The organism is Kribbella sp. NPDC050459, from assembly GCF_040655315.1.
In the GTDB taxonomy this organism is placed as follows: Bacteria; Actinomycetota; Actinomycetes; order Propionibacteriales; family Kribbellaceae; genus Kribbella.
In genome coordinates, this window is the sequence record NZ_JBFAJQ010000008.1 from 112,855 (window position 1) to 337,937 (window position 225,083).

213 protein-coding genes, 1 tRNA gene, 3 pseudogenes and 1 riboswitch (2 of these 218 only partly in view) are annotated in these 225,083 nt (G+C 68.7%); of the genes and pseudogenes, 102 read left to right on the forward strand and 115 right to left on the reverse strand.

Features of this window, described 5'->3' with window-relative positions; all coding sequences use genetic code 11:
• Positions 1–98, reverse strand: partial view of a hypothetical protein gene (locus AB0I12_RS25190; protein ID WP_359933981.1) — the 5' portion only. The gene continues 58 nt to the left of window position 1, outside the view; 98 of the gene's 156 nt are visible here — the first part of the coding sequence; its start codon is at positions 96–98; the stop codon falls past the left edge of the window.
• Positions 95–463: a hypothetical protein gene (locus AB0I12_RS25195; protein WP_359933983.1), complete on the reverse strand. Its 369-nt coding sequence runs from the start codon at positions 461–463 to the stop codon at positions 95–97. The genes AB0I12_RS25190 and AB0I12_RS25195 overlap by 4 nt, the downstream gene beginning before the upstream one ends.
• Positions 464–668: 205 nt before the next feature.
• Between AB0I12_RS25195 and AB0I12_RS25200 the strand changes: the two genes are divergently transcribed.
• The 4 genes from AB0I12_RS25200 to AB0I12_RS25215 all read left to right on the forward strand — a co-directional run bounded on the left by AB0I12_RS25200 (position 669) and on the right by AB0I12_RS25215 (position 4,481).
• The gene (locus AB0I12_RS25200) at positions 669–1,037 is read left to right on the forward strand and encodes a hypothetical protein (protein ID WP_359933984.1); all 369 of its coding nucleotides are present in this window, start codon (positions 669–671) and stop codon (positions 1,035–1,037) included.
• Positions 1,034–2,032, forward strand: a complete 999-nt coding sequence (locus AB0I12_RS25205) for a hypothetical protein (protein WP_359933986.1) — start codon at positions 1,034–1,036, stop codon at positions 2,030–2,032. The genes AB0I12_RS25200 and AB0I12_RS25205 overlap by 4 nt, the downstream gene beginning before the upstream one ends.
• 213 nt (positions 2,033–2,245) lie before the next feature.
• Entirely contained in the window at positions 2,246–3,442 is a 1,197-nt protein-coding gene (locus AB0I12_RS25210; protein WP_359933988.1) for a hypothetical protein, read from the forward strand.
• A 79-nt stretch (positions 3,443–3,521) separates the two neighbouring features.
• The gene (locus AB0I12_RS25215) at positions 3,522–4,481 is read left to right on the forward strand and encodes an ImmA/IrrE family metallo-endopeptidase (protein WP_359933990.1); all 960 of its coding nucleotides are present in this window, start codon (positions 3,522–3,524) and stop codon (positions 4,479–4,481) included.
• Between the two features lie 641 nt (positions 4,482–5,122).
• Here AB0I12_RS25215 and AB0I12_RS25220 read toward each other — a convergent pair.
• Positions 5,123–6,358 carry an IS110 family transposase gene (locus tag AB0I12_RS25220; RefSeq protein WP_359933992.1) on the reverse strand — a complete coding sequence of 412 codons (1,236 nt, stop codon included), beginning with the start codon at positions 6,356–6,358 and terminating at the stop codon, positions 5,123–5,125.
• Positions 6,359–7,057: 699 nt separating this feature from the next.
• On the opposite strand from AB0I12_RS25220, the gene mobF reads away from it, so the two are divergent.
• The 4 genes from mobF (at position 7,058) to AB0I12_RS25240 (ending at position 13,395) form a co-directional block, all read left to right on the forward strand.
• Positions 7,058–10,678 (forward strand): MobF family relaxase, encoded by a 3,621-nt coding sequence (mobF, locus tag AB0I12_RS25225; RefSeq protein WP_359933994.1) that lies wholly within the window; start codon positions 7,058–7,060, stop codon positions 10,676–10,678.
• Between the two features lie 240 nt (positions 10,679–10,918).
• Positions 10,919–11,827, forward strand: a complete 909-nt coding sequence (locus tag AB0I12_RS25230; protein WP_359933995.1) for a hypothetical protein — start codon at positions 10,919–10,921, stop codon at positions 11,825–11,827.
• 45 nt (positions 11,828–11,872) lie between these two features.
• Positions 11,873–12,226: a helix-turn-helix transcriptional regulator gene (locus AB0I12_RS25235; protein ID WP_359933997.1), complete on the forward strand. Its 354-nt coding sequence runs from the start codon at positions 11,873–11,875 to the stop codon at positions 12,224–12,226.
• A complete protein-coding gene (locus AB0I12_RS25240) occupies positions 12,223–13,395 on the forward strand; it encodes a helix-turn-helix transcriptional regulator (RefSeq protein WP_359933999.1) in 1,173 nt (390 codons plus the stop codon). Before AB0I12_RS25235 ends, AB0I12_RS25240 begins: the two co-directional genes overlap by 4 nt.
• Before the next feature lie 262 nt (positions 13,396–13,657).
• On the opposite strand, the gene AB0I12_RS25245 is transcribed toward AB0I12_RS25240, so the two are convergent.
• Together AB0I12_RS25245 and AB0I12_RS25250 are read right to left on the reverse strand one after the other, a co-directional pair.
• On the reverse strand, positions 13,658–13,960 hold the full coding sequence (locus AB0I12_RS25245; RefSeq protein ID WP_359934001.1) for a chorismate mutase: 303 nt from the start codon (positions 13,958–13,960) through the stop codon (positions 13,658–13,660).
• The gene (locus tag AB0I12_RS25250; RefSeq protein ID WP_359934003.1) at positions 13,957–16,137 is read right to left on the reverse strand and encodes a P-loop NTPase fold protein; all 2,181 of its coding nucleotides are present in this window, start codon (positions 16,135–16,137) and stop codon (positions 13,957–13,959) included. Before AB0I12_RS25250 ends, AB0I12_RS25245 begins: the two co-directional genes overlap by 4 nt.
• Positions 16,138–16,351: 214 nt before the next feature.
• Here AB0I12_RS25250 and AB0I12_RS25255 point away from each other — a divergent pair.
• Positions 16,352–16,606, forward strand: a pseudogene (locus tag AB0I12_RS25255) (DUF3152 domain-containing protein); the annotation flags it as partial.
• A 79-nt stretch (positions 16,607–16,685) separates the two neighbouring features.
• Here AB0I12_RS25255 and AB0I12_RS25260 read toward each other — a convergent pair.
• The 12 genes from AB0I12_RS25260 to AB0I12_RS25315 form a co-directional block, all read right to left on the reverse strand.
• Positions 16,686–17,054 carry a hypothetical protein gene (locus AB0I12_RS25260; RefSeq protein ID WP_359934417.1) on the reverse strand — a complete coding sequence of 123 codons (369 nt, stop codon included), beginning with the start codon at positions 17,052–17,054 and terminating at the stop codon, positions 16,686–16,688.
• Positions 17,051–18,304 (reverse strand): TraM recognition domain-containing protein, encoded by a 1,254-nt coding sequence (locus AB0I12_RS25265; RefSeq protein ID WP_359934005.1) that lies wholly within the window; start codon positions 18,302–18,304, stop codon positions 17,051–17,053. The genes AB0I12_RS25260 and AB0I12_RS25265 overlap by 4 nt, the downstream gene beginning before the upstream one ends.
• Before the next feature lie 520 nt (positions 18,305–18,824).
• Entirely contained in the window at positions 18,825–20,090 is a 1,266-nt protein-coding gene (locus AB0I12_RS25270) for an ATP-binding protein (protein WP_359934007.1), read from the reverse strand.
• Between the two features lie 134 nt (positions 20,091–20,224).
• The gene (locus AB0I12_RS25275) at positions 20,225–21,649 is read right to left on the reverse strand and encodes an SCO6880 family protein (RefSeq protein ID WP_359934009.1); all 1,425 of its coding nucleotides are present in this window, start codon (positions 21,647–21,649) and stop codon (positions 20,225–20,227) included.
• A 2-nt stretch (positions 21,650–21,651) separates the two neighbouring features.
• Positions 21,652–22,827, reverse strand: a complete 1,176-nt coding sequence (locus tag AB0I12_RS25280; RefSeq protein ID WP_359934011.1) for a hypothetical protein — start codon at positions 22,825–22,827, stop codon at positions 21,652–21,654.
• A 10-nt stretch (positions 22,828–22,837) separates the two neighbouring features.
• Positions 22,838–23,095: a DUF6112 family protein gene (locus AB0I12_RS25285; protein ID WP_359934013.1), complete on the reverse strand. Its 258-nt coding sequence runs from the start codon at positions 23,093–23,095 to the stop codon at positions 22,838–22,840.
• Between the two features lie 73 nt (positions 23,096–23,168).
• Positions 23,169–24,113, reverse strand: a complete 945-nt coding sequence (locus tag AB0I12_RS25290) for a CHAP domain-containing protein (RefSeq protein WP_359934015.1) — start codon at positions 24,111–24,113, stop codon at positions 23,169–23,171.
• On the reverse strand, positions 24,110–24,730 hold the full coding sequence (locus AB0I12_RS25295) for a hypothetical protein (RefSeq protein WP_359934017.1): 621 nt from the start codon (positions 24,728–24,730) through the stop codon (positions 24,110–24,112). The genes AB0I12_RS25290 and AB0I12_RS25295 overlap by 4 nt, the downstream gene beginning before the upstream one ends.
• Position 24,731: 1 nt before the next feature.
• Complete coding sequence (locus tag AB0I12_RS25300) at positions 24,732–24,902, reverse strand: hypothetical protein (RefSeq protein ID WP_359934019.1); 171 nt, start codon at positions 24,900–24,902, stop codon at positions 24,732–24,734.
• Between the two features lie 45 nt (positions 24,903–24,947).
• Positions 24,948–25,694, reverse strand: a complete 747-nt coding sequence (locus AB0I12_RS25305) for a hypothetical protein (protein WP_359934021.1) — start codon at positions 25,692–25,694, stop codon at positions 24,948–24,950.
• A 132-nt stretch (positions 25,695–25,826) separates the two neighbouring features.
• Positions 25,827–26,738 carry a hypothetical protein gene (locus AB0I12_RS25310; RefSeq protein WP_359934023.1) on the reverse strand — a complete coding sequence of 304 codons (912 nt, stop codon included), beginning with the start codon at positions 26,736–26,738 and terminating at the stop codon, positions 25,827–25,829.
• 108 nt (positions 26,739–26,846) lie between these two features.
• Positions 26,847–27,932: a toprim domain-containing protein gene (locus AB0I12_RS25315; RefSeq protein WP_359934025.1), complete on the reverse strand. Its 1,086-nt coding sequence runs from the start codon at positions 27,930–27,932 to the stop codon at positions 26,847–26,849.
• 909 nt (positions 27,933–28,841) lie between these two features.
• Here AB0I12_RS25315 and AB0I12_RS25320 point away from each other — a divergent pair.
• Positions 28,842–30,059 (forward strand): helix-turn-helix domain-containing protein, encoded by a 1,218-nt coding sequence (locus tag AB0I12_RS25320; RefSeq protein WP_359934027.1) that lies wholly within the window; start codon positions 28,842–28,844, stop codon positions 30,057–30,059.
• 70 nt (positions 30,060–30,129) lie between these two features.
• Here the strand turns inward: AB0I12_RS25320 and AB0I12_RS25325 are convergent, their stop codons facing one another.
• Positions 30,130–34,047, reverse strand: coding sequence for a hypothetical protein (locus tag AB0I12_RS25325; protein ID WP_359934029.1), 3,918 nt, complete (start codon positions 34,045–34,047; stop codon positions 30,130–30,132).
• A gap of 223 nt (positions 34,048–34,270) precedes the next feature.
• Positions 34,271–34,343, reverse strand: a tRNA-Thr gene (locus tag AB0I12_RS25330).
• A 35-nt stretch (positions 34,344–34,378) separates the two neighbouring features.
• Between AB0I12_RS25330 and AB0I12_RS25335 the strand changes: the two genes are divergently transcribed.
• Positions 34,379–35,575 (forward strand): MFS transporter, encoded by a 1,197-nt coding sequence (locus AB0I12_RS25335; protein ID WP_359934031.1) that lies wholly within the window; start codon positions 34,379–34,381, stop codon positions 35,573–35,575.
• On the opposite strand, the gene AB0I12_RS25340 is transcribed toward AB0I12_RS25335, so the two are convergent.
• The gene (locus AB0I12_RS25340) at positions 35,505–36,818 is read right to left on the reverse strand and encodes an MFS transporter (RefSeq protein WP_359934033.1); all 1,314 of its coding nucleotides are present in this window, start codon (positions 36,816–36,818) and stop codon (positions 35,505–35,507) included. The genes AB0I12_RS25335 and AB0I12_RS25340 overlap by 71 nt on opposite strands.
• Positions 36,819–36,840: 22 nt before the next feature.
• Between AB0I12_RS25340 and AB0I12_RS25345 the strand changes: the two genes are divergently transcribed.
• The 3 genes from AB0I12_RS25345 to AB0I12_RS25355 all read left to right on the forward strand — a co-directional run bounded on the left by AB0I12_RS25345 (position 36,841) and on the right by AB0I12_RS25355 (position 39,336).
• Positions 36,841–38,214, forward strand: a complete 1,374-nt coding sequence (locus AB0I12_RS25345) for an aminotransferase class V-fold PLP-dependent enzyme (RefSeq protein WP_359934035.1) — start codon at positions 36,841–36,843, stop codon at positions 38,212–38,214.
• 80 nt (positions 38,215–38,294) lie between these two features.
• Positions 38,295–38,591, forward strand: a complete 297-nt coding sequence (locus tag AB0I12_RS25350; RefSeq protein WP_359934037.1) for a DUF4287 domain-containing protein — start codon at positions 38,295–38,297, stop codon at positions 38,589–38,591.
• A 4-nt stretch (positions 38,592–38,595) separates the two neighbouring features.
• Complete coding sequence (locus tag AB0I12_RS25355; RefSeq protein ID WP_359934039.1) at positions 38,596–39,336, forward strand: RNA methyltransferase; 741 nt, start codon at positions 38,596–38,598, stop codon at positions 39,334–39,336.
• Between the two features lie 119 nt (positions 39,337–39,455).
• On the opposite strand, the gene AB0I12_RS25360 is transcribed toward AB0I12_RS25355, so the two are convergent.
• On the reverse strand, positions 39,456–40,091 hold the full coding sequence (locus AB0I12_RS25360) for a hypothetical protein (RefSeq protein WP_359934041.1): 636 nt from the start codon (positions 40,089–40,091) through the stop codon (positions 39,456–39,458).
• 26 nt (positions 40,092–40,117) lie between these two features.
• Positions 40,118–41,011, reverse strand: a complete 894-nt coding sequence (locus AB0I12_RS25365) for a GIY-YIG nuclease family protein (RefSeq protein ID WP_359934043.1) — start codon at positions 41,009–41,011, stop codon at positions 40,118–40,120.
• A gap of 217 nt (positions 41,012–41,228) precedes the next feature.
• Between AB0I12_RS25365 and AB0I12_RS25370 the strand changes: the two genes are divergently transcribed.
• Positions 41,229–44,198 (forward strand): PQQ-dependent sugar dehydrogenase, encoded by a 2,970-nt coding sequence (locus AB0I12_RS25370; RefSeq protein WP_359934045.1) that lies wholly within the window; start codon positions 41,229–41,231, stop codon positions 44,196–44,198.
• Positions 44,199–44,240: 42 nt separating this feature from the next.
• Entirely contained in the window at positions 44,241–45,368 is a 1,128-nt protein-coding gene (locus AB0I12_RS25375; protein ID WP_359934047.1) for a serine hydrolase domain-containing protein, read from the forward strand.
• Here AB0I12_RS25375 and AB0I12_RS25380 read toward each other — a convergent pair.
• Positions 45,365–46,219, reverse strand: a complete 855-nt coding sequence (locus tag AB0I12_RS25380) for an MBL fold metallo-hydrolase (RefSeq protein ID WP_359934049.1) — start codon at positions 46,217–46,219, stop codon at positions 45,365–45,367. The genes AB0I12_RS25375 and AB0I12_RS25380 overlap by 4 nt on opposite strands.
• Before the next feature lie 146 nt (positions 46,220–46,365).
• Positions 46,366–47,013 (reverse strand): DUF998 domain-containing protein, encoded by a 648-nt coding sequence (locus tag AB0I12_RS25385; protein ID WP_359934051.1) that lies wholly within the window; start codon positions 47,011–47,013, stop codon positions 46,366–46,368.
• Positions 47,014–47,188: 175 nt separating this feature from the next.
• On the opposite strand from AB0I12_RS25385, the gene AB0I12_RS25390 reads away from it, so the two are divergent.
• Positions 47,189–48,517, forward strand: coding sequence for an FAD-binding oxidoreductase (locus AB0I12_RS25390; protein WP_359934053.1), 1,329 nt, complete (start codon positions 47,189–47,191; stop codon positions 48,515–48,517).
• Here the strand turns inward: AB0I12_RS25390 and AB0I12_RS25395 are convergent.
• The gene (locus AB0I12_RS25395) at positions 48,510–49,349 is read right to left on the reverse strand and encodes an EamA family transporter (protein ID WP_359934055.1); all 840 of its coding nucleotides are present in this window, start codon (positions 49,347–49,349) and stop codon (positions 48,510–48,512) included. The two genes, AB0I12_RS25390 and AB0I12_RS25395, sit on opposite strands and share 8 nt — an antisense overlap.
• 162 nt (positions 49,350–49,511) lie before the next feature.
• On the opposite strand from AB0I12_RS25395, the gene AB0I12_RS25400 reads away from it, so the two are divergent.
• Positions 49,512–50,273 (forward strand): endonuclease/exonuclease/phosphatase family protein, encoded by a 762-nt coding sequence (locus AB0I12_RS25400; RefSeq protein ID WP_359934057.1) that lies wholly within the window; start codon positions 49,512–49,514, stop codon positions 50,271–50,273.
• On the opposite strand, the gene AB0I12_RS25405 is transcribed toward AB0I12_RS25400, so the two are convergent.
• On the reverse strand, positions 50,258–50,725 hold the full coding sequence (locus AB0I12_RS25405) for a GNAT family N-acetyltransferase (protein WP_359934059.1): 468 nt from the start codon (positions 50,723–50,725) through the stop codon (positions 50,258–50,260). The two genes, AB0I12_RS25400 and AB0I12_RS25405, sit on opposite strands and share 16 nt — an antisense overlap.
• Positions 50,715–52,094 carry an MFS transporter gene (locus AB0I12_RS25410; RefSeq protein WP_359934060.1) on the reverse strand — a complete coding sequence of 460 codons (1,380 nt, stop codon included), beginning with the start codon at positions 52,092–52,094 and terminating at the stop codon, positions 50,715–50,717. Before AB0I12_RS25410 ends, AB0I12_RS25405 begins: the two co-directional genes overlap by 11 nt.
• Positions 52,095–52,210: 116 nt before the next feature.
• Between AB0I12_RS25410 and AB0I12_RS25415 the strand changes: the two genes are divergently transcribed.
• The gene (locus AB0I12_RS25415; RefSeq protein ID WP_359934062.1) at positions 52,211–52,783 is read left to right on the forward strand and encodes a TetR/AcrR family transcriptional regulator; all 573 of its coding nucleotides are present in this window, start codon (positions 52,211–52,213) and stop codon (positions 52,781–52,783) included.
• Here AB0I12_RS25415 and AB0I12_RS25420 read toward each other — a convergent pair whose 3' ends face one another.
• Entirely contained in the window at positions 52,784–53,146 is a 363-nt protein-coding gene (locus tag AB0I12_RS25420) for a cupin domain-containing protein (RefSeq protein WP_359934064.1), read from the reverse strand. It lies immediately after the preceding gene.
• Positions 53,147–53,169: 23 nt separating this feature from the next.
• Positions 53,170–54,333, reverse strand: coding sequence for an MFS transporter (locus tag AB0I12_RS25425; protein ID WP_359934066.1), 1,164 nt, complete (start codon positions 54,331–54,333; stop codon positions 53,170–53,172).
• 34 nt (positions 54,334–54,367) lie between these two features.
• Here AB0I12_RS25425 and AB0I12_RS25430 point away from each other — a divergent pair, with 34 nt between their 5' ends.
• The 3 genes from AB0I12_RS25430 (at position 54,368) to AB0I12_RS25440 (ending at position 56,800) form a co-directional block, all read left to right on the forward strand.
• Positions 54,368–54,829: a T6SS immunity protein Tdi1 domain-containing protein gene (locus AB0I12_RS25430; RefSeq protein ID WP_359934068.1), complete on the forward strand. Its 462-nt coding sequence runs from the start codon at positions 54,368–54,370 to the stop codon at positions 54,827–54,829.
• Between the two features lie 10 nt (positions 54,830–54,839).
• Positions 54,840–55,364, forward strand: coding sequence for a gamma carbonic anhydrase family protein (locus tag AB0I12_RS25435; protein WP_359934070.1), 525 nt, complete (start codon positions 54,840–54,842; stop codon positions 55,362–55,364).
• 857 nt (positions 55,365–56,221) lie between these two features.
• On the forward strand, positions 56,222–56,800 hold the full coding sequence (locus AB0I12_RS25440) for a DinB family protein (protein WP_359934072.1): 579 nt from the start codon (positions 56,222–56,224) through the stop codon (positions 56,798–56,800).
• 324 nt (positions 56,801–57,124) lie between these two features.
• On the opposite strand, the gene AB0I12_RS25445 is transcribed toward AB0I12_RS25440, so the two are convergent.
• Positions 57,125–59,350: a DUF222 domain-containing protein gene (locus tag AB0I12_RS25445; RefSeq protein ID WP_359934074.1), complete on the reverse strand. Its 2,226-nt coding sequence runs from the start codon at positions 59,348–59,350 to the stop codon at positions 57,125–57,127.
• A 954-nt stretch (positions 59,351–60,304) separates the two neighbouring features.
• On the opposite strand from AB0I12_RS25445, the pseudogene AB0I12_RS25450 reads away from it, so the two are divergent.
• Positions 60,305–60,424: pseudogene (locus AB0I12_RS25450) on the forward strand (DDE-type integrase/transposase/recombinase); the annotation flags it as partial.
• Between the two features lie 182 nt (positions 60,425–60,606).
• Here AB0I12_RS25450 and AB0I12_RS25455 read toward each other — a convergent pair.
• Complete coding sequence (locus AB0I12_RS25455; RefSeq protein WP_359934076.1) at positions 60,607–61,272, reverse strand: response regulator; 666 nt, start codon at positions 61,270–61,272, stop codon at positions 60,607–60,609.
• Entirely contained in the window at positions 61,269–62,912 is a 1,644-nt protein-coding gene (locus AB0I12_RS25460; RefSeq protein ID WP_359934078.1) for an ATP-binding protein, read from the reverse strand. The genes AB0I12_RS25455 and AB0I12_RS25460 overlap by 4 nt, the downstream gene beginning before the upstream one ends.
• A gap of 186 nt (positions 62,913–63,098) precedes the next feature.
• Between AB0I12_RS25460 and AB0I12_RS25465 the strand changes: the two genes are divergently transcribed.
• From AB0I12_RS25465 to AB0I12_RS25485, 5 genes are read left to right on the forward strand one after another with little or no spacing between them, the layout of a single operon-like run.
• Entirely contained in the window at positions 63,099–64,106 is a 1,008-nt protein-coding gene (locus AB0I12_RS25465) for a tripartite tricarboxylate transporter substrate binding protein (RefSeq protein ID WP_359934080.1), read from the forward strand.
• The gene (locus tag AB0I12_RS25470; RefSeq protein ID WP_359934082.1) at positions 64,103–64,606 is read left to right on the forward strand and encodes a tripartite tricarboxylate transporter TctB family protein; all 504 of its coding nucleotides are present in this window, start codon (positions 64,103–64,105) and stop codon (positions 64,604–64,606) included. The genes AB0I12_RS25465 and AB0I12_RS25470 overlap by 4 nt, the downstream gene beginning before the upstream one ends.
• The gene (locus AB0I12_RS25475; RefSeq protein WP_359934084.1) at positions 64,606–66,120 is read left to right on the forward strand and encodes a tripartite tricarboxylate transporter permease; all 1,515 of its coding nucleotides are present in this window, start codon (positions 64,606–64,608) and stop codon (positions 66,118–66,120) included. The genes AB0I12_RS25470 and AB0I12_RS25475 overlap by 1 nt, the downstream gene beginning before the upstream one ends.
• A 4-nt stretch (positions 66,121–66,124) precedes the next feature.
• A complete protein-coding gene (locus AB0I12_RS25480; RefSeq protein ID WP_359934086.1) occupies positions 66,125–66,559 on the forward strand; it encodes an EVE domain-containing protein in 435 nt (144 codons plus the stop codon).
• 21 nt (positions 66,560–66,580) lie between these two features.
• Complete coding sequence (locus AB0I12_RS25485) at positions 66,581–67,882, forward strand: MFS transporter (protein ID WP_359934088.1); 1,302 nt, start codon at positions 66,581–66,583, stop codon at positions 67,880–67,882.
• On the opposite strand, the gene AB0I12_RS25490 is transcribed toward AB0I12_RS25485, so the two are convergent.
• A complete protein-coding gene (locus tag AB0I12_RS25490; RefSeq protein ID WP_359934090.1) occupies positions 67,851–68,540 on the reverse strand; it encodes a phosphotransferase in 690 nt (229 codons plus the stop codon). The genes AB0I12_RS25485 and AB0I12_RS25490 overlap by 32 nt on opposite strands.
• Positions 68,541–68,878: 338 nt before the next feature.
• On the opposite strand from AB0I12_RS25490, the gene AB0I12_RS25495 reads away from it, so the two are divergent.
• Entirely contained in the window at positions 68,879–70,210 is a 1,332-nt protein-coding gene (locus AB0I12_RS25495; protein ID WP_359934092.1) for a crosslink repair DNA glycosylase YcaQ family protein, read from the forward strand.
• Here the strand turns inward: AB0I12_RS25495 and AB0I12_RS25500 are convergent.
• From AB0I12_RS25500 to AB0I12_RS25515, 4 genes are read right to left on the reverse strand one after another with little or no spacing between them, the layout of a single operon-like run.
• Entirely contained in the window at positions 70,141–71,385 is a 1,245-nt protein-coding gene (locus AB0I12_RS25500; protein ID WP_359934094.1) for an MFS transporter, read from the reverse strand. The genes AB0I12_RS25495 and AB0I12_RS25500 overlap by 70 nt on opposite strands.
• Complete coding sequence (locus AB0I12_RS25505) at positions 71,382–72,746, reverse strand: GH1 family beta-glucosidase (protein ID WP_359934096.1); 1,365 nt, start codon at positions 72,744–72,746, stop codon at positions 71,382–71,384. The genes AB0I12_RS25500 and AB0I12_RS25505 overlap by 4 nt, the downstream gene beginning before the upstream one ends.
• A complete protein-coding gene (locus tag AB0I12_RS25510) occupies positions 72,736–73,335 on the reverse strand; it encodes a YbjQ family protein (RefSeq protein ID WP_359934098.1) in 600 nt (199 codons plus the stop codon). The genes AB0I12_RS25505 and AB0I12_RS25510 overlap by 11 nt, the downstream gene beginning before the upstream one ends.
• 27 nt (positions 73,336–73,362) lie before the next feature.
• Positions 73,363–76,515, reverse strand: a complete 3,153-nt coding sequence (locus AB0I12_RS25515; RefSeq protein ID WP_359934100.1) for a penicillin acylase family protein — start codon at positions 76,513–76,515, stop codon at positions 73,363–73,365.
• A gap of 117 nt (positions 76,516–76,632) precedes the next feature.
• On the opposite strand from AB0I12_RS25515, the gene AB0I12_RS25520 reads away from it, so the two are divergent.
• The gene (locus AB0I12_RS25520) at positions 76,633–77,718 is read left to right on the forward strand and encodes an aminotransferase class V-fold PLP-dependent enzyme (protein WP_359934102.1); all 1,086 of its coding nucleotides are present in this window, start codon (positions 76,633–76,635) and stop codon (positions 77,716–77,718) included.
• Between the two features lie 72 nt (positions 77,719–77,790).
• Here the strand turns inward: AB0I12_RS25520 and AB0I12_RS25525 are convergent, their stop codons facing one another.
• Complete coding sequence (locus AB0I12_RS25525; RefSeq protein WP_359934104.1) at positions 77,791–79,860, reverse strand: DEAD/DEAH box helicase; 2,070 nt, start codon at positions 79,858–79,860, stop codon at positions 77,791–77,793.
• Positions 79,861–80,231: 371 nt separating this feature from the next.
• On the opposite strand from AB0I12_RS25525, the gene soxR reads away from it, so the two are divergent.
• Complete coding sequence (gene soxR / locus AB0I12_RS25530; protein WP_355695902.1) at positions 80,232–80,708, forward strand: redox-sensitive transcriptional activator SoxR; 477 nt, start codon at positions 80,232–80,234, stop codon at positions 80,706–80,708.
• A gap of 3 nt (positions 80,709–80,711) precedes the next feature.
• Here the strand turns inward: soxR and AB0I12_RS25535 are convergent, their stop codons facing one another.
• Positions 80,712–81,296, reverse strand: a complete 585-nt coding sequence (locus tag AB0I12_RS25535; RefSeq protein ID WP_359934107.1) for a helix-turn-helix domain-containing protein — start codon at positions 81,294–81,296, stop codon at positions 80,712–80,714.
• A gap of 56 nt (positions 81,297–81,352) precedes the next feature.
• On the opposite strand from AB0I12_RS25535, the gene AB0I12_RS25540 reads away from it, so the two are divergent.
• The 4 genes from AB0I12_RS25540 (at position 81,353) to AB0I12_RS25555 (ending at position 85,534) form a co-directional block, all read left to right on the forward strand.
• A complete protein-coding gene (locus AB0I12_RS25540) occupies positions 81,353–82,246 on the forward strand; it encodes an alpha/beta hydrolase (protein WP_359934109.1) in 894 nt (297 codons plus the stop codon).
• Positions 82,247–82,409: 163 nt separating this feature from the next.
• Positions 82,410–83,111 carry a snapalysin gene (gene snpA, locus AB0I12_RS25545; RefSeq protein ID WP_359934111.1) on the forward strand — a complete coding sequence of 234 codons (702 nt, stop codon included), beginning with the start codon at positions 82,410–82,412 and terminating at the stop codon, positions 83,109–83,111.
• 70 nt (positions 83,112–83,181) lie between these two features.
• A complete protein-coding gene (locus tag AB0I12_RS25550; protein ID WP_359934113.1) occupies positions 83,182–83,679 on the forward strand; it encodes a hypothetical protein in 498 nt (165 codons plus the stop codon).
• A 76-nt stretch (positions 83,680–83,755) separates the two neighbouring features.
• Positions 83,756–85,534: a sialidase family protein gene (locus AB0I12_RS25555; RefSeq protein WP_359934115.1), complete on the forward strand. Its 1,779-nt coding sequence runs from the start codon at positions 83,756–83,758 to the stop codon at positions 85,532–85,534.
• Here AB0I12_RS25555 and AB0I12_RS25560 read toward each other — a convergent pair.
• Positions 85,518–86,546: a LacI family DNA-binding transcriptional regulator gene (locus AB0I12_RS25560; RefSeq protein ID WP_359934117.1), complete on the reverse strand. Its 1,029-nt coding sequence runs from the start codon at positions 86,544–86,546 to the stop codon at positions 85,518–85,520. The genes AB0I12_RS25555 and AB0I12_RS25560 overlap by 17 nt on opposite strands.
• Before the next feature lie 223 nt (positions 86,547–86,769).
• Here AB0I12_RS25560 and ugpC point away from each other — a divergent pair, with 223 nt between their 5' ends.
• Positions 86,770–87,849 (forward strand): sn-glycerol-3-phosphate ABC transporter ATP-binding protein UgpC, encoded by a 1,080-nt coding sequence (gene ugpC / locus AB0I12_RS25565; protein WP_359934119.1) that lies wholly within the window; start codon positions 86,770–86,772, stop codon positions 87,847–87,849.
• Positions 87,850–87,867: 18 nt separating this feature from the next.
• Here ugpC and AB0I12_RS25570 read toward each other — a convergent pair whose 3' ends face one another.
• Positions 87,868–88,848 carry a glycosyltransferase family 2 protein gene (locus AB0I12_RS25570; protein WP_359934121.1) on the reverse strand — a complete coding sequence of 327 codons (981 nt, stop codon included), beginning with the start codon at positions 88,846–88,848 and terminating at the stop codon, positions 87,868–87,870.
• A gap of 105 nt (positions 88,849–88,953) precedes the next feature.
• On the opposite strand from AB0I12_RS25570, the gene AB0I12_RS25575 reads away from it, so the two are divergent.
• Positions 88,954–91,464, forward strand: coding sequence for a YfhO family protein (locus AB0I12_RS25575; RefSeq protein ID WP_359934123.1), 2,511 nt, complete (start codon positions 88,954–88,956; stop codon positions 91,462–91,464).
• Here the strand turns inward: AB0I12_RS25575 and AB0I12_RS25580 are convergent.
• The 3 genes from AB0I12_RS25580 to AB0I12_RS25590 all read right to left on the reverse strand — a co-directional run bounded on the left by AB0I12_RS25580 (position 91,457) and on the right by AB0I12_RS25590 (position 94,806).
• Entirely contained in the window at positions 91,457–92,446 is a 990-nt protein-coding gene (locus AB0I12_RS25580) for an ABC transporter permease subunit (RefSeq protein WP_359934125.1), read from the reverse strand. The genes AB0I12_RS25575 and AB0I12_RS25580 overlap by 8 nt on opposite strands.
• Entirely contained in the window at positions 92,443–93,291 is an 849-nt protein-coding gene (locus AB0I12_RS25585; protein ID WP_359934127.1) for an ATP-binding cassette domain-containing protein, read from the reverse strand. The genes AB0I12_RS25580 and AB0I12_RS25585 overlap by 4 nt, the downstream gene beginning before the upstream one ends.
• Positions 93,292–94,098: 807 nt before the next feature.
• Entirely contained in the window at positions 94,099–94,806 is a 708-nt protein-coding gene (locus tag AB0I12_RS25590; protein WP_359934129.1) for a hypothetical protein, read from the reverse strand.
• A gap of 132 nt (positions 94,807–94,938) precedes the next feature.
• On the opposite strand from AB0I12_RS25590, the gene AB0I12_RS25595 reads away from it, so the two are divergent.
• The 3 genes from AB0I12_RS25595 to AB0I12_RS25605 all read left to right on the forward strand — a co-directional run bounded on the left by AB0I12_RS25595 (position 94,939) and on the right by AB0I12_RS25605 (position 96,553).
• Positions 94,939–95,382, forward strand: a complete 444-nt coding sequence (locus tag AB0I12_RS25595; protein ID WP_359934131.1) for an Hsp20/alpha crystallin family protein — start codon at positions 94,939–94,941, stop codon at positions 95,380–95,382.
• A gap of 596 nt (positions 95,383–95,978) precedes the next feature.
• Complete coding sequence (locus AB0I12_RS25600; protein ID WP_359934133.1) at positions 95,979–96,191, forward strand: hypothetical protein; 213 nt, start codon at positions 95,979–95,981, stop codon at positions 96,189–96,191.
• A complete protein-coding gene (locus AB0I12_RS25605) occupies positions 96,188–96,553 on the forward strand; it encodes a J domain-containing protein (protein ID WP_359934135.1) in 366 nt (121 codons plus the stop codon). The genes AB0I12_RS25600 and AB0I12_RS25605 overlap by 4 nt, the downstream gene beginning before the upstream one ends.
• Before the next feature lie 26 nt (positions 96,554–96,579).
• On the opposite strand, the gene AB0I12_RS25610 is transcribed toward AB0I12_RS25605, so the two are convergent.
• Entirely contained in the window at positions 96,580–97,173 is a 594-nt protein-coding gene (locus AB0I12_RS25610) for a hypothetical protein (RefSeq protein WP_359934137.1), read from the reverse strand.
• 474 nt (positions 97,174–97,647) lie between these two features.
• Here AB0I12_RS25610 and AB0I12_RS25615 point away from each other — a divergent pair, with 474 nt between their 5' ends.
• From AB0I12_RS25615 to AB0I12_RS25630, 4 genes are read left to right on the forward strand one after another with little or no spacing between them, the layout of a single operon-like run.
• The gene (locus tag AB0I12_RS25615) at positions 97,648–97,929 is read left to right on the forward strand and encodes a metal-sensitive transcriptional regulator (protein ID WP_355696401.1); all 282 of its coding nucleotides are present in this window, start codon (positions 97,648–97,650) and stop codon (positions 97,927–97,929) included.
• A gap of 41 nt (positions 97,930–97,970) precedes the next feature.
• Positions 97,971–98,192, forward strand: a complete 222-nt coding sequence (locus AB0I12_RS25620) for a heavy-metal-associated domain-containing protein (protein ID WP_167203226.1) — start codon at positions 97,971–97,973, stop codon at positions 98,190–98,192.
• Positions 98,189–99,181, forward strand: a complete 993-nt coding sequence (locus AB0I12_RS25625; RefSeq protein ID WP_359934139.1) for a hypothetical protein — start codon at positions 98,189–98,191, stop codon at positions 99,179–99,181. Before AB0I12_RS25620 ends, AB0I12_RS25625 begins: the two co-directional genes overlap by 4 nt.
• Positions 99,182–99,197: 16 nt before the next feature.
• The gene (locus AB0I12_RS25630) at positions 99,198–101,426 is read left to right on the forward strand and encodes a heavy metal translocating P-type ATPase (protein ID WP_359934141.1); all 2,229 of its coding nucleotides are present in this window, start codon (positions 99,198–99,200) and stop codon (positions 101,424–101,426) included.
• 56 nt (positions 101,427–101,482) lie between these two features.
• Here AB0I12_RS25630 and AB0I12_RS25635 read toward each other — a convergent pair whose 3' ends face one another.
• From AB0I12_RS25635 to AB0I12_RS25655, 5 genes are all read right to left on the reverse strand, one after another.
• Positions 101,483–103,024 (reverse strand): glycoside hydrolase family 13 protein, encoded by a 1,542-nt coding sequence (locus AB0I12_RS25635; RefSeq protein WP_359934143.1) that lies wholly within the window; start codon positions 103,022–103,024, stop codon positions 101,483–101,485.
• A gap of 83 nt (positions 103,025–103,107) precedes the next feature.
• The gene (locus tag AB0I12_RS25640) at positions 103,108–103,977 is read right to left on the reverse strand and encodes a carbohydrate ABC transporter permease (protein ID WP_359934145.1); all 870 of its coding nucleotides are present in this window, start codon (positions 103,975–103,977) and stop codon (positions 103,108–103,110) included.
• Positions 103,974–104,927 (reverse strand): sugar ABC transporter permease, encoded by a 954-nt coding sequence (locus AB0I12_RS25645; RefSeq protein WP_359934147.1) that lies wholly within the window; start codon positions 104,925–104,927, stop codon positions 103,974–103,976. The genes AB0I12_RS25640 and AB0I12_RS25645 overlap by 4 nt, the downstream gene beginning before the upstream one ends.
• Positions 104,927–106,294: an extracellular solute-binding protein gene (locus AB0I12_RS25650; RefSeq protein WP_359934149.1), complete on the reverse strand. Its 1,368-nt coding sequence runs from the start codon at positions 106,292–106,294 to the stop codon at positions 104,927–104,929. The genes AB0I12_RS25645 and AB0I12_RS25650 overlap by 1 nt, the downstream gene beginning before the upstream one ends.
• Before the next feature lie 172 nt (positions 106,295–106,466).
• The gene (locus AB0I12_RS25655) at positions 106,467–107,459 is read right to left on the reverse strand and encodes a LacI family DNA-binding transcriptional regulator (RefSeq protein WP_359934151.1); all 993 of its coding nucleotides are present in this window, start codon (positions 107,457–107,459) and stop codon (positions 106,467–106,469) included.
• 100 nt (positions 107,460–107,559) lie between these two features.
• On the opposite strand from AB0I12_RS25655, the gene AB0I12_RS25660 reads away from it, so the two are divergent.
• On the forward strand, positions 107,560–108,786 hold the full coding sequence (locus AB0I12_RS25660) for a DUF4032 domain-containing protein (protein ID WP_359934153.1): 1,227 nt from the start codon (positions 107,560–107,562) through the stop codon (positions 108,784–108,786).
• Here the strand turns inward: AB0I12_RS25660 and AB0I12_RS25665 are convergent, their stop codons facing one another.
• The 5 genes from AB0I12_RS25665 to AB0I12_RS25685 are packed head-to-tail and all read right to left on the reverse strand — an operon-like array spanning position 108,787 to position 113,603.
• Positions 108,787–109,632, reverse strand: a complete 846-nt coding sequence (locus tag AB0I12_RS25665) for a glycoside hydrolase family 16 protein (protein WP_359934155.1) — start codon at positions 109,630–109,632, stop codon at positions 108,787–108,789. It abuts the gene before it with no gap.
• A 12-nt stretch (positions 109,633–109,644) separates the two neighbouring features.
• On the reverse strand, positions 109,645–110,466 hold the full coding sequence (locus AB0I12_RS25670) for a carbohydrate ABC transporter permease (RefSeq protein WP_359934157.1): 822 nt from the start codon (positions 110,464–110,466) through the stop codon (positions 109,645–109,647).
• Positions 110,463–111,443, reverse strand: a complete 981-nt coding sequence (locus tag AB0I12_RS25675; protein WP_359934159.1) for a sugar ABC transporter permease — start codon at positions 111,441–111,443, stop codon at positions 110,463–110,465. The genes AB0I12_RS25670 and AB0I12_RS25675 overlap by 4 nt, the downstream gene beginning before the upstream one ends.
• A complete protein-coding gene (locus AB0I12_RS25680) occupies positions 111,440–112,813 on the reverse strand; it encodes an extracellular solute-binding protein (protein ID WP_359934161.1) in 1,374 nt (457 codons plus the stop codon). Before AB0I12_RS25680 ends, AB0I12_RS25675 begins: the two co-directional genes overlap by 4 nt.
• A 10-nt stretch (positions 112,814–112,823) precedes the next feature.
• Positions 112,824–113,603, reverse strand: a complete 780-nt coding sequence (locus tag AB0I12_RS25685; RefSeq protein ID WP_359934163.1) for an NAD(P)-dependent oxidoreductase — start codon at positions 113,601–113,603, stop codon at positions 112,824–112,826.
• 144 nt (positions 113,604–113,747) lie between these two features.
• Between AB0I12_RS25685 and AB0I12_RS25690 the strand changes: the two genes are divergently transcribed.
• The 3 genes from AB0I12_RS25690 to AB0I12_RS25700 are packed head-to-tail and all read left to right on the forward strand — an operon-like array spanning position 113,748 to position 117,378.
• The gene (locus AB0I12_RS25690) at positions 113,748–114,995 is read left to right on the forward strand and encodes an ROK family protein (protein WP_359934165.1); all 1,248 of its coding nucleotides are present in this window, start codon (positions 113,748–113,750) and stop codon (positions 114,993–114,995) included.
• Entirely contained in the window at positions 114,992–116,137 is a 1,146-nt protein-coding gene (dgoD, locus tag AB0I12_RS25695) for a galactonate dehydratase (RefSeq protein WP_359934167.1), read from the forward strand. Before AB0I12_RS25690 ends, dgoD begins: the two co-directional genes overlap by 4 nt.
• Positions 116,131–117,378, forward strand: coding sequence for a glycoside hydrolase family 27 protein (locus tag AB0I12_RS25700; RefSeq protein WP_359934169.1), 1,248 nt, complete (start codon positions 116,131–116,133; stop codon positions 117,376–117,378). The genes dgoD and AB0I12_RS25700 overlap by 7 nt, the downstream gene beginning before the upstream one ends.
• An 8-nt stretch (positions 117,379–117,386) precedes the next feature.
• On the opposite strand, the gene AB0I12_RS25705 is transcribed toward AB0I12_RS25700, so the two are convergent.
• The 4 genes from AB0I12_RS25705 to AB0I12_RS25720 form a co-directional block, all read right to left on the reverse strand.
• Positions 117,387–117,665 (reverse strand): hypothetical protein, encoded by a 279-nt coding sequence (locus AB0I12_RS25705; protein ID WP_359934171.1) that lies wholly within the window; start codon positions 117,663–117,665, stop codon positions 117,387–117,389.
• Positions 117,666–117,762: 97 nt separating this feature from the next.
• Positions 117,763–118,215 (reverse strand): NUDIX hydrolase, encoded by a 453-nt coding sequence (locus AB0I12_RS25710; protein WP_359934173.1) that lies wholly within the window; start codon positions 118,213–118,215, stop codon positions 117,763–117,765.
• Positions 118,215–118,982, reverse strand: coding sequence for a 3-hydroxyacyl-CoA dehydrogenase (locus tag AB0I12_RS25715; protein ID WP_355474258.1), 768 nt, complete (start codon positions 118,980–118,982; stop codon positions 118,215–118,217). The genes AB0I12_RS25710 and AB0I12_RS25715 overlap by 1 nt, the downstream gene beginning before the upstream one ends.
• A gap of 163 nt (positions 118,983–119,145) precedes the next feature.
• The gene (locus AB0I12_RS25720; protein WP_359934175.1) at positions 119,146–120,294 is read right to left on the reverse strand and encodes an acyl-CoA dehydrogenase family protein; all 1,149 of its coding nucleotides are present in this window, start codon (positions 120,292–120,294) and stop codon (positions 119,146–119,148) included.
• Between the two features lie 85 nt (positions 120,295–120,379).
• Here AB0I12_RS25720 and AB0I12_RS25725 point away from each other — a divergent pair, with 85 nt between their 5' ends.
• Complete coding sequence (locus tag AB0I12_RS25725; RefSeq protein ID WP_131460575.1) at positions 120,380–120,964, forward strand: TetR/AcrR family transcriptional regulator; 585 nt, start codon at positions 120,380–120,382, stop codon at positions 120,962–120,964.
• Positions 120,965–121,078: 114 nt separating this feature from the next.
• Here the strand turns inward: AB0I12_RS25725 and AB0I12_RS25730 are convergent, their stop codons facing one another.
• The gene (locus tag AB0I12_RS25730) at positions 121,079–122,299 is read right to left on the reverse strand and encodes a transposase (protein ID WP_359934178.1); all 1,221 of its coding nucleotides are present in this window, start codon (positions 122,297–122,299) and stop codon (positions 121,079–121,081) included.
• 104 nt (positions 122,300–122,403) lie between these two features.
• Between AB0I12_RS25730 and AB0I12_RS25735 the strand changes: the two genes are divergently transcribed.
• Together AB0I12_RS25735 and AB0I12_RS25740 are read left to right on the forward strand one after the other, a co-directional pair.
• On the forward strand, positions 122,404–123,255 hold the full coding sequence (locus AB0I12_RS25735; protein ID WP_359934180.1) for a S1 family peptidase: 852 nt from the start codon (positions 122,404–122,406) through the stop codon (positions 123,253–123,255).
• A 124-nt stretch (positions 123,256–123,379) separates the two neighbouring features.
• A complete protein-coding gene (locus tag AB0I12_RS25740; RefSeq protein WP_359934182.1) occupies positions 123,380–124,264 on the forward strand; it encodes a S1 family peptidase in 885 nt (294 codons plus the stop codon).
• Between the two features lie 48 nt (positions 124,265–124,312).
• Here AB0I12_RS25740 and rlmB read toward each other — a convergent pair whose 3' ends face one another.
• Together rlmB and cysS are read right to left on the reverse strand one after the other, a co-directional pair.
• On the reverse strand, positions 124,313–125,278 hold the full coding sequence (rlmB, locus tag AB0I12_RS25745; RefSeq protein WP_359934184.1) for a 23S rRNA (guanosine(2251)-2'-O)-methyltransferase RlmB: 966 nt from the start codon (positions 125,276–125,278) through the stop codon (positions 124,313–124,315).
• Position 125,279: 1 nt separating this feature from the next.
• Entirely contained in the window at positions 125,280–126,713 is a 1,434-nt protein-coding gene (cysS, locus tag AB0I12_RS25750) for a cysteine--tRNA ligase (RefSeq protein ID WP_359934186.1), read from the reverse strand.
• A gap of 132 nt (positions 126,714–126,845) precedes the next feature.
• On the opposite strand from cysS, the gene AB0I12_RS25755 reads away from it, so the two are divergent.
• The 3 genes from AB0I12_RS25755 to AB0I12_RS25765 all read left to right on the forward strand — a co-directional run bounded on the left by AB0I12_RS25755 (position 126,846) and on the right by AB0I12_RS25765 (position 129,628).
• Positions 126,846–127,670 carry a lysozyme gene (locus AB0I12_RS25755; RefSeq protein ID WP_359934188.1) on the forward strand — a complete coding sequence of 275 codons (825 nt, stop codon included), beginning with the start codon at positions 126,846–126,848 and terminating at the stop codon, positions 127,668–127,670.
• Between the two features lie 31 nt (positions 127,671–127,701).
• The gene (locus tag AB0I12_RS25760) at positions 127,702–128,274 is read left to right on the forward strand and encodes a GNAT family N-acetyltransferase (protein ID WP_359934190.1); all 573 of its coding nucleotides are present in this window, start codon (positions 127,702–127,704) and stop codon (positions 128,272–128,274) included.
• 61 nt (positions 128,275–128,335) lie between these two features.
• The gene (locus tag AB0I12_RS25765; protein ID WP_359934192.1) at positions 128,336–129,628 is read left to right on the forward strand and encodes a peptidase C39 family protein; all 1,293 of its coding nucleotides are present in this window, start codon (positions 128,336–128,338) and stop codon (positions 129,626–129,628) included.
• Between the two features lie 64 nt (positions 129,629–129,692).
• Here AB0I12_RS25765 and AB0I12_RS25770 read toward each other — a convergent pair whose 3' ends face one another.
• Complete coding sequence (locus AB0I12_RS25770) at positions 129,693–131,396, reverse strand: DUF2207 domain-containing protein (protein ID WP_359934194.1); 1,704 nt, start codon at positions 131,394–131,396, stop codon at positions 129,693–129,695.
• Between the two features lie 60 nt (positions 131,397–131,456).
• Here AB0I12_RS25770 and AB0I12_RS25775 point away from each other — a divergent pair, with 60 nt between their 5' ends.
• The 3 genes from AB0I12_RS25775 (at position 131,457) to AB0I12_RS25785 (ending at position 136,182) form a co-directional block, all read left to right on the forward strand.
• On the forward strand, positions 131,457–132,596 hold the full coding sequence (locus AB0I12_RS25775; protein ID WP_359934196.1) for a neutral zinc metallopeptidase: 1,140 nt from the start codon (positions 131,457–131,459) through the stop codon (positions 132,594–132,596).
• Between the two features lie 26 nt (positions 132,597–132,622).
• The gene (locus AB0I12_RS25780; protein WP_359934198.1) at positions 132,623–133,939 is read left to right on the forward strand and encodes a neutral zinc metallopeptidase; all 1,317 of its coding nucleotides are present in this window, start codon (positions 132,623–132,625) and stop codon (positions 133,937–133,939) included.
• 1,241 nt (positions 133,940–135,180) lie between these two features.
• Positions 135,181–136,182 carry a neutral zinc metallopeptidase gene (locus AB0I12_RS25785; protein WP_359934200.1) on the forward strand — a complete coding sequence of 334 codons (1,002 nt, stop codon included), beginning with the start codon at positions 135,181–135,183 and terminating at the stop codon, positions 136,180–136,182.
• Between the two features lie 25 nt (positions 136,183–136,207).
• Here the strand turns inward: AB0I12_RS25785 and AB0I12_RS25790 are convergent, their stop codons facing one another.
• Complete coding sequence (locus AB0I12_RS25790; protein ID WP_359934202.1) at positions 136,208–137,908, reverse strand: DUF2207 domain-containing protein; 1,701 nt, start codon at positions 137,906–137,908, stop codon at positions 136,208–136,210.
• Positions 137,909–137,976: 68 nt separating this feature from the next.
• On the opposite strand from AB0I12_RS25790, the gene AB0I12_RS25795 reads away from it, so the two are divergent.
• From AB0I12_RS25795 to AB0I12_RS25805, 3 genes are all read left to right on the forward strand, one after another.
• Positions 137,977–139,122, forward strand: a complete 1,146-nt coding sequence (locus AB0I12_RS25795; RefSeq protein ID WP_359934204.1) for a neutral zinc metallopeptidase — start codon at positions 137,977–137,979, stop codon at positions 139,120–139,122.
• Between the two features lie 99 nt (positions 139,123–139,221).
• Entirely contained in the window at positions 139,222–143,172 is a 3,951-nt protein-coding gene (locus AB0I12_RS25800) for a Pls/PosA family non-ribosomal peptide synthetase (RefSeq protein WP_359934206.1), read from the forward strand.
• The gene (locus AB0I12_RS25805) at positions 143,172–144,476 is read left to right on the forward strand and encodes a M1 family metallopeptidase (protein ID WP_359934208.1); all 1,305 of its coding nucleotides are present in this window, start codon (positions 143,172–143,174) and stop codon (positions 144,474–144,476) included. The genes AB0I12_RS25800 and AB0I12_RS25805 overlap by 1 nt, the downstream gene beginning before the upstream one ends.
• Positions 144,477–144,488: 12 nt before the next feature.
• Here the strand turns inward: AB0I12_RS25805 and AB0I12_RS25810 are convergent, their stop codons facing one another.
• Positions 144,489–145,352: a LysR family transcriptional regulator gene (locus AB0I12_RS25810; RefSeq protein ID WP_359934210.1), complete on the reverse strand. Its 864-nt coding sequence runs from the start codon at positions 145,350–145,352 to the stop codon at positions 144,489–144,491.
• A 70-nt stretch (positions 145,353–145,422) separates the two neighbouring features.
• Between AB0I12_RS25810 and AB0I12_RS25815 the strand changes: the two genes are divergently transcribed.
• Positions 145,423–146,412 (forward strand): nitrilase family protein, encoded by a 990-nt coding sequence (locus AB0I12_RS25815; protein ID WP_359934212.1) that lies wholly within the window; start codon positions 145,423–145,425, stop codon positions 146,410–146,412.
• Between the two features lie 66 nt (positions 146,413–146,478).
• On the opposite strand, the gene ispF is transcribed toward AB0I12_RS25815, so the two are convergent.
• From ispF to AB0I12_RS25830, 3 genes are read right to left on the reverse strand one after another with little or no spacing between them, the layout of a single operon-like run.
• Positions 146,479–146,949 (reverse strand): 2-C-methyl-D-erythritol 2,4-cyclodiphosphate synthase, encoded by a 471-nt coding sequence (gene ispF / locus AB0I12_RS25820; protein ID WP_359934214.1) that lies wholly within the window; start codon positions 146,947–146,949, stop codon positions 146,479–146,481.
• Positions 146,946–147,644 carry a 2-C-methyl-D-erythritol 4-phosphate cytidylyltransferase gene (ispD, locus tag AB0I12_RS25825; protein ID WP_359934216.1) on the reverse strand — a complete coding sequence of 233 codons (699 nt, stop codon included), beginning with the start codon at positions 147,642–147,644 and terminating at the stop codon, positions 146,946–146,948. The genes ispF and ispD overlap by 4 nt, the downstream gene beginning before the upstream one ends.
• A 29-nt stretch (positions 147,645–147,673) precedes the next feature.
• The gene (locus AB0I12_RS25830; RefSeq protein ID WP_130446326.1) at positions 147,674–148,159 is read right to left on the reverse strand and encodes a CarD family transcriptional regulator; all 486 of its coding nucleotides are present in this window, start codon (positions 148,157–148,159) and stop codon (positions 147,674–147,676) included.
• A gap of 309 nt (positions 148,160–148,468) precedes the next feature.
• Between AB0I12_RS25830 and AB0I12_RS25835 the strand changes: the two genes are divergently transcribed.
• Positions 148,469–149,095 carry a hypothetical protein gene (locus AB0I12_RS25835; protein WP_359934219.1) on the forward strand — a complete coding sequence of 209 codons (627 nt, stop codon included), beginning with the start codon at positions 148,469–148,471 and terminating at the stop codon, positions 149,093–149,095.
• Between the two features lie 64 nt (positions 149,096–149,159).
• On the opposite strand, the gene AB0I12_RS25840 is transcribed toward AB0I12_RS25835, so the two are convergent.
• The 3 genes from AB0I12_RS25840 to AB0I12_RS25850 all read right to left on the reverse strand — a co-directional run bounded on the left by AB0I12_RS25840 (position 149,160) and on the right by AB0I12_RS25850 (position 152,150).
• Positions 149,160–150,179, reverse strand: a complete 1,020-nt coding sequence (locus tag AB0I12_RS25840; protein WP_359934221.1) for an iron-siderophore ABC transporter substrate-binding protein — start codon at positions 150,177–150,179, stop codon at positions 149,160–149,162.
• A gap of 79 nt (positions 150,180–150,258) precedes the next feature.
• Entirely contained in the window at positions 150,259–150,936 is a 678-nt protein-coding gene (locus AB0I12_RS25845; protein WP_133787236.1) for a response regulator transcription factor, read from the reverse strand.
• Entirely contained in the window at positions 150,933–152,150 is a 1,218-nt protein-coding gene (locus tag AB0I12_RS25850) for an ATP-binding protein (protein WP_359934224.1), read from the reverse strand. The genes AB0I12_RS25845 and AB0I12_RS25850 overlap by 4 nt, the downstream gene beginning before the upstream one ends.
• Before the next feature lie 196 nt (positions 152,151–152,346).
• Here AB0I12_RS25850 and phoU point away from each other — a divergent pair, with 196 nt between their 5' ends.
• Together phoU and AB0I12_RS25860 are read left to right on the forward strand one after the other, a co-directional pair.
• Positions 152,347–153,054: a phosphate signaling complex protein PhoU gene (gene phoU, locus AB0I12_RS25855; protein WP_355695800.1), complete on the forward strand. Its 708-nt coding sequence runs from the start codon at positions 152,347–152,349 to the stop codon at positions 153,052–153,054.
• A 102-nt stretch (positions 153,055–153,156) separates the two neighbouring features.
• Positions 153,157–153,372, forward strand: coding sequence for a hypothetical protein (locus tag AB0I12_RS25860; RefSeq protein ID WP_359934226.1), 216 nt, complete (start codon positions 153,157–153,159; stop codon positions 153,370–153,372).
• Between the two features lies 1 nt (position 153,373).
• On the opposite strand, the gene AB0I12_RS25865 is transcribed toward AB0I12_RS25860, so the two are convergent.
• Genes AB0I12_RS25865 through AB0I12_RS25880 form a run of 4 tightly spaced genes read right to left on the reverse strand, consistent with a single transcriptional unit; the run spans position 153,374 to position 156,790 of the window.
• Complete coding sequence (locus tag AB0I12_RS25865) at positions 153,374–154,120, reverse strand: phosphoglyceromutase (RefSeq protein ID WP_359934228.1); 747 nt, start codon at positions 154,118–154,120, stop codon at positions 153,374–153,376.
• A 9-nt stretch (positions 154,121–154,129) separates the two neighbouring features.
• The gene (locus AB0I12_RS25870; RefSeq protein WP_359934230.1) at positions 154,130–154,618 is read right to left on the reverse strand and encodes a YbjN domain-containing protein; all 489 of its coding nucleotides are present in this window, start codon (positions 154,616–154,618) and stop codon (positions 154,130–154,132) included.
• The gene (gene mshA / locus AB0I12_RS25875) at positions 154,615–155,907 is read right to left on the reverse strand and encodes a D-inositol-3-phosphate glycosyltransferase (RefSeq protein WP_359934232.1); all 1,293 of its coding nucleotides are present in this window, start codon (positions 155,905–155,907) and stop codon (positions 154,615–154,617) included. Before mshA ends, AB0I12_RS25870 begins: the two co-directional genes overlap by 4 nt.
• Before the next feature lie 4 nt (positions 155,908–155,911).
• Complete coding sequence (locus AB0I12_RS25880) at positions 155,912–156,790, reverse strand: helix-turn-helix transcriptional regulator (protein WP_359934234.1); 879 nt, start codon at positions 156,788–156,790, stop codon at positions 155,912–155,914.
• Positions 156,791–156,893: 103 nt separating this feature from the next.
• Between AB0I12_RS25880 and AB0I12_RS25885 the strand changes: the two genes are divergently transcribed.
• From AB0I12_RS25885 to AB0I12_RS25910, 6 genes are all read left to right on the forward strand, one after another.
• Positions 156,894–157,637 (forward strand): SDR family oxidoreductase, encoded by a 744-nt coding sequence (locus tag AB0I12_RS25885; protein WP_359934236.1) that lies wholly within the window; start codon positions 156,894–156,896, stop codon positions 157,635–157,637.
• 86 nt (positions 157,638–157,723) lie between these two features.
• A complete protein-coding gene (locus tag AB0I12_RS25890) occupies positions 157,724–158,725 on the forward strand; it encodes a hypothetical protein (RefSeq protein WP_359934238.1) in 1,002 nt (333 codons plus the stop codon).
• 43 nt (positions 158,726–158,768) lie between these two features.
• The gene (locus tag AB0I12_RS25895; RefSeq protein WP_359934240.1) at positions 158,769–159,515 is read left to right on the forward strand and encodes an SDR family NAD(P)-dependent oxidoreductase; all 747 of its coding nucleotides are present in this window, start codon (positions 158,769–158,771) and stop codon (positions 159,513–159,515) included.
• 80 nt (positions 159,516–159,595) lie between these two features.
• Positions 159,596–159,979 (forward strand): helix-turn-helix transcriptional regulator, encoded by a 384-nt coding sequence (locus AB0I12_RS25900; protein ID WP_355695785.1) that lies wholly within the window; start codon positions 159,596–159,598, stop codon positions 159,977–159,979.
• A 34-nt stretch (positions 159,980–160,013) separates the two neighbouring features.
• Entirely contained in the window at positions 160,014–160,547 is a 534-nt protein-coding gene (locus AB0I12_RS25905) for a hypothetical protein (RefSeq protein WP_359934242.1), read from the forward strand.
• Positions 160,548–160,669: 122 nt separating this feature from the next.
• On the forward strand, positions 160,670–161,014 hold the full coding sequence (locus AB0I12_RS25910) for a DUF2516 family protein (RefSeq protein ID WP_359934244.1): 345 nt from the start codon (positions 160,670–160,672) through the stop codon (positions 161,012–161,014).
• Position 161,015: 1 nt separating this feature from the next.
• On the opposite strand, the gene AB0I12_RS25915 is transcribed toward AB0I12_RS25910, so the two are convergent.
• Complete coding sequence (locus AB0I12_RS25915; protein ID WP_359934246.1) at positions 161,016–161,795, reverse strand: L,D-transpeptidase family protein; 780 nt, start codon at positions 161,793–161,795, stop codon at positions 161,016–161,018.
• A 103-nt stretch (positions 161,796–161,898) separates the two neighbouring features.
• On the opposite strand from AB0I12_RS25915, the gene AB0I12_RS25920 reads away from it, so the two are divergent.
• Together AB0I12_RS25920 and AB0I12_RS25925 are read left to right on the forward strand one after the other, a co-directional pair.
• The gene (locus AB0I12_RS25920; RefSeq protein WP_359934248.1) at positions 161,899–162,216 is read left to right on the forward strand and encodes a hypothetical protein; all 318 of its coding nucleotides are present in this window, start codon (positions 161,899–161,901) and stop codon (positions 162,214–162,216) included.
• Between the two features lie 3 nt (positions 162,217–162,219).
• Positions 162,220–162,735 carry an O-acetyl-ADP-ribose deacetylase gene (locus AB0I12_RS25925; protein WP_359934250.1) on the forward strand — a complete coding sequence of 172 codons (516 nt, stop codon included), beginning with the start codon at positions 162,220–162,222 and terminating at the stop codon, positions 162,733–162,735.
• A 28-nt stretch (positions 162,736–162,763) separates the two neighbouring features.
• Here the strand turns inward: AB0I12_RS25925 and AB0I12_RS25930 are convergent, their stop codons facing one another.
• The 3 genes from AB0I12_RS25930 to typA form a co-directional block, all read right to left on the reverse strand.
• A complete protein-coding gene (locus AB0I12_RS25930; protein WP_359934252.1) occupies positions 162,764–163,348 on the reverse strand; it encodes a L,D-transpeptidase in 585 nt (194 codons plus the stop codon).
• 168 nt (positions 163,349–163,516) lie between these two features.
• Entirely contained in the window at positions 163,517–165,163 is a 1,647-nt protein-coding gene (locus AB0I12_RS25935; protein WP_359934254.1) for a glutamate--tRNA ligase family protein, read from the reverse strand.
• Between the two features lie 3 nt (positions 165,164–165,166).
• Positions 165,167–167,029, reverse strand: coding sequence for a translational GTPase TypA (typA, locus tag AB0I12_RS25940; protein WP_359934256.1), 1,863 nt, complete (start codon positions 167,027–167,029; stop codon positions 165,167–165,169).
• A gap of 270 nt (positions 167,030–167,299) precedes the next feature.
• Here typA and AB0I12_RS25945 point away from each other — a divergent pair, with 270 nt between their 5' ends.
• Positions 167,300–167,935 carry a TetR/AcrR family transcriptional regulator gene (locus AB0I12_RS25945; RefSeq protein ID WP_359934258.1) on the forward strand — a complete coding sequence of 212 codons (636 nt, stop codon included), beginning with the start codon at positions 167,300–167,302 and terminating at the stop codon, positions 167,933–167,935.
• Between the two features lie 9 nt (positions 167,936–167,944).
• On the opposite strand, the gene AB0I12_RS25950 is transcribed toward AB0I12_RS25945, so the two are convergent.
• A complete protein-coding gene (locus AB0I12_RS25950) occupies positions 167,945–168,901 on the reverse strand; it encodes an asparaginase (protein WP_359934260.1) in 957 nt (318 codons plus the stop codon).
• A gap of 46 nt (positions 168,902–168,947) precedes the next feature.
• A complete protein-coding gene (locus tag AB0I12_RS25955) occupies positions 168,948–169,940 on the reverse strand; it encodes a glycine cleavage T C-terminal barrel domain-containing protein (RefSeq protein ID WP_359934262.1) in 993 nt (330 codons plus the stop codon).
• Between the two features lie 109 nt (positions 169,941–170,049).
• Here AB0I12_RS25955 and AB0I12_RS25960 point away from each other — a divergent pair, with 109 nt between their 5' ends.
• Complete coding sequence (locus tag AB0I12_RS25960) at positions 170,050–170,871, forward strand: LLM class flavin-dependent oxidoreductase (RefSeq protein WP_359934264.1); 822 nt, start codon at positions 170,050–170,052, stop codon at positions 170,869–170,871.
• A gap of 59 nt (positions 170,872–170,930) precedes the next feature.
• On the opposite strand, the gene AB0I12_RS25965 is transcribed toward AB0I12_RS25960, so the two are convergent.
• Complete coding sequence (locus AB0I12_RS25965; protein WP_359934266.1) at positions 170,931–172,304, reverse strand: cation:dicarboxylase symporter family transporter; 1,374 nt, start codon at positions 172,302–172,304, stop codon at positions 170,931–170,933.
• A 147-nt stretch (positions 172,305–172,451) separates the two neighbouring features.
• Between AB0I12_RS25965 and AB0I12_RS25970 the strand changes: the two genes are divergently transcribed.
• Positions 172,452–173,708: an ATP-binding protein gene (locus tag AB0I12_RS25970; protein WP_359934268.1), complete on the forward strand. Its 1,257-nt coding sequence runs from the start codon at positions 172,452–172,454 to the stop codon at positions 173,706–173,708.
• A complete protein-coding gene (locus AB0I12_RS25975; protein WP_359934270.1) occupies positions 173,701–174,378 on the forward strand; it encodes a response regulator in 678 nt (225 codons plus the stop codon). The genes AB0I12_RS25970 and AB0I12_RS25975 overlap by 8 nt, the downstream gene beginning before the upstream one ends.
• Here the strand turns inward: AB0I12_RS25975 and AB0I12_RS25980 are convergent.
• The gene (locus AB0I12_RS25980; protein WP_359934272.1) at positions 174,375–174,869 is read right to left on the reverse strand and encodes an FABP family protein; all 495 of its coding nucleotides are present in this window, start codon (positions 174,867–174,869) and stop codon (positions 174,375–174,377) included. The genes AB0I12_RS25975 and AB0I12_RS25980 overlap by 4 nt on opposite strands.
• Positions 174,870–175,002: 133 nt before the next feature.
• Here AB0I12_RS25980 and AB0I12_RS25985 point away from each other — a divergent pair, with 133 nt between their 5' ends.
• On the forward strand, positions 175,003–175,434 hold the full coding sequence (locus AB0I12_RS25985) for a DsrE family protein (RefSeq protein ID WP_359934274.1): 432 nt from the start codon (positions 175,003–175,005) through the stop codon (positions 175,432–175,434).
• Between the two features lie 1,158 nt (positions 175,435–176,592).
• Here AB0I12_RS25985 and AB0I12_RS25990 read toward each other — a convergent pair.
• Together AB0I12_RS25990 and AB0I12_RS25995 are read right to left on the reverse strand one after the other, a co-directional pair.
• Entirely contained in the window at positions 176,593–178,488 is a 1,896-nt protein-coding gene (locus tag AB0I12_RS25990) for a hypothetical protein (RefSeq protein WP_359934276.1), read from the reverse strand.
• Complete coding sequence (locus tag AB0I12_RS25995; RefSeq protein ID WP_359934278.1) at positions 178,488–179,045, reverse strand: hypothetical protein; 558 nt, start codon at positions 179,043–179,045, stop codon at positions 178,488–178,490. Before AB0I12_RS25995 ends, AB0I12_RS25990 begins: the two co-directional genes overlap by 1 nt.
• Before the next feature lie 164 nt (positions 179,046–179,209).
• On the opposite strand from AB0I12_RS25995, the gene AB0I12_RS26000 reads away from it, so the two are divergent.
• Both AB0I12_RS26000 and AB0I12_RS26005 read left to right on the forward strand, forming a co-directional pair.
• A complete protein-coding gene (locus AB0I12_RS26000) occupies positions 179,210–180,349 on the forward strand; it encodes a molybdopterin-dependent oxidoreductase (protein WP_359934280.1) in 1,140 nt (379 codons plus the stop codon).
• Positions 180,346–180,780, forward strand: a complete 435-nt coding sequence (locus AB0I12_RS26005; protein WP_359934282.1) for a hypothetical protein — start codon at positions 180,346–180,348, stop codon at positions 180,778–180,780. The genes AB0I12_RS26000 and AB0I12_RS26005 overlap by 4 nt, the downstream gene beginning before the upstream one ends.
• Here the strand turns inward: AB0I12_RS26005 and AB0I12_RS26010 are convergent.
• Positions 180,720–181,547 carry a 3-keto-5-aminohexanoate cleavage protein gene (locus AB0I12_RS26010; protein ID WP_359934284.1) on the reverse strand — a complete coding sequence of 276 codons (828 nt, stop codon included), beginning with the start codon at positions 181,545–181,547 and terminating at the stop codon, positions 180,720–180,722. The two genes, AB0I12_RS26005 and AB0I12_RS26010, sit on opposite strands and share 61 nt — an antisense overlap.
• Positions 181,548–181,639: 92 nt before the next feature.
• Between AB0I12_RS26010 and dtd the strand changes: the two genes are divergently transcribed.
• Positions 181,640–182,065 carry a D-aminoacyl-tRNA deacylase gene (dtd, locus tag AB0I12_RS26015; RefSeq protein WP_359934286.1) on the forward strand — a complete coding sequence of 142 codons (426 nt, stop codon included), beginning with the start codon at positions 181,640–181,642 and terminating at the stop codon, positions 182,063–182,065.
• An 84-nt stretch (positions 182,066–182,149) separates the two neighbouring features.
• On the opposite strand, the gene AB0I12_RS26020 is transcribed toward dtd, so the two are convergent.
• From AB0I12_RS26020 to AB0I12_RS26050, 7 genes are all read right to left on the reverse strand, one after another.
• Complete coding sequence (locus AB0I12_RS26020; protein ID WP_359934288.1) at positions 182,150–183,316, reverse strand: choice-of-anchor P family protein; 1,167 nt, start codon at positions 183,314–183,316, stop codon at positions 182,150–182,152.
• A 362-nt stretch (positions 183,317–183,678) separates the two neighbouring features.
• On the reverse strand, positions 183,679–183,975 hold the full coding sequence (locus tag AB0I12_RS26025; RefSeq protein WP_131294190.1) for a DUF1416 domain-containing protein: 297 nt from the start codon (positions 183,973–183,975) through the stop codon (positions 183,679–183,681).
• Positions 183,976–183,978: 3 nt separating this feature from the next.
• The gene (locus AB0I12_RS26030; RefSeq protein ID WP_355474377.1) at positions 183,979–184,827 is read right to left on the reverse strand and encodes a sulfurtransferase; all 849 of its coding nucleotides are present in this window, start codon (positions 184,825–184,827) and stop codon (positions 183,979–183,981) included.
• 15 nt (positions 184,828–184,842) lie between these two features.
• Positions 184,843–185,283 carry a DUF4395 domain-containing protein gene (locus tag AB0I12_RS26035; RefSeq protein WP_359934291.1) on the reverse strand — a complete coding sequence of 147 codons (441 nt, stop codon included), beginning with the start codon at positions 185,281–185,283 and terminating at the stop codon, positions 184,843–184,845.
• A gap of 281 nt (positions 185,284–185,564) precedes the next feature.
• A complete protein-coding gene (locus tag AB0I12_RS26040; protein ID WP_359934293.1) occupies positions 185,565–186,404 on the reverse strand; it encodes an RDD family protein in 840 nt (279 codons plus the stop codon).
• A gap of 60 nt (positions 186,405–186,464) precedes the next feature.
• Complete coding sequence (locus AB0I12_RS26045; protein WP_359934295.1) at positions 186,465–186,896, reverse strand: thioredoxin family protein; 432 nt, start codon at positions 186,894–186,896, stop codon at positions 186,465–186,467.
• Between the two features lie 45 nt (positions 186,897–186,941).
• On the reverse strand, positions 186,942–187,355 hold the full coding sequence (locus AB0I12_RS26050) for an HIT domain-containing protein (RefSeq protein WP_359934297.1): 414 nt from the start codon (positions 187,353–187,355) through the stop codon (positions 186,942–186,944).
• Between the two features lie 146 nt (positions 187,356–187,501).
• Here AB0I12_RS26050 and arfB point away from each other — a divergent pair, with 146 nt between their 5' ends.
• Genes arfB through AB0I12_RS26070 form a run of 4 tightly spaced genes read left to right on the forward strand, consistent with a single transcriptional unit; the run spans position 187,502 to position 189,809 of the window.
• Positions 187,502–187,975: an alternative ribosome rescue aminoacyl-tRNA hydrolase ArfB gene (gene arfB, locus AB0I12_RS26055; RefSeq protein WP_359934299.1), complete on the forward strand. Its 474-nt coding sequence runs from the start codon at positions 187,502–187,504 to the stop codon at positions 187,973–187,975.
• Positions 187,976–188,005: 30 nt separating this feature from the next.
• Positions 188,006–188,641 carry a hypothetical protein gene (locus tag AB0I12_RS26060; RefSeq protein ID WP_359934301.1) on the forward strand — a complete coding sequence of 212 codons (636 nt, stop codon included), beginning with the start codon at positions 188,006–188,008 and terminating at the stop codon, positions 188,639–188,641.
• Positions 188,638–189,204 (forward strand): hypothetical protein, encoded by a 567-nt coding sequence (locus AB0I12_RS26065; protein WP_359934303.1) that lies wholly within the window; start codon positions 188,638–188,640, stop codon positions 189,202–189,204. Before AB0I12_RS26060 ends, AB0I12_RS26065 begins: the two co-directional genes overlap by 4 nt.
• Complete coding sequence (locus tag AB0I12_RS26070) at positions 189,201–189,809, forward strand: hypothetical protein (RefSeq protein WP_359934305.1); 609 nt, start codon at positions 189,201–189,203, stop codon at positions 189,807–189,809. The genes AB0I12_RS26065 and AB0I12_RS26070 overlap by 4 nt, the downstream gene beginning before the upstream one ends.
• Here the strand turns inward: AB0I12_RS26070 and AB0I12_RS26075 are convergent.
• Complete coding sequence (locus AB0I12_RS26075; RefSeq protein ID WP_359934409.1) at positions 189,772–191,136, reverse strand: hypothetical protein; 1,365 nt, start codon at positions 191,134–191,136, stop codon at positions 189,772–189,774. The genes AB0I12_RS26070 and AB0I12_RS26075 overlap by 38 nt on opposite strands.
• A gap of 301 nt (positions 191,137–191,437) precedes the next feature.
• Positions 191,438–191,677 (reverse strand): MoaD/ThiS family protein, encoded by a 240-nt coding sequence (locus tag AB0I12_RS26080; RefSeq protein ID WP_355695721.1) that lies wholly within the window; start codon positions 191,675–191,677, stop codon positions 191,438–191,440.
• Positions 191,678–191,837: 160 nt separating this feature from the next.
• Here AB0I12_RS26080 and AB0I12_RS26085 point away from each other — a divergent pair, with 160 nt between their 5' ends.
• Entirely contained in the window at positions 191,838–192,551 is a 714-nt protein-coding gene (locus tag AB0I12_RS26085) for a response regulator transcription factor (protein ID WP_355695720.1), read from the forward strand.
• Positions 192,552–192,596: 45 nt separating this feature from the next.
• Here the strand turns inward: AB0I12_RS26085 and AB0I12_RS26090 are convergent, their stop codons facing one another.
• Both AB0I12_RS26090 and AB0I12_RS26095 read right to left on the reverse strand, forming a co-directional pair.
• Complete coding sequence (locus AB0I12_RS26090; protein ID WP_359934308.1) at positions 192,597–192,905, reverse strand: hypothetical protein; 309 nt, start codon at positions 192,903–192,905, stop codon at positions 192,597–192,599.
• Between the two features lie 118 nt (positions 192,906–193,023).
• Entirely contained in the window at positions 193,024–194,739 is a 1,716-nt protein-coding gene (locus tag AB0I12_RS26095) for a bifunctional metallophosphatase/5'-nucleotidase (protein ID WP_359934310.1), read from the reverse strand.
• Between the two features lie 234 nt (positions 194,740–194,973).
• Here AB0I12_RS26095 and mshD point away from each other — a divergent pair, with 234 nt between their 5' ends.
• The 4 genes and pseudogenes from mshD (at position 194,974) to AB0I12_RS26115 (ending at position 197,633) form a co-directional block, all read left to right on the forward strand.
• Positions 194,974–195,885: a mycothiol synthase gene (gene mshD / locus AB0I12_RS26100; RefSeq protein WP_359934312.1), complete on the forward strand. Its 912-nt coding sequence runs from the start codon at positions 194,974–194,976 to the stop codon at positions 195,883–195,885.
• A gap of 379 nt (positions 195,886–196,264) precedes the next feature.
• Positions 196,265–196,453: pseudogene (locus AB0I12_RS26105) on the forward strand (DUF6318 family protein); the annotation flags it as partial.
• A 65-nt stretch (positions 196,454–196,518) separates the two neighbouring features.
• Entirely contained in the window at positions 196,519–196,704 is a 186-nt protein-coding gene (locus AB0I12_RS26110) for a hypothetical protein (RefSeq protein ID WP_359934419.1), read from the forward strand.
• A gap of 497 nt (positions 196,705–197,201) precedes the next feature.
• On the forward strand, positions 197,202–197,633 hold the full coding sequence (locus tag AB0I12_RS26115) for a hypothetical protein (protein WP_359934314.1): 432 nt from the start codon (positions 197,202–197,204) through the stop codon (positions 197,631–197,633).
• 33 nt (positions 197,634–197,666) lie between these two features.
• Here AB0I12_RS26115 and AB0I12_RS26120 read toward each other — a convergent pair whose 3' ends face one another.
• The 5 genes from AB0I12_RS26120 to AB0I12_RS26140 form a co-directional block, all read right to left on the reverse strand.
• The gene (locus AB0I12_RS26120; RefSeq protein ID WP_359934316.1) at positions 197,667–198,662 is read right to left on the reverse strand and encodes a hypothetical protein; all 996 of its coding nucleotides are present in this window, start codon (positions 198,660–198,662) and stop codon (positions 197,667–197,669) included.
• A 2-nt stretch (positions 198,663–198,664) separates the two neighbouring features.
• The gene (locus tag AB0I12_RS26125) at positions 198,665–199,081 is read right to left on the reverse strand and encodes a hypothetical protein (RefSeq protein ID WP_359934318.1); all 417 of its coding nucleotides are present in this window, start codon (positions 199,079–199,081) and stop codon (positions 198,665–198,667) included.
• 340 nt (positions 199,082–199,421) lie between these two features.
• A complete protein-coding gene (locus AB0I12_RS26130) occupies positions 199,422–200,195 on the reverse strand; it encodes a hypothetical protein (protein ID WP_359934320.1) in 774 nt (257 codons plus the stop codon).
• Between the two features lie 2 nt (positions 200,196–200,197).
• Positions 200,198–200,617, reverse strand: a complete 420-nt coding sequence (locus tag AB0I12_RS26135) for a hypothetical protein (RefSeq protein WP_359934322.1) — start codon at positions 200,615–200,617, stop codon at positions 200,198–200,200.
• A gap of 80 nt (positions 200,618–200,697) precedes the next feature.
• Positions 200,698–201,720 carry an alpha/beta hydrolase gene (locus tag AB0I12_RS26140; RefSeq protein ID WP_359934324.1) on the reverse strand — a complete coding sequence of 341 codons (1,023 nt, stop codon included), beginning with the start codon at positions 201,718–201,720 and terminating at the stop codon, positions 200,698–200,700.
• A 167-nt stretch (positions 201,721–201,887) separates the two neighbouring features.
• On the opposite strand from AB0I12_RS26140, the gene AB0I12_RS26145 reads away from it, so the two are divergent.
• The 9 genes from AB0I12_RS26145 to AB0I12_RS26185 all read left to right on the forward strand — a co-directional run bounded on the left by AB0I12_RS26145 (position 201,888) and on the right by AB0I12_RS26185 (position 211,520).
• Positions 201,888–203,975, forward strand: coding sequence for an RNA degradosome polyphosphate kinase (locus tag AB0I12_RS26145; protein ID WP_359934411.1), 2,088 nt, complete (start codon positions 201,888–201,890; stop codon positions 203,973–203,975).
• A 20-nt stretch (positions 203,976–203,995) separates the two neighbouring features.
• Positions 203,996–204,874 carry an NUDIX domain-containing protein gene (locus tag AB0I12_RS26150; RefSeq protein ID WP_359934326.1) on the forward strand — a complete coding sequence of 293 codons (879 nt, stop codon included), beginning with the start codon at positions 203,996–203,998 and terminating at the stop codon, positions 204,872–204,874.
• Between the two features lie 151 nt (positions 204,875–205,025).
• Positions 205,026–205,490: a bifunctional nuclease family protein gene (locus AB0I12_RS26155; protein WP_359934328.1), complete on the forward strand. Its 465-nt coding sequence runs from the start codon at positions 205,026–205,028 to the stop codon at positions 205,488–205,490.
• Between the two features lie 265 nt (positions 205,491–205,755).
• Complete coding sequence (gene pstS, locus AB0I12_RS26160) at positions 205,756–206,868, forward strand: phosphate ABC transporter substrate-binding protein PstS (RefSeq protein ID WP_359934330.1); 1,113 nt, start codon at positions 205,756–205,758, stop codon at positions 206,866–206,868.
• 130 nt (positions 206,869–206,998) lie between these two features.
• Positions 206,999–208,219, forward strand: coding sequence for a phosphate ABC transporter permease subunit PstC (gene pstC, locus AB0I12_RS26165; RefSeq protein ID WP_359934332.1), 1,221 nt, complete (start codon positions 206,999–207,001; stop codon positions 208,217–208,219).
• Positions 208,216–209,136 carry a phosphate ABC transporter permease PstA gene (gene pstA, locus AB0I12_RS26170; RefSeq protein ID WP_359934334.1) on the forward strand — a complete coding sequence of 307 codons (921 nt, stop codon included), beginning with the start codon at positions 208,216–208,218 and terminating at the stop codon, positions 209,134–209,136. Before pstC ends, pstA begins: the two co-directional genes overlap by 4 nt.
• 22 nt (positions 209,137–209,158) lie before the next feature.
• Positions 209,159–209,935, forward strand: coding sequence for a phosphate ABC transporter ATP-binding protein PstB (gene pstB / locus AB0I12_RS26175; protein WP_355474424.1), 777 nt, complete (start codon positions 209,159–209,161; stop codon positions 209,933–209,935).
• Positions 209,936–210,118: 183 nt separating this feature from the next.
• The gene (locus AB0I12_RS26180; RefSeq protein WP_359934337.1) at positions 210,119–211,009 is read left to right on the forward strand and encodes an RDD family protein; all 891 of its coding nucleotides are present in this window, start codon (positions 210,119–210,121) and stop codon (positions 211,007–211,009) included.
• Between the two features lie 166 nt (positions 211,010–211,175).
• Positions 211,176–211,520 carry a hypothetical protein gene (locus AB0I12_RS26185; protein ID WP_359934339.1) on the forward strand — a complete coding sequence of 115 codons (345 nt, stop codon included), beginning with the start codon at positions 211,176–211,178 and terminating at the stop codon, positions 211,518–211,520.
• Positions 211,521–211,535: 15 nt separating this feature from the next.
• Here AB0I12_RS26185 and AB0I12_RS26190 read toward each other — a convergent pair whose 3' ends face one another.
• Entirely contained in the window at positions 211,536–211,961 is a 426-nt protein-coding gene (locus AB0I12_RS26190) for a DUF2752 domain-containing protein (RefSeq protein WP_359934341.1), read from the reverse strand.
• A gap of 87 nt (positions 211,962–212,048) precedes the next feature.
• Between AB0I12_RS26190 and AB0I12_RS26195 the strand changes: the two genes are divergently transcribed.
• Positions 212,049–212,699, forward strand: a complete 651-nt coding sequence (locus tag AB0I12_RS26195) for an RDD family protein (RefSeq protein WP_359934343.1) — start codon at positions 212,049–212,051, stop codon at positions 212,697–212,699.
• On the opposite strand, the gene AB0I12_RS26200 is transcribed toward AB0I12_RS26195, so the two are convergent.
• The 3 genes from AB0I12_RS26200 to thiC all read right to left on the reverse strand — a co-directional run bounded on the left by AB0I12_RS26200 (position 212,691) and on the right by thiC (position 215,605).
• Positions 212,691–213,245 carry a hypothetical protein gene (locus AB0I12_RS26200; protein ID WP_359934345.1) on the reverse strand — a complete coding sequence of 185 codons (555 nt, stop codon included), beginning with the start codon at positions 213,243–213,245 and terminating at the stop codon, positions 212,691–212,693. The two genes, AB0I12_RS26195 and AB0I12_RS26200, sit on opposite strands and share 9 nt — an antisense overlap.
• Positions 213,242–213,841: a transposase gene (locus AB0I12_RS26205; RefSeq protein WP_359934347.1), complete on the reverse strand. Its 600-nt coding sequence runs from the start codon at positions 213,839–213,841 to the stop codon at positions 213,242–213,244. The genes AB0I12_RS26200 and AB0I12_RS26205 overlap by 4 nt, the downstream gene beginning before the upstream one ends.
• Positions 213,842–213,982: 141 nt before the next feature.
• Entirely contained in the window at positions 213,983–215,605 is a 1,623-nt protein-coding gene (thiC, locus tag AB0I12_RS26210) for a phosphomethylpyrimidine synthase ThiC (RefSeq protein ID WP_359934349.1), read from the reverse strand.
• A riboswitch (TPP riboswitch) is annotated at positions 215,597–215,719 on the reverse strand. (Overlaps the previous gene by 9 nt.)
• 39 nt (positions 215,720–215,758) lie before the next feature.
• On the opposite strand from thiC, the gene AB0I12_RS26215 reads away from it, so the two are divergent.
• On the forward strand, positions 215,759–216,505 hold the full coding sequence (locus tag AB0I12_RS26215; protein ID WP_359934351.1) for a lysophospholipid acyltransferase family protein: 747 nt from the start codon (positions 215,759–215,761) through the stop codon (positions 216,503–216,505).
• Positions 216,506–216,508: 3 nt separating this feature from the next.
• On the opposite strand, the gene AB0I12_RS26220 is transcribed toward AB0I12_RS26215, so the two are convergent.
• Positions 216,509–218,416: a hypothetical protein gene (locus AB0I12_RS26220; RefSeq protein WP_359934353.1), complete on the reverse strand. Its 1,908-nt coding sequence runs from the start codon at positions 218,414–218,416 to the stop codon at positions 216,509–216,511.
• 419 nt (positions 218,417–218,835) lie between these two features.
• Between AB0I12_RS26220 and AB0I12_RS26225 the strand changes: the two genes are divergently transcribed.
• A complete protein-coding gene (locus AB0I12_RS26225) occupies positions 218,836–219,360 on the forward strand; it encodes a hypothetical protein (RefSeq protein WP_359934355.1) in 525 nt (174 codons plus the stop codon).
• Between the two features lie 20 nt (positions 219,361–219,380).
• Here AB0I12_RS26225 and AB0I12_RS26230 read toward each other — a convergent pair whose 3' ends face one another.
• From AB0I12_RS26230 to AB0I12_RS26260, 7 genes are all read right to left on the reverse strand, one after another.
• A complete protein-coding gene (locus AB0I12_RS26230; RefSeq protein WP_359934357.1) occupies positions 219,381–220,379 on the reverse strand; it encodes an inorganic phosphate transporter in 999 nt (332 codons plus the stop codon).
• Positions 220,380–220,381: 2 nt separating this feature from the next.
• Positions 220,382–221,014 (reverse strand): DUF47 family protein, encoded by a 633-nt coding sequence (locus AB0I12_RS26235; RefSeq protein WP_131460665.1) that lies wholly within the window; start codon positions 221,012–221,014, stop codon positions 220,382–220,384.
• A gap of 138 nt (positions 221,015–221,152) precedes the next feature.
• Positions 221,153–221,461 carry a DUF202 domain-containing protein gene (locus AB0I12_RS26240; RefSeq protein ID WP_359934360.1) on the reverse strand — a complete coding sequence of 103 codons (309 nt, stop codon included), beginning with the start codon at positions 221,459–221,461 and terminating at the stop codon, positions 221,153–221,155.
• Entirely contained in the window at positions 221,458–221,790 is a 333-nt protein-coding gene (locus AB0I12_RS26245; RefSeq protein WP_359934362.1) for a DUF202 domain-containing protein, read from the reverse strand. Before AB0I12_RS26245 ends, AB0I12_RS26240 begins: the two co-directional genes overlap by 4 nt.
• On the reverse strand, positions 221,787–223,052 hold the full coding sequence (locus AB0I12_RS26250; RefSeq protein ID WP_359934364.1) for a glycoside hydrolase family 3 N-terminal domain-containing protein: 1,266 nt from the start codon (positions 223,050–223,052) through the stop codon (positions 221,787–221,789). Before AB0I12_RS26250 ends, AB0I12_RS26245 begins: the two co-directional genes overlap by 4 nt.
• A 1-nt stretch (position 223,053) precedes the next feature.
• A complete protein-coding gene (locus AB0I12_RS26255) occupies positions 223,054–223,470 on the reverse strand; it encodes a MarR family transcriptional regulator (protein WP_359934366.1) in 417 nt (138 codons plus the stop codon).
• Positions 223,355–224,419, reverse strand: coding sequence for a DMT family transporter (locus AB0I12_RS26260; protein ID WP_359934368.1), 1,065 nt, complete (start codon positions 224,417–224,419; stop codon positions 223,355–223,357). Before AB0I12_RS26260 ends, AB0I12_RS26255 begins: the two co-directional genes overlap by 116 nt.
• Positions 224,420–224,457: 38 nt before the next feature.
• On the opposite strand from AB0I12_RS26260, the gene AB0I12_RS26265 reads away from it, so the two are divergent.
• Positions 224,458–225,078, forward strand: a complete 621-nt coding sequence (locus AB0I12_RS26265) for a TetR/AcrR family transcriptional regulator (RefSeq protein WP_359934370.1) — start codon at positions 224,458–224,460, stop codon at positions 225,076–225,078.
• Here the strand turns inward: AB0I12_RS26265 and AB0I12_RS26270 are convergent.
• Positions 225,075–225,083, reverse strand: partial view of an ion channel gene (locus tag AB0I12_RS26270; RefSeq protein ID WP_359934372.1) — the final stretch only. It continues 615 nt past the right edge of the window; only the last 9 of its 624 coding nucleotides appear in the window; its start codon lies beyond the right edge, outside the window — the gene reads right to left on this strand; the stop codon is at positions 225,075–225,077. The two genes, AB0I12_RS26265 and AB0I12_RS26270, sit on opposite strands and share 4 nt — an antisense overlap.

Genomic DNA, 225,083 nt, shown 5'->3' on the forward strand with positions numbered 1-225,083 from the left:
CCAATGCCGATGAAGGAGACCCGGTCACCGAGGCGGTCGCGCGCGACATCTGCCTCGGCTTCGAGGAGGTCCCGGAGGACTCGGGGGTGCAGGCTCATCCGTCGGTCTTGGGCTGCTTGGGGACGAGCACGAGGCGGGAGTGCTCGTGGACGCCCGTCTCCTCGAGACGGGCCGCGTCGTCGAGGGTGCGGGCAGCGCCGTCGACGACGAGCGCGAGGCTACATTCCATCGGCTCCATCTCCTGGGCACGCACGAAGACCCGTACGGCCTCGCGGGCCAGCTTGTCGACCCGCTCGTGCAGCTGCACCGGGAACTCCCGGGCCGCGTTGTTCGGCGCAACGACCGTGACGAAAACCTTACGCCCGCCGCCATCGCCGGGCCCGCGGTTGTCGTCGTGCTCGTCGTTGTCGTCGTGCCGGTCCTGCTCGTCGGGCTCGGGGCCGCCCTGTGCTGTGGTGCTCATCGCAGTTGCTTTTCCATTTCCTCGTTGGTGTTCCTGCGGTCCGGAACACCAACTGGTAATGCCCAACCGAGCCCTCTTGTCCAACAGATCCGATCAGCGACACCGATTTTGCTGTCTGGACTTTTTCGTGGGGTGCCCTACGATCGGCTTCGCGCACCATCTCGGGGGTGCGCTTTCTCGACGTCGACCGGGGAGGTGCGCAGGGATGTCGCTGCTCGGGTTTCCGCCGCGCCGCCCAGCGCTCCGCACGGTCTACCGGATGCCATGCAGCCTGTACGACGAGACCGACGACCGCGACCATCCGTTGCTGGTGGTCTCGGTTGACGACGTTACTCGGACCGCGCGGGCCGTGACCCGCACGAGCACATACGAAGCACGCGGACCAAAACCCGTCGTCCACGCCAAGCACCCAGACCTCGACCTCGACCGGGTGGGCTGGTGGCGGATGCACATACTTCACCTGGTGCCGTGGACGCACTTCGCGGACCCGGACGTCGAAGTGCTCGGGACGATCGACGAAGGGACATGGCGGAACGTGGTCCAGGCACTGCCGGGGACGGAGGAAACGTCGTGACACCGTTGGAGGAGTTGCGCGCTGGCCGGCTCGGCACCGCTTTCGTCAAGTTGCTGTACCGACAGGTCCTGATCGTCGGATTGCGGTTCCGGTTCCCACCTCCGCAGGGGTACTCGCAATGGAGTGCCGACGCCGCGATCGAGGAAGCCCACGGCTTCCTGACCGACTCGGACAACTATCGGCGCCTGGTCGAGCTGGTCGCGACGGTCGATGACGATACGGCGCTGGAGCGGATGCTGACGACGATCCTGCGCAACCACCTGCGGGCTCGCGGTCGTCGTACCGTCATCGGAAAGCTGATCCGCCGGCTTCGGATCCTCCTGACCGAAGATCCGCGCTTCGTCATCGTCCCCCTAGGCGTCGCCGGGGCGAACAACGCCGCTCTCGCCGATGCCCCGACCGAGCAGTACAGCGGTCCACCGGACCGGCTGAGGACTGCAGCTCGGTCGGTACGCAACGTCACAGTGGTGCGCTGGGGCCCGACGGCGCGTCGCGAAGGACCTGTTGCCGATGCTTCCTCCCTCGCGGCGCTCTCGGCCGCGGTGCTCGAGGCCGCTGCCGGATCGCTGCCCTTGGCCGACCTCGCCGAGGTTATCGCCGACCGGCTGAGCCTCGACCCCAGGAATGTGCCGGGCGCGCTGCCTGTGGAAGACATCGACGACCTCGCTGGTCGCGGCGACGCGTCGCCGGCTGCCTCGTCCCCGGAAGCGGCGATCGGCGCGCTAGGTCGTTCGGTCGAAGATTATGAGGTCGCGGTCGCGGTGCTGGAGGAGTTCAGCGAACGGGAGAAGCTGGTCATCGCGTCGCTCCACCTCACCGTTCGGGAAATCGCCAAAGAGACTGGCCTGGCGGTATCGACGGCGGGCGCCGTCAGTCAGCGGGCTCGGGACAAGCTCCGGCGCCGACTCTCGACCCTGGACACGGACTCGATGGAACGCGTCGCCGTCGCAGTCCGCGACGCCGCCCGGGCGGAACTTGGACTTGATCCGCTCTGATACCGGGCCCGAATCGTGCATGTACGGGTCTGGACAGAGCGGTTCGGTTTGCCATTTAAATGTGTTGTCCACATCGGAAGGGTTGAATTTTGGAGACTCGGGTTCACCGACGACCGTGCGCAAGCATGGGCAAACAGGCCCCCGACCCCAGTGACACAGATTCCGACCGCGTGAGGGAGGTGCGGGTGGCCGACAATAGGTTGCCCATCGGCGATGAATGAGCGCTGGAACCGATTGGTTCCGCCCGGCGCGGCTCCGATGGCTCACCTTGGCGAGACGGAGCTCGCCGAGGTCACACCGAGCAGGACAGCGTCAAAGCATCTCGCCGACTGTGCGTGGTGCCGGCGACGGCGGGAGACGCTGTCGCCTGAAGATCGCGACGAACTCAGCGCGATGCTTGCAGAGCTGGATTCCCGGCCGGCGGCACCGGCCACGCTGCAAGCCGCTGCCTCGTGGTCTCTTCCCAGCGCCTTGTCCGAGTTGCTCGAGACCAGTGATGCCGTGTGGCCCGACGTTGCGCCCGCGCAGCTGTGGCGATTGTCATGGCGAGGAGAGGAGGCCCTGGCCGTCGTGCTGGAGCGCAACAGCTGGTGGACACGGGTGGCTCCGTTGACGACCGATGTCGCTCTCGCGGACGAGTACACCTACATTCCCGACGAGCCCAGCACCTCACTGAACAGTCCGGTCGGAATCTTCATGCGAGCTGCCACGACCATCCCCATGTACACGCTGGCCCACTTCCTGGGGGACGTTGCCGGCGAGGGTGTGAGTGCTGACCTGCGTACGCTCGAAGGATCCTGCCTGAGGCAGCTTGATCCGCCGCCAGCTGTGCGGACCGGTCCTCGCCTCGCGGCCGACGACTGGGATCGGCTGGAGGCCCTGGATGCGCTGCAGGAACGAATGCGTTGGTTCGAGTCGGCCACGCACGGTGTCATCGATCAGGCGGGACTGGTTGTCGGCCGCGACGAGAGCGAGGCTGAGGCAGTCGACGTGCGCGACTTGCTGAAGGAGCGGCCAGGGAGTCTGGGCGCGTTGGTCGCAGCGACCGGTTTGACGGCCTCCAGATTGCATGACTTGAAGACAGGGCGCGTTAAGCCGTCGAAGCTCGATCGTGAGGCTTTGCGACGACACTTCGGGGTGCCGGTGAAGGGAAGTCATTCGGAGAAGTCGCGGCTCGCGTTGCTGGAGGTCGTGGCGGAGCCATCACAGCGTGAGGCCTGGAGTGCTCCGCACAGCGACGCGGAGGAGGTCGAGAACGCTCTTGTGCCCTACCTGCAAGAACTCCTTGACGCTCCGGTGGCAGCGCGCAGTGTTACGAGCACAGGCCAGCCGGAGAGGGAGGAGAGCATGGAGGATCTGCGGCAGTTCTGGCGTGAACGGATCGCGATGCGAAGGGCGCAAGGGTCTTGAAGCCGCCCAGTGCGCTCGGCCGGTGCCTGTGAGTAGGTCGGCGGCGCAGCTTGCGGGGCTGCTGCTGGAGCATGTCCGCTTGGCGGGGATCGTCGATTTCGAGGCGCTCTCCGCCGAGCCACGCGAGGCGCTGCACGCCGATCCGTCGATTCGGATTAGCTGGGTTCGTGCCGACCGGCTCCCGCCAGGCTGCTCGATCGCGGCGACCTACGATGCGTCAACCTCTCCGGCGAGCATCGCAGTCGCCGAGGATGCCTCCGTCGGCCGCCGTCGCTTCAGCCTGCTGCATGAGTACGCGCATCATCTGCGCGACCAGGTCTTCGAAGTGCTCGACGTGTTGTTCGACCACCCGCGGCCAGCCGAGCTGGAGGAGAAAATTTGCGATGCGTTCGCGTCGCGTGTGCTCGTTCCCGACTCGGCGCGAGCGACGGCGTTCGTGGACGGTGTCACGGCGAGATCTGTGGTTTCACTGATGCAGACCTGCAGTGCGTCCGCGCAAGCGGTTGCTGTGGCTGCTGCTGAGTCGATGAGCCTGCCTGGGTACGTTGTGTTGCTGAACGCTGCCGGCGAAGCGGAGTTCGCAGCCCGATCCGGAGACATGTTCCCAGCTCGGCGCGGAGCACCGCAGACTGGCATGCTAAAGCGGGCGGCGGAGGGTGTGGTGGTTCGTGGGATCGCGCCTCTCGACTTGGGCGGCGGATCGACCACAGGAGAGCTAAACGTGGAGTCCGCTGTGGGGCCTGGCTGCGTGGTGGCAGTGATGGTGGACGGACCAGCGCCGTGGGACACGTTCAGCGCCGGTCGGCGTGCGTCTTCAAAGCCCACCGACGGGTGGTGCGACAGATGCACGATGGAGTTCACCTCGTATCAACCCGCCTGCGAGAACTGCGACGAATTGAAATGCCCGAGCTGCGGTGGATGCGGCTGTCCGGACAAGTCCGTGTCCGGCGAGCGACTGTGCGACCGCTGTTTCACGATCCAGCCAGCCGCGGCGTACGAGTCGGCAACCGCCACCGCGTGCCGAAACTGCTCTTCATAGAGACTGGTTAACCTCAATCGGACTGGATGTTGGGTGAGGCCCGGCGTCGTCGTCGCGCTGCGGGTGATCGAGGTCGGAACGTTCGGCGAGGTGGAAAGCACGGCGTCTTCGTCCGGTTGTCCTGTGGAGACGGCTTGGATGGAGAAGTGGCGGACGGCTCTGCCAGCCCTGAGGCCCTCGCGCGCTCGCCACCGCATCAATACGTCCGCGAGTACGTCTTCCGTGCCGCAGTGGCAGTCCGTTGGTCACAGCTCTCTTCGGCTCGGCAACCACGCCAAGAGCCGAACGCACAGTCGTGAGCCTTCAGCGGTCGAGCTCGCATGGGTTCGCGCAGCCCATCGGTCAAGGCAGACTCCGCGGGGCTCCGCCTTACGGCGCCGAGGCCATTCGCACCGCGCCTGACACAAGGGCATCCCTAGCAACCTGCGAATCAATGGAGCCGAGAGCGGCACCAACCCAGCGCAGGATGCCAATTATATGGATGAAGGTTCAATGATTTGCCTACATGGGCCAGGAGGCGCTATGCGCCAACCCAGGCCGAACGGGGCCATGATCACCGGCACAGACCCGTGAATCACCTGTTGGTGCGCAGGCGCGTCAGCGCGTCGGGCTCTGCCCGACACGCTCTTTGATGGGTGCTACTAGGCGACGGGGTCGAGCTGGACGGTATGACCGAGCCTTTCGAGTTGTGCGACCAGCCGGCGAGTGTGGGCCTCGTCGTTGCGGCGAGCGAGCCAATCCGCGCCAAGATCGCGGTAGGGCTCGTCCTTGCTGAGCATGTGGTAGGCCGAGACGAGGATAGAGTGCGCGACCGCGAGTTGCGCTCGCCCCGGACCACGACGTTTGGACAACCGGGCGTGCTGCGCGGCGAGGTAGTTCTTGCCGTGCATGCGGCTGACCGACCCGGCGGCCTCGACCAGCATCGCGGTCAGCCACTTGTTCCCGTGCCGCTTCCCGGTCGGGGTGCGCTTCCCGGCCGACTCATAGACCCCGGGCGCGACCCCGGCCCAGGCCGCGAGCTTGGCCGCCGAACCGAACCGGGTCATGTCCGCACCGGTCTCGGCAACGATGACCTGGGCGACCTTCTCCCCAACACCAGGGATGGTTTGCAGCAACTCGATCTGATGCGCCCACGGCAGACACTGCGCCCGGATTGCCACGTCCAGGTCGGCCAGGGCGCGCTCCACCAGCTCGAGCCGGTCCAAGATCGCGCCGGCCATCCGGGCGTGGTGGTCGTCGAAGTGTCCCTCAAGTGCTTGGGCAAGATCAGGGATCTTCGAACGCATCTTGCCCTTGGCCATCTCGGCCAGCACCCGCGCGTCGCGCTCACCGTCGATCATCGCGCGCAACATCACCCGCGCCGACACCGTGGTCACCGACCACGCGACCGTCGACAACTTGATCGACGCGTCTTCCAGCATCAGCTCAAGGCGGACCGCCTCGCGGGTGCGGTCGCCCATCAACTGCCCCCGATACCGGGTCAGCATCCGCAGCCGCCGAATCGGTGGCGGCGGAACGAACGACGGTGACAACAGCCCGTGCTCGAGGAGCTGGGCGATCCACTCGGCATCGCGCACGTCGGTCTTGCGGCCGGGCACGGCCTTCATGTGGGCGGCGTTCAGCAACCAGACCTCCATCACCTCCTCGAGACAGTAGAACGGCGGTTTCCAATACGTTGACGTCGACTCCATCGCCGCGACCGTTACACCGCACTCGACCAACCAGTCCCGCATCACTCGCAGCGACCCGATCGTGGTTTTGAACGTCCGCGTCACCGACGAACGGCTCCCCTGCCGCCGGCCCGGAACGCGCACGCAAACGGTCACCGACGCCTTACCCACATCCAAGCCCGCTACCCGTTCGAACAGCACCTCCATCGAGCACTCCCTCCGGCCTCGACTCCGACCCGCGGACACCCGCGGCTACGCGCCGCCCGGAGGGCCTTCCGCCAGGACACAGACCCACGTGCTCGCAGCAACAATCCACCGGCACCCGAAGACCCCACGCCATACACATCTACGGGCTCACCCGCACCAGTGTGCTCCGACGTCGCCGGACGACACCCACGATTCTCATCCCGCCACCGCAGCGACGAAGTCGCAAACCGTTACACATCTTGCATTCAGGGCGTTTCTGTCGCTGAAACGGCTGGAGGCAGCGTTGGGCGGCATCCAGCGTTGAGCTTCCATGGAACTCAGCAGCAACTGTCCTAGGCGTCACAACGACAGAGCGTGCGAGCACTGCGCCGTCTTCTTCCTGGCGCGTCGATCCGACCGGCGGTTCTGCTCAGATCGCTGCCGGCTTCGGCACTGGCGCCTGCTGAAGTCGGCTCTCAGCGCTTCCGCGACCGGAGGCTCACTGACCGGACGACCGGCTCCGATAGCACGGGACCTCCTGGTTGGTTTGCTCGGTCGGGACGCACCGAATGCTGATGCCGCGCAGGTCCGAACTGCCCTGGCCGAGCTCAACGACCTTGAGCGACAGATCAACCGACTCCGCCGCCAGAACGCCGCACTTCGAGCTGACCGCCTAGGCGCGGCGCGATCCGACCCAGCGCCAGAAGCCGGCAGCGGCAAGTGCTGAGCATCCACCGATTGAGCGCCGGCGACGGCTACACATATCTGCTCAAACATGTTGCACCAGGCGACGTGGATCGTCGCATGGCGACACCGCTCACCACGTACTACGCCGCATCTGGCTACCCGGCCGGACGATGGCTCGGGCGTGGGTTGAGCGGACTGGGCGCCGGCCAGTTGACTGTCGGCTCGGAGGTCACCGAGAAGCAGATGGCTGCCCTCTTCGGGCGCGCCGAGGACCCAGTGACAGGTACGACGCTCGGCGAGCCGTATCGCATCTACAAGACGCCGGCCGAACGTGTCGCCGAGCAGATGCGTGCACTCGATCCGGCCATGCCGCCATCCGAGCGCGCGGTCGCGATCGAGCAGATCCGTAGGACCGAGGCACGCCTTAGGACTCGGCGGCCCGTTGCCGGCTTCGACCTGACCTTCTCGCCGGTCAAGGCGGTATCGACGCTGTGGGCAACTGCGGATGTCGGCGTACAAGAGCAGATCGTCGCCGGCCACCATGAAGCCGTCGGCGACGTACTGGAGTTGCTCGAGAACCAAGCATTGTTCACCAGAACCGGCGAGGACGGCGTCTCTCAGGTCGACGCGCGAGGGGTAATTGCGGCCGCCTTCGATCATTGGGACACCAGAAGCGGCGATCCTCAACTCCACACTCATGTCGTCGTCGCGAATCGCGTTCAGGGCCCCGATGACGGTCGGTGGCGAACGATTGACGGACGAGTTCTGTACGCCGCGGCCGTAGCGATGTCCGAAGTCCACAACGCGCTGCTGGCAGACAACCTGAGTCGCCGGCTCGGAATCACCTGGCAGCTCCAGAATCGTGGCGAACGCCGAAGTCCTGCGTTCGAGATCGACGGAATCCCGAACGAGTTGATCCGCGAGTTTTCATCACGAACCGACCAGATCGAGGCGAACCTCGCCCGGCTACTGGCAGAGCGCGGTGACGAAATTCATCCGCCCGGCCGGCGTCAGATGTACGTCCTTCGACAACAGGCCACCCTCATGAATCGGCCAGCGAAGCACTTGGCGAAACCGCTCGCGGACCTGATGCGCAGCTGGCGCGAGCGCGCCGAGGAGGTCACTCACGGCCAAACCACCGCCATCATCGAGAAGGTACTTGCCCAGAGCGTAGACAGACCGCTCGCAGTCGCCGACTTGAGCACCGAGACGATCCATGCGTACGGCGCCACAACCGTTCTGGCTCTACAAACGAAACGATCCACCTGGACTCGGTGGAACCTCCTCGCCGAAGCCGCCCGGCAGACCCGTCTGCTGCGCCTTGCGACTACTGAAGATCGCCTTCAGGTGCTTGAGGCAATCGTGCAAGACGCGGAACTTCAGTCGATCGGCATCACGCCACCCGACACATTCACTGCACCGCTAAGCCGCTCCGACGGGCAGAGCGTATTCACGGTCCACAACGGGGAGATCTTCACCTCTCCGGTGATCCTGGGAGCCGAAAGCGTGTTGCTCGAGCTCGCTTCCAAGGTGGATGGCCCAACCATCCGCAGCGATCAAGTGGACAGGCGGAATCTGAGCGACGACAAGCTCCAGGCGCTCCACCGAATCGCCCGAAGCGGTCAACGGGTCGAAGCTCTGGTCGGACCTGCCGGCACCGGCAAGACAAGTCTTCTCGCGGCGCTCAGAACGGGCTGGGAAGCAGAGCATGGGGCTGGCTCGATCCTGGCTCTCGCTCCTTCGTCCGCCGCCGCAACCGTGCTGTCCGATTCGCTCGGACTTCCTGCGGACAACGTCGCGAAGTGGATCCACGAAGCCGTCGGAGTTGCGGCTGACCAGCGTCGTCAATGGATCGGCGAACTCGAGCGCGCTGCTCAAGCAGCAGAATCCGATGGTCGACGTCGCCGTCACCAGCGGATCGTCGCCGAGCTCGCCCGCGCGTACGCCGAGCGCGATCGATGGCACTTCCGGCGCCACCAACTCGTCATCGTCGACGAGGCTTCGATGGCCGGCACCATGGAACTCGCCACGTTAGCCCGCGAAGCCGACAAAGCCGGCGCCAAATTGCTGCTCGTCGGAGACGACGCCCAACTCGGCGCAGCGGACGTCGGCGGCGCCTTCCGCTTGATCACGAACGACACCAAAGCCGCCGAACTCCGCGATGTCTGGCGATTCAGCAACCAATGGGAACGCGGAGCCAGCCTGCAGCTCCGCGACGGAGAGATCCACGTAATCGACCTCTATGACGACCACAACCGACTCTCGCACGGCTCGCTCGAAGCCATGGAGGACTCTGCCTACTCCTCTTGGCGAAGTGACGTCGCAGTTGGCCGGACCAGCCTCCTCATCGCTGCCGACAACACCACCGTCGCCCGCCTCAACGCCCGAGCCCGACTCGACCGCGTCACCAGCGGCGAGGTCGAACCCGACGGGATCGTCCTCCACGACGGCAACCAAGTAGGCCTCGGCGACCACATCGTCACTCGACTCAACAACCGCCGCCTTCGGATCGGCCGACGCGGCTTCGTCCAGAACGGCAACCGCTGGACCGTGATCCACCGCTGGGACGACGGATCACTCACCGTCGAGAACGACGACCTCCAAACAGTCACCCTGCCGAGCGCCTACGTCCGCGAATCCGTCGAGCTCGCATACGCCACCACCGCCCACCGCGCCCAAGGCGCCACCGTCGACACCGCCCACCTACTTGTCACCGACAGGCTCACCCGAGCCCTCATGTACGTCGGCATGACCCGCGGCCGCAACAGCAACCGCGCGTACGTAGCCACCCACACGACGACCGCTGACATGCACGAGCCCCAGTTCGCACAGTCCATGCAGGACGTCCTCGTCGCCGTCCTGGAACAAGACGGCATCGAACGCTCAGCACACGAAGTAATGCGCAAGAAGCTCGACGACGCCACCCGCCTCGACCGCCTCATCCCCATCCACGAACATCTTTGCCAACAAGACGCCCGAGAACGCTACCGCCCCGCCATCAGCAACAGCGGCCTCGACGCCATCGATCAAGCCGCCCTCCAATCCTCCCCCGCGTTCGGCCCCCTAATCACCGCCCTACGTCGGACCGAACACCTGGGCCTCGCTGTCCCCACCACAGTTCGCCAGGCCGTCGCCCAGTCATCCCTCACCGACGCAAAGGACATCGCGTCCGTCTTGCACGCTCGCGTCGAACGACTCATCACGCGAGCCGAACGGCGTCCACCCATGTCGTCACCCATCCTCATCGCCGGCCTCGTCACGCCATCCGCCCACGTCACCAACCCCACCTACAAGGCCGCGCTCCAGGAGATCGAGTCACAGATCGCGCAGCGCGCAGACTGGCTCGCAGAACAAGCCGCCGCAGCCAACGAGCCGTGGTATCAACTTCTGGCTGATGCCACGCCAAAGAAATCCGTGCCGCAGACCCAACTCATCCGCGACGTCGCCGCCTATCGCGAGCTCTACCAGATCCGCGGAGCCGATCCCCTCGGCTCACCGCCATCCACAGCTCACGCCCAAGGACGCCACCACAGCAGCCTCAACCGGAGATCGCTGGAGCTCCTGGCCCGTGACCTCTCTCAAGCAGCGGCAACCGATCCAATCTCATGCCGCCACGGGGGGGCCAAACCGGCGGTCGTCCGCTCGACGCCCTGAGCGTCAAACCTCCTCCCCTTCGACCATGACGCGACACCCGACAACACCCACGAACGCCCTTGCTACATAGAGCAAAGGATCGTGACTGATGTGGTCATTCGAACCAGCTGATGTCCGGTTCCCTGCACCCTCCGGACGGTGGCTAGTTGGCCGAGCCCGGCCGCTTCGGATCGAAGGTGCGGAAGCCTCCCAGAGGTGTCTTCGGAGGCCCTTCGCCTATGCGGTCCTACACTCTTGGTGATGACGGAGCCTGATCCCAATCACATGACGACCTTCTGCAACGAGAACGTCGTCGTACTGCTCCACGAAGCGTGTGGTGTGGATGTCGAGTTGGCCGAGCAGATCGGTGCGGACATCCTCAAGCGCGCCCATGACTTCAGCGAACTCGAGCGCGCCGACCGCGACGTACTGTGCGCGCCGTTCGTCGAGGAATGCGCGCATCACGAACCACGGTCAGCGCCGCTCTGGCTTAAGGCGGCGGCCACCGTCGTGGTGCGCAACAGCTTGCTGGAGGAGGCACACGCCAACGGACCTGTGGAGTCCGGTGGTCTGCACGCGGTCACCGAATTCGCGACCGGACCGCTGTCCCACCTCCTGGCGGCCCGTGACCGTGAGCCTGTAGGCATCGGCGATCAGAATCAGTTCGCCGGGCTGGCGACGCAGTTCCCACGCGCCTGGAGCGCCTTGTCGGCGTTGGCCGCCACCGTGTCGGACGGCGGGCGTATGGCGTACCGGCTGCCGGCCGGCACGGCGCTCGAACTGCCAGAGCAGTCGCAGCACGTCATTGCCCCGACGAAGGCAGAGAGCGAACACACGACGATCCTGAGCGCGATCGATCCACGCATCGACCAGTACCTGCTGGCGACGTTGCAGGGAGTCGCGGACGGGACGTACACGCTGTCCTGGGTACCCAAGGTCAGCCACTACTCCCGCGCGTTCAGCAAGTTGTTATGGGTCCTGGAGTTCATCCTGTCGCACGGCGCCAACGTAATGACCACGAACTACCTGATCCGGTCGAACGACGTCTGGGTCCGCCGCCGAGTGTTCGTCCGACCGACGGAACTCGATCCACGGGAGGCCTACCGCGACCTGACCGGCCTGGTGGGAGCCCATCGCCAGACCGTCGAGGACTTCCTCCGGCAGCTCTGACCCCTATGTAGACTTCACGTCGGACCCTATGTAGAGTTCTGCGGTATGGCGGAGCCGCGGATCACCGTGCCGACTCTCAAGGTGCTGCAGGCGCTGATCGAGGCGGAGGGTTCCGAGCGCATGTACGGGCTCGAACTGATGGATCGCACTGGACTCAAGAGCGGCACGCTGTACCCGGTTCTGGCGCGACTCGAGCGAGCGGGGTGGGTGGAGAGCACATGGGAGGACGTCGATCCGCGTGACGCCGGCCGCCCGCGCCGCCGTTTCTACCGGCTGACCGGGCTCGGGCAACGCACAAGCACGGCCGAGCTCTCGCAACTGACCGAACTTCCGCTGCCGAGACAACCGCGAGGACAGACTCCCCCGCGTCCGCAGCGACCCGCGTGGGGGCAGGCATGAACGTCATCCTCTGGGTCCTCGGCGCACTCGCCGCCGGTGTGATCGCCGAAGAGTTCCTCGGCTGGGTCACGCCCGCGTGCCGCACCGTCCTCCGCCGCGGCGCACGACGACTCCCCACCCCGTGGTGCGACCGCTACGCCGAGGAGTGGGAGGCCGAGCTACTGGCGCTCCCCGAAGCCGCGGTCACCCGAATCCTCTGGACGCTCCGGACCCGAATCGGCGTACACGCCCTCCGCGCCGAACTCGCGGACCGTGCCTCCGGTACGCAAATCCCGGAGACCAGCGTGAGCCCGACGGCGCCCCTGATCGTCTGGCCGGCTGCGACAGGCGGACCGACCGTGCTCAGGATCGCGATGGGCGCTCAACTCCGCCGGCTGCGCGAAGCGCGGGACCTCGATGTCAAGTCTGCGGCACTCCTCCTCGGCGCGCCGAGCGAGTCATTGGCTCACCTCGAACTTGGCCGGGTGGCGCTGCGCGAGGTCGACCTCCTCGGCTTGCTGGCGCTCTATGGGGTGACCGATGCCGAAGATGTCGGGGCCTATCTAGAGCTGGCGCAGCAGGCCGACGTTCCGGGGTGGTGGCATCGGTACGCCGATCTGCTGCCGACCCGTGTTCCGATGTGCCTCGCACTCGAAGAGTCCGCAGCGCTCATCCGGGCCTACGGCAACCAGCTGATCCCTGATCTACTGCAGACGCCCGACTATGCCGTCCACGCGCTCGCAAGTCGCCACAGACGGGCCGACCTCAAGCTGCACATGGAGCTCTTGATGAGGCGGCAGCAGCTTCTCGACGGCTCAGACGCCCCACCCAAGGTATGGGCTGTCATCGACGAGGCGGCACTGCGGCGCCCCGTCGGTAGTGTCCCGGTTCAGCTGGCTCAACTGCAGTATCTCCTCGACGTCTCCGAGCGCCCCGAGGTCACGATCCAGATCCTTCCTCTCCACGTCGCCGGAACCTACGGCAGCAACCGATCGTTTACGATTCTGCAGCTGCCGCCCGGGCTCCCCAACATCGTGTACGTCGAGCAGCTGACGAGTGCGATCTACCTGGACCAGCCGGATGACCTCGAGCTCTACCAGAGCGACATGGACGTCATCGCTCTCCATGCGTTACCGCCCGCTCGGACTCGCGCCATGCTGGCTGCGATTCGCTCCGACTTCGAAAGCTGAACGGGCTCACAGATCCTTGCGGAACTCGCCGGGTGTGGCGGCGGGTGGCGGCTCCGGGACGGCGCGGTCCACGAAGGCGAGCGAGCGGCCTGCGAATTACTCGCGGCGCTCGCTCTGCACGTTCATCGGCAAGGTCGCGCACTACACCGCGGACCTGGAACCTGGCGGATCGGTGAGCAAGGCTGGCAGCGTCTGGTGATTCCGGGCAACGCCATCGAAGCCATCGGCGTGCAGTGCCGACCTTCCGCGTCCGCCCCCAGGTCTAGCTCCCCGGCTTCGACATGTGCGTCTCCAACTCTAGGGTGATGAACGCTGAAATCATCGCGCGGTACGTCGCCTCGACGACGTCTGGGGAGGCGCTGGCGGTCGTGGCGAGGGCGCGTACCTTGCGGATCACGTCGTCGACCCGGGCAGGCGCTCGGACTGCATCCTCACCACGGCCGCGCTTGAGCTCGCCCGCACGGATCACCTGAGCCTGCCGTTGCGCGATCAGCTCGATGATCTGGCCGTCTAGGCCGTCGATCGTCTGTCGGACCGTCGCCAACGACTCGTCGAAGCTTGTCACGGCTGGAGATGGTAGCGGGCTTCACGTAGCGCGTGGAGCTTCTCGGCTGCCAGATCGGGGCTGAGCGACAGGCTCGCTCGTACGGCGGTCAGGGTTTCAATCATGTCGACGGCCTGCTGATCCGGCGGTTCGGCGATCGCGGCGCGGACTACGTCGCGGTGCTCGACGAACAGTTCCTCGACCGCCGCGTAGTACGACAGTACGGCGGAGATCTCGCTCGTCCATCGGCCGCCTCGGGCGTCCAACGTCGCCGCGGCGAGGTGGATCTGCGATTCGGCGTCATTGAGCAACAGGCGGAGAACCGCTTCCTCGGACAGCAGGCCGTTGCCGTTGTGCGCCGCAGCGGACGGTTTCTGGAGATCACGCAGTACGCCACGAAGGTACGCCGTAGTCTCGCTACTGATGACTGCCTTGACCACTGGTTCGAGGTCCTCGTGCCCGGTGTCGACCAGCGTCCGTGCCGCACGCACCAGGTCACGCGGGATGCCACCCGACAGGCAATGGCAGAGCGCGAGGTATGCCCGCGGGAATCCGGTGACCCGACGCTCGAGCAGCGCGATGGACTCCTGGAGGGATAGTTCCGGCAGCCAGACCACCTCGTCGAATGCCGTGTCAACAGCGGTTCGTGTGGTCGAGATGCGCCGCTCGAACTGTGCGAGAGCCTCCTCGGACACCGACACGAGATAGATGCACCCGGGCACCCGGAACGTCGCCTTCGCCTGATTGAGAAGCGTTTCCGCGGCCTGTGCATCAGCGATCCGATCGAGTTCGTCGATCGCGATGATCAACCCGACACCGTTCGCATCCCGCGAACCTTCAGCCACCTTCGCCGCGAACGCACGGAACCGCCGTACCAACTCTGGCATCGTCATCGGCTGCTGCGCTAGCTGCCGTGCCCGCCGCGTCGAGAGACCGATCCCGAACCGGCTGGCAAGACTGATCCCCCGCTCGTTCTGCAGAGTCTGCAGGTACCTGATCTGCGCCAGCTCCGCTGTCGCCTGACGGGCCAGCGAGCCGACCCCACTCCTTCCGATCAGGCCGAGGGCGTAGTACGCGGCGACAAAGCCGAACAGAGCAAGGATCTTCGCGCCATCTCCGACCTGGGTGTCCAGCCCCGCCGTCTGCACGAGCAACCGGGTGAACTCCGTCGTGTATCGATGGCCGGACTCGTCCGGAGGAGCGATTTCGACGAAGTATGCAATGCCGAACGCGACGCAGATCAGCCGTGCGATCGCTTGCGCGATGCGCCGCGCGACCGGGCTGGCCGCCGACGGAACGAGCCTCCGGGCCCGCTCATCGGCAGCGATCACCGATTCGCACAGCTGCCCGTACATGTCCAGGAGGAACTCTCGCGGCGCGTAGTCGACCGGCGCCTCCACGAGGATCGCCAACGGCCCACGCTGGCGGCGTTCCGGCTCCCGCTCGATGTCGGCAGGCTGCATCGAGGAGATCGTGCGGCGCAGCATCGTGGTCTTGCCCATTCCGCGCCGGCCGCTCACGCCGACGACCGTGGCACCGAGTTCCGTGACTAGACGCTCGATCCGCGCCATCCCGCGCCGCTCGATCCAGTACGTCGGATCCTCGCCGTCCGCCAGACCCCGCGCCGAGGTCGCGGACAGCTTGTCAGGAGTCGACACGTTGAGCTCAGCGTTGATCAGACTGCGTAGTCGAGGACGGACCAGAGCCTCGGTACGGTGGGCCCACGCCCTCCCTGTCTGGCGGATTCGGAGCACTACGCGAACGAGACCTACGACCAGGCCGACGTTCGCGACGATGACCAGCGCCGAGACGGCAATGCCCGCAGACTGAATGCTGTTGTACATCGCCGTCGCGAAATCGGCGAGCGAATCACCAGCACCGTCCTTCAGCCAGAGCTGTACCGCCACGATCTCGGCGAACACGACCAGGGTGCCCAGGAATGCGAGAGTGCAGCCGATCACGACCCATCGCCGGAACTCCCGCCGCTCGTGGCGGGTCTGAATTCGCAGCAGATCCACGAACCGCCCCGCTGCCTTCATACGCCGACGCGGCTCCGGGTCCGGAACGGTAGCGAACTCAAGCTCGCTGGTGATCTGGCTGTAGGCAAGCTGGAACACCAGCCATGTGACACCAAGGTCCGCGAACCCCACGACTGCCCAGAACCAGCGCTGCAGGCGTCCCTCCTCCGGAATCGACACGCCCTCCCCTTTCAGCCGACCGCCAGGCGATCCTAAGGGACTGCCACACTGCTCGGGTGACTTCAGAGCAGGACTGACCCGACTCATGGCGACACCCTCACAAAAGCAGACGCCGACGAAACCTGCCGAGCGGATCCACTACCTGGTTGAAGCCACGCGCTCGTACGCCGTACTTCCGGGAGATCCCGCGGTGATCGGGCGGGCCGGGCGGCTGATGACGTTCCGATCGCGATCGAGGTCGGATCACCGGCGTCGACCGGAGCGGGCTCGCGCGGGCGAGCGTGCGGACTTCACGCTGATCCTCGTCACGCCGGAGACCCGAGACGCCCTGTGGGGCGGAGGTCCCGACCGGTACACGAGTTGCCGGAACGGCGAACGGGTCGTGCTCAACGTCGCGCGCTGGGCGACCGGCGTGCCGAACTACGGTGCGCCGTTGACGACGTACCGGCAACACATGATCAACCACAAGACCGGCCACACCGCCTCGGCCACCGGCCTCGGTCAGTCAATACGCGGGACTGAGAACGCCCGGCCTGTGATCGATTCGCTCAGGATTCGGGGCGGTGTTCGGTTCTTGAGCAGCCGAGGCGGGAGGTCCATTCGCGGAGGCGGCGGAGGGCTAGGTCTAGTTCGCGGTGGAAGGCGACGGGGCTGGAGGGGGCGGCGTCTTCGAGGTAGGAGGCTTCCCAGAGGGTTCGGAGGGCCGAGAGCTCTTCGACTAGGGCGCCGTGGTCTGGCCAGCAGGGTGGGATGAGTTTGTGATCGAGGTTGTAGCGGCCGGTCAGCCAGCCGACCCATGGCGCGAGGCGGCCGAGTTCTTCGTCCGCCGTCTCTGGGTCGAGGTCTCGCCAGCAGATGATGAACGGATCGTCTGTGGCGAGGTCGAAGGATTTGAGGAGGTCGTCGCGCGGGGTCATTCGGTGGGCTTTCCGCGAAGGACCGCGGCGCCGATGCTGGCGCGGATCTGGGCGGCGTCAGTCCGGTCGGGCCAGGGAGTCATGTTCAGGAGGATCGGTGGGGCCGTACGGGCGAGGAGGACGCCGGCGCCGAGCGGGAGTGTCCGGATGACGTCTGGTGGCAGGATCGGGATGCGGCGTGTGCTGGTGGAGGTCGTGCGTTTGCCGTCAGGACCGCGGCTCCAGTTGCGGATCTCTTCGTCTCGCTCGCCGCAGACGGCAGCGAGATCCTGGAGGTCTCGCGGCTGCGCCGATCCGCCGAGTATCAGGCGGAGCGTCGCGGCGTCCCACAGTGCCGCGGCTGCCTGTTCGCCCCATTTGTCCCGGGCTTGGGCCAGGGACTGGAGCACGACGAGGGTGGAGATGCCGGAACCCCCGCCATCGGCCATCAGAGATGGCAGCGACGGCACGGCGCAGAGGTTGGCGATCTCGTCGAGGATCAGTGCAAGCGGTGGTTCCAGCCGGCCGCCTGCGTTGCCAGCGGCCAACTGCCGGGCCGTTTCCGTGATGTCTTCGAGGAGCGCCGCGATGAAGGCGGAGGTCGCGCTCGCGCCGACTCCTGTGCCGAGGAGGTAGATCGTGCCGCGTTCCGCGAGGAAGGTCCTGGGGTCGAGTCCTTCGCCTTCCGCGGGGTCGAAGGATCGGCGTACGGCGGGATCGGCGAGTGCGGACAGAGCGGAGCGCACGCCGGCCCAGACGGCGTCCCTGGTTCGGCTGTCCATGCGGACGATCCCATCGAGGGTGTCGCCCCAGCCTTCGGCGGCATCGTCGGAGCGGTTCAAGATGGTGACTGCTTCGATGGCCGAGGCCGGTTCGAGGCTCCAGCGGTAGAGCTGCGCGACTCCAGCGCCGTCAATGGCTGCAGCGTGGAGCAGGCCGCGCAGCGCCATCTCCGTCTGGCCATGCCAGAACGCGCCGTCGGAGACACCGCCTTTGGTGAATCCCGCACCAGCTGCGAGACCGCTGGCGCGGACAATGGCGGTCGTCGGATTCTCACATCCTCGGACTGGCGACCAGCGGATGCCTTCGACCTTCCCGAGTTCTTGCGGATCGAAGATCGCGACGGGTCCGACAGTACGACGCAGTTCGACGGTGGCGACCAGATTGTCCGGGCGGGTGGAGGTCGTGACGACCGCTCCGGGTGCGTCGATGATGCCGCCGATGATCTGATGCAGGCCCTTCCCAGACCGAGGCGGTCCGAGGACGATCATCGAGTCCTCGACGGACGACCAGCACGATCGCCCACGCGAGCGTCCGAGGTATCGTCCGACATCGGTTGGCTGCGGTCGCCGTACTGCGGGGCGAGCGGACTGGCCGCGCCGTAGCACCTGAGCACGCCCAACAGATGCCTCGACATCCGCAGCGGCCGCGAGACCGGGACGTTTGGCAAGAGATCGCGTACGCCGGCGCACATCAGCGCGACGGCGCGTCCAGACGTGGTGGACAACTCCGGCGCCTGCCACTGGCATGGCCAACAGCGCCGCCAAGACGGACCAGTACACGGCCGGGTGGAACGCTCCGTGGGACAGTCCGAATGCGCTGGCGGGATCCCGCGGTGCGAGGACGACTTTGAGCGCATCAGGCCAGGAGGTCTGGATCCACTCGTGGGTAGTGAGCAAGCTGCTGAGCCCGCCGGCAAGGTAGAGGATGCCTGCAGAGGCGAGGAGCAACGCCCCCGCGATCATGACCAGGTCGGACAGATCTCGGGGCGATCGGCGGCCACCGTCCATGTCACATCCTTCCGTCTGTATCGAACAGTCGAACCTCGCGCGCATGGCGGACGAGTTGTACGACGAACGAGCGGCTGGGGAGCCGCCAGAGGGCGCGGCCCTTCGGGAGTTTGGCGATGGTTGACACCTCGACGTCGGTGAGTCCGAGCAGCGTCGCCGTACGGGCGAGCTGATCGGGTTCCTGGCGGAGCATGATCCGGGTGGAGCAATCGGCTAGGAGTCCCTCGGCGAGCGCGCGTGCCTCGGATCCCAGGTCGCCGACCGCGGCCAGATCTGACAGACGGTGGATGATCAGGACGTTGGAGACGCCCCAGGCTCGGGAGAGTTTCCACTGCTCCTGCATCCGGCGCAGCAGAGCGGCATCCCGCATCACCCGCCAGCCCTCGTCGTAGACGATGAATCGCTTTCCGCCGGCCGGGTCTGTGACAGCGGCCTCGAGCCAGGACGATGCGCACGCCAGAGTGAGGCGGAGTGCCTGGTCATTGCCTCCAGCACCGATCCATGACGAGTCGAGGGTCACCATCGGCAACGACGGATCGAACCGGGTCGTGGACGGGCCGTCGAACATGCCGGCGAGGTCGCCGTGGACGAGCCGCCTGACGGCGTGTGCGAGCTCGCGGCTGTCGGCGTCCGAGGTAGCCCTGCCGCCCTCGGGCGAGAAGAGTGCGTCGACGACGTCCGGGATCGTCGGCACCGGGGTCAGGGACACCTTCTCGATAGCCAGGTCGAGGGCGGTGTGTTCAAACGCAGCCAGCGGGCGGCCGAGCGTGGACTCGGCAAGCGTCCCGAGCAGAGCACGACGGCGTGATGTGACGATGCGATCCCAGTCGTCGTCGACCAGTCCGGCCGGGCGGCTTCCGGCATCGAGTGGGTTCAGTCTGGTCGACAGGCCCGGGCCAAGCTTGATCACCGATCCGCCCACTGCCTCGGCGACCGGTGTCCACTCCCCCTTCGGGTCGCAAGGAACGTACGCCTTGTGCCCGAGTGCGATGGACCGCGTGATGAGTGCCTTGGCAGTCGAGGACTTGCCGCTGCCGATGACGCCGGCCAAGAGCACGTTGGGATTGCTGATGACGCGCGATTGGTACAGCACCCATGGGTCGTAGACGAACGATCCTCCGCTGAAGACGTCGTTGCCGATGTAGGTGCCGTCAGCCCCCAACCCGCCTTCAGCGAGAAACGGGTAGGCGACCCGCAGGATTCTGGTGGTCGCGCGATGCATGTCGACCAACAGCGGGAGGCGCCGGCGTAAGCCGAGGTTCTCCACCGGCGCGGTGTCGACGACATCCTCAGTTGGCCCGGTTGTCGGCGTACTGCGCTGAACGGATCGACTCGCTCGACGATTCGCACGCCTGGTCCGCCGGTCGGTGTCACTGGGCTCAAACCATCCGGTGCTTGGCCTCATCCGAGACCAACCCCGAACGGGAGCGCAGCGGCGAGGAAGCCCTCGACTTGTTGGCCGACGAGGCGCCGTACGTCGAGCAACGCCTGAGAGGCAGCGATCTCGATCTCGGTGCACGCCTCGTCGAGCGCCTCCTCGGTGTCGCCGGAGACCGCGATCAGACCGATCCATCGCACATCGCCGTGCCCCGCGGCCAGATCCTTCTCACGCTGAGCAACGTCAGCGTCGAGTTGCCGGTCTTCCTCGGTCTCGAGCTGACCGACGCGCTTGCGGGTCGCGCGATCGGTCACGCGCTCGACTTGGTGACGGCGGGCGTCACGGATCGCCTTGCCGATGGGTACCGGTTGCAGCACGAGCGAGAACGTCCGTCGGATCCCCGGCTTGAGCAGGAGCGGGCTGAGGAACGACGGCATCGCCCGAATGCGCGGCCACTCGCTGACGACGTACACCCGATGAAACGACGAGTCCGTGCGCAGATGGTCCCAGGTGGCATCGACTGCGAGTGGTGCAGCGTCGGCCGGATCGATGTTGAAGAGGGTGCGAGTCGCGGCCGGGTCAAAGGCGACGCGCAGGCTCGACGCGAGGTCCGCAGCGTTGAGCCACGATCCGGCGACGCCAGCACCCGCGAACGCGGTCTGAAAGGCACGCGATTCGGAGTCCAGGACCGCCATCGCTCCAGCCAGTCCACCGCCGTACTTGCGCACCTCTTTCGACACTGCGTCGAGGTTCAGGGAGAAGCTGAACAGAGTCTCGTGCCTCGCCGCTGCAGGAGCAGCATGCTGCAGCAAGTCGCGATAAATGGCGCCGGCCGTGCTCGCGGGGTCGACACCGCGCTGGCGGGCCCACTCGCCCAGCCCGTCGCCGGGGTCCGGAACCGTCCGCTCCAGGATCTGCGCTCGCGCGATCCGAGTGCTCTGGCAGAGTCCCGCGATCATCCGGCCGTACGCCGCCACGCGCCGCTCCTGCTCGTCGGAGTTCTGGAGCAGATGTGCCGGTCCTTCGATCTTTGCGACCGCGATCAGCCGTCGTCGGCCAGGATCGTGGACCGCACCGATAGACGACCGCGTATCCAGGATCCGCAGCGGACTCGCTTCACCGGGCAGCTGCAGGTAGCCGTGTCGCCGGGGTACGAACACCTTCGCTCGGTACGTCTGCTGCTTGCGCCAACCACGAACAACATGGGACGTGCGCAGTACAACCCACCGGTACGCCGGCAGTCCCTCCGGCCGGCCGAAGGCGATCAGGCCACAGAGCAGCGAAACACACAGACCAGCCAGTCGCGGTGGCACAGGCCAACCAGCTAGCAGCGACAGCGCGGACAGAATGACACCGACTGCCAGCAACGCCACCTGAATAGGTCGAAGGCCGAGCAGCAATGAGTTTCGCTGCGGGCGCGGAAAGCGTGCGGAGATTGGGCTCGACACCTTCAGTCTCCCTGTCCCGAGGCCTGGCTGGCGCCACCTGCCGCTCCTGGGTCGGCGCTAGCGGCTGTCGATGCCGCGGATTCGGGGCCGGTTGACTGCTCCGGGCTGTCGTTCGACTCGTGATCTGCACCGACTGGGTCCGTTGCGACGTCGGCTGGCGAGCCGTCGTCTCCGTCGCTCGATGGCTCATCTTCGGGTTCGTCCTCACCGACGACCGGTGAGGATTCGTCCTTGTTCGAGCTGTTGAGGCCGCCCATCACCAATTGCCCGATGCGTTCGAGCTCCTCTCGACCCCTCTCGGCTCCGGCCGCTCCCTGCTGCATGACATGGACCGCAGCGGTGCCCTGATCGCCGGCCCAGTGAATGAATGAGTAGGTAGCCAAGGGAGCGAAAGCCGCCATGCCAACCAGGAGGATCCCGGCCATGAAAGTTCCGAGGTTTGATGCGGCTCCCTGTCCGGAGGACCCGAAGGCGGAGAAGCCGAGGGTGAAGACGAGGGCCATCGCGATCTTGGAGAACAACAGGGCGCCGACGACTTCGATCCACCGCCGAAGCCAGTGTCTGGTTGCGGACCAGGTCCAGCTCACCATGGCGACCGGAACGAATGCGACGAAGGCGATCAACGCGATGTCTCGGACCAGCATGACGAAGTACAGCGAGGTCATCGCGAGTAGGCCGAGCTGGACAGCGAGCAGGAGGATGCCGCCCAGCGTGGGCGCTGTGAGGAACGCGGTGATGTCGGTCATCCTTTTGAGTCCCTCCGTGGTGGCAGGCCCACCCAAGATCCCTGTCGACACCTCGTCGACGACCTTTCCGCACGCTGCTATGACCCCGATGGCGAACGGAACTCCGACAGTCCCGAGCAGAGCGCCGATGGCTGCCTGTCCAAGCCGGCCGGGTTCGCGGCGGATCACGGCCGAGACGCACTGCAGGATGAAGACCGCGACGAGCATCGGGAGCGAGAGTCCAACCATCAGATCGAGGTTGTCCTTCCACCAGCTCTGGTCGAATCTCGGCGACGTACTGGTGCTGAACGTCCGGAAGACGGTCTCCGACAAGTCGGCCAGACCGTTCGCCGACCATTTGACGAACGAGTCCCACACTGCGTTCGACGCTGACTTGCCGACGTTGTCGACGACGCAGCTGACCGGGTTCAGCAGGCAATCACTCCAAGCCATCGTCCAGCCCCTAACCGATCGAGATGCCGCTGAAGAACCGGATGATCGGGTTGGCCGACGCGATGAGGATCGCCGCGCCGGCGGCGATGAGGCAGCCGAGTTTGCCGCGGCCGGCGTAGTGGGAGTTGTTGCCGAAGCTGCCAACTGCCCACGCGGCCGCGGCGACCACGAACGCACCTACGCAGACGACGAGACCGAATGTCTGCAGTGCGCCGACGATCTGGCGCAGGGCCGGGAGTCCCGGGAGCCCGTTCGAGTTCGGGCTCACTCCGGGATCTTGCAGTTCGAAGAAGCTGAGCATGCGTATGCCTCCGGGCGCCGTACGACGCCGATCGTTGAAGTCATGTGGTGGTGGGATAGACAGGCGGCGCCCAGCCGAGGTACGTGGCGCCCCAGCGTTGTTCGATCGCTTCGACTCCGACGAGGTACACACCGCCCTCGCCGGGCATGCGGTCGCCGATGTCGTTGGACACGATGCGGCCGTTGCCGACGTACACCGCAACATGTCCGTATGGCCCGTCCGTGGACCAGAACAGCAGGGCACCGACGGGTGGCCGGCGGTCATCGGGATGGGCATTCCCGCTGCTGACCATCTGCGCCCATTGCTCGGCCGCGGACACGTAGCCTGAATGTGAGCGACCCCAGATGTTCGACGCCAGCCGGGCACACAGTTGGTAGTAGCCGTGGCTTCCGACTAGGGCGAGCGCCCGATCGACCGCGACCGAGGCGCCCGGAAGCTGGTCAGTATCGCCAGCACCCCAACTGCCGCAGACACCCGCAGTCGGCGACGCACGTACGAGACGAACAGCCGCCTCATAGTTCCGGCGGTAGTTGGAACCGTCCGCGAAGGCCGATCGCTGGACCGCCTGCGCTGCCTTCCACGGTTCCATCGAGGCCCAGCCGGGGACGTTGGCGAGCGCGGCGTAGAACAGGCCTGCCGCGCTCGCCGGGTCCAATCGCTCGCCAAGAGTTCCCCAGCTGTCGCGCTGCTGGAACAAGCCACGCGAGTCAGGGCCAGCAGTGTCGCCGTGATCGACGTTGCGAAGGGACGACTCAGTCATTGCCGTCATGACGGCAACGACCTTGCCCGCCTCACCGATCCCGTAGCGGTCACCGACGCCCATGATCACCGCCAAGTTGGACGTCTGCTCTGCATCAAGGCTGGCCTCGCCGACGGCCTGAGCGACATCGCAGGTATCGGCGCCACTTCTGGCAACGGCCAGAGGCGGCAGCAGACAGGCTCCGGTGACCAGTAGTGCAGCCGCTGCCGCGATCTTGACGATCACTGCGGCAGTTCGTTGGACGCCGACCAGAATGCGCACTGCGGATGGCAGATCACCCCGACCGTCACATGTCGGGCCATCGTGGTCTTCTGGCTGTCGACGAGGCCGTCCTGTATGCCTTGGACGACGAAGCCATGCCACCCCGCAGGCGCCCGCGGGTCCCGCGCGAGCGCCTCCAGCTCGGTCGTCGTCGCAGCGGTGACATCTCGTACTCGGGCTTGCGCCTTATGCAGTTTCAGATCTTCCCACTGGCTCGGGTACGGGAGCATGCTGCGGGCAACTCGGCCGGCGTCGCTTGTCTCCGGTGGGTTCGCGAAGGCCGAGATGGCGGCTTGCCATTGAGCGTAGGTATGGACCGCAGTGTCGTAGGTCCAGAGCGCAGTCGCGAATGCGACCGCGTACTGCGCCGGATCGGTAGTGGCGGGTCTCGCCCAAGTCGCGAGCGGCGCTTCCTGCGTCGTCTCCGGAATGATCGTTCCCTGTGTCGGGTCAGCGCTGGGTTCGCGGCGGGCGACGGTCGGGTCGTCGTGCCCGTGGATTACGAGCGCGATGATCACGATGACGAGCAGGGCAAGGATGATGAGCGGTACTGCGAGCTTCGAGTTCAGGACTCGACGCATGTCAGAGTTCCCTCCGTGTCTTCACCGGCTGGAGCCGGACGATGAGTGCACGCGCGATGGGCGACGGGACGATCCGGAATGCGGCTTGCAAGCGCAGGAAGAACCGGAACTGGGCGAAGTAGAACCGGACAAGCCAGTTCCGCCGACGCGGGCGCAGGTTGATGCTGTTCATAAGAGCTCAACGTTTGAGCCCTCGTGACCGCTGAGTAACTTCGGGTCAGGCAGTTCGAGCGAGTCCCAATCCGATGCCGCCAGGCCACGAGGCGCCGGGCTGACGGCCGAAGCGGGCGCGTCGGATCGACGCCCGGGGAAATCGACCGGCCGCCTGCTCGATCCACTGCTGGACTGCCGGATCGGCCAACACCGTGTCGGGCGGCTGCCCGCCGGCCAGGCGCGAGAGAGCCGATACTCGGACGGGTCCGTTGTGCAGCAACCAGGCCAGCCCTTCAGCCTGATCTCTGGGTACGCCGATTCCGCGGACCCGCCCCGTGATGGCGTGCCTGGAGAATCCGGGTCCCTCGGCCGCGACGAGCAGGCGCCGCCGCACGTCTCCGGCTGGCAGACCGGCTCGCTCCAACCACACACCGATACGGTCGAGTAGCGGCCCCAACTCTGCGAGCATGCTCGGCTGCTCGGCTTCCGGCAGGTAGTCGAGCAGCAGATGCCGTTGACGCCGCCTGGCTTCCTGGCGGACGACATCGGCCAGGCGCCACCGCACCATGTTCGCCAGGTAACCCCAGGTCACGCGGCCCGCCGGAGGGTTCTCTGCCAGTCGACGGCAGCGTTCCCACGCCACGGCGCGTGCAAGTTGCGCGGCCTCGTCGTTGCCCAGCGCTACGCGGAGTCTGCTGGGCAACTCCGCAACGATCCGCCGTTCGATCTCGGCGGCCAAGCGTGTCGACGGCTCGTCTGCCCAGCCCGAGTCCGCCGCTTCGAACAGGAGCGCCTGAAGTTCTTCAGTCATTGGCATACTCCGCATCCCGATGTCTCGGACCGCGGCCCGAGAGTTGGCCCTTGTTTTGCTTGCGGCACCAATCTCGGCGTACACCGCCCTGTTCTGAACCCGGATGAGGAAGTCCCGGACTCCTGGACTTCCTCACGGCGTCGGCGTCACCGATGCCGGACTCGGACCGTCGATCTCCGGCAACTGCTGTGCCCGCGGCGTGTAGTCCTCCAGCGGCCGCGTCGACCGCATCGCGTCGTACATGCGCTGAGCTCCGTCCTCCATCTGCAGGAGGCTCGACGGGCTGTGGCCGTCCGGGATCTCCACGGCGCGGACTCGCTTGTAGAAGTAAGACAGGTCAGGAAGTGCCGCAAGCGCCTTCTTGTGCCATTCCTGGTCGCTGTCCAGCGCGACGACCACCGTGTCGGTCGCCGTGTAGCGATACAGAATCCTTGCCTGCGCCGACGACATCAATGAGCCGCACAACGGAATGCCTGCCCAAGGCTCGTCGGAGATGCGACCGAGGCTCTCCACCGCAACTGCATCCAGCGGATCGTTGACGACTACCGCGAACGCACCATCGCTTAGAGTCTCCAACTGCTCTTCGACTCCCCCGAGCACACTTGCCGGACGATGAATCAACGTCGTCGGCGACGCCTGGAACGCGGGCTTCGGGCCCCGACCGATACCCACGAACCCCACCGGTTCCAGAGAGTCGTTCCGCGTCATCACCATCAACTGATCGCGGAATACGTCGACCGCGACCCCTTCGTCGGTCCACTCGGACAACCCGGCCCTGATCAGCGTACGGAAGTCGAAGCCCTTCTCCCGCAAGTGATCGGTAAGCCGAGTGTGGGAGTCCGGGGCATAGCCGATCTTCCAGTTCGACGCCGTGCTCAGAACCTGGTCGACGCCGCGATCCTTCAGATTCTCGATCGGCCAGCCGACATTTGCCCTGAGCAACTCACGCCTGAAGAACTTGCTTGCCGCCAGGTGCGCGACCATCATCCGCTGGCGCTCACCACTGATCAGCAGGCTGTGCGAATCGGAAGATACTGCGTTCATTACGACCTCCGTAGCCGGCAACTCGATAGCTACGAAGGTCGTCTTAACTTGCCGCGCAAAGAACCCTGACTACGACCTCAAGGACAACCGGACTTCGCAATCCCGCCGTCACAACGACGGCCCAGCATCCGGCGGATCCGCTCCGGTCAACGAATCCAACGTGAGGTGCGGAGTGGCCCGACGTACCGACCTGCCCAGAGTCTCTACAACCTCCCGCGAGACGATCTCTTGATCGAGCTCCAATGCCTTGGCGAGCTCCCCGAGTTGCGCTGCAACGCGGTCATGCGGGAGACGAGCTACCAGCGGTGCGACCCGGCGCAGCGCATTGACTCGACCGCTGATGTGATCCAGCACCCGCGACCACCGAGCCAGCTCAACCTCAATCGCGAGCTCCGCAAGCGGCCTGGCGGAACTCAGAGCCTCGAACAACCGATCCGCGCCCTCGGGTGTCTCAAGCAACGAAGCCGGATCGTGCCCTGAGGGGAACTCCGCCACCAGCACCCGCTCGAAGCACGAGGAGAGGTCATCCAACCACCGCACCGCAGCCGGACGTCCCGCTCCATCAGCGTCGACAGCCACAATCGCCGTCCCACCGGTCGCGTGTTGACGAACCATCCGTGTCTGATGAAACGACAGCGCGGTCCCACACACAGCCAGCCCGGCCCAGCCACGCGACGTCAGCCGGCTCAACTCATCAACAGCCGCGGCATCCATCGGGCCCTCTACAAAGACCGGCACCGCTCCGCTCTCCAACAGGTCACGCTGCTCCGCCAGACCGACAAGAGTGTGGGACTTCTGATAGATCCTCGTGCCGGGCGAGTTCAAGTACCTCGTATTCCCACCACGCGAACGCCCCACGAATCCAACCAACTGCTCGTCCGAATCCCAGGCCGGGAACATGATCCGATCACGAAACCGATCGACGAGATAGCCCTTCTTGGTCGCACTCGCGAGCCCTGCGTCCAGCAACGTCCGATCCTCGAAGCCCTGCGCCCTCAGATGGTCAACCAGCCTCGCCCAGCCCTCGGGCGCATAGCCCACCTTCCACGGCGAACTCGACCTCAACAGATGCCGAAGCCCACGCTGCACCAGATGCGCGGAAGCCCAACCAACCGTCGACCGCAGCAGCTGTTCGCGAAAGAACTGCCCCGCTGCGACGTGGGCCTCGATCAACCGACGATCGTCAGTGGCCATCGCGTTAATCACCCCAGCCTCAAGCCGACTTGTCCTCCAGTCGAAGGTCGGCGATGCCGGCCCGCGCCGGAACCCAGATCTCCAAGTCCAGGAGTCTTGGATCAGCGGCCGTAAGGTCATGAGATTCGCAGAGGTGTACGCGTCAAGGCGGCTCCGGCCCGCGAGCCCGCTCATATTGCTCGCCATCGATCGTCTGGCCGTGGTCGCCGATCGGGCCGCGTCTCGCTCGCCGTCGCACCGCGTGCACGTGCCTGCCCGAGCGTGGACTCGCGTCTCGCGAGTCGGCATAGAGGCCGGCCGACCGCGCCAACTGGTTCCCCATCTTGTCGATCGCCTCGTCCAGCAGCTCAATCGCCTGCCGGATCGACCATCTCAACGACGCCAGATCAGTTGGCTGCTGATCACCCTCTGGTTCCAGGGCGTTCTTCGACGGCTCCGACTCTCGATGCGTCACCGTGTCCTCTTTCCCATTGCCGACGACAACTTCCTCGAGCCAGCGTCAGCGTGCCGGCCTGATGCCGACACCCGGAACACGACCTCCAGGAGTCCTTGATGTCAGCCGGGAGCGACCCGTGGCCTGCATGGATGCCGCATCTTCTGGGGCTCAGACGTTGAGCAGACCTCTTGGCGTGCCTTCAGGGGTCGTGCGATGACAGGGGGTCTGCAATGGCAAGGGAATCGTTGCCCGTGGGAACGTGGGGGACAATCACGGTCCGAGTCGCCAGCCGGGACGGGCGAGGGCAGCCGCGGAAGTTCGAGGCGCGGGCGTACTTTCGGGACCTGGACGGCCAGACTCGATCGGTCGCGAAGTGGGGAGACACCGCGGACCAGGCGAAGAACCGGCTTCGGGAATCGCTGAAGGCTCGCCAGCGGATCGGGGGCACGGGGAGTCTGAAGTCCAATGACCGGGTGTCAACTGCCGCCGAGCTGTTCCTGGCGGAGGTGCAGGACCTCGTCGATCAGGACGTGCTGGCGCCCGGGACGTACCAGACCTATAAGTATCAGTACGACAAGAACCTCGAACCGCGCATCGGCGGGCTAAGCCTGATGGAGGCGGGCACACCACGCGTCAGTGGCGTTATCAAGGCGATCAGAGACGAAGTCGGGGCTGCCAGCGCGAAGACCTGCAAGAGCATTCTGACCGGAACATTCGCGCTCGCCGTCACGCACGGCGCGTTAACGGCGAATCCCGTCCGCGAGATCAAGATCCGGGCAACCTCGGCGAAGCGCCTGCCACGCGCCTTGGAGGCTGATGAACGCGAGCAGTGGTTCGACCTTCTGCGGCAGAACGAGCCAGCAGTCAAAGCTGACCTGATCGATCTGACCAAGTTCATGATGGCCACCGGCGAGCGCATCGGCGAGAGCCTCGCTGTCACGTGGCGAGACCTGAACCGTGAGACCGGCGAGATCGACTGCAGTCATCAGATCCAGCGCATCAAGGGCAAAGGGCTGGTACGGCGACGGGTCAAGTCTTCAGCCGGTGATCGCATCATCGGGTTGCCGCCGTGGGCTCTAGAGATGCTACGTGCTAGGTGGACACCGGGAACTCCCTTGGACGCGCCGATCTTCCCGGACACCAAGGGTGGCTTCCGGGATCCCCACAACGTACAGAAGGCCCTACGCGACGCCCGCAGGCCGGTCGGCAGTGACCGCAGGCAGCAACTGGGAAAGACCCTTCGCGACCACCGACGCAGCGCCGGCCTGACGCAGAACCAGGTCGTCGCGAAGCTCGGCTGGCGCAGGACCCGAATCAGCCTGATCGAGACCGGACGCGTGCGGCTAACCGGCGAGGAGGCAGCCACCCTCGCCGATACGTACCGTCTCACCAGGACCGCCCGAGCCACACTCCTCGAACTCACGGAGCTAGCCGGCATGCAATCGCTGGCCGACGAACTCGAATGGGTCACGGCCCACGTGTTCAGGAAGACCACAGCGACGATTCTCGAGAGCGCCGGCCAGACTCCGCGGCAAGTCGCCGACCAACTCGGCCACGCCCAGACGTCGACGACCGTCGACGACTACTTCGGCCGCCGGCGCCGGAATCCCGAAGCCGCGGTACATCTTGAAGCCGCACTGAGACACATCCATGAGCAAGATCGCGACACGTCACCAGAGCCTGAGTTCTAGTGCCAGCCTTGAGCGTCAGCTGCACAGGCCGGACCTTAACCAAGCGAGATTCGTGGCCGGTAGCAATGTGTCACTCCGGACCTGAGATGTCGAGGATGTATACGTCGACGGTGACACTTGAGCCAGATTCGGCTGCCTGTTCCTTGAGGACCGTGCGGAGTGCTGCGCGATCGCTGTTCGTCGACCTCCAGCCCGAAGGACGCTTCGCTTTGTCCACCCAATAGACAAGGTAGATGCCACGATTGAGGCCAAGAGGCTTGAGGTACTGGCCGATCAACTGGTCCTGTAGCGCAGTCAGCAGATCGGGGTGTTCGACGCGCTTGGCCTCGAAGATCACTCGCGCAGCAGCGTCGAACCCGGTTCTGGTGGCGCTTATGTCCATCCGGGTGCCGGTACCGGACTTCTTGTGATGCGTGGCCTGGAGTTCTCGATCGACGATCAGATGCGGTTTGAGGCGCTCATTGAAGCGCCGGACGAGCCAGTCGGAGATGGTGTCCTCAGTCTCAGGCGTCGCGCCGGCCTCACCGGGATAGCCGTTCCAGATCTCCTTGAACCCGTCCTGATGGGTGAGGTAGCGCTGGATCCGATCCAGCTCCTCGATCAGTACGACAGCAAGCCCTGCGTCATCTCGAACGATCCGCGCATCTGCGTCGCTCACGAGCCGCATCAACTCGGTCGGCGTGATCGGAGTATGCGCAAGCTCTGCCGCCCGCGTTCGGCTGTCCTGCATGAAGTGTCGGATGTAGTCGGCTTGCTCAGGCGAACGGCCAGGCAGCAACGATTCGAGAGCGGAGGTCATGCCTGCCTCGGCCAGAGTCTGGAGCACCCGATGCAGAACCGAGCTAACCGGGGAGAACGGGCTATCGGAGTCGTCCTCCGGCAGTTGGATCCCTCCGAACAGCAAGCTGGCGAAAGGCCCAAGAAGGTCCGCAGTCACCATTGTTACCTGGAGCTCGTTGAGGACCTGCGGTTCAGTGATCCTGCCTGTCGCGAGCCAGGCGCGGACCAGACTATCTGGCTCGCGCGCAGCAAGGACTCGGCTTGCCAGCCATGGCTTGTCGGGCGCATTCCGTACCTGGTGAGCCAACTCGAGCGACTTGTCAGGGTGACTATCGTGAAGGACCTGCATCGCGTGCTCTCGCCGCCTGAGCGACTCGTCGACATCGAGAACGATTGCGGCGACGACATGAACGAATTCAGGGTTCTCCATGTTGGCCAGCGGGTGAAGGCCGAAGGTAGTCGATGATGTGTCTCGGGCGAGATCGATCATGGCGCGATCGATCGCCGCTTGGCCTGCCTCCGACGCCAGTTCACGCGTCTTCAAGTAGGGCTCTCGTGAATCACCGACCAGCATCGTGCGAACGATTGCCGGTGCCCACTTCTGCCAGTCGTCGGCTGAGAGGGTGCGCAACAGGACGGGCCAACGGACCGCGAGTGTCAAGATCAGGTGTACGCCAGACCAGTCAGGGATCACTAGGGCATACGGCTTCTCCTCCAGCCTCGCCCAATCGTCGACCCTCGGCGTCCATTCGCGAAGAAACTCGATTCCGCGAGTGACCATTTCCTGCCGCTCATCGGGCGTCAACGCCTGCCAGTAGCTTCGCTCCGTCAAGTCGAAGTCGAACAGTTCCTGGCTTGAGTCATCTGTCAACGCCGCCGCCGCACGCCACCACTCCGTGGACTCGCCGTCCAACGCGGTGATGGCCTCGTGCAGTTGCACGATCTTTGCGGCATTCTCGCCACCACCAGACTGCGACATCTCCCGGCTGGTTCGCGCTATGTCGGAGTCGAGAGGGCAGATTCCGCGCAGTCCTTCTGTCGCCTCGAAGGCGGGGTGCTCTCTCGGCAGCGTCAGAATGCGGTCCGCGGTTCGCGCGTCGCTCGGATAGCTCGCTAGTAGTCCGACAGCACGCGCCGCGCCCTCCCGCACGTCCTCGCCGAGGGCTGGCAGGGCATCGAGTAACCACTCGACATCATCTCCACTCAGCAATTCGAACTGGGTAACCGTTAGGAAGCCGTGCTTCCGGTCTACACGCAGGATCTCGAGTCCGAGCTCTCGCCGCCGGTCAGGAGCAGCGCCTAACCACGGCAGCTCCGCCCGTCCTCGAAAGAGATAGGTCTGCCGAACGTGCACCAAGAGACGTGCAAGCGCAGCAGTCATACCAGGCAGGTCGCAGTGCCTCCAAGCCGCGCCAATGAGGCTCCTGTCGTAGCGGTTCAGGGTCGAGTCGCGGAAGTCAACGTCTACTTTCGCGGCCGCTGCCACCAGGTGAAGCAGGTCCTGCACTCGAACGAGATCGGGAACGCCTTCGATAATCTGGGCATAGCCACCGATGTAATGCCGGCTGCGTGTTGGCCTGATGCTTGCCGCGATCTGCTCCGCCGGCACTTTGTCCGGAAGGACGGCACGAAGAGTTGCGCCTAGCACCTCATCGTCGGGGTCGTCCTCGGTACTCAGGTTCAGCAGCGGCGCCAGGCCTGCCAAGATGGTGTGGTCAGCCGTAACCGCAAGTGCCGCGACGGCTTCGGCCCGGACTGTCGTCGACCAGGAAGTATCGAAGGCAATGCCTCGAAGCTCTGGCGTGACATCACGGACGACACACTCGCGCGCGATGCGGCAGACCCACAGCGCCTGCCATTGGTTTGCGGGTGTAGCGGCGGCGGCGCGGAGCTCATCTCCGAGTCCAGAATGAGCGAGCCCTGACATATCCAGCCCCCACGGCTCGACCACCCACCCGGTAGCGGCGCCGCGCAGCAGGCCTCTCACGAGATGCGCCTTCAGTGCGTTGTCGGCAACCTCCACAGTGGCGGTCTGCAGAAGACCTTTCGCGTTGCGCTCGACCAACTCCGAGTCGACATCGTGAGATTGGGTGAGCAGCCATCCGAGGATCGGTAGCATCGGACCCGGGACAACGCCATCCGGATCGCAACCAAGCAATGATTTGAGTCTCGCCCCGCCGACTCGTCGTTGTACCAGGTAATCAGCTGCGAGAAACTCCGCGTACGCCTGGTGCACGAACGCCAGCACATCGCCGGGGACGGATGTGAAGAGCGCGGATCCGAGCACCTCCTCGTATGCCCTCAGGCTGAAGTTCGCCGTGGAGGCGGGCTCGGCGTCAGATGGCAGGTTGCGAGTCGCCAACCCACCCGCATGATTCTTCGCGCCTAGTTGAAAGCGACCGTTGCCGCAGAACATCGCGAATGCCGCAACCCTCCGGGCGACCACCAGCATCTGGTCCGGAAGCTGGGTGGGCGGCACTCGGAATGCACCTTCCTCCTTCATCAGCCGTGCGACCGAATAGGCCATCGAGTCAGCGAGCTTGGCCGGAACGTCTCCGTGCTCATCCCAATGGCGGAGCAGGTCGAGCAGTTGCAGCGGGCTGCCCAGAAGTGCCCCCAGTCCCGCATCGCGCACTTTGCGCAGGAAGGCGTCCGCGTCGGCATCTCTGGCGCTAGCGACTGTCCGCACGGCATCTTCGTCCAGCGGAAGCAGCTTCAGCTCCCGAAAGCTGTCCAGAGAGGCCTTCAGCTGGGCCGCCAGATCCGCATCCCACGCTGCCGGACGGCAGACCAAACGCCACCGGATCCGCCTCTGTGCACCGCTCAACAGCCGACTGAGCTGGTAGCTGACCCGAGGATCGGCCAGGACTGCTTCGTCGATCGCGTCGACATACACGATGTCGGCATTCGCGACTCTTCGCTCGAACAAGCCTTGTAGGCCCTCTGGCCCGGTCATCTTCAAGTCGAGCCAGACAGCGCTTGACTCGCGCGATCTGAGTTCCTCGATCACGGTGGTCTTACCTGCCCCGCCAGGTGCCAGCAGCACGAACGACTCGGGCGTGTTGACCAGCTCATCGACCGAGCGGGGTCGATCGCCCGTGTACCACGCGCTCATCATGGTGTTGCTGTCGAGCAAACCCTCTGAGGTGTACAGAAGATCGTCACCAGTGTCCGCGACCCAGCGGCACACTCTCGTCGTGCTACTCATCACAACCAATGATGACACCGACCACCCGGCCGGATGGAGACCGAGCAGTCACTCGTGGCGACTTCCTGAGCGTCCCGTGGTCGGGAGCGCGAAACGTCGAGAGCCCATGAGATCCAGCAACCATCTCGAGCGCTTACAACGGCAAAGTAGTGAGTAAACCGTGAGTTGGGGCTCGGAAGTTCATCACTTCCGGGTTATATTCCCAGGTCGGAGAGCCGATGAGAGCCGGCGGGGGGACTCGAACCCCCAACCACCGCTTTACAAGAGCGGTGCGCTGCCAATTGCGCCACACCGGCGTGGTGTCGGTACATAGTAGTGGATTGTGTGGGGTGTGCTGCGAGGGTCCGGTGGGTTTCGGGGGCTTTGGGGTGCTCGGGTGGTGTCGGTGCTCGGGGACTCGTTGGGGCTCGTGGCGTTGCTGTTGTATGTGCAGCGGGCGACGGGGGCGGCGCTGGCGGTGGCGTTGTTGTTGCTGGCGGGAGACTTCGTGCCGGGGTTGTTCGGGGCGGTGGCGGGGGCGGTTGGGGATCGGTTCGATCTCAAGCGGGTGATGGTGGTTTGTGACGTCGTCCAGGGGGTGCTGACGGTCGTCATGGCGGTCAGTTTGCCGCCGTTGCCGGTGTTGCTTGTGCTGGTGGCGGTGCGGGGGGTTACCGCGCAGGTCTTTCTGGCCGGATCGCGGAGCGCGATGCCGCGGCTGGTGCGGGACGATCAGTTGGAGGCGGCGAACTCGGCGTTGGGGGCGGGGACGAACGGGTTGGAGGCCGTCGGGCCGCTGATCGCGGCTGGGCTGTTCCTGGTGACCGACGTACGGGGAATTCTGTACATCGACGCGGCGACGTTCTTCGTGTCGGCGGCGCTGCTGAGCCGGTTGCCGAGGATCCAGGTGGAGCGGTCGGGGCACAGTCTGTTGAAGGATGCGCGGGACGGGCTGGGGTACATCGTCCGGACCCGGGCCATCCGCGTGATCGGGATCGGGTTCTTCGCGGTGGTCGCGTTCAACGGGGTGGACGACGTCGCGATGGTGTTCCTCGCGAAGGACGAGTTGCACGGGAGCGATTCGGCGGCGGCGACGTTGTACGCCGGAGTGGGGATCGGGCTGATTCTCGGGTTCGCGATCCTGGCGCGGTACGCCGTTCGCTTCAAGATGCCCGTCCTGATGCTGCTCGGGTTCGCGGTGAGCAGCGTCGGCAATCTGCTCACCGGGCTCGCGTGGGCGATCTGGGCGGCGCTCGCGTTGCAGGTGATTCGCGGGCTCGGGATCGCGGGCATCGACGTCGGGGTCAACACCCACCTGCAGCGCGTCGTACCGCCGCAGCTGCTGAGTCGCGTGTTCGGGAACCTGTACGGCGCGATCGGGCTGGCGGCCGGGATCTCGTACGTCGGGGGTGGTCTGCTCCTACAGCACACCGACGCCCGTACGACGTTCGTCGCCGCGGGCGCGGGTGGATTGGTCGCTACGGCTGTGACTGCGATCGCAAGGCGGCGATCGGGCGACGCAGGGAGCGAGCCCCCGGTACGGCGATGAGGGCGATCGCGGCCATCACCAGGAATGCGGCTGACGGGTGGCCGACGAGCAGGCCGACGATGACAGCGACGATCAGGCCGCCGAGGTTGCCGGCCATCCAGATCAGGCCGGCGGCGGTGCCTTCGGCTTCGCCGGTGCGGCGCTCGACGAGTTCGAGGACGATCGGGAGGGCTGGGAGGAGCAGGAGGCCGATCAGCGTGATCGCGACGAAGGCTGTGACGGTGCTTGGGGCGACGGCGAGCAGGACGCAGGCCGCGGCGGTGACGGTCAGGCTGACGACGAGGAGGGTGGATTCGGCGCGGCGCCGGGCGACGAGGATCGGGATCGTGGCGCTGCCGAGGACGCCGGCGACGACCTGGACCAGGAGGATCGTGCTCGCGGTGCCGCCGCTCACGCCTGCCGGTTCGAGGAGCGCCTGGGCGAAGGTGCTCATGGCAACGAACACGCCGAAGGGGAACAGCGCGAGGACGCACAGCCGGCGGATCAGCGGGTCACCCCAGGAGGTGGCGAGAGCACCCCGAACGGGGCGGTGCGGCGGCTCGCCGGTGTGAGAAGGGGTGGCCGGCGAGCCAGCGGTCAAAGCGTGCCCGGCGGCCGCCGCGGGGCCGGTGGGTGAGGCGGTGGAGGGTGTGCTGAGCGCGGTGGGGTCGGCGTGTGGTGAGGCGGTGAGGGCGGGGTCGAAGGGGGCCTTTGAGCGGAGGGCTGCGGCGAGGACGAGGGCCGATGCGATGCAGAAGATGGCGGTGAGCACCAGCATCGTGGGGAGGGAGGCGGCGGTGGTGAAGATTGCTGACAGGAGGAAGGCGATGACCATGCCGGCGAAGATGCTGGCGGTGCCGATCGCGATGCCGGTGGGGCGGTCTTTTTCGTTCAGGTAGCGGCCGGTGATGCCGGTGACGGCGTTCAGGACCAGGGGCTGGGCGATCGAAGCGAGGATCTGGCCGGCGAGCAGCCAGCCGAAGTCGTCGCCGATCAGTCGCACCGCGGCGCCGACGGCGGTGAGTACGGCACCCGCGATCAGCGCGGACCGGAACCAGCGGTCGAGGGCGAGGCCGCACGGGATCGCGAGGACGACGTACAGCAGCGGGAAGACCTGGGCGAGCCAGCCGATCGCGCTCTCGGACACGCCGTACCGCGCGGCCGCCACGGTGGTGACGCCTGCGAAGTTGAGCCAGACGAGCTGGGTGGCCGCGCCGACCACGGAGTAGCCGACGATCGCGGACCACCGGCTCCTGTTGTGCATGGGCGAAGCGTACAAAGGAGACATGGTCGATTGGGAGGGACCGCTCACGGAGGCCTATGAGCGGGCGACGGCATATCTGGACGGGCTCCCGGAGCGGCGGGTCGGCCCGCGCGCGACTGCCGGCGAGCTCCGCGAAGCGCTCGGCGGGCCGCTGCCGGCCGGGCCCACGGATCCGCGGAAGGTGATCGCGCGCCTGGCGGAGGGGGTCGAGGACGGACTGTTGCCGAGCGGTAGCGGACGGTTCTTCGGATTCGTGTTCGGCGGCGCCACGCCGGCGTCGCTCGCCGCCGACTGGCTGACGACGACGTGGGACCAGAACGCCGGTCTGTACGCCGCCTCGCCGGCCGCCGCGGTGGTCGAGGAGGTCGCGGCCGCCTGGCTCGTCGAACTCTTCGGACTGCCGAGGAGTACGTCGGTGGGGTTCGTGACCGGGGCGCAGATGGCGAACTTCACCGGATTGGCGGCCGCGCGCCACGAAGTACTGCGCAGAGCCGGATGGGACGTGGAACGGGACGGGCTGGTCGGCGCACCGCCGATCCGGGTGCTGGCCGGGGCGGAACGGCACGACACGATCGACCGCGCGCTCCGGTTCCTGGGACTGGGGACGAGCTGCATCGTGCCGATCGCGGTCGACGAGCAGGGCCGGATGCGCGCCGATGCGCTCGAGGCAGCCCTCACCGACGACGCGCCCCAGATCGTGTGCGCACAGGTCGGCAACGTGAATACCGGGGCGATCGACGCGGTCCGCGACATCTGTGAGCGGGCGCATGAGCACCAGGCCTGGGTCCACGTCGACGGAGCCTTCGGTCTCTGGGCCGCGGTCAGCGAACAGCTGCGCCCACTCGTCGACGGGATCGAGCTGGCCGACTCGTGGGCGTCCGACGCGCACAAGTGGCTCAACGTGCCGTACGACTCCGGCCTGGTCCTCTGCGCCCATCCCGAGCCCCACCGGGCCGCAATGTCGATCCGGGCCGCGTACCTGATCCAGGACGAGAACGGCGAGCGGGACCCGATGGACTACAACCCGGAATTCTCGCGGCGCGCCCGCGGGATCCCCGTGTACGCCGCGGTCCGCGCGCTCGGGCGGTCCGGGATCGCGGAGATCGTCGACCGGTGTCACGCGATGGCGCAACGGTTCGCCGACGCGCTGCGCGCCGAGGGTGTCGAGGTCCTCAACGAGGTCGTCCTCAACCAGATCCTGGTGCGGTTCGGCGACGACGAGCTCACCCGGCGGGTGGTGGCCGCGGTCCAGCGGGAAGGGACCTGCTGGATGTCCGGCACCACGTGGCAGGGCACGGCCGCGATGCGGATCTCGGTCACCAACTGGACCACCGGTGCGGCCGACATCGACCGCTCCGCCGCCGCGGTCGTCCGGTGCCTGCGCGATCAGCGCTGACGGAAATGTTCGGCCGTGTGTCGATTTCCGCGGTTGCCGTTCGACGCCCTGGCGTACGACGACCACTCAGGAGGAGAACGATGTCGTTCCAGGCGTACTTGGACAAGATCGAGGAAAAGACCGGGAAGACCCCGCGGGAGCTGGTCGACGAGGCGAAGAGCCACGGGTACGACGCGCCGCAGGTGAAGACCGGGGCCATCCTCGACTGGCTGAAGGCGGACTACGAGCTCGGCCGCGGGCACGGGATGGCGCTGGTGCACGTGATCAAGAACGGGCCGGAGATCAGCGACAAGCACGTCGGCCGGTCCGGCCCGCACGGCGACCCGAGCAACATGCTCTGGCTGGACGGGAAGGCGACCAACCCGGCGCTACGGTAGGCGGGTGGATGCGAAGAAGTCGCCGCGGGACAGGTGGATCACGGTCTACGGGCGCAAGCCTGTCCTGGAGGCGTTGCACGATCCGAAGCTCTCGGTCGCGAAGGTGGTCCTCGCGGACAACGCGACCGGACACTCCATGCAGGAGATCCTGCGGGCGGCGGAGAAGTACGGCACGCCGGTCGAGCGGGCGACCGCCAGCCGGGTGAAGTGGCTGGCCGGCAACGGCAAGCACGACCAGGGCGTGGTCGCGGACGTGGACGCGCCGCGGATGACGCCGCTGGAGGAGTTCGTGCGGGCCCGCGGAAAGCGGCCGACCAACGTTTTCCTGCTCGACGGCGTGACCAATCCCGGAAACGTCGGCATGATCCTGCGGACCGCGACCGGCGCCGGGTTCGACGGGGTGATCCTCCCCCGGGCCGGTACGCCGCACGTCGGGCCGCTCGTCATCAAGGCGTCGGCCGGGGTCGCGTTCCAGGCGCCGATCGTGAACACGTCGACGGCGAAGGCCGCGGTCGACGTACTGCGGACCGCCGGGTACCACGTGTACGGGTTGTCGGCGCGCTCGCAGGACTCGCTGTTCAAGGCCGAGCTCGCGCCGCGCGCGGTGTACGTGCTCGGCGGCGAGACCAACGGCGTCACGGTGTCCACCGACTCCGACCTGCAGATCCCGCTGCACTCCGGCGTCGAGTCGCTGAACGTCGCCGTCGCCGCCGCGATCGTCGCCTTCGAGGTCACGAACCGCTGATGCACCCGAATCCCGCGCCGGCGCGGCGCCATGTGGCGCACGGCGTACCTGCTCTGCGGTGACCGGCGGCGGGCGGAGGACGCGACCCAGGAGGTACCGCCGCCTGCAGCACTGGAGGATCAGCCGGTGATCTTGGCGGCGAGCTCCTGGGCGGTGTCGCGGGTGTAGGAGCCGGAGATCTGGATCTGGCCGCCGGAGATCGCCGACTGGACCGACGGCGCGGCGACGACCTGGCCGTGGACCACGATCGCCAACTGGTTCGCGGGTGGTTGCTGCTGGGCGACGGCCGCGGTCAGTTGCTCGAACTGCTTGGCGCCTTCCGCGTCGAGCGACAGGCCGACGTACCAGCCGCCGGCGCCGTTCTCCTGGATCGCCGCCTTCACCTCGGACACGTTGCTGCCGTTGAGTTCGACCTTGCCGAGCGTGTAGCGCGTGCCCTTGTCGTCGCACCCCGTCCCTGAAGGCGCGGGTGTCGGGCAGGTGCCGGGCTTCGCCGTCAGTACCCGGCGGAACTCGACAGCGGTCGGGTCGGACGGCTTGGTCCGAGCGGCCGGGGTCGAGCTGTCGGCTGCGGGCTTCGCGTCGTCGCGGTTCAGGAACAGCACGAGACCCGTCGCGATCACCGCGACGAGCACCAGCACGAGACCGCCGACGATCACCAACGGCACCCAAGTCCGGCGCGGTTGAACAGGTGGCGGGAACCCTGGGTACGGCGGACCGGGCGGCTGGTTCGGCGGTACCGGGGGCTGCGTCATGCGCACCATGCTAGGTAGCCGGGAAGTCACTCACCGAGAAGGCGAGCCGCCAGCTCCGCGTTCCGCCGCGCGAACGACCGCCACAACTCCGGCGTCTCGGCGACCCGCTTGCGCGCTGCCGCCTCGCCGGCCGCGCGTTGCGTCCAGGTGCACATCCGCCCGCCGCGCACCTCGAACCGCACGAGTACGCCGTCCGCCCACCCGTACACATCCGCGTCCTGCGGCTCGAGCCACGCGACCTTCTGCTCCGAACTGATCCAGTCGAGCGCCTCGATCTCGCCCTGCACCTTGGCCGCGAACTCGTACCGCAACTCCGCCGACGCCCGATCACGGCGCCGGACCAGCTCGTCGCGCAACGCCCCGACCGCGGCCAGATCTCGTTGCAGGACAGCGATCGCGGTGCGTGTCAGCGCGTCCCGATCCCCCGGCCCGATTCCGAACAGCCGCCCGAACTCCTCGGCCGAACCGTCACCCGCGACGGTGTACTGCAGCGGCAGCACCCGGTGCAGACCGGAGATCGCCTGCCGGATCCGCAACCCGCCGAGGTACGGACCGAAATGCAGCGCATTCCCGCTGATCAAGTGCTCGAACCGCAAGCCGGGTTTCGCTCCGTCGCCGAGCCGGATGTAGCCGACCACCTCCGCGCCGCCCTCGGTCCGGTTCCAGCGCGGCTTGGAGTGTTCGAGCAGATTGCGTTCGAGCCATGCCGCTTCGTGTTCGGAGTCGCACCAGACACCTTCCACGCGGGCGATCCGCCGCACCATCCGGCGCAGATGCGGGCGGTCGCCGAGATTCACCCAGTACGACTGCACGCGCCGGCGCAGGTTGCGGGCGCGCCCGATGTACAGGACCTTCCCGGCGTCGTCCCGGAAACGGTAGACGCCGGGGCCTGTCGGCAACTCCCGAACGCTGCGAATCATCAGCCCAGTGTGCCCGGTCCGACCGGCCGAGTGACCGCGCGGTGGATTGTTCGAAACGAATGCGGGCCGGGGCTTGCGCAGCATCTGTGCCGGACGTCATCCTGACGCGATCCGAGTGCCCGCAGGGGGTTGTGGGGACGGGCGCCGGAACTTCGGCCTGGGGGGCTTCGTGAGGATATCTGCCCAGTGGCTGCGCCGTGCGCTGTCCACTCTGTGCGTGGTACTGCTGCTGCCGGTCGTCGCGACCACACCGGCACGGGCTGCAGTCACGCCCACCGGTTTCAGTGAGCAAGTGGTGTTCAGCGGGCTCGACAGTCCGACGAACGTCGCGTTCTCGCCGGACGGCCGGGTGTTCGTCGCCGAGAAGAGCGGCCTGATCAAGGTCTTCGACTCGCTCGACGATCCGACGCCGAGTGTGTACGCCGACCTGCGCACCGAGGTGCACAACTATTGGGACCGCGGGCTGCTCGGTCTCGCGCTGCATCCCGATTTCCCTACGGATCCACGGATCTACGTGCTGTACACGCACGACGGCCTGATCGGCGGGCCGACTCCGAAGTGGGGTACGCCGGACACCGACGCCGACCCGTGCCCGTCGCCGCCCGGTCCGACCGCCGACGGCTGCCAGGCCAGTGCACGGCTCTCGGTGCTGAACGCGAATGGCGCGGAGCAGGTGCTCGTCGAGGACTGGTGCCAGCAGTACCCGAGCCACTCGATCGGTTCGATCGAGTTCGGCCCGGACGGCTACCTGTACGCCGGCGGCGGTGACGGCGCGAGCTTCAATTACGTCGACTACGGGCAGGACGGCTACACCACGTCCGACGTGACACCCGACAACCCGTGTGGCGACGGGCCTGCGCCGGTCGGCGCGACGCTCCTGCCGCCGACCGCCGAGGGCGGCGCGCTGCGCGCACAGGACCTGCGGACCGCGGGCGATCCGGCCGGCCTCGACGGCTCGATCATCCGCATCGATCCCGACACCGGGCAGGCCGCACCGAACAACCCGCTGATCTCCAGCCCCGACCTGAACGCCCGCCGGATCGTCGCGGAGGGCCTGCGGAACCCGATGCGGTTCACGTTCCGGCCGGGGACGAACGAGTTGTGGATCGGCGACGTCGGGTACTCGACCTGGGAGGAGATCGACCGCATCGTCGTACCGACCGCGGGCGTCACGAACTTCGGCTGGCCGTGCTACGAAGGCGCCGCCCGCCAGCCCGGGTACGACAGCGCGAACGTCTCCATCTGCGAGAACCTGTACGCGGCCGGCTCGTCCGCGGTCGCCGCGCCGTACTACGCCTACCGGCACGCCGACAAGATCGCCAACACCTGCACCGCCGGCAGCTCGTCGATCTCCGGACTGTCCTTCTACAAGGGCGGAAACTACCCGTCGACGTACGACGGTGCGCTGTTCTTCACCGACTACAGCCGCAAATGCGTGTGGGCGATGATGAAGGGCAGCAACGGTCTTCCGGACCCCGCGAACATCCAGCTCTTCGCCTCCGGGTACGGCGCGACGCGTCTGCAGACCGGCCCCGGCGGCGACCTCTTCACGGTCGACTACGACAACGGCCGGATCCTGCGCTACGTCTACAACGGCACCAACAACCCGCCGACCGCCGTGATCCAGGCCGACCCGTCGAGCGGGCCGACCCCGCTGACGGTGACGTTCGACGGGACCGCGTCGAACGATGCCGACGGCGATGCGCTCACCTACGCGTGGGATCTCGACGGCGACGGGGCGTACGACGACTCGACGGCCGCGACCGTGCAGCACACGTACACGACGACCGGCACCGTGACCGCGCGCCTGCGGGTGTCCGACGGGACGGCGAGCAGTACGACGTCGACGCAGATCAACGTCGCCAACACCGCGCCGACCGCGACGATCACGTCCCCCGGTCCGGCGTTCACCTGGAAGGTTGGGGACACCATCAACTTCTCGGGTTCGGCGACGGATCCCGAGCAGGGCACGCTACCGGCGTCCGCGCTGACCTGGTCGCTGATCATGCATCACTGCCCGAGCGACTGCCACACGCACACGATCACCTCACTGAGCGGGGCGAGCGGCTCGTTCACGGCGCCGGACCACGAGTACCCGTCGTACCTGGAACTGAAGCTGACCGCGCGGGACGCTCAGGGGCTGACCGATTCGAAGAGCGTGCGGCTCGATCCGAAGACCGTGACGACGACGTTCACGACCACGCCGGCCGGGCTGCCGGTGACGGTTCAGGACAAGAGCGGCAAGAGTCCGCTCGGTGCCACGACGATCATCGGCTCGAGTGTGTCGGTCGCGACGGATCCCGTGCAGAACATCACGAACCAGCTCTACCGATTCGGCCTGTGGTCCGACGGCGGGGCGCGCGATCACAACCTGATCGCGCCGGCGACGGCTGCGACGTACCGGGCCGCCTTCGGCCTCAAGCGGAACCTTGCCCGCGGCCGGCCGGCTGTCGCCTCGAGCGTCTATGTCGCCGGGCGTGAGGCGTCCAAGGCCGTGGACGGTTCGATGAGCACCGCATGGTCGAGCGCGCGGACGGACCCGCAGTGGTACCAGGTCGATCTCGGCTCGGTGCAGGTCGTCAACCGGGTGATGATGAACTGGCTGTCGACGGCGTACGCGAAGGCGTTCCAGATCCAGGTGTCCGGGAGCGGGCGCACGTGGAAGACGGTGGCGTCGAGCGTCGGCGGCGACGGCGGGACCGACAACATCAAGTTCGCGGCGAACTACGCGCGATACGTGCGGATCGTCGCGACGAAGCGAGCTGTTGCCGGGAGCTACTACTCCTTCTGGGAGTTCGGGGTGTTCCAGGACACCGGCCCCGCGACCGGGATCGGCGGCAAGTGCATCGACGTCTACCAGGCGCTGACCACAGACGGCACGCCGACGACGCTCTACACCTGCAAGGGCTCCGTGAACCAGCAGTGGACCCCGTCCACCGACGACGGCACCATCCGCACGATGGGCAAGTGCCTGTCCGCGCGCGCGACCGCCGTCAACACGCCGGCAGTGTTGTGGAGCTGCGACAACTCGGCCGGTCAACGGTGGATCCCACAGACCAACGGCGCCTTCGTCAACGCCGCCTCGGGGCTCTGTCTCGACGCAACCGGCGGGTCCACCACGAACGGGACGAAGCTGATTCTCAACACCTGCAACAGCGCGCTGAACCAGAAGTGGGTCCTTCCGTAATTCGATCGTCGCCGCGGCCGTGCCGGATCTATCGTCGTGCCCATGAGTCAGGGTTGGGCGGATGACGGGTTCGGCGCGGTCGCGGACGCCTTCACGGAGAACTTCTCGCTGTTCCCCGAGCTGGGTGCGGCGGTCAGCGTGTACGCCGGCGGGCGCCGGGTGGTCGAGCTCTGGGACGGGGATGCCGCGCCGGGGCGGCCGTGGACGCGCGAGACCGTCGTACCGGTGTTCTCCTGCGCGAAGGGGCCGGTGAGTGTCGTCGTCCACCTGCTGGCGCAGGAGGGGCGGCTCGATCTGGACGCGCCGATCGGGACGTACTGGCCGGAGTTCATTGTGGAGGGCAAGGACGCGATCACGTGCCGGATGGTGCTCGGTCACCGGGCCGGGATTCCGGTGCTGGACACGACGCTGACGTTCGACGAGATCGCCGCGTGGATGCCGGTGGTCAAGGCGATCGAGGAGCAGAAGCCGCTGTGGGAGCCGGGGACGGCGTTCGAGTACCACGGGCATGTGTTCGGGTTCGTGCTCGGTGAGGTCGTCCGGCGGATCACCGGTCAACTGCCCGGGGCGTACTTCCGGACCGTCATCGGCGACCCCCTCGGGCTGCGGGCGTGGATCGGCTTGCCGGTTGCGGAGCTGCCGATGCTGGCGCGCCTGGAGGAGGCTCCCGGGCGCCCGCCTGCGCTCGATCCTGAGCACCTGCTGATGCGGATCGTCACGATGAACGGCGCGCTCGAGTTCCCCGGTCTCGACGTACCTCATGGGTGGAACGATCCCGACCTGCTGGGGATGGAGCTGCCCGGGGCGGGTGCGGTCGCGTCCGCGAGCGGTCTCGCCGGCGTGTACGCCGCGGCCGTCACCGGCATCGACGGCTCCGCGCGGCTGCTGTCCCCCGAGACCGTCGGCGACGCGGTCCGTGAGCTCTCCTCCGGCGCCGGATTCCTCGGCTTCGACGCCGGCGCGCGCTGGGGCTCGGGTTTCCTGCTCGACTCCCCCTTCCGCCCGACCCTCGGCCCCCGCAGCTTCGGCAACGACGGCGCCGGGGGCCAGTTCGCGTTCGGCGACGACGACCACGGCATCGCCTTTGCCTACACCGCCAACCGCATGCTCGGCCACGGCGACCCGCGAGCCACCCGCCTCATCGACGCCCTCCGCACCTGCCTTTCCTAGGTAGGAAGTGGGTGCCAAGTGAAGGTCGAGCCTTTGCGTTGGACGCGGCCCAGACCTGGGAACGGTAGGTGGTACGCGTGCACCAGAATCTGCTCGTCGACGGCACGTTCAAGGAGTAGACGTCGGCTCGCAATGGAGGCCGGTGCGTCCAGGTCCCACGGGGTCGCCCAATTCGGGTTGGTGAGCTGAAGCGGATCATAGAAGGTGTCGCCTACGCAGAGCAGGCGTTCGCCCTGGGACTGCAGGAGGATTGCCGTATGGCCGGGCGTGTGGCCCGGCGCGGCGGTTGCGCGTACTCCCGGGAGGATCTCGGCGTCGTACTCGAAGGGGTGCAGCCGCTCGCCGAACAACCGGATGGTTTCGCGCGCTGCCTCGACATGCGGTTGCGCCGACGGGAGGTCGACCGGGCCTGACCAGAAGGCGACCTCGGAAGTGTGCGCGTACGCGCTCGCTGCCGGGAAGGTCAGGTCCCCCGACCAGATCGCACCGCGGGAGTGATCCTGGTGCAGATGGGTGAAGACGACCGCGGCGAGGTTCGCGCGGGACAGGCCGGCGGCGGTCATCCCGCCGTCGAGCTGTCCGACGAGTGGCTCGATGTACTCCCCGTACCCGAGAAAGTCCGGCCCCAGTCCCGTGTCGATCACCGCCATCCCGTCCGGCGTACTGACGAACAGGCAGTTGTAGCCGCAGGTCAGTGTCGAGCGACCCCGGCAGGCGTCCTGCAGTACGTCGGCCGGCACTCCTGCGTCAGGCGTGAAGAAGTCACCCAGCGCCGGCTCGAACGGTGGCCCCGGCTGGCCATCGCTCACCACCACGCACTCCAACCGCCCGACCGAGAGCTGATAAATCACCACACCATCGTTCCAGCGGCACCGGTCAGAACCTGCAGCTCGACAGGATGTATCAGCAACTCGAGTAGTGCACCTGAGCGTGAATCCGATGGCGTGTACGCCGTCTCGCGGGTGCACTACCTGTCGAGCTTGCCGACACCGCTCCCCTAGCGCTTGTCGAGGGTGATTGTGGTGAGCCAGGTCCAGCCGAGGATGACCGCGAGGTCGAAGGCGATGATGGTGGGGCGGCTGCCGGCGCCAGCGTTGAGGCCTGCGAAGGCCGCGAAGAAGAGGATGCCGGTGACGGTGGAGAAGCGGGCGAAGGTGCGGCGGCCGAGGGCGCGGTAGTGGGCGGCGAACACCAGGCAGGCGGCGATCAGGCCGGAGAAGCCGATCGTGCCGGCGACGAAGTGGCCCATGCCGCGGGTGCTGATCTCGGCGTAGTCGGCGGGTGTACCGACCGGGAACCCGGCGCCTGGATCGGCCGGGAACGCGGCGGCCAGCAGCAGCCCGACCCCGTACGTCGCCACCAGCCGCGGACCCCACACACGCCCGGGGGACGCGGGCGGCATCGCGCGACGGAGGCCCACCCCCGCGGCGATCGTGAGCAGACCGCTGACGATGAAGTTCGTCGTCTGGATCCACCCTGGACCGCCGTTCGCGAGCAGGCTGGCCGGGTGCCGGGTGATGTCGAAGGCTTCCCGGGTGAACGCCTGGATCAGCCAGGTCGCGACGTACAGCGGACCGGCGACGGCACCGCCGGTGAGCAGGGCGCGGGTGGAGATCCGGGCGGCCGGGAGCGTCGCAGTACTCATGTCGAAAGTCCTTTCACAGGGGCTGACTGTTACCTCTGCGTCGACCGGACCGCCCGGGAATCGACAGCGCAGACGAAATAGGGCCGGGTTTTGTGATGTCTGGTTGGTCACGTCACATCCGGGCCCTGGCGGGCGTCAGGTGTTTGTTCGATGAGGGCAAACACGAAGGAACGTCATGAGCGCTGTAGTCGAAGGATTCGCTGGAGAGATTGTCGGACCGCAGGACGAGGGGTACGACGCCGCGAGCCGGACCGTGCTGGTCGGGGGCACCCCGGCGTACGTCCTCAGGCCCGCGAACGTCGAGGACGTCCGAAAGGCCGTCAGGTACGCCGCCGACAGCGGCCTGCCGCTCGCGGTGCGCGGCGGTGGACACGCGTTCCCAGGATTCGGGACGAACGACGGCGGGGTGGTGATCGACCTCGGCTTGCTGGCCGGCGTCGAGCTCGTCGACAAGGAGCGGCACGTCGTCCGGATCGGCGGCGGCGCCACCTGGGGTCAGGTCGCGGCCGCGCTGGCGCCGCACGGGCTGGCGATCTCGTCGGGTGACACCAAGAGCGTCGGTGTCGGCGGGCTGACGCTGAGCGGCGGTATCGGGTGGAAAGTCCGCAAGTACGGGCTCGCCCTGGACTCGCTCGTCGCGGTGGAGATCGTGACCGCCGGCGGCGACGTCGTCCGGGCGTCCGCGGACGAGAACCCCGAGCTGTTCTGGGCCGTTCGGGGCGGCGGCGGAAACCTCGGGATCGTGACCGCGTTCGACTTCGCGGCGCACCCGACGACGGACATCTTCTTCGGCAAGGTGAGTTTCCCGGCCGCCGAGATCGCGGATGTGCTGCCCCGCTGGGCGGAGCACCTGCGCACCGCGCCCGCGGAGCTGACCTCGATCGCGTCGTTCGCGAACCCGTTCCTCGGCGGCCCCGAAGCGCCGCTGGAGATCCAGGTCGCGTACGACGGTGACGACGCGGACCTCGCCGCGCAGGCGATCGACCCGATCCGCGCGCTCGGTACCGTGATCGCCGACGAGGTCGCGCTGACGCCGTACGCCGAGGTGCTCGTGGACGGCATGGTGCCGCCACCCGGGATCCGGCTCGTCACGCGGAATGCCTTTGTCGACAAGGATTCCGTGCCGGACGTGCTGCGGATCCTCGCCGAGGCCGGCACGGCACAGGGTGCGCCGGTCATCGCCGTCCGCAGCCTGGGCGGCGCGGTTGCGCAGGTCCCCGACGACGCGACGGCGTACGCGCACCGCCAGGCTGACCTGATGTTCATCACCACCACGATCGGCCCGCCGCCGGTGATCGAGGCGACGCGCCCAGCCCGGGAGCAGCTGTGGGATCGCCTGAGCCCGCACGTCAACGGTGCGTACGCCAACTTCCTGTCCGACGCCGGGGACGCCGACGTCGCCGCGGTCTACCCGGCCGCTACGTACGAACGGCTGGTGACGGTGAAGCGCGAGTACGACCCGGAAAACGTGTTCGCCGGCAACCACAACGTGCGGCCTAGCTAGGTTCGCGATGCAGCCCGACCGCGGCGACGACGATCGCGACCGCCACGAGTTCGGCGGCCTGCGGGATCTGTCGCAGGACGACGGCACCGATCACCGTCGCCGTGGCGGGCAGCAACGCCAGCATCAGCGCGAACGTCGACCGCTCCAGCCGCGCCATCGCCAACTGGTCCGCGACGTACGGGATCACCGACGAGCACACCCCGACGCCGACGGCAGCGACCAGCAACCTGACGTCGGTGAACGCCGGGATCGCCGCCCAGACGCCGACAGGTAGCGCGAGTACGGTCGCCGTACCCATTGCCAGCGCGAGCCCGTCGATCCTTCGCAGGCCGTCCGTCCTCGACACGCGATGCCCGAGGACGACGTACGCCGCGAACAGCAGCGCGTTCGACGCCGTGAAGACCAGCCCGATCCAGTCGCCCGACAGGCGGATGTCGGTCAGCACATAGACGCCGACCACGGCAAGCAATACTGCGAGCACGTTCCGAAGGCTGCGCACCGCGATCGCCGCGAGCACAATCACCGGCGCGAACTCGGCCGCGGCGACCGTACCGAGCGGGATGCGCTCGATCGCCAAGTAGAAGCAGGAGTTCATCAGCGCAAGGACAAAGCCCCACCCGACGACCAGCCGCCGGGCTGGGCCGGACAGCACTCGCCACGCCCGCCACGGACGACGCCAGACAGCGAAGATCAGTCCGGCCGAGGCGATCCGCAGCCACGCGACGCCGAGCGGTTCGATGCGGACGAACAGCAGCACCGCCAGCGCGGGGCCGAGGTAGTGGAAGACGGCGCTGACGACGAAGTACGTCTGCGGCGGAACGGTTCTGCGCACCGAACTCACGCTAGGAAACGGCCCGCCGGACGACCATGCCGTTCCGGTAAGCCGGATGGCGCTGAGCTTTCCATACCGGAAATGACCCGGCGCCCGGAAATACTGTGCGTCATGCGTCGATCGGGGAGGTTTGCCGCGCTGGCCGGATGCCTACTTCTAGTCGTGTCACCGTTGACGGCGAACGCGAAGGTGGAGGCCACGACCGTGAAGACCTTGACGTTCAACATCCACCACGGCGCCGGCGTCGACGGCAAGCTCGATCTGGAGCGGGTCGCGAAGACGATCGAGGCGTCGGGGGCCGCGGTCGTGGGTCTGCAGGAGGTCGACAAGTTCTTCGACGCGCGCAGCAACTGGGTGGACCAGCCGGCCTGGCTGGCGGCGCGGTTGCAGATGAACTACGTCTTCGCCGCCAACCTGGACTGGGATCCCGCCGAGCCGGGCAAGCCGCGGCGTCAGTACGGGACGCTCGTGCTGTCGAAGTACCCGATCGTCGACTCCCGCAACACCCTGCTGCCGCTGCATGCGGGCAGTGAGCAGCGCGGTCTGCTCGAGGCCATGATCGACGTGAACGGTACGCCGTTGCGCTTCGCCGACACGCACCTGACGACGATCAACGACGGCGAGCGCCTGGAGCAGGTGAACGCGATCGTCGCGCTGCTGAAGGACGCCCCGGAGGCGACGCTGCTGGTCGGCGACTTGAACGCCGTACCGACGTCGACCGAGGTCCGGACGCTGACGACGCACTGGACCGACACCTGGCCGGAGAAGGGCTTCGGGCTCGGACTCACCAGCCCCGCGCCGTTGCCGACCAAGCGGATCGACTACCAGCTGCACAATTCGCAGCTGGTGACGACCGCCGTGTCGGTCCCGGTGAGCTTCGCGTCCGACCACCTTCCGGTCGCGGCGACCTATTCGCTCAGCTGACGCTCGTACGCCTCCGGGCTCCAGCCGGCCACGGTTTTCGTGACCAGCTTGGCGCCGAGGCGTTCGTAGAAGCGGTATCCGGCGGTGTTCTCCAGACGCAGCCCCCAACTGATCGGCAGGCGGTCCGGCAGCGCGAACCGGGCCAGCGCCAGCATGAGCTGCCGTCCCACACTGGCGTCGCGGAACTGCTCGCGGACGTAGAGATCGTCCAACGCCAACTGATCACCACCTACCCAGAGGTACGGCCGGCGCAGTGCCGAAACGTACCCGGCGACGGCGCCGCCGACCTCCGCGATCAGCACGACCACCTCTTCGCGCCCGAGGAATCCTTGCCAGTCCGCGACACTCGCGGTCAGGTACGCGCCCTGGTCCTGGTAGTCGGCCAGCTCCCCCAGCATCGTGTGCACTGCTGCCGCATCCGCGACGACAGCACGGCGAATCTCAATGGACATGAACCCCTCCGGTCGCAGGCTTGAACGCCGGTACGACGACCAGCGCGAGGACTGCCGCGACCGCGGCGGTGACAGCGGCGAACGTGAACCCACGGGTGAAACCGGTCGAGACCGTCCCGGCGAGACTCGCCGCCGCGACACTCGACACGACGGCGACGCCGAGCGACGCGCCGAACTCGTGGAACGTGCTCAGGATCCCGGACGCCAGCCCGGCCTCGCGGTGGTCGATCTGCGCGAAGGTCGTGGTCGACGCCGCCACGAACGCGGCGCCGAGCCCGATCGTCGCGACGGTCATCCCGATCACGATCACGGCCGTACCCTCCCAGATCGCGGGGACAGTCACGCCGGCCGCGGTGATCAGGAACCCGGTGATCGCGATCGGCCGCGCACCGGTCCGGCCGACAAGGTGCCCGGCCACCTGAGCGCCGACGATCGCGGCGACCGCCACCGGGAGGAACAGCAGGCCGGTGCGCAAGGCGCCGTACCCCTGGAAGTGCTGCAGGTAGAACGAGCCGAGGAAGAACATCGAGATCATCAGCGCCGTCGCGACCAGGATCATGAACGTACCGGCGGTGACGGGACGGCGGCTGAAGATCCGCAGGTCCATCAGCGGTGACCGCACGGTGCGCTGGACCCAGGCGAACACGCCGTACAGCACAAGGGCTCCGGCAAGCGTGCCGAGCGTCGCGGCCGACAGCCAGCCATGATCGCCGGCGTTGATCAGCGCGTAGATCGCCGTACCGGTGCCGGCGGTGACCAGCAGCGCGCCCGGTACGTCGAGACGTCCCGGCTGCTCGCTCGGACGGTCGGCCGGCAGCATCCGGACCAGCAAGGCGAACACGACCAGGCCGATCGGCAGGTTGATGTAGAACACCCACTGCCAGCCGGGGCCCGCGGTGAGCAGACCACCGAGCAGTACGCCGATCGCGGCGCCGCCACCGCCCATCGCCGACCAGATGCCAAGCGCCTTGTTGCGCTCCTCAGCGTCGAACGTCTTCGTGACGACGGCCAGCGCCGCCGGGGAGAGCATCGCGGCGCCGATCCCCTGCGCGACCCGGCCGCCCAGCAGGACTTCCGGCCCGTTGGCCAGCCCCGTGACGAGCGACGCGAGCGTGAACACCAGCAGACCGGTCAGAACGACGCGGCGGGAGCCGAACAGGTCGGCGGCGCGACCGCCGAGCAGCATCAGACCGCCGAACATCAGCGTGTACGCACTGACCACCCAAGTCAGGGTCTCGCGCTGGAGATGGAGATCGGTCTCGATGTTCGGCAGCGCGATCGCCACCACGGTGACGTCGAGGATCAGCATGAACTGCGCGACGGCGAGCAGCCCCAGCAGTCGCCACCGCCGGGGGTCGGGTTGAGTCATGGTCTCGTCCTTAAGTTGAACAGGTATGTACGGGTTATGTTCGGTACGGTAACTCGTACACTGGTGTTCGACAAGAGGAATTCGTACAGTGGTGTTCAAGATCAGGGAGGTCCCGGATGGCTGTCACCACCAGGCGCGCGGACGCGCAGCGCAACATCACGGCGATCCTGACCGCCGCGGCCGAGTGCCTGAGCCGTGATCCGGCGGTGAGTACGTCGGAGATCGCGAAAGCGGCCGGCGTCGGGCGCGTGACCCTGTACGGGCACTTCCCGTCCCGGGCCGAGCTGGTCGACGCGGTGTTCGTGCAGGCGATCGCGACCGGCGAGGAGACGCTGGGGCAGGTCGATCTGACCGGAGACCCACGGGAGGCCTTGACCCGGTTGATCGCATCGAGCTGGCACCTGGTCGACCAGTACCGGGCGCTGCTGATCGCGGCTCAGGACGCGCTGCCGCCCGGCCGCGTGCGCGACTTGCACGCCGATCCGATGGCGCGCGTGGAGCGGCTGCTCGAACGCGGCCGCAGCGAAGGGGTGTTCCGGACCGACCTGCCGACGTCGTGGCTGGTCAGCGTGATGCACAACGTGATGCACGGCGCCGCGACCGAGATCCAGGCCGGCCGGATCACCTCCGCCGAGGCAGCGCCGTACATCACCGCGACCCTGCTGGCCGCGTTCACTCCGCCTGAGTAGCTACTCCAGCCAGGTGGTTTCGAAGGTCGGGTTGGCGTGGATGTGCACCGCTTCGTAGCCGCCGGGACCGGTCCGGAACTTGTGCGGCGTCTCGGCCGGGACCACCAGGATCTGGCCGGCCTTGCCGACGATCTCCTCGCCGTCGACGGTGAATGTCGCCGAACCGCGCCGGATGATGAACGTCTCGGCGTACGGGTGCAGGTGTAGCCGCGGGCCGACGCCCTCCTGCGTGGTCGACTCGAGAATCAGCGAGACTCCGGCACCACCCGGAAGTTCGGTGTAGTTCTCGGTCCACTCCTCGCCGTCGTCCCGCCCGTCGGCCCGGCTGATCACCGCGGCCCCCGACTTCGCGATCTCCGTCATGCCACCCTCCTCGATCGATCCTGTCACCGTAGCCTCGTCCCAGGCTCTTTCACATCCCTTTCACCGTGAGGCGAAGCCGCCAGCCGTCCCGCCACTGGGGCGAGTGCGGCGACGACCACCGCCAGTACGGCGACGCTCGCCAGGGCAGCCGGCAGCGACCAGGCGGACGAGAGCGCACCGACGGCGGCCGGGCCGACCAGGAAACCGAGATACGCGATCGTGGTGACCACCGCGATCGCTCCCGCGCGGCGCTCCGGCCCGGCCCAGGCCCCGGCCATGCCGATGATCGTCGGCGCGCACACCGACGTACCGAGACCGGCGATTCCGATACCGGCGAGCGCCGTCCACGGGTTGCCCGCCGCGGCGGCGACGAGCGTTCCGATCGCGGCCACGACACCGCCCGCGACCAGGAGCGGCACCGGTCGGATGCGCTTCAGCAACGCGTTGCCGGCGAAGCGGCCGGTGGCGGCCGCCGCGGCGAAGACCGCCGGAGCGATCGACGCCAGACCTGCTGGGGCGTCCAACGAGGTGTCGAGATGGACGGCGCTCCAGCTCTGCCAGGCGTTCTCGACCAGGTACGCGAGCGCGCACAGTGCGCCGAGCACGAGCAGTACGGGCTGGAGCCGGGCGCGTTTTTCGGTGGGCGTCGTCCGAACCGTGCGTGTTGCCCCGGGCGCGAGAGCGACGACCGCCGTGACCACGATCAGCACCGCCGCACCGCCCAGCACCGGCAGCGCGCCGACACCCGCGGCCCGGAGTCCCGCCGTACCGAGGCTCGCCACCACGACCGCGACCGAGAACATGCCATGGGCAAGGTTCATCACCGGGCGTCCCGTGTCTGCCTCGGCATGCGATCCGGCCGCGTTGATCGCCACGTCCGTCGCCCCAGACGTTGCTCCGAGCAACAACAGTGCGGCGCTCAGCGAGACGACGGAACCAGCGAGCGCCGGCAGTACGCCGCAGAGCGCGAACAGAACCATGACGACGGGCAGCACCATGCCGCCGTACCGGTCGATGAGGTATCCGGTCAGCCGCATCGACAGCAGCGCCCCGAGGCCGATCATCAGCAGCGCCACACCGAGCTCGCCGTCGTTCACTCCGGCCCCGGCGCGGATCGCGGGCAGGATCGCACCCCACGCACCCCAGAACAGACCGAACGCTGCGAACCCGGCGACTGGTTTGAGCATCCGCTCACCCTAGTTGGAGGCTAGGCTCGCGGGCGTGGAGCTGACCCGGACGTTCACGGACGAGCAGTACGCGCGCGGCCTCGAATCCTGGACCTTTCTCGAGCTCGACGGGATGGTGCCGGTGTTCACGTCGCCGTTCGGGGATGTGTTCTTCCAGGCGGCGGACGGGTTCTGGTGGCTGGACACGCTCGAGGGGATGCTGGAGCGGCCGTGGGCGAGCGCGGACGAGCTGCGGGACTCGTTGAACACGGAGGACGGTCAGGATCAGTACCTGCTGGCCGGTCTCGCGTTCGGTGCCGCGGACCGAGGCGTCGTACCGGGTCCTGATCAGGTCTACTCGTTCGCGCATCCGCCACAGCTCGGCGGCGAGATCGCGCTCGACAACGTCGAGGTGATGGACTTCGTGGTCTCGCTCAACATCCTCGGGCAGATCCACAGCCAGATCCGCGACCTGCCGCCCGGTACGCCGATTTCCGGCATCACGATCACTGACTAGGGTGTGGCGCATGCCGCTGTACTCGTTCGAAGGTAAGCGCCCGACCGTTCACCCCGCCGCCTGGATCGCGCCGACCGCGACCCTCGTCGGCGATGTGGTTGTCGAGGCCGGGGTGTCGATCTGGTACGGCGCGGTGATCCGGGCCGACCTGGGCACCATCACGATCCGCGCCGGCGCGAACATCCAGGACAACACCGTCATCCACGTCGGCCACAACGGCTGCGAGATCGGCCCGAACGCGACCGTCGGACACCAGTGCCTCGTCCACGACTGCACCATCGGCGAACAAGCCCTGGTCGGCAACGGCGCCATCGTCCTCGACGGAGCCGTCGTCGGCCCCCGCTCCCTCATCGCCGCCGGCTCAACAGTCACCCCAGGCGCGGTCATCCCACCCGAGTCAGTCGCCATGGGCAGCCCCGCCAAGAAGATCGTCCCGCTCGACGGCACCGCCAAACTCTTCGTAGACCACAACGCCACCGTCTACCACGCCCTGGCCGAACGCCACGCCGCCACGGTCGAACTGGTCGAGGACTAAGCCCCAACCCAAGCCGACGGCCTCAAGCGGCGACTACTACGGCCCGCAGAAGTTCGGCGAATTCTTCAGAGGCGTCGGCCCCGCCCGCATCGACCCCGCGCCCAGGACCAGCCCCTACGAGTCCGCCTCTGGCACCGCACAGCCGACCTGACCGGCATCGCCCTTTCCTCGCCGCCCCGCTCGTCGGCTACCCACTCCCGCGCCTCCCCGCTCAGTGCGGCGCGCTTGGCCCCGGCCGACGCCGGTGGTTCCGGCCGATACGGGAGGTCCCGGGTATCGCCGGGTGTAGCCAGCTGCCGCCAACAAACTGCGAGCTAACGCGCGTCTCTAACCACCAGGCATGCACCCCGCACCGCATGCACCCCACGCAACGCTGCAGGCTCGCTCCCGACCGACGCTCGAGCTTCCAACTGCGGCCCGACGCAGCCTGCCGCCCCGACAGGCCGCGAACTCGCACTCACCTCCGCCCACCAGGCTGGCGACCCGCACACATAGACACCCGCCCAGCGCCACAGGTGTACTCCCGCCCGACGCCCCAGGTTCCAGCTACCACCGGACGCAGCCAGCCACCGCCGACAAGCTTCGAACCGGCGCTCGCCTCCGACTACAAGGCTGGCAACCCGCTCCCGGCTGTCGTCGGGCAGCTGCGGACTGCCGGTCCCCGAACTGGATGCGACTGGGCTGGATGCGACTGAGCACGGCGGCCGGCCGGACGGGTCGGTGACCTTTGCTACCAGGGGGAAGGCGGCGTCGGAACTGACCAGAGGCGCCGCGGTGTAAGCGATCACGGCGAGCAGCGCGGCGTCGACGAGCGACTCCTCCCCGGCGCGACCCCGCGTCGGGTGAGTATTGGCGGTGTGATCGACGACTTCGCGAAGGCCTATCTGCACGACGCTCTCCGTTGGGTACGTGAAGGGCTCGTGGCGAAAGTCGACGGATTGTCCGAGTACGACGTACGCCGGCCGCTCACCCACACCGGCACGAATCTGCTCGGCCTGATCAAGCACCTGACGATCACCGAGGCGCGCTATCTCGGCGAGATCTTCGATCGGCCGTACGCCGATCCGCTCCCGAGCTTCACCGATCCCGGCTACGCGAACTACGACCACCTCTGGGTCAGAGAACACGAAACCCGCGCGCAGATCCTCACCAACTACCGCCGCGCCTGCGAGCACGCCGACGCCACCATCACTGCAGTCCCGATCGACGCCCGCGCCACCGTCCCCTGGTGGCCGCGCCCCGACGTCATGCTCTTCAACGTCATGCTCTTCAACGTGATGGTCCACGTTCTCACCGAATCGAACCGCCACGCCGGCCACGCCGACATCCTCCGCGAACAACTCGACAACACCACCAACACCGACCCCGACGTCGACTGGACCGCCCACCGAACCCGAATCGAACAAGCCGCCCGAGCCGCAGACCCGTCCCGCTGAACCGCTACCGCCGGATCCAGGCCGGCGCGTTTGGCGAGGCCAGTGCGGTCCGCGCGGTAGGCGGCCGACACTCACGGGTAAACGCTGATTCGCGAGGTACCAAGCACCGGGGCGCGGGGTTGGCGAGCGCCCAGGTCCGGAATCTGGTGGGTGCGGAACTGTCTTCACGCGAAGATCAGAGCGTTGCGGTACGCCGCCCGGCATCGTCCCCGCGAGCTGTCGGCGACACTCTCGGCTCGCCGGCTCCGAGGGCCATGTTGCAGCGACGCTCCCCTTCCGACCACTTCGTTCGGCAGGTACGGGCTGCCGAGCCGGTTGGTGTGCTCATGGGCCCGTGCGCGGCCCGGGTTTGCGGTTGCGGGTTTGTCGTGGTGGGAGATAGTGGGTGCCGTTGTGGTCGACGAGGAAGCGGAAGCCGTGGGGGCTGGTCCATTCAATGGCGCCGGCAGGCAGGCGTCGGTTTCTCCAGCCGCCGAAGGTTTTGGCGCGGTGGTGGAGTCGGCTCTGCGGTATGAGGTTGTCGACGCTGGTTTGCCCCGGCGGCCCGGTGCGTTCCGGCGGGCGTGTGCGGCCAGGCGGGCGTGTCTGACCGGGCGGACTGGTGCGATCCGCTGAGCTGGTTCGGCTGCGTGGAAAGGCACGATCCGCTGAGGCGGCTCGGCCAGGCGGGGCAGTACGGTCCGGCGCGCTCGATCGGCCCGGCGGCTTGGCCGGTGCTGACGGCTTGGCCGGTGCTGATGGCGACGACGGCTGCGCTGGTCGCGCGGCGTAGCTGTACGGCGTGATGTGGTCTTGGTCCATCCGGGTGGTGGCCTCTCCGCCGCCGTACGGGAACATGTCGACCGGGTGACGCAGACGAACGCGTTCGCGGATTCGATCCGGGATCTCGTAGCTGTGGACGCTGACCTGGTCGTGCAGGTCGATCACTGGCTTGACGACCACCTGGTCGTGGCCAAGCAGTTCGGTCAGTTGGCTGGCAAAGAGCGGACCGAGCTCCTCAACCCGCAGCACCCCGGCGCCGGTCGCCAGGGTCTTGTCGGTGAGGTGCACGTACAGGATGTGGCGGTTACGCCGCCCGGCGACCGCGCCGAGGCCTGTGCTGTAGGCGTCGCGCTTGATCGCGGCGAACCGGGCCGCCAGCGTGCCGGCCAGCGCTTGGCGAGTGAACCCGTCCGCACCCTCGGCCTCGCCACCGGCCACCGTGCTGTAAGCCACCGAGTCGGTCATCATGCCGTTGGTCACCTCAGCACCAGTCGGCTCACCGGCCACAGCACCAGCAGCCTTGCTCGCCATGTGATCGGCATCGGCAGGCTCATCGACCGGCGGGGATTGCTCGAAGTCGCTGAGATCCCAGGTCACCGGACAACCGTCACCGCCGGCCGCGTCTCCGGTGGTCTCGCCGGTGATGTCGCCGGTCGTGTCACCGGCAGTCTCGCCGGTCGTGTCGCCGGTCGTGTCACCGGAGGTCTCGCCGGACGTGCCGCCGGACGTGCCGCCGGAGGTCTCGCCGGACGTGCCGCCGGAGGTCTCGCCGGTCGTCTCGCCGGTCATCTCGCCGGTGGCCTCGCCGGTCGTGTCGCCGGACGTGCCGCCGGAGGTCTCGCCGGTCGTCTCGCCGGTCATCTCGCCGGTGGCCTCGCCGGTCGTGTCGCCGGTCGTCTCGCCGGTCGTCTCGCCGGTCGTCTCGCCGGTGGTGTCGCCGGTCGTGTCACCGGTCGTGTCACCGGCGGTCTCGCCGGTGGTGTCGTCGGTACGAGCGGTCCGGGTGTTGGTGGGTTGCATGCGGGCGAGGTGGCGAGCTACTTCGATGAGGTGGTGGGCGGATGCGGGGTCCGAGATCCAGCCGACAGCCTTGGCGCGGCGTTGGTCGAGAGTGTCCGTGTCGCCGAGGGCTTTGAGGGCTTGCGCAAGGTCGTCGATCTTGGCGTCGAAGCGGATCACGTCTCCGGCCGCTGCACGCACCCAAATCCTCTTGGTGCCGTGGTCGTCGGACTGGGAGACGAACACGCCCCGGGTCTTGGCGGTGGCTTCGGCGTTGGCCTGGGCTTGGGCGGGGTCGGCTTCCCAGATCGCGGCGGTGGTGATGGCGGCCAGTTTTCTGGGGGTGACGGTGTTGATGATGGCGGCGACGCGGCGGTCGACGATCGCGGCGGCTTCTTGGGACAGGGTCAGGCAGGCATGGGCGATTTTGCGGGCGCGCCAGGCGATCGCAGTGCCGGACAGGACGGCGGCCCAGACGGTAGGGAGGCGGTGGCGCAAGGCGAGGGCTTCGCCGATGAGGGAGCTGGCCGCGCCGCTGGAGATGCCGAGGACGGCGCCGAACTCGATCGGGGCGAATTCGGCGACGCCGGGGCAGCCGTCGCCGCCGTAGACGACGAGGCGTTCGTAACCGGGGAGTGGTTCGTAGCCTTCGGCGACGGCGTTGCGGTCGGCGTAGGCGAGCGCGGTTTCCAGGATGCGGGTGGCGGCGCGGTTCTCGATCTGGGCGCATTCGGCGGCCGCGGCGAGCAGGTCCGCGGTGTCGAGATCATCCAGATCGGTATCGAACATGTGTTCTATTGTAGATCACGATCCGGTTACAGCCAAATCGGCAAGACGCCGGAATCCCTTGCAGGCAAGGGGATTGTCGGTGTCGCGGCCGGGGAATCTGCCCGTCTTGGGAGAGCGCCTTGCAGCAAGATCGTGCTGGGGTTGCGTGAGTTCTGTCCGGTGGCGGCGAGTCGAGGGCCGCGGTGCAGGATGCGTCGAAACGGGCCCTTGGTCGGGCGGCTAATGGCGGCGCGCGCGGCCCGCCGAGCGCAGTCGGTCCAGACCTGGGCAGTCTCCGGCGCTGTCGCTCCCCGCGCGGCAGCCCGCAGCTTCCCGGCCGCCGTACCCCGGGCCGGCGTTCAGCACGCCACGGCCGTGGACACCACCCGGGCCAGCATCGCCCGGGTCCCGGTAGCCGCAACCAATGCACCGCGCTAAGGGTGAGGTGTACAAAGGGTGTTGGACAGGTGCTCTGGAGCGAGCCGGGAAGCGTCGGCGGTTCAGTCCGCAGTTTCGGGCTGAGGTCGGGGCGGACGATCACCGAGGTGGCGGGTGATCTCGGTGTGGAGCGTAAGACGCTGAACAAGTGGGTGAGTGAGTTTCGCAGGCCGGTGCGCAGGAGTCTGTGGAGCCGGTGGATCAGGTTCGGGTGCAGGAGATGGAGGCCGAGATCCGCCGGTTGCGGATGAAAAGCCGCTGCCTGGCGCCACCGAGCCGAGGCTGCCGGTGGCAGGCGGCGGGTCCTGGGGACGCGGATCCCGCAGGTGTTCGACCGGTCCCGGCAGACCTACGGGTGCCGGCCCAGCTGAACCGCGAGGAGTGTGCGTGCAGCGTGGGACTGGTCGCGGGTTTGATGCGTGAGTTTGGCTTGCGGGCCGTGAAGTCACGCGGCTATCAGCGGACCACACTGCCAGGTGACCGCCCGGTCGACTCACTCGACCTGCTGGAGCGTGCCTTCGCCCGGACAGCTGCGCGCCGGGCGAGCGGCTGGTCGGTGACATCACCTACCTGCGCACCGGTCAGGGCTGGCTGTATCTGGCCACCGTGATCGACTTGGCCACCCGGATGGTCGTCGGCTGTCAACTGGCCGACCGCAACCCGCACCAGTCTGGTCGTCGACTCGCTCCAGATGGCGCTGGACAGCTGCGGGCGCGATCTTCCACGCCGACCGCGGTCGCCAGTACACCTCGAGTCAGTACGTCCGGTACTGCCGCGCCTCTACCACCGCCACCCTGGCCCACCCACACCACCGCCAGAACACGTGTGGGTTGGAAGTTCTAGGTTCGCCAGGTGTAGCGGCGTTCGGGGCGGCCGGTGGTGCCGTAGCGGAGGGTTACTTCGGTTCGGCCTTGGGCGGCGTAGAACTCGAGGTAGCGGCGGGCGCTGACGCGGGAGATGCCGATCTTCTCGGCGCATTCGGCGGCGGAGAGGCTGTCGGGGGTGGCGCGGAGTGCGGCGGCGACGAGGTCGGCGGTTTCCTGGCTGAGGCCTTTCGGGAGCCGGTTGACGAGTTGGCGGGTGGGGGCTAGGACGCGGTCGACGTCGGCCTGGGAGGTGACCTGGTCGGGGACGCTGGCGCGGCGGCGGGCGTACTCCTGGAGCCGGGTCCGCAGATCCTCGAAACCGAAGGGTTTCAGCAGGTAGTTCACGACCCCTTGCCGTACGGCGCCGCGTACGGCGTCGGCCTCGCGGGCTGCGGTGATGACGAGGATGTCGACATCGGGCCGGACGGCGCGCAGCCGGGCGATCAGGTCGAGACCGAACACGTCGGGCAGGTACAGGTCGAGCAGAATCAGGTCGGGAGCGAGGTCGGCGAGCGCGGCCACCGCCTGGTCGCCCGAGTTCGCGGTGCCGACGACCTCGAAGCCGTCGACGCGGTCGACGAACCCGCGGTGGATGCGGGCGACCATGAAGTCGTCGTCGACGACCAGGACGGTGATCATCGGGCTCCTTCCGGGGTCCGCTGGGTGGACATCCGCGCCACGAACGCGGCGCCGCCCTCGGACAGGTTGGTGACCGCGACCTCCCCGCCGCGGCGCCGGCAGATCAGGCGCGTCATCGCCAGGCCGATCCCCCGCTCACCCTCGGCCGCGGCCTTGGTGGTGAAGCCGTGCGCGAACACCTCCTGCGCCAGCTCGGGCGCGACACCGGGTCCGGAGTCGCGAACAACGATCTCGACGCTGGTCGCGTCCTGCCGCAGCTCGACCTCGACCCACGCGGGCGACAGCGGTGTGCCGGACTGCGCCGCGGCGTCGACGGCGTTGTCGACCAGGTTCCCGAGGACGGTCGCGATGTCGGCGGAAAGCGCCGGATCGAGGCGCAGCAGGGTGGTCCGCTCGGACACCCGAAGCTCGACGCGGCGCTCGGCCGCGAGCGACGACTTCGCCATCAGCAGGGCCGCGACCGTGGTGTCGTGGACCCGCCGCGTCACGGTCAGATCGAGCGATTCACGGTACCGGTTGAGCGCACCGACGTACGTGACCACCTCGTCGTACTCCCCGATCTGGATCAGCCCCGAGATCGTATGCAGCTGGTTCGCGAACTCGTGCGTCTGCGCCCGCAGCAGCTCGGCGGACGAGCGGAACGAGCCGAGCTCGCGCTCGAGCTGCGCGAGCTCGGTCCGGTCGCGCAGCGTGGTCACGGATCCGAGCGACCGCCCGTCCTTCAGCACCTCCATCCGGTTCATCACGAGTACCCGCCCCCGCCGTACGACGACCGCGTCGCGCGCCTCGTCGTCGCCGGCGAGCACCTCGCGCAGCCGCCCTTCGATCCCCAGGTCCCGCAGCGATTTCCCGACCGCGTCGGCAGGCAGGTCCAGCAGCCGCCGGCCGACGTCGTTCACCAGCGTCACGCGCAGCTGGGGGTCCAGGGCAACGACTCCTTCGGCCAGCCCGTACAGCATGGCTTCGCGGTGCTCGGCCAGACCGGCGATCTCCCGCGGTTCGAGCCCGAGCGTCTGCCGCTTGATCCGGCGCGCGAGCAGCCACGACCCGAGCAGCCCGAGCACGCAGGCGATCCCGAGATAGATCGCCAGGTACGACGACGCGCCGCGCAACCGCTGCAGTACCGAAGGAGAGCGCTCGCCGACCATCACGGTGCCGATGTGGTCACCGAGCGTCCCGTCCGGATTGCCGAGCTTGTCCTTGCCCTCGCTCAGCACCGGGACCTGCGCGACCAGCTCCATTCCGTCGTCGCCCCGCAGCTGCCCGGACCAGCCCTTCCGGACATCCGGATCACCCAGCGTGAGCTTGGTGCCGATCAGCGTCACGTTGGTTGCCGCGATCACCTTTCCCTTGGCGTCGGCGACCGTGATCGAGGTGACGCCGGACTGGGCGATGCTGGTCTGCAGGGTCGGCGCGAGCATCTCCGCGGGCGCCGGGTTGCGGATGCTGAAGCGCAGCGCGGGACTCGCCGACAGCTGCTCCGCGAGCAGGGTCACCCGGCGGCCCTCCACCCGGTTGAACGTGGCGGCAGACTGGGCGAGCGAGACCGCGGCCACGGCGACGAGCACGACCACCACGATCGCCAGCTGCAGCACGAGCAGCTGCCCGGCCAGCGTCGGCCGCCGTCCCAGCCTCGCCATGGTCCACCTCCTCGCCCTTTCCGAACCGCATGATCACCGGTCCGGAGCCCGAGTGCCACACTTCACCCAGGTTCCGCCTGTGACCACAATGAACTCAACCACCGCTGCGGCCACAACGCAGACGCCCGTACCACCGGAGGTCCACGATCGTCGCCACCTGATCCCCTCTAGGAAAGGACTCAGCCGATGAGGTCTAGGCCGATGCTCTGGGTCACCACGGCGCTGCTCGCCCTGGTCAGCGCGACCGCGTGCGGTGCGACCGCGAACAAGTCCGGCGACGCGAACGACGACAGCGGGAAGCCGGCCACCGGACTGCGGCTGATGGTGCCGAACACCGCCGGCGGCGGGTACGACACCACCGCGCGGACCGCCGCGAAGGTGATGGAGGACGCGAAGATCGCGACCGGCACGCAGGTGTTCAACCTGCCGGGCGCCGGCGGCACGGTCGGCCTGCAGCGGATCGTGAACGAGAAGGGCAACGGCAAGCTCGCGATGCAGATGGGGCTCGGCGTGGTCGGCGCGACGTACACGTCGAAGTCGAAGGCCACGCTCACCCAGACCACCCCGATCGCGAAGATGATCGAGGAGGCCGGCGCCATCGTGGTGCCGAAGAACTCGCCGTACAAGACCATCCAGGACCTGGTCACCGCGTGGAAGGCGAACCCGAAGGGGCTGGCGGTCGGTGGCGGCTCGTCGCCGGGCGGGCCGGACCACCTGCTGCCGATGCAGCTCGCGCAGGCGGTCGGGATCAACCCGAAGGACGTCAACTTCGTCTCGTACGACGGCGGCGGCGAGCTGCTGCCCGCGCTGCTCGGCAGCAAGATCGCCTTCGGGGCCAGCGGTTTCGGCGAGTTCCTCGACCAGGTGGAGAGCGGCCAGGTCCGTGTGCTCGCGGTGACGAGCGAGAAGCCGATCGACGCGCTCAAGGACGTGCCGACGCTGAAGGACTCCGGGATCGACCTGGTGTTCACGAACTGGCGCGGCATCGTGGCGCCGCCGGAGATCAGCGACGCGGACAAGAAGGTCTGGATCGACGCGCTGACCAAGATGCACGACTCGGCGGAGTGGAAGGCCGAGCTGACCAAGCACGGCTGGACCGACGCGTTCGTGACCGGTGACGCGTTCGGGAAGTTCCTCACCGACCAGGACAAGGCGGTCGCCGACATCCTGACCAAGCTGGGTCTGGCGGCATGAGCGAGGCCGCTGCCCGGCGGCCGGATCGTGCGCAGTACGGAGTGTGCGGGTTCCTGGCGGTCGTCGGCGCCCTGGTGATCGTCGACGCCGCCCGGCTCCAGCACATTGCCAACAGCAACGATCCGATCGGCCCGAAGCCGGTCCCGATCGTGCTCGGTGTCCTGCTCCTGGTGGTCGCCGCGCTGTACGCCGCCGACGTCGCCCGCGGCGGCACCGGCGCGGCCGAGGAGGGCGAGGACGTCGACGTCACGTCGCCCGTCGACTGGCGCACCGTGCTGCTGCTGATCGCCGCGTTCGTGGTGAACCTGGTGCTGATCGACCCGCTGGGCTGGGTGATCAGCGGGACCGTGCTGTTCTGGGGCTCGGCGTTCGCGCTCGGCAGCCGGCACCACATCCGCAACCTGGTGATCGCCGTCGCGCTGGCGCTGATCACGTTCTACGCGTTCGCGATCGGGCTCGGCGTCAACCTGCCGGCCGGCGTACTGCAAGGGATTCTGTGATGGACAACCTGATGAACCTGCTGAACGGGTTCGGCGACGTGCTGACGCCGCTGAACCTCCTGCTGGCGCTGCTGGGAGTCACCGTCGGTACGGCGGTCGGCGTGCTGCCCGGGATCGGGCCGGCGATGACGGTCGCGCTGCTGCTACCGATCACGTACGGGCTCGAGCCGGTGCAGGCGTTCATCATGTTCGCCGGCATCTTCTACGGCGGCATGTACGGCGGCTCGACGACGTCGATCCTGCTCAACACGCCGGGCGAGTCGTCATCGGTGGTGACGGCGATCGAGGGCAACAAGATGGCCCGCGCCGGGCGGGCCGCGCAGGCGCTCGCGACGGCCGCGATCGGGTCGTTCGTGGCCGGGACGATCGGCACGCTGCTGCTGGTGCTGGTCGCGCCGCAGGTGGTGAAGTTCGCGATCAGCCTGGGCGCGCCGGACTACCTGGCGATCATGCTGCTCGCGTTCGCCGGCGCCACCTCGGTGCTCGGGTCGTCGCGGATCCGCGGGTTCGCGGCGCTGCTGCTCGGCCTGGTGATCGGGCTGGTCGGGATCGACAAGGTGACCGGCCAGCAGCGGCTGACCCTCGGGATCCCGCAGCTCGCCGACGGTATCGACGTCGTGGTGGTTGCCGTCGGCATCTTCGCGGTCGGCGAGGCGCTCTGGGTCGCGGCGCACCTGCGGCGCAACCCGGGCACGGTGATCCCGGTCGGCCGGCCGTGGATGGGCAAGTCCGACTGGCGCCGCTCGTGGAAGCCGTGGCTGCGCGGAACGGCGTACGGTTTCCCGATCGGAGCGCTGCCGGCCGGTGGCGCTGAAATTCCGACTTTCCTGTCGTACGCCACCGAGAAGAAGCTGTCCAAGCACCCGGAGGAGTTCGGGCACGGCGCGATCGAGGGGGTGGCGGGACCGGAGGCCGCGAACAACGCGTCGGCCGCCGGAACGCTGGTGCCGATGCTCGCGCTCGGCCTGCCCACGAATGCGACCGCGGCCGTGATGCTGGCCGCGTTCACGTCGTACGGCATCCAGCCGGGACCGTTGCTGTTCCAGCGCGAGCCGAAGCTGGTGTGGGCGCTGATCGCGAGCCTGTTCATCGGCAACCTGTTCCTGCTGCTGCTCAACCTGCCGCTCGCGCCGGCCTGGGCGAAGCTCCTGCAGATCCCCCGCCCGTACCTGTACGCCGGGATCATCTTCTTCGCCTCGATGGGCGCGTACGCCGTGAACGCGCAGCCGCTCGACCTGCTGCTGCTCCTGCTGCTCGGCCTGCTCGGGTTCGGGATGCGCCGATTCGGGCTGCCGGTGCTGCCGCTCATCATCGGCGTGATCCTCGGCCCGATCGCGGAGCGCCAGGCCCGGATGGCGCTGCAACTGTCGAACGGCGACGTCTCAGGACTGGTGGGCGGTCCCGTCGCGTACGTCATCTACGCCGTCATCGTGGTGCTGATCGCCGCGCCGCTGCTCGACAAGCTCCGCCGCCGAATTATGACGAAAGATGTCGCATATTCGGCCTCACAGTAGGTGCATGAACGATCTGAACAGGGCCTGGCTGGGTGTGGTCTCCGCGGACCACACCCGGCGGGCGGTCGACGGCGGTTTCATCCAGCTCAACCACGGCAAGCGGTACGGCGTGGCCCGGCTCCGCAAGGGCGACGGTTTCGCGATCTACTCCCCGACCGAGCGGTACGGCGAGAAGACTCCGCTGCGAGCGTTCACCGCACTCGGAGTGGTCGCCGACGACGCGCCGTACCAGGCCGAACCGATGAGTATGGGCGCGCGCGGGACGATCGAGCCGTGGCGGCGGCGGATCGAGTTCCTGCCGGTACGTCGGGCCGCGCTGCACGACCTCGACCTGAAGCTCACCCGCCAGGCGAACTGGGGTTACCAGCTCCGCCGCGGTCTCGTCCCGCTCGATCCGGACGATTTCGCGGTCCTTCGGGAGGCCATGTCAATTCCGTGAGGTCGCGTTCGACGTAGGAGTATGAACACGACATTCCGGCGGTTGCTGATCAACACCCTGGTCGCGAACGTGACGACCACGTTCCTGAGCTTCGGCTTCGCGTTCTGGGTGTACCTGGTGACGCACTCGGTGCTCGCGGCGTCGCTCGTCTCCGGCGTTTCGATGCTCATCGGGGCCGCCTCCGGGACGATCTTCGGGGCGGTCGTCGACGCGCACCGCAAGAAGACCGCGATGGCGCTGTCGTCCTCGATTACGGGCGTCGCCTTCGCGCTCGCCGGCGTCCTGTACGCCGTGGCCGGCCGCGGCCTCACCGACTGGCACGGGCCGTGGTTCTGGGTGTTCACACTGCTCGTCCTGGTTGGCAGCACGGCCGGTCAGCTCCGCAGCATCGCGCTGTCCACCGCCGTGACCCTGCTCGTCCCGGCCGACCGCCGCGACAAGGCGAACGGCCTGGTCGGCACGGTCAACGGCGTCGCCCACCTGATCACCAGCGTCCTGAGCGGCCTGTCCGTCGGGTTCGTCGGCATGGGCGGCACGGTCGCGATCGCCGTCGTGTTCACCGTCGCCGTCCTCGTCCACCTGCTGCTCGCGATCCGCCTCGACGAACCGCGGCCGGAGCACCACGAGCGGGCCCGGATCGACGTCCGGAACGCGTGGCGGACGATGCGCGCCGTGCCCGGGCTGCTTCCGCTGGTGCTGTTCAGCACGTTCAACAACCTGATCATGGGTGTGTTCATGGCGCTGATGGACCCGTACGGGCTGAACCTGTTCTCGGTCCAGTCGTGGGGCGTGGTCCTCGGCATCACCAGCATCGGCTTCATCGCCGGCGGTGCGCTGGTGGCCCGCTTCGGGCTCGGCCGCTCGCCGCTGCGGTTGCTGCTGCTGGCGAACGTCGGCATCGCGGTCGTCGGCATGGGGACGGCGGTGCGCGAGTGGCAGTCGCTGCTGGTGCTCGGGATGTTCGGGTTCATGCTGGTGGTCCCGATCGCCGAGGCGGCCGAGCAGACGATCCTGCAGCGGATGGTCCCGTTCGAGAAGCAGGGCCGGGTGTTCGGGTTCGCGCAGAGCATCGAGACCGCGTCGACCCCGATCGCGGCGTTCGCGGTCGGCCCGGCGGCGCAGTTCCTGCTCATCCCGTACATGGACTCGGCGTCCGGCCGCAGTACGTTCGGCTGGTTGCTCGGCGCCGGGCAGGCGCGCGGCATCGCCCTCGCGTTCGTCGCCGCGAGCCTGTTGATGCTGATCGTCGTCCTGCTCGCCTTCCTGAGCGCGGCCTACCGCCGGCTGGACCTCAGCTACCAGGCGGAGCCGGTGCCCGCATAGCGAGCAGCCTGTCGGCGATCGCGCTCTCGATCGTCGCACGATCGCCCATCCAGCGGGCTGCGTCGGCTTGCCCGAGCCATACCTGGATCAGCTCGCTCAGCACCTGGAGGTGGTTTCTGGTCACGCTGAGGAAGAGGTTCGGTCCGGTCCAACCGAGTTCGCCGCCGGCAGCGGTGTACGCGGTCAGGATCCTCCTGATCCGCTGGGGATCGCCGGCTCCGAAGATATAGGCGGCCCGACCTGCTTCGAGGGCTGCGCTGTCGGTGCGGACGGCGTCCCAGTCCACCAGGACAGGCCCGGAGGAAGAGTTGACGAGGTTGTGGGGCTTGAAGTCGCCATGGGTTGTCACGAGATCCGGTACGCCGTCGCAGAGCTCGGCGATGCGTGTGGTCGCCGCGCCGATGTCCGGAAGCCGATCCGCCCATGAAGCGCCGAGCCTGCGCGCCTCGGCGAACCAGCGGTCCCAGGTTGCGGGTGAGTGGACCGCCTGGCGCCACCACTGAGGCAAGCCGCCCGAGCCGAGGGGCTGCAGCTGATGGACCTGCGCCATCGTGCGGCCGAACCAGCTGGAGACGTCAAGCCCAGGGTCGCGGTGCATCGCCGACCTGTCGAGCGCACCAAGGAGGTAATTGAGCCGCTCCCCCGCTGCTCGACCCATCGGTAGACGCGGAAGAGCCGCTCATCGATCCGGGTCACCCAGCCCAGCAGTGGATCGGCAGGCGCGACCGGCTCCGGCATGTCCACCCCGGCCTCGAGCGCCAACCGCTCGAACTCCATCGCCACCGCCAGCTGACCGGTCAGGTCCTCGAAGTACCCCTTCACGAAGTAGCTTCCGGTGCTGGTGTCGAGCCGCCAGGCCTCCGCGTCACCGCGCCTGACCAGGACGAGACCGCCGGCCGGCACACCCAGCTCGAACGCCCGCACAACGTCCTCCGGACCGGCCGTGAGCAGCTTTCCTCCCAGGTTGCTGTCCTCCGGGCAGTATAGGTTCGGTTCATGGTGGCCGTTGGTGATGACGTGTCGGTGGAGAGCGCGCGGCGGATTGCCCTGCGGGCGCAGGGGTTCGGCAGTGCGCGGGGGCGAGTGGACGTACGACGGGTGCGGAAAGCGATCCGGCGGGCCGGCGTACTGCAGCTGGACTCGGTCAACGTGGTGTGCCGGTCGCACTACCTGCCGGCGTTCGCGCGGGTGGGGAACTACTCGCGGGCGAGCCTGGACCGGATGAGCTGGGGCGCGCACCGGGAGCTGTTCGAGTACTTCTGGGGCCACAAGGCCGCCCTGCTCCCGTTGGACGTCTTCCCGTTGATGCGGTGGCGGATGCTGGCCGCCGAGCGACAGGTGTGGGATGACGAGCTGAGCCCGGACGTGACCGCGCCGTGGTCGGTCGTCGCGGGGATGCGCCGGCTGACGGCGGAGCGGCCCGGGTACGTCGACCAGGTCCTCCGGCTCGTCACGGAGCAAGGGCCGCTGACCGCGGGCGAGGCGAGCCCGGACGGCGTACGCCGCAAGCGCAGCGATCCGCACCCGGATCCGTCCACCGGCACGATGTGGAACTGGCAGGACGCGAAGATCGCGATCGAGTACCTGTTCTGCACGGGCCAGGTGACGATCGCGGGCCGTCGGCATTTCGAGCGGATCTACGACCTGACCGAGCGCGTGCTACCCGCCGGCGTCCTCGACGCGCCGGTGCCGACCGCCGACGAGGCACGGCGTGAGCTGGTCCGGATCGCGGCGCGTGGTCTGGGGATCGCGACGCTGAAGGAGCTCTGCGGCGGCAGCGGTCAGGCGCACTTTCCGTTGCCGGCCGCAACCGGTCGCGAGGTGATCGCCGATCTGGTCGACGCCGGCGACCTGGTGCCCGTGCGGGTCGAGGGCGTCAAGCAGCAGTCGTACCGGTGGCACGAAGCGGAGGACCGGCCGGTCGAGGCGCAGACGCTGTTGTCGCCGTTCGATCCGCTGATCTGGAACCGCGACCGCACGCACCACCTGTTCGACTTCTTCTACCGGATCAGCATCTACACGCCCGCACTGCAGCGCGTCCACGGGTACTACGTGCTTCCGTTCCTCCTCGGCGACCGGCTGGTCGCCCGCGTCGACCTCAAGGCCGACCGCCAGAACTCGACTCTGGTCGTGCCGACCCTCACCGCCGAGCCGGGCGCCCCCGATTTCGTCGAGCAGTTGGCGGCCGAGCTCCACCTGATGGCGGACTGGCTCGACCTCGAGCACATCGCCGTCCCCGCCGATGGGCGTACGGCGGCTCAGCTGACCGAGCGGATCCGGGTCACGAGTACGCCGGCCAGAAGCGTGACCGCGGACGCCGAGAAGTAGAGCACCGGGTAGCCGCCCAGGTGTTTGACGATCGGCGCGGCGATGACCGGCGCCAGCACCTGCGGCAACGAGTTCGCGATGTTGATGACGCCGAGATCCTTGCCGCGGTCGCGTGCGCTCGGCAGGACCTCGGTCAGCAGCGCGAAGTCCACCGACAGGTACACGCCGAAGCCGGCACCGAGGATGATCGCCCCGAGAATCGCGCCCGGCCAGCTCGGCCACACCGCGAGGACGACCCCGGCCACCGCCATCACCCAGCCGGACGCGGTGACGAACACCTTCCGCCTGCCCGACCGGTCCGACCACCGCCCGAAGCCGATCGCGGTCACCAGCACGCACACGCTGTAGATGGCGGTCAGGATCAGGACGCCGGTGTCCGGGTCGTCGACGCCGACCTCGTCCTGCAGGTAGTAGAAGAGGTACAGCGTGCCCAACGCGTTGCCCACGTTGAACAGGAACCGCGTCAGCCACGCCCAGCCGAAGTCCGGGTAGCGGCGCGGGCTGATCCAGAAGCCTTTCAGGAACTCGCCGAGCACGAACGGCGGGCGCTCCGTCAGCGGGACGTCGTCGCTGCGGAACAGGTACGGAACGACCGACAACAGCAGGAACGCGGCGCAGGCGAGGTACCCGAGCGTGAAGCTCCCGAACGCGGCCGCGAGCGCCGTCCCGACCAGCGCGCCGAGGACCTGGGAGATGGCGACCCAGCCGCCGACCACTCCACGTTGGGCGACCGGGACGCGGTCCGGTACGACGGCAGTGGCCGCGGCGAGGAGTGCGTTGCCGAACAGCTGCATCAGGCACCAGCCGACGAGCATCAGCGCGATCAGGTGTGCGCCGGACAGGATCCCGAGACCGATGGCACCACCAACGGCACCGGCGATCACCCACGGAACGCGGCGGCCGTGGCGGGACGTGGTCCGGTCCGAGAGCGCACCGAAGGCCGGATTCGCCACCACGGACACTGCCGCACCGACACCGGTGACGAGGCCGAAAACGTATTCCTTGTTGCCCGGCGCAACAGCCTCCGACTGCTTCGCCAGCAGCACCTGGATCGGCCCGAGCCAGGCGGCGAACACCCCGACATTCGCCAGCACCACGGCCGCCGTCCACCCGCCCCGCACCCGGACGGTCGGCTCTGCCAAGGCGGACGGCACCACGCCGGGCTCGGGAATCATCGCCGGTTCTGGGCGATCAGGGCCTGGAGCCAGAAGTACGACGCTTTCGGCGTGCGCTCGAGGGTCTCGAAGTCGACGTGCACCAGACCGAACCGCTGCGAATACCCGGCCGCCCACTCGAAGTTGTCGAGCAGCGACCACTGGAAGTACCCGCGGACATCGATCCCGGCGTCGATCGCGCCCTTCAACGACCGCAGGTAGCCGTCCAGGTAGTCGATCCGGCGCTGATCGGTCACCACCCCGTCGACAGGACCGTCGTTGATCGCGCACCCGTTCTCGGTGATGTAGATCGGCGGCAGCTTGTCGCCGTACCGCTCCTTGAAGGTCCGCAGGATCTCGCCGAACGCCTCCGGCACCACCGGCCACCCGAAGTCCGTGGTCGGGTAGCCCTCGAGCCGGCGGGGTTCGAACGGCAAGCCGGGCGGCAGCTGAACGCCGTCGGTCGCCGCGGTGTCCGGCTGACCGGTGGCAACGCCGACGGAGACCGGCGCGTAGTGGTTGATACCGAAGAAGTCGAGCGGGGTCGAGATCACCGCGAGGTCGTCCGCGACCGGCCCCGGCATCGCGTCGCCCATACCCGCCGGATACTCGCCGAGCAGGATCGGATCGGCGAACAACCAGTTGACCAGGTTGTCGTAGAGCGCCGCCGCTTCCTTGTCCTCCGCGCTGTCGGTCGCGGGCCAGGTCGGCGCGTGGTTCGACGCGATGCCGATCGTCCGGGCCCCGGCGGCCCGCAGCGCCTGCACCGCGCGGCCGTGGGCGAGCAGCTGGTGGTGCGCGACCGGGAGCGCGTCGAACAGCAGCTCCTTGCCGGGCGCGTGCGCGCCGAGCGAGTACCCCATCAACGTCAGCACCACCGGCTCGTTGATCGTGATCCACAGCGGCACCCGGTCCGCGAAGCGCGCGCCCAGGATCGCGGCGTACTCGGCGAACCGGTCGGTGATGTCGCGGGACAGCCAGCCCCCGGCATCCTCGAGCGGTTGTGGGGTGTCCCAGTGGTACAGCGTCGGCGCCGGCTGGATCCCGGCGCCGAGCAGCGTGTCGATCAGCCGGTCGTAGAAGTCCAGGCCGGCCGCGTTTCCCGGACCACTCCCCGACGGCTGGATCCGCGGCCAGGCGAACGAGAACCGGTAGGTGTCCACGCCGAGCTCACGCATCAGCGCGATGTCCTCGGCGTACCGGTGGTAGTGGTCGCACGCCACCGCGCCGGTGTCGCCGTTCAGGATCCGGCCGGGCTCGGCGCAGAACGTGTCCCAGGTGGAGGGACCGCGGCCGTCCTCGGCCACGGCACCCTCGATCTGGTACGCCGACGTCGAGACCCCCCACCGGAAACCGGCCGGAAACGTCAGCTCAGCTCTCATTCGCATCGTCCTCGTCGGGTGTCGTGTCCTCGGCGCGCGGCGGCTCGATCTTCCGGACGACCACCGCCGTGCCGTAGGCGGCCACCTCGCTCATGGTCTGCGCGATCTCGTTGCAGTCGAAGCGCATCGCGAGGATCGCGTTCGCGCCCATCTGCTGCGCCATCTGGCACATCCGCATCACGGCGACGTGCCGCGACTCGGCCAGCATCTGGGTGTACTCCGGCACCTCGCCACCGCCGAGCGACCGGAAGCTCGCGGTGAAGTTCGACCCGATGTTGCGGCTGCGCACCGTCAGCCCGAAGACCTCCCCGAACACCTGCTCCGCGGTGTAGCCGGGCAGGTCGTTCATGGTCGAGACGAGCACCGGGTACGGCGACCCCTGAGGGGCGACGTGCGGTGCTGCGGGCTGAGCGGGCTGGGCCGGCTGGCTGTAGCTCTGCTGCTGATATCCCTGCTGCTGATACCCCTGCTGCGGAGGACCCTGCTGGTACCCCTGCTGCGCCGGACCTTGGTACCCGGGCGGCGGGCCCTGCTGGTAACCGGGCTGCTGCGGCGGATACGGCTGGTTCGGGGGAAAGTTCTGGTTCATGCGCCCATGGTGACAGGCGCCGGGGTATCACCACCTGAAGACTTGCAGCTCGTAGAGTGAATAGCCGTACGACGTCGCGCGCTGGGTCCCCGTCACCCGCACGAACCGGGCCGGTACGGCGCCGAAGCGGACCACGTCCTGGCCACCGTCACCGGCTGTCGTCGCGTACACCTGCTGCCAGGTGGACCCATCGCGGGACACCTCGACCTTGTACGCCCGCGCATACGCGGCCTCCCAGTGCAGCACCACCCGGCTGACCGGCTGCTCGTTGCCGAGGTCAACCGTCAGCCACTGCGGATCGGACCAGTCGCTGGCCCACCGGGTGTTCAGTTTCCCGTCCACCGCCTGGGCCGGCGGCGAGTTGTACCAGCCCTTCTCGTAGCTGCTCGCGGTCGCCGTCTTCCCGGCCGCCAGGTTGCTGACGTCGTCGCCGCGCTTCGCCGGGAACTCGACCACCTGCTGGTACGTCGGCCGGTTGACCCACGCGATCCGATCCTGGGTGATGCCGCCCATCGGGTTGTGCGCGATCTGGTCGGCGCAGAACTGGTCGCCCGCCGCGCAGTCCGCGGTCGCCGGGTAGGTCGTCGACGCCGGGACCTTGGTCGCCGCCAGCAATGTCTCGGTGAGGGTGGTGCGGCAGGCGGCCAGTGACCCGCTGCCGCAGAAGGTGACTGGCTGGTCCGCCTGTACGGGGTCGCCGAGGACCTTTCGGAGGTCGCGCTGGACGAAGCCCCACCAGCCGCTCTGGAAGGCGGATCCCTGGGCGCTCGGGCGCTCGTCGATCTTCAAGTTGGCGGTCAGTGCGCCGTAGAGGTCCGGCCCCAGGGCCTTGAACTGTGCAGGGACGAGCAGGGGCCACCATGCGTCGAGCACACGGATGGCGTCGGCGTTGTCGTACGTGCGGGATGCTGCGCTGGGGGTCTTGCGATGCGCGCCGGCCTGTTGCCAGGCGGTCAGTTTCGCGACCGCGTCGGCGACCGCGGGGTCCGTGATCGGTGCGGACTTGAGGACTCTCAGGAGGTAGGGCAGGACCTGGTCGCCGCGGAGGTCGACCGTGGCCGCGTCCTCCATCGCCTCGACCAGCTTGCCCCGGGTGAACTTCTGGCCGCTGCCGATGACCGCCTTGATCCGGTCGTCCAACGGCTGGCTCCGGTAGACCGCGTTGTAGCCCCACTGGCCGTCCGACGCCGAGTACCCGGGCGCCTGCTTGTTGTTCCAACTGGTCAGGTAGTCCTGGTTCACCACTTGCGGGTGCTGCACCGCCGGCGTGTACGTCGCGCGGTTCGTGACCGGGTTCCAGCCCTGCCACTCGTACGAGCTCCAGGTCGGCAGGTTCGGGTCGGCGCCGGCCGCGCGGACCGGGTTGTCACCGGAGTTGAAGTACGCGATCGAGTCCTTGTCGGCGTAGAACCAGTTGAAGGTGTACCCGATGTTCGCGGCCGCCTTCTGGAAGTCGGCGGCGGACTTGACCTTGTCCGGGTCGTTGAACTGCATGAACCCGAGCGCCGACCCCGCTTCGTTGCCGTACGTCGAGCGGTTCCTGGTGAACAGCACCGGCGTTCCGCCGACCGTGCCGCGATGCGTGACGATGCCGTACTTGGTGCGTAGAGCAACCAGCGTGTACGACCCGGCGGGCTCCGACGAGCCGAGGCTGGAGTACCACGCGTTGTGCCGCTCGAGCCGCTCGATCGGCACGCACTGGCCGCGGAAAACGTAGTACTGCGACGTTTTCGTCGGCGTTCCGCCGTTCGGCTCGCACAGCGGCACGGCGAACGTGTCGGTGATGTCCTGGCCCGCCGACGTGGCGCTCCACGAGTAGTCGGGGCCGCGGCCGATCAGCGTGTAGAAGTTCAGGCCGGCGAACGCGATCCCGCGCGAGCTGACGCCGGGCCCCTGGAGCTCCTGGCGAAGCAGCAACTGCGGGGCGAAGTACCCGGTCTGCGGGCCGTAGACCGCGACCGGGCGGCCCGACTGGGTGTGCGCGCCGGAAACCAGGAGGGCGTTCGACATACCCTTCTTTCCGAAACCTTCCGGAAAGAGTCCGCCGTCGAAGATTCCGCGCAGGCTCTCCGCGTTGTCCGGGGCCGGTACGGCGGCGGACGTCTTGCCGGCCGTCTGGTCGATCACCTCGGGCTCCGACGTGACCGAGCCGCGATCCGGCAGCGCACGGCCGGCCGGGTTCGGCCCGGTCGTCCCGTACGGGAAGGTCGCGCCGTTGTGCACCGTCGTACTGGCTTCCGGGTCGTTCTGGGAACGGAACGACTCCCACACCTTGGTGCCCTGGGCAACGCCGTACTTCGCCTGTGCCTCGAGCAGCGCCAGCGCCGACGTCACCTCGGAGCCGCCGCCGGTGCCGAAGATGCCCGCGACCACGGCCGCGGTCGCGACCACGTCCGTCACCTTCCAGTGCGGCGTCGGCCACTGCAGGCCGAGGGCGACGTATTCGCCGGGGTACGCGATGCCGACCGTGTCGATGTAGTGGTTGACGCCGTCCACCCAGGCCTGGATGTCCTGCTGCATCTTCACGCCGTCGGCGCCGTACAAGTCGTCCGCGTCGTCGAACTGCCGCTGCAGATCGGCCTCGGTGTACGGCGCGGTCCGCCAGAACTCCTGCTCGAACTCCCGGTTCGCCGCCGCGCCGCCCGCGAACGGCGTCAGCTGGCCGCGGCCGAGGTGCCGGAACACGTCCATCACGAACAGCCGGTCCTGCGCGCCGGCGTACCCCGCACCGAACATCGTGCCCAGCCGCGTGGTCCCGGTGATGTGCGGGATGCCGCGCGACTTGTCGCGGACGATCGTCACGTCGCTGCGCGGCTGGACGGTGCTTGCCACGTCGTCCGGTTTCACCCCGAACGACGAGTCGTCGAAGTACGGCGCGAGACCCGCGTCCGTGATGCCCTGCGAGTTCCAGACCAGGTCCTGGTACGGCTTCACCGTGTCGCTGAAGTGCGCCGGACGGACCCCCAACGCCTTGAAAGCAAGGAGATCCGTGAAGGTTGCGTTGCCGTTCTGCCCGGGCGGCAGGATGTCACGACATTGCTCCAGGCAATAGTCAGTGGGGCTCGCGGCAACAGCCTGGGGCGCTGCCTGGGTCGGCGCCGGCAGAGCCGCCAGGACAGCGGTGACGGCGGCCACGGCGATCGTCGTACGAAGGCGGGTTCGGAGTGCGGGGCGGGGCACGGTCCCTCCTCAGGTCGGTAAAAGTGAGAATGACTCACGAGTAGCTTCGGGTCAAGATCTTGACTGCTCTCGGACTCTCGCCAATTGCTGTCCGTGACCACTACGCTCGGCAACACCATGAGCATCCACGATCGTTATCGGTTGAGTGTGGTGATCAACGCCAAGGGGACGTACACCCCGCTGGGGGTGTCGAGGAGCTCCGACGGGGTGGCGGCGGTCGCCCAGGCATTGCCCGAGTTCTTCGACATGGACGAGCTCGGCGACCGGGCCAGTGAAGCCATCGCGCAGGTGACCGGCGCCCAGGCCGGCGCCGTCGTGCACTGCACCGCGGCCGGTATCACGCTCGCCGCCGCGGCCACGATGACCGGCGGCGACCCCCGGCGTACGGCGGCGTTGCCGGACGCAACGGAGATGCACAACCGCGTCGTGCTGCCGGCCTGCCACGTCATCGACTACGGCCACTCCAACCTGCAGGGCATCAGGCTGGCCGGCGCGCAGGTCGACCTGGCCGGCGACGAGGACGGCTGCACGATCGACGATCTGGAGGCCGAGCTCGACGGCCCGGACGTCGCCTGCCTGATGCTGGTGTCGTCGCGGTTGACGCGCGGCGAGCCGATCGACCTGGTCGCCGCGATCCGGGCCGCGCACCGCCGCGGCGTACCGGCGATCATCGACGGTGCCGCGCAGTTCCCGCGGATCGCGGACCTGCTCGCGACGGGTGCGGACCTGGTGCTGGTGAGCGGGCAGAAGTACCTCGGCTCGCCGACCGCCGGACTGGCGGCCGGGAGCTGGAGCCTGGTGCAGGCACTGCGGGCCCAGGAGAAAGGCATCGGGCGGGTGATGAAGCCGACGAAGGAAGCGATCGTCGGCGTTCTCGCGGCCCTCGAGGAGTGGCAGGCGTTCGACCGGGTGAAGTGGGAGGCCGACGAGCTCGCCAAGGTGGACGCGTTCGTCGACGCGGCCTCGCGGATCCCCGGCATCACCGCCGTGGCGGTGCAGGATCCCACCGGCCTGCAGGTGTCCCGGGTCCGGCTGACGGTCCCGGACGCGAAACGTGTCGCCACCGAACTGGAGGCCGGCACACCACCGATCTACGTGATGATCGACCGCATGGCCGAGGACGAACTCATGCTGGAGCTCGTCCCACTCGACGCGGACGAGATCGCCACCGTCCTCGCCCGCCTCTGGGCCGTCCTGACCTGACACAAGAAACGGTGGGCTTGACCAGGAAATACCCTGTCCAAGCCCACCGTTCGTTGTTCAAGCCTGTGCGGCTCAGTGCTGGTACGACTTCCCGTCGGTACGGCGGGGGCCGTTGCCGCTGCGGCGCGGGCCGTTGCCGCCGCGGCTGTACTGGCCGCCTCCCGGGCGGGTGCTGCCGAAGCGGCGACCGCCCTTGTTGCCGCGCGGCTTCGGGGCCGGCAGCTTCACCGGGTACCCGGACGGCTTGTTGCCGCCGGTCAGCTCCGTCACGAGCTCGTCGCCCGGACGCGCCCGGACCGGCTCGGCCTTCACGCCGGCCGACTCGGCCATCCGCATCATCCCGCGCCGCTGGTGCGGCAGAACGAGCGTGACGACGGCGCCCTTGCCGCCCGCACGCGCCGTACGGCCGGCGCGGTGCAGGTAGTCCTTGTGCTCGGCCGGCGGGTCGGCCTGGACGACCAGCCCGACGTCGTCGACGTGGATGCCCCGGGCCGCGACATCCGTTGCCACGAGCACCGGAACGGAACCGTCCTTGAACTGCTCCAGCGTCCGGTTCCGTGCGCCCTGGGCCAGGCCGCCGTGCAGGGCCGCGGCCATCACGCCGCGGTCGCGCAGCTGTGTCGCGATCCGGTCGGCGCCCAGCTTGGTACGGACGAAGACGATGGTCCGGCCGTCACGACTGGCCAGCTCCGCGGTCAGGGACTGCTTGTGCGCCGGCTCGATCACCAGCAGGTGATGCTCCATCGTGCTGACCGTCGCCTGCCCGGACTCGGTCGAGTGCTGCACCGGGTCCTTCAGGTAGGTCCGCACGATCTTGTCGACGTCGTTGTCGAGGGTCGCGGAGAACAGCAGCCGCTGGCCCTCGGCGGGCGTCATGTCGAGCAGCGTGGTGACGGCCGGCATGAAGCCCATGTCGCACATGTGGTCGGCCTCGTCGAGGACCGAGATCTCCACCGCGCCCAGATCCGCCGCGCCCTGTTCGCACAGGTCGATCAGGCGGCCCGGGGTGGCGATCAGCAGGTCGACGCCGCGGCGCAGCGACTCGATCTGCTTCGGGTACGGCAGGCCGCCGGCGATCAGCTTCAGCGACACGTTCATCACGTGCGCGAGCGGCTCGAGCGCGTCGTGCACCTGCATCGCGAGCTCACGGGTCGGCACCAGGATCATGCCGCGCGGACGGCGCGACTCGGTCCGGCCGCCGGCCAGCCGCATCAGCGTCGGGAGACCGAAGCCGAGCGTCTTGCCGGAACCGGTCTGGCCGCGACCGAGCACGTCCTTGCCGGCCAGCGCGTCCGGGATGGTCGCGGCCTGGATCGGGAACGGCGTGGTGATCCCGTCCCGGGCCAGCCGCTGCACGAGCCGCGGCGCGAGGCCGAGCGCGGCAAACTGGTTGTCCTCAGCAACAGTACCGAGGTCCACCGGCTGCTCCGCCTGCTCGTTCCGCCGGTCGTCCCGCTGCACTCGCTCGTCCCTCCGATAGCTCTTGTCGTCCCGCTCGAAACGGGGCCGGTCCTCCCGGCTGTACTGCGACCGGTTGTCCCGGTTGTACTGCGGACGGTCGTCCCGGTTGAAGCGCGGCCGCTCATCCCGGTTGAAGCGCGGCCGGTCGGTCCGCTCACCCTGCGAACGGTCGTCCCGCCGGTACGACGAACGCTCGTCACGGTTGTACTGCGGACGCTCGTCCCGGTTGAAGCGCGGGCGCTCGTCACGGTTGTACTGCGGACGGTCATCGCGGTTGAAGCGCGGACGCTCATCGCGGTTGTACTGCGGGCGGTCGTCGCGGTTGTACTGCGGGCGGTCGTCACGGTTGAAGCGCGGACGCTCATCGCGGTTGTACTGCGGGCGGTCGTCGCGGTTGTACTGCGGACGGTCGTCACGGTTGAAGCGCGGACGCTCGTCACGGTTGTACTGCGGGCGGTCGTCGCGGTTGTACGGACGGTCGTCGCGGTTGCGCTGGCCGCGGTCGGGGCGGGGCTGCTCGGAGCGGTAGCCCTTCACCGGCGCACGGTCCGCGCGCGGTGCGTCGTACGTCGCGTCCGCGGCCATCCGCTCGCCGTACGACTGGTTCTGGTGCTTCTTGTGCCGGGGCTTCTTGGTCCGCCCGTCGGCGGACTCGGGGTCGTGCTGGTGGTGCTGGGTCACGCAAACTCTCTCTCGGATTCACGGACGATTGGCGCCGGATCGCAGCCGCACGTGAGCGCCGGTCACGAAAACATGACCGGACAAAGCTACGTACTTCAGCAGGAGACGGGCATCGACCTGCGGGTGCTATCGCGTTGCACCCATGTCGCCGGGATCTTCAGCCGGATGCTGAAACCGACGGGTCGGAGCGCCTGGGAACATCTCTGGTGACGCGACGCGCGCACCGACACCAGAAAAGTATAACCGATCGTGACGACCGCCCCGACCACCCGCCGCGGACCAGACCACCCGCCCAACTGGTGCTCTCGGCACCCGTCGCCACACAGTTCAAGCGTTGTTGAGTTTTTGGAATGCCGTCCTAGGGTGGCGGTATGGGAGAGGAGAACGTCCCCAGCAAAGAGCATTGGCTCTCGATCGGGGAGATCGCGCAGCGGTCCGGGGTGGCGGCGTCGGCGTTACGGTTCTACGAGGATCAGGGACTGATCGCGTCCCGGCGGACGGCCGGCAACCAGCGGCAGTACCAGCGCAGCACGCTGCGGCGGATCGCGTTCGTGCAGGCGGCGCAGCGGGTCGGTCTCGCGCTCGCCGAGATCAAACAGGCGCTGGACTCGCTCCCCGAGGACCGGACGCCGACCCGCGCCGACTGGAGCAAGCTCTCGAAGTCCTGGCGCAGCCGCCTGGACGAGCGGATCTCCGAGCTCGAACGGCTCCGTGACGACCTCGACTCGTGCATCGGGTGCGGCTGCCTCAGCCTCCAGCGCTGCAACCTCTACAACAAGGAAGACCGCCTCTCCACCCGCGGTCCCGGCGCCCGCCTGCTCAACGTCGGCATCCCCGGCGAGGCCTAGGGCCTAGCTCAGGAACCCACGCTCCACCACGTCGACCAGCAGCTCGGCGGCGGCCGCGGCGTCGTACGCCGGATCGGCGAGCGACTCGGCCACGATCGCGTCGATTCCGCCGCCGATCAGCAGCGCGGCGGACCGCAGATCCACCGGCTCCGTCACCCCGCGAGCAGCACGGGCCGCGGCCAGCAGGTCCGCGACCGCGGACCAGCGCGCCTTCGAGTCGGTCAACGGGGCCACCGACGTCATCGCCTCGATGAGCATCCGCACATGCCGCGGCCGCTCCCGCAGATGTCCGACCATCGACCGGACGTACGCCGACACGCCGTCCGCCGGACCCGCGGCCCCGACAGCCGCGCCGACAGTCGCCACCACCGCCGCCAGCACGTGCTGATAGGCGGCCTCGACGAGGGCCTGTCTGGACGGGAAGTGGTACAGCACGCCGGCCTTCGTGATCCCGGCGCTCTCCGCGATCCGCCCGAGCGACGCCGCGGCGTACCCGCGATCCGCGACGAGCTCGATCGTGACGTCGACCAGCTGTGCGCGGCGGGCTTCCTCGGTGAACGTCAGGTTCCGGCCGCGCGCTGAAGGCATGGCCTCAACTTACCGTATGGTGGGATTACTTACCAAGTGGTTAGGAGAGACCTTCGATGCCCAAGAATCCGGTCGGTCACTGGAACAGCGCTTCCGGGTACGACGACTACCGCTCGAAGTACGACGCGGCGATGCGCGACGTCCCGGCCCCGGCGGCGGTGCACGACATTCGCACCGAGTTCGGCCTGGTCCGCGGGTACCGGTTCGCCGGCGCCCAGGGAAACCGCCATCCGCTGGTCCTGCTGCCGGGCACCTCGTCGGGCACGCCGGTGTGGGCCGACAACCTGAAGTCGCTGCTCGCGATCACCGACGTCTACGCGATCGACCTGCTCGGCGAGCCCGGGATGAGCATCCAGAGCAAGCCGATCACCTCCGACGCCGACAAGGCCGCCTGGCTGGACCAGACGCTGGCGGCCCTGCCGGAGAAGCGGTTCAACCTCCTCGGGCTGTCCATCGGCGGCTGGACCGCGATGAACCTCGCCGTCCGGCGCCCCGACCGGATCGCGACGGTCACCACCCTGGACGCGGTCTTCGTGTACGACGGGTTGCCGCTCGAGGTCGTGGTCCGCTCGCTGCCGGCCACGGTGAAGTGGCTGCCGCGGTCGTGGCGGGACAGCTTCAACTCCTACACCGCCGGCGGCAAGCCGGTCGAGCACATGCCGGTGGCCGACATGATCGAGTCCGGCATGAAGAACTACACGATGCGCCAGCCGCAGCCGCACCGGATCACCGAGGAGCAGCTGGCAGACCTGCCGATGCCGGTGCTCGCGATCATCGCCGGGCGTTCGGTGATGCATGACCCGGCGAAGGCCCGCAGTACCGCCGAGCGCGCATTGCGTACGAAGACCGTCGCGTTCTATCCGGACGCGTCGCACGCGGTCAACGGCGAGTACCCGGACCGGATCGCGAGCGACCTGCGCGGCTTCCTGGACACGCACGACACCCCATAACCACAAAGCTATGGGCGGCATAGAACGATCGGCCCGGTTCGCGGGTTAACCCGAGGGTTTTCCGCGATCCGATGCGAAATCCGGTGAGTCTTGGCAGCATCCGTTGGTAGCGATCGGTGATCCGCCCGTCGCTATCCGCCACCGATTCGGAGTGAGGCCCTCCATGTCGCATCGCCGTATCCTGACCAGCTTCGCGGGGCTCGCCGCCGCCGCGCTGGCCGTGCCCGCGTTGGCAGCGTCCCCCTCGACTGCCGCGCCGGCCACCGACCACACCGTCGCCACCGTCTCCACTGTCTCCACCGCTGCCACCCGGGCGGCCTACGTCGGCTCGCCGCAGGACGAAGCCGCCACCAAGGCGTTCTACGACGCCGTCATGAAGTCTGCGCGGGCCAAGATGGCGCAGCAGGCGAAGTCAGGCCGCAAGGTCACCGCGGTGACCGTCACGTACGCCGTCGACGCGCCGACGTTCGCGTCGCAGATCTCCTCCAGCACGCAGATCTGGAACTCGTCGGTGAGCAACGTGAAGCTCGTCGAGGGCAGCAACTACGACTTCTACTACACCGAGGGCAACGACCCCCGCGGTTCGTACGCGTCCACCGACGGCCACGGCGGCGGATACATCTTCATCGACTACGCGCAGTCCCAGCAGTACGACAAGACCCGCATCGTCGCCCACGAGACCGGCCACGTGCTCGGCCTGCCGGACCACTACTCCGGCCCGTGCTCCGAGCTGATGTCGGGCGGCGGCCCCGGCCCGTCCTGCACCAACCCCTACCCGGACTCGACCGAGCGCTCGAAGGTGAACCAGCTCTGGGCCAACGGCTTCGCCGCCGCCGGCACCTCGGCCTTCCACACCTCCAAGTAGTCCCCCGAATCCTCCGGCCCGGAGCCGCCCGGCAGGGGACGGCACCGGGCCGGAGCTTCTACTCTGAACCATGCGGAGATGGGCTGGGGCCGCGGCCGCGGCAGTCATCGGTACGTCGACACTGACCGGCTGCGGCGTGCCTCCGGGCGGGATCGTCGGTGTGGCAGTCGACACCCAAGGCAAGCCGTTGATCGTCGTCCAGATGTGCGAGGGCCACATCGACGGAGCGAGCATGTATCTGCGGGATCCACGTCCCGAGCCGGAGACGCCCCAGGACAAGGCCATGGGCCGCTGGGAGGTCACGCCGGCCGTAGCCGGGTTCTCGCAGTTCACGCTGACCGCCGGTGAGAACGGGTGGCGCCTCATCGGAACTCTCGAGCGCCGTGATCCGGCAACGCGGTACACGATCTACGGGTGGACGCATGACAACAGCTGGTCGGCGAGCCACGTGGAGTTCGCCGAGCAGGACCTCGCGCGGCTCGAACCCGGCACGGTGTGGGTCGGCACCGACAACGAGCGGCACATCGAGTCGCTGACCGACTTCCGGACGAAGACCTGCGAGCACTGACCGTGAGGACATAGGACGTACTACGACACGCCGGGAACCCGTCGATTCGCGCCGGTTCTCGCGAAGACTGGTGCGCATGAGATTCCGCCGAGCGGTGCTTGCGCTTCTCGTGATGGTTACGGCCTGTCTGACGTCTCCGGCGTACGGCGCAGGTCTGGAGGGACAGGCGATCCTGTCGCCCGGAACCGCGGGGTACAACTGTTTCCGGATCCCGGCCCTGGTGCGCGGGAACGACGGCACGCTCGTGGTGTTCGCCGAGGGCCGGAAGCCGACCTGTGGCGACCTCGGCACGCACGACGTCGTGATGGTGCGATCGACGGACGGCGGCGCGACCTGGAGCGCGCCGCAGGCCGTGCATGCGGGCGTGAACTCGACCGCGCACAACCCGGCCCCGATCGTCGACGCCGACACCGGCCGGATCACGTTGCTCACCACGCGCGACTACAACACGGTGTGGGCGCAGTACAGCGACGACAACTGGGCAACCTGGAGCGCACCGCGCGAGATCACCAGCAGCGTGAAGCTGCCGGAGTGGAGTAGCTACGCGACCGGCCCATCGCACGGCATCCAACTGCGACGCGGACCGCACGCCGGCCGGTTGGTCGTCGGCACGCACTACTCCACCACTGACGGCGACCACAAAGGCGGCGCCCTCGTCTACAGCGACGACAGCGGTACGACGTGGCACCTCGGAGCCCACGACAACTCCGCGGATCCGGCCCTCCGCGTCCAGGAGTTGTCCGTCTTCGAGCGCCCCGACGGCTCCCTGTTCGCCTTCGCCCGCGACGAAGGCGGCACCAACCCGTCCACGGTCGCGTCGGCCGTCTCGAGCGACGCCGGACAGACCTTCTCCACCGGCTTCCACGCCGACGCCGCCGAGCAGAGCCTCGCCGTACCGACCGTGCAGGCGTCGACGCTCGAGCTCAGGGCGACCGATCGGGGCGACCGCTACAACCGGGTGCTGCTCGCCACGGAGACCCGCCAAGGGACGACCCGGGAGAACCTGACGATCCGCTCCACCTTCAAGGGCGGCACGGAGTGGGTCGACCCCGGCGGCGGCACGGTCGTCTACAGCGGCATGGCGGCGTACACCGACATGACCCGGATCAGCGACAGCACCGTCGGTCTCGTCTACGAACGCGCCGCCAACTGGTCGCACGGGTACATCTGGTTCACGACCTTCACCGAGTCCGACCTCGGTCTGCCCGACGGCAACACCGCCGGCGTACCCACCACACCTGATGCCTCCGGCAACAACCTCGATGGCTACCTGCGCGGACCGGCGCCGGTGGCCGGCAAGTTCGGTACGGCGGTCTCGCTCGACGGTGCCGACGACTACGTGCAGCTCCCGTTCGCGGAGCAGCTCGCGGTGAGCAGCGGCGACTTCACCTGGACCGGCTGGTTCAAGTACGGCGCCAGCACCGCCGACCAGCCGCTGCTCTGGGCCTACAACCAGGGCGACGTCTACTCCCAGCTCTGGCTCCGCGCGGAACCGTCCAAGAACCGGCTGCGAGCTCTCGCCCAGAGTGGCGAGACCGCGATCACCCTGCAAACCAGCAAGCCCTACAACGACCAGGCCTGGCACCACTTCGCACTGAGCCGCCAAGGCAGCGCCTTCACCCTGTACGTCGACGGCGTGGCAGCAGCCAGCGCTACGGGCAGCATCGGATCGGTCAGCCCTAAGCGTCCGTTCCAGATCCACCTGGGGCAGCGCCTGGACGGCCTGCAGAACCTCAAGGGCGCGCTCGACGACTTCCGGCTCTACACACGCGCGTTGACGCCGACAGAGATCTCCGGGATTTACACCAGCAACGCGACGACGGCCCCCGGCTTACGGCTCAGATACCCGTTCTGACCGGGCCGGTCGAACCACGGACGACGAGTTCCGGGCGGAACAGGAACTCTGTATGGGGTGTGGTGTGGCCGCGGACCTCTTCCAGCAGGGACTGGACCGCGGCCAGGCCCATCGCATGCACAGGCTGGCGGATCGTGGTCATCGGCGGATCGGTGAACTCCATCATCGGCGCGTCGTCGTACCCGACCACCGAGACGTCCCCGGGCACGGTCAGACCGCGCTGCCGGGCGGCGCGGATGACGCCGAGCGCCATCATGTCCGAGCCACACACGACCGCGGTCACCCCGGCGTCCAGCAACTGCCGGCCGGCCGCCTCGCCGCCCTCGACACCGAACATGCTCAGCGCGACCATCGGATCCAGGTCCTCGTCCGGCAGGCCCAACTGGGCCTTCATCGACGTCCGGTACCCGGCCAGCTTCCGCTGGACGACGATGAACCGCTCCGGACCGGACGCGAACCCGATCCGGCGGTGCCCGAGGGCCACCAGGTGCGAGACCGCCAGCTCCATAGCGGCGTACTCGTCCGAGGACACGAACGGCGCCTCGACCGACGGCAGCCAGCCGTTCACGAACACCACCGGCAAGTGGCGCTCGACCAGCAACTGGTACCGCTCGTGGTCCGCGCCGGTGTCCGCGTGCAGGCCGGACACGAAGATGATTCCGGAGACGCCGCGCTCGAGCAGCATCTCGACGTACTCCTCCTCGGTCGCCCCGGACGGCGACTGCGTGCACAGCACCGGGGTGTACCCGCGCTGCGACAACGCCGACTCGATGACCTGCGCGAACGCCGGGAAGATCGGGTTGATCAGCTCCGGCATCACCAGCCCGATCAGCCCCGCCGACCGCCGCCGCAACCGCGACGGCCGCTCGAACCCGAGGACGTCGAGCGCGGTCAGGACCGACTGCTTGGTGTCGTCGGCCACCCCCGGCTTCCCGTTCAGCACTCGCGAGACCGTCGCCTCACTGACCCCCGCCTTGGCCGCGATGTCCGCCAGCCGTGCTCTGCTGCTCACGCCCGGCACTGTACCCAGCCACCTCTGACTTTTCAGCAAGATCCTGCAAGAACTTGCAGGCTGCACACGAGTGTCCACAGGGTGAACAGAACGGACACGTCACACGCCGTACACCTTGTCAGGACGAGCCGGGCCGGGCGAGGATAGGCGGACTCCCCCGGCCCGGGGGAACCTTTACTCGGATCGTCCGGCACGTTCCTGCCGGTGAAGGGAAAGAACAGTCATGGCTACTGTGTCGTTCAAGGCGGCAACCCGGATCTACCCCGGTGGTGACACCCCCGCCGTCGACAAGCTCAACCTCGAGATCGAGGACGGCGAGTTCATGGTGCTCGTCGGCCCGTCGGGTTGCGGCAAGTCCACCTCGCTCCGGATGCTCGCCGGCCTCGAAGAGGTCAACGAGGGTTCCATCTACATCGGCGACCGCGACGTCACGCACCGTCCGCCGAAGGAGCGGGACATCGCGATGGTGTTCCAGAACTACGCGCTCTACCCGCACATGTCGGTCGCGGACAACATGGGCTTCGCGCTGAAGATGCAGGGCGTCTCCAAGGAAGACCGCGCCAAGCGCGTCATGGAGGCCGCCAAGCTGCTGGGCCTGGAGGAGTACCTCGAGCGCAAGCCGAAGGCCCTCTCCGGTGGTCAGCGTCAGCGGGTCGCGATGGGTCGCGCGATCGTGCGTAACCCGCAGGTCTTCCTGATGGACGAGCCGCTGTCGAACCTCGACGCCAAGCTGCGGGTCCAGACCCGTACCCAGATCGCCGAGCTGCAGCAGCGTCTCGGCGTCACCACCGTCTACGTCACCCACGACCAGGTCGAGGCCATGACGATGGGCGACCGGGTCGCGGTGCTCAAGGACGGTCTGCTCCAGCAGGTCGACACCCCGCTGAACCTGTACGACAACCCGAAGAACAAGTTCGTCGCGGGCTTCATCGGCTCGCCGGCGATGAACCTGATCACCGCCGACATCACCGAGGGCGGCGCCAAGGTCGGCGACTACGTCATCCCGCTCCAGCGCAGCCTGCTGGAGAAGGCCGGCAGCGACAAGACCCTGACCGTCGGCGTTCGCCCGGAGGCCTTCAAGGTCGCCGACGAGGGCCTGCCGGTGAAGGTCGCCGTCGTCGAGGAGCTCGGCGCCGACGCGTACCTGTACGGGACGGCGGAGCACAACAACGAGCACCAGCAGATCGTGGCGCGGATCGACGCCCGGATGCCGGTCGAGAAGGGCTCGACGATCCGCCTGGCGGCGGTGCCGGACAAGCTGCACCTGTTCTCGACCTCCACCGAGGAGCGGCTCACCGCCTGATCCTCAGCAGTAGCTGTCCTACCGGCCCCGGGTGGTTCCGCCACCCGGGGCCGGTGGCTTGTCCAGCCGGTCCGCGGGGTTCATGTTGGTCTGCTTGAGCAGGTAGTGCGGGCGCTTCTTGGTCTCGTAGTAGATCCGGCCGATGTACTCGCCGATCACGCCGAGCATCACCATCTGCAGGCCGCCGAGCCCGACGATCGCGGCGATCAGTGTCACGTAGCCCGGCATGTCCACGCCGCGCACGATCGCGGCCACGAGCACCCACACGGCGTACCCGGCGGCGACCGCGGTCAGCAGCAGGCCGACGTAGATCGCCATCCGCAGCGGCTTGCTGTTGAACGACAGCAGCCCGTCGAACCCGTACTCCAGCAGGCGCCGGAACGTCCACCGGCTCTTGCGGTCCGGCGGCGCCTTCACGTTGTCGTACTCGAACAGGATCGACTCGAACCCGATCCAGGCGAACAGGCCCTTCGAGAACCGGTTGTACTCGTTCAGCTCGAGCAGCCCGTCGACCGCGCGCCGGGACAGCAGCCGGAAGTCGCCGACGCCGTCCACCAGCTCGACGTCGGCCCATTTGTTGATCAGCCAGTAGTACGCCCGCGCGAACAGCGTCCGGCTCGCCGGGTCGCCGGTCCGGTTGCGGCGCGCGATCACCTGGTCGAAGCCGCGCTCGTACTCCTCCAGCATCCGGCCGATCAGCTCCGGCGGGTGCTGCAGGTCGGCATCCATGATCACCACGGCGTCGCCGGTCGCGTACCGCAGACCGGCCAGCATCGCGGCTTCCTTGCCGAAGTTCCGGCTGAACGACAGGTACCGCACCGATTCGTCGCTCGCTGCCAACCCGACGAGTGCTTCGAGCGTCCCATCAGAACTACCGTCGTCGACATACACGATCTCGTACGGCCGCCCGGTCCCCGCGAGCTCGTGGCTGAGCGCCTGATGGAACCGCGAGATCACCTCGACCTCGTTGTAACACGGCACCACCAGACTCAACCGCATCGTTGTCTCCATCCGCCCCGCACGCCGACCGTGATGCGATTCTTGTCCATACCGGAACTACCCGCTAGCTTTGGCGACCGAGCGAGCGGAACGAAGGGGCGGCCAATGGTTTCCGAGGACAGTGCTGAGGGAGGGACTGTCCGGCGGCGATCGGCGTTGCTGCCGGCCGCCGTCGCAGCTGTCGTGGTGGCGGCGGTGTTCGCCGCCTCCGGAATCATCCGCGGTACCTTTCCCTTCGGTTCGCTGTCCCGCAGTACCAACGATCTTGGCACGCAGTACATCCCTTTCTTCGCCCACCTCTGGGACGTCCTGCACGGCCGGGCTCAGGGCGATCTGCTGTTCAACTGGCAGAGCGCCTTCGGCGTCGGCTTCCTCGCGGACGTCGGAGTCGATCTCGGCAGCCCATTGTCACTGCTCGTGGGTCTGTTCCCCCGGGACCAGATCGATCTCGCCGTCTACGTCGTCACCACCCTCAAGCTGAGTCTCGCCGCGGCCGCGATGGCCGCTGTACTTCTCTCGATGCGCCCGGGACCCCGCTGGGTTGCGGCGATCCTGGGTGTTTCGTACGGCGCGTGCGGCTGGGCACTCGACGACGGATCCTACGTGCCGATGTGGCTCGACGGCCTGATCGCCCTGCCGATGTTCTTCCTGGTCGCCGAGTGGTCACTGCGCCGTACCAACCGGCTGCTGAGTGTGCTGGTGGTGGCCGTCTTCTGGCTGTCCAACTTCTACACCGCCTACATGGCAACGATCGCGGCTGGGATCTACCTGCTCGCCCGGTTGCTCAGCAGCGACCTGAGCTGGTCGCTGCGCCTGCGGTCGGTCGTCCGGCACGGCGTCTCGTTCGCGCTCGGCATGGCGCTGGTCGCGCCCGTCCTGCTCCCGATCGTCACCACGAACCGGGCCGCAACGCCGTCCCCGTCCGGGATCTTCCACGCGTCGGCGATCGACCTGTTCCTGTCCCGGCTGCTGCCGCTGTCCGAGGGCGTCGGCCGGACCGCCAGCCTGTACGTCGGCACGATCGCGCTGCTGCTCGCGCTGACGATGCCGTTCAACAAGTTCGTCCCGTGGCGGGAGAAGGCGGTCTGGGTCGTCACGATCGTCGCTGTCGGCTGGTCGTTCCGCTGGGCGCCGACGCAGGAGTTCTGGCACGCGTTCGACACCCCGAACGGCAGCCAGTACCGCGAGGCGTTCGTGCTCTGCGGCCTGCTCGTCGCGGTCGCGTGGATCTCGGTCGCGCACAAGCTGCCCGGGCCGATCGCCCTGCTGGGCGGGGCGGCGCTGCTGGCGCTGATCGCCGTCCTGTCCGAGGGAAGCCCGCTGCTGACCGAGCACTGGCTGATCGTGCTGATCGCCTCCGGAGCGCTGACCGTGGCTGCGTTCGGCATCATCTGGACGTTGCGCCGGATCCCGGGAACCCGCCGTACCAAGTGGCCCGTCGCGGCGGCGTTCGGCGTACTGCTGGCGGTCGTCGCGGTGGAGACCACCTGGACCGCGGTGATCACCGACGTGCAGCGCTCGAAGGTGCTCAGCACGTCGGCCGCGCCGTGGGACGACAAGCAGACCGCGCGGTACGACGCGCTGCGCGACGCCGGCGGGTGGCCGGCGTACCGGACCGAGCCGGGGACGTCGATCACGCCGAACGATCCGATCCTGCTCGGCGGGCAGGGCGCCGGGCTGTACAGCAGCCTGCTGCCGCACTCGGTCAACCAGATGATGACCGAGCTCGGCTTCGGCTGGTCCGGGTACGGCCGCGCGGCCCACACGCTCGACAACCCGGCGACGGACGCGATCTTCTCGGTCGGCGCGCGGATGCGGCTGATCGGCGACGGCGCCCCGGAGATCGGCCGGGCGACGGTGCCGCCGCTGGTCACCGTACGGCGCCGGCTCGACGCCGCGGTGCCGCTCGACAACAACGCCCCGAACGCGTACGCCGCGCAGGAGCGGCTGCTCGGCAGCAAGGTGTACGAGGTCCCGGAGTACAAGGGCACGCGGTTCGCCAGCGGTGACGTCAAGCTGGTCGCGAAATGCGCGCCGGGCAGCTCGGCGTACCTGTTCATGCCGCGGGTCGGCGGCCGCGCCCGGCTCGCCGAAGGCCGCTGGTGGGAGCTGAGCTCGACGCGCCGGCCCGGCATCAACACCAGCAGCGCGATGGTCGGGCTCGGCACCGTGCCGGCCAACGGCATCGTGCTCATCGAGGTCAACTTCGGCGACGCCCCGCAGGGCATCCCGCCGCGCAACGCGATCGGTTGCCTCAGCCCTGCGGCGCTCCGCAAGGCAGTGAAGTCGTTGCGGGCGACCGGGGCGACCGACGTGAAGGCGAGCGGCCACTCGCTGCACGCGACCTTGCCCGCGGACAGCAAGGGCTGGGCCGTCATCGGCGTACCGAAGATCAGCGGCTGGACCTGCCGGGTCGCCGGCGGCAAACCGCAGACCCCGCGGAACTTCGGCGGTCTGATGGCCGTTCCGTTGACCGGTGCGGCGGACCGGGTCGACTGCACGTTCGTGCCGCCGGGGCTGCGCCGCGGGCTCGCGATCGGCGCGGCCGCCGCCGTGGCCACGCTCGGGATCGTGCTGATCGGCGCGGTACGACGGCGGCGGCGGACGACTAGTTGACGTCGCGGCGGTTGAAGACCCAGGCGCCGAGCAGGATCACGACCGCGGTGAGGGCCGCGAGGTACCACGCGCCATGCTCGAAGGACAGCGTTTTCTGCACGTAGTCGCAGGCGTAGCTGCCGTCGCCGCCGGCTTTGCATTCCGTCACGTAGTACTGCGCGTCGTGCCGCACGAAGGCGTCGAAGTTGAGCTTCACCAGCCACGGCTGGGCCTTCTCCAGGAACGCGGCGAACACGCCCTCGGCGAGCACCAGGTACGCCATCACGACACCGATCGCGGCGGCGGTGTGCCGGAGCAACAGGCCGACCACACAGCCGAGCGCAGCCGCCAGCGCGGTGGTCACCACGGCACGGCCCCCGATCGCGGCCAGGTCACCCCAGACCTTCCCCGTCGTACCGCCGGTGTCGCCCAGCTTGTCGACGATCAGGAACGTTCCGAACAGCACGACGCCCAGAACGACCGCGGCCACCGGTACGAACCCGGTCGCGGCGGCGAGCAGCTTGCTGCCGTACACCCGCAGCCGGCGCGGCTCGAACGTCAACCAGTTGCCGATGGCACCGGAGCTGAACTCCGCGCCGAGAAAACTGGCCCCGATCAGGAACGCCGCGAAGGCGAGGAAGTACGACGAACCCTGCAGCAGCTCCGGCGTGATCTGGCTGAACACGGTCTTCGGCTTGCCGAAGTCCTCCAGCCTGGGCTCCGGGTATGCGCACATGTCCTCGAGCTTCGGCTTCGGGTCGGGCTGCGTCTTCCAGTCCGCCTCGCACTGCTTGAGCGTCTCGTCGGCGTGCTCGACCCACTCGTGGTGCGCGATCTCGAACTGCTGCTGGGCCCGCTGCTGCTCCGCGGCCGACAACGGCCGCGCGTCGAACCAGGTGGCCACCAGCAGCAGGATCGTGATCAGGAACAGGCCGGCGAGACCGATCACCATCAACCGTCGCGCGGTCAGCCGCCGGAGCTCGACCTTGGTCAGCCGGATCATCGCAGCCCCTCACCTTCGGTCAGCTCCAGGAAGACTGACTCGAGATCGGCGCGGACCGGGACCAGTTCGGATACGTACAACTCCTGATGGGCCAGGCGCCGCGTCACGTCGGCCGGGTCGGGAGCGCCCTCGACGAGCAGGTACCTGCCGTCGGCGCGCACCGTCATACCGGACGCGGTCAGGATCCGGGTCGCGGCCTCGTGGTTGTCCACAGCAACCTTCACAGCCGCCGCCGTACCGCCGCCGATCACGTCGGCGACCGTGCCGGACGCGAGCAGCCGGCCGTGGCCGATGATCGACACGGTGTCGGCGACCTGCTCCACCTCGGCCAGAATGTGGCTGCTGACCAGCACTGTCTTCCCCTGCTCGCCGAGACCGCGCATGGTCTCGCGGATCTCCCGGATACCGGCCGGGTCCAGGCCGTTCGTCGGCTCGTCGAAGATCAGCAGGTCCGGCTCCTTGAGCAACGTGGCCGCGATCGCCAGGCGCTGCTTCATCCCCAGCGAGTACGACCGGAAGCGATCCCCGCCCCGCTCACCGAGCGACGTCTGCTCGAGCACCTCACCGACCCTCGCGCGCGGCGCGCCGATCGCCTCCGCGAGCAGCTCCAGGTTCTTCTCCCCCGTGAACGCCGGGAAGAACTTCGGCGACTCGACAATCGCCCCCACCCGCCCGACCACCTCCGGCAACCGCGCCGGCACCGGCTCGCCGAACACCGTCATCGTCCCCGCATCGGCCCGCACCAGCCCCAGCAACATCCGGATCGAGGTCGTCTTCCCCGACCCGTTGGGCCCGAGAAACCCGTGCACACCCCCAGCCGGCACCTCAAGATCCAGCCCCTGCACCGCCACCACCCTGCGCCCCCGCCGGGTCCGATACGTCTTACGCAACCCACGCGTACTGACGGCCACGTCGGACATCCACACCCCTCTCGTCGTTCAGCAGACGCACAGCGTCCCAGGTTTGTTCAGCAGAGGTGGTTGGGGGGTGGGGAGCCGGAGGCGGAGGTAGTGAAGGCGGAGGTGGATAGTCAGTCCCACGCGTGCTCCGCCGGTGCTTGCTTCGTCGCTGCGCTCCTCACCGCACGCGCTCCGCGCGCTCCCACCCACCCACCGGCTACCGCCGGCAGCGCCCGGCTGCCGCCGGGGTGGCGAGCTGGCGCTCGCAGCGCCTACTAGGTGGAGGTAGTGCCTGGCGCTGGGCTTGGTCGGTGGCGCTCGGCATGGTCGGTGGCGCAGGTGATCACCCCACACGCGCGACGCGATCCTTCCCGCGCTCTCGCGCTCGTGCTCAACGAGGCAGCGGTCCGGCCGACCATCAAGCACGACAGGTTGGAGGCCTGGGCAACCATCCGCCGCGTCGGCCGACGCTCGTGTCGATGTCCGAAGTCACCTGCGCAGACTCCACCTTCGAGCCAAGGCCTATCTCTGGCAGCAAAGCGCCTCCGCCGTCATACAGACGTCGCGGTTGCTGCGGCGCTTCGAGGTGGGTCACAGCCGCGTGCCAGCCCGACCCAGGACGCCGCACCGGCCGGTCGGTCTGGCCGGCTCGGCGGGTTGGGCGACGCCGCGGTGCAGATGCGGGCCACCCGGCTGACCGCGGCAGGGGAGCCAACCACCTGTGCTCCAGACTGCCTGGGACTTGTCCCGGAACTAAGGCCGGTCGCGGTCGGAGGCTGCTCTGCTGGTCGTTGGACCGTGGCGCAAGCGAGCGGTGGTCTGGCCGATCGCCGCGATCTGCCCGGCCAGTCGTGGATGGTTCTCCTGGAGATGCGGCTCGGCCTGTGCCAGTGGACCGAGCAGGGTGGTGGTGTCCGCGTCACCGAGTGCGGTGTGGATCTCGTCGGCGCGTTCTTGAGCGGCGGCGTCGAGTCCCTCGAGCGCGCTGACCTGTGAGGCCAGCCGTCGCAGGTCGGCGGCATTGGCGTGCGCCCATTGGGTGACCGCTCGTTGGCCGGCGCGACGGTCGCGGGCGGCCTGGATCCGCTGTTCTCCGGTCATTCCGGCGGGGTCGGCGCTGTGCGGGTTGACGCGTAGATAGCGGCGTTCGGCTGCCTGGCGACTGCCCACCCCGAGAGCGGGGGCGATCGCGGCCCAACTCGCGCCCTGGACGCGCGCCGCGCCGATGAGCAGCGGCTCCCAGGCGGCGAGCTGTTCCTGCAGGGCGCGAAGCTTGCTCAGCGCGGCCAGGATGTCCGTGGCGGCGACGGACCCCCTGGGCCTGGTCTCAGACGCGTCGCGGGTGAGCTGCTGCACGAATTCTTCCACGGTGGCGACAGCGGCCGCCGCGGACTGCGTGCCGCCTGCGCTCTCCGTACTCTCCGCGCGCTCTCTGTTCCCCGTCGTCCGGACTTCCTCCACATGACCACCTCCCTCACCAAGTATGTCATCGGTCAGATGACATTTCCTTCTTGTCATCCTTCCGTTGACATGCTAAAAGAGAAGTGCGTGTTGACACCACCGTTGAATCGACACTTCAGGAGGTGCAGGACGATGTTGATGCGCACAGACCCCTTCCGGGAGCTGGACCGGTTCGCCCAGCAGTTCTTCGGCAATCAGACACCGGGCACGTGGTCGCGTCCGACGCCGATGCCCATGGACGCCTACCGCCAAGACGACCAGTACGTGGTGTCCTTCGATCTGCCGGGAATCACCCCGGACGCGATCGATCTGGACGTGGAGCGCAACGTGCTGACGGTGAAGGCCGAGCGTCGCCCGCTCGAACTCGGCGAGGGCGTGGAGATGCAGGTTTCCGAGCGGCCGCTCGGGGTGTTCTCCCGGCAGCTGTTCCTCGGCGACACCTTGGACGCCGACCGCATCGAGGCGAGCTACGAGGCCGGCGTACTGACGCTGAAGATTCCGGTCGCCGAGCAGGCCAAGCCGCGCAAGATCGCGATCGCGAACACCGACAGCGGCCAGAGGCAGATCGACGCCTGACCACCGACCTGGCAGGCACTTCACAGCCGCGTGACGGCGATCCGACGCCGCCGTCACCGGCGGGCATTCGTCGATGAGGTGAGATCGATGAAGGCGACCGGCACACAGCCGACAGTCGACGAGGCCGAGGTCTTCGTGGACCTCGTGCTCAGCGACGACGAGCTGGTGCGTGCGGAGTTCGACGCTCTGGTCGCCGCCTGCTGGGAAGCGCCGTGCGAACCACCCACCCGGCGGCCCTGTCCATCCGTCGGAGCCTGGGCCGAGCGGCCATCACGCCGATGGTCGCGCCGGGTGGGCCTGCCACACGGCCACGTCCCCCGGCGGCGGCCACACGGCCGCCAGCGCGGCCCTCCGCCGCACCGAAGCACCTGCCTGAATCCCTGCAGGCACAGAGGAGGTGAGCAGACCGAAAGTCGACAGTGCCATTGAAGCCCGGTGATGCGGCCGCCCGCCCAGTCACATCTCGACCCGTGCGGCGGTGACCCGACGATCCGCCATCTGTCCTTCCAAGGACGTAATCTCCGGCGGGCCGCCGCATCACCTCGGCCCGATCCGACCCGGTACTCGAGGTTCACCACAAGCAGGGGGTGAGCGTGATGATCGACCGCGTGGCCCGTCGGCAGGATGCGGTGCGGTGGCTGCCGACGGAGCCTTTCGCGCACCTCGACGACATCCACCGCCGGATGAACCAGCTCATGCACAGACTCTCCATGTCGTCCTCACCGGGGACCGGGTGGACACCCGCGGTCGACCTCGACGACCCGGTCGATCCCGGCGAGCCGGGGCGGCCCGGCGGAGTACAGCCATGACTACGGCACCGATTCCCGACCTGTACGCCGTCCTCGGCGTGAGCCCTGACGCCACCGGCGACGACCTCGACCACGCCTTCCGCAGCCTCGTCCGCCAACTCCATCCCGACACCCGGACGCCGTCCGATCCGGACAACGCGGCCGACGAGCGCCTGCAGGACATCCTCGCCGCCTATGCCGGCCTGCGCGACCCTGTCCGCCGCGCCGCCTACGACCGCACCCGATCGGCAACCGCGAGCAACCCTCCCGGACCGCAACCAGATGTCCGCGAGCCTGCGACATCCGCGCGGATACGGGTCACACCCGACGTCCGGGTTGGGCCAGTGCACTGGCAACCGCCGGCCGGAGGAGGCGCCCATTGACGACCGCGCAACCTGCCGCGAAGCGGTCAACTCGCGATCAGGTCGAGGAGTGATCCGGCGATGAACAAGTACGCGGCGGCCCAGCGCAGCGGATGTGCAGGCTCCGCTCGATCCATGAGATGGGTGATGAACCGCGCCGGGAGGACCGGAAGATGCTGGATGAGGGCCCACAGCCACATCAGCGCGACCACGGCGGAGCGTCGTTGATCGGGCTCGGAGGTCAGCAGCGCGAAGACCGAACCTGACCAGAAGAGCAGAAGCGCCGGCACCGCTGCGAGCGGAAACGGTACGACCGGCATCAGAAACTTGAGGATGAGCATGGCCCCGCCGACTCCGACGAGCAGACCGAGGCAGGAGCCTCCGAACGCCCACCGCTGCACTCCGCCTCCGCCTCCGCCGGAATAGCGCCAGGCCACCTTCTCCTTCCTGGTCAAGTCATCGACAACGGCTGCTTCGACGTACGCACTGAGGATCGTCCGCCCGTGCCGGCAATCCCACTTGAGTGGATGCTCACCAGGAAGCGGGACGATCTGCACCCAACCCGTCTTGCTCACGACGCTGGCGGTACATGAACGGCAGATCAGGTCCCCGTCGAAGGCTTCGAACACGGTGTCCAGCAACGACTGATAGGTGTCGTCGTCGACGCCGGGGGGCGGCGTTCGCTCGGGCTGCCCAGCGGGCCGTACCACCAACTCGTCCACAGCTGCCCCCACCGGTCGCGGAACAACACCGTGAGCACGAGCAGCGCCACACCGATCAGTCAACGCCACGTACGCCGGCGTCTCCCCGATCGTCCGCCCATGCGGCCAACCTCTATCAGATCTGGGTGGCAGAGCACCGGATGCTGTTGCGGTCACGCCCCTTGGGCCGTCGGCCTGTTGAGCCTCACCGAGCAGCAAGGGCACCTCGGCGGACAGCATCCAAGTCGGCGTTCCGGGGCTGACCACCCCCATTCGACACATACCCCCAACCGGTATTGCCGGAGGGCTTGCATTCGATACCCGGAGGGGGTAACTTTCTGGGCGTGGAGATACCCCGGAGGGGTAGCTGAGGGCCAGGAAGAGGGTTGCGAGATGAGCACCGAGCAGACGCATGTGCACGGATACACCGCCGAGAAGAGCAGTCATCTGAAGCGGCTGCGGCGGATCGAGGGGCAGGTTCGTGGTCTGCAGCGGATGGTCGAGGAGGACAAGTACTGCATCGACATCCTGACCCAGGTGTCGGCGGCCACGAAGGCGTTGCAGTCCTTCTCGTTGGAGTTGCTCGACGAGCACCTGTCGCACTGCGTGGTCGAGGCCGCGCAGCGGGGCGGCCCGGAGGCCGACGAGAAGGTTCGGGAAGCCTCCGACGCGATCGCCCGTCTGGTCCGCAGCTGACGATCTCCCATCACATCCCGTTTCGAGCAAGGAGCATCGATATGAGCACCACGACGACCTACTCCGTCACCGGCATGACCTGCGGCCACTGCACTTCGGCCGTCACCGAGGAGATCAGCAAGCTCGTCGGTGTCCAGGACGTGAAGATCGACCTCGTCGCGGGCGGCACCTCCGCGGTGCACGTGACGAGTGAGTCCGCTCTCGACGAGGCCGCCGTGCGCGACGCCGTCGACGAGGCGGGCTACGAACTGGCGGCGTCGTGAGCCGGGCCGCCGCGCTCCGGCTCGGCGCGTTCGCCGGTGCGGTGGCGCTCGCCTTCGGGGCGGCGTTCGGCATCGGTTCCGCGATCGACCCGATCGCGGCGGCCGACGACAACTCCGCGGCACCGGCCCACGGAGAGGAGATGGGTGGTATGGAGCAGACCTCGGGACACGGTGGACACGACGGCGGCGGGCAGTTGCCCGGGCTGGCGGTGTCCGACGCCGGCTACACGTTCGCGCCGGCGAAGACGTCCTTCACATCCGGCGAGAAGTCCGAGCTGCGCTTCACGATCCAAGGACCGGACGGCAAACCGGTCACGCAGTACACCAAGACGCACGAGAAGGACCTGCACCTGATCGTGGTGCGGCGGGACCTGTCCGGGTTCCACCACGTGCACCCGACCATGGCGGCGGACGGGACGTGGAGCATCCCGTTCACGTTCACCGCCGGCGGCACCTGGCGGCTGTACGCCGACTTCCAGCCGGCCGGCCAGGACAGCACGATCACCCTCGGCACGGACGTGAACGTCGTCGGCATGTATGTCCCGGTCCCGGTCGCCGAACCGGCGAGCATCTACAGCTTCGACGGGTACGACGTGACGCTGCAGGGCACCCCAGTCGCCGGCAAGGAGTCGGAGCTGACGTTCACGGTGAGCCGTGGCGGAAAGCCCGTCACCGACCTGCAGCCGTACCTGGGCGCCTTCGGGCACCTGGTCTCGCTGCGCGGCGGCGACCTGGCCTACCTGCACAACCACCCGGCGGAGCACGCCGAGCCGGGGATGAAGGGCGGACCGTCGATCACGTTCGGTACGACGTTCCCGACCGCGGCGACGTACAGCCTGTTCCTGGACTTCCAGCACGGGGGCAAGGTGCACACCGCGGAGTTCACGGTGAAGGTGGGCGCCACGGGTACGACGATCGTCCCGCCCAAGGCAGTGCCCAGCGCAGCATCCAAGACCCCGGCGCACGCCGAGACACCGCACGGCCACTGAGAGGAGGCACTTCATCATGACCAGCACCGAGCCCGGTCAGTCCGTCGAACTCATCATCGGTGGCATGACGTGCGCCTCGTGCGCCGCCCGGGTGGAGAAGAAACTGAACCGGATGGAGGGCGTCACCGCGACCGTCAACTACGCCACCGAGAAGGCGAAGGTGACGTACGCCGACGGCATCTCGACCGACGACCTGGTCGCCACCGTCGAGAAGACCGGCTACAGCGCGAGCCTCCCGACACCGGCGGTCGAGCCGGCGGACGACGAGCCGGACGAGCTGAAACCGCTGCGGGAGCGGCTGATCGCGAGCATCGTGCTCGCCGTCCCGGTGATCGCGTTCGGAATGATCCCGGCGCTGCAGTTCGACTCGTGGCAGTGGGCGTCGCTGACGCTGGCGTTCCCGGTGGTGACGTGGGCGGCCTGGCCGTTCCACAAGGCGGCCTGGACCAACCTGCGGCATGGCGCCGCCACGATGGATACGCTGATCTCGCTGGGTGTGGTGAGCGCGTTCCTCTGGTCGCTGTACGCACTGTTCTTCGGCTCCGCGGGCGAGCCCGGTATGAAGATGCCGTTCACGCTGATCCCCTCGCGGGGCGGCGGCGCCGAAGAGATCTACCTCGAGGTCGCAGCCGGGGTGACCACGTTCATCCTGGCCGGCCGGTACTTCGAGGCGCGAGCCAAGCGCCGCTCGGGCGCGGCGCTGCGGGCCCTGCTCGAGCTCGGCGCGAAGGACGTCGCCGTCCTGCGGAACGGGACCGAGACCCGCATCCCGGCCGACCAGCTCGTCGTGGGTGACGAGTTCGTCGTCCGGCCGGGCGAGAAGATCGCGACCGACGGTGTGGTCGTGACCGGCAGCAGCGCGGTCGACGCGTCGATGCTGACCGGTGAGTCCGTGCCGGTCGAGGTCGGCGAAGGCGACGCGGTCGTCGGCGCGACAGTGAACGCCGGCGGCCGGCTGGTGGTGCGGGCGACCCGGGTCGGCGCGGACACGCAGCTGGCGCAGATGGCGCGGCTGGTCGAGGACGCCCAGAACGGGAAGGCCGCGGTCCAGCGGCTGGCCGACAAGGTGTCCGGGATCTTCGTCCCGATCGTGATCGGGCTGGCGCTCGCGACGCTCGGCTTCTGGCTCGGCAACGGTTCGCCGCTGGAGGTCGCGTTCACCGCCGCGGTCGCCGTACTGATCATCGCCTGCCCGTGTGCGCTGGGCCTGGCCACACCGACCGCGTTGATGGTCGGGACCGGCCGGGGCGCGCAGCTGGGCATCCTGATCAAGGGGCCGGAGGTCCTGGAGTCCACGCGGCGGGTGGACACCGTCGTACTGGACAAGACAGGCACCGTCACCACGGGCCGCATGGAGCTGGTCGACGTACTGCTGGCTCCGGGTCAGGACCGCGCCGAGGTACTGCGGTTGGCGGGGGCGCTCGAGCACTCGAGTGAGCACCCGATCGCGCAGGCCGTCGCCCGGGCCGCGGCCGCCGAGGGCAAGCTCCCCGACGTCGAGGAGTTCGGCAATGTCGAGGGCCTCGGTGTGCAGGGCATCGTCGACGGGCACGCCGTACTCGTCGGGAGGACGCGACTGCTGGAGGAGTGGAGCCAGTACCTGCCGGAGGAGCTCGCGCACGCGAAGGAGCACGCCGAGGCCGAAGGCAGTACGGCGGTGGCGGTCGGCTGGGACGGGCAGGCACGAGCTGTGCTGGTCGTCGCGGACACCGTGAAGCCCACGTCCGTCCAGGCGATCCGGGACCTGAAGGCGCTCGGGCTGCGCCCGGTGTTGCTGACCGGTGACAACGAAGCGGTGGCGACGAAGGTGGCCGGCGAGGTCGGCATCGACGAGGTGATCGCCGAAGTGCTGCCGGCCGGCAAGGTCGACGCAGTGAAGAAGCTGCAGGACGAGGGTCGCGTGGTCGCGATGGTCGGCGACGGCGTCAACGACGCGGCCGCGCTCGCCCAGGCCGACCTCGGCCTGAGCATGGGGACCGGTACGGACGTGGCGATCGAGGCGAGCGACCTGACGCTGGTGCGGGGCGACCTGCGCGCGGCCGCGGACGCCATCCGGCTGTCCCGCAGCACATTGCGCACGATCAAGGGCAACCTGTTCTGGGCCTTCGCCTACAACGTAGCCGCCCTCCCCCTGGCCGCGGCCGGCCTCCTCAACCCGATGCTGGCCGGCGCCGCGATGGCCTTCAGCTCGGTCTTCGTGGTCTCGAACAGCCTGCGGCTCCGGCGGTTCCGTCCGCTGGCCTGAACAAGCGCCGGGGTCAGTGGACAAGCAATACCTTGTTCCCTGACCCCGGCAAGTGTTCAGCGAACCCAGGCGGTGGCGTCGGACGGGAGGCGGCCGGCGTCCAGCGGGACACTGGAGATCAGCAGCTCGTCGTACGGCGGCAGGTCGATCGGGTCGGCGCTCAGGTTGACGATGCAGGTCAGGTTCTCCCGGCGGAACGTGAGTACGTCGGCGGGCGAGTCCAACCACGTCAGCGCCCCGTCGCCGAGCAGTGCGCGGCGGAGCTTCAAACCGCTGCGGTACAGAGAAAGCATCGAGTTCTGGTCGTGGAGCTGGGATTCGACCGTCAGGTTCTTCCAGTCCGCCGGCTGCGGCAACCACGGCGTACCACTGCCGAAGCCGAACGGCGGCTCCTTGCCCGACCACGGCAGGGGCACCCGGCAACCGTCACGGCCGCGGTCCGTACCCCCCGACCGCGCGAAGATCGGGTCCTGCAGTACGTCGTCGGGCAGGTCCTCGACCTCCGGCAACCCCAGCTCCTCGCCTTGGTAGACGTACAGTCCACCCGGCAGCGCCATCGCGAGCAGGGCGGCCGCGCGGGCGCGACGTTCACCCAGGACCAGGTCGGTACGCATCCCGTGCTTGCGGTCCTGATGCGAGAACGACGTGTCGGCACGGCCGTACTTCGTCACCGGCCGCGTCACGTCGTGGTTCGACAGCACCCACGTCGGCGGTGCGCCGATCGGGACGTGGGTGGACAGGGTCAGGTCGATCGACGCACGCAGCTCGCCGGCCTCCCACGGGCGGGACAGGAAGTCGAAGTTGAACGCGGTCTGCATCTCGTCCGGCCGCAGGTACAGCGCGAACCGCTCCTGGTCGGGCATCCACATCTCGCCGACGAAGAAGCGGTCGGCGTAGGCGTCGGAGACCCGCCGCCAGCCGCGGTACACCTCGTGCACCTCGTCGTGGTCGGTGTACGACTCCTCGACGCTGTCCAGGTCCTTGAACAGGACGGCGGCGCTGTCGATCCGGATGCCGTCGACGCCGCGGTCCAGCCAGAACCGGAGGATGTCGTGGAACTCCTCGACGACCTCGGGGTTGCGCCAATTGAAGTCGGGCTGCTCGGGCGCGAACAGGTGCAGGTACCACTCGCCGTCCTCGACCTGGGTCCAGGCGGGCCCGTTGAAGATCGACTGCCAGTCGTTGGGCGGTCCGTCGCCGCGGCCCGGGCGGAACAGGAAGCGTTCGCGTTCGGGTGAGCCCGGGCCGGCCAGGAGCGCCTGGACGAACCAGTCCTGCTGGTCCGAGCCGTGGTTCGGGACGATGTCGATGATCGTGCGGATGTTCAGCGCGTGCGCCTCGGCGATGTACGCCTCCGCCTCCGCGAGGGTGCCGAACGCCGGGTCGATCGCGCGGTAGTCGGCGACGTCGTACCCGCCGTCGGCCATCGGCGACGGGTACCACGGGTTCAGCCAGATCGCGTCGATCCCGAGCTCGGCCAGGTACGGCAGCTTCTGCCGCAGCCCGGCGAGATCGCCGATCCCGTCGTCGTTGCCGTCCGCGAAACTCCGCAGGTAGACCTGGTAGATCGCAGCGCCGCGCCACCATTCGTCGGCCATCGAATCTCCTAACCTTTCAGGCTTCCGGCCGTCAGACCGGCCGCTCTCCATCCCCGTCCGAGCGCAGCGAGGGCGGGTGCATTTCATCCCTTGAGACTTCCAGCCGTCAGGCCGGCCATGATGCTTGTTTGGAAAATGAAGAACACGAGGATGGTTGGCAGGCTGGCGATGACCAGGGAGGCGATCAGGACGTTCTGCGGCATCTGCGCCGACAGCGACGCGATGCCGACGCTGATCGACATCTTGTCCGTCTCCGGCAGCACCAGCAGCGGCCAGACGAAGTCCTTCCACACCGTCACCACGGACAGGATCGAGACCACGCCGATGATCGGCCGCGACACCGGCAGCACGATCGACCAGAGGATCCTGCCGGGCGACGCGCCGTCGATTTCCGCGGCCTCCAGGAGCTCGTGAGGGATCGAGTCGAAGAACCGCTTGAGCAGGAACACGAAGAACCCGTTCGCCGCCGCCGGCAACCAGATCGCCCACGGCGTGTTCAGCAGGTCCAGGTGCAGGACCGGCAGATCCTTCGCCACCAGGTACGTCGGCAGCAGCAGGACCATCGGCGGGATCATCAACGTCGCCAGCATCGCGCCGAGCACGAGCTTGCCGAGCACCGGCCGCAGCTTCGACAGCGCGTACGCCGCGGTGACGTCGACCGCCAGCGTGAACAGCCAGGCTCCCCCGGCGTACAGCGCGGTGTTCTTGAGGAAGACGCCCAGCTGAAGCTGGTCCCACGCCTCTTTGTAGACGCTGAAATCGGCCGACTTCGGGAAGAAGCTGGGTGGGATCTGCGCCAGCTCGTCGGGCGACTTGAGGGCGCCGCTGACCATCCAGAAGAACGGGAACACGAACGCCCCGGTGAAGCCGACGACCGTGACGATGAGGACCGTCCAGTAGATGATCCGGCCGTGCGGCGTCCGCAGCGCCAAAGGTGACACGAGGGTTCTCATCGCTCCGCCTCCTCACGCGACACCCGCAGATAGATCGTGGAGAACACCAGCAGGACGACCATCAACATCAGGCCGAGCGCGGAGCCGCCGCCGAAGTCGCCGAAGTTGAAGGCGTACTGGTACATCAGGTACGCGACGGTGACAGTCGCGTTCTCCGGGCCGCCGCCGGTGAGCAGGTACGGCTCGATGAAGACCTGCATGGTCGCGACGATCTGCAGCAGCAGCATCACCAGCAGGATCAGCTTGGTCTGCGGGATCGTCACGTGCCACACCCGCTTCAGGAGGCCCGCACCGTCCAGCTCCGCCGACTCGTACAGGTCACCCGGGATGCTCTGCAGCGCGGCGAGGTAGATCAGCGTGCCGGTGCCGAGATTCATCCAGGTCGACACGATCACCAGGCTGATGAGCGCCGTACTCGTGGAGTCCAGCCAGCTGAGCGGCGGGAGGTGCACCGCGTCGAGCGCCTGGTTGAAGAGACCGGATCCGGGGTCGTAGAACCACTTGAACAGCAGGACCGCGACGGCCGGCGGGAGCATCACCGGCAGGTAGACCACGAAGCGCAGGTACGCCTTCGCGTGCTTCAGCTCGTTCAGCACGACGGCCAGCACGAACGGTACGGCGTACCCGATCACCAGGGCGAGACCGCTGAACGCCGCGGTGTTCAGCCACGCGGACCGGAACGCCGGATCCGCCACCACGGTCCGGAAGTTGTCGAACCCGACCCACTCTCCCGGATCGACGAAGTTGTTCTGCTGGAAGCTCAGCACGATCTCCCGGATCATCGGATACCAGGAGAACAACGCGAAACAGATCAGGGCGGCGCACAAGAACCCGTACGCCGTGAGGTTCCGCCCCACCGCCCGCCGCAGCGCGCCGTGGTCGTCGGGTGATCGCGGGTCCGCCGCCCCCAGCGCCTGGGGACGACGGACACGCTCTTGTGTCACGGTCATTACGTGTTCTTCGCGAGGATCTTGTTGGCCTTGCCCTCGGCGTCACTCAGCAGCTTGTCGATGTCGGCGTCCTTGCGGGTCAGGACGGCGGACATCGCGACGTCGAGCACGGCGTACAGCTCCTGCGCCTTCGGCGGCTCGAGCTTGTTGGTGATGTTGCCCTGGGCACTGACGTACGGCGTGAAGTTGTCGACCGGGACGGTGGCGTACTGCTTCCGCAGCGCGTTGATCTCGTTGCCCGGGGCACTGTTCCCGTACAGGTCGGGGATCGGCAGCCCGACCGGACGGCCCTGCTCCTTCGACCGCGCGTAGTTGAACTGGCCTTGTCCCGGCGTCAGCTCGTGGAACTCCAGCCACAGCAGGCCGGCCTTGATCTTCTCCGGCGACGCCTTCGGGTTGAACATGTACCCGTCGCCGCCGCTGAGCGAGAACTTCCCGTCCGACTCCGGCACGGCCGTCACGCCGTAGTCCTCGAACTTGCCCTTGAAGTCGTTGTTCACCGACTGCACGACGTCCGGCGCGCCGATCATCATGCCGAGCTTGCCGCCGCCCATCATGCGCATCAGGTCCTCCCACTGCAGCAACTGCTTGCTGCCCATGGAGTTGTCGTCCCAGCGCATCCTCTTCAGGTTCTCCAGGACCGCCTTGCCCTCGTCGTTGTTGAACGCCGCGGTCTTGCCGTCGTCGCTGACCATCGACCCGCCGCGCGCGTACAGCGACGCGGCGAAGTGCCAGCCGCCGGTGTTGCCGGCCGAGTACTCACCGAACCCGACGTACCCCGGACCGAGCGCGGCGATCTTCTTCGCGGCCTCCCGAACCTCGTCCCAGGTCTTCGGCGGGTTGGCCGGGTCGAGACCGGCCTGGGTGAAGAGCTTGCGGTTGTAGACCAGGCCCATGTTGTAGTTGTTGCGCGGCAGGCCGTACGTCTTGTCCGTATTGTCATTGGCCTTGAAGACGCTCATCACGTCCTGGCGCAGGTCCTTGAGCTTGCCGACACTGCCGACGTACTGGCTGATGTCCGCGGCCTGCTTCTTGTCGATGATCTTCCGGACGTCGGTGTAGTAGACGTAGAAGAGGTCCTCCTGGGTCCCGCCGGCCAGCTTCGCCTGGAACGTGTCGGGGTTGATGCAGGGGAACGCGTCCTTGCCCTCGACCGTGATGTTCGGGTGCGCCTTCTGGAACGCGGCGACGTCCTCCTCCCAGGCCGCACGCTCCTTCGGGTTGCTCTTCGGCGGCTCACAGCCGACCGTGATCGTGACCGGGCCGTCGGCGGCCGGCGTCTTGTCTTCCCCCGAGCCGCAGGACGCGGCCACCAGCCCGAGTCCCGCAACCAGCAGCAGGCTGAGCCCGCGGCGCGTTGTCGTCATGTCCACCCTCTCCCTCGGATCGTGGGGCAACCGTAGGGAACTGGACGCATGAGCGCAATACTTCGATTTGAGATTGCAAAAACATGACTTCCTATGGGAGATTGCCTGGCGCAGGGCAAACGACAGCAGCCGCCGACCCGATGGGTCAGCGGCTGCCTGGTGGTGTGCGGTGCTAGATCCGGGCCCGGGCGGTGGAGGCGCGGACGACGAGCTCAGGTTCGAACAGGAGCTCGTCGGCAGGTACGGCGGCGCGCTCGATCAGCGCGACCAGCATGTCGACGGCGGCGCGGCCCATCGCGTCGATCGGCTGCCGGACGGTGGTCAGCGGCGGGTCGGTGCAGTTCATCATCGCGGAGTCGTCGTACCCGATCACCGAGACCTCGTCGGGGACACTCAGGCCCGCCCGGCGGACGGCGCGGATGGCTCCGAGCGCGAGGATGTCGCTGGCACAGACGATGCCGGTGACGCCGTTGGTGACCAGTTTGGTCGCAGCCGCGTGACCGCCCTCGAGCGAGAACATGGTGTGCTCGACCAGGTCCGGATCCGTCTCCTCCGCAGCCAGGAACGCCTCCAGCTTCCGCCGCGACGGGATGTGGTCACGCGGGCCGAGGACCATCCCGATCCGGCGGTGCCCGAGCGCGCGCAGGTGGCCGATCGCCATCTCGGCGGCGACATAGTCGTCCGACGAGACCTGCGGGAAGCCGAGGTGGTCGACGGCCGCGTTGACCAGCACGGTCGGCAGCTTTCGCTCCTGGATCAGCTCGTAGTGCTGGTGCGGCGCGTCCGCCTGTGCGTAGAACCCGCCGGCGAAGACGACCCCGGACACCTGCTGCTGAAGGAGCAGGTCCACGTAGTCGGCCTCGGACACGCCGCCGACCGTCCGGGTGCAGAGCAGGGACGTGAAGCCCTGCTGCGCGAGCGCCCCGCCGACGACCTCGGCGAACGCGGGGAAGATCGGGTTCTGCAACTCCGGCAGTACGAGCCCGACCAGCCGGGCCCGATCGCCTCTGAGCTGAGTCGGCCGCTCGTACCCGAGCACGTCCAGTGCGGTGAGCACGGCTTCGCGGGTCGCCTCGGACACGCCGGGCTTCCCGTTCAGCACGCGGCTGACGGTGGCTTCACTGACGCCGACCTTCTTGGCCACCTCTGCAAGTCGTCGTGTCATGACGCAAACTCTACGCCTCATCACGCAAGAATTTGCAAGCACTTGCGTACCTCGCTGAACACTCAGACACTCTCCCGGGATTCCTGACACACTGGTGGCCGTGCCTCGATTCGTCGCCACCCGTCCGGACACCGGTCTGCTGTCGCTCCCGTGGGACGTCCCGCTGGAGGACTGGCCCGAGGACCAGCTGGTCGCGCTGCCGCGCGGTATCTCGCGGCACGTGGTCCGCTTCGTCCGGGTCAACGGCAGCGTGTACGCGATCAAGGAGGTCCTCGAGCACCTGGCGATGCACGAGCACCGCCTGCTTCGCGACCTCGAGCGCCTGGAGGCCCCGTCGGTCGAGCCGGTCGGCGTCATCACCGACCGTGTGGACCGCAACGGCGAGCCGATCGACTCGATCCTGATCACCCGGCACCTGCAGTTCTCGCTGCCGTACCGGGCCCTGTTCTCCAGCACGCTGCGTCCCGACACGGTCAACCGCCTGATCGACGCTTTGGTGGCGTTGATCGTCCGGCTGCACCTGCTCGGCTTCTTCTGGGGCGACTGCTCGCTGTCCAACACCCTGTTCCGCCGGGACGCCGGCGCGTTCGCGGCGTACCTCGTGGATGCCGAGACCGGCGAGCTGCACCAGGACATCTCCGACGGGCAGCGCGCGCACGACCTCTACACCGCGGAGATCAACCTGTTCGGCGAGTTCCTCGACCTGCAGGAGGGCGGTCTGCTCGACGAGTCGATCGACCCGCAGGAGACCGTCGAGTCGATCCAGAAGCGGTACGAGGCGCTCTGGGCCGAGCTGACCGCGCCGGAGGAGTTCGCCACCGACGAGATGCACCGGCTCGACTCGCGGATCCGGCGGCTGAACGAACTCGGCTTCGACGTCGCCGAGATCGACATCATCACCGACTGGGACGGCAGCCAGGTCCGGATCCAGCCGAAGGTCGTGGACGCCGGCCACCACTCCCGGCGGCTGCTCCGGCTCACCGGTCTGGACGTCGAGGAGAACCAGGCCCGGCGGCTGCTCAACGACCTCGACTCGTTCGCGGCCGCCACCGACCAGCAGAACGAGGACGAGGAGATCGTCGCCCACCAGTGGCTGACCGACGTGTTCGAGCCGGTCGTGCAGTCGGTCCCGCGCAACCTGCGCCGCAAGCTCGAGCCGGCCGAGGTCTTCCACGAGGTGCTCGAGCACCGCTGGTTCCTGTCCGAGCAGGCCGGCCACGAGGTCGACACGATGGAAGCGGCCCGTTCGTACGTGAACGACGTACTGGCCGCCAAGCCGGACGAGAAACTGTCGCTCCCGACACCGGCACTGCCCGAATCCGACTGATCACCGCGACGAATACACCCGGACGTAGTCCACGTCGAACGAGTTGGGGAACGGCGTTGTCGCGTCCGGCGGGCCGCCGCGGTCGGCGTTGGCCCAGGTGCCGCTGTTGAGGACGACGTACATCGGTTTGTCGGGCACTTGGTCGCCGGTGATTGTTGAAGTGGGTACGCCGTCGACCGTGAACGTGATGCGGTCGGCGGTCCAGACGACGCCGTAGCGGTGCCAGCCCCTGGTCGGTGCGAGGCCGGTCGCCCAGTGGCTGTCCCAGCGGACGTCCGGCCAGGTGCCCGACGCCAGACCGCTGTGCATGCTCTCGATGCTGCCGAACCACTCGGCGACGTCGATCTCCGGCGGCCAGCTGCGGTCCTGCGGGATCAGCCAGAACGCCGGCCACAGGCCTTTGCCGGCCGGGAACTTCGCGCAGATCTCCCAGTAACCGTAGGTCTGGGAGAACTTGTCGTGCGAGGAGATGAAGCCTTCCGTGTACTGGTATGTCCCAGCCGGATCCGTGCCGACCACGGGTTTGTTGCCGGTCACCAGCCGCAACGTCCCGCCGGACAGCACGACGTTCTCGTCGACGGCATAGCTGCCGTACGACGTGTTGTGGTAGTGCCCGCCCGCGCGGCCGGGGAAGTCCATCACCGTGTTCCACCGGCTGCGGTCGAGGGCGCGCCCGGCGAACTCGTCGGACCAGCTGAGCCGCATCCCCGACGGCGGCGCACCGCCGGTGCAGGTCCGCTCAGTTGCCTGAGGCAAGTTTGCCGCCTGGGCGGTGCTGGTGAGGGATGCGGCGAGCAGGGCCAGCCCGGCGGCACCCAGCGCCAGTGCGCGGCGTCGAACGGTCATCCGAAACCTCCTTCACTTGATTCCTGAGGTGGAGAAGCCGCTGACGAAGCGGCGTTGCATGAACAGGAAGAGGACCAGGACGGGCAACACGTACATGACGGCGCCTGCGGCGACCAGGTTGTTCATCGGCAGGCCCTTGTCGTTCACGTAGCCGGTGGCCATGGCGACGGCGAGGGTCGTGCTGTCCTGACTGAGGAACATCGCAGGCCCGACAAAGTCGCCCCACGCGTGCGTGAACGACAGGATCACGCTGGCCGCGATCACCGGCCAGGACTGCGGCAGGAAGATCCGCCAGAAGATCCCGACGTACCCGCAGCCGTCGATGATCGCGGCCTCCTCCATCTCCCGCGGGATCCCGGCGAAGAACTGCCGGAACAGGAAGATCAGGAACGCGCTGCCGCCGAGCCCCCACGCGACCCACGGCCAGTACGTGTTGACCATGTGCACCTTCGCGAAGATCAGGTACGTCGGAACCAGCGTCACGATCCCGGGCAGCATCATCGTCGCGAGCAGCACGACGAACAGCTGTTTCTTGCCCGGCGCCGTCAACCGGGCGAACCCGAAGCCGACCCAGGCCGAGCTGAGCGTCGTCAGCGTGGTGCTGAGGAACGCGATGGTCAGCGAGTTCTGCGTCGCGCCGACGAAGTTCACCTGGCGGATCGCGTCGGTGTAGTTCGCGAGCCGCGGCGCCGACGGCCACCAGCTCGGCGGGAACGACGCCATCTCGGCCGGCGACTTCAGCGAGGTCGACACCAGCCAGAGGATCGGACTCAGCATCACCAGGACGACGGCCAGCAGCACGATGGACAGCGCCCACTTGGAGGTCCGGGTCATTTCTGGCCTCCCGGCTCGACGGTGTAGAACACGGTCCGGGCGCTGACCTTGATGATCACCAGCGTCACCAGGAGGATCACCGCGAACAGCATCCACAACATCGCCGACGCATACCCGAAGCGCGAGGCGCTGAAGTACTGCGCGAACACGTGGATCATGTAGAGGTAGTTGCCCTGCGGCACTGTGCCTGCTCCGCTCAGCGAGCCCGACGAGAGCAGCAGCGGCGCGAACGACTGCAGCGACCCGATCACCCCCGTGATGACCTGGAACAGGATCACCGGCGACAGCAGCGGCACGGTGATCCGCGTGAACGACTGCCAGTACGACGCGCCGTCGACCTGGGCCGCCTCGAGCAGCTCACGAGGAATGTCCTGCAACCCGGCCAGCGAGATGATCATCGACCCGCCGCAGCCCCACAGCACCAACGCATACAGCACGTAGCGCACGTTCGGATCGACCAGCCAGGTGATCGGATTGGCCCCGAGACCACTCAGGACGCCGTTCGCGGCGCCGGCGTCGCGGTCGAAGATCAGCCGGAACGTGAGCGCGGCCCCCACCGGCGGGACGACCGCCGGCAGATAGATCAGGCCGCGGAGCAGACCACGTCCCTTGATCGGCTGATTGAGCATCACCGCCAGCAGGAGGCCGGCGAGGATCGACAGCGGGACGGTGACGAGCGCGAACAGCCCGGTCTTGCCGAGTGAGCTCAGCGTCAGCGGGTCCTTGAAGATCTCCACGTAGTTGTCGAAGCCGACGAAGTGTGTCCGCGGCGACAGCCCGTCGGAGTCGGTCAGGCTCAGCCAGAACGCGTACCCCAGCGGGAACACGGTCAGCGCGACGAAGCCGATGATCCACGGTGCGACGAACAGGTAGAACGTGCGCGCCTTGCGCAGGCTCGGCGGCTTCTTCCTCCGGTCCGCGGACGGCGCCTCGGCGGGCGCCGCGCGACGGCGTACCTCGGTCAGCGCCGATGTCACCGCAACCGCTTCTTTCCGTCGGCGAGTTGCGCGTTGATCTGGGTGTTCAGCGTGTCGGCGAACTGGCCGACCGAGGTGCTGCCCTTGATCGCCTTCGGCAGCTCGCGGGTGATCACCGCGTTGATCGCGTCCTGCCGCACGTACGGGGTGTAGGAGGTGACCGAGAAGTGCTCCTTCTCCGCCATCTGCACGTCGTAGGCCTGCTTCTGGTAGGGCAGCTTCTGCGGCATCAGCTTCTGCAGCGACTTCAGCGGCGGGATACCCCAGCCGCCGCTCGCCCGTGCCTTGGCAGGATCTCCGGCCAGATACCACTCCATCACCGCCCAGGCCGCGTCCTTGTTCTTGCCGGCCTTGGGCATCCACAGGCCGGTGGCCCCGAAGCACGGGCTGACCCGGCGGCCGGTGTCGAACTGGGGTGCGGGCGCGAAGCCGGCGACCTTCGCGGACTTGGGATCACCGGCGAACAACCCGCCCAGCCAGTAGCCGCTCAGCGTGGTCGCCATCCGGCCGGCCTGGAACGTCGGACCGTCCCAGCCGTTCGGATCCGGATTCAGGACCGTCGGGCCGATACCGGCCTTCGCATACTCCAGGTACCAGGTGAGCGCCCGCTGCGCCTCCGGAGTGCTGAAGTCGACCGAGGCGAGATCGTCGGCGGTCAGCTTCCCGCCCGCCAGGTCGGTCATCCAGGTCAACTGGCCGAACAGGCCGAGCCCGTTCGGGTTGAGGCCGTAGACGCTGACCTTCGCGCCCTGCCGCTTCACCAGGCGCCTGCCCTCGTCGAGCAGCTCGTCCAGCAGCAGGGGCGTCGTCGCGCTCGGCCTGGTCACCTTCGCCGCATCGAAGAGCGCACCGTTGTACCAGATGGTGCAGTCCTGCGAGTAGTCCTTCGCGAACCCGTAGCGCGGCCCGCTGCCCTGCTTCTCACCGTCGTACCGCCAGACGTCGTTGACCGGGTCGATGTCGTCAGCCTTGATCAGCGTGCTCTTCGCGAAGTACGGATCGAGGTTCTCCGCGACCTGCCGGGCGACCAGGTACGGCGTCTCGGTCGCGCCCATGCCGCGGACCACGTCCGGCGGGTTGCCGCTGGCAAGCATCGCGGTCAGCTTGGTGAGGTCGTACTCGACCGTCTTCACGGTCAGGCCGAGGGCCTGTGACGCGGCCTTGGCCTCCTTCGGACCGAACTCGCCCGACTGCGACATCACCGTCACCACGCCCTTGGCGGACGATCCGGTGCCGGTGGCGGCCGGGGTGTTCGTGGACGAGGCGGGCGAGCAGCCCACCGCGAGCGCTCCGCTCGCCGCACTGCCGGCGACGGCGCCGCCGAGCGCGAGGAACCTGCGGCGGGAGAACCCCGGGTTCGTTGTGGTCATGGCCAACCTCTCATTCGGATGTCTCTGGGTCGAAGAGCCGGCAGACCGGGCCGGAGGAGGGCCCGGCCCGGTCCGCGAGGGCTTCGCTGTCGTCTTCGGGGCGGTAGCCCAGCTCGTGCCGGGCGGAGGTGATGTCCCAGTGGTTGCGGGTGTTCGCGGAGACGCCGAAGTGCACGCCGAACCGCTCCCGCGCTCCCAGGGCGGCGAGCATCAGCCGCCCTGCGTCGTCGTCGGACAGCCACTGCCCGAGGTAGCGGCGCTCTGCGGGTGGCCAGCCGGTGAGGCCGAGACGCAGACAGGTGACCGACGCGCCGGTGCGTTCGGCGTGCATCCGGCCGAGCGCCTCCAGCACGACCTTGCCCAACCCGTACGGACAGCAGGGGCGCGGGTCGAGCCGTGGATCGACAGGCCGGTACTGCGGGCGGTTGTACTCCCCCGCGGCGTGGAGGGAACTGGCCAGCACCACCTTCGGCACGCCGTTGGCCGCGGCGGCCTCGAGGGTGACCTGGGTGGTCCACACGTTGGCGGCATACACGCTGTCCCAGGTCTGCCATGGGCTGCTGTTGCCAGCGAGGTGGAGCACAGCGTCCGCGCCGGCCAGGACCTGGCGGGCCTCGTCGGGATCACCGATGTCGGCCTGCACCAGCCCTTCGACCCGTCGCGCCGCCGCGGCGCTGTCGACCAGCCGGACCCGGAAGTGCTTGCGCAACCACGGCAGAACCACCGTGGCGACACGCCCCAGTCCGCCGGTCACCACCACCAGCGGTGCCTTGCTCAGCTCAGCGTCCATGTCGGTCGTCCGGTCGCCGGGCCCGGGTGATCCCCGGGACTGTGGCCGAAATTGTTCGAGTATTTCGGCGTTTGTGTCAAGTCTTCGTACACAGACTGTCAGGGAAATTGACTCCGCACCGCCGGTTCGCCGATACTCGTCGTCGTGACTGCGAAGGACACCGGATCCCTGCGAGCGTTGCGACGCACCAACTCCGAGCGCATGCTGTCGGCGCTGATGGAGCACGGCGCGCTGCACCGCGCCGAGCTCGCGCGGATCTGCGGCGTCTCGCGGACGACGGTGTCGACGATCGTGGCCGACCTGATCACCGGCGGGGTCGTCGTCGAGGTGGTCGGCGACCAGGTCGCCCGGGCCGGGATCGACGCGTCCGAGGTCGACGGCCGGGCCCGCGGCTTCCTCAGGGCGAACCCGGCCGCCGGTGCCGCCGCCGGCCTCGACTTCACCCTCGAGCGCGTCTGGTGCCACCTCACCGACCTGTCCGGCGAGACGCTGGCCAGCGACGGGGTTCGCACGGCGCGGGACACGCCATGGCAGGAGCGACTCACGGCCGGCATCGCCCTGCTCGACGAACTGCTCGAGAGCACCGGGCGCCAGCGCGACAACCTGGTCGGAGTCGCGATCGGCGTGCCCGGACCGCTCGACCTGCAGACCGGTGTCGTCGGTCCGTCACTCCCGGGCCAGGCGTGGGCCGGGGTGAACGTGGCGGCGGAGTTCGGCCGGCATCTCGCGGTGCCTGTGCTGGTGGAGAACAACACCCGGCTGGAAGCGGTGGCCGAGTTCACCTGGGGCGCGGGCCGGGACGTCCGCGACGTGCTCTACCTCGGGCTGTCCACCGGGATCGGGTCCGGACTGCTGGTCGACGGCAACCTTCACCACGGCGGCGCGCGCGGGGGCGGCGGCGAGATCGGCCACCTGTCGGCCGACTCGTCCGGAGCGCCGTGCCCATGCGGGAATCGCGGCTGCCTGGTGCAGTATGCGTCGGTGCAGGCCGTGCTCGCGGCGCTGGCGCCGGTGCTCGGCGAGGATGCCGGCCTCGATGAGCTGCTCGCGTCCGCGGCCGACGGACAGCCGGAAACCTTACGGGTGCTCCGTGAAGCCGGTGAGCTGACCGGCCGGGTGCTCGCGAACATCTGCAACCTGCTCAACCCGGAGCGGATCATCGTCGGCGGTGAGCTCGCCCGCGCGGGCGACCTGATCCTGGACCCGATCCGCGCCACCCTGCGCCGGACGGCGATGACGCTGACCCGCGACGCCGACGTCGTCGCGGCCGAGCTCGACCTCGGCGCCCGCGCCGGTGCGTCCGGCGCCGCCGCCCTGGTGCTCCGCCAGACCGACCAGCTGGTCGCCGCCCTGCTCTCCGCTCCCGACCGGCAACCGAATGAGGCCTCGTGAAGATCGTCGGATACGAAACGTTCCTGGTGGCGCCGCGGTGGCAATTCCTGCGGATCGACACCGACGAAGGGATCAGCGGCTGGGGTGAGCCCATCGTCGAGGGACGTGCCGAGGCGGTCCAGGGCGCGGTCGCGGCCCTGATGGAGTACTTGGTCGGCACGGATCCGCTGCGGATCGAAGAGCACTGGCAGGTGATGGCCAAGGGCGGCTTCTACCGCGGCGGCCCGGTGCTGTCGAGCGCGCTGGCGGGCATCGACCAGGCGTTGTGGGACATCAAGGGGCGCTTCCACGACGTCCCTGTGCACGAGCTGCTCGGCGGGCCGGTCCGGGACCGGGTGCGCGTCTACACCTGGGTCCACGGCCATGACAACGCACAGCTCGTCGACGAGGCGAAAGCCAAGGTGGAGAAGGGCTTCACGGCCGTCAAGCTCAACCTGTCCGAGGCGCTGCCCCCGATCCCGTCGGCCGCCCAGCTCCGGGCCTCGGTGAGCAGGGTCGAGGCGCTTCGCGACGCGCTCGGCGACGGCGTCGACATCGCGCTCGACTTCCACGGCCGGTTCAGCACGGCCGCCACGCGGCAGATCCTGCCGCTGCTCGAGCCGCTGCTGCCGATGTTCGTCGAGGAGCCGGTGCTGCCCGAGTTCGCCCGCGACCTGCGCCGGATCACCGAGTCGACCAGCATCCCGATCGCCACCGGCGAGCGGTTGTTCTCCCGCTGGGACTTCCGCGACGTGCTGCCCACCGGGATCGCGGTCGCCCAGCCGGACATCTCGCACGCCGGCGGCATCTCCGAGGTGCGCCGGATCGCCGCGATGGCCGAGGCGTATGACGTGAGCGTCGCGCCGCACTGCCCGCTCGGGCCGATCACCCTGGCCGCGAGCCTGCAGCTCGACTTCGCCGTCCCGAACTTCCTGATCCAGGAGCAGAGCCTCGGCATCGAGTACGGCGGCGGCAACGCGCTGCTCGACTACCTGGTGGACCCGGGCGTCTTCGCCTTCACCGACGGGCATGTGCAACGCCCCGCCGGTCCCGGTCTGGGCATCGAGGTCGACGAGGACGCCGTCCGGGCCGCGGCCGCGGAGCCGCACCGCTGGCGGTCGCCCGTGCTGCGCCACGACGACGGTTCGTTCGCCGAATGGTGAGCGCGCCGACCCCGCCGATGGGGTGGAACAGCTGGGACTGTTTCGGGACGACGGTCACCGAGGCCGAAGTCCTCGCGAACGCACAGGTCATGCACGACCGGTTGCTGCCGTTCGGGTGGGACACGGTCGTCGTCGACATCGCCTGGTACGACCCGACAGCACGCTCGCACGGCTACAACGAGAATGCGCCGGTCGTCCTGGACGACCACGGCCGCCAGCTGCCGGCGCCGCTGCGGTTCCCCTCAGCCGCGGGCGGCGCCGGCTTCGCGCCGCTGGCCGCGAAGGTGCACGAGCTCGGGCTGAAGTTCGGCCTGCACATCATGCGCGGCATTCCGCGGCGGGCGGTCGAGCTCGACCTCCCGGTGTACGGGACGGAGTGGACGGCGCGGCAGATCGCGGATCCCGATCACGTGTGCCCGTGGAACCCGGACAACCTCGGGCTGAACCACGACCACCCCGGCGCGCAGGCGTACTACGACGCCCAGGTCGCGCAGTTCGCCGCCTGGGGCGTGGACTTCGTGAAGGCGGACGACATGCTCGCGCCGTACCACGATCGGGAGATCGCGGCGTATGCGCGGGCGATCGAGCGGAGCGGGCGGGACATCGTGCTGTCGTTGTCGCCCGGCACCCAGCTGTCGACGCACCACGTCGAGCATCTGCGGGCCAACGCGCAGCTGTGGCGGATCTCCGACGATCTGTGGGATCGGTGGGAGGACGTGCACGCGCAGTTCGCGCGGCTCGCGCGCTGGGCGCCGTTCCAGCAGGCCGGCGGTTGGGCGGACGCAGACATGCTGCCGCTCGGCCACATCGGCATCCGCGCCGAGCGCGGCGCCGACCGGGACAGCCGCCTCACCGTCGACGAGCAGAAGACGCTGCTCACCCTGTGGGTCATGGGCCGCTCACCCCTGATGATGGGCGGTGACCTGCCCACCACGTCGCCGGAAACCCTTGCACTGTTGGCGAATCCGGCGCTCGCGAATGTCCTCGCTACCTCGTCCGACGGCCGCGAGATCGTCCGCGAGCCGCTCGACGACGGCGAGCTGATCGTCTGGACGGCCCAAGGTGAGGGCTGCTCGTACGCAGCGTTGTTCTGGACCGGCGCCGCGCCGCGCGAGGTCGCGCTCCCTGCCGAGCTTCCCGCACCGGCCGCCGACCTGTGGACCGGCACCCCCACGACCGAGCGGGCGTACACCGTGCCTCCGCACGGCGTACGCTGGCTCGAGCTCAGCTCAACGCTCTGAGCGCCGGCCTACTTGTAGACGACCCACAGCTCGTAGTCGTCGCCCGGGAAGGCCGAGCCGTTGATGCACTTGTACTTCGTCCACTTGGTGCCGGCCGCACCGGCGGCGTGGCAGTCGGACTGCCAGAAGAAGTCGCCGACGTACTCCCAGTTGTCAGCGGAAACAGCCTGCGACGACGCCGGAGCCGCGACCGGCGCGTCGGCCGCCTGGGCGCCGGGTACGGCGAGGCTGCCCACCGCGATCGCTCCACCGGCCAGGACACCGTAGAAAACCCTGCGAATGTTCATGATCCGTGCCTTTCGTGGTTGGGTCGAACACTTCGAGAGTGCCGCTCGAACCAGCCACGCGCACCCCGTTTCGGATCACCCCGAAAGGGGCCGAAAGCTACTTGATGAGGGCCGCAAGCAACCACTTCGAGAGTGGCGCATCCCCCAGTTCCCGAAGGTCCTTCACCCACCGCGCCTCGGCGATCTCCGGCGAGAGGGTGAGCGCGTCGTCGGAGACGGACGCGGTGAGGGTGGTGAGCGTGTCGTGTTTACCTTGCAGCGTGGTGACGACGGTGGCGAGCGAGGTGAAGGACTCCGGTGGCACGAGCAGGCCCAGTTCCTCGTGCACCTCGCGGGCAGCGGCCTGGGCGGGGGTTTCGCGGGCGGGGTTGTAGCCGCCGCCGGGCAGGGCCCAGCGGCGGGTGTCGGTGTACGAGTGGCGGACGACGAGGAAGCGGCCGTCCGGCCGGCGGAGCAGCGCCTTCACGCCGAAGGTGGTGGGTTTGCGGATTCGCCACCAGAGTTGGAGGAAGGGCGAGCCTGCGCGCAGCAGGACCGCGCGGACGCGCATCAGCGTGGTGGCATGCGGAGGGCGCCGTCGAGGCGGATGACCTCGCCGTTCAGGAGTTGGTTGTCGAGGATGTGCCGGACCAGCGCGGCATACTCCGAGGGCTTGCCCAGGCGGGACGGGTGCGGGACCTGCTGCTCGAGGACCGTGCGGGTCTCCTCGGGAAGCCCGGCGAGCATCGGCGTCTCCATCGTGCCCGGCGCGATCGTGACGACCCGGATGCCCTTGTCGGCGAGGTCCCGTGCGGCGGTCAGCGTGAGCGCGACGATCCCGCCCTTGCTCGACGCGTACGCCGCCTGCCCGACCTGCCCGTCGTACGCCGCGATCGACGCCGTCATCACCACGACGCCGCGGTCACCGTCGGCGCCGGGCTCGGAGGCGATCATCCGCTCGGCGGCCAGCCGGAGCACGTTGAAGGTGCCGATCAGGTTGATCTCGATCACCTGCCGGAACGTTGCGAGCGGCAACGGACCCTTGCGGCCGACGACCCGGCCTGGCGTCGCGACGCCGGCGCAGTTCACGACCACGCGCAGCGTGCCGAGCGCCTCGGCCGCGTCGAGCGCAGCGCCCACCGCGGTCTCGTCGGTGACGTCGGTCGGCGCGAACACCACCCGGTCACCCAGCTCGTCGGCGACGGCCTTGCCCGCGGACGAGGGCAGGTCGACGATCACCACCCCGAGCCCGTCCGCCGCGAGGCGTCGTACCGTCGCCTCTCCGAGCCCGGAACCACCACCGGTGACCAGGGCGACGTCGGACGGGCTGAACTCCATCACATGCTCCTAGGGTCCTGTGAGTGCTGTGAATCGAACGATAGCGGTGTCCAGGTGCGTGCATCGGGGTGCTTGGTCAGTGGCCTCGATGCGGAGCATCGTGGGCGCTGGCCAAGTGCCGCGAGGTGCGTGCCTGGGCGCCGATAGCGTCGAGTCACAGCACTCACAGGACCCTTAACAGGTCGCGGCTGATCACCAGCCGCTGGATCTGGTTCGTACCTTCGAAGATCTGGGTCACCTTGGCCTCGCGCATGTACCGCTCGGCCGGGAACTCCCGGGTGTAACCGTACCCACCGAGCACCTGGACAGCATCGGTCGTGACCTTCATCGCCGCGTCCGTGCAGACCAGCTTGGCGATCGCGGCCTCCCGGGTGAACGTCCGGCCCAGGTCGCGGCGCCGCGCGGCGTGCAGGTACGTCGCCCGCCCGGACTCGACCGCCGCGGCCATGTCGGCGAGCAGGAACTGCACACCCTGGAAGTCCGCGATCGACTGCCCGAACTGCTGCCGCTGTTTCGCGTACGACGTGGCGACGTCGAGCGCCGCTTGTGCCAGACCGACCGCGCAGGCCGCGATCCCGAGCCGGCCGGAATCGAGCGCGGACAGTGCGATCCGCATCCCGTCGCCCTCCGCGCCGATCAGGTTGCCGGCCGGGACCCGGACGTCGTCGTAGTTGACCAGCGTGGTCGTGGATCCAGTCAGGCCCATCTTGCGCTCCGGGGCCCCGAAGCTGAGGCCGTCGGTGCCGGCCGGCACGTGGAAGGCCGAGATCCCGCGCGTGCGGTCGTCGGAGGTGCGCGCGAAGGTGGTGTAGAAGTCCGCGTGCGAGCCGTGGCTGATCCACGCCTTGGTCCCGTTCAGGACGTACGAGTCCCCGTCCTGGACGGCCCGCGTCGTCATCCCGGTGATGTCGGAGCCGGCCTGCGGCTCGGACAGCGCATACGCGCCGAGCAGTTCGCCGCCGATCATGTCCGGCAGCAGCCGCTCGCGCTGCTCGTCGGAGCCGAAATGCGCCAGTCCGTAGCTGGTCATCGTGTGCACCGAGACGCCGACGCCGACCGACATCCAGGCGGACGCGATCTCCTCGAGCATCTGCAGGTACACCTCGTACGGCTGCTCGGCGCCGCCGTACTGCTCCGGATAGGGCAGGCCGAGCAGGCCCGCCTTCCCCAGCGTCCGGAACGCGGATCGCGGGAAGGTCTCGCTCTCCTCCGCGTGCGCGGCGTGCGGAGCGAGCTCGTGCTCGCACAGGTCTCGCACCAGGGCGAGCAGATCGATGGATTCGTCAGTGGGCAGGAGTCGGTCGACAGCCATCAGAGCCCCCTCTCAACAACTCCCGGAATGATACTCGGAACGATACTGGAGCACATAGTCCAGTATCGTTCTATGCTGTCTCGATATGACAACAGTCGTTCCGGGGCGGCGGACCCGCCGGCAGTCCGAGCTGCTCGACCGGCTCCTGTCCCTGTTCCTCGAGCAGGGGTTCAGCCGGTTCACCCTGGACGACCTGGCCGCCGAGCTGCGCTGCAGCAAGACGACCCTCTACGCGCTGGCGCCGAGCAAGGAGCAGCTGGCCGTCGAGGTGGTGAAGCACTACTTCAAGAACGCCACCGCGCAGGTGGAGTCCGCGGTCGCCCGGCAGACCCGGCACGACCGGCGGATCGCGGCGTACCTGAACGCGGTCGCCGACGCCCTGCGGCCGGCGAGCAGGACCTTCCTGGACGACGTGGCCACCTTCGCGCCGGCCCGCTCGGTGTACGAGCGGAACACCCGGATCGCGGCCGAGCGGGTCCGGCAGCTGATCGAGGACGGCATCAACCACAAGACCTTCCGGCAGGTCGACATCGCGTTCGCGGCCGAGATGATCGCGCACACCATGCAGGCGATCCAGCGCGGCGACATCGCCCGGCGGACCGGCCTGAACGACGCCGAGGCGTACCGCGAGCTGGCCTCGTTCGTGCTGCACTCTCTGCGGCTCGACTGAACCGTAGACACCTTTAAGGTGTCTCTCGCGTCCTCTTACTGCCAGTTCGCGCATCAGAGCCGTACACCCCGGAAGGCTGTTGACGTCCTCCTCGCCTGCCGGCGGGGATTCCAACTACGCGACCATTGGAGGCGCGAGTTGAGGTTCACGCTTCTCAGAGGCCAGTACCGCGGTCTCTCGGCGTGCGTTCACGGCCCGCCCGGCCGCGGCGATACCTGCAATGTTGACGGCCGCGTTCACGTCGGCGTTGGCCTCGTACCGGCAGGCGACGCATCGGAACACCGTTTGGCTCTCGCGGTTCTCCGATGCGACATGCCCACAGGCACTGCAGGTCTGCGACGTGTACGCAGGATTGACTTTCTCGACCCGGCCTGGCGCCTTCTGCTGCAGACGCTGAACGAGCAGGCCCCAGCCTTGGGCGAGGATGCCTCGGTTGAGGCCGGCTTTCTGCCGCACGTTGCGGCCTGGCGCTTCGCGGGTGCCTCGCGCCGACTTCGTCATGGTGCGGATCCGCAGGTCTTCGAGACCAATCAGATCGAACCGCCGCGCGAGGTCGGTGGACGTCTGCTCGACCCAGTTCTTGCGCCGGTCGGCCTCCCGCGCCCTGGAGCGCGCGATCGCGGCCCGGATCTTCCCGCGCCGGTTGCTACCCCACGCGGCTCTGGCGAGCTTACGTTGCAGACGCTTGACAAGCCGCTGCTCCCGTCCCGACAGGCCAGGACACGACAGCAGCTCCCCGGTCGACAAGGCCGCGGACACGGCAACTCCACGATCCACCCCCACCACGTCACCGGTTCCGGGTGCCTGGATGGGGCCGGGGATGACCGCGAACGCGATGTGCCACCGGCCGGCCCGGTCACGTGTGACGCGGTACGACTTCGCGTCCGGCAGCTTGCGGGACAGCCGGAACTTCAGCCAGCCGACCTTCGGCACCAGCACCCGGCCCCACCTCCGGTTCAGCGTCTCTACCCGCTGAGCCTGCGGCCCGACGATACGGAACCCCTCATGCACGCCTTCCCTGCGCCAGGTCGGGCGGCCGTGAGTTCCTGCGTAGAAGTTGCGCCACGCCTGGTCGAGGTCCCGCAGCGCCTGCTGCTGCACTGTCTGCGACCCGGCCTTCAACCACCGCTCCGCCGCGCGGGCCTCGGTCAGTTGCCCGGACTGCGCCACGTACGCAGGGGTTGCGGGGCGGCCGGGCCGCCACATCAATCGCTGCTCCAACCCCAGATTCCACACGTATCGCGCATGCCGGCAGTGCTCCAACAACCCAGACACCTGGGCAGGAGTCGGTGCGAGGCGGTAGCGAGACACACCACACACCAAAACAGACAACACCGACAGTTATCACTTGAAGGGAGGCAGTTGCGGTTCGCCCCCGCTCTGAAGGATGGGCTCTCCCCGCAACAAACCCGATGAAATCTTTGCGACGAACAGCGGCCATGGTGGCGGCTGCCGCCCTCGCTCTGACTGCCGCCGTGCCGGCGGGGGCCGACCCGGTCAAACCGCCCAAGCTGTCCGCCAGGGCGATCACCGCGACCTTGAACGACCAGATCCACACCCCCGGTACGGCGTGGATGACGCGGCCGGACGGGACCGTGCTGGTGTCGTACGACCCGACGGTCACGGGCACGAAGCTGAACAAGCTGACCGGCCTGACCAAGCAGCTCGGCGCGAACGTCAAGCTCGAGAAGCTGCCCGGCAAGCTGCAGAAGTACATCAGCGGCGGCATGGCGACGTACGGCGGCGAGTACAAGTGCAGCGTCGGCTTCAACGTGCAGCGGCGTGGTAAGTACTACTTCCTCACGGCCGGTCACTGCGGTGTCGACGCGGCCCGCTGGTACCAGGACCCGGCCCACAAGGTCTTCACCGGCGCGGTCCACCACGCCGCGTACCCGTACCACGACTACTCGCTGGTCGTGTACCGGACCGACATCCCGCTGAAGGTGCCGGGCGGCAGCGTGTACCTCTACAACGGACGCTCGCAGGACATCACCCGGGCAATGAACCCGGGCCTCAACCAGTTGGTGTACCGCTCGGGCGCCACCAGCGGCCTGCACAGCGGGCGGGTGACCGGCCTGAACTCGACTGTGAACTACGGCGACGGGCGCGTGGTGGGCCTGATCCGGACCAACGTTTGCGCCGAGCCCGGCGACTCGGGCGGGCCGCTGTTCTACCGGCAGTACGCCTTCGGTCTCACCTCGGGCGGCTCCGGCGACTGCACGTCGGGCGGCGTGACGTACTTCCAGCCGGTCGTTCAGGCGCTGAACGCGTACGGGGTCTACATCTACTGAGCGCAGGTTTCCCCTACTCTCCGAGATTGTCTGAATACTCAGGGAGATAGTGGGTAGGACTCGTCACGGTTGAGTCAAGGACGCCCCGCCCCGAAGGCGTCCTCATCGTGAGGAGGCATCAACCATGAACATGTCCCCCTTCCGCCGTACCCTCGCTGTCCTGGCCGCGGCCGGGCTTGCTGCCACCGGACTTCTGGCGACGCAGGCCTCGGCCGCACCGGTCAACCCGTCCAGCCTGTCGGCCGCCGCGATCACGTCCGCCCTGAGCGAGAACGCGACGATCCCCGGGACGGCGTGGCAGACCGACCCGAACGGCCGCATCATCGTGTCGTACGACGAGACCGTCACCGGCGCGAAGTTCTCGAAGCTGACCGGTGTGACCAAGCAGTTCGGCGACCGGATCAAGCTCGAGAAGATGTCCGGCAAGCTGACGAAGTACATCGCCGGCGGCGACGCCATCTACGGCGGGCAGTACCGCTGCTCGCTCGGCTTCAACGTCCGCAGCGGCAGCACGTACTACTTCCTGACCGCTGGTCACTGCGGCAACATCGCGTCCAGCTGGTACGCCAACTCCAGCAAGACCACCCTGCTCGGCACCACCTACGGGTCGAGCTTCCCGGGCAACGACTACGCGATCGTGAAGTACAGCACGTCGTACACGAACCACCCCGGGACGGTGGACCTCTACAACGGCTCGTCCCAGGACATCACGTCCGCCGGCAACGCCTCGGTGGGGCAGGCGGTCAAGCGCAGTGGTAGCACGACCGGTGTGCACAGCGGCTCGGTCACCGCGACCAACGCCACGGTGAACTACGCCGAAGGCACCGTCACCGGCCTGATCCGCACCACGGTGTGCGCGGAAGGCGGCGACTCCGGCGGCGCGCTGTTCGCCGGCTCGGTGGCCCTCGGCCTCACCTCCGGCGGCTCCGGCAACTGCTCCTCCGGCGGCACCACCTACTTCCAGCCCGTCACCGAAGTACTCTCCCGCTACGGCGTGAGCGTCTACTGATCCACACAGCTGCGCCCCGGACCATCCTGGTCCGGGGCGCAGTCGTGGTCAGCTCGCGCGGCGGCGGGAGATCTCGTAGAGGGTGACGCCGGCCGCGATGCCGGCGTTCAGCGACTCGGTGGCGGACGTCATCGGGATCGAGACGATCAGGTCGCAGTTCTCCCGGACCAGGCGGGCCAGGCCCTTGCCTTCGGAGCCGATGACGAGGACGAGCGGCTCGGTCGCGGCCTCGAAGGACGGGAGGTCGACGGCGCCGTTCATGTCCAGGCCGATGACCAGCAGGCCGGCTTCCTTGTAGGACTTGAGGGCCCGGTTCAGGTTGCCCGCGCGGGCGACCGGGATGCGGGCCGCGGCGCCTGCCGAGGTCTTCCAGGCCGAGGCCGACATCGACGCCGTCCGGCGCTCCGGTACGACGACGCCGTGCGCGCCGAACGCGGCCGCGGAGCGGGTGATCGCGCCGAGGTTGCGCGGGTCCGTGACGCCGTCGAGCGCCACGATCAGCGGCACCTCCTGCGCCTCGTACGCCCGGTCCAGCAGGTCGTCGGGATGCGCGTACTCGTACGGCGGGATCTGCAGCGCGACGCCCTGGTGGGCGCCGCCCGCGGTGACCCGGTCGAGCTCCGTGCGCGGCACCTCGAGCACCGACACACCGGTCTCGACCGCGACCAGCAGCGCCTCCCGCAGCCGGGCGTCCCGTTCGGTGCCTTCGGCAACGTGCAGCGCCGCGGCCGGTACGCCGGCCCGCAGCGCCTCGACCACCGGGTTCCGCCCGTACACCCACTCGACCGTGGAGTCGCCGTCCTTGCGCGACGGGCGCCGGGAACGCTGCTCCCGCTCCTTGGCCCGCTCGGCCGCCTTCGCCCGCTTGTGGGCCGGGTGCTTGACCCGGTCCACCGCCTTCGGCGTCGGACCCTTGCCCTCGAGTCCGCGGCGGACCCGGCCACCGGAACCGGCTGTCGGGTTGCCCCGCGGCTTCTTCCGGATGGCACCCTTGCGCTGGCTGCTGCCTGGCACGTCAGTTTCCTTCGTCGGTGGTAGTTGTCGCGAGAGACCAACGCGGTCCCTGCGGGGTGTCCTCGACGACGACGCCGAGCGCCTTCAACCGGTCGCGGACGTCGTCCGCGGCGGCGTAGTCCTTGCGTGCCCGGGCCGCCTGCCGCTGCTCGAGCAGAGCCTTCACCAGCCCGTCGACGACCTCGGTGAGCGCGTCGCTGCCGCCGGCACGCGACACCCACGGCTCGGCCAGCGGGTCCAGGCCGAGCACGCCGAGCATCCCGCGCACCGCCGCCAGCACCTCGCGCAGCGCCTCCGAGTCGCCGTCGGCGACCAGCTTGTTCCCGTCGCGAACGGTGTTGTGCAGCACGGCCATCGCCGCCGGCGTCCCCAGGTCGTCGTCCATCGCGGCCACGAAGTCGCCGGGCAGCTCGGCTGCGGGCTCGGCCCCGCCGGTCACCTCGGCGGCCCGGTGCACGAAGCCCTCGAGCCGCTGGAAGCTCTTCGCCGCCTCGTCGAGCGCCTCGAACGAGAACTCGACGACCGAGCGGTAGTGCGACTGGACCAGGTAGTACCGCAGCTCGATCGGGCGGACCCGCTCGACCACGTTCCGCACGATCGCGCTGTTGCCCATCGACTTCGACATCTTCTCGCCGGCCGTGGTGACGAGCGCGTTGTGCATCCAGAACCGGGCGAACTTCTGCCCGACCGCGGTCGACTGGGCCAACTCGTTCTCGTGGTGCGGGAACCGCAGATCCAGCCCGCCGCCGTGGATGTCGAACTCGTCGCCGAGGTACTTGCCGGCCATCGCCGAGCACTCCAGGTGCCACCCCGGGCGGCCGCGGCCCCACGGCGTCGGCCACGAGGCGGTCCGCGGCGTGCCCTCGACGTACCCCTTCCAGAGCGCGAAGTCGCGCGGGTCCCGCTTGCCGCGCGGGTCCGCGTCCTCGGCGGCCTCCATGTCGTCGATCCGCTGGTGCGACAGGGCGCCGTACTGCGGCCAGGAGCGGACGTCGAAGTAGACGTCACCCGATCCGTCGGGCGCGACGTACGCGTGCCCGCGGTCGATCAGCTGCTCGATCATCTCGAGCATCTCCGGGATGTGCCCGGTGGCGCGCGGCTCGTACGTCGGCGGGCGGCAGCCGAGCACGTCGTACGCCCAGTGCAGCTCGCGCTCGAACTCGTAGGCGTGCGCCCACCACGGGATGCCGCGCTCGGCGGACTTGGCGAGGATCTTGTCCTCGATGTCGGTCACGTTGGCGATCACGGTCACCTCGTAGCCGGACCGCTCCAGCCAGCGCCGCAGGACGTCGAAGACCACTTCCTTGTAGATGTGCCCGACATGCGGGGCACCCTGCACCGTCAGCCCACAGTGGTAGATCCCGACCTTGCCCGGGTGGACCGGCTCGAAATCTCGCACTGCTGCTGTTGCGGTGTCGTACAAGCGAAGTGTCACCGGTCAAGGGTAACGGGAGGTGACGCCGGTAAATAATCACCGAACAAACCGTCTCCAGGGTTGGTTGTTGCCGAATGCGGGTAAGACCATCGCCGAGCGCTCTGTCCGCCCCTCATCGCTCTGGAGGAAACCGTGAAGTCCGCCCTTTTCACGGGTGCCGCCGTCGCTCTTGGCCTGATCCTGGCCACGACCGGCTCCGCCCAAGCAAGCCCCACCCCACAGCCCACCGCTCAGGCCCGCCAGCACGGCATCAGCAAGGCCGGCGACGCCTACATGGGCTGGACGCAGAACACCACCACCAGCAGCAGTGCCGCCGCGCCCGCCGACATGGGCACCGCGGCCACCGTCGAAGGCATCGACGTGTCCAGTCACCAGGGCAACGTCGACTGGGCCTACTGGTGGGGTCAAGGCAAGCGGTTCGCGTACGTGAAGGCGACCGAAGGTACGTCGTACAAGAACCCGTACTTCGCCCAGCAGTACAACGGGTCCTACAACGTCGGCATGATCCGCGGCGCGTACCACTTCGCCCTGCCGAACAGCTCCAGCGGCGCGACGCAGGCCAGCTACTTCGCCAGCAGCGGCGGCGGCTGGTCCCGTGACGGCAAGACGCTGCCGGGTGCGCTCGACATCGAGTACAACCCGTACGGCGCGACCTGCTACGGGCTGAGCGCGTCGGCGATGGTCAGCTGGATCCGCGACTTCCTCAACACCTACAAGTCCCGTACCGGACGCGACGCGGTGATCTACACCAACTACGACTGGTGGAGCCGGTGCACCGGTAACACCACCGCGTTCAACTCGACGAACCCGCTGTGGGTGGCGCGCTACTCCTCCACGGTGGGGACGCTCCCGGGCAGTTGGCCGTTCTACACGTTCTGGCAGTTCACCTCGTCGCCGATCGACCAGAGCCACTTCAACGGCGCGTACGACCGGCTGCAGGCACTCGCCAACGGCTAAACGGGTTGCGGTGGTCGCATAGTCTCGATCGGTGAGCTACTCGCTGCCGATCGAGACTGACCGCCTGACCCTTCGACGCTACGTCGAGAACGACTACGACGACCTGCTGAAGCTGCAGTCCAACCCCGACGTCACCCGTTATCTGCTGTACGACGTACGGACGCCGGAGCAGGTCAAGGAGGCCCTCACGGGCCGGTTGGCCGATGTCCCGATGACGGATCTTTCTCTTTGGCGCGACGGTCAAGCGCTCACCGTCGCGGTCGTCCTGCGGGACACCGGCCGGCACCTGGGTGAGGTCACGCTGTTCATGAACAACGTCGAGCAGCGCACCGGCGAGATCGGGTACGTCTTCCACTCGGAGTCGCACGGCCACGGGTACGCCGCGGAGGCGTCGGCCGAGCTGCTGCGGCTCGGCTTCGAGGAGCTCGGCCTGCACCGGATCATCGCCCGCCTGGACGCGCGCAACACCGGGTCGGTCAAGCTGCTCGAGCGGCTCGGCCTGCGACGGGAGGCGCATTTCGTGCAGAACGAGTACCTCAAGGGCGAGTGGACCGACGAGCTGGTGTTCGCGATGCTCTACAGCGAGTGGGACAAGCGTTCGTAAGTTTTTGCCCCCGGCGCGCCGTCTTGATGACAGCAACTGCCGCCGCAGCTACCGTCGGAACATGACTTCCGCCCGTTCCGTCACCGCCCTGATGCTCGGGGTGGTCGTGCTCAGCGCCGGCACCTTGCCGAGCGAAGCCGTCAAGGTCGCACCGGCCCGGCAGGTCGCCTATCGGACCTGGACCTCGAGCGCCGACTTCCAGTCCGGCCAGCAGTTCGGCACCACGGTCGCCGACGGGGCCCTCGCCTTCGGTACGTCGACCGGCACCACGTCGTACGTCGACCCGTTCGGCGACGGCACCGCCAAGTCCTACGACCGGACCAGCTGGGTCTCGCCGCAGGTCAGCACCGGCTTCGGGCTGACCGAGCTGGTCGCCTCCTGGAACGCGACCACGCCGCCCGGGACCTGGGTCGAGGTCTCGTTGGCAGGTACGACGAATCTCGGCACCACCACGAAGTGGTACGTGCTCGGCCGCTGGTCCGGCGGCGACGACACCGCGGCCGGCGACATCCACCGGACGTCCGTGCCGAGCCAGGGCGACGCCGACGGTTCCGTTGCCGTCGACACCTTCCAGGCCGCGACCGGCAAGTGGCTGGACCGCTGGCAGCTGAAGGTCACCCTGTACCGGCTGAGCGGTACGACGCAGTCCCCGGTGGTCCGCTCCGTCGGGGCGATGGCATCCCGGCTGCCGTCGGACAAGAAAGTTGCCGTCAGCCCCCTCGGCGGCGCGGAGGGCATCGTTCTCGACGTACCGACGTACTCGCAGGAGACGCACATCGGCCACTACCCGCAGTGGGACGGCGGTGGCGAGGCCTGGTGCTCGGCGACCTCGACGGCAATGGTCCTCGACTACTGGGGCGCCGGTCCGACCGCGGCCGAAACGGCATGGGTCGATCCAACCGATCCCGATCCACAGGTGGACCACTCGGCGCGGTCCGTCTTCGACTACGCGTACGACGGTGCGGGCAACTGGCCGTTCAACACGGCGTACGCCGGCTCGCGCGGCGTGGACGCCTTCGTCACCCGGCTGCGTTCGCTGACCGAGGCAGAGCAGTTCATCAAGGCGGGGATCCCGCTGATCGCGTCACTGTCGTTCAAGAAGGGCGACCTGCCCGGCGCGGGCTACGGGACCAACGGGCACCTGATGGTCATCGTCGGCTTCGACCAGGCCGGCAACGTGGTCGTCAACGACCCGGCGTCGCATCTGATCGCCAGCAACGACCAGGTGCGGACGACGTACGACCGCGAGGCGTTCGAGAACGCCTGGGTGCCGCACTCGGGCGGACTGGTCTACGTGCTCCACCCCGAGGGCACACCGTTGCCCGCGCCAACAGATCCGCAGCACAACTGGTAAGGCCACCAGAAACGACAGTGCCCGCCACGCCGGGGCGGCGTGGCGGGCACTGTTCATGAAGACCTCAGCGGGCGAAGAGTGCGCCCGTCAGGTTCGTGGTGAGGTTGCGCAGCGAGTCCGGCAGGTAGTGCAGGTGCCAGCCGCTCGGACCGCGGTACCAGGTGAAGCCCTCGTCCGCCTCGTCCGGCGTGGTGTCGGTCGCGACGAGTGCGTCGATCCAGCGCTCCGAGCCGCCGAGCACGACGGCGTACGGCAGGGCGCGTGAGCAGAGCTCTGCGTGCTGGTCGGTCGGCAGCTCGCTGACGTCCATCTCCAGCAGCTCGCCGCGGATCGCCGCGACCTGGCCGAGGACGCGACCGGCGGCCGGGGCCTTGGCCGGCATGTAGCGGCCGACCACGAGCAGGCCGACACCGACCAGCGTGATGGCCAGTCCGAGCAGGCCCCAGGTCGTCAGCAGGGCCAGCAGGACGGTGGCGACGACACCGACGACCGTCGTCGCGATACCGATCGTTGCCCACAGCGACCGAGTGCGGTCCGGGCGCTCGGTGAACCAGCCGCGCTTGACCACACCGTCGTACAGGGCGTCCTGGACCTGCGCCAGGTTCGCGCGGACCTGCTTGCCCAGTTCCGAGACCAGCACGGAGTCGGCGTCGCCGAAGATCGCGCGGATCAGGACGTTCTCGTACCGCTGCAGCTCCTCGGCGGGCGCGCTCGAGACTCGGCGCAGCTCCCAGTCCGGCCGCGCGAACTCGGTGCTGTGCTCGAGCTCGGTGATCGTCAGGTGACCGCGGACGGCCAGGTCGATGATCGTCGCGGTCACGTCGACCGGGTCGATCCGCTCGTCGATCAGCGTGCCGACCTCACCGGGGCGCAGGTCGGACGGCGGCGTGAAGTCGATCCGCGCGTCGGTGCCGAGGCTGAACAGCGACGCCGGGACGACGCGCCGCGGGTCGACCTGGTCCCGGCCGCGCAGCCGGTACAGCGCGAACAGCGCGATCGCGCCGAGCAGCAGCACCGCCAGCGCGGTGATCAGCTGGGCTGTGTCGGTGGAGAAGGCGCGCTTGAAGGTGTGCCGGTACTCGATGATCGAGTTGTCGGCGATCTGGCCCTTCGGGAAGCCGACGGCCATCCGGACCGTGTTGCCCGGCGGCAGCGCGGTCTGCTGGAAGGTCGGGCCGGAGGTCTCGCCGATCTGCGCCAGCGAGCACGGGATATTGCTGTCGATCGGGCCCGCGAAGCAGGAGACGTGCGAGACCTCGGGGACGCTGAAGACCACGTTCGCGGTCTGGATCGGGAGGCTGATCCCGGTCAGCGGCGCGAACCGCACCTCGGTGCCGTCCAGGGTCTTCGCCACCGCGCCCTTCACGGTGTACGTGAAGTCGAGCTGCGTCGTACCGCTGCTGACGTCCGGGACGGCGATCGACGTGACGTCACCCTCGGTCTTCAGCTCGGCCTTCTTGTCCTGGCCGCCGGCCTTGACCGTCAGGTCGCCGATCTCCTGGACGTGGTCGATGTCGTCGGGCAGGTGGTCCCGCGTGACGATGAACCGGGTGAAGGTCCCGTTCACATTGCTGAGCTTCCAGGTCTCGGAGACCCGGAGCAGGCCGTCGCGCTCGACCCGGACCTGGCTGTCGTAGTTGGTCACCACCGGATCGGCGGCGGCGCTGGTTGCGTCCGCGGCTGCGGCGCTGCTCGCACCGGCTGGGACAGTGGACAGGCCGAGCAGGCCGAGGGCACACAGGGATACCCCGAGGAGACGTAGACGCATCGCCCAATCACACCGTAGAGAGAGGGTCAGGTTGACACCGGGCACGATAGCGTCTGGGGAGTGTCAGGCAACCAATGGGGACCGGGACCCGGCCAATTCGGCCCGCCGCCGCAGCAGGGCTACCAGGGTGGTCCTCCGCCGCAGTACTCCGTGCCCCCGCAGTACTACGCGCCTCCGCCGCCGCCCGGCCCGCAGTACGGATGGGGACCGTTGCCGCCGCCGCCCCGGAAGAAGTCCGGGGGTGCGGCGCTGCTCGCCGTCGCACTCCTCGCGGTGGTCGCGGCCGGCGGCGTGTTCTTGGTTGTGAAACTCACACAGGGCGGCGACGGACCGGCCGCGACCGCGCCGGTCGCCACGGAGTCCGCAACGCCTGAGCCGGAAACAACATCTGTCCCGGCCACCACCGTGCCGTCGAAGACCGTCGCACCGCCGCCTCGGGCAACGACCACCACGACGACGAAGGTCACCCCGCCGAAGCCGGTGCAGACCGTCAGCCCGGCGACGTTCAACGCGACGCACCGGCTGTACAAGACCGGTGCGATGCCGACGGTGAACTGCAAGCAGGCCCGGACCGGGCTCGGCAACGGCTCACAGTCGTTGGCCTACTTCAAAGCGATCAAGACTTGCCTCGACCGTGCGTGGCCCAAGCAGGTCGCCGCCTCCGGCGGCCGCTACCGGTCACCCGGACTGATCGTCTGGGGCGGCTCTGTTACTACACCGTGCGGCAGTGGCGTCGGCCGTTCGTTCTACTGCCCGACGACGCACACCATTTATATGGAGTCGCCGTCGATCGTCACGTTCTACAAACAGAACCAGACGTTCGGCCGGATGGTCGGCACCTTCACCATGGCGCACGAGTACGCGCATGCGGTGCAGTGGATGACAGGGCTCGGCGTGGCCTACGAGAAGCTCCGGTACGACGCGTCCGCCGCCGGAGCGTTGCAGCTGAGCCGACGGCTCGAACTGCAGGCCTCCTGTCTCGGCAACGTGTTCCTGGGCGCCAACCGCGGCAGCTACGGGATCACCGGGTACGCGTACCAGATGTGGCTGTACGACGTGAACAACAGCGGCGACCGGCCGCCGTACCCGCGGGACCACGGCAGCACGACCAACCACGGAGCCTGGAGCCGAGCAGCGTTCCAGAGCCGTAACCCGGCCAGCTGCAACACCTGGTCCGCGTCGCCTGCCCGAGTAAGTTGAGCCCTGGCTCCGGTAGCGTCCCGGGTGTGTCAGGCAACCAATGGGGCCCACCGCCCGGGCAGCAGTACCCGCCGCAGCAGCCGCCTCAGCCCTGGCAGCAAGGGCCGGGGTACGGCGGTACACCGCCTCCTGGTCGACCGCCTGGCCCACCACAAGGACCACCCCAGGGCCCGCCGTACCAGGGGCCGCCGCAAGGGCCGCCCTACCAGGGGCCGCCGTTTCCCGGGCAGCCGTTCCACGGACAGTCGTACCAGGGGCAGCCGCTCCCGGGTCCCGGGCAGCCGCAGTTCGGCTGGGGCGCACCGCCTGGCGGACCGAAGCCGCCGAAGAAGGGACGCGGCGGGCTGATCGCCGTGTTCGTGCTGCTCGGTGTGCTCGTGGTCGGTGTGATCGGGCTCAGGATCGTGTCGACGGTGCTCAAGCACAACGGCGACCCGTCGTACGCGGAACCGACCACCACGACGTCGTACAGCCCGACGAACAAGCCGACGCAGAAGCCGTCCGCCAGCCCGACCAGCGCCGAGCCGACCACCACCCGGCCGACCACGCAGGCGCCGCGGCCGACCACGTCCCGGTCGACCACGACCGCGACCAGCAAGCCGACGACCAACCCGGGTCCGACCGACAGCGACCTGGTGCTGCGGAACAGGCTGTACAAGGCCGGCGCGATGGCCTCGGTGGGTTGCAGGGAGTCCAGGGCACGGCAGAGCACGGTCGCCGGAGCGCGGGCCAACTACAAGAACCTGGTGGGCTGTCTGAACAAGGCATGGGCGCCGCTGGTGACCAAGGCCGGCGGGCGGTTCCGGGCGCCGGCCGTGCAGATCTTCAGCGGTACGATCACGACGCCGTGCGGGACCCACAGCGACTCCGGGCCGCCGTTCTTCTGCGGCACCACCGACACCATCTACATGAACCTCACCGAGGACATCGGCAACTACAACCGCTACCCGCAGAGCTACCAGAAGGTGTGGGCGCGGATGTGGATGCTGCACCAGTTCGCCCACGAGTACGGGCACCACGTCCAGAACAACATGGGGATCCTGCAGGCGTACTCGCGGATCCGGTACGAGCGGCCGACGTACGCGATGGAACTGCAGGACAGCCGGCGGCTCGAACTCCAGGCGTCCTGCTTCTCCGACATCTTCATCGGCGCGAACCGGCGCAGCTACCCGATCACCGGGCAGTCGCTGTTCCAGTGGCGCTGGCTGATCGGGCACGTGACCGACGACGCGAACGACCACGGCGACGCGAACAACCACCAATACTGGGCGACCCGCGGGTGGAACGCCCGCAACCCGAGCGCCTGCAACACCTTCGTCGCACCTGCCGCCAAGGTGCAGTGAGGGGCTGGAGCGGTCCAGTTCGGGGCGACCGGCCGAGATAGCTAGCCTGGTGGATCCGGATCGCGCAAAGTATGTCCGGGGGGAGGCGGCTTCGGCGCCCCACCAACGAGCTGTCGGAAGCAAGGTCGTGAGGAGCATCGATGTCGGACAACAGGAACCAGCCCCCGGGGAGCGACCCGGCTGACGATCAGCCGGACCGCCCGCAGGAGCCCGTTCCCGGTCAGGACCAAGGTCGTGGGTGGTTCGGCTCCCGGGACAACGAGGGCGGACCTCGTGGGGACGTTCCCGGTGAGCAGGGCCGTGGGGAAGGTCAGCCGGCCACCTGGTGGACCGGCGACACCGACGCCAAGCGGGAGTTCGGCAATCCGGGCCAGTCCGAACAACCCGCCAACAACTGGTTCGACGGCGGCTGGGACCCCACCCGCCGAGAACACCCCGACCAGCCCGCCCCAGGCCAGTCCGCCTCTCCGCAGCCCGGTTCCCCATGGGCCGGCCCATCCCAACCCGGCCCGGCGCACGGCGGCCCGAGGCAAGGCGGACCGGGCCAGTCCGGCTCAGGTCAATCGGGTCCGGGTCAGCCCGGCCCTTCGTCGGGCAGCCAGCCGCAGTCCGGCCCGGGGCAGTCGGGCCCGGCGTGGGGTGGTCCGTCTCAAAGCGGTCCCGGGCAGGCCGGTTCGGCGCCGGGCGGCGCCGGTGGGTCGGGGTCTGGGCGGCCGGGGGCATCGCAGCCTGGTGCTGGGCAGTCCGGTTCTTGGCAGTCCGGGTCGATCCCGTCGGGCCCTCCCGCAACCAGCCCGTGGCAGTCGAGCCCGCAGCAGTCGGCTCCCCAGTCCGGTCCCTCGCAATCCGGTCTCTCCCAGCCGAACCAGGGCCGGCCCGGCCAGCCCGAACCGAACCAGGCCTCGCAGGCCGCGGGAGCTTCCTGGGGAACCCAGTCGTGGACGCTGCAGACCGGCAGCACCCAAGGCGACTCGCAGACCAACTCGCCGCAGTCCGGCGGGCCGGGTGGGGCGGGGTGGTCGGCTACGGGGCAGTCGGAGTCGAGTGCTTGGCAGGCTTCGCCTTCGCAGCAGCCTGCTCGGCCGCAGCAAAGCGGGCCGCACTCGGAGGGCTCCTATCTCTGGGGCCCGCAAGGTGGACAGAGCCAGCAGCCGGCCTCCCCGTGGAGCAACGCCCTCCCACCGCAGCAGCAGTCCGGCCCCCGCCACGCCGCCCCGCAGGGAGGCAACCAGCTCGGTCCGATGGGCCAGCCGGTCCAGCAGTCCCCGAACTGGCAGTACCCGCCGATCCCGATCCCGCAGCCGCCGGGCGGCCGGCGGCGGCGTAAGAAGAAGATGTCCCGCCTGCTGCTGATCGGCCTGGTCGTACTCGCGGTCCTGGTCGTCGGCGGCGGCGTCACGCTCCTCGTCCGCGGCCTCAGCGGCGGCGAACCCGAGGCGAAGCAGACTCCGACGACGGCCCCGTCGTCGGAGACCCCGTCCCAGACGCCCTCGGAGAGCCCGTCCCCGTCGACGCCGCGCGGCCCGACGGTCGACGAGGTCGTCAAGGGCAGCCGGCTGTACTCGATCGGCCCGGTCGCCGCGTCGAAGTGCGCGGAGCCGCCGTTCGCACCGGTCACCGTCGCGGCGGCACAGCAGTACTACAACCGTCTGCTGCCCTGCCTGAACCGCACCTGGTGGCTCGCGATGAAGAAGGCGAACCTCCCGTTCCGCAACCCGAAGGCTGTCGTGTACGTCGGCAAGGTCCCCTCGCCGTGCGGCATCCAGCGCAGTGCACGGGCGGCGTACTGCACCGCGAACGAGACCATCTACCTGCCGTTCAGCCGCGACAACGCGTACTACAAGAGCAACCCGGCCTACACCCGGGCGATCATGCTGAACAACTTCGTCCACGAGTACGGCCATCACGTCCAGAAGCTGAGCGGGATCCTCGCCGCGTCGATGTCGCGGCAGCAGAGCATGACGCCGAACCAGAAGCTGACCGAGAGCCGCCGGCGCGAGCTGCAGGCGACCTGTCTCGGCGCGGTCTACCTCGGCGCGAACGCGGCGTACGTCCCGATGAACGGCGTGCTGCTGAACAACTGGAAGTTCCTGATCTCGCACTCGGGTGACGACTACGCCCGGCCGCGGGTGCACGACCACGGCAACCGGGTCAGCAACTACCAGTGGTCGCTCGCCGGCTACAACACCAAGAAGCCGGACTCCTGCAACACCTTCACCGCGGCCGACGTCCGGGTGAACTAGACCGCGGTACGGCGACCGCCGCCCGTCAGCCGAACAGCCGGCGGGCGGTGGTCAGCGAGCCGCCGAACGACGTCACGAAGTTGCTGAGCGATTCCCCGATGTCGGACAGGTGCCAGTTCTCCGGACCGGAGTACCAGCCGATGCCCGCGTCGGGGTCGTCGTCGTCATCGGTCGCGGCGATCTCCAGCGCCCACTTCTCGGTCAGCCCGAGGACCGCGGCGTACGGCAGGCAGCGGGACGCGAACTCGAGCCGGTGGCTGTCCGGGAGGTCGGCCGACGACTCGTTGGCCAGGTAGTGCTGCAGACCGGCCACCCGGCCCAGTACGGCGGCACCGCGCGCGGTGCGGGCCGGTGCGGCCTGTCCGACGAGCGCGAGCACCAAACCGGCCGCCATGACCGCAAGGCCGACCAACGCGAACTTGCTGACGATCGCGAGCACGATCGTCAGCACGACGCCCGCACCGAGCAGCACCATGCCGGCGGTGGTCCACCGGTTCCGGACCGCGTCCGGACGGTTGTTGAACCAGCCCTGCGTGACAACATCGGCGTACAGCTGCTCGCGGACCAGGTTGAGGCGCGGCCGCAGCGACGGGCCGAGTGTGGAGACGAGGACCGTGTCGCCGTCGGCGAACACCGCGTCCAGCAGGGCCTTCTCGTACGCCAGCAGCTCGGGGCCGCCCGGGTGCAGTCGCTGCAGCTCCCAGTCCAGCTTGCCGAAGTGCGACTCGCGCGGCTGCTCGACGATGGTCAGGTAGTTGCGCACAGCAAGGTCCAGCAGGGTCGCGGTGATGTCGACGACGTCGGCCGTCTCGTCCACCACGGTGCCGACCTGGCCCGGCCGGATGCCGTCCGGCGCGGCGAACTGCGGGCCGTTGGCGCCGTCGAGCACCGGACGCTCCGGCGCGCCGTCACCGACCTTCGCGGCGTCCCGGCCGCGGAAGAACCACAGGCCGACCGCACCGAGGAGCCCGAGCCCGAACACCAGCACCGCCAGGCCGCCGGTGGTCGTGTCCACGGTGAACGCCCGCCCGAGCGACCAGCGGGTGGAGTACTGCGCGTTGGGCTGCACGCTCGCCTGGTCGCTCAGCCCGGTCAGGAACGTCACCCGGCCACCGGCGGGTACGCCGTTCTGCTCGATCTCCAGCGCGGCCGACTCGCCCAGCTGCGACGACGTACACGGCATGCTCGATCCGGCGCGGCCGGCGAAACAGGTCACCCAGGTCGCGAACGGGACGCCGACGCTCAGCTCGGCCTTCGGGATCGAGGTACCGAAGCCCTGCACGATCGGCCAGCTCACCTGGCGGCCGTCGATCGAGTCGGCGACCACGTTGCCGACGGTGTAGCTGTAGACGATCTTCGACTCGCCGGACACGTTCAGCGTCAGCTTGCGGCCGTCGTCGGTGCTCTCGTTCTGGAAGCCCTGGGCGGGCTGCCCGTTCACGGTCGCGGAGACGTCCTTCAGCTCGTACGTCCGGTCGCGCTCGGCGTCGGACCGGACCCGGTCGGCCAATGTGCGGCTGAACGTCGTACCGCCGGCGGTCAGGTCGACGGTCTCCTTGACCTGCAGCTCACCGTCCTTGGTCAGCGTCGCCTCCGCGGAGTACGCCGTGATCTGGTCGTCGGCCAGGATCCCGGCCTGGGCAGGCAGCATGCCGAGGGCAACGACCAGTGGGGCGGTCAGAGGCATCAGCAGGGCAGCCGTGAGGAGGCGGCGCTTCGGTGACATGGGTCGAGAGTAGTCTCGTGCCGGTTCGCGCAGCGAACTCGACCGACCGACCACATGGAGGCCAGAGCGTGAGCAGCCCGTACGGCTACGGCGGACCGCCGCAGGGCGCACCGCAAGGCAGGCCGGTCGGCCCGCCGCCCGGTGTCCTGCCCCCACCGCAGTCCGCACCGTGGCCGCCGCAGCAGGGCCAGTACGCACCTGGGCCGATGCAGGGCTCTCCGCAAGGTATGCCGTACCCGGGCCAGCAGTATCCGCCCCAGTGGCAGCCGTACTACGGGGGCCCGGGTCAGTTCAACGGGTTCCAGCCGCCGCGGAAGCGGGGCGGACCGCTGCGCCTGGTTCTGCTCGGCTTCGTGCTCCTCACCTTCATCGGCGTGTCCGTGGCGGTGCTGGCCGCACTGCTGGGCTCCAGCGGCCCCGACACGACGGCGGAGCCCACGGTGAGCGGCGGCCCGTCGATCGTGCCGACGCCCACGACGACCCCGGAGAAGGGCACCGCCGAGGACTTCCTGCTGAACGCCGACGTCTACCGCACCGGTCCGCTGCCGGAGCAGAACTGCCCCGCGGCCAACCTTGGCAGCGCCAGCCTGGCGGCGCAGAAGGTCTACTACCAGCGCCTTTTCAAGTGCCTGAACGACGCGTGGCGCCCGGCCTTCCACGAACTCGGGCAGGACAAGCCGGACCCGGGCCTGGTCGTCTTCGACCAGCCGGTGACGACCGCATGCGGTAACTTCCAGCCGCTGTCCGGGCGGGTGCTGGCGTTCTACTGCTACGGCAACCAGGTGATGTACGTCGACGTGAAGCAGATGAACAAGGCGTTCGGGCCGCAGCAGGACCTGGCCTATCTGATGACGATCGCGCACGAGTACGGTCACCACGTCCAAGGCGTCACCGGGCTGTTCTACGCCCGCATGGCCTATCTGCAGGACCACCCGGACGAGAAGCTGGAGAGCTCGCGGCGCAACGAGTTGCAGGCGTCGTGCTTCGGCGGCGTGTTCAGCAAGGCGGTCGCGAAGTCGTACCCGCTGACGGACCGGCTGGACGAGTTCAAGGAGCAGTCCAGCAACAGCTTCGGCGAGTCCCCGAGCACACCCGAGGACGAGCGGACGCACGGTCTGGCGACCAGCCAGGGCTTCTGGATCCAGAACGGTTTCAACATCGGCGAGAACAAGGCGTGTGACACGTTCGCGGTACCGGCGGACCTGGTGAAGTGACCGATCCGCTCCACCGCGTCGTGAACAAGCGGTTGATGGACGCACCCGCTGTTCGCTTCGGGTTATCGGAGTGGTAATCAGGCGGCGTATTATCCGGCCGTGACGTTGCGACGCGGGAAGTTGGCGACGGCGGCGCGGACGTTGGTGCAGGTGTTCGAGGAGACCGCCGGACAGTTCGCCGACGAGCCGGCGCTGGACGACGGCAGCGTCAGCCTCAGCTATCGCGAACTGCTGGCCCAGACCACCAAGTTCGCCGCCCGGCTGACCGCGGCGGGGATCGGACCGGGAGACCGGGTCGGCATCCGGATCTCGTCCGGGCACAACGACCTGTACGTCGCGATTCTCGGCACCCTGCAGGCCGGCGCCGCGTATGTCCCGGTCGACGCGGACGACCCGGACGAGCGCGCCGAGCTGGTCTTCGGGGAGGCAGCCGTCGCGGCCACTGTCGGTGACGAGCTCGAGCTCACCCTCACCCGCCCGTACCAACCGCCGCTCGCCGACAACGACGCGGCCAACGGCGCCTTCGACTACCCGTACTCCGCCCGCATGGATGCCACGAGCACGACCGACACCCCGCGCGGCACAGCCGGCCCCGAGCCGGGCGACGACGCCTGGATCATCTTCACCTCCGGCTCGACCGGCGTACCGAAAGGTGTGGCGGTCACGCACCGCTCGGCGGCCGCGTTCGTCGACGCCGAGGCCCGGCTGTTCCTGCAGAGCGAGCCGATCGGGCCCGACGACCGGGTCCTGGCCGGCCTGTCCGTCGCGTTCGACGCGTCCTGCGAGGAGATGTGGCTGGCCTGGCGGCACGGCGCCTGCCTGGTGCCCGCACCCCGCTCACTGGTCCGTACCGGTATGGACCTCGGTCCCTGGTTGGTTGCCCAAGGCATCACCATCGTCTCGACCGTGCCGACGCTCGCCGCGCTCTGGCCGCCGGACGCCCTCGACCAGGTCCGGCTGCTGATCTTCGGCGGCGAGGCGTGTCCGCCGGAGCTGGCCGAGCGGCTGGCCGTCGACGGCCGCGAGGTCTGGAACACCTACGGCCCGACCGAGGCCACCGTCGTCGCGTGCGCGGCCCAGCTCACCGGCGAAGGACCGGTCCGGATCGGCCTGCCGCTGGACGGCTGGGATCTGGCCGTAGTAGATGCTGCAGGCAACGAAGTCGCGGACGGTGAGATCGGCGAGCTGATCATCGGCGGCGTCGGCCTGGCCCGGTACCTGGACCCGGTCAAGGACGCCGAGAAGTTCGCCCCGATGCCGACGCTCGGCTGGGAGCGGGCGTATCGCAGCGGTGACCTGGTGCGGTCCGACCCACTGGGCCTGCTGTTCCAGGGCCGGGCCGACGAGCAGGTCAAGCTCGGCGGCCGGCGGATCGAGCTCGGCGAGGTCGACGCGGCCCTGCAGTCGCTCCCGGGCGTCTCCGGCGCGGCAGCCGCCGTACGCAACAGCGCCGCCGGCAATCAGCTCCTCGTCGGGTACGTCGTGCCGGACGAGCCGGACGCGTTCGAGACCGCCAAGGCCACCGAGCGGCTGCGCGAGGCGCTGCCTGCCGCGCTCGTACCGTTGCTGGCCGTCGTCGACACCCTGCCGACCAGGACCTCCGGCAAGGTCGACCGCAACGCGCTGCCCTGGCCGCTGGCCGGGATGGACAGCGAAGGCCCGGCCGCGGACCTCGACGGTACGGCGGGCTGGCTGGCCGAGCGCTGGACGAAGGTCCTCGGCGCCAAGGTCACCGGCGCCGACAACGACTTCTTCCTGCACGGCGGCGGCAGCCTCGCCGCGGCGCAGCTCGTGTCCGCCCTGCGTGAGCGGTACCCGGAAGTCACCGTCGGCGACATCTACGAGTACCCGCGCCTCGGCGCCCTGGCCGAACGGCTCGACGACGTCCAGCCGGTCGCGCTCGAGCCGGTCGAGGTCCGCGAGATCCGGCCGACCCCGAAGGGCACGCAGGTCCTGCAGACCGGGCTGACGCTGATCCTGCAGACCGTGGTCGGCCTCCGCTGGCTGGTCTACCTGTTCACGCTGAACAACCTCCTCGCCGCACTGATCGACCCGCTCCCGTGGGCGCGGACCGTGTCCTGGTGGTGGATCCTGGCCGGCTGGCTGATCCTGATCAGCCCCGCGGGCCGGATGGGTATCGCGGTCGTCGGCGCCCGGATCCTGCTGCGGGGAGTGAAACCCGGGACGTACCCGCGCGGCGGCACCGTCCACGTCCGGCTCTGGGCCGCGGAGAACCTCGCCGACGCGGCCGGCGCCGCCAACCTCGCGGGCGCTCCCTGGATCGCGTACTACGCCCGCGCGCTCGGCGCGAAGATCGGCCGCGGCGTCGACCTGCACACGCTGCCGCCGGTGACCGGCATGCTCACCATGGGGCGCGGCGCCTCGATCGAGCCCGAGGTCGACCTGGCCGGCTACTGGATCGACGGCGACCAGCTGCACATCGGCGCGGTCACCGTCGGCGCGGAGGCGGTCGTCGGCTCCCGCAGCACGCTGCTCCCGGGCGCGGAGATCGGCCGCAACGCCGAGATCATGGCCGGGTCGGCCGTGTCCGGGAAGGTCCCCGAGAACGAACGCTGGTCAGGCTCCCCCGCGGCGCGGATCGGCCGCGCACGGCACCCGTGGCCCGACCACCGTCCCGACCGCGCTCCGTGGTGGGTGGCGGCGTACGGCGCCCAGTCGGCCGCCATGTCGTTGATCCCCGTCGCGGGGGCCGCCGCGGCGTTCGCGGTCCTGGGGAACGCACTGCGCGGCACTCAGGACCTGCAGGACGCGGCGCTGCACGCCCTCGGCGCGGTGCCGCTGATGACGCTGGTCGGTTTCGCCACCATCGCGGTCCTCACGCTGGCCGGCGTCCGGCTGCTCGGTATCGGGATCAAGCCCGGTCACTACCCGGTCCGTAGCCGGATCGGGTGGCAGGTCTGGGCGACCGAGCGCCTGCTCGACTCGGCGCGGACGCTGCTCTTCCCGCTGTACGCGAGCCTGCTGACGCCGTGGTGGTTGCGGACGCTGGGCGCGAAGATCGGTCGCGATGTCGAGGCGTCGACGGTCCTGCTGCTGCCGAAGATGACCACCGTCGGCGAGGGCGCGTTCCTCGCCGACGACACGATGATCGCGTCGTACGAGCTCGGCGGCGGCTGGCTGCACGTGGCCGGCGCGAAGGTCGGCAAGCGCGCCTTCCTGGGGAACTCCGGGATGACCGCGCCCGGCCGCAGCGTGCCGAAGAACGGCCTGGTCGCGGTGCTGTCCGCGGCGCCGAAGAAGTCCAAGGCCGGTACGTCGTGGCTCGGCTCGCCGCCCGTGAAGCTGCGCCGCCAGGCCGTCGCGGGTGACCAGAGCCGGACCTTCAACCCGCCGTACAAGCTCAAGGTCGCGCGCGCCCTGGTCGAGCTGTGCCGGTTCGTCCCGATGATGTGCACGGTGCTGATCGCGCTCGGCGTCCTGTTCGCGCTGCAGGCGCTGGACCTCTGGCTCGGGCCGTGGTGGACGATGCTGCTGTCCGGCGCGGTGATCCTCACCGCCGGCGCCGTCGCGGGCGGGATGGCGACGGTCGCCAAGTGGCTGATCGTGGGCCGGACGAGAGCCGTCGAGTATCCGCTGTGGAGCTCGTTCGTCTGGCGCAACGAGGTGGTCGACAGCTTCGTCGAGCTCGTCTCCGCGCCCTGGTTCGCGAACGCCGCCGCCGGTACCCCGGTGCTCAACCTCTGGCTGCGGTCACTCGGAGCGAAGATCGGCAAGGGCGTCTGGTGCGAGACGTACTGGTTGCCGGAGGCGGATCTGGTCACCCTGGGCGACGGCGCCACGGTGAATCGCGGTTGCGTGCTGCAGACGCACCTTTTTCATGATCGAGTTCTCTCCATGAACACAGTCACCTTCGGCCCCGGGGCGACCCTCGGCCCGCACGGCATCGTCCTCCCGGCCGCCGCGGTAGGAGCAGGCGCTACCATCGGCCCGGTGTCGCTCGTGATGCGTGGTGAAGGTGTGCCGGCGGGTACGCGCTGGGCCGGGAACCCCATTGCGCCATGGCAGCACAGTGCTCCCTGGCAGGGCTGATGGTTGACCGCTATGTACCGAGCCATGGAAGTACCGACTACAAGGTGGAGTCGTACGAGCTCGAGCTCGACTACCGGGTCAACAGCAACCGCCTGACCGGCAAGGCGACGATCACCGCCTACGCCACCCAGTCGCTCTCCCGCTTCAGCCTCGACCTGTCCGGTCTCCGCGTCTCGAAGGTGTCGGTGAACGGCCGCCGGCCGCAGCGGTACGCCCATCGCGGCGGCAAACTGCACATCACCCCGGCGACGCCGATCCCGGACGGCGCCGAGTTCTCGGTCGACATCCAGTACGGCGGCAATCCGAGGCCCGAGGACAGCCCGTGGGGCGAGCTCGGCTGGGAGGAGCTCACCGAGGGCGTGATCGTCGCCAGCCAGCCGAGCGGCGCGGCCACCTGGTTCCCGTGCAACGACCACCCCGGCGACAAGGCGCACTACCGCATCTCGATCACCACCGACTCGCCGTACCAGGTGGTCGCGAACGGGCGGCTGGTGTCCCGCCGGGTGAAGGCGAGCCGTACGACGTGGGTGTTCGACCAGGCCGCGCCGATGGCGACGTACCTCGCGACCGTGCAGATCGGCCGGTACGACGAGGTGGACCTGGCGGTGTCGCCGGTGACGATCCGCGGCGTGCTGCCGGCCGGCCGGATCCGCGAGTTCCGGCACGACTTCGGGCGGCAGCAGGACATGATGAAGCTGTTCTGCCGGCAGTTCGGGCCGTACCCGTTCGGCGGGTACACGGTCGTGGTGACCGACGACCCGCTGGAGATCCCGCTCGAGGCGCAGGGCATCTCGGTGTTCGGCAGCAACCACGTCGACGGGCGGAACGGCTCGGAGCGGCTGGTCGCGCACGAGTTGGCGCACCAGTGGTTCGGCAACAGCCTGACGCCGGCGAACTGGCAGCACATCTGGCTGAACGAGGGCTTCGCCTGCTACGCCGAGTGGCTGTGGTCGGAGGAGTCGCGCGGGCTGACCGCGGATCAGCAGGTGGCCAAGGCGTACTCGCGGTTGAAGGGTCTGCCACAGGACCTGATGCTGTCGGATCCGGGGCCGGACCTGATGTTCGACGACCGCCTGTACAAGCGCGGCGCGATCACGCTGCACGTACTGCGCAACCACCTCGGTGACGCCCCGTTCTTCGACCTGCTCCGCACCTGGACCAAGACGCACCGGCACGGGTCGGTCACCACGGCGGAGTTCATCGCGCTCGCCTCGACGTTCAGCCCGGACGAGGAGGCGCTGCGGCACCTCTTCGCCGCCTGGCTGGACTCGTACGAGCTGCCGCCGTTGCCGCGTCGGCGCTAGGTCTCGTCTGGGCTAGGTTCGTGCGACCTCGGCGGCGGCTTTCACGAAGCGTTCCGTCAGCGGGGTCCTGGTTGCCCAGGCCGCGCCTGTCCACCAGGTCGCGGCACGGCCGGGAAGTGGGACCAGGCGGATCTCGGGCGGGGCGATCCGCTCCGCGGTCTGCGGTACGACGGCAGGCCCGACGCCGGCCGCGGTCAGAGCCAGGACGGTCTGCAGGTCACCGGCTTCCTGAAGTATTTGCGGGTGGCAACCAAGCTCGGCGTACAGCGTGTTGATCTGCGCCGTCAGCCCCGGCCCGCGGCCCGGCGTCAGGCGGACGAGCGGCCGCGCGTCGATCCAGCCGACAAGATCGCGCGGCAACTCCTGATCGGCGGGTACGGCGAGAGCAAGCCGGTCCCGTCGTAACCGAAGGTGCTCGAGCCCCGCGGGCACCGGCAGCCTGACGAACCCGATGTGCAGGCTGCCCGCGAGCAGCCGCTCGCACTGCCTCGCCGACGACATGTCCTCGAGCGAGATCGTCACTCCCGGCCACCGGCTCCGGAACAGTGCCACCGCCCGCGGGGCCAGCTCGATCCCGGACAGCCCGAACCCGATCGCCAACGATCCCTCGGCCCCGGAGGCCACCTGCGCGGCGCGTCGTTCGAAGGCCTCCGAGCGGTCCAGCAACTCCAGAGCGTCAGCAAGCAGCAGCTCACCCGCCGGAGTCAGCCGGGCGCCGTGACGGCCGCGGTCGAACAGCACCGCGCCGACCCGGCGCTCCAGCACCTGGACCTGCTTGGTCAGCGCCGGCTGGCTGGTCGACAGTTCCGCGGCCGCGGCGCCGAAGTTCCGCAGCCTGGCCACCGTGACGAACGCCCGGAGCAGACGAAGATCCATAACCTCAGGATATGGAATCGGTCCGAACGACTATTGGACGTCATAGATGCCTGCGCGTTTCGATAGGGACATGACGTCCTTCCGCGCAGCCGTTGTCCAGTTCGAGCCGACCCCCGACGACCCCGCCGCCAATCTCGCCACCGTCGAGCGACTGGCCCGCGATGCGGTCGGCGACGGCGCCCGGCTGGTCGTGTTCCCGGAGATGTGTCTGCTCGGCTACTGGCATCTCCGACGCCATCCGCCGTCACGGCTACGGGAGCTCGCCGAGCCCGTCGACGGGCCGCTGGTCGGCCGGGTGCTTGCTCTGGCCAAGGAACTCGGGGCCGGGATCGGCGTCGGGTTCCTGGAAGATGCCGACGGCACGCTGTTCAACGCGTACGCCGTGTGCCTGCCGGACGGGCGGGTCGAGGTGCATCGCAAGCTGCACGCGTTCGAGCACGAGGAGATCGCGAGCGGGTCGACGTACACGGTGTTCGACACACCGTGGGGATTCCGGGCCGGCGTGCTGATCTGCTGGGACAACAACCTGGTCGAGAACGTGCGGATCACCGCGTTGCTCGGCGCAACCGTTCTGCTCGCGCCGCATCAGACCGGCGGGACCGACTCCCGCAGTCCGTACGGCATGAAGCCGATCCCGTTGCCGGTCTGGGAAAACCGCGCGGTGGACCCTGCCGCCGTGGAAGCGGCGTTCAACGGGCCGAGCGGGCGCGGGTGGCTGATGCGGTGGTTGCCGGCGCGGGCCCACGACAACGGCTTGTTCGTGCTGTTCAGCAACGGCGTCGGCCGGGACGACGACGAGGTCCGCACCGGCAACAGCATGATTCTCGACCCCTACGGCCGGATCGTCGCCGAGACGCCGGTCCCCGACGAGGCCGTCGTCACCGCCGACCTCGACCTCGATCTGGTGCCGCTGGCAACCGGCCGCCGCTGGCTCCGCGGCCGCCGCCCCGAGCTCTACACGCCACTCACCCAGCCGATCGGCAACGAACTCGACCCCCGCGCCGCCCGCTTCTCCCCCGACCCCGTCGACTTGCCGTCCTCGGGTCCGCACCAACCATGAACCGGACCGAGAAATGGTTGGTGCGCGCCCAAAGACGAGACGCGCGGTGCGGGGTGGAGGCGAGGGTCAGTAGATGAGGGCGGTGGCGAGGGCGGCGATGCCTTCGCCTCGGCCGGTGAGGCCCAGGCCGTCGGTGGTTGTCGCGCTGACCGACACCTCGGCGTCGCAGGCGGCGCTCAGGGCCTTCTCGGCCTCCTCGCGGCGGGCGGCGAAGCGGGGGCGGTTGGCGATCACCTGGACCGTGATGTTGCCGATCTCGAAGCCGGCCGCGCGGACCCGCCGGGCCGCCTCCGCCAGCAGTGCCGCGCCGGACGCTCCGGCCCACTCGGGCTCGGCGGTCCCGAAGTTGGAGCCGAGATCGCCCAGCCGTGCCGCGCTGAGCAGCGCGTCGCAGATCGCGTGCGCCGCGACGTCACCGTCGGAATGACCCGCCGGGCCGGACGTCTCCGCCGGCCAGTGCAGGCCGGCCAACCACATCGGGCGGCCTTCCTCCAACGGGTGGACGTCGATCCCGTTTCCTACCCGCGGGAGTTTCACCCGAGCCGCCTTTCCGCCAGCAGCGCCTCGGCCAGCAGCAGGTCCTGCGGCCGGGTCACCTTGAACGCGTCCGGCGAGCCCTCGACCGTCCGCACCGTCACCCCGAGCCTCTCGCACATCATCGCGTCGTCGGTCACGCCTGCGTCCGCACCGGCGGCATGCGCACGTCGCAGTACGTCGGGTGCGAAGCCCTGCGGCGTCTGCACCGCGACCAGGCTTGACCTGTCGGGCGTGTCAACCACCTCACCCGCCAAACCGACGCGCTTGATCGTGTCCGTGACGGGCACCACCGGTACGACAGCCTCGGCGCCGCCTCGCACCGCCGCGACCACCCGCTCGATCGCCTCGACCGGTACGAACGCCCGCGCCGCGTCGTGGACCAGGATGCAGTCGATCCCGTCGACCGGCACCACGTCCAGCGCCGCCCGCACAGAGTCGGCCCGCTCACCGCCGCCGGCCACCACGAGCAGCTGGGCGTCCCCGACGTACGGCGTGAGCTCCTTGGCGACCGTCTCCTCGGAGCCGGCCGGCACCGCAACCACGAAACAGACAAGGTCGGCGGCGGCCGCTGCCTTCAGCCCACGCACCGCGTGGACCAGCAGCGAGTCGCCACCGACCTCTCGAAACGCTTTCGGGGTCTCACCACCGAGTCGCAGCCCCAGCCCGGCCGCGGGAATCACGACCGCGCTACTCATACAAAGCTGCTTCGGACTGCGTTCGGCTGTTAGGAGGCGAGGACCTCGTCGAGGATGGCCTCGGCCTTGTCCTCGTTGGTGTGCTCGGCCAGGGCCAGCTCGGAGACGAGGATCTGGCGAGCCTTCGCCAGCATCCGCTTCTCGCCGGCGGACAGGCCGCGGTCACGCTCACGGCGCCACAGGTCGCGGACGACCTCTGCCACCTTCAGCACGTCACCGGAGTGCAGCTTCTCCAGGTTCGCCTTGTAACGTCGCGACCAGTTGGTCGGCTCCTCCGTGTGCGGTGCGCGCAGCACGTCGAAGACGCGCTCCAGCCCGGCCTGATCCACGACGTCACGCACGCCGACGAGATCGAGATTGCACGCGGGGACCCGGACGACCAGGTCGTTCTGAGCGACGATCCTCAAGACCAGATAGGTCTTGTCCTCACCTTTGATCTGACGGGTCTCGATGTCCTCGATGACGGCCGCTCCGTGATTGGGGTAAACAACCGTCTCGCCGACTGTGAAAGTCATGTGTGAAGTGCCCCTTTCCAAGATCTATCCTACCACGCGGTCGGTGGTCCGGTTGGGGCGTTTGCGCTGGTCAGGGCCCACATCTCGCCTTGACAAACAATCGGTCGCGTGCCTCGTGCGCGCGCGCACAGCTGCTCCGGACACCGCCGCGGACCCCCTCCGGAGGTATCCCGGCGTCCGGCTCGCCGACCCCGAGGGCTACGCTGTGGTGCGCCGGAGGCCGCTGCCTGACGGCATCCACAGACGGTCCGCAGTCGCCGCACACCGTGCCGCGACAGACCCGAAACAGCTTGCACGAGAGGGATTCCAGTGCCGATCACGTTGTCCTCGCGGTTCGCCCGGCGTACCGCGCTGGCGGGTGCCGCCGCCACTCTCAGTATCGCGCTGGCGGCGTGCAGCGCGAGCTTCTCCGCGCCGACCCTGCAGCCGTACCAGGCCGCCGAGGGCACGAACGTCGACTCCGGCCAGCTGAAGATCCGCAACATGCTGGTGCTGGCCGATGCCGAGGGCAAGGGCGAGTTGCACAGCGTGATCGTCAACGACGGCGACACCGCGGACACCCTGGTCAGCATCAAGCAGGCCCCGCCCGGGACCTCCGACGGCCAGGCCGGCGGCGACCAGCCGACCGAGGTCACGTTCGAGGGCATCAAGGAGCCGGTCGACCTCGCACCGCACTCCGCGCTGCTACTGCCGGGCACCGGCGCCGAGACCCCGAGCGCGACCCCGTCCGCCACTCCGACGGACACCCCGACCGAGACCCCGTCGGCCCCGACCCCGGGCGCCGAGGACGGCGGGCCGACGGTCGTCGTGACCGGCGCGAAGCCCGGCCAGATGGTCAACGTGACCATCACCTTCGGCACCGCGGCGCCGATCTCCACCTACATCCCGGTCCTCACCGACGACCACTACTCGCCGTCCGCGTCCCCGGCCGAGTAACTCTCCCCGCCCCGAACGAAACAGCAGAACGGGCCGCCCCGGCGCGGGACGGCCCGTTTCCTGCTCAGCCCTTGCCGGCCGAGGCTGCCTTCGAGAGGCCCGGCAGGACCTTGTCGAGGACCCACGGGACGCTCAGCACACTGACCGCGCTCATCCCGGAGATCACCTGCTGGTCCTGCAGCGGGTACGCGCCACCGGTCTTGACTGCCTCGAGCGACGAGTAGACCGGGTCGGCCAGGAACTTCTGGGTCCCGATCCCGTCGACGTACGCGATCAGCACGTCCGCGTCGACGTCGGCGACCTTCTCCTTGCTGACGGCCAGCGAGAACTCCTTCTTCGCGTTCGTCTTCTCCAGCGCCTCGACGCCCGGCGCGTTCTTGAAGCCCATCTCGTTCAGGATCTGCACGCGCGGGTCGCCCGGCATGTAGATGTAGTTCTCGGGGCCGAACGAGCCGACCGTGATGGTCTTGTCCTTGAACTCGGGGTGCTCGGCCGCGACCTGCTTGATCTTGTCCTGGATCCCGGTGATCAACTTCTCCGCGTCGGCCTTCCGGCCGAGCGCCTCACCGACCAGCAGCGTCTGGTCCTGCCAGGTGGTCTGCCACGGCGCCCCCGGGTACGCGACGGTCGGCGCGATCCCGCTCAGGGTCTTGTACGCCGCCTCGTCGAAGCCCTCGTACGGGGCCAGGATGACGTCCGGCTTCAGCGCCGCGATCTGCTCGAACGGGTACTTGTCGCCGGTGTCCAGCAGCGTCGTCTTCGACTTGTCGAACTTGCCGGCGTCCCACGCGGTGACGCCCTCGGGGGTCGGGCCGTAGGTGACCTTCGGCATCCCGACCGGGGTCTCGCCGAGCGCGTAGACCACGTCCTGGGCGTTCCAGCCGAGCGTGACGATCCGCTCCGGCTTCGTGGTGATGGTCGTCTCGCCGAACGTGTTCTTCAGCGTGACCGGGAACCCGGACTGTGCCGCGCCGGCCGACGACTCGGCCTGCTTGTCGCCGTCGTTGCCGCAGGCGGCCAGCGTGGTCGTGGCGAGCAGTACGGCACTGACCGCACTGACGACCTTGCTACGGGACCAGGACATGGATGACTCTCCTTAGCTTGCTCAACTAAGGAGAGCCTAAGCTAACCCGGCGGGCCGTCGCGACCCGCGGGCGTGTGACTCAGGACTCGAACTTGTAGCCCAGACCACGCACCGTGACCAGGTGCTGCGGGTTCGACGGGTCCTTCTCGAGCTTCGAACGCAGCCGCTTGACGTGCACGTCCAGGGTCTTGGTGTCGCCCACGTAGTCGGCGCCCCAGATCCGGTCGATCAGCTGCCCCCGGGTGAGCACGCGCCCGGTGTTCCGCAGCAGCATCTCGAGCAGCTCGAACTCCTTCAGCGGGAGCCGGATCTCGGTCCCGGACACCGTCACCACGTGCCGCTCGACGTCCATCCGGACCGGGCCCGCCTCGAGCGTGTCCGGCAGCAGCTCGACGTCCTGCCCACGCCGCAGTACGGCACGGACGCGGGCGAGCAGCTCGCGCGGGCTGTACGGCTTGGTCACGTAGTCGTCCGCGCCCAGCTCGAGCCCGACGACCTTGTCGACCTCGGTGTCCTTGGCGCTGACGATGATCACCGGGACGTTGCCCCGGCTGCGGAGCGCCCGGCAGACCTCCGTGCCGGACAGACCCGGCAGCATCAGGTCGAGCAGGACGATGTCCGCACCGGCGCGGTCGTACTCGTCCAGCGCGTCCGGTCCGGTCTCCGCAACGGCGACCTCGAACCCTTCCTTGCGCAGCACGTACGACAGCGCGTCGCTGTAGCTCTCTTCGTCTTCGACGACCAGCACTCGGGTCACGAAGCTGTCTCCTTTGCGATCTGACCTGACGGGGTAGGCGTCAGGTGTGTTGCCGCCTCCTCCTGGCTGGCGGAGTCGGCTTGTCCCGAAGCGGGGTCGAGCCGCAACGGAAGTCTCACGGTGAAAGTGGAGCCCTGGCCCTCGACACTCCAGACCCGCACGTCACCGCCGTGGATCGACGCGATGTGCTTGACGATCGAGAGGCCCAGCCCGGTGCCGCCGGTCTCCCGGCTGCGGGCCCTGTCGACGCGGTAGAACCGCTCGAAGATCCGCTCCAGGTCGCCGCTCGGGATGCCCACGCCCTGGTCGGACACGGTCACCTCGACCAGGTCGCCGATCGGGTGCGCGGTGACCGCGACCCGGGTGCCGTCCGGGCTGTAGTTGACGGCGTTCTCGACCAGGTTGCCGATCGCCATCGCCAGCTGGTCCTCGCTGCCCAGCACCTCGAGCTCCGGCTCGGTCTTCACCACGATCTTGATGTCGCGGTCCTCGGCGTCGATCCGGCAGCGGTCCACCGCCGCCTCGATGACCGCGTTCACGTCGACCGGACCGGGATTCTCCAGCGGGTCGTCGCCCTGCAGCCGGGACAGCTCGATGATCTCCTTGACCAGCCGGCTCAGCCGGGACGCCTCGACCCGCATCCGGTCCGAGAACCGCTGCACCGCCTCCGGGTCGTCCGAGGCCTCCGAGACCGCGTCGGCCAGCAGGATCAGCGCGCCGACCGGGGTCTTCAGCTCATGGCTGACGTTGACGGTGAAGTCCCGCCGGATCGCGTCCAGGCGGCGCTCCCGGGTGCGGTCCTCGACGAGCACCAGCACCAGCTGGCTGCCCAGCGGCGCCACCCGGGCGCTGACGTACTGCGTGGCGCCGAGCCGTCCCCGGACGATCTCCAGGTCTTGCTGGCGAATCTCGCCGTCGCGGCGGACCTGGCGGACCATCGTCAGGATGTCGTCGACCACGAGCCGCTCGCCACGGACGATGCCGAGCACGTGGGCCGGGGCGCTGGCCTGGAGCACCTGGTCCTCGGGCCCCATCACGACCGCCGAGGACCGCAGCACCGACAGCACCGTGGCGACGCCCGAGGGCACAGCCGGCTCTGGGGACTCCGGGATCTTGCGCTGCGCGCGTTCCGACAGCATCATCGCGCCGAGCGAAAGCAGAGCCAGGGCCGCGCCGATGACGCCGCCCAGCACCGCAGCCAGCGTGGGGTCCACGGCAACGATGCTACGCGGGCGACCAGCAGGGAAAGACCGAATGAGCACCGGATGACCGGGACACGACTCAACTGTTCATCAGGCGTTCACCACTAGTCGCCGTCCGGCAACCTCGACGCCGTACGGTCACCGTTGGGCGGGGCGCCGTACCCGGTCCCGCCGCGGCACCGGACACCACAGATCGGATTCGAACACCATGCGTGACACGTACCACGAGCAGCTCGACGACATCCTCGCCGAGCTGGAGCGGATGACGCGGACAGTGTCCACCGCCGTCCGCCGGTCGACGTCGGCCCTGCTCGAGGCGGACATCCGCAAGGCCGAGGAAGTCATCGCGGCCGACATCCAGCTCGACGCCGCCGGTGAAGGCGTCGAGGAGAAGGTCTTCGAGCTGATGGCCCGCCAGTCCCCGGTCGCCAACGAGCTGCGGATGCTCGTCGCCGCGCTGCGGATGGTCGCCGACCTCGAGCGGATGGGCGACCTGGCCGCGCACGTGTCCAAGATCGCCCGGCTGCGCTACCCGGCGCCCGCGATCCCGGCCGAGCTGCACGACGTGATCGAGTCGATGGGCTCGGTCGCCGGCAAGATGGTCGACGCCGCCGGCGACGTGATCGCCTCCCGCGACGTCGAGGCCGCCGGCCGGCTCGAGGCCAGCGACGACGAGATGGACAAGCTCCGCTCCAACCAGTTCCGGCTGATGATGGACGACCACTGGCCGCACGGCGTCGAGGTCGCCGTCGACATGGCCCTGCTCAGCCGCTACTACGAGCGCATCTCCGACCACGCGGTCGCGATGGCCCGCCGCGTCGTCTACCTCGTCACCGGCGAACTCCCCGTCGCCGTCGGCGGCACCGCCGCCGGCTCCGGCGCCGGCGCCTCCACCCCCAACCCCAACGGCAACTGACCCAACCCCCAACAGGCGCCCCCGGCAAGTTGCCGGGGGCGCCTTTGCGTGCACGCCCCCGCCCACTGGATCACGGAGGCGGGCCCGGATAGGTTCGTCGGTATGTCTGACGCGTCCGAGACCGACCGCTTGATCAACACCGATGTGTCCGCGCTGACCGGCGTCGAGATGCTGGAGCATCTCGACGCGGTCGAGCAGCGGATGAAGGAGCTTATGAAGACCGAGCTCGAGCTCCTGGAAAGCAGTCCCGAGATCGTCGCCGACCGCCCCGAACTCCAGGCGCGGCTCGACCATCTCCGCGCGGCGGAGATCCAGTAGGTCAGCGGCCCTGGTTCTTCACCGCTTCGATGGCGGCCTTGGCGGCGGCCGGGTCCAGGTATTCGCCGCCGGGGGTGACGGGCTTGAAGTTGTCGTCGAGTTCGTAGTAGAGCGGGATTCCGGTCGGGATGTTCAGGCCGACCACGGTTTTCTCGTCGAGGTTGTCGAGGTGCTTGACGAGGGCGCGGAGTGAGTTGCCGTGGGCGGTGACCAAGACGGTCTTGCCGGCGTTCAGGTCGGGCACGATCGCGTCGTACCAGTACGGGAGCATCCGCTCGACGACGTCCTTCAGGCATTCGGTCGCGGGCAGGATCTCCGGCGGGAGTCCGGCGTACCGCGGGTCGCCGGCCTGGTCGTACTCGGAACCGCGCTCGATCGCCGGCGGCGGGGTGTCGTACGACCGGCGGAACAGCATGAACTGCTCCTCGCCGAGCTCCTCCAGCGTCTGCTTCTTGTCCTTGCCCTGCAGGCCGCCGTAGTGCCGCTCGTTCAGCCGCCAGGACCGCCGTACGTCGATCCACTGGCGCCCGGCCTCTTCGAGCGCGATGTTCGCGGTCCGGATAGCGCGCCGGAGCACGGACGTGTGCAGCACGTCGGGCAGCAGCCCGCGCTCGAGCAGCAGCTGACCGCCGCGGTGCGCCTCCTCGACGCCCTGCGCGTTCAGGTCGACGTCGACCCAGCCGGTGAACAGGTTCTTGGCGTTCCAGTCGCTGTGGCCGTGGCGGAGCAGGATCAGGCGATAGGTCATACCTGCATGTTATCGAGGCTCCAGCCAGCCCTTGAACGCGTCCAGGTTTCGAGTCGACTCGCCGCGCGCAACCCGCCACTCGTACTCGCGCCGGATCGACGACGCGAACCCCATCTCGAGGATCGTGTTGAACGACGAGTCGGCGTACTCGAGCACCGCGCCGAGCAGCCGGTCCACCTCGGTCGGGGTGATCGCGTGCAGCGAGACCCGGCCGTCGAGGTGGATGTCGCCCATGTGGTCGACGGCGAACGCGACGCCGTACATCTTCAGGTTCCGCTCCAGCAGCCAGCGGTACACGGCCGCGTGGTTCTCGTCCGGGTGCCGCGCGACGAACGCGTGCACCTGAACCGCCTGCGGGCCGACGGTCAGCGAAACCGTGGTCTTCAGCTTCCGCTCCCCCGGCAGGTCCACGACGAACGCGCCCGGTTCACTCTCGGTGAAGTCGAGCTCGTTCTCGGTCAGCACCTGGCGGATCACGTCCGCCGCCGAAACTCTCACCCAGCTACCTCCGCCGCGATCTCCGCCGCCATCGTCTGTGTGGCGGTCCGGTACGCCGCCAGCGTCTTGCGGGCGGTCAGCTCCCAGCCGAATCCCCGGGCGTGCTCGACCGCCGCGTGGCTCATGCTCTCGCGGGTGGCCGGATCCGTCGCGATCCGCGACAGCGCGTCGGCGAAGTCGTCCACGCCGTGCCCGCGGACGAGGAACCCGGTCCGCCCGTGCAGCACCGCCGTACTCAGGCCGCCGACGGCCGCCGCGACCACCGGCGTACCGCAGGCCTGCGCCTCCAGCGCGACCAGCCCGAAGGACTCCGAGTACGACGGGACGCACACGACCGACGCCGCGCGGTACCACGAGGCCAGCCGCGCCCGCTCCATCGGCTTCACGAAGCGCGTCACGTCGGAGATCCCCAGCGCCCTGGCCAGCTCGGCGTGCGACTCGGGGTGCTCCATCCCGTTGCCCGACGGCCCGCCGATGATCGCGACCACCAGGCGGGACCGCAGCGACGGGTCCCGCTCGAGCATCCGCGCCGCGGCCCGGATCAGCAGGTCGGGCGCCTTCAACGGCTGGATCCGGCCGACGAACGCGAGGACGACGGCAGCGGCCGGCAACCCCACTTCCTGCCGCGCGGCCTCCTGGGACCCCGGACTGAACAGCTCCAGGTCCACACCGGGATTCACCACGCCGACCTTCGCCGGCGCGGCGCCGTACAGGTCGATCAGCTCGCGGGCCTCGTCGTCGGTGTTGGCGAGCAGCCGGTCCGCGGCCTCGACGACCTGCTCCTCACCGAGCAGTCGCGCGGGTGGTTCGGGTACGTCGTCGTCCGCGAGGCTGGCGTTCTTCACCTTGGCCATCGTGTGCATGGTGTGGACCAGTGGGACCGCCCAACGATCGCGGGCCAGCAGGCCGACCTGCCCGGACAGCCAGTAGTGCGAGTGGATGACGTCGTACCAGCCGGGCTCGTGGATCGCTTCGGCGCGCAGGACGGCCCGGGCGAACGTGCACAGCTGCGCCGGGAGCTCGTTCTTCGTCAGGCCCTCGTACGGGCCGGCGGCAACGTTGCGGACCACCACGCCGGGCAGCAGCTCGACGCGGGCCGGCAGCGCGGACGCGGTCGCCCGGGTGAACACGTCGACCTCGATGCCCAGTCCGGCCAGCTGCTTGGACAGCTCGACGACGTACACGTTCATGCCGCCGGCGTCGCCGGTTCCGGGCTGGTCGAGCGGTGACGTGTGAAGGCTGATCATCGCGACCCGCCGGAGTGGACGGTCGGCGGAGAAGTCGGTCACCTGGTCAGGGTAACTCCGGGGTCTCGGCGGGGTATCGGGACTTCTCCCTATCCGCGGCGGTCCAGCTCGCGAGCAGCCGGAGGTTCTGCTCGGAGGTGGAGCCCGGCTCGACGGTGTACGTCACCAGCAGCTGATCCGGTTCGCCCGGCGGCTGGAGCGTCTCGTACTGGACGGTGATGTCGCCGACCAGCGCGTGGTGCTGCGTCTTCGTGCCGAACGTCTTGTCCTTCACGTCGTGCCGGGCCCAGTACTCCCGGAACTCCGGGCTGCGGATCGAGAGCTCGCCGATCAGCTCGGTCAGCTCCGGATCGTCCGGGTAGCGGCCCGCGTACATCCGCAGGTAGCCGACGGTCTCCTCCGCGACCGCGTCCCAGTCCGGATAGAAGTCGCGCGACGCCGGATCGAGGAAGACCAGCCGCGGAATGTTGCGGTCCTTGCGGTCCAGGCTGCCGAAGTCGGCGATCAGCGCCTCGGCCAGCCGGTTCCAGCCCAGGACGTCCATCCGGCGGCCGAGGACGAACGCGGGCACGTCCGGCATCGAGTCGAGCAGCCGCTGCATTCCCGGGCGCAGGCGCTGCTGCGGGCGGCGCCGCGGAGCGCGGCGGACGGGTTTCGCGAGCAGGGCGAGGTGTTTGCGCTCGTCCTCGGTCAGCTTCAGGACGTCGGCGACCGCATCCAGGATCTCCTGCGAGACGTTGTCGGTCCGGCCCTGTTCGAGGCGGACGTAGTAGTCGGCGCTGACTCCGGCGGCCTGAGCGAGTTCCTCGCGGCGCAGGCCGGGTACGCGGCGCCGCCCGCCGTACACCTTGATGCCGAGCTCCTCCGGTTGCACGCGTGCCCGGCGCGACTTCAGGAATTCGGTCAGCTCCGCACGGCGATCCATGCCTTCCAGTATCCAGATCACCCGGGCCCCCAACCTGGTCCTGCCAGAACCAGGCTCAGCAGACACCTGGGTAAGCCTCGGCGGCCGCCCCAGGATCGGTGACATGACCAACTTGAGCATTCGCAACGCTGTAGTGACCGGTGCCGCCAGCGGAATCGGCGCCGCGATCGCCACCCAACTGGCCGACGCCGGCGCCTCGGTCGCGCTCGTCGCGCGGCGGCAGGACCGCCTCGACGACCTGGCCGGCAAGCTCGGACCGCGGACGTTCGGCGTCGGACTGGACGTCACATCGCAGGAGTCCGTCGATGCCGGGGTTGCCCGGATCCACGAGCGGCTGGAGACGGTCGACCTCGTGGTGAACGCGGCCGGCGTGATGCTGGCAGCGTCGATCGCCGACGGGCGGCTCGACGACTGGACCAGGATGATCGACACGAACCTGACCGGCGCACTGCGCCTGGTACGGGCGTTCACGCCGGACCTGATCGCGGCGGCCGGCGCGGGCCGGACCGCGGACCTGGTGAACATCTCGTCGATCGGGGCGCACGTGGTCTTCCCGGGGTACGCCGTGTACGGCGCGACCAAGGCGGCGCTGACCCATCTGTCCGCTTCGCTGCGCGCCGACCTCGCGCCGTACGACGTCCGCGTGACGAACATCGAGCCCGGGCTGACCGACACCGAACTGGCGACGCACCTCGACGCCCCGGGCCAGGACCTGATCGCGTCGATGAACGAGCAGATCGGCCCGCTGCACGCCGACGACATCGCCGACGTGGTGACGTTCGCGGTGAGCCGGCGCCGGGAGCTGAACCTCCGTCAGGTCGTCGCCCTGCCGACCCGCCAGGCGTGACGTCCGCCCGGGGTGGGTCTACCACCACCCCGGAAGGCGGATTCGCACCACTGCTTCGTGCGCTGCTCCCGGACAGCATGAATCACATGCGTACAGTCCTCGAAGAAGTCAGGTCCTGGCATCGTCCGCTGGTGCTGATGGTGCTCGTCATGTCCGGTCTCGTCGCGGTGTCCGGGATCGGTCTGCTCGTCGACGGCCGCGAGATCCTCAACGAGTCCGTGTGGCTGAAGCCGTTCAAGTTCGGCCTGTCGTTCGTGCTGTACGGCGGGACGCTCGCCTGGCTGCTTTCCAAGCTGCGCAAGGCGAAACGCTTCGGCTGGTGGACCGGGACGGTGTTCGCGGTGACCGGGATCGTCGACGTCGGGTTCATCGCCGTCCAGGCCGCGCGCGGCACGTTCAGCCACTTCAACGACAACTCCGACACGTTCAACCAGGTCGGCCAGAAGGTCTTCATGTCCGGTGTCCTGGGTCTGTTCGGCGCGAGCCTCGTGGTCGCGATCATGCTGCTGTTCCAGCGGGTCGGTGACCGGCCACTGAACCGGGCGATCCGGGTCGGCCTGGGGCTGGCTGTGGCCGGGATGGCGCTCGCGTTCTACCTGGTCGGTTCGCAGGGTCAGCGGCAGGAGGTCACGGACGCGTACGGGCACCCGGTCACGCTGGCCGGCAGCCACGGCATCGGCGTCGAGGCGGGCGGTCCGGGGATGCCGTTGACGAACTGGAGCACGGTCGGCGGCGACCTGCGGATCCCGCACTTCGTCGGACTGCACGCGATCCACTTCCTGCTGCTCGCGGTCCTGGCGCTGAGCCTGCTCGCCGCCCGCATCGAGTGGCTGCGGCCGGAGCGGGTCCGCAACCGGCTCATCGGCGTCGCGGCCTTCGGCTACACCGGCGTGATGCTCACCGTGACCGTCCAGGCCTTCCGGGGGCAGGCGCTCATCCACCCGGACGGGCAGACGCTGGCCATGCTGGGCGGATTCCTGGCCGTCAGTGCCGTGGCACTCGCGGGTGTCATCGCATCCGCCCGCCGGCGTCCCGCCGTACCCGCCCACGCGGCGTCGCGGCAGCCTGTCGTAGCCGGCCGGTCCTGAGACACCCGGCTTCCGCGGCCAGAGGGTTTGAGAGACTCGGGCTATGACTTCCGAGCGTCCTCTGGCCGTGGTGACCGGTGCTAGCAGTGGGATCGGGGCCGCGTCGGCGCGCTACCTCGCCCGCGAGGGTTTCGAGGTGATCTGCGCCGCGCGGCGGCTGGACCGGATCGAGGCGCTGGCCAAGGAGATCGACGGCCGTGCGGTGCAGTGCGATGTGACGTCGGCCGACGACGTCGCCGCACTGACGGCGGCCGTCGGTGACGAGCTGCAGGTGCTGGTCAACAACGCCGGCGGGGCGTTCGGCTTCGAGCCGGTGGCCGAGGCCGACCTGGATGCCTGGCGGCGGATGTACGAGGTGAACGTGATCGCGGTCGCGGCCGTCACCAAGTCGTTGCTCCCGGCACTGATCGCCGGGCGCGGCACGATCATCGTGATGGGCTCGACGGCCGGCCAGGTCGCCTACGAGGGCGGCGGCGGGTACGTGGCCGCGAAACACGGCGCGAAGGCCGTCGTCGACACGCTCCGCCTCGAGCTGTACGACCAGCCGGTCCGGGTCAGCGAGATCGCGCCCGGCATGGTCCGCAGCGAGGGCTTCGCACTGACCCGCTTCGACGGCGACCAGTCCAAGGCCGACGCGGTGTACGCCGGCGTCCGCGAGCCGCTGACGTCCGAGGACGTCGCCGACATCGTCGCCTGGATCGCCACCCGCCCGGCGCACGTGAACATCGACCGCATCACGGTCCGCCCGCGCGCCCAGGCCGCCCAGCACAAGGTCTTCCGGGAGCAGTAAGAAGCAGTAAACGGTTCACGTGAGCCGCCTCACGGGCAGGGTGCTTGCAATTGCAAGCACTCTGCTAGCACACTGGGGACATGGCCAAGTTGAGTGATCGGGCAGCTGGGGCGGTGGGCTCCCTCGGGGAGTACCTCGCCGAGCAGCGGCGGCAGGCGCAGTTGTCGCTGCGGCAGTTGTCCGACCTGGCCGGAGTGTCGAACCCGTACCTCAGCCAGATCGAGCGCGGCCTGCGGAAACCGTCGGCCGACGTGCTGCAGCAGCTCGCGAAGGCGCTGCGGATCTCCGCGGAGACCCTGTACGTGCGGGCCGGCATCCTCGATCCGGACGAGAGCCAGGAGGGCAAGCAGTCCTCCGGTGTGGTCGACGCCGTCCTGCTCGACCCGGCGTTGAACGAACGGCAGAAGCGTGTGCTGCTGGACGTCTACACGTCGTTCGTCCGCGAGAACACCCCTGCCGAATGACCCCGTACCTGCTGATATCCCGAGGAGAAGCCTGATGGCTACCCGTACGCCTGTTACCCCGTTCTACGCGATCGCCGGCGCCGGCGACCTCGCGGTCGAGAAGGTCCGCGCCGTCGGCGAGGACGTGACCGCCCGGTTCGCCAAGCTGGACCAGAAGACCCTGCAGGCCGAGCTCACCAAGGAGCTGACCAAGGCGCAGGGCGAGCTGACCAAGCGGTTCGAGGCGATCGTCGCCGACGCGCGCACCGCCCCGGCCAAGCTGCGCGAGCTGCCGAAGACCGCGCAGGCCGGTTTCACCGTCGTCCTCGGCCAGGCCGAGGAGACCTACGAGGACCTGGCCGGCCGCGGCAAGGACCTGGTCGAGCGGATCCGCCACCAGAAGGCGACCGAGGACCTGGTCGCCTCTGCCAAGACCACCGCGAGCAAGGCCAAGGCCACCCGGACCACCACCCGGAAGACCGCTCAGTCCGCGACCCGGACCGTGAAGGCGACCGCGACCAGCGCCCGCAAGACCGCGAAGGCCGCCACCAAGGCCGCCCAGTCCGCGGCCGACAAGGTCGGCGACTGAAAGTCTCGCCTCACCACAGACAGTGACGATTCGCCCACTTCGCGGTGAATCCTGGGACCGGGCGGTCCACAGCTGCGCCTGAGCAGCGGTGGGCCGCCCGGTCTGTCGGTTAGGCTCGTAGCATGATCACCTTCCAGAGCCTGATCCCCGGGTTCGACGATCCGCTGTCGGTCATCTGGTGGGTGCTGCTTGCGATCAAGCTGGTCGCGCTCGCCGACGCCGTCTTCCGGCCCCGGGCGGTCTTCATCGCCGCCGACAAACTCACCAAGCCCGGTTGGGTGCTGATCCTGACCGTGTTCACCCTCAGCCAGGTGTTCCAGGGCTGGCTGAGCTTCTTCGGCCTGATCGGCATCGTCGCCTCGGCCGTCTACCTCGTCGACGCCCGCCCCGCCCTCCGCGCCGCCACCGGCCGAGGCCGCGGCGGCTGGGGCGCCCTGCGCCGCCGCCGAGGCCCCCGCCCGCTCTGACCTACGAGCGGTAGACGATGACCTTGTCGCCGACGTGGACCTCGTCGAAGAGGATCTTGATCTTGGCGAGGTCGCGGACGTTGACGCAGCCGTGCGACGCGCCGTTGTAGCCGCGCGCGGCGAAGTCTGACGAGTAGTGCACGGCCTGGCCGCCGCTGAAGAACATCGCGTACGGCATCTTCGAGTCATACAGCTTCGAGACGTGGTTACGGCTCTTCCAGCCGACCGTGAAGCTGCCCTCGCGGGTCGCGGTCTTCACGGCGCCGAACCGGACGTCCAGCTGCATCTTGACCACGCCGTCCACGACGTACCGCAGCTTGCGGCTGGTCTTGTCGATGCAGAGCGCCACACCGGTCGCGCAGCGTGCGTCGAGCTTCTTGCCGTTCACCACCGGCACCGGCGGGTACAGCTCGGTCTGCGTCGGCTCGTGGGTGAGCTTGACGAGCTGGTCCCACGTGTTCTGGTCGACGTACCCGAGCGCCGGGATCCCGTGCGTCTTCTGGAACTTCTTCACCGCGGACCGGGTCATGGTGCCGAACTCGTTGTCCAGGTAGCGCTTCTCGAGCACCTTGAGCTGCACCAGCCGTGCCTCGACCTTGCGCACGTTCACGCCGGAGGAGCCGTTCTTCCACAGCGCCTTCGGGTAGATCGGCAGCTCGCCGCTGACCTCGAACGGCACCGTCTTCAGGTCCTGCGGGGCCGCGGTCGCGCTGGTTCCGGAACTCAGGAGCGCAGCAATCGTGCCCGCGACGACCAGCCCGCTCAGCACCCTGCGAATCATGAGCCCACGCATCGGACAAAACCCTCCGGTAGCCCCGTTCCTACACTTGTAGGACGTCCTCACAGCCATTTCGGTTGGCCCAGCGTACCTGGAGGATGACCGCATGGAGACCGTTGTCGGCACTGTGAACCTGGGCACGCCGATCGCCTACCTCGAGACGCTCGTCGCACCGGTCACCTGGGACAGCCCGAACGCTCCCGCTCCGGAGCTGTTCCGCAGACTCCGGAGCCCGGAGGGTGAGCAGCTCGTGCTGACGGACAACGTCTTCGTCGAGGCAGTGTTGCCGAGCGGCACGCTGCGCGAGCAGTGCCGCCGTTGGCCGAACCAACGGGAGGTGACGGTCGCCGGACTGCACTTCCTGCCCGAGGACTCGGCGACGGAGATCTCCGCCGCGCTCCTCGACTGGATCCCCACCGTCTGAAGGATGGAGCTGCCCATGGAGATCGTGCTGAGCACCGCCGACATCACCACGGTGCCGGCGGACGCGATCGTGAACGCCGCTCACCACGCCCTGCGCGGCGGCGGTGGCGTCGACGGCGCGATCCACCGGGCCGGCGGCCGGGAGATCCTCGACGAGCTCATCGAGCGGTACCCGAACGGCACACCGACCGGTACGGCGGTCTGGACCACAGCCGGTGCGCTGCCGGCGTCGTACGTGATCCACGTCGTCGGGCCGAACTACACCGCCGGCCAACGGGATCCCGCGCTGCTCGAGTCCTGCTACCGCAATGCACTGCGGATCGCGGACGAGCTCGGGGTGCGGACGATGGCGCTGCCCGCGGTCTCGGCCGGGATCTACGGCTGGCCGGCACAGTCGGCGGCCGATATCGCCGTACAGACGGTGCGCCGGACGCCGAGCAGCGTCGTCAAGGCCACCTTCTGCCTGGTGGAACCGCGGCTCTACAAGGCCTTCCAGAACGCGACAGCGGCCGGGGAGTAGCTCCCCGGCCGCTGTCGGTACGCCGATCTCACTTGCTGTAGACGACCACCCGGTCGCCGACCTTCACCCGGGCGAAGATCCAGGCGATCTTCTTCTTGTCACGGACGTTCGCACAGCCGTGCGAGGCGCCGTTGTAGCCGCGGGCCTTGAAGTCCGACGAGTAGTGCACCGCCTGGCCGCCGCTGAAGAACATCGCGTACGGCATCTTGGTGTGGTACAGCGACGAGACGTGGTTCTTCGACTTGCGGTAGACGCGGAACACGCCGTTCCGCGTCGGGGTCTTGCTGGAGCCGAACCGCACGTCCAGCACCTGCACCGGCTTGCCGTTCACCATGTAGACCAGCTTGCGGGTCTTCTTGTTGATGCACAGCACCCGCCCCTTGGTGATGCAGCGGCTGTCGATGCGGTACTTCGCGATGAGCTTGCTGGTCGAGGTCGCCTTCGCCGTCGCGGCCCTCGGCGGCAGACCGACCGGAGCCGGAGCCGTCGTCGATTTCTGCGCCGACGTCGCGACCTGCGGCGCGGCCTCAGCCGTAGTGGTCGCCGACAGTGCGCCGACGCCCACGAACGCGGCGGCCGTCAGGGTTGCGCCGAACTTACGCAGAATGCCCATGTTTCCCTTGTCCTTCCCCCAAAGAGTGCTTCCACAAGACAGACGTCGCTACTTCACGTCTGGTTGGTAACGAATCAAAACTTTCTTCCCCGCCACTGACCGAGAAATGAGTATCACACCGACGGAGCCGTGTGCGCGCTCCGTCGGCGACCGTTTCCAGTTCGTGTTCTAGGAGGTCAGCGCCCGCAGCCGGCGCAGGACCTCCGGGGCGCCCAGCGCCTGCGCGGTCGCGTGCAGGTCGGGGCTTTTGGTGGCGCCGGTGATCGCGACCCGGACGAGCTGCGAGGCCTCCCGGATCGAGCCGACGTACGCGTCCGGATCCTTCTTGTATTCCTTGGCATTCGGCGCGAATCGGTGCTTGCCGGCGAGGGTACGGATCTGGTCGAACCACTCCTGCGGGTCGTCCAGATGCTCGTAGTTCTCCACCAGGTCCGTGGCGAACGCGGTCACCACGTCCGCGGCCACCCCGAGCGGAACCAGCCGCTCGTCAGACGGCCCGTCGACCGGGACGAACAGCTCGGGGAAGAAGAAGCCGTACGCCGGGCGGAAGTCCGACCATTTGCGCAAGTCCTTGCGCGGGTTGTCGACCCCGTCCCGCTCGACCGCCAGCGCCCGCAACGCCAGCTCCTTCTCGTTGTCCAGCACGGGAACGAGCTCGGCGTCGTACTCCACCGCCCAGGCCCGGACGGCCTCGAGGATCTGCGGCCCGCTCAGCGTCGCGATGTGGTCGGCGCTGATGTCCTCCAGCTTCACCAGGTCGACGAGCGGACCGGCGACACCGCACTGGCTCAGGTCGATCGGCGTCGACAGCGCCTCGGCCAGCGGCATCTCCGCGAGCCGGCCGTTGGCCAAGCCGCGCAGGTAGTACAGCACCGCGTCGGCCGGGTAGCCCGCGCCGATGTAGAAGTCCACCCCGGCCTCGGGGTCCTTGCGCTTCGACAGCTTCCGCTTGCCGCCCGGGATCTGCTTCATCAGCGGCGCGATGTGCGCATACGTGATCGGGTCGAACTCGAGCGCCGCGAACAGCTGCTGGTGCAACGGCACCGAGGAGATCCACTCGTCGCCGCGGATCACCAGGTTCACCCGCATCAGGTGGTCGTCGACCGCGTGCGCGAAGTGGTACGTCGGCAGCCGCGGCGACTGGTCCGAGGCCTTCAGGATCACCGCGTCGTTGCGGTTGGCCTCGTGCTCGAGCCGGCCGCGGATCGCGTCCACGAAGCTGGTCCGCGTCTCGCCTTCAGGTGCCCGGAACCGCACGACGTACGGCGCACCTTCGGCGAGCTTGGCCGCGACGTCGGAGGGGTCAGCGTCGCGCCAGATCGCCCACTTGCCGTAGTACCCGGTCGGGACCTTCGAGGCCTGCTGGCGGGCGGTGATGTCGGCCAGCTCGTCCTTGGTGGCGAAGCACAGGTACGCCTTGTCCTGGCGGAGCAGGTGCTGCACGTACGTCAGGTAGATCTGCTCGCGCTGCGACTGCAGGTACGGCCCGTACGAGCCGTGGTCGCGGTCCTCGTCGGAACTGATGCCGAAGTACTCGAAGGCGCGCGCGAACTGCTCGAGCGCACCCTCGACCTCACGGGACTGGTCGGTGTCCTCGACGCGGACCAGGTACACCCCGCTGGTGTTCGACGAGATGTCCCGGTCGATCATGCCGACGTAGACGCCGCCGATGTGGATGAAACCGGTCGGCGAGGGGCCGAGACGGGTGACCTTGGCCCCCTCCGGCAGCTGCCGGAGGGGATACCGGTCCTCCCAGTGCTGCGGCTCCGGAAGGTCGGTCGGGAACAGCCCGTCGATCACAGCACGATCCAGCATCTCTCAGCTCTTCGTCTTGCGACCGAGCTTCGCGCGCTCGATCTGGGTGAGGGCGACCTTGCGCATCCGGATCGCGTCCGGCGTGACCTCGACGCACTCGTCCTCGCGGCAGAACTCCAGCGACTGCTCGAGCGACAGCTTCCGGGCGGGCACCAGCTTCTCGAACTCGTCCGCGTTCGAGCGGACGTTGGTCATCTTCTTTTCCTTGGTGATGTTGACGTCCATGTCGTCGGCGCGCGAGTTCTCGCCGACGATCATGCCCTCGTACACCTCGGTGGCCGGCTCGACGAACATCGTGCCGCGCTCCTGCAGGTTGATCATCGCGTACGACGTCGCGGCGCCGGCCCGGTCCGAGACCAGCGAGCCGGACGGGCGGGTGCGCAGCTCGCCGAACCACGGCTCGTACCCCTCGAACACGTGGTGGGCGATACCGGTACCGCGGGTGTCGGTGAGGAACTCGGTCCGGAACCCGATCAGGCCGCGGGCCGGCACCAGGAACTCCATCCGGACCCAGCCGGTGCCGTGGTTGGTCATCTGCTCCATCCGGCCCTTGCGGACCGCGAGCAGCTGCGTCACCGTGCCGAGGTACTCCTCCGGGCAGTCGATCGTCAGCCGCTCGACCGGCTCGTGCCGCTTGCCGTCGATCTCACGGGTGACCACCTGCGGCTTGCCGACGGTCAGCTCGTAGCCCTCGCGGCGCATCTGCTCCACCAGAATGGCCAGCGCCAGCTCGCCACGGCCCTGCACCTCCCAGGCGTCCGGACGCTCGGTCGGCAGCACCTTCAGCGACACGTTGCCGACCAGCTCGCGGTCGAGCCGGTCCTTGACCAGGCGGGCGGTGACCTTGGTGCCCTTCACCCGGCCGGCCAGCGGCGAGGTGTTGGTACCGATCGTCATCGAGATGGCCGGCTCGTCCACGGTGATCAGCGGCAGCGGCTTCGGGTTGTCCGGGTCGGTCAGGGTGTCGCCGATCATGATCTCCGGGATGCCCGCGATCGCGACGATGTCGCCCGGCCCGGCCGAGTCGCCGGGGACGCGCTCGAGCGCCTCGGTGACCAGCAGTTCGGTGATCTTGACCTTCTGGATCGAGCCGTCGTGGCGGCACCAGGCCACCTGGGCGCCCTTCTTCAGCGTGCCTTCGTGCACCCGGACCAGCGCGAGCCGGCCGAGGAACGGCGAGGCGTCCAGGTTCGTCACGTGGGCCTGCAGCGGCGCGTCCTCGGTGTATTCCGGAGCCGGCACGTTGTTCAGGATCGTCTCGAACAGCGGCTCGAGGTCCTCGGAGTCCGGCATCCCGCCGTCGGCCGGCTGGGTCAGCGACGCCCGGCCGGCCCGCGCCGACGCGTACACGACCGGGAAGTCCAGGGCGGACTGGTCGGCGTCGTGGTCGAGCAGGTCGAGGAACAGCTCGTAGGTCTCGTCGACGACCTCGGAGATCCGGGCGTCGGGGCGGTCGACCTTGTTCACCACCAGGATCACCGGCATCTTGCGCGCCAGCGCCTTGCGCAGCACGAACCGGGTCTGCGGCAGCGGACCCTCGGACGCGTCGACCAGCAGCACGATCGCGTCCACCATCGACAGCCCGCGCTCGACCTCGCCGCCGAAGTCGGCGTGGCCGGGGGTGTCGATGATGTTGATCGTCATCTGCTCGCCGTTGGCCATCTTGTGCCGGACGGCGGTGTTCTTGGCGAGGATCGTGATGCCCTTCTCACGCTCCAGGTCGCCGGAGTCCATCGCCCGCTCGTCCACGTGCTGGTGGGCTCCGAAGGCGCCGGACTGCCACAGCATCGCGTCGACGAGGGTGGTCTTCCCGTGGTCGACGTGGGCCACGATCGCGACGTTGCGCAGGTCGTTACGGACAGGCATGAAGGAGCGCTCCAAGTCATCGATGGGTGTTAGGCGGTGGCTACGGCTGGTTTCACGTGCCACTCGACACAGGGCGCAGCCCTCACATCCTACCCGTCACGGATCGTGTCCCACGAATCGGGCAAGCCCTTTACATTCGTTGACTGGACGTCCAGTCTATAAGCGGCGCCTGGGGAGGGGCCGCAACAACGGGGGGTCAGCCCGGGGCGCCGGGCACGTGAATGAGGGGTTGCCCGGCGCTTCAGGCTTCGACCTTCGGAAGAGGAATTCGTGCCGCGATCGGCCACTGTCAATCAGGAACTGCGGGAACGCTCCCGCGAACGGATCCTGGCCGCGGCCCTGGAAACTTTCGCCGCGAAGGGCTACGAGGCCGCGTCGATCTCCGACGTCACGACCGCCGCGGGCGTCTCCCGCGGCCTGGTGTCGTACTACTTCGCCACCAAGGAACAACTCGCCGCCGAGTTCCTGGACCGCTGGCTGGACGGCATCGCCGGCCTGTTGTCCATCCAGGGAACTCCTGATGAACGTCTGGCCGGCATCATCGACGGCGCGCTGATGGCCGCCGCGACCACGCTGCCGATCCAGCGGCTGGCGATCACGCTGATGATGCAGCCCAGCACCCACGACGTCTTCGCCCGCGTCGAGCAGGCCAAGTCCGATCGGCTGTCCCTGGTCGAGGACGCCATCCGCGACGTCTTCGCGGCCCGCGACGCCGCCGACCCGGCGATCGAGGAGATGTTGCTCAGAGCAACCTTGGAGGGCGTGACCGTCAAGCTCGCGATCTACCGCGAGACGTTCCCGCTCGAGGACATCCGCCGCCGCCTGTACGCCGGGTACGACCTGCCCGCCCCCGCCGTACCGCTGCCGATCACGTCACCCCCGGTCGACCGCCTGCGCGCCAAATAGCCCGGCGGGTCAGGCGAAGGTCGGGGCGTGCGGCCGGACTGCGCCGACCACTGCGTCGCCGCCGGTGAGGTCGAAGTGCAGGTGGTTCGCGATCGTCTCGTTGGTGATGCCGAGACGCTGGAGGGTTGCCGCCATCACGACCTTGCGGGCGCGCGGCGTACCGTCCTCGAGCTTCAGCGCGATCCCGGTGCCGTCCGCGAGACCGACGGCGTACACGCCCTCCGCACCGGCCTTGCAGAACAGGCCGTTGACGGCCCGCATCAGCTCGGCCTCGTCACGCGTACTCCCGCTGGCGTACTCCGGGTACGCCCGGAACGCGTCGGCGATCCGGCCCTCGGGCGTGTCCGCGGCCGCGCCGGCGAACCGCCCGAAGGACCGCGCCAGGCCGGCCAGCGTCAGCGCGAAGATCGGCGCACCGCAACCGTCCACCGCGACGTGCGAGACCTGCTCGCCCGCGGTGTCCTCGATCGCGGTCCGGATCTCCTTCTGCAAGGGGTGATCCGGCGAGCGGTAGTCCTCGAGCGACCAGCCGTTGAGCTTGCTGGTCAGCAGCATCGCGGCGTGCTTGCCGGAGCAGTTCATCACGATCCGCTCCTTGCCGTGACCGCCGCGCACCCAGGCGTCCCGGGTGTCGTCGTCCAGCGGGTACGCGACCGGCGTCCGCAGTGCCGACTCCTCGAGCCCGGCCTCCGCGAGGATCTTCCGGACACCGTCCAGGTGGAACTGCTCACCGGAGTGCGACGCGCCCGCGAGCGCGAGCAGCTCGTCGGTCAGCGGCAGACCGCGGCGGAGCATGCCGAGGGCCTGCATCGGCTTGTTGGACGAGCGCGGGAACATCGGCTGGTCCACGACGCCGACGGCCCAGTCGACGGTGCCGTCGGGGTCGGTCACCACGACGGAGCCGCGGTGGTGGCCTTCGACGAAGTCGCTGCGGACGACGTTGGCCAGGAGCACAGGTTCGGTCACGGCTGAACTGTACAGGTGCAAAACGCCGTGTTGCGAATGATTCCCCTCACAAACGCGAGCGGACGTGCAGGCCGACCTCGGGGTCGACCAGGAGCTCCTGGGTTGCGGTCACCGTGGGCTGGTCCTCGGCGACGATCTCCAGCACGGCCTCTGGGTCCACATTGCGCTTGACCAGGGCGAGGGCGATCGGGCCGAGCTCGTGGTGACGGGCGGCGGAGCCGATGAAACCGGCCTGCTTGTCGCCGGCCTTGACGGCGTACCCATGCGCCGGGAGGTGGTCGACCGAACCGTCCAGGTGCAGCAGCACGAGGCGGCGCGGCGGGCGGCCGAGGTTGTGCACCCGGGCCACCGTCTCCTGGCCGCGGTAGCAGCCCTTGTTGAGATGTACGCCGACGCCGAGCCAACCGAGCTCGTTCGGGATCGCGCGCTCGTCGGTGTCCAGCCCGAAGCGCGGGTGGCCCGCCTCGATCCGCAACGCCTCATAGGCCCACACCCCGGCCGCCGGGCCCTCCAGACCAGCCAGCTCGGCCCGCGGCAGGAACACCTCGTGACCGCCGAGCGAGTCCTCGCCGCTGCGGGTCAGGTGGTCACCTTGAGCGGGGCCTGACTTCCAGATGATCGCGTAGTCGTCCGTCACATCGGTGATCTCGACGCGCGACATGAACACCATCTTCTGCAGCCACTCCACCAGCGCAGCCGCCGCACCCGGCTCCGTGTGCAACCAGAACGTCTCGCCGTCGTCCATGCCGTACATGACGTGCTCCACGTGTCCCGTCGGCGACAGCAGCAGCGCCGTCGTCGACGTCCCCGGCTTGAGACCCTCGAAGTACTGCGTGGTCAGCGCGTGCAGCCAGGTGAGCCGATCCGGGCCGGTGATCGTGACCACGTCGCGGTGCGACAGGTCGACGAACGCCTCACCGGCGACCAGGGCCCGCTGCTCGCGCAGGTCGGAGCCGTAGTGCGCCGCGACACCGGCGTCGAGTCCGTCGGCCTCGACCGCGCCGGGCCGGTCCAGTAGGGGGCTGCGCTTGCGTGACATGTCACCAGAGTACGTCGAGCGGCGTACGGCGAACGCCTCCCGTCGTGGGATGTGGACAGACCCCCTGCCCGGAGACGCTGTGAGTACGACAGGCGAAGGGAGCAGGGTGATGAACGACAAGCAGTTCCGGTTCGGTGTGGTCGGCAGTCCGACGACCGGTTCGGAGTGGATCAAGACGGTTCGGCAGGCGGCGGATCTCGGGTACTCGACCGTGCTGATGCCCGACGGGCTGCAGTTGCCGTCGCCGTTCCCGTCGCTGGCGATGGCCGCCGCGGTCGCGGACATCCGGGTCGGCACGTTCGTCGCGGCCGCTCCGTTGCGTACGCCGCGAGCCGCCGCGTGGGAGGCGCACACGCTGACCGTGCTCACCGACGGCCGGTTCGAGTTCGGCATCGGCACCGGCCGGCCGGTCGCCGAGCAGCAGACGGCCGAGCTCGGCCTGCCGTGGGGCTCGGCCAAGGAGCGCCGCGATCAGGTGCGCCAGACGCTCGACCATCTGCAGCAGCTCGACGGCGACCGCCGTACGCCGATCATGCTGGCCGCCGGTGGCCCGCGAGCGCTCGCCCTGGCGGCCGCCCGCGCCGACATCGTCTCGCTGGCGAAGGACGCGATGACGCCGCGCGCGGAGGTCGCTCAGCTGGTCCGGGACCTGCGGGAGCTGGCCGGTTCGCGGGCGGACGACATCGAGCTGGCGATGAACCTGTTCGCAGCCGGGACCCGCGAGCTGCCGCCGTGGACCAAGCGCGCGGCCGGCGTCGAGCCCGAAGTGCTGGAGGCGAGCGACTCGCTGATGATGCTGCGCGGTACGCCGCAGGAGATGGCCGACGAACTGCAGCGCCGCCGGGACGAGTTCGGCACGTCGTACATCAGCGTCAACGCGACGTACCTCGAGGACCTCGCACCCGTGGTCGAGCTGCTCAACGGTCGCTGAACAGCGCTGCCCGCCGGTCTGTGGCCCGGCGGGCAGCGCTTGGAGGGGTGGGAAAGTGGCTAGTGACCGGCCGGCGCGTCGCCGACCGGGGCGGTGAGCGGGACGTCGCCGGCGTGGGTGTCGCCGGCGGCGAAGGCGACCTCGTCGAACGGGTCCTCGCCGGCGAACACCTGGCGGGCCTGTTCCTTGTCGAACTCGCCGACCCAGTGGCCGACCAGCACGGTCGCGACCGCGTTGCCGGCGAAGTTCGTCAGCGCCCGGGCCTCGGACATGAACCGGTCGATACCGACGATCAGGCCGACGCCGTCGACCAGGTCCGGGCGGTGCGACTGCAGACCGCCGGCCAGCGTGGCCAGACCGGCTCCAGTGACGCCGGCAGCGCCCTTCGAGGCGACGATCATGAACAGCAGCAGGGAAATCTGCTGACCGATCGAGAACGGCTGATCCATCGCCTCCGCGATGAACAGCGACGCCATCGTCAGGTAGATCGCCGTACCGTCGAGGTTGAACGAGTAGCCGGTCGGGACGGTGATACCGACCACGGACCGGTCGACGCCGAGGTGTTCCATCTTCCCGATCAGCCGGGGCAGGGCGGTCTCCGACGACGAGCTGGACACGATCAGCAGGAACTCCCGGCCGAGGTAGCGCAGCAGCTGGAAGATCGACACCCCGGTGACCATCCGGAGAATGGTGCCCAGGACAACGATCACGAACAGCAGACAGGTGATGTAGAAGGCCAGCATGATCTTGCCGAGACTCACCAGGGCGTCCCAGCCGGTCGCGCCGACCACCGCGGCGATCGCGCCGAACGCGCCGATCGGCGCGGTCCACATGATCATCGACAGGATCTTGAACACCAGCCGCTGGATGTGACCGATGCCGGTCAGGATCGGCTGGCCCTTGGCGCCCATCGCCTGCAGCGCGAAGCCGACGAGCAGCGCGACCAGGACGGTCTGCAGGACCTCGCCCTCGGTCAGCGACGAGAGCAGCGACTTCGGGATGATCCCGAGGATGAATTCCGTCGTGGTCTCGTGCGCCCCGGCGGCCTGCTTCTGGCCGGCCTCGCGGAGCTTGTCGGTCAGGTTCAGTCCGGAGCCCGGCTGCACGAGGTTTCCGACCAGCAGGCCGATCGCGAGCGCGACCGTCGACATCACCAGGAAGTAGACGAGGGCGAGCCCGCCGACCTTGCCGACACTGGCGGCCTGGCGGACCGAGCCGATGCCGAGCACCAGCGTGCAGAAGATGATCGGGCTGATCAGCATCTTGATCAGGTTCACGAACCCGGTACCGAGCGGTTTCAGCTCGACCGCGAAGTCCGGGAACAGGAACCCGACACCGATGCCGAGCAGAACGGCGACGATGACGGCGATGTAGAGGAAATGGGTCCGGTCGTTGCGCACCGGAGTCGGGCGGGGTTCGGTCGGGCTCGACATGGTCGGGACTCCCTGTATCGGCCTGGCGGAGGGGTGTTCGAGTAACTGTGACGTGACGCACAGGAGAACCGCGCATTTCGTTCATATCGTTCGCCCATATCGTTCGCCGCGTCGTTCGCCGCGTGAAGTCGGGGCAGACTGTTCGCCATGAAACGTCGGCCGTGGGAGTTGCGCCGCCAGGTTCTCTGGCTGCAGACCGTCACGGTCACCGTACTGATCGCGATGGTGTGGATCGTGATGGTCAGCCGCTCCCGCGCCCAGGCGTTGCGGGACCACGCCGCGAGCGGGATCCCCGTCCCGGGCTGGTGGGAGCTGGCCCGGCTCGACCTCCGTTCGATGCTCGGTATCGCCAGTCTGATGCTCGGGGTCGCGATCGCCGGCAACGCACTCGTCACCTGGCGAGTCCGGCGAGCCACCCGCGGTGTGGGTACGCAGTCGCTGGCGCGGATGCTCGACTTCTACGAAGGCGTGCTGCACGCGGCGCGCGAGGGACTGATCCTGCTGGATCTCCACGGCCGGGTCCAGCTCGCGAACGACGAGGCGCTGACGCTGCTCGGGCTGCGCGCCGTCGATCCCGGTACGCCGCTGGAGGAGCTCAACCTCGGCGCTCCGCTCGCCGAGCTGCTCGCGACCGGGCGGACGGCGTACGACGAGCTGCACCTGGGCGCGCGCGGCGTCGTGGTCGTGAACCAGCAGCCGTCCGGGCGCGGGCGGATCGTCACGCTGCGGGACCACACCCAGCTGCAGCGGTTGCTCGGCGAGCTGGACGCCGTACGCAGCCTGGCGGAATCCCTGCAGGCACAGAACCACGAGGCGTCGAACCGGCTGCACACGGTCGTCAGCCTGATCGAGATCGGGAAGCCGGAGCGGGCCCGGGAGTTCGCGGTGTCGGAGCTGCAGTTCGCCCAGGCGATGACGGACCGCGTCGTCGGCACGGTCGGTGACCCGGTCCTCGCGTCGCTGCTGCTGGCGAAGCTGGCGCAGGCCCAGGAGCGCGGCGTCGTGCTGAGCCTCGATCTCGGGCAGGAGGCGCTGAACACCCGGCTGCCGGCGCAGGACGTCGTGACCGTCGTCGGAAACCTGCTGGACAACGCGATCGAGGCCGCGCGCGGCGGTCCGGCCCCGCGGAAGGTCGAGTTCCGGGCGGCGACCACCGCGGACGCCGTCGACCTGATCGTGACGAACACCGGCGCCGAGCTGGGATCGGTGGAGCTGGCGCACATGTTCGAGCGCGGCTGGACGACGAAGGCCGAGCCGGGGCACGGGTTGGGGCTCGTGCTGGTGCGCAGCACGGTCGAGCGGTGGCAAGGTTCACTCATGGTGGATCCGGATTCCGAGCTGGACGACGTACCGGCGCTGACCGTGCGGGTGCGGTTGCCGCGGGCGGTGGGCGCCAGTGCCTGACCTGCGGGTCCTCGTCGTCGAGGACGACCCGGTCGCCGCGGAAGCCCATCGCACGTACGTCGAACGGCTGACCGGGTTCACCTGCGTCGGAATCGCCGGTACGGCCGGGCGTGCGCTGCAGGTGCTCGCGCGCGGCGACGTCGACGTCGTACTGCTCGACATGCACCTCCCGGACGGGCACGGGCTGGACATCGTCCGCCGGATGCGGGCCCTCGGCAACCAAACGGACGTGGTCGCGGTGACGTCGGCGCGCGAGGTCGCGGCCGTGCAGGCGGCGGCGCGGATCGGCGTCGTGCAGTACGTGCTGAAGCCGTTCGCGTTCGAGACGTTGCGGGACCGGTTGACGGCGTACGCGAGGCAGCGGCGGGCCGCCGCGCTCGGCGAGGTCGTCGCGGATCAGGAGGAGGTCGACCGGTTGTTGCACCCGGCAACCGTCTCGTCGGTGCCGAAGGGCCTGGCCGGCGGCGTACTCGACCGCGTCGTCCAGCTGCTCGCGAACCGTGAAGGGTGGACCGCCGAGGAGGTCGCGACGTCGCTCGGCACGTCCCGCATCACCGCGCGGCGCTACCTCGAGCACCTGGCCGACCAGGGGCAAGCGCTGCGGACCCAGCGCTACGACGGGCGCAGCGGACGGCCGAAGGTCGAGTACTCCTGGGTGGCCGAGAGTTAGGAGCGGACGAGCGTCGCCCACAGGTGCGGCTGCAGCGCCTGGCCTTCGGCGGCCATGTCGTACGCCCAGAGGAGCTCGCCGTTGACGAGACCGTACAGCCGGTGCCCGGCGGTGACTTCCTTCGCGGTCACGGTGCGGGCCACGACATCGGTCTGCAGCTCGATCTTCGCGCCGTCGATGTCGCCGTACCAAATCTCGGCGATACCGGTCGGGTGCGCGAGGATGACCTCGACCTTGTTGTCCGGCTGCGGCCGCCAGAATCCGGTCTCGACCGCGAGCGGGCGCTCCTTGGTGCCGTCCTCGCCGACCACGAACGTCTGGCTCACATAGTGCAGGTACGGCTTGCCGTTGTGGGTGAAGTCGATCTGCTGCCCGAACTCGAACTTCTCGATCGTCGGGTAGTCACCGTGCCCGCGGCCCTCCCAGCGGCCGAGCAGCCACGCGAGCGGGATCAGGTCCGGGTGCAGGTCCTGCGGGATCTCGAACGGCATGCGATCACTCAGTTCGCACTGCGGCCGCGGTACAGCCGGTAGACGACGAACGCCGAGAACCAGCCCATGAACACACAGACCAGGACCAGCAACGTGGTGAAGACGACATGCAGCACGCTGGTCAGTCTAGAGGATGCGTACGCCGGTCCTCGCCCGCCTCCACGGTGACATCCCGCACGCCCGTCTCGGCTACCGTGGCGTGATGCCCCGCACGCTGGTGATCAAACTGACCGCAGGCGCCGAGGAACCCGAACGCGCCAACCAGGCCTTCACCGTCGCCGCCACCGCTGTCGCGTCCGGCGCCACAGTCTCCCTGTGGCTGACCGGCGAGGCCGTCTGGTTCGCCGTCCCCGGCCGCGCCGAAACCGTCGAACTCCCCCACGCCGCGCCGCTCACCGACCTCCTGGCCGCAGTCCTGGAAGGCGGCCAACTCACGGTCTGCACCCAATGCGCCAAACGCCGCTCCCTCACCGAAGCCGACCTACACCCCGGCACCCGAATCGCCGGCGCCCCCGCCTTCACCGAAGAAATCCTGACGGACAACACCCAAGCAATCGTCTACTAGCCTCACCATGCCTTGGTGAGGGCGTGGGCGGGGTAGGCGTGCAGCCCGACACATAGGCTGCCGGCTCGGATCGGCGTACGCATGTGGCGCCCGGCGGCCGGGCGGTGGTCCGGGCGCCTGAGGCAGACGTCCAGCACCCGACGTGCCCACGGGCGACAGCAGGCCGACACACACGCCGCCAGCTCAAGTCGGCGTACGCACGTGGCGCCCGGCACCCCGGGTCGGGGCCCGGTGTACGCAGGTGACGCGCAGGCGCGCACCGCGGCGGCGCATACGTCGCGGCCGCGCCCCGACCGACGCGCGTGCCCGGCAGAGGGCGCGGCAGCAGGCCACCAACCGGCGCAGTGGCCAACGGATGGTACGGGCCAGTCAGCCGGTGGCGACCTACACCCGCGGCACAGCACACAGCACCCGCCACGGGCCCCCGACGTACGCCGAAGTGCAGGCGGCGGACGTCGGAGGCAGGCGGCGTACGGCGGCGGCAGGTGAACCGCGGCGGCGCACATGTCGCCTCGCCCGGCGCACAACGGAGTCGCTCAACTGGCGGACGGCGCGGCCGGCTGCCACCCGGCGCAAGTGGCCGACGGGTGGTACGGGTTGGTCAGCCGACGACGGCGTACACACGCGGCACACGCACCCGCCACAGGCACGCGGCGTACGGCGGAGGCGGGCGGACAGCTCGGGGCACATGTCGTCTCGCACGCCGCCCGACCGAAGCGCTTGGCCAGCGGACATCGTGGCCGCGTGCCACCACCCCACCCGAGGCCAACGGGCGGTACGGAGTAAATCAGTCAGGCATGGCGTACGCACTCGCCGCACATACTCGGCGGAGGCAGGCGGGAGGCTGGATGGTGCCTCGCCTTGCACCCCGCCGAGGCGCATGACCGCGGGCGGCGTGGCCGCGTGCCACCCGCCGGGCCGAGAGGCCAACGGGTGGTACGGGGCACGCACGCGGCACAGCACTGGTCATAGGCGCCCGGCGTACGGCGGCAGCAGGCGCGGGTGGCGCGCAGGTGCCGGCGTGTGCGGGTGGCCGCGCCGGTGCCGATTGTGGGCGGGCAGTAGGCGCGGGGCGATGGCTGAAGCGGCGGCTGGCGTTCGTGGGCGCTCAGCTGGTGGGCCCGGCGCACCTGGGGTGGGGGCGCCAGGCGGGGTGGGTTAGCGGCTGCGGCCGCCGTCGTCGCCCCGGCCTCGGTCGCCGCGGGTGCGGTCTTGGTCGCGTTGGGCGGCGGGGGTGCCGGGGCGTTCGGTGGTGGCTACGTTGCCGCCTTCGACCTTTACTGCGCTGAGGGGCTTTTGGTCCTGCCTGATGTGGTCGAGCTGGGCGCGCTCGTCGGGCGGGAGTTGTTGGCCGGGGCCGCTCTTCGGCTGGTTTGTCTGGCGGGCTTCGGCGATCGCCGGGTCTTCCGGCGGGCGCCATTGGGAGCCCTGTACCTCGCTTGTTTGACGGCCGTCGCTTTGAGCACCCGGGCTCTGGCCGTCCTGCCCGTCCTGGCCGAGGCCGGCGGTCTCGTCGACCGCGGACTGGGAGGCGTTCGCGAGCTGCTGTGTGTCGGGGCCCTTCGCCTGTGGGACCTGGTCGGTTCCCTGTTCACGGCCCTGCACCTGCTGCGTCTGTGTGTCAGCCTGCGGCGCCTCGACCTCGCCAGCCTGCACCTGCTGCCCGTTCAACTGCTGGCCGTTCAGCTGCTGGCCATTCAACTGCTGCCCGTCCACCTGCGGAGCCTCAACCTGCTGGGCGTCGACCTGCTGGCCGTTCAACTGCTGGCCGTTGAGCTGCTGACCGTCCTGCCCGAGGTCGGTGCCGTCTTGCTCGAGGTCGGCGCCGTCCTGGTTCAGGTCGGTGCCTTCACGGCCGGTTTCCTCGGCGACGTATGGGTTGACGCCGTCCTGCTCCGCGCTGACGTCCGAGTCCGCGTCGAGGGTGGCGTCTTGCTGCTGATCGTCCTGCGCGAGGTCGGTCTCCTGCGCGCGGTCGGTCGCGTCGAGGGCGCCTTCCTCGGCCACGTACGGGCTGACGCCTTCCTGCTCCGCGCTGACGTCCGTGTCCGGACCGGTGTCCGCGTCGAGGGCGGCGTCCTGCTGCAGATCATCCTGCGCGAGGTCGGTCTCCTGCGCGCGGTCGGTCCCGTCGAGGGCGCCTTCCTCGGCCACGTACGGGCTGACGCCGTCCTGCTCCGCGCTGACGTCGGTGTCCTGACCGGTGTCCGCGTCGAGGGTCGCGTCCTGCTGCAGATCGTCCTGCGCGAGGTCGGTCTCCTGCGTCCGGTCGGTCGCATCGAGGGCGCCTTCCTCGGCCACGTACGGGCTGACGCCGTCCTGCTCCGCGCTGACGTCCGTGTCCTGGCCGGTGTCCGCGTCGATCGACGGGTCGTCCAGTGCGTTGTCGGCTTCCGCGTCGCGGTCTTCGTCCAGGTGGTCGCCGATCTCGTCGGCTGCGATCGTGGCGCCGGCTGCCGCGCCGGCTGCGGTGGCGGGGTCGATGCCGTCCTCGCGGTCGCGCTGCTGACCGTCCTGCTCCTCGCGCCTGCGGCGGTCCTCGTCGGCCTGCTCCCGCTCGTCCTCGCGGCGCTCGACGGCGTCGTCGACGCCGTCTCCGTCGCGGTCGTGTGCGTCGTCGTTGTCCCGGTCGACCTCGTCGCGGCGCTCGGTCGCGTCGTCGCGGTGGTCCCGGTCGAGGTCGGTGCGGTTCTCGACCCGGTCGTCGATCCCGTCCCGGTCGCGGTCGTTGTTGAGATCCGTGTCCTGCTGCTGGCGCTCCCGCTCGAGCTCGCCCTCCAGCTCGCGGTTCTGTCGCTCGAGATCGTCGACCTGCTGCTCCGCCCGCTCGGCTTCGCGCTCGAGCTCGGCGGTCCGGTCCCGGGCGTCGTCACGTTCGCGGTCAGGGCCCCAGCGGTCCTGGTTGAGCCCGCGCTCGATCGCGGAGCGACGCCGCTGCCCCTTGGTCAGCAACCGCCAGATCTGCTGCCCGCGGACCCGAGCGGTCCGGACGAACTTCCGGAGCTCGGTGACCATGATCCGGAGCAGGTCATCGGCGTCGACTTCCTCAGCCATCAGGCCACCTCGTTGGCATAGACGGAGTACCCGAAGCCGGCGGCGGTGTCGTCCGGTCCCGGCTGGGATGCGTACAGGTGGAACTCGGCGCCCGGCCGGAGCCAGACCGCCAGGTGCCGGCGGCGGCCGCGCCACTCCGGCGGGATGCGCAGGTCGTCACCCGGCCCGACATACACCGGTGGCCCCCAGTAGCGGCGCGCGAGCTCGAGCTGGATCGGCCAGTGCGCGTCGAGACCTTCCTCGGCGAGCTGCAGCTCCGACGCACCGATCTCGTACGCCGACCAGCCGCTCCGCGGGCTCTCCGGCAGGACCGCGTCGGGCAGCACGAGCATCACCGTCTCGCGCTGGGTGACCAGCCCCCAGGTGTACCGGTCCGGGTCGATGTTGCCCGGCGCCCACGGACGCCAGCCGGTGGCGGTGGTGACGCGGTTGACCAGGGCACGGATCGCGTCCATCCCCGTGGCCGGCGGTCCCCAGATCGGTCGCCAGTCGACGACCTCGGCCAGATCCGCCATCGCCCGCTCGTCATCGTCGGACGACCGCTCCTGCGTCTTCACGCCGCCACTCTCCTTCCGTCAAGTTTGCCCAGAGTATGCCCCGATCGGTGCCACCGGCCGACGTACAGACGCAGACCTGTGGATAACTGGTTCCGACGCCGCCGTTCGCGAGCAGTAACCGATGAACGCCGCCCGCACGGCTCCGGCTGCGTTGTAGTGGAATCATGAAGCTTCCGGTACCACCGACGGAGAAGTCGTTCGCGTCGCCGCTGCACCATCCGCGGGTGGCGACCGTCATCGGCCGCTGGCTCGGGACCGCCGTGGCGGTCTGTTTCCTGACCGGGCTCTACAGCCACTTCCTGCAGGACACACCGTGCTGGCTGCCGATCCCCAGCCGTCCCGCAAACCTGTACCGCGTGACGCAGGGCCTGCACGTACTCAGCGGCATCGTCGCCGTCCCGCTGCTACTGGCAAAGCTGTGGACGGTCTATCCGAAGCTGTTCGCGAAGTTCGACCCGAAGGCGATCCGCCCGGCGATCGAGCGGCTGTCGATCCTGGTGCTGGTCTCCTCGATGGCACTTGAACTCTTCATCGGGTTCGTCAACACGCTGCAGTGGTACCCCTGGCCGTTCCCGTTCCGGCAGACGCACTATGCGCTCGCGTGGATCATCGTCGGCGCACTCCTCGTCCATCTGGCCGTGAAGCTCCCGCTGATCCGCGCGAACTGGCGCCGTACGCCGGAACCCGCGCCTGAGTCACTGCCCGCCGAAACGACCGGCCTGACCCGCCGCGGCCTGTTCCGTACGGTCGCCGGCGCGGCCACGCTCGTCGGCATCGCCTCGGTCGGCCAGTCTGCACCGGCGTTCGGCCCTGTCGCCGTCCTCGCGCCGCGCAAGCCGAACGTCGGTCCGCAGGGTCTGCCGGTGAACCGTACGGCGGAAGCGGCCGGAGTGACCGGGATCGACGCGGACTGGCGGTTCACGATCGTGGGCCCACGGCAACTGTCCTACACGCTCGAGGAACTGCGCGCGCTGCCGCAGAACCGCTCGGACCTGCCGATCGCGTGCGTCGAGGGCTGGAGTCAGGGCGCGCGATGGGAGGGCGTACGGATGCGCGACCTGCTCGCGGCCGCCGGCGCCGCGCCGAGCTCGAGAGTGCGAGTCGTGTCGATGGAGAAGGGCGGCTTCTATGCGACCAGTGAAGTGCCGGAGGAGTTCGCCGCTGACCCGCTGACGTTGCTGGCGTTACGACTCAACGGTGCCGAGCTCGCGCTTGACCACGGGTTTCCGGCGCGGATCATCGCGCCGAATCGGCCCGGGGTGTTGCAGACCAAGTGGGTGCATTCACTGGAGGTCATGACATGAGGTTGCGCATCGGATTGCTGGCTGCCGGCGCGGTGACGGTCCTGTGGGGTGTTTGGGAGTTGATCAGGGCCGTGGACCTTCCAGCTCTGGTGCGGTTGCCGCTCTGGCTGGGCGGAGCCGTGGTGGCAGACGACTTCGTGATCGTGCCACTGGCAGTCGGAATCGGCTGGCTGGTGACTCGCTGGTCCGCGGGGCCTGGGCGGCACCGTACGGTCGGCGTGGTGCGGACGACCTTGTTGTACGTCGGAATCACCAGCCTGATCGCCCTGCCGTTGCTGTTACGACAGGGCACGGGCGCGAATCCGACCGTCCTCCCCCGCGACTATCTGCGCGACTGGTTATTGCTGGAAGCAACGATCGTCGCGGTCGGCTACCTCTGCTTGATGTTCAGGAGGTCGCGGGCCTCGTCCGGTGACATCGGCGGCCGCTGAGCCAGGGTCGCCAGCGCGGCCGCGCGCTCGACCAGCTCGGCGTTGTGCGTGACCGGGTGCCCCTTCGCCAGCGTCAGCGTGTCCTCCATGCCGACACGGAGGTTGCCGCCCTTCGACAGCGCGGCCAGCGCGACCGTCAGCGACGTACGGCCGATGCCGGTGGCGGACCAGGACGTGACCGCGCCCGGCAGTGCGTTGACGGCCGCCACGAGCGCGTCCGTCGTACCGGGCATGCCGCCGGGGACACCCATCACCAGGTCGCAGTGCACGCGGCCGCCGTACGGCAGGCCGTACTTGTCCAGCAGCCGGTGCAGCGCGGCGACGTGGCCGAGGTCGAACAGCTCGAACTCCGGGACGACCTCCCGCTCCTGGGTGAGCTGGAAGAGCTGCGTGACGAACGGCCACGGGTTCATGAACACGTCGTCGCCGAAGTTGACCGTGCCCATCGTGAGCGAGCAGGAGTCCGGGGCGGCGTCGAGCACCCGGAGACGGTCCTCGTACGGATCGGTGACCGCGCCGCCGGTGGACAGCTGGACGATCAGCGCGGTGTTCTCACGGACGGCGGCGACCGTGTCGGTCAGCCGGCCGAGATCCAGCGTCGGCCGGTGCTCGCCGTCCCGGATGTGGATGTGGATCATCGCCGCTCCCGCGGCCTCGCAGCGCTTCGCGGTCTCGACCAGCTCGTCGAGCGTGGTCGGCAACGCCGGGCAGTCCGCCTTCGCGGTCTCGGCACCGGTGGGAGCAACAGTGATCAGAGTCGACGCCATGGACGAATCCTGCCAGATCGGGTCTCGAAACGGATATTTGCCGGTTGAAGGGTCCGATGACCGGACGATCTCCGGCAGGAGAAGATGTCGCCATGAGAGCCGTAGTACAGCGAGTCAGCCGGGCGTCGGTCACCGTGGACGGCGAGGTGGTCGGGGCGATCGAGGGGCCCGGGCTGGTGGTCCTGCTCGGTGTCACCCATGACGACACCCCCGAGAAGGCCGCCGCGCTGGCCACCAAGATCTGGACCCTCCGGATCCTCCACGACGAACGCTCCGCGGCCGATGAGCAGGCCCCGATCCTGGCCGTCAGCCAGTTCACCCTGTACGCCGACACACGCAAGGGCCGCCGCCCCTCCTGGAGCGCCGCCGCCCCCGGCCCGGTCTCCGAGCCGCTCTACGACTCGTTCTGCGGCGCGCTGGAAGCCCTCGGCGCCAAGGTGGAGCGCGGCGTCTTCGGCGCGGACATGCAGGTCACGCTGACCAACGACGGCCCGGTCACGCTCATCCTGGACGCATAACAGAGCCGGCCCCCGGATCCGTGCGGGATCCGGGGGCCGGGATTCTGGGTCGGTGAGGTTCGACTCAGACCATGTCTGCTGAGATCAGCCGACGACACCGGCGGCCGAGTGGCCGACGACGACCTTGGTGTTGAGGCCCTGGACCTCGACGACCAGCGCGTTCACCGAGATGTAGCGCTTCTGCCGCATGACCTGGTTGAAGGTCAGCCGCGCGATGCCCGGGATCTCCAGCGTCTTGTTCTCGCCGGTCGGGACAGCGTAGGTCTTGCCGCCGACCTTGATCGAGGCGATCGTCGAGGACGAGCTCACGCCGGCCGTGCCGTCCTTGGTCTTCCACGCCGACGCCGAGGACTCGATGGCGCCGATGGACAGCGTGCCGACCTTCACGCCCGCAACGTGCGAGGTGAAGTTGATGTAGGACTTGCCCTCGCCGATGGCGCCGTTCTTGGTGGTGTAGACACCGCCGACGTAGGCGACCTTCGGGATGTTCAGCTCGCCGACCGCGACCCGGACCGTCTTGCCCTCGGTGCCCTGGCAGGTGGTCTGAAGCGACGTGGCGTCGGAGACGACCAGCTTGTCGGCCGTGGCCTTGGTGCCGTAGGCGTCACCGATGACCAGCGCGGTCGCCGGCTTCGAGATCTCCGCGCGGGTCTTCAGCACCGCGACGTCGACGCCCTGCGGGATGTACTGGTTCTTCACCGTCGCGTGCAGCACGACCGCCTGTGCGTACGAGTAGATGCCGGACGCGGTCTTCACGCCGCCGACACGGTTCAGAACGATGTAGCCCAGGCCCGGGACCGCGACCTTGGTGTTCGGCTTCGGGTTCAGCAGCGACGGCACCGAGATCGCGCCGATCCGCACGCCCGCGAAGGTGGTGCTGCCGGTGTAGGACAGCTGGCCCTTCGAGTACTTCGACGTGGTGGTGGTCTTCACGCCGGTCAGCGTGAGCAGGCTGCCGACGCGGATGTCGGCGGCCACCGCGGTGCTGGTGACGCCGGTACCGCTGGCGTTGTTGAAGCCGTGCGTGTCGGTCTTCACCGAGCGCGCGATCGCCTGCCCGTTCACGTTCGCCGCGGCGATGTCGTTCTTGTCAGCCTTGTTGGCGTCCGTGGTGCAACCGAACTTGCTGATCACCTGCGGGCCACTGTTCGCCAGCCCGGATTGAACATCGGTCCCGTACGAGTAGCCGCTGTAGCCGAAAACCGGCGAGGCGGACGCGGAACCCGAGGTCAGCGCGATCGTAGAAGCCACGCCGACAACCGCCGCAACTCCGACGGCAGCGAGCTTCTTGTATCCGATGCGGGGTCGCATTGACCCCTCCTCCCTGAGTGATGACGTGACCCGCAGCGCGGGTCAGGACACAGACACAACTCAGCCGATTGCGGTAGGTGACGAGCCGACCCCGCTCCGAGACCAAACCGTTACCTTGCCGCTCGCTCCACGAGATTTCCCGGCCACAGCCGTAACTCGGCTGCGATGACCGAAACCCCTTGTCGTATGAGCGATTCCGGACATGCCGAAGGGCCCGGACGCGCAAGGTCCGGGCCCCTCGGTGCTTACTTCAGGGTGGGCCACCTCGGGTGGTGGTGGCACCTTCAGTAACGAACGACTGCTCAGACGGTGACGGCCACTTCCGCAACCTCGCCGTACTGCGCGACGACCTGACGGTCGACCGGGTCGGCCTTCGGGGCCAGCGTGCGCAGCGTCCAGCTGCCCGGCGCCGCGAAGAACCGGAAGTGCCCGGTCGCCGAGGTCGGCACCTCGGCGGTGAACTCACCGGTGGAGTCCAGCAGCCGTACGTACGCGCCGCCGACCGGCTCCTCGCCGCGCAGCACCTGGCCCTGGATCACGGCTTCCTTGTCGACGTCCACGCCCTTGAGGTCGAGGCCGCCCTGCTTAGCTCCGCACATGTGTCACGCCTTTCCGGGCTCGTCGCCGAGGGCAACGGGTACGCCGACCAGCGAACCCCACTCGGTCCAGGATCCGTCGTAGTTCTTCACGTTCGCCTGGCCGAGGATCTCGTGCAGCACGAACCAGGTGTGCGCCGAGCGCTCGCCGATCCGGCAGTACGCGATGGTGTCCTTGCCGAAGTCCACGCCGGCGTCGGCGTACAGCTGCTTCAGCTCGTCGTCGGCGCGGAACGTGCCGTCGTCGTTGGCCGCCTTGCTCCACGGGATGCTGGCCGCGGTCGGGATGTGGCCCGCACGCTGCGCCTGCTCCTGCGGCAGGTGGGCCGGGGCGAGCAGCCGGCCGGCGTACTCGTCGGGGCTGCGCACGTCGACCAGGTTCTTCACGCCGATGGCGTCCTTGACCTCGTCGCGGAAGGCGCGGATCTCCAGGTTCTGCGGCTGCGCCGTGTACTGGGTGGCCTCACGCTTGACGACCTCGTCGGTCAGCTCACGGCTGTCGAGCTCCCAGCGCTTGCGGCCACCGTCGAGCAGGCGGACGTCACCGTGGCCGTAGAGCTTGAAGTACCAGTACGCGTACGCCGCGAACCAGTTGTTGTTGCCGCCGTACAGCACGACCGTGTCCTCGTTCTTGACACCACGGTCGGACAACAGCGCCTCGAACTGCTCCTTGCTGACGAAGTCGCGCCGGACCGGGTCCTGCAGGTCGTCCTGCCAGTCGATCTTGATCGCGCCGGCGATGTGGCCGGCGTCGTACGCCGAGACGTCTTCGTCGACCTCGATCAGGACAACGCCGTCGTCGTTCTTGTGCTCCTCGACCCAGTCGGCCGAGACGAGCGCGGATTCCCTGCTCATGTGTGCTGCCTCTTCTCAGTTGGTAGCGGTGGTTGGCGTACGAATGCGATGGATCAGCAGATAGGCCTCGCAACCGAGGCAGAGCCCGACGGCCGCGTTCACGAACGCGGCGACCAGGGCGAATCCGGTGGCGACCACGCCCAGAACGGTGGCGCCGGTCAGGAACCCGACCAGGCCGACGACCGCGAAGACGAGGCCGACCAACTGGGCGAACCGCGGCGGCGCCGCGTTCTCCAGCTCCTTCGGCGGCCCCAGCCGGGGCCGGACCAGCCGCTTGAACAGCAGCCCGTACGGCGACGCGCCGACGCCGAAGGCGACCGACACCGCGAACACGACGGCCTGCACCGCCAGCGGCCAGGGGTTGTTCAGGACGAGCGTCAGCGCCAGGACGACGGTGGTCACACCCGCGGCGAACCGGAGCCCGCGCGGATCCACCTTGGCTGTCTTTTCGGACATGACGACTCCCGGAGGAGAGGGATGTCGAGCCGGAACCCGCCCGGGTACGCGGGAGGCGACGTACGCGGAACCGTGCTCAGCGACCGGTTCCGCAGCGCTCGGGACGCCGCCTGGTCAGCGGCGTCGACACAGCGACGAGCGCACGCGGCAGTTGTCCACCGCGCGCCGCTTCGTCAGCCAAGTCGTGTAAACCACGCATTGAGACTACGGAACCCGGGCGGACCCACCACCCGTGGTCCCATCACATGAGACAACTGATCAAATCGTGGACGGCCCGTGCGTCAGACCCTGACCACCTGAGTGCCGGCGACCTTGTCGTGCAGCGCCTGCTTCTTGTCGTCCCAGAGCGGCCAGAGGTAGTTGAGCAGGATGGCCAGCGAGGCGAAGATGCCGAAGACCGGGATCGATCCGGCGAGGTACAGGACCAGGTCGAAACCGCAGCGCTTCGCCGCGGCGCCGCGCGGCGGCGGGCCCGGGACGTCCCGCAGCCGGACCGCGATCCCGGTCGCCATCTTGCCCGGCGTACGGCCCTTCGTGACGAGGAACAGGTAGTCGTACACGAAGAAGACCAGATACCCGATCACCGAGGCCGGGATGGCGTACTTGAACACCTCGGGCGGCATCGCGACCGGCGTCGTACTGCCTGCCCGCGCGGCGTCCATCACGTCCTCCAGCCAAGAGGTCATCACCTGGCTGGACTGGTAGTAGAAGTATCCGGTCAGCGGCAAGGCGATGAACCAGGCGATGATCGAGTCGAGGATGAGCGCGAAGACACGCCGCCACCAGCCCGACAGCAGCTGGCCGTCCGGCGTGGTGCCGGAGCTCTGTCCCTGGTACCCGAAGCCCGAGTCGGCCTGGGGGTACGCCGGGTAACCGCCCTGCTGCGGGACTCGCTGGCCGTACTGCGGAGCCGGCTCGGCCTGCTGGCCGTACACCTGGCCGTGCTCAGCGCGCTGACCGTACTGCGGGGCGTCGGCGGTCCTCGACTGACCGAACTGGCCCTGGTACGGCGCTGGGCCCTCCTGCGGCCGGCGCTGATCCGTCCAGGCGCTGCCGTCCCAGTACCGCTCCTGGTTCGGGTCCTCGGGGTCGTTGTACCAGCCTGCTGATTGAGAGCTCACCGGGAGAGTCTTGCCTACCCGCAGGTCCATTGGCCATCCGGTAGCGACTACCGGACGCGGTCAGCTGGGCTGGCGGTCGATCGCGACGGCCAGCGCGGCGATCACGTCAGGCTTCCGGGGAGCCCCGCTGGCGCGCTTCACCACCGCTCCGGTGCTGTCCAGCACCAGGGTGGTCGGCGTACGCAGGATGTCCAGACGGCGTACCAGATCGAGGTGCGCCTCGGCGTCCAGCTCGACGTGGCGCACGCCGTCGACCATGCCTTCCACCTCGGCCAGTGTCCGCCGGGTGACCCGGCACGGCGCGCAGAACGCCGACGAGAACTGCAGCAGCGTCGCCCGCTCGCCCAGCTCCGCGCCCAGCTCCGCAGCCGTCACCCGCTCCACGTCGACCTCGTTCTTCCCGCGAAACCGCCCGTCGACCCAGGCCTTGAGCACGCTCAGCGCCACGCCGGCTACGACCGCCGCGACGAGTACCCACAGGCCCAGGCTCACAGTTACCCACGGTACGACGCGCCGTTCACGATTCAACTGCCCGTTTCACGTGCTGAGAAGCACCTGCGGGTCCACAGCGAGGCGGTGGCTCGACCGGCCGGTCGGCCAGGGCAGGCAGTCGTCGCCGTCACCCGGGTACCGCGGGACCACGTGCAGGTGCAGGTGGTCGACGCTGCGGCCGGACCCGGGCCCGCTCGCGTTCAGCAGGCAGACACCGGTTGCGCCGAGCCTCTCCACCATCCGCTGCGCGATGCGCTGGGCCAGGTCCATCACCTGAGTCAGGTCATCCGGCTTGGCGTCCAGCAACCCCGCGCCGGTGTGACGGCGGGGCACGACCAGCGCGTGCCCCGGAGCGATCTCTTCACTCGGCAACGGGAGGAACGCGACCGCCACGTCCTCCTTGGCGATCCAGCGGGCCGAGTCGGCGGAGATCAGACCGCAGAAGACGCAGGCATCCATCTGTCGATTCTCCTCTTGTCGGGCATGACCCGCGATCCCACGCCGTCGCGAGCAGGTGCTCGGTGCGGTGCATCGGCGTGCGGGGGCGAAGGTCTCGATGCGGAGCATCGTGGCCTTTGCACCCGTGCGGCGAGGTGCCGTGCCGAGTGCCGCGCAGTAGGCGTGGGGTCGCGGGTCATGCCCTAATAGGTCCTGTGGAGAGCGGAGTGACAGTGCGGTCCGGGTTGGTGATTCCCGAGGCCGAGCTGGCGTGGCGGTTCTCCCGGTCGAGCGGACCGGGCGGGCAGTCGGTGAACACCACGGACAGCCGGGTCGAGCTCAGCTTCGACGTCGCGGGGACGTCGGCGTTGAGCGACGTACTGAAGGCCCGGGCGCTCGAGCGGCTGGGGTCGCGGCTGGTCGACGGTGTGCTCACGATCGCCGCGTCGGAGTACAAGTCGCAGTGGCGCAACCGGGAGGCGGCGCGGGAACGGCTGGCCGTCGTGGTCCGCGAAGCGATCGCTCCGCCGCCCCGGAAACGACGCCCGACGAAGCCGAGCAAGGCATCCGTAAGGCGCCGGCTGGACGACAAGAAGCGCCGCGGCGAGACCAAGCGCCTGCGCGGCCGCCCGAACGACTAGCGCGGCCCCTTCGCTGGATAGGCTTCCGCCGTGCAGGAAACGGGGAGCGGGGGATCTGAGCAGCATGAGCCGGAGGAGCTTCCGGAGTTCCAGGACCTCAAGGTGCGCGGGCGTTCGCTGCGGACCTGGGGGCTCAGCGCCGGCGCCGTCCTGCTGGCGATCTCGGCGGCCTTCGGCGGACTGAAGAAAGCCGGCGACGAGACTCCGCAGGTGGACGCCGGAACCGCGATCGACGCCGGCCAGTTCGAGGTGACGATCCAGCGGGTGGTCACCGTGAAGGACCTGAAGCCGCTGTTCACCCCGGACGACGGCGGCGCCCTGATCGGCGTCGTGACCAAGCTGAAGGTGACCGACGACACCGGCACCACGCCTCCGCCGGACCTGATCCGCCTGATCGGCGTCCCCGGCGTGAAGGACACCGACCCGCCGCTCGGCACCACCAACCTCCGCGACGCCACGATGAACCCGGTGCTCACGCCGGACGCCGCCGAGGACGTCGCGTACGTCTGGAAGCTGCCGAACGCGAACCAGCTTCCGACCGAGATCAAGCTGACCGTGCAGGGCTACCAGCACGAGGACGAGTCGATCCTGGACCACCACGAGAAGTGGCTGCCGGACGCGATCGTCGCGGACAGCACCGTCACGGTGAAGGACAACACCAAGTGAGCCGGCGGAAACTGCTGAACGCCGGCCTCACGCTCGCCGTCCTGGTCGCGATCGTGGGTCTGTACCGGCTCACCCCGACGCAGAAGGACATCCAGGACCCGACCGGGGTGAAAGGCATCCCCGGGCGGGTGGTGCACACGCCGCGGTTCGACCTGACCGTCGACGACGTCCGGGCCGGCAAGAAACTCCGGATCCCGCGCTCGACGCCGGACCGCGACTCGCTGACCGCCTTCGTGGTCGTCGACGCCACCGTCACGGCCAACCGGGAGCCGATGCACATCTTCGACGTCCGGATCCGCTCCGCCGACGGCGTCACGTACCTCGGCGCCAACCGCAGCGGCCTGGACCAGGTCGACCTGACCGGAACCGAGTTCGCGCCGGACATCCCGGTCCGCGGCTCGTTCGTGATCGAGATGCCGGCCGACAAGGTGCCCGGGGCAACGTTGCTGGTGATGGAGAAGTCGATGCTGAACGACCTCGAGCCGCAGGTCACCGTGCCGCTCGGCGACGACGCTCCCGCGGTGGAGGACGTCGTGTCCCTGACCGCTGCGAGCGACACGTGACCGGCGCCCGGCGGGCCCGGCGCGGGTGGTTCCGCAGGAACACCGTCGCGCTCGCGACCCTGGTGGTGGCGATCCCGCTGGCCGGGTGGTGGACGACGCGCAGCGACTACAAGTCCTGGTACGACGACGAGCCCCGCGACGCCGTCGACGTGGCGGCCGGCGGTACGTCGTACAACGGCGCGACCTGGTACGCCGCGAGCGTCGAGGAGAGCCCGCGACCGTCGCGTGCCGGTTCCGATCAGGACGAGTTGCCCGACGGGACGACGCGGATCCGGGTGTACTTCCGGCTGCAGGTCGACAACCTGTCCGCGCTCGACGGGCTCGGCGGATGCCGTATGCACCTCCGCGCGCCCGACGGCCGGATCTGGGACGAGACCCAACTCGCGGACGACTACCAGGACCGTCCGACCGGCTGCACGGGCGGCAGCGACGACCAGCCGTCGAGTTGGCGTGGCGCCGCGGCGCCGTACTACCTGAAGCCGGTGGCCGGGAAGCCGTTCGAGACGGTGGCGGTGTTCGTCGTACCGTCGTCGGTCGCCGGCAGTGTGCAGCCGACGGTCACCTGGGCTACGAAGCTCCCTCAGTACCTGGCATTCCCGAGGTAGCCGCGCTGAGGTCGGTCACGCCGTGGTCACCGGCCGGCTGCTCATGGACCGCCCGGGTCCGCGGGGTCAGGTAGCCGGCCAGGCCGCCGATCATCCGGTCGTACGCCGCGGCGAGCAGGCTGACCTGCAGCATGATCTTCAGGCCGTCGGTGACCAGGTTCAGCGGCTCGTCGATGACCTGCCAGAACTGGAGCGTGTGCGGCCCGAGGACCCACACCTTCAGGGCGATCCACACGGCACTCGCGGCGAACGTGACGACCGCCCAGGCCAGGAAGTACCCGAGCATCGGCCGCAGACCGGAGCGGACCACCAGCCGGAACGCCTCCACGACAGGCGTCCAACGGTCCTTCCAGTCCGACACCACCGAGTTCCCGGCGACGCGGACGATGCGCGGCGTCTGCTGCCAGCGATGGGTGATGCGGTCGAACCGCCAACGCGGCTTGTCGAGCTTCTGCACGACACGGCCGTAGATCACCGCGGTCATCGTGATCCACATCAGCGGGAGCACGGCCGCGTCCCAGAGGTCGGCGATGCCGGCGGCAACGAACCCGGTGACGGTGTCCCACACCGCACGGACCTGGTCGACGCCGAGCACGTGGTCGAGCACCCACGTGTACCCGTCGTGCAGCCATTGCCAGACCTGGCGTTCCTTCAGCCAGGTCTTCGGTGACGGGATATACGAGGACGCCTGGTAGATGACCACGAAGATCCACAGCGCCTCCAGGTAGGTGACGAACAGCTTGCGGACCGGGCCTTCCTCGTCCTTCTTCCACTTCTTGAACACGAACCGGAGCAGGTAGGCCGTGACGCCGAGCCCGATGAACAGCCAGGTGGACAGCGACTGCAGGCCCGTGGACTGCGGCGCCACCGTGCCACCGGTCAGCACCGTCGCCGCCGTCTCGTTCACCTTGTGGACGGCCAGCTGGTACTCGTAGTCGAGCGCCTCGGTCTGCAGGAACTTGTACGCCGCGTAGAACGCCAGGAACGGCAGCAGCGCCGCCGCGATCGCGTCGAGCAGATGGTTCTCACGGCCTGGTTCTACACCGTCTGGGGCGAGCACACCCTCGGCCACCGCGCGGCGGTGGAACGGGAGCTCGCCGCGCAGGACCAGGAACATCGTCACGTACATCGCGAGCGAGACCACGACAAGCAGCGCCAGCACGGCGATGCCGGCTGCCTGCGCCTTGGCACCCGCCTCGACCGCCACCCATTGCAGGCCCCGGTGCGCCAACTGCGCCACCAGGAACACCGCAAGCAGGCGCGGCCAAGCCTTCCCGAACAGAACCCCCGCCCGCCCCACCGTAGTGAGCAACGTCCCCGACTCCATCGCCACGGCAAAGAATCTACCTCCCAACAAGTCCTCACCACCCCTCCGCCGGCCTACCGATCAGCCGCCAGTCGGAGGCGGGGTCAGCCGCCGGTCGGGGCGCGGGTCGGGCGCCGAGTCAGCCGCCGGTCTGCCGGTCTGCCGCCAGTCGGCGGCGGGTCAACCGCGAGTGGGCCGCGGTCGGGTGCCCGTCTGCGCGGCTCAGGCCGCCGGTCAGGCGCGGGTCAGGCCGCCGGTGTGCTGGTCGGCCGCCAGTCGGCGCGGGTCGGCCGGCGGTTAGGCGGTAGTCGGCCGGGGGGGGTCAGCCGCCGGCGAAGGGGGGTAGCGCGTCGACGAGGGCGCCGTCGGTGAGCGGCGTGCTTGGGTCGGCGCGCTCGCCGTCGAGGAGGAACGTGCAGATCGACAGCACCCGCGCCAACTCCGGACGGTCGGTCGACACGGTCGTCACCAGGTCCCGGATCGAGCCCGCGTCGGCGGTCGCCGTCGACTCGCCGGCCGCCGAACGCGCGGCAGCGAAGTACCTGATGGTCACTTCCGGCATCTGGTCCGCGCCTCACTAATCGGTTAAGTCTCGGCTATTATGTCAGCTTGCTGTTAGACCCAGTGTGTCTCAGGCCCCCGGCAACGACGCCGTCGGGGCCTGACGTGCACGAGGACCGGATCGCTGGCTCTGGATCCGACGATCAGCACAAGGAGACGGCGTGAGCACGTTGCTTCTGCTGACGAACGCCCTGCAGGCCTCCACCGAGGTGCTGCCGTCGCTCGCCCTGCTCCCCCACCAGATCCGCATCCTGCCCGCCGAGGTCGCCGCGCTGGTCGACGCGCCGGACGCCGACGCCGTGCTGCTCGACGCCCGCCGCGACCTGGTCGCCGTCCGCAGCGCCTCCCGGCTGATCCGCACCACCGGTATCGACGTCCCGCTGATCCTCGTCGTCACCGAGGGCGGCCTGACCGCGGTCAACGCCGACTGGGGCGCGGACGACGTCCTGCTCGACACCGCCGGCCCCGCCGAGATCGAGGCCCGGCTGCGACTGGTCATCGGCCGTCTCGCCGCGACCCGCAACGACGAGCCCGAGTCCACGCTGATCCGCAGCGGCGACGTCGTGATCGACGAGGCGTCGTACACCGCGAAGCTCAACGGCCGCGCGCTCGACCTCACGTACAAGGAGTTCGAGCTGTTCAAGTTCCTCGCGCAGCACCCGGGCCGGGTCTTCACGCGGGAACAACTGCTCCAAGAGGTCTGGGGCTACGACTACTTCGGCGGCACCCGCACCGTCGACGTACACGTGCGGCGTCTGCGCGCCAAGCTCGGCCCCGAGCACGAGGCGCTGATCGGCACCGTCCGGAACGTCGGCTACCGCTTCGTCGTCCCGCCGGCCCCCACCACCCGCGAGCCCGCCGAGGCCAGGTCCTGACTCACAGTTCCTGACTCGGAGGAAAGAACCTCGCACGAAGGAACCTCAGAGGAAGAACTTCAGCAGGGTGAACGCGAGCGCGGCCGCCGTGAAGAGCGCCGCCTTCCCGGACCCGATGCCCTGCCGGACCGCGGCCACGAACACCCCGATCGTGATCGGCACCAGCATCACCAGCAACGTGACCCCGGCCGCGTGAACGCCGACGTGCGACTGCAGCGTCAGAAGCCAGCCAACCACGAACGCAAACGTCAACCCGAGCCAACTGGTGATCTGCACCGGCCCGTCCGCGCTGCGATGCCCGCGATGCGAAGCCCTGGTGGCCCGCCGGTGCGAGGTCGGAGCAACGTGCGCCATCGCTCACCTTCCGTAAGCACCTGAGTACGCAAGGTACCAGCAACTCTGACGAGAACGAAAAGCCGGTACGCCGCGGTCGGCGCGACGTACCGGCCCTCGTTTCAGCCGCCGGCTGCGATCAGGAACCGACGGAGATGCGGTCGGTCGCGACCGGCGTGTACGGGTCGTGCGCGGTCAGATAGTTGGCGAACGCGTCGATGTCCAGCCCGCCGAAGAACTTGTTCGTCGCCGTGGTGAAGGCCGGGAACCCGTCGCCACCGTCGGAGAGGAAGTTGTTCGTGACGATGCGGTACGTCGTGGCGTCGACCAGCGGCTGCCCGGCGATCTTGATCGAATCGGCCACCACCTTCGAGCCCGCCGGTGCGGCCGGGTTCCAGGTGTAGGTGATGCCCGCGACCTGGAGCACCTTGAACTTCGGCGCCTCCGGACCGTTCACCCCGGAGAACTGCTGCTCCAGCAGAGCCTTGATCTGCGTCCCGGTCATGTCCATCGACACCAGGAAGTTGTTGAACGGCTGGACCGTGAACGCCTTCCCGAAGGTGACCTCACCGTTCGTCGAGAGCAGGTCGGCGCGGATGCCGCCCGGGTTCATGAACGCCACGACCGGGGTCTTCCCGCCGGTCACGACGCTCGGGTCGGCGAGCTGCGCGTCGGCGATCAGGTTGCCCAGCGGCGACTCGAGCGAGTCGTCGTTCGTCCGCACCACCGACTCGGTGGTGAGGTGACCGATCACCTTGTTCTCGATCGGGGCGACCAGCGTCTTGTACTTCGCGATCAGGTTCGCGGTCTTCGTGTCCGGCACGACGTCCCGGGTGACGATCTGGTTGTTCGCCATGGTGTTCAGGCGGTCGACGTCACCGGTCGCGTTGTCGATGCTCAGGCGGACCTCGGTGACCAGCCGGCCGAACGACGACGCGCTGGTGACGAGCCGCGGGTTCTTGTCCTTGTCCGGCAGCGAGCAGTTGTAGCCCTGGTGGGTGTGGCCGGAGATGATCGCGTCGATCTCCGGGTCCAGGCCGGCATTGATGTCGACGATCGGGCCGGAGATCCCGGGGCAGCTGTCGTACGCCTTCGGGTCGGCCGGGAAGCCGCCTTCGTGCAGCAGCACGACGATCGACTCCACGCCCTTCTTCTTCAGCTCCGGGACCAGCGCGTTCGCGGTGTCGACCTCGTCCTTGAAGGTCAGCCCCTCGACGCCGGACTTGGTCACGATGTTCGGCGTGTTCTCCAGCGTCATACCGATGAAGCCGACCTTCTTGCCGTCCTTGAAGGTCTTGATCGTGTACGGCGCGAACAGGGTCTTGCGGGTGTTCTCGAAGAACACGTTCGCGGACAGGTACTTGTACTTCGCGCCCTCGAACGGGTGCGCCGCGTCGGGGCAGGAGTTCTGGTTGTTCTGCCCGTCGCCGTCGGGCAGGCAGCCGCCGGTCTGCATCCGGAGCAGCTCGTGCCAGCCCTCGTCGAACTCGTGGTTGCCCACCGACGCAGCCGCGAGTCCCATCCCGTTCAGCGCTTCGACCGTCGGCTCGTCGTGGAACGCCGCCGACAGCAGCGGCGACGCGCCGATCAGGTCACCGGCCGCGACCGTCACCGAGTCCTGCCCCTTCGCGGCGGCAGCCGCCCGGAGCTGCTTCAGGTGCGTCGCCAAGTACACCGCGCCGCCGGCCGGGGTGCCGTTGATGTTGCCGCTCGAGCCGGACGGCGGCTCCAGGTTGCCGTGGAAGTCGTTGATCGCGAGCAACTGGATCTGACTGTGCGTCGGCTTCGGCTTGGCCTGCGCCTGTGCGTTCTCCTGCGCCGCAGCGTCCTGCGTCGCGGCTCCTGCCTGGCTCACGGATCCCCCCGCAGCCAGGGCGAGCGCCGCGGCCGTCCCAGCGGCGAGCAGCCCCACTGCCCGCCCCCACCGCGCCCTGCCTCGTCCTGTGATGGCCATTTCTTCTCCGTCGTCGTCTCGGTCACCGCTGTTTGCGGCCGCGAAATCCTCCGCGGTGCCGGGAAAGTTACCGGTGACGACGCGCCCTCGCCAGGACCTGGGCATGAACTGAACCGGACCTTTTACGGTATTCAGGTGACTCTCGAAGCCGTTCCCTCACCGTTGCCCTCGGCCACCGCCGCCGCCGTCACGGAACTCGCTCGCGCCGCAGCACACAGCGACGGCGTCAACCCGCTCTCCGAACGCACCCTCCTGCACCTCGACGGCGAACACCCCGACGACGTCCACGTCCTCGCCTACGAAGGCGATCCGGGCACCATCGAGGTCACCGGCCTGCAGAGCGCCCGCAACCTCGTGGGGTACGGCGCCTTGTCCCCCGACGGCTCGGCCGAACTCTTCGTCGCCCCACCTTTCCGCCGGCAAGGCTTCGGCGCCGCGCTCCTGCGCATGCTGCTCGACCACGGCGGCAGCCGTACCCGCGTCTGGGCCCACGGCCGGCTTCCTGGCGCCGACGAGCTGGCCCACCGCCTCGACCTCGAGGTAGCGCGGGAGCTGTACTTCCTCCGCCGTACCAGGGCCGAGCTCCCGGAACCCGTCTGGCCCGACGGCATCGACGTACGGACGTTCGTTCCCGGACAGGACGACACCGCCTGGCTGCGAGTCAACGCGGCAGCCTTCGCCGACCACCCTGAACAGGGCAGCTGGACCGAGGCCGACCTGACCGAGCGCCTCCACCAGCCATGGTTCGACCCGAACGGCTTCTTCCTCGCCGTCGACGCCGCAGGCGACGTAGCCGGCTTCCACTGGACCAAGGTCGAGGAGGGGGTAGGCGAGGTCTATGTAGTAGGTGTCTCCCCCACCCACCAGGGCCTGGGTCTGGGCAAGGCGCTGACCCTCCAGGGCCTCCATTACCTCCAGTCGACCCGCAACCTCGACGAGATCGTCCTCTACGTAGACGGCACCAACACCGCGGCGAGAGCCCTTTACAACTCCCTCGGCTTCACCACCGCCGCCCTGGACGTCCAGTACGCCCCGCGCTCCTTGTGAACGACATCACAAAAGCTTTCCGCGTCATAAACCCAGCCCACCCCCGTCCCACCAGCAACCAGGAGCCGTCCGAGCCTCTTACCCCCCAGCCGGGCGGCTCCTGGCCCCAAACCCGGTTGTCCACAGCCTGCACCTTTTGACATGGAGCCCTCCGCCCACCGCCCGTTACGATCGTGACGACTACGGAGGGCTGACACTCGTGACACACCGCAACAGGCGGACGCTCGCACTTCTGGCCTGTCTAAGCACCACCGCCCTGCTAGCCGCCTGCACCTCAGGCAGCCCCGAAGCAGGCCGCCCCAACACGGCGCCACCGTCGAATACCTCGACTCAGGCTCCGACGAGCGCCCGTCAGGCGACCTCCACGCCGACGCACCCCGTGCCCGCGAACGAGCCGCCGGAGCGTCCGGCGAACGCAAAGGGCCTCACGCTCGCGGCGGCTGAACAGTTCGTTCGCTACTACAGCGAATTGCTCAATTACGCCTCGGCGACCGGCGACACCGCGCCGATGCTCGGCGTAAGTGAAGCAGGCTGCGAGAACTGCAAGTCGTATGCGAAATTCGTCGTGCAGTCGAACGCCGCGAACGGCCTGCTCAGGGCGACTATCTCGAGAAGATCACCGATGTCCCGGATTTGTACCGTGGCGAGAGCGGCCGGCTGGGCGGCTCGGCGACTGTGGCTGTCGGCGCCTACGTCAGTCGGCAGTCGAAAACCGCCACTCCGATCAACCTCAAAGCCGCGAAGTACACCCGCGAGTTCGCGTTGTCCCCGCAGGGCGGGAACTGGGTGATGTACGAGATGAAACTCGTGAAGCAATGAACAAGATCATTGGCGTAGTTGTAGCCGTGAGCACGGTACCGATGGTCACAACTGTCGCGGCGGGATACGTCTCGGCAGTTGCCGATCGGCCTCTCGCTCCCGTGATCGCTGCCTCTCCGGCTCCGACGACCAAGACGACAACCGTTGAGGTGAATCCGACCAGGGAAGGGGCGACGATGAAGGGTACGACCCGCCTCGACGGCCATAAGCCCACTCGCTCCGAGAAGACGGTTCCCACCGCGAAACGCACAGAGCCGACTTCGGTAAGAACCCCAAGGCGAACTGACCCTCCGCTCTCGAAAGAGGACCAGGGCGGCGAGTCCGAGGCACGAACCGATTTGAAAATCAACACCGGGATCTGTGGGCGGGTGCAGTCCGATGGGTCGGTGCCTGGGCCTTATCGGTGTCAGCCGGGTGGGGACGAGCGGCGGGTTACGTTGCGGACGGTTCCGCCGGAGGTTGTGCGGCCTCGGCCTCAGGATGTCACGTGGGAGCAGGTGCGGTCGGAGACGAAGAACGTGGTGTTTCCGGGGCTCTCGGTGAAGGTGCAGCCTGCGGGGCGGACGTTGGTCAATCTGGACACCATCGTCTACACCACTGACAGCAAGGTTTCGACGACGACGGTGACGTTGCTCGGGTTCCCGGTGGTCGTCGAGGCGACGCCGGTCAGCTACACGTGGCACTTCGGCGACGGTTCGCCCGCGCTCACCACGAGTACGCCGGGCAAGCCGTACCCGTCGAAGGAGATCACCCACAAGTACATGAAGCGCGGCGGGGTCAGCATCAGCCTGACCACCAATTACGCCGCCCGCTTCAACGTCGCCGACACCGGCTGGCAGTACATCGACGGCACCGTTCCCATCACCGGCCCGGCCACACCACTCCTGGTCCGCGAGGCCGTGCCGGTCCTGGTGGACCCTGGTCGCTGACTCTCACGCGGTTCAAGAGGTGCAGGTGGCAGGTCAGTCTCGGAGCGGCGAGTGGCCCGGGCGCGTGTGGGCATTGACTGTCGGGGTGGCGTAGCGGGTGCCTTGGCCGAGTTGGGGGCGGTGGATGATGGCACCGGTGGGTGGGGGCTGGGAGGCCAGGAAGCGGAGGCCGTCGAGGGTGTCTTGGCGGGCGGCGGATGACGTCGGCTGGCGCTCAGAAGCGGGAGTGGGTCCGCCTACCAGGCGCGGGACTGTCAGGCGGTAGTGGCGGCGGAGTTCGTCGACCTTTGCGTCCAGGTCGGAGCGGATCTCGCGGGCGACCATCCGGCCCGTGGCCGCGGACGCACCCGGAAGCGTCGGCCAGTAGTTGTGCAGCATCGGCTCGATGAGCTGAGCCCGGACGGCCTGTTGGGTTGGTCGGTCGCGGTGCGTCAGTTCATTCAATTGGTTGGCGACGACGGCATGAGCGAACTGGTCGAAATGCAGCAGTCCAGGTCCCCGGCAGGCGTCGTCGATCAGGGCGTTCTCCGGGTAGGCCGGTCCGGTGACGTGGGCCATGAGGTCTCGAGTTGCCGCGAACGCCCCTGGGTAGTGCGGATCGCCGAAGGCCAAGGCGCCGTACCCTGCACGCTTCGCGAAGAGCTCGAAGTCGGCGGACGTGCGGACCTCGGCGAAGCCTTCCATGACGCCGCGCGAGTGCTCGGTCCACACCGCGTTCGGCTCACCGGGCGCTTTGATCTGCATCGCACTGTGTGTCGCCTCGTGCAGAACTGTCGCCAATGCCTCGGACTGGTCATCCATCTGACCAGGGAGGACAGATCCCGTCAGGTGCAGCAACACTCGAGTCTCGGACAGTCGGAGGATGCCAGTCTTCGGATCAAGACCGCCCAACGTGTCCAGGCTCGTCTTGTACAGCTCGCGGTTCCAGCGGTCGGCTGCCGCCGGCCGCAGCGAGAACGCGATCCTATACAGACGCTCGACCTCTCGGTAGACGAACGAGTCCGGGGAGACCCGCTGGCCGAGGCTCACCGTCAGTCCTCAGGCCAATGCCCACGCAGCATGATCTCCAGGTGATGCAGCGCCCGCGTCATGCCCCGGATATGCGGCGCCTCGTCGGCCGGGGCCCGATTGGCGATCGCCCAGATCTTGTGCCGGGCCTCCGCCAGTACGTCCGCCTTCTCCTCGTCCGTGCCCTCCGCGATCCACGCGGCCGCATGGATCGCGCCCGCCTCGTGGTAGAGCGGGCCGTACTCGCGGGGCGGAGGGGGCGGCTCGGCGAGGTCCTCGATCATTCCGAGGGCGAAGGTCCGGTCTTCACCGTCCGGCTCGTCTGCGATCAGTGCACGCAGCTTTCGCTGGGCCGCCGCCAGGTCGAAGGTCGGATCGGTCTTCTGCTCGTGGCGTGCCTGCGCGAACTCGGAGTTGAATCGCGCGATGTCGAAAGCCATTCCGGCCCCTTCAGAGTTCGTCGTCTACTGCTCGCCACGATATCGACGCGTGCCGTGAGTTCGCGGAAGTTATCCACAGGGGTTGCGACGCTCTCGCGAGGCCATCCCGGTCGTCGTGGACTCCGGCCTCAGTCTCGGAGCGGCGTGTGGCTCGGGCGAGTGTGGGGATTGACTGTCGGGGTGGCGTAGCGGGTGCCTTGGCCGAGTTGGGGGCGGTGGATGATGGCACCGGTGGGTGACGGCTGGGAGGCCAGGAAGCGGAGGCCGTCGAGGGTGTCTTGGCGGGCGGCGGATGACGTCGGCTGGCGCTCAGAAGCGGGAGTGAGCTGGTCGCCGCCGGTCAGGCGGTAGTGGCGGCGGAGTTCGTCGACCTTTGCATCCAGGGCTGATCGGATGTCCCGGGCGACCATCTGGCCGGTTTCGGCAGAGGTTTTTGGGAGCGTTGGCCAGTGGCGTGGAGCATCGGTTCGATGAGCGCGGCCCGGGCGGCTCGATGGTCTGCTTCGGAGCTCGGCAGGACGTCGGCCAGCCTGTTCGCGACGACTGCGTGGGCGAACTGATCGAAGTGCATCACGCCTGGGCCGCGGCTCGCCGCGTCGAGCAGATCGTCCCTCGTGCAGGCCGGTCCGGTGACGTGCGCCATCAGGTCGCGAGTTGCGGCGTAGGCCCCCGGGTACTGCGGCGTGTCCAGCGTCAGACCGGGATAGCCAGCTCGCTCCGCGAACGCTTCGAAGTCTGCGAAGGCGCGCACCTCCGCCAATCCTTCGATCAGGCCGAGCGAGTGCTCGCTTCGTACGGCGTTCGGCTCCGTCGGAGCATCGATCTCCATCCCACCGTGTGTCGCCTCGTGCAGGACGGTTGCCAGAGCCTCGGCCTGTTGTTGTGGATGGGTGGACGAGACCGATCCGGTGAGGTACTGCAGTACCCGATGTTCGGAGAGCTTGAGGGCGCCGGACCTGGGATGAAGGCCGCCCCAGGTGTCCGCGCTCGTCGCGTACAGCTCGCCGCTCCAGCGGTCGACCGCCGTGGGGCGTAGGGATCTCGCGATGCGGTAGAGGCGTGCGACTTCGTGATAGGAGGCCGAATCAGGGTCGATGCGGCGCTCGAGGCTCATGGTCAGTCTCGGGGCCAGGTGGGCTCGCGGAGTTCATTCTCGATGTGCTCGAGGGATCGCGTCATCGCCCGGATGGGCGCCTCTTCTTCCTGGGAGGCGCGGTCGGCGATCGCCCAGATCTTGCGCCGTGCGTCCGCGATCGTCGCTGCTTTCTCTTCGTCCGTCCCCTCGCCCGGGTACGCCGCGGCCTGGATCGCGGCGGCTTCGTAGTAGAGCGCGCTCCATTCACGTGGCGCGGGCCGTGGCTCGGCGAGCTTGCCGATCAGCCGCACCGCCCAGTCGCGGTCATCACCCTCCGGCTCGTCCGCGATCAAGTCGCGAAGCTTCTGCTGAGCGGCCTCCAGGTCGAAATCCCGGTCGGTGTCCTGCTGGTACCGCGCCGCCGAGAAGGCCGAGTTGAACCGCGCAACGTCGAACGCCATCTAGACCTCCAGAGCCGTAGATCAACCGATCGTCACGATAGTCGCGGGCTGCGTGGTGCCGTGGAAGTTATCCACAGGGGTTACTGGAGGGTGGCGCGGAGGTGGTTGGTGAGGTGGGTGTGGGCTTCGCGGGTCGTGCCGGGGACTGTGAGGAGGCTGGCGTAGCCGTGGGCCAGGGTGGGGTGGTGGGCGTGGGTGAGGGTGTTGCCGGCTGATTCGAGGGCCTTGGCGTATTCGATGCCTTCGTCGCGGAGGGGGTCGAAGCCGGCGGTGGTGAGGTAGGTGGGTGGGAGGCCGGTGAGGTCTTCGGCGCGGAGGGGGGAGACGATCGGGTCGGGGCGGACGGTGGGGTCGGGGGTGTAGTGGTCGCGGTACCAGATGATGTCGTCCTCGGTGAGGATGAAGCCCTCGGCGAAGAGGTCCCGGCTGGGGCGGCGGGCGACGAGGTCGAGTGCCGGGTACAGCAGGACCTGGAGGGCCGGCTGCGGGAGGCCGCGGCGGACGGTCTGCTGGGCGACGACGGCGGCCAGGTTGCCGCCGGCGCTGTCGCCGCCGACGGCGATCAGCGCGGGGTCGGCGTTGAGGTCCTCGGCGTGGTCGACGGCCCAGGTGAACGCGGCGATGGCGTCCTCGGCCGCGGTCGGCGCGGGCGCCTCGGGGGCGCGGCGATAGTCGACGGACAGGACGCGGATCCCGGCGTCGGCGGCGATCGCCCGGCAGAGCGCGTCGTGCGTGTCGAGGTCGCCGACCACCCAGCCGCCGCCATGGAAGAACACCAGCAGGCCGCGGGAGTCCGCGGCCAACGGCACGTACAGCCGGGCCCCGAGCTGCCCGTCGGCTCCACGCACGGTCAGCTCGGTGACGCGCTGTACATCCACGGGCGTCCCGGGGACCAGCTTCAACAGGTTCTTGAACCGGACACGCGCGCCCGCGGCGTCGGTCTTGGTTGTATGTGGCAACAAGTTGTCGACCCGGACGAGCAGCTGCAGGTCCGGGTCCAGGGTGTTCCCGTCGATCTGGATCGGTGCCCCGGCCAGCCGTCGGCGTACGGCGGCGGGCAGCGCGTACAGCGGGGCCAGAGCGTTCGCCTGAATGGCGGTCACCGTGTCACGCACTACGGAATCCGGTCGTAGGTTCACAAGGTGTGACGCTAGCAACTAACGCGCTGACCGCTACCCGTTGTTCACCAAAGGGTGGGATCCTGGTCAGCGTGGCAGGAGATTTGCTGGCATCCCACAACCGGGAGTACGACGTCGAGCCGCCGTACGACATCAGTGCGGCCGGTGATCTCCCCGTGGACCGGTTCTCCGACCGGGAGCTGAGCTGGCTGGCGTTCAACCAGCGGGTCCTGGAGCTAGCCGAGAACGACCGGATCCCGCTGCTCGAGCGGGCCAAGTTCCTCGCCATCTTCGCCAGCAACCTGGACGAGTTCTACATGGTCCGCGTGGCGGGTCTGAAGCGCCGCATCGCGGCCGGGGTCGCGGTGAAGGCGGCCAGCGGCCTGCTCCCCCGCGAGGTCCTCGACCGCAGCCTGGCGCGCAGCCGCGAGCTGATGGACCGGCACGCGGAGACCTGGCGGAAGTCGGTGCAACCGGCGCTGACCGAGCAGGGCATCGACATCCTGCGCTGGGACGAGCTGGAGCAGGACGAGCGCGAGGACATGACCCGGTTCTTCCGGGAGCGCGTGTTCCCAGTGCTGACCCCGCTGGCGGTCGACCCGTCGCACCCGTTCCCGTACATCTCCGGCCTGAGCCTGAATCTCGCCGTCGTGGTCCGGAACCCCGACACCGGCGGCGAGCATTTCGCCCGGGTGAAGGTGCCGCCGCTGCTGCCGCGGTTCGTGAATGTCGCCGAGGGCCGCTTCGTGCCGCTCGAGGACGTGATCGCCACCCACCTCGGCCAGCTGTTCCCGGGCATGGAGGTGATCCAGCACCACACCTTCCGGGTGACCCGCAACGAGGACCTCGAGGTCGAGGAGGACGACGCGGAGAACCTGCTGGCCGCGCTCGAGAAGGAGCTGCTGCGCCGCCGGTTCGGCCCGCCGGTCCGGCTCGAGGTCGAGGAGTCGATCGACCCGCAGGTCAAGGCGCTGCTGCTGACCGAGCTGGGCGTCACCGAGGCGGAGGTGTTCGAGCTCCCGGGCCCGCTGGACCTGCGGGGCCTGTTCACGATCGCCGGCCTGGACCGGGCCGAGCTGAAGTACCCGGCGTTCGTGCCGTCGACGCATCCGCACCTGGCCGAGGTGGAGACCTCCAACCCGGCGGACATGTTCCACGCGCTCAAGCAGCGCGACGTGCTCGTCCACCACCCGTACGACTCGTTCTCCACGTCGGTGCAGCGCTTCATCGAGCAGGCCGCCGCGGACCCGCACGTGCTGGCCATCAAGCAGACGCTGTACCGGACCAGTGGTGACTCCCCGATCGTCGACGCGCTGATCGACGCCGCCGAGGCAGGCAAGCAGGTGCTGGTCCTGGTGGAGATCCAGGCGCGTTTCGACGAGCAGGCGAACATCAAGTGGGCCCGTCAGCTGGAGCACGCGGGCTGCCACGTGGTGTACGGCGTGATCGGCCTGAAGACGCACTGCAAGCTGTCGATGGTCGTCCGTGACGAGCCGGACGGTCTGCGCCGCTATGCGCACATCGGCACCGGCAACTACCACCCGAAGACGGCCAGGCTCTACGAGGACCTGGGCCTGCTGACCAGCGACAAGGTGGTCACCGAGGACGTCGCGCTGCTCTTCAACCACCTGTCCGGCTTCGGCCGCAGCGCCGGCTACCGGCGGATCCTGGTCGCTCCCCAGTCGGTACGGCGGGGGCTCGTCGAGCGGATCGACCGCGAGGTACAGCACCACCTGGCCGGGCGCCCGGCGCGGATCCGGATCAAGGTGAACAGCCTGGTCGACGAGGCCCTGTGCGACGCGCTGTACCGGGCGTCGCAGGCGGGTGTGCCGGTGGACCTGTGGATCCGGGGCATCTGCACGCTGCGTCCCGGCGTACCGGGCCTGTCGGAGAATATCCAGGTCCGCAGCATCCTCGGCCGCTTCCTCGAGCACAGCCGCGTGTTCCTGTTCGAGAACGGCGGCGAGCCGGAGGTCTGGATCGGCTCGGCCGACCTGATGCACCGCAACCTGGACCGCCGTGTCGAGGTGCTCGTGCAGCTGAAGCAGCAGGACCACGTGACCGAGCTGGGCGACCTGTTCGACCAGGCCCTGGACGACGGCACCGGCTCCTGGTGGCTGCAGGCCGACGACACCTGGCAGCCCCGGCTGAGCGGGCCGGACGGTGAGCCGCTGCGGGACCTGCAGGAGCGGCTGATCGCGACTCGTGGCCGGCGCCGGACCTCCGACGGAATCAGTTAGTCGCGTCTTAGAGTGAAGACATGAGCAACCCGGCGACGGTTATCGCCGCGGGTGGTGTCGTGTGGCGGGAGCGCCGCGGCACCCGGCAGGTGCTGCTGGTGCACCGTCCCCGGTACGACGACTGGTCCCTCCCCAAAGGCAAGCTGAACGCCCATGAGCACGTACTGCTCGGTGCGCGGCGGGAGATCGAGGAGGAGACCGGGCTGCAGGTCGTCCTGGGCCCTCCGCTCGGCGTCCAGCGGTACCAGATCCGCAAGAACGGCGGGATCGCGCAGAAGCTCGTGCACTACTGGTCCGCCGAGCCGGTCAGTGACAGTGACTTCGAGCCGAACGACGAGGTGGACCAGATCAGCTGGCTGCCCGTGGACAAAGCCCGCGCGAAGCTGAGCTACCCGCGCGACGTGGACATCCTGGACGTGCTGGACCGGGTGGTGCCCGTCGTTGCCACGGTGATCGTGGTGCGGCACGCGGAGGCGCTGAAGCGGAAGGACTGGGACTACAAGGACTCGCTCCGCCCGCTCTCCACCTCAGGTACGGCGGTTGCGCAGCGGCTGACCGGCGTACTGGCAGCGCTCGGCGTGAACCGGATCATCAGCAGCGACGCGGAGCGGTGTGTCGCGACGGTCACGCCGTACGGCGCCCTCATCGACCGGCACATCCACCTGTGGCCGCAGATCTCCGAGCGCGGGTACAACACCGACCCGGACGGGATGCACGGTCTGTCCGAGCGGGTGTGGAAACCGGGCAAGGTGACGGCCATCTGCTCGCACCGGCCGGTTTTGCCCGCACTCGCGCGGGAACTGGGCCTGAAAGTGGGCAAGTTCTCCACCGGTGCGTTCCTGGCCGCGCACCGGCTGGCGGACGGCACTGTGATCCACGAACGCTTCAGCGCGCCGTAGGAGTAGAGCGCGACACGGCTCGGTGACGATCCAGGCACAGCCGAAGGGGCGATCGGGTGACACTGGAGGTGACGGGTATGTTCCTACCCGAGGAACCGGCTCCCCACCGGGCGCCGGTCTGAGGAGAGGTTCGGGGCGCACCATGACGATGATGCGAGAACTGACACTGATCGGGATCCGGATGGAATCGCCCAACCGGGCCCCGGTGATGATGCTGCGCGAGACCGAGGGCTACCGCTACCTGCCGATCTCGATCGGCTCGGTCGAAGCGACCGCGATCGCGTACGAGGAGCAGGGCCTGCGTCCGTCGCGTCCGCTCACCCACGACCTGATGCGCGACCTGATCGAGGCCTTCGGCGTCCAGATCGACGCGGTCGAGATCGTCGAGCTGCGCGATGCCGTGTTCTACGCCGAGCTCGTGCTCGCCAACGGCGCCCGGGTTTCGGCCCGCCCGAGTGACTCGGTGGCGCTCGCGGTCCGGCTGGGGACCCCGATCCGCTGCACCGAGGAGGTGCTGCGCGAGGCCGGCGTCGCCACTCCCGAGGAGGAGCAGGCCGAGCTGGAGCGCTTCCGTCAGTTCCTGGACGGCGTCGCGCCGGAGGACTTCTCCAGCTGACAGTCCGGACCGCGGGCAGTCGATCGTTCACCTTGACGGTGCGCTGAGAGTTACCGGAATGTGAGCCGTACGCCGTTGATCTCCACGGAAAGTGACGGCTCTTAACTCAGTTCACCTGATGGCCGCCTGGCGGCACGCCAACCGTCGCACACGCTACCGGAACCGTTCACCGCTCGTTCACCAGCGACGGACCGGTCGGTCACCTGGTCTCCCTACCGTCTGTGGAAGTTCAGAAGTCTGATTCCCGCAGAAGGGCAACACTCTCGTGTCCGTCAATCGCCTGTTCCGCGTCGGCTCCGTCGCCGTGGCGTCCCTCGGCGTCCTCGCACTGAGCGCCTGTGGCAGCGACCCCGAGCCGTCGGGTTCGTCGACCCCCGATTCCGCGTCGTCGTCGGCCGGTGCCGAATGCCCGAAGGGCACGCTGAACGCTGAGGGCTCCTCGGCGCAGAAGAACGCCATCGAGGAAGTCATCAGCAAGTACAACGAGAAGTGCGCCGACGTCACGGTGAACTACAACCCGACCGGTTCCGGCGCGGGTATCAAGCAGTTCAACGCGAACCAGGTCGACTTCGCCGGTTCCGACTCGGCCCTCAAGCCGGACGAGATGACCGCGGCCACGAAGCGCTGCCAGAACAACCCGGCGGTCGACCTGCCGATGGTGATCGGCCCGATCGCGATCGCCTACAACGTCGACGGCCTGTCCAAGCTGGTCCTCGACGGCCCGACCGCCGCGAAGATCTTCCAGGGCTCGATCAAGACCTGGAACGACCCGGCGATCGCCAAGCTGAACGCTGGCGTCTCGTTGCCGTCGGCACCGATCTCGGTGTTCTTCCGCTCCGACGAGTCCGGCACCACGGAGAACTTCACCAAGTACCTGAAGGCGGCCGGTGGCGGCGCCTGGACCGGTGAGCCGGCCAAGAAGTGGACCGGCACCGGCGCCGGCAAGGAGAAGTCGGCCGGTGTCGCCGAGGGCGTGAAGAGCACCAAGAACTCGATCACCTACGTCGAGTGGTCGTACGCGGTCGACAACAAGCTGGGCGTCGCCTCGATCGACAACGGTTCCGGCACCCCGGTGGACCTGTCCGCCGAGTCCGCCGGCAAGGCGCTGGCCGCCGCGAAGCCGGCCGGCACCGGGTCGGACCTGGCCCTGAAGCTGGACTACGCGACCAAGGCCCCGGGGGCGTACCCGATCATCCTGGTCACCTACGAGATCGCCTGCACCAAGGGTCTCCCGGCCGAGAAGACCGCGCTGGTGAAGAGCTTCCTGAGCTACTTCGTCAGCAAGGACGGCCAGTCGTCGCTGACCGAGCTGAACTACGCGCCGCTGCCGGCCGAGATCCAGACCAAGGTCGACGCCGCGATCCAGGCGATCAGCTGATCGCGGAGCGGTCCTGATGCGAGCCCCGGCCGGTCCGAGTCATCGGAGGACGGCCGGGGCTCGTACCCATGCAGGCCCCGTTTCGAACCACACGTGACACATCACGACTCAGGCGCTTGGAGCACCAACGATGAGTAGTCCAGACGGCACGGCACCGCCCGACCGGCCGGACGGCACGGCCGATCAAGAAGCACCCCGGATCGAGGATCTGGTCCAGGAAGACGCCGGCCCGGCCCCGCAGTTCGGCGGTCTGGCGTCCGAACACGCCGACCACGAGGCGGCGCAGGAGCCCGCCGAGGTGATGACCGAGTCCGGCGTCGAGCGCGCCGGGACGGCGACCGCCCCGGACCCTGACGGCAAACTCGAACTCGGTGCGGTCGGGCACCTCGGCGACCGGCTGTTCGGCGGGCTCGCCCGCGGGTCCGGCGGCCTGGTGGTCCTGATCGTCGCGTTCGTCGGCATCTTCCTGCTGGCGCTGGCGATTCCGGCGCTGGCCGATGACAAGAGCAACTTCCTGTTCTCGCGGATCTGGGAGCCGGGCGGCGACGACCCGCGGTTCGGCATCGCCGCGCTCTTCTACACCACCGTGGTCAGCTCGATCATCGCGATGATCATCGCGGTCCCGATCGCGATCGGCGTCGCGCTGTTCGTCACGTACTACGCCCCGAAGCGGCTGGCGGCTCCGGTCGCGCACGCGGTCGACCTGCTGGCCGCCGTACCGTCGATCGTCTACGGCCTGTGGGGCATCCTGTTCTTCGCCCCGATCCTGCGGCCGGTGATCGACGGCATCTCGACGGCGCTCGGCTGGATCCCGCTGTTCGACAAGCCGCCGGGCGACAACGTCGGCGTGGTCTTCACCGCGTCCGTCGTGCTGGCGATCATGATCCTGCCGGTGGTCACCGCGATCAGCCGGGAGATCTTCGCGCAGACGCCGATCTCGCACCGCGAGGGCGCGCTGGCGCTCGGCGCGACGCGCTGGGAAATGATCCGGCTGTCGGTCCTGCCGTACGGGCGCTCCGGTGTGGTCAGCGCCTCGATGCTCGGCCTCGGGCGGGCGCTCGGTGAAACCGTCGCGGTCCTGATCATCCTGTCGGTGCCCAACGGCAACGACCCGTGGAACTCGTCGATCTTCGCCGGCGGTGAGACGTTCGCGTCGAAGATCGCCAACAACGCCGCCGAGTTCGACTCGCCGGAGAAGACCGGGGCGTACATCGCGGCCGGCCTGGTCCTGTTCGTGGTCACGTTCCTGGTCAACTCCGCGGCCCGGATCATCGTCGACCGCAGCACCCCGGGCGCCAAGCGTCCCCGCCGCAACCGCCGCGCGGGAGCGGCCGAAGGAGCGTCCGCATGACCGCGATCGCCGAGAACAGGCCCGCCTACGACGGGAAGGTCCTGGACCTGACCGGGAAGTCGGGCGCCCGCGCGTTCAGGAACACGCTGGCCACCGTGCTGATCGTGCTGGCCTTCGTTGTCGCGATGATCCCGCTGTTGTGGATCCTCTTCACCGTGATCAGCAAGGGCTACCACTTGTTGCTGAGCGCCGACTGGTGGAGCCAGTCGCAGCGCGGCATCACCGTACGCCGGGAGGGCGGCGGCGCGTACCACGCGATCATGGGCACGCTGATCATGGCCCTGATCACCGCGGTGATCGCGGTCCCGATCGCGATCCTCGGCGCCGTCTACCTGGTCGAGTACGGCAAGGGCACCCGGGCCGCGAAGGTCGTCAGCTTCATGATCGACATCCTCACCGGTGTCCCGTCGATCGTCGCCGCGCTGTTCGTCTACGCGGTCTGGATCACCGTGTTCGGCTTCAACCGCGTCGGTTTCGCGGTGTCGCTGTCGCTGGTGCTGCTGATGCTGCCGGTCGTCCTGAGGTCCACCGAGGAGATGCTGAAGCTCGTCCCGGACGAGTTGCGCGAGGCGTCGTACGCGCTCGGCGTACCGAAGTGGAAGACGATCCTGAAGGTGGTCGTGCCGACCGCGTTCGGCGGCATCGTCACCGGCGTGATGCTCGGTCTGGCCCGCGTGATGGGCGAGACCGCGCCGCTGCTGATCCTGGTCGGCTACTCGAAGAACATCAACCTGAACCCGTTCGACGGGTTCATGGGCGCGCTGCCGACGATGATCAACCAGGACCGCACCGAGCTCGCCCTGCAGCCGGCCGCGGACCGGGTCTGGGCGGCGGCCCTGACGCTCATCCTGCTGGTCCTGGTCCTCAACCTGCTGGCCCGGCTGGTCGCCCGGTTCAGCACCATCAAGTCGAAATAGTCACGAGAGGTTCTGAGTCGATATGGCGAAGCGCATCGAGGTCAGCGGCCTCAACGTCTACTACGGCGACTTCAAGGCCGTGGAGGACGTGTCGATGACGGTCGAGCCCCGCTCGGTCACCGCGTTCATCGGCCCGTCCGGCTGCGGCAAGTCCACGTTCCTGCGCACCTTGAACCGGATGCACGAGGTGATCCCCGGCGCCCGCGTCGAGGGCAAGGTGATGCTGGACCAGCAGGACCTGTACGGGTCCGGTGTCGACCCGGTCGCGGTCCGGCGGGTGGTCGGCATGGTGTTCCAGCGGCCGAACCCGTTCCCGACGATGTCGATCTTCGACAACGTCGCGTCCGGCCTGAAGCTCAACGGCGTCAAGGACAAGAAGAAGCTCACCGAGGTCGTCGAGCAGTCCTTGCAGGGCGCCAACCTGTGGAACGAGGTGAAGGACCGCCTCGACAAGCCCGGCGCGGGCCTGTCTGGTGGCCAGCAGCAACGACTCTGCATCGCCCGGGCGATCGCGGTCGAGCCCGAGGTGATCCTGATGGACGAGCCGTGCTCGGCCCTGGACCCGATCTCCACGCTGGCGATCGAGGACCTGATCGAGAAGCTCAAGGACCGTTTCACCGTCGTCATCGTGACGCACAACATGCAGCAGGCGGCCCGGGTCTCGGACCAGACGGCGTTCTTCAATCTGGCCGCGACCGGAAAACCCGGCCGGCTGATCGAGATGGCGCCGACCAAGCAGATCTTCTCCAACCCGGCCGAGAAGGCGACCGAAGACTACATCACCGGCCGCTTCGGCTAGGCCGTCAGGCAAGTTATCCACAGCTGCGGGCCGGCGATTCGCCGGTCCGCAGCTGTGTTTGGTGTCAATTGGTGCAACTGTCCACAGATCGGGCGTTTCGCGCTTGCCGTGCCCACCAGAGTGGCCCTTCGACCGCTAGCCTTTGCCCAGTAAACACGGGTGAACTGTGACGAAAGGACCATCGTGAGCGACCAGAACGTACCCCCGGGCACCGGACCGGAGGACGGCCGGGGCCAGGGACCGGGCGCGCCCGGTGGGCAGCCGTCCTATGGACAGGGCGCCCAAGGCCCAGGGCAGAACCCGTACGGCAACCCCGGTGCGACGCCTCCGGGCCAGCCGGGTCAGCCTGGTTACGGTGCTCCGGGGCAGTACGGCCAGCAGCCGGGTCAGGGCGGTCAGCAGCCCGGTTACGGCCAGCCCGGTCAGGGCGGCCAGCCTGGATACGGCCAGCCGCAGTATGCCCAGCAGCCGGGTCAGCCCGGTTACGGCCAGCCGCAGTACGGTCAGCAGCCTGGCTACGGTCAGCCCGGCGGCTACCCGCAGGGCCCTGACTACGGTCAGGTCGCCCAGGCCCAGAGCGGTCTCGTGCAGATCCCGGGCATGGGCACCGTCAAGGTGGCGACCATCGGTTCGCGTGCACTCGCGCGCATCATCGACAGCGTCATCCTGTATGCGATCGTCGGTATCCTGTACTTCCTCTTCATCGGCGGTACGGCGGCGGCGACCAACGACGGCACGGTGTCCGACGGCGAGACCGCCGGCATCCTCGGCGGGTTCTTCGCCTTCCTCGGCATCTCGGTCCTGATCACGGTGCTGTACGAGCTGCTGCTCACCGCGTTCAAGGGCCAGACGGTCGGCAAGATGGTCATGGGCATCAAGGTCGTCCGCTCGGCCGACGGCCAGGTCCCTGGCTTCGGCCCGGCGTTCATGCGCTGGCTGCTGCCGATGATCGGCTCGTTCCTGTGCTACGTCGGCGCGCTGCTGGTCTACCTGTCGCCGCTGTTCGACAGCTCCGGGCGGGTGCAGGGCTGGCACGACAAGGCCGCGAACACGCTGGTGATCGGGCTTCGCTAGTCGGTAGACGGTCTGGGGAGGGGTTGTGCTGAATCCGTTCGAGCAGGACTGGTGGGATGCGTGGAATCTGTGGAACGCATTGGGCCAGGGTGTTCAGCTACAACCTCTCCCGCCGCCGGTGCCCCTGGAGCCCGGTGAGTATGCACACGCCGTCGAACCTTGCGAGGTGCAACGGTTCGACGGTATCCGGCTGGCCTTCGGGAGCTCCCACGGCAACGCGTCGGCTGCCCAGTGGCGCACCATCGACAACGGTACGGCGGTCCTCACGCGGCACCGCGTCCTGCTGCTGAACCGCATGGGCCAGCAGGTCTTCGGGCTGGCGGCCGTGACCCGGATGTGGACCGAGCACGACGGGACCGTGCTCGCCTACGGGGACACGCAGTACAAGCTGCGGGTGCCGCGGCCGGTCTGGTTCGACGTGATGCTGAACCACGTCGCCTTCAACCGGCGGATCGACCTCGTCGTACCGCCCTTCGTGCAGGCCGGCTGGCATCGCGCCGGCCTGATCTGACCTGCGTTCAGAAGTTCAGAAGTTCCGCAGGACGCCGAAGAGCAGCAAGGCGCCCAGAGCAACCTTCGTCAGGACCGAGACTGCCCGCGGGCTGAGGCGCGGTCTCGGCAGGCTGAGCCAGCCGGCGCGGGCCAGCGACCACGCCAGGACTTCGTAGCCGATGGCAACACCGATGAGTGGGCCGAGCACGAGGACTGCGGCGTTGAAGTGCCAGGCGGCGTTCAGGTCGCCTTCGAGGAGTGCCGCGGCCATTCTGGTCGCGCCGCAGAACGGGCAGTCGAGGCCCGTCAACGTGTGCAGCGGGCACGGAACGCCGAGGCCTGTCAGCCGGTAGATCCCGGCCAGTGCGAAGCCGCCGATCCCGACCCCGGCCAAGCCCCAGACACGACGGTCGACAGGCTTCACCGGCCCGGGTCGGCGGAGCGTCGCGGCGAAAGTCACCCAGCAACGGTAACCCCAGCCAAGGCCGGCCAGGTCGGGAAGGTGCCGCGATACTGTGTCCCCCGATCGACCGAGGGACGGAATCCGATGAGCACACCGACGCCGCCCGACGACAACCGGCCCCAGGACCAGCCGTACGGGACCCCGCCGCCGGGCTACGGGCAGCAGCCGGCCTACCCATACCCCCAGCCGCACCCTCAGCAGCAGCCGTACGGGCAGTCGCCGTACGCGCCCGGCTACGGCCAGCCGCCGTACGGTGCCTACGGCTACGGGTACGGCGCTCCCACGCCGCCGCTGGCCGAGTGGGGTCCACGGGTCGCGGCGTCGCTCCTCGACAGTCTGATCTCGATGGTGCCGCTGCTGCTCGGGTTCGGCGTGCTGATCGCGAACGTCGCCGCGCGGGAGGACAACCCGTACCCGGCGGACAATCCGGAGTGGTGGGCGATCATCCTGTTCTTCCTCGGCTTCGTCGCGAGCATCGCGCTGAGCCTGTGGAACCGCGTCTTCCGGCAGGGCCGGACCGGTCAGAGCGTGGGCAAGACGGCCCTGAGCATCCGGCTGATCGACGCCGCGACCAGCGAGCCGATCGGCGCCGGCCGGTCCTTCCTCCGCGACTTCCTCGCCGGTCTGTTCAACAACGCCTGTTTCCTGAACGTGCTGTGGCCGCTGTGGGACGACCAACGGCAGACCTGGCACGACAAGGTCATCAACACCTACGTGATCAAGACGTCAGTGTGACCGCAGCAGACCTGCACACGTCACTGCCCACAGGACGCTGGAGAACGTGCCGATGATGAACCGCTCGGCGACGGCTTGCGGGGTCACGGACGCGGGCTGATCCGGGCTGCGCAGCTCCGGGTACCTGGCTAGTCCCTTGATCGCCAGCACGATGGCGATGCCTTCCGGCCAGCCGGACACCAGCGCCGCGTAGATGGCCGTTCGCTCGAGTGCACCGATCAACGCGCCGCCCCGCAGTACCTCACCGGCTTTCTGCGTCGACTGGGCGCGGGTGTTGCCTCGGTCGGCCAGCGCCATGACAGAGGTCGTCAGCGGCCCACCACCTGTCACTGCCAGCGCTCCGGCCAGTAGGAGCAGCACGTTCCACCAACGCTCGGCCCAGCCGGCCACACCGTCACCGGCGAGCAGCAGTACGCCGACAGCGACCAGACAGGCCAGCATGACTGCGCTGAGGGCGATCTCGAGAGTGGAACCGGACTTGGGGACCCATGCCAGGACGGCGAGCACCAGTGCGGCAGCGGTCAACGACAGGACCAGAGCCGTCACGCAGCGACCCCGCCGGCCAGCAGGTCCGCGGCCAGCACCCGGCCGCGCTGTTCCTCGGCGAATCCCGCAGCCTGGGCGCGTTGGGTCACCGCCGACTGGCTGATTCCGAGTTTCACGCCGATCTCCCGCCTCGTCAGTCCCTCGCCCAACAGGTCCGCCACCGCCCAGCCGCGGTCGCTCCGGCGCCGCAGGACGGACGCCATCAACCACAGCACTGTCTCCACATGCTCGGCCATGCGCGGGTCCGCACCGACCACGTTCACGTGGTGCGGACTGGACTTCGCCCGCGTCACCGCCTCGCGCGCGAACACGTACGCCTCGCCGCTGCCGGCGCGGGTGCTGCGCGGCAACGGCTCGGTGACCCCGCCGATGCCGAGTCCGACGTACCAACTGTCCGCCCGGAGCAGGTCGACGATCACGTCGATGGTCGCGCGGGCCTCGGACAGCACGCCCTGCACCTCGTCGCCGGCGGTCCGCTCGAACTTGCGCAGCAGTCCGGTCCGCCGCGGCCGGCGGTTCAGGGAGTTCAGTAGCTCGGGTACGAGATCGCTCGTGCTTCGGCTGCCGCGCTGATCTACCGTGAGAACGAAGACCATCACCCTGCACCTCCTTCCGAACGGGTTAAGGCTACAGTCTTATTCACGTAGAGTGAAGGGCAAAACCTGAATCGCTTCAGCCCGTCACTCACCGTATCCGGCCCGGAGTGCGGCGCACGCCGGGCCGGACGGCGCACCGACTCAGTCCGTGATCGGCAGGTAGAGCTTCTGGTCGGCGGACTTGAAGGTCTCGGACATCTCCGCGAAGCCGGCCTCGATCGCCTCGGCCGACGTCAGGCCGCGTTCCTCGGCGTACGCGCGGATGTCGGCGGTGATCCGCATCGAGCAGAACTTCGGCCCGCACATCGAGCAGAAGTGCGCGGTCTTCGCGGGCTCGGCCGGCAACGTCTCGTCATGGAACGACCGGGCCGTGTCCGGATCCAGCGAGAGGTTGAACTGGTCCTCCCAGCGGAACTCGAACCTTGCCTTGGACAACGTGTCGTCCCAGGCCTGCGCGCCGGGATGCCCCTTGGCCAGGTCGGCCGCGTGGGCGGCGATCTTGTACGTGATCACGCCGGTCTTGACGTCGTCGCGATCCGGCAGTCCCAGGTGCTCCTTGGGCGTGACATAGCAGAGCATCGCCGTCCCCAGCCAGCCGATCTGCGCCGCGCCGATCGCCGACGTGATGTGGTCGTACGCCGGCGCCACATCCGTTGCCAGCGGCCCCAGAGTGTAGAACGGGGCCTCCCCGCACAGCTCCTCCTCGAGCCGGACGTTCTCGGCGATCTTGTGCATCGGGACATGCCCCGGGCCCTCGATCATCACCTGGACGTCGTGCTCCCAGGCGACCTTCGTCAGCTCGCCCAGCGTGCGGAGCTCCGCGAACTGCGCCTCGTCGTTGGCGTCCGCGATCGATCCCGGCCGCAACCCGTCGCCGAGCGAGAACGTCACGTCGTACTCGCGGAGGATCTCGCAGAGCTCCTCGAAATGCGTGTACAGGAAGGACTCCTGGTGGTGGGCCAGGCACCACGCGGCCATGATCGACCCGCCGCGCGACACGATCCCGGTGATCCGCCGCGCGGTCAGCGGGACGTACCGCAGCAGGACGCCGGCATGCACGGTCATGTAGTCCACACCCTGCTCGCACTGCTCGATCACCGTGTCGCGGTACACCTCCCACGACAGCGCGGCCGGATCGCCCTTGACCTTGTCCAGCGCCTGGTACAGCGGCACCGTGCCGATCGGGACGGGCGAGTTCCGCAGGATCCACTCCCGCGTCTCGTGGATGTTCTTGCCGGTCGACAGGTCCATCACCGTGTCGGCGCCCCACCGGGTCGCCCAGACCAGCTTCTCGACCTCTTCCTCGATCGAACTGCTCACGGCGGAGTTGCCGATGTTCGCGTTCACCTTCACCAGGAACTTCTTCCCGATGATCATCGGCTCGCTCTCCGGGTGCCGCCGGTTCGCCGGGATCACCGCCCGCCCGCGCGCCACCTCGGCCCGGACGAACTCCGGATCGAGCCCCTCCCGCAGTGCGACGTACCTCATCTCCTCGGTGATCACACCGGCCCGCGCGTGCCCGAGCTGAGTCCGCGGCTCCCGCCCGGCGATCCACTCGCGCCGCAGCGCGGGCAGACCGGCCTGGACGTCGATCCCGGCGGAAGCGTCGGTGTACGGACCGGACGTGTCGTAGAGGTCGAAGTGCTCGCCATTGGTCAGATGCACGCGGCGCGCCGGTACCCCGAGCTCGCCGCGATAGATCTTCTCCGAGCCCGAGATCGGGCCCGTGGTGACGGCCGGACGGATCGTGCTGACATTCACCATGCTGCTGCTCCCTACGCCGGAATTACCCGGACAGGTTCGGCGGTCGGCGGCGCCGGCGAATCAAGCCAGCCGCCCTCTCAGCCCACTACGGTGCGAGCTCCCGCGGTATCGAGTTGTCACGGACACCCTAGACGAACCATGTAACGTCGAGGGATGCGCGACCTCGTCTATCCGCCTGTCATCGCCTTCGCGAAGACCGCGTTCACGGTGCTGGACCTCAAGATCCGCCGCACCGGGACCGAGCACGTCCCGCGCACCGGCGGAGCCCTGATCGCGATGAACCACATCAGCTACGTCGACTTCATCCTCGGCGGGTACGGCGCGCTGCCGGCCAGGCGGCTGGTGCGCTTCATGGCCAAGGAGGTGCTGTTCCGCAACCGGTACTCCGGCCCGCTGATGCGCGGCATGCACCACATCCCAGTGGACCGCGAGGCCGGCGCCGCGTCGTACGAGCAGGCGATCCGCTACCTGAACGCCGGTGAGCTGGTCGGCGTGTTCCCGGAGGCGACGATCAGCCGGTCGTTCGAGCTCAAGGAGTTCAAGTCCGGCACGGTCCGGATGGCCGCGGAGGCCGGCGTACCGGTGCTGCCAATGATCCTGTGGGGCACGCAGCGGATGTTCACCAAGGACCACCCGCGGGACTTCAGCCGGCACCGGCCGATCTCGATCAGCATCGGCGCGCCGATCACGGTGACCCGCGACGACGATCCGATCGAGGCGACCGCCCAGCTGCGCTCCACGATGGCCGGAATGCTCGACGAGACGATCCGCGCGTACCCGGAGCAGCCACCCGGTGCCTGGTGGCTGCCCGCCGCGTACGGCGGCAGCGCGCCAACACCCGCCGAGGCCGCCCGCCTGGACCAGGAAGAACTCGCCCGCCGCGCCCTGAAGAAGAAGTAGACCTCAGCCGCTCCGGTCGAAGAGGGTGCCGGGCACCAGGCGCAGGAACGGTTGTGGGCTGGGCGAGCCGTGGGTGAAAGCGTCGGTGGGAGGGTCCTGCCAGCTCGAGGCCAGAGTCAGGAGTGCGTCGGTTCGGAGGTTCACGGCCTTTCGCTGGGTGCCGTTGATCGAGTACGACGGCAGTACGGCGGTGCCGGGTGTGCCGGCGAGGTCGGCGTACGGCAGGGCGTCCGGCGACGGTTCGTCGTACCCGTGCCGGAAACCGGCCAGCCAGGTCTCGAGGCCGGCCGTGGCCGTGCGGAACCTGATCCAGCGGTGGTTGTCCCAGCCGTTGCCGAGGACGAAGCGGGTGACGAGTTTCTTCGCGCCCGCCTCACCACGCTCGACCAGGTCGGTCACCACCGTGTCCTTCATCGTCAGGTTCAGGCCGCCTTCGTCGTGATCGTGGTAGATCGTGACGATCCGGTCGCGGTAGCCGGGCATCACCAGCTGCGCCTCGTCCACCCAACCGCGCGCGGTGTCCAGGATCGACCGGCCGAACAGCGCGACCAGGCCGAGCCCACGTCCGTCCCACCGGGTCCAGCGCCGGTCCAGCCCTCCCTGGTTGACGACCGGCAGCCGCGTGTTCTCGGCCTGGTCCTTCAGGTCCTTCGGCACGCCCGGCGGGAACAGTGCCAGGTCGACCGCAAAGGTCGGCCGGCCCGGCAGCGGCGAGTCGAAGAAGTGCACCGGCAGGTTGCTTGCGATGCCGCCGTCGGAGAACCAGTTGACCTCGAAGTCCGGCGCGGGTACGGCGGGCAGCGCCTGCTCCGGCCCGGCCTGCGGGTTCGCGTCCCGCCAGTCCGACACCGCGGCACTGACCTTGCTGTACGCCGGGTGCGTGAAGTCGATCGCGTACAGCGGCACGGCCGAGATCAGGAACGGGAAGCTGAGGCTCATCCGGGTCGCGACGATCACCGGCAGATCCGCGGCGAGCGGGAACGGCCGCTTCGGTGCGGCCTGCAACCGGCGCAACTCGCCGGCCCACTGCTTGGCCGGCTGCGGGGACAACGGCGGCGGGTGCTCGCACATCCAGTCCACGACCTCGGCCGGGAACAGCTCCTTGAACTCGCCCGGGTCGAAGAAGTACTCGCGTTCCGGCCAGGGCATCCGCATCGGCTGGTGCCGGGTCAGGTTGGTGGTCATCATCCGCAGCTCGACACCAGCCGCGGTCAGCTGCCCGAAGGTGATCGGATCCGCGTCCCCGGCCCGGCCGGCGAAGTCCTGCAACTTGCCGTGCAGCCAACGGGTCAGCGGCTCCGCGCCGCCCTCGGACCTGCCCGCCATCCCGTTGCACAGCCCGAAGTTGTTGTCCGGCACGTTCTTCGCGAGGCTCCGGAGCACGCCGGCCGTGACGGCCACGACGACACCGACGACGGCTAGCAGCGCACCGGCGATCACCGCGGCCCAGGCCGCCACGCCCTGACCGAGGATCCCGAGGACGAGCAAGACGACGCCGGGCACAGCGCCGGCCAGCGCCCACAGGGCGAAGGCGGACAGCGCGGCGCGAACGATGCGCGCCACCCGGCCGACGCCGGAGGTGCCGAGTCCGGCCGTGAAGACCTTGTACAAGGACGCCGTACCGCGCTGTGGCTGGAACAGGCGGAACAGCAACGAGGCGCCTCCCGGGCGGTGAGCCATCAGATCGTCGGGCAGTCGTTCGAGCTTTCCGAACCCGTCGGCGTCGCGGCCCAGTTCTGCCGCCGCCGCGGCCGCCGCGGCGATGGCGCCCGCCGACGATCCCCCGACGGACGCCAGCTTGTAGTGCCGGGCCAGTTCGCAGACCGCGCTCGGATAGATCACCCCGCTGGTGATGCCGCCTTTCATCAGTACGTCGCAGCTCCGCGGCGGCGCGGGTACGTAGGTCGTCATGTCATCCCCCGAACAGTCGTGCGAAGTAGGCCTTGATCACCTGGTGCGTCATCGCGACGTACTCGTCGTCGTCGGTGAACGTCTCCCGGACCGCGACCACGGCGTCCTCGAACCGGTTCCACAGACCGGGTCGTGCTCCGGAGGACCTCCGGCACAGCAGGTCGTTCGAGTCTGATCACGACACATCACCCCCGGGGCCCGCGGGCCCACCCCACCTCTCATCATGCACCTGCCGGGCACCGACAGCACAGGCGTCAAACGTTTACGTGAGCACGGCACCGGCTACCGGACGAGAGCTTGACCCTCGGGCCGGAACGAGGGTACGAAGGGCTGTCGTTTGACAGAGCAGGAACCTGGGGGGTCCCTGTGCAGCGGGTCCGCGTCGGTGGGTCCGTGGACACGAGCGGGCGGGGAAGGTTTTGTTCGATACACCCGAAGAGCTGCATCTGTTCGATCCGGGAGCGCTGACGCCGGCGCCGCACGTGGCCGAGCACATCCCGGACGCCGGGGCGTTCTTCGTCGACTGGGCGGTGCGGGGGCTGTCCGCCGACCGCGCCCGGGAGATCGAGTCCGCGGTGAACGGCCGGCGCAGCCAGAACGGCTGGTTCCCACTCGAGACGCTGGACAACATCGGCCGCAAGGGCTTCTGGCGGGGCCCGCTGACCTATCTGGCCCGGATGACGGGCGACGACTCGCGGATCCTGCAGCAGTGGGCCACGGACCATCTCGACAGCGAGCAGGCGACACGGATCGAGGCGACCGTCGACCACCTGCTCCACCAGCAGGGCCACGCGGCCGCGGCCACCTGGGCCGTCGCCGTACGGCCGCGCACGTTCCTGGACGCCGAAGTGCTCGGCGACCGCCTCTTGGCCGCATGGGAGTACAACCTCGGCTCCATCCGCTCCAAGGACGTGGCCAAGGCCGTACGCCGCTGGAACCGCTAGCGGCGCGGGGGTCTGGGACCTTACTCGAGGATCAGGTGGGCCAGACCGTAGACGGCGGCCGCGACGATGCCGGCGGCCGGGATGGTCAGGACCCAGGCGGTGACGATGCCCTTGGCGACGCCCCAGCGGACGGCGGACAGGCGCTTGGTGGCGCCGGCGCCCATCACCGCGGAGGTGATCGTGTGCGTGGTGGAGACCGGCGCGTGCAGTCCGATCGCCATCACGTAGAGAACGCCCGCGGCGATGGATTCGGAGGCGAACCCGCGGGCGGGGTCCAGGTGGATGATCCGCCGCCCGAGGGTTCGCATGATCCGCCAGCCGCCGGAGTACGTGCCGAGCGAGATGGCCGTCGCGGCCGAGATCTTCACCCACAGCGGGATGCCGTCGCCCTGCTGCACGTGCCCCGTGGTGAGCAGCGCCAGGAAGATGACGCCCATCGTCTTCTGCGCGTCCTGCAGACCGTGCCCGAGCGCCATCGCGGCGGCGGACAGCGACTGCGACATCCGGAAGCCGCGGGTGGTCTTGCCCGGGTTGCGGTGCCGGAACAGCCAGAGGATCGCGAGCATCAGCAGGAAGGCGCCGGTGAAGCCGATGGCCGGCGACAGCACCATCGGGATCACGACCTTGTCGAGGATGCCGGACCACAGCACCGTGCTGGCCGAGGCCAGCCCGGCCCCGACCAGGCCGCCGATCAGCGCATGCGACGAGGAGCTCGGCAGACCGAAGTACCAGGTGATCAGGTTCCAGGTGATGGCGCCGACCAGGGCTGCGATCACGACCACCAGGCCGTGTGTCCCGGACGGTGCGGTGATGATGCCCTTGCCGACCGTCTCGGCCACCTCGGTGCCGGCCAGCGCGCCCAGGAAGTTGCACGCGGCAGCCATCAGCAGCGCCACCCGCGGCGTCAGCGCCCGGGTGGACACCGACGTCGCGATCGCGTTGGCGGCGTCGTGGAAGCCGTTGGTGTAGTCGAAGGCCAGCGCAATGGCGACGACGGCGATGACGAGCGCGAGCTCCACGCTCAGCTCTCCTTGACCGCGATCTGCTCGACCGTGTTGGCGACGTGCTCGAACGCGTCGATCGCGGCCTCCAGCAGGTCGACCACGGTCTTCAGCTTCATCACCGTCAGCGCCTCGTACTCACCGCTGAACAGCTTGGCGATCAGTCGCCGGTGGACCGCGTCGCCGGTGTTCTCCAGCCGGTTGATCTCGATCCAGTACTCGGCCAGGTCCTTCATGGTCCGCAGCCGCGGCATGGTCTCGGCGGTCAGCTGCGCGGCCCGCTGGAGCACCTCGATCTGCTCGGCGATCTCCTCGGGCAGCTTCTCCAGGTTGAAGAGGTGGATGGTGTCGACCGCCTCCTCCATGAAGTCCATGACGTCGTCGAGGTCGGAGGCCAGCCGGTAGATGTCCTCCCGGTCGAACGGCGTGACGAAGGTCGAGTTCACCCGGCGGATGATCGAGTGGGTGGTCTCGTCGGCCGCGTGTTCGGCGTCCTTCATCTGGGCGGCGATCTGATGACTCGCGGAGAGCCCGGTCCCCGCCGTACTGCCGAGCAGCTCCGCCAGGATCCTGGATCCTTCGACCAGGTGATTGGCAGACTCGGTGAAAAGGTCGTAGAACGTCGGGTCGTTCGGACGCAGACGTAACGGCACTTCAAGCTCCGGATGAACGAGGGACAAACCGTGAACATGCTAGGGGGAACGGACCGCTGACGTGGCATCCGCCATGTCAACGTACCGCGTCGGTATGAACTCGCCGCCGGACGATATACGATCAGTAACTGAGCGATTTCACCGTGTGACCACGGCGTACAGGTCGAAAAGTCCGACGACGAGGACCAGGCCGGCCGCGATCCGCAGGATGTTCTGATGGCCGAGCGCGTGCACGGCGCCCCCCTCGGAGCGGCGGTAGACGGCGCTCACCGCGGCCCAGCAGCCCAGCGCCAGCACGAGAACGACGATTCCGAGGCCCGTCCGGACCTCCGACGAACCGTGGCCGGAGGCAAGCAGCAGGACGCCGTTGGCGATCAGTCCGAGCGCCGTACGCCGCCACGCGAGCAGCGTCCGCTCCGGCTGCCGACCGGGATCGGGTGTGCTCATCGCCACACTGAGAACAACAGGCCGATCAGTCCGACCACGGCGATCGTTGCTCCGAGCATCAGCGGCAGCCTGGTGACAGGGAGTGCGCCGCCGCGACGCATCGCGGTCAGGTTGAGCTGCCAGCGCCGGAAGGCACCCGCGGTCGTGACGATTCCGGCAAGAACCAGAACGATGCCGATGATCCGGGCCGGCCAGCGGTCCGGACCGAGGTCGAGGAACTGGACGGCGGACAACCCGCCCGCGTAGCAGGCGAGGGAGGTCCGCAGGTACGCCAGGTACGTGCGCTCGTTCGCCAGCGTGAAGCGGTAGTCAGGCTCTTCGTCCGTCATCCGCAGGTCACCAGACCGTGGTCCTGTTTGAGGATCAGCACACGACGCACGCTACTTGTCAGCTGCGCGGCGAAGGACTCGTCCTCCTCCGCCTTCTTGACCAGGGCCGTCACCATCGTCGCGGTCAGCCCGGCCTTGGCGTTGATGACGACGTCGCCGCCGGCCGCGACGAACCGGGTCGCGCGCTCCCCCACCGGGACCGACGCGACCTCCGCGGCGGCGCCGACGTCGTCGGTGATCACGACACCGCGCCAGCCGAGATCGCCGCGCACCATGCCCTGGATGACGGTCGGCGAGAACACCGCGCGGTTCTTCGGATCGATCTTGGTGTACGTCACGGTCGAGATCATCACCATCGACGCACCGGCCTTGATCCCTTCCGCGAACGGCCGCAGGTCGGCGTCGCCGCGGACCGTGACGTCGTCGACGACACCGGCCGAGAAGTCGGTGTTGCCGCGGACGCGTCCTAGCCCGGGGAAATGCTTGACCGAGGTCGCGACACCGGCGTTCCGCATGCCCTGGACGAAGGCCCGCACTCCCCTGCTCGCTTCCGTCGGCGTGTTGCCGTACTCACGGTCCAGCTGGCCGATCGGCGCGTTGCTGGACTTCAGCGAGCTCGGTACGACGTCGGCCACCGGCGCGAGGTCGACGGTGACGCCGGCCTGCTTGAGCTGGCTGCCCCACTCCTGGGCCTGCGCGGTGAGCTTGGAACTCGACCAAGTGCCCTGCACCGTCGCGGCCGGGATGCGATCGAAGCCGGGGCCCTTCAGGCGCTGGATCTGCCCGCCCTCCTGGTCCGCGGCGATCAGCGGGCGGATGCCCTTCACCGTCGCGGCCGAGGTCACCGCGGCCATCGCCGTGCGGGTGTGCGAAAGGCTGCCGCTGCTGCCGATCAGGAAGACGCTGCCGGACTTCTGCTGCTGTACGACGGCCTGCTGGGCGTCCGACATACCGTCGGCGTTGATGCCGGTCATGATGAGCTGCGCCGCCTGCTCGCGCAGGGTGAGGGTCTTGAGCTTCTGGTCGACGCAGTTCGCGGCCGTCGGCTTCGACGACGGGGGCGGCGCGGACGTCGATGCTGTGGGCGACTCCGTGGCGGTGGTGGGCGACTCCGTCGCGGTGGTGGGCGGCAGGCTCGGTTCGGCGGTCGTCGGGATCGACGAGGACGGCACGGTGCTCGGCCCCGCGGTCGGGGTTCCACTGTCACCGCAGCCGGTCACAGCGAGGGCAGTCAGCGCGATCAGCGCGACCGGACGCCTCATCTCAGGTCCGCTCCCACGCCGCACGGTCGACGGTGTCGCCGGAATGCCGGGCGAGTGTCGCGCAGACGTCGTACAGGTGCTCGACCTGCTCGGGCGTGAGCGCGTCGAAGATCGCCCTGCGTACCTCCTCGACATGGCCGGGCGCCGTGTCCACCAGCTTCTGCCGGCCGAGCTCGGTGAGGATCGCGACCTGGCCGCGACGGTCGGACTCGATGCCCTCGCGCTTCACCCAGCCATTCTGCTCGAGCCGGTTGACCGCGTGCGACAGCCGGCTGCGGGAGCCGAGCGTGGCGACCGCGAGCTCACTCATCCGCAGCCGGTTGCCCGGCGCCTCGGACAGCCGGACGAGAATCTCGTAGTACGTGTGCGGGATTCCGGCGTCGCGTTGCAGCTGCTGCTCGATCCGGCTGCTCACCACGCGCTGCGCCGCGATGTACGCACGCCAGGCGTGACTCTCCTGCTGATCCAGCCACCGGGGTTCCACCATCCCCGCAGCGTACTTGCTGCCCGAGCCGTATCAGCAGTACGGCGGCAGCACACACCAGCATGCCGACGACGGCGAGTCCGCCGATCGTCTCGTGGAACAGCAGGAACGCGAACACCATCGTGGTCGGCGGCACCAGGTACAGCAGCGAACTGATGCGCGTTGCGCCCGACAGCTTGAGGTTGACCAGGTACAAACCCCAACCGCCACCAGTTGCCAGCAGCACCAGCCAGAACACCGCACCGTAGAAGCCTGGAGCAGCGGGCACGCTCAGCCGGCCGGTCGACGCGGCCAGGGCGGCGAAGAGGATCGCTGACACGAGACTCTGGACCGCCAGCGCATCGAGCGACGTCGTGGCCGGCTTGCGGAGCCGATCGAGACACGTGCCTGCGACCAGACCGAGCAGGCCGCCGATCGGCAGCAGGAAGAGCAGCGCCGAGCCGTGCCCGGCGTGGAGGTCGTCAGCCACCACCAGAGCGACGCCGGCCAGACCGAGGAGCAGCCCGAGCCACTGGCGCCGGCTGACGCGCTCGCCGAGCAGCGGTCCGGCGACGGTCGCGATCAGGAGCGGCTGGAGCGAGCCGATGAGCGCGGTGACACCGGCCGTGATGCCGTGGTCGATACCGGTGAAGATCAGCCCCAAGTACACGAACTGGGTGAGGAAGGCCATCCACACCTGGGTCACCAGATCCCGGCGGGAGATGCGCGGCCGCCGGATCGCCAGCACCGCGGCGGCGATCGCGCCCGCGACGAGGAACCGCCAGGCGAGCAGGTCGAACGCGTTCGTGTACTGCGTCCCCCAGCGGGCGCCGATGAAGCCGCAGCTCCAGAACACGACGAACCCGGTGCCGGCGGCCAGCGTGAGCGCCTTGTGCGTGGTCATGGAAAGACGGTAACCACACCGGTCGGTATACTGTCAGTATGCTCGACCAGCAGGTGAGACTGATCGTGGACCGGGAGATTCCCGCGGCGCCCCGGCTGACGCCGGCCGGCGAGCGCATCCTGGCGGCCGCGTCGACGATGTTCTACGAGCAGGGGATCCGGACCGTCGGGGTCGACGCGATCGCCGCGGCGGCGGACGTGACGAAGAAGACGCTGTACGACCGGTTCGGGTCAAAGGACCGGCTGATCGCGGCGTACCTCGAGCAGCGGGACCGGGCCTGGCACGAGTTCCTGGACGACCAGCTGACCGCGCGGAACCCGACCACGCCCGAGGCGGTGATCCTGGCGTTGTTCGCCGCGCTGACGGACTGGCTGGCCGGCTCGCGCAACGGGTGCGGATTCATCAACGCGAGCGTGGAGCTGGCGGCGCCGGACCATCCGGCGATGCCGGTGATCGTCGGGCAGAAGCGGTGGATGCGGGCCGAGTTCGAGGCGCAGGCGCGCGCGGCGGGGTTCGCGGACACCGGCGAGCTGGCCGACCGGCTGCTGCTCCTCCATGAGGGCGCCATGGTCAGCTACCGGGTCGCCGCGATGACGTCGGCGCCGGAGGTCGCGGCCCGGGCGGCGGCCGATCTGCTGGCGGGGTGGCCCCGGGGCTAGGTGTT

What these genes read in the sequence shown, in the direction of transcription:
- AB0I12_RS25195 (WP_359933983.1), bottom strand. Translation starts at nt 463, where the DNA reads ATGAGCACCACAGCACAGGGCGGCCCCGAGCCCGACGAGCAGGACCGG.
- AB0I12_RS25200 (WP_359933984.1), top strand. Translation starts at nt 669, where the DNA reads ATGTCGCTGCTCGGGTTTCCGCCGCGCCGCCCAGCGCTCCGCACGGTC.
- AB0I12_RS25210 (WP_359933988.1), top strand. Translation starts at nt 2,246, where the DNA reads ATGAATGAGCGCTGGAACCGATTGGTTCCGCCCGGCGCGGCTCCGATG.
- AB0I12_RS25220 (WP_359933992.1), bottom strand. Translation starts at nt 6,358, where the DNA reads ATGGAGGTGCTGTTCGAACGGGTAGCGGGCTTGGATGTGGGTAAGGCG.
- AB0I12_RS25230 (WP_359933995.1), top strand. Translation starts at nt 10,919, where the DNA reads ATGACGGAGCCTGATCCCAATCACATGACGACCTTCTGCAACGAGAAC.
- AB0I12_RS25235 (WP_359933997.1), top strand. Translation starts at nt 11,873, where the DNA reads ATGGCGGAGCCGCGGATCACCGTGCCGACTCTCAAGGTGCTGCAGGCG.
- AB0I12_RS25240 (WP_359933999.1), top strand. Translation starts at nt 12,223, where the DNA reads ATGAACGTCATCCTCTGGGTCCTCGGCGCACTCGCCGCCGGTGTGATC.
- AB0I12_RS25260 (WP_359934417.1), bottom strand. Translation starts at nt 17,054, where the DNA reads ATGACCCCGCGCGACGACCTCCTCAAATCCTTCGACCTCGCCACAGAC.
- AB0I12_RS25265 (WP_359934005.1), bottom strand. Translation starts at nt 18,304, where the DNA reads ATGATCGTCCTCGGACCGCCTCGGTCTGGGAAGGGCCTGCATCAGATC.
- AB0I12_RS25280 (WP_359934011.1), bottom strand. Translation starts at nt 22,827, where the DNA reads ATGGCTTGGAGTGATTGCCTGCTGAACCCGGTCAGCTGCGTCGTCGAC.
- AB0I12_RS25295 (WP_359934017.1), bottom strand. Translation starts at nt 24,730, where the DNA reads ATGCGTCGAGTCCTGAACTCGAAGCTCGCAGTACCGCTCATCATCCTT.
- AB0I12_RS25300 (WP_359934019.1), bottom strand. Translation starts at nt 24,902, where the DNA reads ATGAACAGCATCAACCTGCGCCCGCGTCGGCGGAACTGGCTTGTCCGG.
- AB0I12_RS25305 (WP_359934021.1), bottom strand. Translation starts at nt 25,694, where the DNA reads ATGACTGAAGAACTTCAGGCGCTCCTGTTCGAAGCGGCGGACTCGGGC.
- AB0I12_RS25310 (WP_359934023.1), bottom strand. Translation starts at nt 26,738, where the DNA reads ATGAACGCAGTATCTTCCGATTCGCACAGCCTGCTGATCAGTGGTGAG.
- AB0I12_RS25315 (WP_359934025.1), bottom strand. Translation starts at nt 27,932, where the DNA reads ATGGCCACTGACGATCGTCGGTTGATCGAGGCCCACGTCGCAGCGGGG.
- AB0I12_RS25325 (WP_359934029.1), bottom strand. Translation starts at nt 34,047, where the DNA reads ATGAGTAGCACGACGAGAGTGTGCCGCTGGGTCGCGGACACTGGTGAC.
- AB0I12_RS25340 (WP_359934033.1), bottom strand. Translation starts at nt 36,818, where the DNA reads ATGCACAACAGGAGCCGGTGGTCCGCGATCGTCGGCTACTCCGTGGTC.
- AB0I12_RS25345 (WP_359934035.1), top strand. Translation starts at nt 36,841, where the DNA reads ATGGTCGATTGGGAGGGACCGCTCACGGAGGCCTATGAGCGGGCGACG.
- AB0I12_RS25350 (WP_359934037.1), top strand. Translation starts at nt 38,295, where the DNA reads ATGTCGTTCCAGGCGTACTTGGACAAGATCGAGGAAAAGACCGGGAAG.
- AB0I12_RS25360 (WP_359934041.1), bottom strand. Translation starts at nt 40,091, where the DNA reads ATGACGCAGCCCCCGGTACCGCCGAACCAGCCGCCCGGTCCGCCGTAC.
- AB0I12_RS25365 (WP_359934043.1), bottom strand. Translation starts at nt 41,011, where the DNA reads ATGATTCGCAGCGTTCGGGAGTTGCCGACAGGCCCCGGCGTCTACCGT.
- AB0I12_RS25375 (WP_359934047.1), top strand. Translation starts at nt 44,241, where the DNA reads ATGAGTCAGGGTTGGGCGGATGACGGGTTCGGCGCGGTCGCGGACGCC.
- AB0I12_RS25385 (WP_359934051.1), bottom strand. Translation starts at nt 47,013, where the DNA reads ATGAGTACTGCGACGCTCCCGGCCGCCCGGATCTCCACCCGCGCCCTG.
- AB0I12_RS25390 (WP_359934053.1), top strand. Translation starts at nt 47,189, where the DNA reads ATGAGCGCTGTAGTCGAAGGATTCGCTGGAGAGATTGTCGGACCGCAG.
- AB0I12_RS25405 (WP_359934059.1), bottom strand. Translation starts at nt 50,725, where the DNA reads ATGTCCATTGAGATTCGCCGTGCTGTCGTCGCGGATGCGGCAGCAGTG.
- AB0I12_RS25410 (WP_359934060.1), bottom strand. Translation starts at nt 52,094, where the DNA reads ATGACTCAACCCGACCCCCGGCGGTGGCGACTGCTGGGGCTGCTCGCC.
- AB0I12_RS25415 (WP_359934062.1), top strand. Translation starts at nt 52,211, where the DNA reads ATGGCTGTCACCACCAGGCGCGCGGACGCGCAGCGCAACATCACGGCG.
- AB0I12_RS25420 (WP_359934064.1), bottom strand. Translation starts at nt 53,146, where the DNA reads ATGACGGAGATCGCGAAGTCGGGGGCCGCGGTGATCAGCCGGGCCGAC.
- AB0I12_RS25425 (WP_359934066.1), bottom strand. Translation starts at nt 54,333, where the DNA reads ATGCTCAAACCAGTCGCCGGGTTCGCAGCGTTCGGTCTGTTCTGGGGT.
- AB0I12_RS25435 (WP_359934070.1), top strand. Translation starts at nt 54,840, where the DNA reads ATGCCGCTGTACTCGTTCGAAGGTAAGCGCCCGACCGTTCACCCCGCC.
- AB0I12_RS25445 (WP_359934074.1), bottom strand. Translation starts at nt 59,350, where the DNA reads ATGTTCGATACCGATCTGGATGATCTCGACACCGCGGACCTGCTCGCC.
- AB0I12_RS25455 (WP_359934076.1), bottom strand. Translation starts at nt 61,272, where the DNA reads ATGATCACCGTCCTGGTCGTCGACGACGACTTCATGGTCGCCCGCATC.
- AB0I12_RS25460 (WP_359934078.1), bottom strand. Translation starts at nt 62,912, where the DNA reads ATGGCGAGGCTGGGACGGCGGCCGACGCTGGCCGGGCAGCTGCTCGTG.
- AB0I12_RS25465 (WP_359934080.1), top strand. Translation starts at nt 63,099, where the DNA reads ATGAGGTCTAGGCCGATGCTCTGGGTCACCACGGCGCTGCTCGCCCTG.
- AB0I12_RS25470 (WP_359934082.1), top strand. Translation starts at nt 64,103, where the DNA reads ATGAGCGAGGCCGCTGCCCGGCGGCCGGATCGTGCGCAGTACGGAGTG.
- AB0I12_RS25475 (WP_359934084.1), top strand. Translation starts at nt 64,606, where the DNA reads ATGGACAACCTGATGAACCTGCTGAACGGGTTCGGCGACGTGCTGACG.
- AB0I12_RS25480 (WP_359934086.1), top strand. Translation starts at nt 66,125, where the DNA reads ATGAACGATCTGAACAGGGCCTGGCTGGGTGTGGTCTCCGCGGACCAC.
- AB0I12_RS25485 (WP_359934088.1), top strand. Translation starts at nt 66,581, where the DNA reads ATGAACACGACATTCCGGCGGTTGCTGATCAACACCCTGGTCGCGAAC.
- AB0I12_RS25490 (WP_359934090.1), bottom strand. Translation starts at nt 68,540, where the DNA reads ATGGGTCGAGCAGCGGGGGAGCGGCTCAATTACCTCCTTGGTGCGCTC.
- AB0I12_RS25495 (WP_359934092.1), top strand. Translation starts at nt 68,879, where the DNA reads ATGGTGGCCGTTGGTGATGACGTGTCGGTGGAGAGCGCGCGGCGGATT.
- AB0I12_RS25500 (WP_359934094.1), bottom strand. Translation starts at nt 71,385, where the DNA reads ATGATTCCCGAGCCCGGCGTGGTGCCGTCCGCCTTGGCAGAGCCGACC.
- AB0I12_RS25505 (WP_359934096.1), bottom strand. Translation starts at nt 72,746, where the DNA reads ATGAGAGCTGAGCTGACGTTTCCGGCCGGTTTCCGGTGGGGGGTCTCG.
- AB0I12_RS25510 (WP_359934098.1), bottom strand. Translation starts at nt 73,335, where the DNA reads ATGAACCAGAACTTTCCCCCGAACCAGCCGTATCCGCCGCAGCAGCCC.
- AB0I12_RS25520 (WP_359934102.1), top strand. Translation starts at nt 76,633, where the DNA reads ATGAGCATCCACGATCGTTATCGGTTGAGTGTGGTGATCAACGCCAAG.
- soxR (WP_355695902.1), top strand. Translation starts at nt 80,232, where the DNA reads ATGGGAGAGGAGAACGTCCCCAGCAAAGAGCATTGGCTCTCGATCGGG.
- AB0I12_RS25535 (WP_359934107.1), bottom strand. Translation starts at nt 81,296, where the DNA reads ATGCCTTCAGCGCGCGGCCGGAACCTGACGTTCACCGAGGAAGCCCGC.
- AB0I12_RS25540 (WP_359934109.1), top strand. Translation starts at nt 81,353, where the DNA reads ATGCCCAAGAATCCGGTCGGTCACTGGAACAGCGCTTCCGGGTACGAC.
- snpA (WP_359934111.1), top strand. Translation starts at nt 82,410, where the DNA reads ATGTCGCATCGCCGTATCCTGACCAGCTTCGCGGGGCTCGCCGCCGCC.
- AB0I12_RS25550 (WP_359934113.1), top strand. Translation starts at nt 83,182, where the DNA reads ATGCGGAGATGGGCTGGGGCCGCGGCCGCGGCAGTCATCGGTACGTCG.
- AB0I12_RS25555 (WP_359934115.1), top strand. Translation starts at nt 83,756, where the DNA reads ATGAGATTCCGCCGAGCGGTGCTTGCGCTTCTCGTGATGGTTACGGCC.
- ugpC (WP_359934119.1), top strand. Translation starts at nt 86,770, where the DNA reads ATGGCTACTGTGTCGTTCAAGGCGGCAACCCGGATCTACCCCGGTGGT.
- AB0I12_RS25570 (WP_359934121.1), bottom strand. Translation starts at nt 88,848, where the DNA reads ATGCGGTTGAGTCTGGTGGTGCCGTGTTACAACGAGGTCGAGGTGATC.
- AB0I12_RS25575 (WP_359934123.1), top strand. Translation starts at nt 88,954, where the DNA reads ATGGTTTCCGAGGACAGTGCTGAGGGAGGGACTGTCCGGCGGCGATCG.
- AB0I12_RS25580 (WP_359934125.1), bottom strand. Translation starts at nt 92,446, where the DNA reads ATGATCCGGCTGACCAAGGTCGAGCTCCGGCGGCTGACCGCGCGACGG.
- AB0I12_RS25595 (WP_359934131.1), top strand. Translation starts at nt 94,939, where the DNA reads ATGTTGATGCGCACAGACCCCTTCCGGGAGCTGGACCGGTTCGCCCAG.
- AB0I12_RS25600 (WP_359934133.1), top strand. Translation starts at nt 95,979, where the DNA reads ATGATCGACCGCGTGGCCCGTCGGCAGGATGCGGTGCGGTGGCTGCCG.
- AB0I12_RS25605 (WP_359934135.1), top strand. Translation starts at nt 96,188, where the DNA reads ATGACTACGGCACCGATTCCCGACCTGTACGCCGTCCTCGGCGTGAGC.
- AB0I12_RS25620 (WP_167203226.1), top strand. Translation starts at nt 97,971, where the DNA reads ATGAGCACCACGACGACCTACTCCGTCACCGGCATGACCTGCGGCCAC.
- AB0I12_RS25630 (WP_359934141.1), top strand. Translation starts at nt 99,198, where the DNA reads ATGACCAGCACCGAGCCCGGTCAGTCCGTCGAACTCATCATCGGTGGC.
- AB0I12_RS25635 (WP_359934143.1), bottom strand. Translation starts at nt 103,024, where the DNA reads ATGGCCGACGAATGGTGGCGCGGCGCTGCGATCTACCAGGTCTACCTG.
- AB0I12_RS25640 (WP_359934145.1), bottom strand. Translation starts at nt 103,977, where the DNA reads ATGAGAACCCTCGTGTCACCTTTGGCGCTGCGGACGCCGCACGGCCGG.
- AB0I12_RS25645 (WP_359934147.1), bottom strand. Translation starts at nt 104,927, where the DNA reads ATGACCGTGACACAAGAGCGTGTCCGTCGTCCCCAGGCGCTGGGGGCG.
- AB0I12_RS25650 (WP_359934149.1), bottom strand. Translation starts at nt 106,294, where the DNA reads ATGACGACAACGCGCCGCGGGCTCAGCCTGCTGCTGGTTGCGGGACTC.
- AB0I12_RS25655 (WP_359934151.1), bottom strand. Translation starts at nt 107,459, where the DNA reads ATGACACGACGACTTGCAGAGGTGGCCAAGAAGGTCGGCGTCAGTGAA.
- AB0I12_RS25665 (WP_359934155.1), bottom strand. Translation starts at nt 109,632, where the DNA reads ATGACCGTTCGACGCCGCGCACTGGCGCTGGGTGCCGCCGGGCTGGCC.
- AB0I12_RS25670 (WP_359934157.1), bottom strand. Translation starts at nt 110,466, where the DNA reads ATGACCCGGACCTCCAAGTGGGCGCTGTCCATCGTGCTGCTGGCCGTC.
- AB0I12_RS25680 (WP_359934161.1), bottom strand. Translation starts at nt 112,813, where the DNA reads ATGACCACAACGAACCCGGGGTTCTCCCGCCGCAGGTTCCTCGCGCTC.
- AB0I12_RS25685 (WP_359934163.1), bottom strand. Translation starts at nt 113,603, where the DNA reads ATGGACGCTGAGCTGAGCAAGGCACCGCTGGTGGTGGTGACCGGCGGA.
- AB0I12_RS25700 (WP_359934169.1), top strand. Translation starts at nt 116,131, where the DNA reads ATGGTGAGCGCGCCGACCCCGCCGATGGGGTGGAACAGCTGGGACTGT.
- AB0I12_RS25705 (WP_359934171.1), bottom strand. Translation starts at nt 117,665, where the DNA reads ATGAACATTCGCAGGGTTTTCTACGGTGTCCTGGCCGGTGGAGCGATC.
- AB0I12_RS25710 (WP_359934173.1), bottom strand. Translation starts at nt 118,215, where the DNA reads ATGCGCGTCCGCGCGGTCCTGCTGCGCGCAGGCTCGCCCTTCCTCCAA.
- AB0I12_RS25715 (WP_355474258.1), bottom strand. Translation starts at nt 118,982, where the DNA reads ATGGAGTTCAGCCCGTCCGACGTCGCCCTGGTCACCGGTGGTGGTTCC.
- AB0I12_RS25720 (WP_359934175.1), bottom strand. Translation starts at nt 120,294, where the DNA reads ATGGCTGTCGACCGACTCCTGCCCACTGACGAATCCATCGATCTGCTC.
- AB0I12_RS25725 (WP_131460575.1), top strand. Translation starts at nt 120,380, where the DNA reads ATGACAACAGTCGTTCCGGGGCGGCGGACCCGCCGGCAGTCCGAGCTG.
- AB0I12_RS25735 (WP_359934180.1), top strand. Translation starts at nt 122,404, where the DNA reads ATGGTGGCGGCTGCCGCCCTCGCTCTGACTGCCGCCGTGCCGGCGGGG.
- AB0I12_RS25740 (WP_359934182.1), top strand. Translation starts at nt 123,380, where the DNA reads ATGAACATGTCCCCCTTCCGCCGTACCCTCGCTGTCCTGGCCGCGGCC.
- AB0I12_RS25765 (WP_359934192.1), top strand. Translation starts at nt 128,336, where the DNA reads ATGACTTCCGCCCGTTCCGTCACCGCCCTGATGCTCGGGGTGGTCGTG.
- AB0I12_RS25770 (WP_359934194.1), bottom strand. Translation starts at nt 131,396, where the DNA reads ATGCGTCTACGTCTCCTCGGGGTATCCCTGTGTGCCCTCGGCCTGCTC.
- AB0I12_RS25785 (WP_359934200.1), top strand. Translation starts at nt 135,181, where the DNA reads ATGGGCCAGCCGGTCCAGCAGTCCCCGAACTGGCAGTACCCGCCGATC.
- AB0I12_RS25790 (WP_359934202.1), bottom strand. Translation starts at nt 137,908, where the DNA reads ATGTCACCGAAGCGCCGCCTCCTCACGGCTGCCCTGCTGATGCCTCTG.
- AB0I12_RS25805 (WP_359934208.1), top strand. Translation starts at nt 143,172, where the DNA reads ATGGTTGACCGCTATGTACCGAGCCATGGAAGTACCGACTACAAGGTG.
- AB0I12_RS25810 (WP_359934210.1), bottom strand. Translation starts at nt 145,352, where the DNA reads ATGGATCTTCGTCTGCTCCGGGCGTTCGTCACGGTGGCCAGGCTGCGG.
- AB0I12_RS25815 (WP_359934212.1), top strand. Translation starts at nt 145,423, where the DNA reads ATGACGTCCTTCCGCGCAGCCGTTGTCCAGTTCGAGCCGACCCCCGAC.
- ispD (WP_359934216.1), bottom strand. Translation starts at nt 147,644, where the DNA reads ATGAGTAGCGCGGTCGTGATTCCCGCGGCCGGGCTGGGGCTGCGACTC.
- AB0I12_RS25830 (WP_130446326.1), bottom strand. Translation starts at nt 148,159, where the DNA reads ATGACTTTCACAGTCGGCGAGACGGTTGTTTACCCCAATCACGGAGCG.
- AB0I12_RS25840 (WP_359934221.1), bottom strand. Translation starts at nt 150,179, where the DNA reads ATGTCCTGGTCCCGTAGCAAGGTCGTCAGTGCGGTCAGTGCCGTACTG.
- phoU (WP_355695800.1), top strand. Translation starts at nt 152,347, where the DNA reads ATGCGTGACACGTACCACGAGCAGCTCGACGACATCCTCGCCGAGCTG.
- AB0I12_RS25860 (WP_359934226.1), top strand. Translation starts at nt 153,157, where the DNA reads ATGTCTGACGCGTCCGAGACCGACCGCTTGATCAACACCGATGTGTCC.
- AB0I12_RS25865 (WP_359934228.1), bottom strand. Translation starts at nt 154,120, where the DNA reads ATGACCTATCGCCTGATCCTGCTCCGCCACGGCCACAGCGACTGGAAC.
- AB0I12_RS25880 (WP_359934234.1), bottom strand. Translation starts at nt 156,790, where the DNA reads ATGGATCGCCGTGCGGAGCTGACCGAATTCCTGAAGTCGCGCCGGGCA.
- AB0I12_RS25885 (WP_359934236.1), top strand. Translation starts at nt 156,894, where the DNA reads ATGACCAACTTGAGCATTCGCAACGCTGTAGTGACCGGTGCCGCCAGC.
- AB0I12_RS25890 (WP_359934238.1), top strand. Translation starts at nt 157,724, where the DNA reads ATGCGTACAGTCCTCGAAGAAGTCAGGTCCTGGCATCGTCCGCTGGTG.
- AB0I12_RS25895 (WP_359934240.1), top strand. Translation starts at nt 158,769, where the DNA reads ATGACTTCCGAGCGTCCTCTGGCCGTGGTGACCGGTGCTAGCAGTGGG.
- AB0I12_RS25900 (WP_355695785.1), top strand. Translation starts at nt 159,596, where the DNA reads ATGGCCAAGTTGAGTGATCGGGCAGCTGGGGCGGTGGGCTCCCTCGGG.
- AB0I12_RS25905 (WP_359934242.1), top strand. Translation starts at nt 160,014, where the DNA reads ATGGCTACCCGTACGCCTGTTACCCCGTTCTACGCGATCGCCGGCGCC.
- AB0I12_RS25910 (WP_359934244.1), top strand. Translation starts at nt 160,670, where the DNA reads ATGATCACCTTCCAGAGCCTGATCCCCGGGTTCGACGATCCGCTGTCG.
- AB0I12_RS25915 (WP_359934246.1), bottom strand. Translation starts at nt 161,795, where the DNA reads ATGATTCGCAGGGTGCTGAGCGGGCTGGTCGTCGCGGGCACGATTGCT.
- AB0I12_RS25920 (WP_359934248.1), top strand. Translation starts at nt 161,899, where the DNA reads ATGGAGACCGTTGTCGGCACTGTGAACCTGGGCACGCCGATCGCCTAC.
- AB0I12_RS25925 (WP_359934250.1), top strand. Translation starts at nt 162,220, where the DNA reads ATGGAGCTGCCCATGGAGATCGTGCTGAGCACCGCCGACATCACCACG.
- AB0I12_RS25930 (WP_359934252.1), bottom strand. Translation starts at nt 163,348, where the DNA reads ATGGGCATTCTGCGTAAGTTCGGCGCAACCCTGACGGCCGCCGCGTTC.
- AB0I12_RS25935 (WP_359934254.1), bottom strand. Translation starts at nt 165,163, where the DNA reads ATGCTGGATCGTGCTGTGATCGACGGGCTGTTCCCGACCGACCTTCCG.
- typA (WP_359934256.1), bottom strand. Translation starts at nt 167,029, where the DNA reads ATGCCTGTCCGTAACGACCTGCGCAACGTCGCGATCGTGGCCCACGTC.
- AB0I12_RS25955 (WP_359934262.1), bottom strand. Translation starts at nt 169,940, where the DNA reads ATGTCACGCAAGCGCAGCCCCCTACTGGACCGGCCCGGCGCGGTCGAG.
- AB0I12_RS25960 (WP_359934264.1), top strand. Translation starts at nt 170,050, where the DNA reads ATGAACGACAAGCAGTTCCGGTTCGGTGTGGTCGGCAGTCCGACGACC.
- AB0I12_RS25965 (WP_359934266.1), bottom strand. Translation starts at nt 172,304, where the DNA reads ATGTCGAGCCCGACCGAACCCCGCCCGACTCCGGTGCGCAACGACCGG.
- AB0I12_RS25970 (WP_359934268.1), top strand. Translation starts at nt 172,452, where the DNA reads ATGAAACGTCGGCCGTGGGAGTTGCGCCGCCAGGTTCTCTGGCTGCAG.
- AB0I12_RS25980 (WP_359934272.1), bottom strand. Translation starts at nt 174,869, where the DNA reads ATGCCGTTCGAGATCCCGCAGGACCTGCACCCGGACCTGATCCCGCTC.
- AB0I12_RS25985 (WP_359934274.1), top strand. Translation starts at nt 175,003, where the DNA reads ATGCGTACGCCGGTCCTCGCCCGCCTCCACGGTGACATCCCGCACGCC.
- AB0I12_RS25990 (WP_359934276.1), bottom strand. Translation starts at nt 178,488, where the DNA reads ATGGCTGAGGAAGTCGACGCCGATGACCTGCTCCGGATCATGGTCACC.
- AB0I12_RS26000 (WP_359934280.1), top strand. Translation starts at nt 179,210, where the DNA reads ATGAAGCTTCCGGTACCACCGACGGAGAAGTCGTTCGCGTCGCCGCTG.
- AB0I12_RS26005 (WP_359934282.1), top strand. Translation starts at nt 180,346, where the DNA reads ATGAGGTTGCGCATCGGATTGCTGGCTGCCGGCGCGGTGACGGTCCTG.
- AB0I12_RS26010 (WP_359934284.1), bottom strand. Translation starts at nt 181,547, where the DNA reads ATGGCGTCGACTCTGATCACTGTTGCTCCCACCGGTGCCGAGACCGCG.
- dtd (WP_359934286.1), top strand. Translation starts at nt 181,640, where the DNA reads ATGAGAGCCGTAGTACAGCGAGTCAGCCGGGCGTCGGTCACCGTGGAC.
- AB0I12_RS26025 (WP_131294190.1), bottom strand. Translation starts at nt 183,975, where the DNA reads ATGTGCGGAGCTAAGCAGGGCGGCCTCGACCTCAAGGGCGTGGACGTC.
- AB0I12_RS26030 (WP_355474377.1), bottom strand. Translation starts at nt 184,827, where the DNA reads ATGAGCAGGGAATCCGCGCTCGTCTCGGCCGACTGGGTCGAGGAGCAC.
- AB0I12_RS26035 (WP_359934291.1), bottom strand. Translation starts at nt 185,283, where the DNA reads ATGTCCGAAAAGACAGCCAAGGTGGATCCGCGCGGGCTCCGGTTCGCC.
- AB0I12_RS26050 (WP_359934297.1), bottom strand. Translation starts at nt 187,355, where the DNA reads ATGGATGCCTGCGTCTTCTGCGGTCTGATCTCCGCCGACTCGGCCCGC.
- AB0I12_RS26075 (WP_359934409.1), bottom strand. Translation starts at nt 191,136, where the DNA reads ATGGAGTCGGGGACGTTGCTCACTACGGTGGGGCGGGCGGGGGTTCTG.
- AB0I12_RS26080 (WP_355695721.1), bottom strand. Translation starts at nt 191,677, where the DNA reads ATGCCGGAAGTGACCATCAGGTACTTCGCTGCCGCGCGTTCGGCGGCC.
- AB0I12_RS26090 (WP_359934308.1), bottom strand. Translation starts at nt 192,905, where the DNA reads ATGGCGCACGTTGCTCCGACCTCGCACCGGCGGGCCACCAGGGCTTCG.
- AB0I12_RS26125 (WP_359934318.1), bottom strand. Translation starts at nt 199,081, where the DNA reads ATGGCTTTCGACATCGCGCGATTCAACTCCGAGTTCGCGCAGGCACGC.
- AB0I12_RS26130 (WP_359934320.1), bottom strand. Translation starts at nt 200,195, where the DNA reads ATGAGCCTCGAGCGCCGCATCGACCCTGATTCGGCCTCCTATCACGAA.
- AB0I12_RS26135 (WP_359934322.1), bottom strand. Translation starts at nt 200,617, where the DNA reads ATGGCGTTCGACGTTGCGCGGTTCAACTCGGCCTTCTCGGCGGCGCGG.
- AB0I12_RS26150 (WP_359934326.1), top strand. Translation starts at nt 203,996, where the DNA reads ATGAGCAACCCGGCGACGGTTATCGCCGCGGGTGGTGTCGTGTGGCGG.
- AB0I12_RS26155 (WP_359934328.1), top strand. Translation starts at nt 205,026, where the DNA reads ATGCGAGAACTGACACTGATCGGGATCCGGATGGAATCGCCCAACCGG.
- pstC (WP_359934332.1), top strand. Translation starts at nt 206,999, where the DNA reads ATGAGTAGTCCAGACGGCACGGCACCGCCCGACCGGCCGGACGGCACG.
- pstA (WP_359934334.1), top strand. Translation starts at nt 208,216, where the DNA reads ATGACCGCGATCGCCGAGAACAGGCCCGCCTACGACGGGAAGGTCCTG.
- pstB (WP_355474424.1), top strand. Translation starts at nt 209,159, where the DNA reads ATGGCGAAGCGCATCGAGGTCAGCGGCCTCAACGTCTACTACGGCGAC.
- AB0I12_RS26195 (WP_359934343.1), top strand. Translation starts at nt 212,049, where the DNA reads ATGAGCACACCGACGCCGCCCGACGACAACCGGCCCCAGGACCAGCCG.
- AB0I12_RS26205 (WP_359934347.1), bottom strand. Translation starts at nt 213,841, where the DNA reads ATGGTCTTCGTTCTCACGGTAGATCAGCGCGGCAGCCGAAGCACGAGC.
- thiC (WP_359934349.1), bottom strand. Translation starts at nt 215,605, where the DNA reads ATGGTGAATGTCAGCACGATCCGTCCGGCCGTCACCACGGGCCCGATC.
- AB0I12_RS26215 (WP_359934351.1), top strand. Translation starts at nt 215,759, where the DNA reads ATGCGCGACCTCGTCTATCCGCCTGTCATCGCCTTCGCGAAGACCGCG.
- AB0I12_RS26220 (WP_359934353.1), bottom strand. Translation starts at nt 218,416, where the DNA reads ATGACGACCTACGTACCCGCGCCGCCGCGGAGCTGCGACGTACTGATG.
- AB0I12_RS26240 (WP_359934360.1), bottom strand. Translation starts at nt 221,461, where the DNA reads ATGAGCACACCCGATCCCGGTCGGCAGCCGGAGCGGACGCTGCTCGCG.
- AB0I12_RS26245 (WP_359934362.1), bottom strand. Translation starts at nt 221,790, where the DNA reads ATGACGGACGAAGAGCCTGACTACCGCTTCACGCTGGCGAACGAGCGC.
- AB0I12_RS26250 (WP_359934364.1), bottom strand. Translation starts at nt 223,052, where the DNA reads ATGAGGCGTCCGGTCGCGCTGATCGCGCTGACTGCCCTCGCTGTGACC.
- AB0I12_RS26260 (WP_359934368.1), bottom strand. Translation starts at nt 224,419, where the DNA reads ATGACCACGCACAAGGCGCTCACGCTGGCCGCCGGCACCGGGTTCGTC.
- AB0I12_RS26265 (WP_359934370.1), top strand. Translation starts at nt 224,458, where the DNA reads ATGCTCGACCAGCAGGTGAGACTGATCGTGGACCGGGAGATTCCCGCG.